This is a genomic window from Zeimonas arvi, from assembly GCF_008039575.1.
GTDB classification, from domain to species: domain Bacteria; phylum Pseudomonadota; class Gammaproteobacteria; order Burkholderiales; family Burkholderiaceae_E; genus Zeimonas; species Zeimonas arvi.
In genome coordinates this window covers 1-222,489 of sequence record NZ_VDUY01000003.1, presented here as the reverse complement: position 1 = coordinate 222,489, position 222,489 = coordinate 1, and the positions used below count along the sequence as shown (strand labels likewise).

Sequence of the window (222,489 nt, the reverse complement as noted above, 5' to 3'; positions counted from 1 at the left end):
AAGGGTATCCCGCGGCTGCGCAAGGCCATCTCGGACTGGTACAAGCGCCGCTATCAGGTCGACATCGATCCCGAGACCGAGGCGATCGTCACCATCGGCTCCAAGGAGGGCATCGCGCACCTGATGCTCGCCACCCTCGATCGTGGCGACACCGTGCTGGTGCCCAATCCCAGCTACCCGATCCACATCTACGGCGCGGTGATCGCCGGCGCCGAGACCATCCCGGTGCGCATGACGCCCGGTGTCGATTTCCTCGAAGAGCTCGAGCGCGCGGTCCGCGAGACCTCGCCCAAGCCGAAGATGATGATCATCGGCTTCCCGAGCAATCCCACCGCCAAGTGCGTCGACCTCTCCTTCTTCGAGCGGGTGGTCGAGCTCGCGAAGGAGCACGACATCATCGTCGTGCACGATCTCGCCTACGCCGACATCGTGTTCGACGACTACCGCGCGCCCTCCATCATGGAAGTTCCCGGCGCGCGCGAGGTGGCCGTCGAATTCTTCACGATGAGCAAGAGCTACAACATGGCCGGCTGGCGGATCGGCTTCATGGTCGGCAATGCCGAGCTGGTCGGCGCGCTCGCCCGCATGAAGAGCTACCACGACTACGGCACCTTCACGCCGATCCAGGTCGCGGCGATCGCGGCGCTCGACGGTCCGCAGGACTGCGTCGAGGAGGCCCGCCAGAAGTACCAGCTGCGCCGCAACGTGCTGGCCAAGGGCCTGCAGGAGGCAGGCTGGGCGGTCGAGGTGCCGCGCGCCTCGATGTACATCTGGGCGCAGATCCCCGGACCCTATCGCGCGCTGGGCTCGCTCGAGTTCGCCAAGAAGCTGCTGATCGAGGCCAAGGTGGCGGTCTCGCCGGGCATCGGCTTCGGCGAGTTCGGCGACGACCATGTGCGGTTTGCGTTGATCGAGAACGAACACCGGATCCGGCAGGCCGTTCGCGGAATCAAGGAGATGTTCCGCAAGGACGGGCTGATCAAGGTCGCGGCCTGACCGGTCGCATTTTCTGGTGCTGCGGCGACGGGGCCGGTCCGGGACCTCGTCGAGTCGCTCCCCGATACTCGCTTGGTCGACGAGGTCCCGGACCGGCCCCGTCGAGACGCCTCAGCGGCATGTGACCGGCCCCGCCCTCGATCGGCCGGCATCCTCTCTCCTCGGGCTTTCTCCGCGAGCTGAAACACAAACATGGCTAACGAAAAATTCGGTCCGGTCCGCGTGGGCCTGCTTGGCATCGGCACGGTGGGGGGCGGCACCTTCGAGGTGCTTCGGCGCAACCAGGACGAGATCCGGCGTCGGGCGGGGCGCAGCATCCTGATCACCAAGGTCGCGGACCTGAACGTCGCGCGGGCGCAGGAGATCGTGGGGCCTGGCGTGCAGGTGGTGGCCGACGCGCGCGAGGTGGTGAACGATCCGGACATCGATGTCGTGATCGAGCTGATCGGCGGCTACGGCATCGCGCGCGAGATGGTGCTGGCGGCGATCGAGAACGGCAAGCACGTGGTCACCGCCAACAAGGCGCTGCTGGCGGTGCATGGGAGCGAGATCTTCCTCGCCGCCTCGCGCAAGGGCGTGATGGTCGCCTTCGAGGCGGCGGTGGCCGGGGGCATCCCGATCATCAAGGCGCTGCGCGAGGGGCTCACCGCCAACCGGATCGAGTGGATCGCCGGGATCATCAACGGCACGACCAACTTCATCCTGTCCGAGATGCGCGACAAGGGCCTGCCCTTCGACCAGGTATTGAAGGAGGCGCAGCGGCTCGGCTATGCCGAGGCCGACCCGACCTTCGACATCGAAGGCATCGACGCCGCGCACAAGATCACCATCCTGTCGGCGATCGCCTTCGGGGTGCCGGTGCAGTTCGATCGCGCCCATGTCGAGGGCATCACCGCGCTGCAGGGCGAGGATATCCGCTATGCCGAGCAGCTCGGCTACCGGATCAAGCTGCTGGGCATCACGCGGCTGCGTGCCGACGCCGCCGGCAGGCCCTTCGGCATCGAGCTGCGCGTGCATCCGACGCTGATCCCCGCCAGGCGCCTGATCGCCAGCGTCGAGGGCGCGATGAACGCGGTATGGGTCAAGGGCGACGCGGTCGGCCACACGATGTACTACGGCAAGGGGGCCGGCGCCGAGCCGACCGCGAGCGCGGTGGTCGCCGACCTGGTCGACGTGTCGCGTATGCTGACCTCCGATCCGGAGAATCGCGTGCCGCACCTGGCCTTCCAGGCCGAAGCGATGTCCGACCTGCCGATCCTGCCGGTCGAGCGGATCGAGACCGCGTACTACCTGCGCCTGCGCGTTTCCGACGAGCCCGGCGTGCTGGCCGACATCACGCGCATCCTGGCCGACGAGCGCATCTCGATCGACGCGGTGCTGCAGCGCGAGCCGGCCGAGGGCGAGAACCAGACCGACATCATCCTGCTCACGCACCGCACGATCGAGCAGCAGGTGGATGCGGCGATCGCGCGGATCGAGGCGCTGCCCACCGTGCTCTCGAAGGCGATCCGCATCCGCCTGGAGGAACTGGTCTGATGCGCTACGTGTCCACGCGCGGCGGCATGCCGCCGGCGACCTTCTCCGAGATCCTGCTGGGCGGACTGGCGCCCGACGGCGGCCTGGTGCTGCCCCAGTCCTACCCGCGCATCGACGATGCCACGCTGACGCGCTGGCGCGCGCTGCCCTACGCGGAGCTGGCCTTCGAGGTCCTGCGGCGCTACGCCGACGACATCCCCGAGGCCGACCTGCGCGAGCTCTGCGCGCGCACCTACACCGCGCAAGTCTTCGGGGCCGACGACATCACGCCGCTGCGCCGGCTCGACACCGACCTTCACCTGCTGCGCCTGTCCAACGGTCCCACGCTCGCCTTCAAGGACGTGGCGATGCAGCTGCTCGGCAACCTGTTCGAGTACGTGCTGGCGCGCGACGGCCGCGAGCTGAACATCCTGGGCGCCACCTCGGGCGACACCGGCAGCGCGGCCGAGTACGCGATGCGCGGCAAGCGCGGCGTGCGCGTGTTCATGCTGTCTCCGCACGGCCGGATGAGCCCGTTCCAGACCGCGCAGATGTTCTCGCTTGCCGACCCGAACATCTTCAACATCGCGGTGCAGGGCGTGTTCGACGACTGCCAGGACATGGTCAAGGCGGTGTCCGGCGATCTCGCCTTCAAGGAGCGGTGGGCGATCGGAACGGTCAACTCGATCAACTGGGCCCGGGTGGTGGCGCAGGTCGTCTACTACTTCCGCGGCTACTTCGCAGCCACCGCGAGCAACGACCAGAAGGTCTCGTTCGCGGTGCCCTCGGGCAACTTCGGCAACGTGCTCGCCGGCCACATCGCGCGCATGATGGGCCTGCCGATCTCGCGGCTGGTTGTCGCCACCAACGAGAACGACGTGCTGGACGAGTTCTTCCGCACCGGCCGCTATCGCCCGCGCAGCTCCGCCGAGACCCGGCAGACCAGCAGCCCCTCGATGGACATTTCCAAGGCCTCGAACTTCGAGCGCTTCGTCCACGACCTGCTGGCGGGCGCCACCGGGCAGGTGGCCGGGCTGTGGAAAGACCTCGAGACGCGCGGCGAGTTCGACCTGTCCGGCACGCCCGAGTTCGCGGGCATCGCCGACTTCGGTTTCGTCTCGGGCCGCAGCCTTCACGCCGACCGCGTGGCCACGATCCGCGACACGATGCAGCGCTACGGCGTGGTCGTCGACACGCACACCGCCGACGGGCTGTTCGTGGCGCGCCAGTGGCGCGAACCGGGCGTGCCGATGCTGTGCCTGGAAACCGCGCAGCCGGCAAAGTTCGCCGACACGATCCGCGAGGCCCTCGGCGTGGAACCGCCGCGTCCTGCCGCCTACCAGGGCATCGAGGCGCACGCGCAGCGGTTCACGCTGATGCCGGCCGACGTCCGGCTGCTGAAACAGTACATCGCCGAGCGGGTCGTCGCTTCGCTGGCGGCCTGATCGGCGCCCGCGTGCGCCCGCGCGGCGAGAAGTTCCCGACATGCCTCACCGTCCGATGACGCCCGCCAACTGGGCGCTGCTGGTGGCCACCGCGGCGAGCTTCGCCAGCTCGGTGGTGCTGAACAAGATGCTGGTGGGCCACTTGCCGCCGCTCACGCTGGCGGCCGCGCGGGTGCTGCTCGCGCTGCCCTTCTGCCTGGCCGCGCTGTGGCTGAGCGGCTCGAAGCTGCCGCGCGATCGCGACGACCGGCTCACCGTCTTCAAGGTCTCGCTGGGTGTCATCGCGATCCCGTACTGCGCGCTGGCCATCGGCCAGCAGACGATCGAAGGCGGCCTGAGCGGAATCCTGTATTCCACGATGCCCTTGTTCACGCTTCTGGCGGCGCACCTGATGCTGCCCGACGAGAAGCTCGGCGCCCGCAAGCTGGCCGGCATCGGGCTGGGCATGGCCGGCGTGGTGGCGGTGATCGGCCCCTCGCTGTTGGGTGGGCTGGGCGGGCACCTGATTGCCGAACTGATCACGCTGCTCGGGCCGCTGGCCTATGCCATCGCCACCGTGCTGATGCGCCGCTCCCGACACCTGGATCCGGTCGCGCTGACCGCCGGGCTGTTTCTGTCGGCGGCGCTCGTGCTCACGCCGATCGCCTTGCTCGTCGATCGCCCGTGGACGCTGGCCTTCGACGCATCGATCCTGGGGGGACTGCTCGCGCTCGCCGTGATCGGCACGATCTTCCCCGCGGCGCTGAACTACCTGCTGCTGCAGCGGGTCGGGGCCACGCGCGCCTCGCTGGGCATGTTCCTGATGCCTTTCTTCGCCATCGCCTTCGGCGCGCTGTTCCTCGACGAGCGGCTCGGCGCAGGCGCCTTCCTGGGGCTGGCCCTGATCGTGGCGGGCAGCAGGCTGGTGACCCACGTGCCGCGGTCCCCCGGGGCGATGCGTGGGGGTACACTCGGGCCGACGAAAGGCTAGCCGAGAGGAGACGCATGCCGCCGACGAGGGTTTTCGGATTCGCAGGCTGGTCGGGGTCGGGCAAGACGACGCTGATCGAGCAGCTGATCCCGCGCTTCGTGCTCAGGGGCCTGAAGGTCTCGCTGATCAAGCACGCGCACCACTTGTTCGACATCGACCGGCCCGGCAAGGACTCCTGGCGGCATCGGGAGGCGGGCGCCTCCGAGGTGCTGATCACCTCCGACCAGCGCTGGGTGCTGATGCACGAGTTGCGCGACGAGGCCGAGCCTGACCTGAAACGCCAGCTCGAGCGCTTCTCGCCCTGCGACCTGATCCTGGTCGAGGGCTACAAGCATGCCGACATTCCCAAGCTCGAGGTGCACCGACCCTCGACCGGAAAGCCCCTGTTGCACCCGGACGACCCGAACATCGTGGCGATCGCCGCCGACGCGCCGCTGGCCAGCGGCGTGCCGCTGCTGGACCTGAACGACCCGGACGCCGTCGCCGCATTCATCATCGAGTACCTGGAATCGCGCCATGAAACCCGGACTGCTGCCGTTCGATGACGCGCTCGCCGCGCTGCTCGCGCAGGCGGAAACGATATCGGGCGTGGAGCGCATCGACACGCTGCACGCCGCCGGCCGAGTGCTGGCCGAGGACATCCGCAGCGCGCTCGACGTGCCGCCGATGGACAACACGCAGATGGACGGCTACGCGCTGCGCAGCGCCGACGTGGCCGGCGCCGGTCCGGAGCGGCCGGTGCGGCTGCGCGTCGCCCAGCGGATCCCGGCTGGCCACGTCGGCGAGCCGCTCGCAGCCGGCGCGGCCGCGCGGATCTTCACCGGCGCGATGATCCCCGAAGGGGCCGATGCGGTGGTCATGCAGGAGGACACCCGGGCCGAGGGCGACGAGGTGCTGGTCATGCACGCCGCGCAGCCCGGCGAATGGGTGCGACGCGCGGGCGAGGACATCCGCGCCGACAGCGTGATCCTGCCGGCGGGCACGCGACTCACCCCGCAGGCGGTCGGCCTGGCCGCTTCGGTGGGCCTGGCGCAGTTGCCGGTGCGCCGCCGGATCCGGGCGGCCTGCTTCTTCACCGGGGACGAGCTCGCGCGGCCCGGCGAGCCGCTCGCGCCCGGGGCGATCTACGACAGCAACCGCTACGTGCTGGTGTCGCTGCTGCGCGGCCTGGGCTGCGAGGTCAGCGACCTCGGCAACGTCCCCGATTCGCTCGACGCCACGCGCGAAGCGCTGCGCTCGGCGGCCGTCGACAACGACCTGATCGTGACCTCGGGCGGCATGTCGGTCGGCGAGGAAGACCATGTCCGCGCCGCGCTCCAGGCCGAAGGCGAGTTGACCATGTGGCAGATCGCGATCAAGCCGGGCAAGCCGCTCGCCCACGGGCGCGTGCGTCGGGGCGGCATGTCGGCGGCCGCGCTGGCGGCATCGGCGTTGAGCGGCATCCCGATGGCGGTGCCGGCGGCGCTGCCGGGCGAGGCGCAGTTCGTGGGGCTGCCCGGCAACCCGGTGTCGGCCTTCGTGACCTTCCTGCTGTTCGTGCGGCCGTTCCTGTTGCGGCTGTCGGGCGTGCAGGACGTCATGCCGCAGGCCATGCCGATGGCGGCGGATTTCGACTGGCCGAAGCCGGACCGGCGCCGAGAGTTCCTGCGCGCACGCATCGCGGACTCGGGGCGGCTGGAACTCTTCCGCAACCAGGGGTCGGCGGTGCTGACTTCCACGGTCTGGGCCGACGGACTCGTCGACAACCCGCCGGGCCATGCGATCCGGCGCGGCGACATGGTGCGTTTCCTGCCCTTCGCGGCGCTGCTGGGCTGACGGTGGGGCAGGGGAGGAAAGACGGAATGAAGATCAGGGTGCTTTACTTCGCCGGGCTGCGCGAGGCGCTCGGCAAGGCCGGCGAAACGGTCGAGCTGCCGACCGCGGTCGCCACCGCGGGCGAGCTGCGCGCCTGGCTGCGCGAGCGCGGCGGCGTCTGGGCCGAGCAACTGGCCGAGGGGAGGGCGGTGCGCACGTCGGTGGCGCAGGCGATGGCCGATCCGGCGACCCCGCTGTCGGAGGACGCGGAGGTGGCGTTCTTTCCGCCGGTGACGGGCGGTTGACTGCGGATCTCGATGCGCGTAGTTTATGCGCATGAAACATGAGGCTCGCGAGCGCAGCGTTCTCTACGACGTCGAGGCAGGCAAGCGCCCGGCCAATGTCACGGTGAATGCCGACCTGCTCCGGCGCGCCCGGGAACTCGACATCAATCTCTCCCAGACGCTCGAGGAGGCCCTCGTGCACGCGGTCGCGGAACGCGCGCGACAGCGATGGTTGAGCGAAAACCGCGACGCCATCGACGCCTACAACCGCCAGGTCGAAGAAAGCGGCTGTTTCGCCGATTCCCTTCGACGCTTCTAGCGCGAGTCGCGGCCATGGCGCAGTTCGATGTCCATCGCAACGCCGACCCAGGCTCCCGCAAGCGGTATCCGTTGCTGCTCGACGTCCAGGCCGACATCCTAGAGTCGCTGGGCACGCGCGTCGTCGTCCCGCTGGCCGAGGTCGGGGAGCGGTCGCCGACCATCTCGCGCTTGATGCCGGTCTTCGAGGTCGACGGGCGCAGGGTGGCGATGCACACCGCGGAACTGGCCGGCGTTGCGCGCAAGGCGCTCGGGCCGAGAGTGGAATCGCTTGCGCCGCGCCGGCACGAAATCGTGGCCGCGCTCGACGTCATCATCAGCGGAGCCTGAACCCATGTCCGTACGCGTGCAGCAACAGGATTTCGACGTCGGCGCGGAGATCTCCGCGCTGCGCGCCGGCAACCGCCGCGTGGGTGCGATCGCGAGCTTCGTGGGCACGGTGCGCGACCTCAACGAAGGCGAGGGCGTCGCAGCCATGACCCTCGAGCACTATCCGGGCATGACCGAGCGTGCGCTCGAGGACATCTGCGCGCAGGCGCGGCAGCGCTGGGACATCATCGACACCACGGTCGTTCACCGCGTCGGCGACCTCGCGCCCGGCGACCAGATCGTGCTGGTCGTCGTTACCTCGGCGCATCGCGGCGAGGCCTTCGCGGCCTGCGAGTTCATCATGGACTACCTGAAGACCCAGGCGCCGTTCTGGAAGAAGGAGCGCACGCCCGCCGGTGATCGCTGGGTCGAGGCCCGAGCCTCCGACGACCAGGCGGCTGCGCGCTGGTGAGCGCGCCCGCTTTCAATCTCGCGGGCTTCGCCGCGGTCGGTCTCGGCGCGGTGCTGGGCGCCTGGGGCCGTTGGGCGCTGGGAATCTGGCTGAGCAGCGGCGAGCGGCTGCTGCCCTGGGGCACGCTGGCCGCCAATCTCGCGGGCGGCCTGCTGATCGGCGCGGCGCTTGCATGGTTCGCCCGCCACCCCGATCTCGACCCCGCCTGGCGGTTGTTCGGCATCACTGGTTTCCTGGGGGCGTTGACCACCTTCTCGAGCTTCTCGGTGGAATCGCTGGGCCTGATCCAGCGCGGCGCCTTCGGCCTGGCCCTTGCGCACACCGCGCTGCACCTGCTGGGCTCCCTGGCTGCCGCCGCCATCGGCTACCGCCTCGCAAGCTGAGCCCGCCGAACCGCCAGATTCTCCCTCCCCCTTCTCCTCTCCCAGAAGATGTCCGACCCGCCCGCCTGGCTCTGGATCGCCTGCACCGTTGCCGCCGCGGCCGTCCAGACGCTGCGCAACGCGATGCAGCGCAGCCTCACCGAACGGGTCGGCACCGTGGGCGCGACCCACGTGCGCTTCCTGTTCGGCCTGCCCTTCGGCTTGCTGTTCCTGGCGGGCATGGCCTGGGTCAGCGATCTCTCGCGGCTGCAGCCGTCCTGGGTTTTCGTCGCCTGGGCCTCCATGGGCGGCGTGTTCCAGATCCTGGGCACCGGCCTGATGCTCGCGGCGATGCGCGAGCGCTCCTTCGTCGTGTCGATCGCCTACGTGAAGACCGAGCCGGTGCAGATCGCGTTGTTCGGGCTGGTGTTCCTCGGCGAACGCCTGGGCCTGCTCGCCAGCGCGGCGGTGATCGTCGCCACGGTGGGCGTGTTGTTGATGTCGATGCCGGCGGGGAGTGGGGCGCAACACAAGGCGCCGGCCGACGCCGGCACGGCCGGTCCGGATTCCGCGGCCGGTCGTGGCCTCGCGCTCGGACGCCTGCTGCCGCGCGCGGCCTTGCTCGGCATCGCGTCCGGCGCGATGTTCGCACTCTCGGCGGTGGGGTTCCGCGGCGCGATCCTGACGCTGGGCGACGCGCCGTTCTATGCGCGCGCCACCGCCACGCTGGCCACGTCGCTGCTGATGCAGACTGCGCTGCTCAGCACCTGGCTGGTGTGGCGCGACCGCCGCGTGCTCGCGGAGATCTTCCGGCTCTGGCGGCCGTCGCTGCTGGCCGGCGCCGCCGGCGCGCTGGCCTCGCAGATGTGGTTCCTGGCGTTCTCGTTGCAGAGCGCGGCGGCCGTGCGCACGCTCGGGCTGGTCGAGATCCTGTTCGCGCAGGCGGTGTCGCACCGGCTGTTCGCGCAAGGCACCACGCGGCGCGAGGCCATCGGCATGGCGATGATGATCGGCGGGCTGGTTGCGCTGTTGCTGGGCGCGAGCTGATCAAGGACGCCGGGGCAGGGACGCCGGGGTCAGGCTGGAGTAGGCGCCCCCAGCAGGGCCGCGTGCGCGACGCGCCAGCTGGCTTCGTCGGGCGCGCAGAGCAGACCGCCGTCGCGCCGGGTGGGCCGGTAGGGCGTGCCGTCGAAGTGCGCCGAATGGCCGCCCGCCTCGCGGTGGATCAGCCAGCCCGGTGCGTGGTCCCAGGGCATGAGCTTGTGGTAGAGCAGCACCTGGCAATGGCCGGCGGCGGCCATCCGGTACTCGTGCGCCGCGCAGCGCAGATTGGCCGGCGAACGCAGGCGCGAAAGGTTGCCGGCCACCCGGCTGCGCAGCGGCTCCGGCAGGTAGGTGATGCCGACGAAGCCGTCCATCTGGGCCGCGTCGTCGGCAGGCTCGGCCACGCGCAGCGGCTGCGCCTGTCCATCTTCGTCCTGCAGCCAGGCGCCGCCGTCGCGCAGCGCCATCGCCGTGTTGCGCCCCAGCGGATCGTGGATCACGCCAGCAACGATCTCGCCGCGGATCGTGGCCGCCGCCATCACGCCGAACAGCGGCATGCCGGCCGCGAAATTTCGCGTGCCGTCGATCGGGTCCACCACGAAGGCCAGCTCGGCGCTGTCCAGGGCATCGAGCAGCGCGGGGTCGGCGGCCGCGGCTTCTTCGCCGATGACCACCGCGCCCGGGAAGGCGCGCAGCAGCCCGGCGGAGATGACCCGCTCGGCGGCTTCGTCGGCGTCGGTGACCAGGTCGATCGCCGAGGTCTTCATGCGCACCGCGCCCGCGCGCAGCCGGTTGAAGCGGGGCAGGATCTCGGCCTTGGCGGCTTCCGAAAGGATCGTTGAAAGCCGCTGGATGTCGTTCCGGGAAAAACTCATGGTGGCTCCGGGAATGCGTGGGCCATGCGTTCGAGAATGACGCTTCCTCACGCCTGGCCGAGGAACCGTTCGATCAGCGCATGCGCCTCGCGCAACGAGGGCAAGATCGCGTGGGCGAGCGGCGCGTATTCGACTGCCGGCGGCCGCAGGTCGGGCACCACGATGCAGCGCAGCCCCGCCGCGTGGGCCGCCCGCAGGCCGATGTCGGAGTCCTCGAGCGCGATGCACTCGGCGGGGTCGGCGCCGAGCTGCGTCACCGCCTCGCGATAGACGAAGGGCGCGGGCTTGCCTTGGGGCACCTGGTCGCCGCAGACGATCACCGGGAAGCGCTCGCACAGGCCAGCCAGCGCCAACTTCTCCATGGCCATCAGGTGCCGGCTCGAGGTGGCCACCGCGACCGGCACCTCGCGCTCGGCCAGCCAGTCGAGCAGCTCGACCAGACCCGGCTTCAGGCGGATGCCCTCGGTGCGCAGACGGTCCAGGTAGACGTCCTTGGCGCGATCGGAGATTTCGCGCAGGGGGAACCCGGGCCCCGCGCGCTCGCGCAGCACCCGCTCAGAGGCCTGCTGGTCCAGCCCGACCATGGCCAGGCAGTCGTCGCGCGACAAGGCCCAGCCGGTCGCCCGGGCCGTGTCGAGCCAGCACTCGAGTGCGACGCGTTCGGTGTCGAGCATCAGGCCGTCCATGTCGAAGACGACGGCCCTGCAGCTGTTCATCGCTGCCCGAACGTCGTCTGCCCGAACAGCGCCTTGAAGTCGCGCGGCTGGCTGCGCCAGTACTGGCGCGGCGCGTCGACGGTGCCGTCGAGCTCGGCGGCAGCGTGCCATGGCCAGCGCGGGTTCCACAGCAGGCCCCGGGCCAGGGCGACCATGTCGGCCTTCCCGCCGGCCAGGATCTCTTCGGCCTGCCGGGGCTCGGTGATCAGGCCCACGGCCATGACCGGGATCCTGACTTCCTTGCGCACCGCCTCGGCGAAGGGCACCTGGTAGCCCGGGCCGAGGGTGATCTTCTGCAGCGGCGATACCCCGCCGCTGGACACGTCGATCCAGTCGGCGCCGATCTTCTCGCACTTCTGCGCGAACACGATGGCGTCGGGCGTGTCCCAGCGCTCGCCCGCGGGCAGGTCGTTGCGCCAGTCGGTGGCCGAGATCCGCATGCCCAGCGGCTTGTGCGCGGGCCACGCCGAGCGCATGGCCTCGAAGACTTCGAGCGGCCAGCGCATCCGGTTCTCGAGCGAGCCGCCGTACAGGTCGGTGCGCTTGTTGGCGATGGGCGACAGGAACTGGTGCAGCAGGTAGCCGTGTGCCCCGTGGACCTCGATGGCGTCGAAGCCGAGCCGGTCGGCGCGCAGCGTGGCCTGCACGAAGCGCTCCTTCAGCGCATCGAGCTCGGCCAGGCTCAGGGCGTGGGGCGGCGGCTCGTCGACGGTGATCGGCGCGGCGCTGGGGCCCACCGGGGTCCAGCCGCCGGCCGACGCGGGGATCAGCCTGCCGCCCTCCCAGGGCCGGCCACTGGAGGCCTTGCGGCCGGCATGACCGATCTGGATGGCCAGCGGCACGGGGCTCACGCTGCGCAGGGCGCGCACCAGGCCGGCCAGGGCCTGCTCGGTGGCGTCGTCGTACAGGCCCACGCAGCCCGGGGTAATGCGGCCCGCCGGCTCCACCGCGGTGGCCTCGACGATCAGCATGCCGGCGCCGCTCAGCGCCAGGGAGCCCAGGTGGGCATGGTGCCAGGGCTGGACGCGGCCCTCGACGGCCGAGTACTGGCACATGGGGGAAACGACGATGCGGTTGGGCAGGGTGAGCGAGCGCAGCTCGAGCGGGGTGAACAGGTGGGACATGGGTGCTTGCGGTGTGTTGGATATGCGGGGATTGTCGCCGATCAGGCGCCGAGCAGGCGCCGGGCGAGCAGTGAGCGCATGTCGCGGCGGCCGTCGGCGATCAGCAGGATCATCACTTTTCGATCGACGATTCGATAGACGATTCGGTAAGGGGTGGCGACGAGCTGCCGGTACTCGCGAATGCCGAGCTCGAGCAGCTCCCTGGGGTGCGAGCCCCGCTCCGGAAACTCGGCGAGGGTGTCGGTTGCTTCCTGAAGCCTTCGGAGCATCCGACTGGCGTTCGCCGGCGAGTCGAAGGACGAAATGTAGTCGTGAATCTCGACGAGGTCGCGCTCGGCCCCTCTGGCGAACCGGACTTCGAACGACATCTGTGGCCCGGGGCCGGCAGTCAGCGCGCTGCCGGGCCGGCGCGAATGCGCTCGTATACCTCGCTTGCCGGGGAGGTAGCCCCTTCGTCGAGCTCCTTGTTCGCCAACGCCAGGATCTTCAGCAACGCCAGCGTTTCCTGGGTTTCCTCGTACGAGACGATGTCCTGGATGACCGCCTTGGCCTCGCCGTTCTGCGTGATGATGAGCGGCTCGCGCGCCTCGAGCAGGTTGTCGAGCACCTCGGCGGCGTTGGCCTTCAGGTAGCTGATCGGCTTGATGCGGGTCGAGTAGCGCATGGGGTGCCCTGATTGTGAAGGACCAAATTTAGTCCTTTACCGGTCCGATCGCAAGAGGCCTTGAAACCGGAACCGCCGGCCCCCAGATCGAGATCAACCCGGCGACCGCCCGCGTCGCCCGGAATCCGACCATTCGATCGCTCATCAGGATCCTCCGCCCATGCGCCTCGACAAGCTCACCACCCAGTTCCAGCAAGCCCTGGGCGACGCCCAGAGCCTGGCGCTCGCCAACGACAACCAGTTCATCGAGCCGGTGCACCTGCTGGCCGCCATCGTGGGCCAGCCCGACGGATCGGGCAGGGCGCTGCTCGAGCGCGCCGGCGTGCGGGTCCCGCCGCTCAAGACCGCGGCCGAGGCCGCGATCAAGCGCCTGCCGCAGGTGTCGGGAACCGGCGGCGACATGCAGGTGGGCCGCGAGCTGGTCAACCTGCTGAACCTGTCCGAGAAGGAAGCCCTGAAGCGTGGCGACCAGTTCGTGGCCACCGAGATGTTCCTGCTGGCGCTCACCGACGACAAGGGCGAGGCCGGCCGCATCGCGAAGGAAGCGGGGCTGACCCGAAAGGCCATCGAGGCCGCGATCGAGGCCGTGCGTGGCGGCGCCAGCGTGGACAACCCCGAGTCCGAGGGCCAGCGCGAGGCGCTCAAGAAGTACACCATCGACCTGACCGAGCGCGCGCGCCAGGGCAAGCTCGACCCGGTGATCGGCCGCGACGAGGAAATCCGCCGCGCCATCCAGATCCTGCAGCGTCGCACCAAGAACAACCCGGTGCTGATCGGCGAGCCCGGCGTGGGCAAGACCGCCATCGTCGAGGGCCTGGCCCAGCGCATCGTGGACGGCGAGGTGCCCGAAACGCTCAAGGACAAGCGCGTGCTCTCGCTCGACATGGCCGCGCTGATCGCGGGCGCCAAGTACCGCGGCGAGTTCGAGGAGCGGCTGAAGGCGGTGCTCAAGGAGCTGGCCGCCGAGGAAGGCCGCACCATCGTCTTCATCGACGAGATCCACACGATGGTCGGCGCCGGCAAGGCCGAGGGCGCGATGGACGCCGGCAACATGCTCAAGCCGGCGCTCGCGCGCGGCGAGCTGCACTGCGTGGGCGCCACCACGCTCGACGAATACCGCAAGTACATCGAGAAGGACGCCGCGCTCGAGCGCCGCTTCCAGAAGGTGCTGGTGGGCGAGCCCAGCGTGGAGGACACCATCGCGATCCTGCGCGGTCTGCAGGAGCGCTACGAGGTGCACCACGGGGTGGAGATCACCGACCCGGCCATCGTGGCCGCGGCCGAGCTGTCGCACCGCTACATCACCGACCGCTTCCTGCCCGACAAGGCCATCGACCTGATCGACGAGGCGGCTTCGCGGATCAAGATGGAGATCGACTCCAAGCCCGAGTCCATGGACCGGCTCGACCGCCGCATCATCCAGCTCAAGATCGAGCGCGAGGCGGTCAAGAAGGAGACCGACGAGGCCTCGATGAAGCGCCTCGAACTGATCGAGGCCGAGATCGCGCGCCTGGAGAAGGAGTACGCGGACCTGGACGAGATCCTGCGCGCGGAGAAGGCCGCGGTGCAGGGCAGCGCCCAGATCAAGGCCGAGATCGACCAGCTGCGCGCGCAGATGGCCGATCTGCAGCGCAAGGGCCAGTTCGACAAGCTGGCCGAGATCCAGTACGGCCGGCTGCCCGAGCTCGAGGGCCGGCTGAAGGCGGCCAGCGAGGCCGAGGCCTCAGGCGCCGCGCAGGGCGCCGGCAGGCCCAGGCTGTTGCGCACCCAGGTGGGCGCCGAGGAGATCGCCGAGGTGGTCTCGCGCGCCACCGGCATTCCGGTGAGCAAGATGATGCAGGGCGAGCGCGAGAAGCTGCTGCAGATGGAAGACTTCCTGCATCGCCGCGTGGTGGGGCAGGACGAAGCGGTCCGGCTGGTCTCCGACGCGATCCGCCGCTCGCGCGCAGGGCTGTCGGATCCCCGCCGGCCCTATGGCTCCTTCCTGTTCCTGGGCCCCACCGGCGTGGGCAAGACCGAGCTGTGCAAGGCGCTGGCCGAGTTCCTGTTCGACAGCGAAGAGCACCTGATCCGCGTCGACATGAGCGAGTTCATGGAGAAGCATTCGGTGGCGCGGTTGATCGGCGCCCCCCCGGGCTACGTGGGCTACGAAGAGGGCGGCTACCTGACCGAGGCGGTGCGCCGCAAGCCCTACAGCGTGATCCTGATGGACGAGGTCGAGAAGGCCCACCCGGACGTGTTCGGCGTGCTGCTGCAGGTGCTCGACGACGGCCGGCTCACCGACGGCCAGGGCCGCACGGTGGACTTCCGCAACACGGTGGTGGTGATGACCTCCAACCTGGGCTCGCACGAGATCCAGCGGCTCTCGGCCGACGAGAAGCTCAACGACCCCGAGATCATCAAGGACGCGGTGATGGTCGAGGTGCGCCAGCACTTCCGGCCCGAGTTCATCAACCGGATCGACGAGATCGTGGTCTTCCACGCGCTGGGCGCCGCGCACATCGCGTCGATCGCGAAGATCCAGCTCAAGGGCCTGGAGCAGCGGCTGGCCGATCGCGAGATGGCGCTCGACGTGAGCGAGGCGGCGCTGGCCGAGATCGCCAAGGTGGGCTTCGATCCGCTGTACGGCGCGCGCCCGCTCAAGCGCGCGATCCAGCAGAAGATCGAGAACCCGATCGCCAGGCTGGTGCTCGAAGGCCGCTACGGGCCGAAGGACGTGATTCCGGTGGACTTCGTCGATGGGGCGTTCAGGTTCGAGCGGACGGTGCACTGACGAGGCGCGCGGACCGCCCGGGTGTACAGGCCCGGGCGATCCGTTGCTTTAATCGCCGGTCTGTTATCGCGCGTCGCTGGCATCGCCCGCGTGGGGCCAGACCGTCGGAAAGTCTCGCCGCTCGCAGGCATTGATAAGCGTCACGAGCACCTCGAGCCGGTCGCCCTCGGTAGTGCCGGGCTGGGCGGTCATCAGCGAATCGACTTCAGTCAGCGCGGCGCGGGAGGGGATGGCAAACCCGCGTGAATGAGCTATTGCGCCGCGAGATTCTCGGCGCGTCCGCGGGCGGCGGGAAGGCGTAGCTCGGAACTCAGGCCGCCACCACCTGCGCACGCACCTCGACCCCCAGTGCCCGTTTGACTGCGGCGAACACCGCCGAAATGTTGCTCATGGTGGGGTTGCCGGATGCCGAGAGCATCCGATGCAGGCTTTTGGCCGGCTTGTGTATCTCCTCGGCCAGTGCCTCGAATCCCACCGTTGCATTGACCAGGTCGCGCAGGACGAGCTTGGCCGAATCGGGCTCGCCATCGACGAACAGCGTGATGGCCTCGTCCAGAAGCGCTCGGGCAAAAGCGGGATCGTTCCGCACGCGTGCGGCAACGGTTTCCTTGAACTCACGTGTCAGTGCCATGTCAATCTCCCTTCCAGGCGCATGCCTTGCGGGGCTTGTAGTCATCCCAAAGCGCAACCGCGTGATCGATGTCGCGTTGCTGGTGTCTCTTGGTGCCGCCGCCGATCAAGAGGATGACCGTCAAGCCGTCTCGCGCAAGGTAGACGCGTAGCCCTGGGCCCCAGTCGATCTTGTATTCGCCAATGCCGCGGAACCACTCGACTCTCGAGAGGTTCCCCTGTTCCATTCGGCCCACCGCCACCCGCACCTTTGCAGCGGCAACGGCTTCCAGTGAGTCGAACCACTCTGCGAACGGGCTCGCGCCGTCTTCGCGCAGCAGTTCTTCGATCTTGTAGAGCATGCCTTTATGGATACGCAAATGTTACCATAAGATCGTCGCGCGAGGCGCGGACGGTCATGTAGGTGCATCTTCGCGAACCTAACAAGAGAAGGGCAATTCGACAGAAGTCTTAGGCCGCCGCAGGGCCTGCCTTGCTTCGGCAACCTGCGCTCCGGTCCTCGAGAACGACCGCTCACCGCTCGAGCAGCACCCCCGCCGGCACCTGGAGTGCTCCCGCGAGCTTGCGCAGGGTTGCCGTGGAGCCTGCGCGCTTCCCGCCCTCGATCTGGCTAAGGTACGCCTTGCTGATTCTCGCTCGCTGCGCGAGTCGATCCTGCGTCAGTCGGCGATGCTCCCGCGACGCGCGAACCGGATGCAGACCCTCCTCGAACTCGGCCTTCACGACCGCGAAGGGAATCCTGAATTCGTCGTGGGCGGACAGGGCCGCATCGAAGGTCGCCACGTCGTCGAGATCCTCGACCAGAACGCGAACGCGCTCCCAGATTTCGATGGGGACGACCGCGAAGGCGGGCTGGCCGTCCTTCTCGATGATCTGAATGCTGGTCATGGGGGAAACCTGCGCGTCGACCGCGACGACGCAGGTTGGCAATTTGCGAACTCCCAGGCAACGTCGCTTGCCGGCGTGGCTCCCCTACTGCGGAAACATCACCACCGGCCCCACCGGCGCCTGCCCCGGCGGAAGCGCCTGAGGCGCCGGCTCGCCCGCCGGCCCCATCGCCTTCACCCAGGCCCAGATCGCCGTCAGGTCCTGGTCGCTCATCGCGCGCACGTTGAACCAGGGCATCGGCGGGCGGGGCTGCATGGCGCGGGCGAAGCGCAGCCATTCGTCGCGGCTCATCTCGGCCAGGCGCAGCCGCAGATTGGTGGGGTAGGTGGTCCCCCAGGGGCCGCGCCAGCCCAGCCGATCGCCGGTGAGCCACGCCTTCTCGGGCACCTGGCCGCCCGCCTCGGCGTAACCAGGCGTATGGCAGTCGTTGCAGCCGGCGGTCTGCACCAGGTAGCGGCCGCGGGCGATCAGGGCCGGATCGTGCCGGGGCGCGGCCGCCTTGCCGCTCGGCGCGGTTTGCGCAACCTGGGCAGCCCGTGCAGCCGTGGCCGCCGGGGCGCCCGGAGCCGCCGCTGCCCGCTCGCCTGGCTGCGCCGCCCGCGCCTCGCCTGCGGTCAGCATCAGCGCCATCAGGAAGGTGGCCGCGGTGCCCACCGTCAGCACCGCGCTGGCCAGCGAGCCCAGCACCAGGGCCAGCAGCGCCCCGAGCGGAAGGGGGGCGCAGGCGGCGTCTCGCCTGCGGGAAGGGTCTCGGCCGCAAGAGGCGTCTCGCCCGAAGGAATCGTCTTTCATCGTCATGTCTCCCAGGAGGCATACGAGGTTGGAACGCTGCTCGCCTCCTCCGAAGCAGTGCTCCGAAGGGGCGGATTCTGGGCGCCGATGAGTGCAAAATAAACGCCTGGAATCCGAAGAGATTCTTCGGCGGGGGTTAACAATGGACCGGTTCCTGACCCTGACCGTATTCGCCAAGGTCGTCGAGCGCGGCAGCTTCGCCGGCGCGGCGGACGACCTGGACCTCTCGCCCGCGTCGGTCAGCGGGCACGTGAAGGCGCTCGAAGCGCGCCTGAAGACCCGGCTGCTCAACCGCACCACGCGCCGGGTGGCGCCCACCGACGAGGGCGCCGCCTACTACGCGCACTGCAAGCAGATCCTGCAGCACCTGGACGAGGCCGACGGCATGCTGGCCGCGCAGCGCGAGTCGCCCCGCGGCACGCTGCGCGTGCTGATGCCGCCGCTTCTGGGCACGCTGATCGTGATTCCGGCCATGCCGGCCTTCCTGCAGCGCTACCCGGACATGAGGGTGGAGATCACCCTGGCGGTGCACACCCCCGACCTGGTGGGCGAGGGGCTGGACCTGGCCATCTGCGTGACGCCGAAGCCCGATCCGGGCGTGGTGTTCCGCCCGCTCGGGCTGGCGGCCATCCGCACCCTGGCCTCCCCCGACTATCTGGCGCGCCGCGGCGTGCCGGCCACCCCGGACGACCTGGCCGGCCACGACCTGGTCGGCGTGCGTGTGAGCCCCGGCCACCTGTTCTCCACCTGGCGCTTCCAGCAAGACGGCAAGCCCATCACCCGCGACTTCGAATGCCGTCTGGTGGCCGACTCGGGCGACGCCCAGCGCGCCGCCGCCAAGGCCGGCGGCGGCATCTGCCAGGGCGCCCACTACGCGGTGCAGGACATGATCGAGAGCGGCGACCTGGTGCCGGTGCTCGACGACTGGAGCTGGACCGGCCCGCCCATCGGGGCGATGCACCTGCCCAACCGGTTTCTTTCGCCGAAGGTGCAGGTGTTCACGGATTGCGTGCGGGAGTTGCTGGAGGGGAGGGTGACGCCGTATCGGGTGGATTGGGATGGGGGATGAGCGGTCTGCGGACGGATGATCCGCGGCCGACTATCGGGTCATCTTTACTCGAATGGTCCAGCCCCAGAGCGGCGTTCGAGCTGTCGCCGTGACGCTCGGTCGCATACGTAACTTATCAGCCTACGCGACGTCCAAAGAGCAGTTGACATCACGAAGATACCGCCGATGCCATCGACGAAGTAATGCCAGCCGAGGAACATTGTCGCCAACCAGTTGAGAACAAACCACGGAAGCGTGAGCCAGAGTGTCCATTTCCACTCACGCGCCATGACGAGGACGGCGCACCAGGCAAGTCCGACGTGCAAACTTGGCAGCGCTTGTGTGCCAGGCAGCAAGCTGTTCTGAGACACGCGACCTGCCATGTAATCGCGAAGGAGTTCAACGAAGGCAGCGCTACCAGTACCCGCAAGGTCGAATAACTCCGGTCGGTGAAACACGGGTCCCGCGGTGGGGAAAGCTATGGCGATGTATCGAGTCAGGTGGAACGCAATGACCACTGCGCATAGCGCTTCCACCATTTGCCTTAGTCGCCCAGTCCGGGCCAGACCCCCGAGGCCCATGAATAGGACGAGCCAGAGAGCCTGATAGACGGCGTCCCAGAATCGAGGCGAGTTGAAAGAGGACGCGAGAAGTGCTGTGAATATGGGCTCTTCGAGGTTCCAGAGTAGGTGGTCGTGCCAGCGAGAGCTGGAGACTCGGTAGACCTCAGCGAGATTCGCCGTGGCGGCAATACCGTAACCGGCGATCAGCACGATAAGGATCGATTTGCCGCAGGGCTTGTCAAGTGAGCGCACGAGCGAGCGGATGTCAACGTGTCCGTCGTCTGCACGTACGAAGCGCGGTGCCAAGCGGATGGAGTCAGTCGCGAGCTGAAGAGAAAGGGCGATTCCGAAGAACATCAGAAGCCCCAGCTGCACGGCAATTACGGAAAGGCCGAAAGCAGGAAGGGCCAAGGGGCCGGCGGTTAGTCGTGCGGCGAGGCTGAGGAGCCCTGTCACCGCCAGCAACGAAACGAGCGGTGCCTGCATCATCGCGACGGAGCCCTGAAGGCGAAGAAGCGGCTGCCCGCGTAGAAAATTCTTTCGGCAAAGGTGCAGGTGTTCACGGATTGCGTGCGGGAATTGCTGGAGGGGGGTGACGCCGCATCGGGTGGATTGGAATAATCGCTGACTATCCCGCCACCGGTGACGCAGCTTGCCCGTCTACGCCTTCACGATCGCGCTCTCGGCCTTCCTGCTCTTCCTGGTGCAGCCGATCGTGGCACGGCAGATCCTGCCTTGGTTCGGCGGGTCGGCGGCGGTCTGGACGACCTGCATGTTGTTCTTCCAGTTGGCGCTTTGGGCTGGTTGTGCGTATTCTGATCTCGTCGTCAGTCAGTTCGATGCCGCCTGGCGCTGAGCCCGCCAACGCCGCGCAGATGTCCACCCGCTCCCTGGTCTCGCAGCTCGCTCGCTTTCTGGGCGTGGGCCTGACCGGCTTCGTGATCGACGTCGGCACGACCTTGCTGCTCGTAGAGCTCGGCAGCCCTCCCTGGCTGGCACGACTGGTGGCGATCGCCGTGGCCATGGTCGGCACCTGGCTGGCGAACGGGCGTTTCACCTTTCGCCGGGGCGGTTGGGCGCCAGCCGCAACATTCGTGCCTTACCTGCTCGTGGCTGCGGCCGCCGCAGCCGTGAATCTCGGAGTGTTTCTTGCCCTCTTCCAGCCGCTCGGGTCCATGTTGCTTGCCGTAGTCGTAGCCACGGCGATCTCGATGATCGTGAGTTTTGCGGGCTTCCGACTGTTGGTCTTCGGACGCTGAGGCTCTCGGCGTTTTCGAGCATCAAGGCTTGCGGGCAACCGCGAACACGTTTTTCCCTACGAAGCGCCGTGTTAGGCGATCGATCCTTCGGCTCAACGGAAACATCCAGCGGTCATAAGTGACAACGGATGACGCGTCGAGAACACCGCTCCCGCCAAGGAGTCGGTACGCGAGTGACGCAGGAAATCCCAGACTGTCAGCGTACTCGATGCGTTCGACCTGCAGCCCGACCTTCTCGAGCAGTCCGCGCAAGGAGCCCGACGTATAGCGTCGGTGGTGGCCAACCAAGCGGTCCATCGCACTGAAAAGCACTGGAAATGCCGGCACGTAGACGAGGAGCCGGGCGCCTGCCCTCAACTTGGGAATGAGCGCGGTCAGTGCGGCGACATCGTCATCGATGTGCTCGAGCACATTCAGGGAGTACAGGTAATCGACGCTGTCGTCAGCGAGTTCGGATGGAAACTGTACGGCCTCGAAATCTTGCTCGGTCAGGCGATTTTTCAGGTCTGCGTCTGCTTCGAGACAGGACACTCGATGCCCGCGGTCGCGCAACGCCTGTGCAAAAAGACCGAGACCCGCTCCGAAGTCGAGGATGCGATCGTCGGGCAGCGCGTGCCTCTCGATCAGCCCCACGAGAAACGCGTTGTAACGCGTGGCAAGGCGCATTGCTTCCAGGTTGTCCTTGCCCGAGTAGCTGAAGCGCGTCTCGGCCATCAGTCCGCTCGGCGAGTGCCCAGCGCAAGATAGGCAAGCCGCTTCTGCTCCAGCCGCCCTCGGGCCACGCTGTCCAGGATCAGGCCGCAGGTCACCGCGATACCCGAGAGCACCAGCAGCCCGGTCACGAGGATAGCCGTCGGGAACCGGGGCACCAGCCCGGTCTCGAGGAAGGTTTCCACCAGGGGCAGGCCCAGACCGACTGCCGCCCCCGCCAGCACGGTGGCCACGTAGCCGAAGAAGCGCGCGGGACGGATGTCCTTGTACAGCAGCAGCATCATCCGCGAGATGCGGAAAGCGTCCCGGAAGGTGTTGAGCTTGCTGGTCGAACCGGCCGGGCGAGCGCCGTACTCTGCCTCGATCTCGGCCACCGGCAGGCGGAGCTGGCTGGCGTGGACCGACATCTCGGTCTCGATCTCGAAGCCTCGCGACATCGCCGGGAACGATTTCACGAATCGCCGAGAGAATGCCCGGTAGCCGGAAAAGATGTCCCGGAACTCGGGGCCGAAAACTGCCTTGTACAGGCCGTTGAAGAGTCGGTTACCGAACGCGTGCCCGCGCCGGTGTGCGTCCAGGAACACGCTTCGCCTTGCGGCGACGACCATGTCGAGCTCGTCGCGCAGCAACAGGTCGATCATCCCCTGCGCCGCGCCCGGCGCGTAGGTGCCGTCGCCGTCGACCAGTAGGTAGACGTCAGCATCGACGTCGGCGAACATACGCCGCACTACGTTGCCCTTGCCCGCCCAGGGTTCCTTCCGGACCACGGCGCCCGCCGCGGCCGCCACGCGGGCGGTGTCGTCGGTGGAACGGTTGTCGTAAACGTACACCGTGGCCGAAGGCAGGGCGCGGCGGAAGTCCGCCACCACGGCCGCCACCGTGGGCGCCTCGTTGTGGCAGGGCACGAGCACCGCGACGCGCGGTGCGACCTCGCGGTCAATGGCGCGCACGGCGTCGAGCGGCAGGGGCATCGTGGTCATGGGCGGGTGCGTGTGAAATTCATTTTGCCCGATGCTGCCCGTCTGGGCAGAATCCGTCGCTGCCGGAATTCACGGAGATCCGCATGAGCCCGACACCGCTGGCGCGACTGCGCTCGCTTTTCGACATGTACTCGCCGAGCCCCGTTTCGCGGGTGGTGGTGCTCGTCACGATGGCGCTGGGCGTGGTGCTGCTCGCCGGGGCGGTGTCCACCGGGTCCGGAATCGGAGCGCTACCGTTCCTGCTGCTCGTGTGGGCCAATCACGAGCGCTTCCTGGCCACGCTGGATGGTCTCTTCGAGCGCCATGGCTGGTTCGTGCTCGCGGTGCCGCTGGGAGTGTTCGTGGCCAAGATGCTTATGGTTCCACCCACGGCGTCCGACGATCTCCTGCGCCACATTGCCTCGGCCTTCTGGCCCGGCGGGTATGCCGACATGTACGTCCACACAGCCCTGCCGCCGGTGGAACTGTACCCGGCCTTCGACTGGTTCGTCGGCGGTCTGGCGCGGTCCCTGGGGCCGGCGCCCACGATGTGGCTGATGCAGGCGCTCGCCTTCGGCGCCTTCGTCTGGGTGTTCGTGGCGGCGGCAAGGCGTCTGCTGGGCGGCCATCCGGCCGCCTCGGTGCTTACGCTCGTGGCGCTCGTGCTGGTGCTCGAGATCATGGCGGGACGGTTGATGCTCGCGCGCCCCGAAATCTTCATGACCACCTGGGCGCTGGCCGGGCTGCTGGTGAGCGGGCGGGTTGGTCTGGCCGCCTGGCTCGCAACCGGCCTCGCCTCGGGCAGCGCCTATTGGCTGGCGCCGCTCTATTTCCCAGCGGTCTTGCTGATCGCCGCCTCCTGGCGGGCCCGCCTGGGAGTTCTGGCCTTTCTGCTGGCTGGCTGGGCCACCCTATGGGGCTTGATGACCGGCGGGGCGATCGTCGACGCGGCCCTCTGGACCTTCGCCCAGGTCGCCAACCGCATTCCCGGCATGGCGGTGTCCGAGAACATGAGCATCGTCAACGTGCTGCTGGCGCCGCAGATGCTCGCGCTGGCGCTCGGTTCCGCATGGGCCGCAACTCGGGCGACCGCCGACAACCGCTTGCTCTGGCTCGCGCTGTACTTTCTGCTATCCAACCAGGCCCGCTATGGCGGCATTGTGGCGCCGCTGTTCGCGCTGCATCTGTTGTCGGCGCTGCGCACGGCGGCAGTTCCGCTGTCGGCGCCCTGGCGGTCGGTCGTCGTGGCCATGGCGACGGTCTCGCTGTCGCTGCTCTCCAATGGCATTCCTCGCTACCAGATGCTGCCCAGGTTCGATCTGCCCGAGGGAAGCGTCGTACTGACTGGCTTCTCCGAGGCGACCTACAGCACGCTCTTCGTCAACCCCGGCAAAGTGAAGGTGGCGCCGGCCTTCGAGATCGGCGCGGCTTCGGCCCGTGTGCAGGAGTTGGTGCAGGGGCTCAGTCAGGGCCGGTTGGACTGCGGTACGTTGAACGGTCTGGCTTTCACGCACCTGATCGAGAACACGCTCACGGGCGCAAGCCTGCCCTGCCTGACGCTGGACGCGACCCAGGCGGGCTGGCGCCTCTGGCGGGTGCACTGATGTTGTGATGCGGCAACGTTTCTAGGAAATGGTTGGCAGAGGTCGTGATCGAGACACTCTGGGTCGCCGTTCGTGATCTCCTTCACGCCATCCGGCCACTGTCAATTCCGGCGACGCCAAATACTGCAAAGACTCGCCCAAATTCCCCCCTTCGAGGGATTGCCGGCCGGTGCGGCGCTCGCTAATGTGTCGACACGTGCTCGGTAGGGGATCGCCCGACGGGGGAAAGGAAACTCCCGGGGCGGGCTCCACCGGCAGGGAGGGCTACCGTGGATGCGGGCGGCCTTGGTAGGGGTGCCGTAAGGCCGATTGCCGGTCTGGCGGCGGGGTGGCCGGTCTGACGACATTTTTTTGGAAATCGGAGAGATACCATGACTCAGTTCATCAAGAATTTCTGGCTGGAGGAAGAAGGCGTTACGGCGATCGAGTACGGCCTGATCGCAGCGCTGATTGCGGTGGTCATCATCACGGCGGTTACCGCTGTCGGCACGAACCTCAATGCTGTATTCAACAAGATCGCTACCGCACTCAACACCGCGCTGAACTGAAAGCTCGATGGGAAGGGTCGCCAGGTGGAGTGTTGGCATCGGGCGGCCCTCCTTATGCTTTGTTCGGCCGCCTGGGTATAGAGATGTGCAAAGTGAAGCCTGCGGTGTGCGAACTCGGTTCGCAGATGTTTCGCGGCTCGGCGTGGGGCGGTAGCTGCCATTCTCAGCGGGGTGTGACGTCGATCGAATACGCCCTGTTTGGGGCGCTAATTGCCGCGGTGATCGTGGGTACAGTCACGTCGCTGGGAATCTCGGTCAGCGATTTCTTCAACTTCGTCTCAGGCGAAGTCGCAAAAGCCGCAGCGGCAGCTGGAAACTAGTTAGCGCGCGAACGAGGACTGCCCCTTGGCCCTGCCCGATAACGATGTGCTCGCGGCCCTGTTCCCGGCGATCCTCCTTCTTTCGTTACTGCTGGTCGCCGTGTCTAGCGACCTTCGCTGCCGCCGAATTCCCAACAATCTGATCCTGGCCAGCTGGTGCGTCGCACTGGCATGGCACGTGCTTGCCGCGCCCGGAGCCTGGGCTTTCGACCCGGTGTCGCCGGGCAGTGTCGGCCTCCCGGGCGCGCTCCTCGCCGGCTCGGCCATGCTGGCAGCCTTCATACCCTTCTACCTGCTTCGCATCATGGGCGCCGGCGACGTGAAGCTCATGTCGGTCGTCGGCATGTTCTTCGGCGTCAGCGGCGATGCCTGGACGCAACTGATCGGCGTCTCCCTGTTCGTGCTCGCGGCCGGCGGCCTGCTCGCCGCGGCTCGGATGCTGGCCACCCGTTCCAGCGCGGCTGTGCTCGCCAATCTTCGGCTCATCTTCTCCGGCTACGCCGGCCGCGCGCTCGGCATGCCCGCTCCCTCCTTCGACCCCCGAACCGATTCGGCTGACCGCATGCCCTATGCCGTGGCCATCGCAACCGGAACTCTCCTCTACCTGGTGGCCAAATGGGCAGGATGGATCACGGTCTTGTAGACACTTCCACCGGCCACGCGCCGGTGCCGCCGCGCACGCTCGACGAGGCGCATCTTCCAGAACCGATGCTCATCGAGCTGCTTCTGCGCCATCTGGCGCGGGCAGGGGAGCTGAAGGCCGGCGAGCTGGCCTGGCGGCTGGGCGTGGCGCTCTCGGTCATCGAGCCGACGCTGAATTTCCTGAGGATCGAGAAGGTGGTCGAGGTGCCGCGCCGCGGCAGCTTCGATGCCGACGTGTCCTACGCGCTCACCGACCTGGGTCGGCAGCGCGCCGGCGAGGCCTTCGACAAGTGCCGCTACGTGGGCCCGGCGCCGGTGTCCCTGGCCGACTACCTGGCCCAGGTGGAGCGCCAGAGCGTGAAGGGCCTGCGGGTGGATCGCGAGCAGATCGGCGCCGCGCTGGGCGATGCGGTGGTGGCCGAGTCGCTGGTCTCGCGGCTGGGCGCGGCGCTGAACTCGGGCCGGTCCATCCTGATGTACGGCGCCAGCGGCACCGGCAAGACCTACCTGGCCGAGCGCATGGTGCGCACCGCCCGCGGCGCGGTGTTCGTGCCTCATGCGGTGCATGTGGACGGCGAGATCGTGCAGGTTTTCGACCCCATCGTTCATCACCTGTTGGAGGAGCCCGCCGCGGCAAGCAAGCTCGACCGCCTGTCCGTGGGCGATCGTCGCTGGGTGCGCACGCGGCGGCCGGTGGTGGTCACCGGGGGCGAGCTCACGGTTGACATGCTCGACCTGCAGTTCGAGTCGCATTCGCGCTTCTACATCGCCCCGCCCCAGATGAAGGCCAACAACGGGATGATGATCCTGGACGACCTGGGCAGGCAGCGCATTCCGGTGCGCGAGTTGCTCAACCGCTGGATCGTTCCGCTCGACCGCCACGTGGATTACATGGCGCTGCACACCGGCACCAAGTTCCAGGTGCCCTTCGACGTGACTGTTGTTTTCTCGTCGAATCTGTCGCCGTCCGACATCGGAGATCCTGCGTTCCTCCGCCGGCTCGGTTACAAGATCCACATCGGGGCGCTAGATGAGGTCGGATACCGGGAAGTCTTCCGGCAGGCGTGTGCCAGGGCGGATCTTCCCTACGACGAGTACGCGGCCGACTTCCTGATTCGTGTGCTTCATGCGGAAAACTCCCTACCTCTGTATGCAACCATTCCGTACGATGTCATCAGCAAGCTGCGCGACCGCGCGACCTTCCTGGGCGAGCAGCCCAGGCTCGATCCGGATTCGCTGCGGTGGGCTTGGGACCTGTACTTCGCGCCTGACGAAGATCTCGGCGGCGCCCGTTCTCTGGACGACTGAGGTGGACAAATGAGGGGCTCACGAGCGGTGATCATGCTGGTGCTGGCGTTGGTGGCCGGCCTTGCGGCAGTCGTCCTGGCGGCACGATGGCTCTCGCAGCAGACTGCCACCGGAACCGAGTCGGTGATCGTCGCGTCGCGCGAGGTCAACCTGGGCACGGCGCTGAACGCCACGATGCTCGAGGTGGTGCCCTGGCCGTCGGGCGCGGTACCCACCGGTGCCTTCCGCAACCTCGCGGAACTCGATGGCCGGGTGTTGCTCACCAGCGTGCAACGGGGTGAGCCCATCCTGGAAAGCCGGCTGGCGCCGATCGGGACCCGCGGCGGCCTGTCCGCAGTCATTCCCGAAGGCAAGCGCGCCATCACGGTGCGGGTGAACGAGGTCGTCGGCGTGGCCGGTTTCGCCTTGCCCGGCAACTACGTGGACGTGATGGTCAACACGCAGGACGAAAAGGACAAGCCAATCTCCAAGATCGTTCTGGAACGCATCCTGGTGCTGGCCGTGGCGCAGGAAGCCAGCCGCGACGACACCAAGCCGCGCGTGGTCAATGCGGTCACGCTCGAGGTTTCGCCCGAGCAGGCCGAGCGCCTCGACCTGGCGCGCAGCGTGGGCACCCTGTCCCTGGTGCTGCGAAACCAGATCGACAACAATTCGGCCGCCACCGACGGGATCACCAAGCGCGAGTTGCTGGGTCAGACGCCGCCCCCGGAGCCGCCGGTCGCTGCCGTGGCACCCGCGCCGGCGCCTGCGCCCAAGCCGCGGCCCCGCATCGTGCGGCAGCCGCCGAAGCAGCCCGAGACCGTAGAAGTGATCCGCGGCGTGCAGCGCTCGAGCGCGCAGTTCTAAGAAGAACGAGAAGGGAGTTCGACATGAATCGGCGTTCGAGGATCCTCACGCTCTCGCTGCTTGCGGCGCTTGCCTCGCCTGCGCTTGCGCAACAGAAAGCTGCGCCGGCCCCGGTTGCCAACGCGGCCGTGCCGTACGAAACGGCCGGTCCGGCCGAGATCGGCCCGGCCATGAACCTCACCATCGGGAAGTCCACGCTGGTGCGCCTGCCCGCGCCCATCTCGCGGATTTCGGTGGGCAACCCCACGGTGGCCGACGTCACCTTGATCAGCCCGCGCGAGCTGTACCTGCTCGGCAAGACCTACGGCTCGACCAACGTGATCATGTGGAGCCGCAACGGGCCCACCACGATCATCGACGTGTCGGTGGCCATCGATTCCGGGGCGCTCCAGGGCCGGTTGCACGAGCTGTTGCCCAACGAGAAAGGCATCGTGGTGCGGACCGCGGCGGATTCGGTCGTGCTGGCAGGCGAGGTGTCCAGCGCCGTGCAGGCCGAGTACGCCGTCTCGATCGCCGAGGCCTTCGCGCGCAGTTACGCGACGGGGCTGCAGGCGCCGATCACCGCCGGCAATCCGCAGGCACAGCCCGGGCAGGCGCTTGCGATCACCCCGTCCCGGCAACAGGGCATGGGCGGCGCCCAGCAGGGTCCGCGCATCGTCAACATGATGCGGATCGCCCAGCCCCAGCAGGTCATGCTCGAGGTCAAGGTGGCCGAGATCTCCAAGACGCTGCTCGACAAGCTCGGCGTGGGGATGGACGCCTCCCGCCTGGGCGGCGACTGGCGCTACAGCATCCTGAGCAATTTCCTCACCGATTCCGCCGGCGTGCTCGGCCTGACCACCGGCAGCGGCAACCGCTTCCAGCTCGACGCCGAGAAGCGTGACGGTCTGGTGCGGGTGCTGGCCGAGCCGAACATCGTGTCGATCAGCGGCCAGGAGGCCAGCTTCCTGGCGGGCGGCAAGATCTTCATCCCGGTCTCGCGCACCAATGTGGCCACCGGCATCCCCACGATCACGCTCGAGGAAAAGGAGTTCGGCGTGGGCCTGAAGTTCACGCCCACGGTTCTGGACGGCGGGCGCATCAACCTGCGGGTGGCGCCCGAGGTCTCCGAGCTTTCGCAGACCGGCTCGCCCTTCACCACGGTGGGGGGGCAGACCGCGATCCTGCCGAGCTTCACCACCCGCCGCGCCCAGACCACGGTGCAGCTGATGGACGGGCAGAGCTTCGCGATCGCGGGCCTGATCAAGAACAACGTGACCGAGTCGGTCAACCGCTTCCCCGGGTTGGGCGAGATACCGATCCTCGGCGCGCTGTTCCGCAGCAGCGAGTTCCAGACCGACCGATCGGAGCTGATGTTCGTGGTCACCGCACGCCTGGTGAAGCCCTTGCCGGCCGGCCAGCTCACGCTGCCCACCGACAACTTCGTGCCGCCCAGCCGCGCCGAGTTCTTCACCAACGGCCAGCTCGAGGGCAGCGGCCACCCCGACGTGCCGCCGACCGAGCGCCAGCAACAGCAAATGATGAACGAAGGGCCGACCACGCCAGCCGGCACCGGCGGCTTCCAGCTCAAGTGAAGGGAGTGCGAGCGATGAAACGGACGATTCCCGGAGTTGCCGTGCTCGCGGCCTTCGCGGCGCTGCTCGGCGGATGCGCGATTCCCGCCACGCCCAGCTACGACGCAAAGTTCGGCGAGGCGGTGCGCCAGGCCCAGGCGCTGCAGACCCTGAACCCCGACGCCGGCAAGAACAGCGACCCGGTGACCGGCATCGACGGCGAGTCGGGCAAGGCGGCGATCGATAGGTACCAGGAGAGCTTCCGCACGCCGCCGAGGAGCTTCGAGGTGTTCGACATCGGTGGTGGCCTGTCTGGGCAGTGAGTCTGGTCGCGGCTACGGGTGCTCACGCCGAGTCGCAGGAGTGGCAGCAATGAAGTGCGCAGTCGCCGCGAGGCGCTCACAGCGGGGATCGGTGGCGGTGATCACCGGCATCACGATCGCGGTGCTGATCGGCTTCCTCGGCATCTCGGTCGATCTCGGCCGGCTGTTTGTCGTGAAGGCGGAGCTGCAAACTGCGATGGATTCCTGCGCGTTAGCCGCAGCGTCGGGCCTGAGGCCGGGCATGAATGATGCCAATTCACTCGCTCGAGCCAGAGCCTTCGGCCGTGCGCCTGTTGATCCCGGAGCGACTTCGTCTTCTGGTACGGGGCGGGGTGAGAGCGTCAATCAGGTGAACTTTCAGGATGCGAACCTCGATCCGCAGAAGATCGAGTTCGCGTTCGGCAGCCGTCTCGATGACGTCAGGCCCTCCTGGACGGACGTCAACACGGCACGCTATGCACGATGCTCCTACCCGCTGGACGGCGTCGCTGTCTACTTCATGCGCGTATTGGGCGGGGCGACCGTCGCCAGCGTTGGTGCGACAGCTACGGCTACGTTGAAGGAGTCAATCGGGCCGTCCTGCATCTTCCCGGTCGCCATGTGCAATCTGGACGGAAACACTGACCCGGCACAGCGGTGGGGGCTTACGGCTGGTCAGTGGCAGCGAGCAGTCGAGAAGAGCAACGAATTTGGAAGTGGTCGATTTGGATGGCTCGATCTGAACGGTAATGCGAACGGCTCCGCCGAACTGAAGGAGTGGATTGGCGGCGAGGGGTATTGCGGGCCAGTGTCGGACGAGTTGAAGCCTGGCGCAAAACAAGGCGTTGAGGTTCAGTGGAACTCCCGCTTTGGTGTTTACAAGAAGGGGGCTGGCTTGCCTAGCGAGTCAGATTCTCCCCCCGACTTCACTGGCTATAGCTATCGGGACCTGACGAATGAAAACAAACCAGCCGATAACTGGGCTCCCGATGGCTGGGAGTCCGATCCCAAGCTGGTAATCAATGCGTTTCGCGGCACGGATCAGAACTCCAGAGGAGGGGCCACAGAGCCGAACTACGAAGGTACGTCGGCAAGTCGCGCCGCATTTCAGTACTCGCTGAATGGCTACGCAAAAACGGCCACCGATCACGCGAAGCACGGTAGAACCCGCAGGATTGTTCCAGTCCCGGTGTTCGATTGCACTTCGACGCCGGGTACCGCCAAGTCGATCAAGAACGCCTTCGCGTGCGTCCTCCTGGTGCACCCGATCTCGGTGCCTAAGGACGCTTCCATCGAGTTCCTTGGCCGTGCGGACGAAATTGAAGCATGCCGAAGCGCGGGCGCGGTGGGTGGGTCGACCGGCAGCGGCCCGTTGGTGCCGGTCCTGGTGCAGTAGTCATGGGTAGCGTGATTGTCAGGATGAACCGACGAGGTCGAGTAACTGGTGTCGCGGCTGTCGAGTTCGCGCTGGTTCTACCAATCCTCCTGATGATCGCCTTCGGGATCGCAGAGTTCGCGCGGGCCATGTACGAATACGATTCGCTCGTGAAGAATGTGCGCGCGGCGACCCGCTATCTGTCTACGGTCGACCCCTCACTGCAAGCGAACCGAGATCGAGCAATTTGTATCGTGAAAGCGGCTGATCCCTACGCTACTTGCTTTGTTCCGTCTCCCTCGACCAACCCTGCTCCGGCGCCTTGGCTACAGTCTCTGACTGCCGCCCAAGTCGATGTGTTATGGGAAGGGAACTCGCCCGGGTTGCAGAGTGTCCTTACGGGCCAAGGTTCGGTCGACATGGTCGCTGTCGTACTTCGGAACTACCAGTATCGGAGCTTCTTGTTGCCGTTTGTCCCCGCGGTCACGACCTTCGATCCGATTGCGGCGTCTATGGTGAGGCTCGGCGCATGAAGATCAAGCGACCGGGATCGGTTCCAGCCACGTTCAAAGGCGATGCATCTCGACAGACTGGCGCGACAGTGGTGGAGTTCGCCCTCGTCGCGATCATTTTTCTCTTCCTGTTGATCGCCATAACGGATCTGGGACGCTGGTTTTTCACGGCAAACGCAGCCTCCGAAGCTGCCCGACTCGGCGCCCGGCTCGCGGTAGTGTGCAGTCCTGCCTCCTGGTCGACCAGCTTGGTTGCGAAGATGCAGGCATTCGTTCCGACTCTGCAGCCGGCGAACGTGACATTCGAGTCCTTCCCGTCAAATAGTTGCGATCCCTACGGCAGTGATCCGGCGACGGTTTGCACGGGTGTCAGTGTGACCGTCAGCGGAGTCACTTTACAGCCGATCTCGCCATTTTTTCCCCAGGTATCCATCCCTCCGTTCAAGGTGACTCTGCCGCGGGAAAGCATGGCGACATCGCTGTCCGAGGTGTCCGGCGGACCGAGCGTGAATTCGGTCTGCAATTGACCCGTACAAGTAGAGCAAGATGACACTACGCGTTCTCCTCCTCGCCCCCACCACCGAAATGCTCTCGATGCTGTCGAGCGCATTGCCGCCGCGCGGTGAGGCCACGCAGATCGCTTCGCAGATCGGCGGCGCGGCCGAGCTCAGCGCCGCGATCCTGCGCGACGAGGTGGACGTGGCGGTGGCCGAGCTGCCCATGGTGGGCGATGCGGAGCTGTCGCTGATCGAGGCGACGCTGGCCTCCCACCCGCGCACCACGCTGATCCTGGTCTGCAACGACAATTCGTCGGAGTTCCTGCTGCGCGCGATGCGTGCGGGCATCCGCGAGATCGTGTTGCCGAACTCGCCGGCCGACTCGCTCGCCAAGGCCTTCGAGCGACAGCTCGATCGCCACGCGACGGCCGCCGGACCGGCGCGCAAGGCGCGCACCATCGCCTTCCTCTCGGCCAAGGGCGGCGGCGGCGCCACCTTCCTCGCCACCAACCTGGGCTTTGCGCTGGCCTCGCGCGAGCGCAAGGTGGCGTTGTTCGACCTGAACCTGCAGTTCGGCGATGCGTCGCTCTTCGTGTCCGACCAGCGGGCCACCCGCAGCATCGCCGACGTGGCGCGCGAGATCGGGCGCCTGGACCCGGCGTTCCTCGAAGCGAACATGATGCATCCGCAGACCGGCTACTGCGTGCTCGCGGCGCCCGAGACGCCCGAGCGGGCCATCGACGTGAAACCGGAAACGGTCGAGCGCATCTTCGGTCTGGCCCGCACGCGCTACGACTTCGTGCTGGTCGACGTGGGCCGGGTGCTCGACAAGGTCACCGTGCGCGCGCTCGACGAAGCCGACACGATCTACGTGGTGATCCAGTCCACGCTGCCTTACCTGCACAACGCCAAGCGCCTGATCGGCGTGCTGACGGGCCTCGGCTACGACCGCGACAAGATCAAGGTGCTGCTGAACCGCTACGTGAAGAGCGACGAGATCGGCGTGACCGAGATCGAGAAGACGCTGGGCGCAAAGGTCGAGATCCAGGTGCCCAACAGCTATGCGGCGGTGGCCTACTCGATCAATCACGGCCTGTCGCTGACGAAGCATGCGCCCCGGGACCCGGTGGCGCGCAGCCTGGCCGACATGGCCTCCACGCTGGCGCCCGATACGGGGCGCCGCGGCGGCTGGTTGCGCGGCATGTTCGGTTGATACAGGACCCACCAGGAGCATCCGAAGCATGTCCTCCCTGCGCGACAACCTCCAGGACGTTCAGGTCGCTGCCGGCGTGACGCGGCCGGCTGCGGCCGGCGACGCCGCGGGCGGCGCCTACCGCAAGATCGCCAGCGACCTGCACCGGCAGTTGCTGGACCGGATCGACCTCGACGTGATGGGCAAGCTGCCGCCCGATCGCCTGCGCGAGGAACTGCGGCTGCTGGTCGAGAAGTTGATCGGCGAGGCTGGCCTGGCGCTGAATGCCAACGAGCGCAAGCAGATCGTGGCCGATGTGCAGAACGAGGTCATGGGCCTGGGTCCGCTCGAGTCGCTGCTGGCCGACCCCACGATCTCCGACATCCTGGTCAACACCTACAAGACCGTTTACGTGGAGCGGCGCGGCCAGCTCGAGCGCACCGACGTGCGCTTTGCCGACGATGCGCACCTGCTGAAGATCATCGACAAGATCGTGTCGCGGGTGGGCCGGCGCATCGACGAATCCAGCCCCATGGTCGACGCGCGCCTGCCCGACGGCTCGCGGGTCAACGCGATCATTCCCCCGCTGGCTATCGACGGGCCGCTGCTGTCGATCCGGCGCTTCGCGGTGGTGCCGCTGAAGGTCGACGACCTGGTCAAGTTCAAGTCCATGACGCCGCAGCTCGCCGAGCTGCTGGGCGCCATGGTCAAGGCCAAGCTGAACGTGCTGATATCGGGTGGTACCGGTTCGGGCAAGACCACGCTGCTGAACATCCTGTCTTCGTACATTCCGGCCCGCGAGCGGATCGTGACCATCGAAGACGCGGCCGAGCTTCAATTGCAGCAGCCGCACGTGGTTCGTCTGGAGACCCGCCCGCCCAACATCGAGGGCAAGGGCGAGATCACCCAGCGTTCGCTGGTTCGCAACAGCCTGCGGATGCGCCCCGACCGAATCATCCTGGGCGAGGTGCGCGGCGGCGAGGCCTTCGACATGCTGCAGGCGATGAACACCGGCCACGAGGGCTCGATGGCCACGGTGCACGCGAACACGCCGCGCGATGCGCTCACGCGCCTGGAGAACATGCTGGGCATGGCGGGCATGACCATGCCGCCCAAGGCCATGCGCCAGCAGATCGCCTCGGCGATCAATGCGGTGGTGCAGGTGTCCCGACTGTCCGACGGCAAGCGCAAGATCGTGAGCCTGTCCGAGATCACCGGCATGGAAGGCGACATCATCACGATGCAGGAAATTTTCGTGTTCCATCAGACCGGCATCAACGCGGACGGTTCGGTGGCGGGGCACTTCAAGGCGACCGGCGTGCGGCCGAAGTTCCTGGACCGCATCAGGGCCTTCGGCATTGCCTTGCCGGACACGCTGTTCGACCCCAGCCGGACTTACGAATGAGCGGCGCGCGGGCAAGGAAGGGGGAGCGCTGATGGATCTCGGCCTGAGCATGTTCATCCTGGTCACCTTCGTGGCCGTGGTGCTGCTGATCGAGGGCGCCTACCTGCTCTGGAACGACACCAAGGGCCCGGAGGTCGAGCGCCTGGAGAAGCGGTTGCGCAGCCTGTCGGCCGGCCAGCACGGCACCGAGGTCGGCTCCTTGCTCAAGCAGCGCCACCTGAGCGACACGCCCTGGGTCGACCGGCTGCTGCTTGCGTTTCCGCGCGTGTCCTCGCTCGACAGGCTGTTGGTACAGGCCGGGTCGTCGATGACCGTGTCGCGCTTCATCCTGGTGACCCTGCTGGCGGGCGCGGCCACCTTCCTGGTGCTGCTGGTGCTCCGCGCGCCCTTCTTCTTCACGCTGATCATGGCGGTGTTCGCGATGCTGGTGCCGTTGCTGCTCGTGCTGCGGATGCGCTCCAAACGCCTGAACAAGTTTGACGAGCAGCTGCCCGAGGCGCTGGACTTGCTTTCGCGCGCGCTCAGGGCCGGTCACGCGTTTCCGTCGGGCATGCAGATGGTGGCCACCGAGGCCGCCGACCCGATCGCCAGCGAGTTCCAGATCACCTTCGAGGAGATCAACTACGGCGTGTCGGTGGGCGACGCCATGCTCAACCTGGCCACCCGCGTGCCCAGCATCGACCTGCGCTACTTCGTGATCTCGGTGCTGCTGCAACGCGAGACCGGCGGCAACCTGTCCGAGCTCCTCGACAATCTCTCCAACCTGATCCGCGAGCGCTTCAAGCTGCTGGGCAAGATCCGGGTGCTGTCGGCCGAGGGCAAGCTGTCGGCCTACATCCTGATCGGCCTGCCCTTCGTGACCGCGGGAATGATCTTCCTGGTGAACCCGCAGTTCATGAGCGTGCTGTGGACCGACCCGGCCGGCCTGTCGATGGTGTTCGCCGCCGTCGTGATGATGATCCTGGGCGCCTTCTGGATGTGGCGCATCGTGAAGATCCGGGTATGAGAGCGCGGCCATGAGCAATGAACAGATTCTCTACCTTGGCCTGATCTTCGTGGCGGTGGTCGCGGGGGTGATGGGCATCGGCATGGTGCTCACCCGCGGTTCCGACATGCGGCAGCGCCTGCGTGGGCTGGGCGGCGAGACGGTGCTCGAGCAACCGCCCGAGGCGAGCGCCTGGACCGAGAGGGTGGTGAAGGCCGCAGCGCCCGTGGCCAGGCTGGCGACGCCCACCAGCGAAGAAGACGTCTCGAACCTGCGCGCACGCTTCCTGCACGCGGGCATACGCTCGACTTCGGCTCCCGTGCTGTTCTTCGCGGCCAAGGCTCTGCTCGCCCTGCTGCTGCCCATGCTGCTGGTGTTCTTCAGCCGCAGCTTCGACTGGAAGCTGAGCACGCAGGTGTCCACCGCGCTGCTGCTGCTGTGCGCGGCCATCGGCTACTACCTGCCGAACGTGGTGCTGTCGCGGATGACCGCGGCGCGGCAGCTCAACCTGTTCGAGGCCTTTCCGGACGCGCTCGACCTGATCATCGTGTGCGTGGAGGCCGGCCTGGGGCTGGACATGGCGATCAACAAGACCGCCGAGGAAATGAAGCTGCGCAGCCCCGAGCTGGCCGAAGAGCTCGAGATGATGGCGCTCGAGCTGCGGGTGGGCTCCAGCCGCGAGCGCGCGCTGCGCAATCTGGCCCTGCGCACCGGACTGGACGAGATCTCCACGTTCGCGACCATGCTGATCCAGGCCGACCGCTTCGGCACCAGCCTGGCCGAGTCCCTGCGGGTGCACGCCGACATGTTGCGCACGCGGCGCCGGCTGCGCGCGGAAGAGGCGGCGGCCAAGATTCCGCTCAAGCTGCTGTTCCCGCTGATTTTCTTCATCTTTCCGTCGCTGCTGCTGGTGCTGCTGGGCCCGGCAATGATCCAGATCTACCGGATCATGCTGCCGACCATGGCCGGTACCGGTGGCTGAGCGCGAAGTTGCGAACCGAGATTCCAAAAGGGGGCTGATATGAACGCCAATCGTTATCCGCTTCTCCTCGGCGCCTGCGCCGTCGCGCTGATCACCGGCTGCGCCCAGACCGGGATGCAGGGCGACTCCAGTCAGGCCGCCGCGAGCAAGGCTGGCGCGCTGCGGGCCAAGGTCGAGCCGGTGTATCGCGTCCAGCAGCCCGTCGGCACCGCCGCCGGCCAGTACGCGGTGGGTCGGATCGACCTGGGCGAAGGCCGGCACGAAGCCGCGATCCGGCGCTTCAAGGCCGCCTTGCAGCTCGACCCCACCTTCGTCGAGGCGCACAACGGCCTGGGCGTGGCCTACGGCCAGATCGGTCGCTTCGCGGAAGCCGCCGAAGCGTTCCGCGCGGCGCTGGCGTCCGGGCCTGCGCAGGCGCATGTGATGAACAATCTGGGCTTTGCGCAGTTCAAGGCCGGGCAGCTGGACGAGGCCTGGATCTCGCTGCGCCGTGCCTACGACCTGGATCCGCAGAACGCGAAGACGCGTGAGAACCTGGTGATGCTTGCCGAAGCGCGGCAGTTGGCGGCCGCGCAGGCCGTGAAAGCGCCGGTTGCGGTCGCGCCGATGGCGGTCGCTGCCCCGACGGTGCCCGCTGCGCCAATTGCCGCGGCGCCGGCTACGGCCGTCGCACCGGTAGCAGCTGCTGCTCCGCTTGCCGCCGCCGCACCGGTCGAACAAACCCCGGCGCCGATCGTGGCCTCGCAGCCAGCGGAGATTCAGACTGCGCCCATCGTGGCGTCCAGGCCGGTTCAGGTCGAGCCTGCGCCGATCGTGGCTTCCGCGGCGGCGATGCCTTCCGCTTCGAGCGTCGCAGAGGTGCCGGCAGAGCCTCCCGCACTGGCCGCGGCCGTGCCGGTCGTCGCAGCGCCGGTGGCGGCAACGCCGGTGGCAGCAACGCAGGCAGTGGCGGAACCCCCAGTCGCCTCGCCGCGGCCAGCGGTCGCGTCCGTGGCGCCCACCGAGTCTGCCCCGCCCGCCGCGGCGCTGGTCGCCGTGGCCCAAGCCAAGGCGGCACGGGTGCTGGGCGAAGCCCCGAACCCGCGCGCCTACGAGATCGTGGTGTCCCGTTCCAGCGATACCGAGCTGGTCCAGCTCACGCCGGGGGTCTACGAGTTGCGCAGCAACGCGGTGGCGATCGCTGCGCCGGCCGTCGCCGAACCCTTGGCGCGTGCCGCGAGCCCGGAGCAGCGTCCGGCGAGCCGCGTCGCGGTCAGGACGCCGGCCACGCCGTCCGCGAATGCGGTCGCGACCGCGCCGCAGGTGGCGGTCGCCCCGGTGCGCACCTATCGCATCGAGGCCCGCGTGGCCACGGTGCCGGAGCAGCCCGCGGTTCGCCCGGTGGCCAAGGTCCCGGCCGCGCCCAAGGCGCTGGCGCCGCAGCCGCTGGCATCGCTGAAGACGGTGGCCGGCCTCGAGGTCAGCAACGGGGTGGGCCTGCGCAGTCTGGCCGGCCGCACCGCCCGCCAGCTCGAGCGTTTCGGCGCGTCGGTGGCGCGCGTGTCGGACTATCGCACCTACGGCAAGGGCCGCACCGAGATCCATTACCTGGCCGGACATGCGGCCGGCGCGAAGGCGCTTCAGCAGCGCCTGCCGGTCGAGGCAAGGCTGGTCGAGGTGTCGAAGATGCACCCCGGCGTGAACGTGCGCCTGGTGGTCGGTCGCGACATGGTGGCGGGTCCGGTGGCGTGGTGGAGCGAGGATCCTGCGGTGGCCGAATCGGCGACCATGGCGCGGGCCGAGCAACTGGCGCCGCCCGTGATCGGACTCGCGCCGGCCGTGTCGGGGGGCGTCGAGGCGTCGCTGGCCATCGCCGCGCCGCGCGGCGTGGAGTTGAAGCCGTTCGCCGCGAAGGTGGCTCGGGTCGATGTCGAGGATGGGTGGCGGTATCTGTAGCCGCCTCGGCTCTCAAGGTCTGACGGTGCTTAGCCGTAGCATCAGCGTCATCGGGTGTTGCGGGGATTCCTGAAACCCGTAGTGCTCGTAAAACCGCTTGGCACTTTCGTTAAGCGCGTGAACGAGCAACGCTCGCACGCCTGCGTTGTGCGATATGGCCACTGCCCGATTGACGGCGTCTTGAAGCATGGCACCCCCGAGTGCCATGCCTTGCGCACGCCGATCGACCGCGAGCCGCGCTAACACCATCACTGGAATGGGATCCGGCATGTTCCGCCGCACGCCGCTCGTTGCTGTCTGATGCGTTACGGCACCTGCCGCCATTGCGTAGTAGCCGCGAACGCGGTCGTCCGTATCCGTGACGACGAAGGTACGACTGGCCCCGCTCGACTGATTGGAGCGTGCGCGGCGCTTCAGCCACTCGTCCAGACTGGATTCTCCGCAAGCGAAGTCGTCCAGGAAATGCGCGTCGGCGAGCGGTTGGGGTGCGCTCAGCTGCGCTTTCATGCAGGCTTGGTGTCCCAAGGCGGCTTCACCGCCATGAGGCGCGCGAGCCCGGCATTCGGGCCGGGAGGCGCGTCGAGCATCGCGGTGAATCGCCTGAACTTCTCGGCATCCAGACCGAAAAACACCTGATCCAGCACTACTGCCTTGGCGCGCTCGCAAGCCGCTTCGAGCATGAAGTCGGAACGATTCTTGCCGAGCAAGCTGGCAGCGTGATCGATCAAGTCGCGCTGCTCGGGCAATGCTCGGAGGTTGATGGCGGCGTCACGCAAGGTTTTCCCCTTGATGTGTATTCATAAGATATACAAAGATAGTATGATGTATATCAATTGTCAATACGCTCCTCGGTCGTCTGCTGCGTCGAACATCGATCGATTGCTCGCTGGGTCGATGGCCGCGTGCATGCCACCCTTTTGTCTGGAAACGGGGATCTCCGGGAGTTCGACCTCGTTCTCGCCTTGCCGGAAGTCCTGCATCTGATCTGCGTAAGTGCGGGCCTCGGGCAGCAATTCAGGGTGGCTCGCGAGCAACGCGAAGAGCGTCGTGACCGCAGCCACGGGCGTTGCGGTGCCGGTCTCGTAGCGGGAAAACGCATTATGTCCGCCGCCCGCCAGCACGGCCGCTTCGATCTGGCTGAGTTGCAGTCTCTGTCGCGCTTCACGTAGCCGGGTGCCGATGGCCCGGGACCGTTCCCGGGCTGCCAGCACCAGGTCGTCGCCGGCGGCCACCCATCGTTTCATCGAGTCCGTCGATTCATCGAACTCGATTTCCGAGCAGGCGGGGTTCACGCAAAACCACCCGCTGATCCTGGGCACCGTGGTCTGCAGGCCGCGGCGTCTGACCACGACATCGCGGGTGTCGTAGGTGGGGTTCGGCGTTCTGCACTCGCGGCATGCGGCCGGTGCTGATTGGCGGATCTTCATCTCGTTGCTCGATTCTTCCCGGCGGTCGGGCGGGGGCTTGACCTTCATGATATTACCCCTAAAGGGTATTTGCATGGTGTTCTTGGCCGCGCCCCGAGTGCACGACCATGGCAGAATCCGCCCCTTCCCGAATCAGCCACTGAGCCGACCCAGATGGACGCCCGCAAGCTCGACCCCGCCACCGCCGCCCGCATCGTTGCCCGCATCGCCGAGGAGCTCTCGATCCGCCCGCAGCAGGTGACCGCGACGGTGGAGCTGATCGATGGCGGCGCCACCGTCCCCTTCATCGCGCGCTACCGGAAGGAGGTCACCGGCGGGCTGGACGACACGCAGCTGCGCACGCTCGACGAGCGCCTGGTCTACCTGCGCGAGCTCGAGGAGCGGCGCGCGGCGATCGTGGAGAGCATCGCCGGGCAGGGCAAGCTCACCGACGCGTTGGCCGCGCAGATCGCGGCGGCCGGCACCAAGCAGCGGCTGGAAGACCTGTACCTGCCCTACAAGCCCAGGCGGCGCACCAAGGGCCAGATCGCGAAGGAGGCAGGCCTGGAGCCGCTGGCCGATGCGCTGGTGGCCGACCCCACGCTGGACCCGCAGGCCGAGGCGCAGAAGTACCTGCGCGCGCCCGACGAGAACGGCGAGCACGGCGTGGCCGACCCGAAGGCCGCGCTGGACGGCGCGCGCGACATCCTGGCCGAGCGATTTGCCGAGCGGGCCGACGTGCTGGATGCGCTGCGCGAGCGCATGTGGACCGAGGGCTGGATCGCCGCGAAGGTCTACGAGGGGAAGGAAGCCGAGGGCGAGAAGTTCCGCGATTACTTCGACCACGCCGAGCCGATCGCGCAGGTGCCCTCGCACCGGGCGCTGGCGCTGTTCCGCGGCCGCCAGCAGGGCGTGCTGTCGTTGAAGCTGCAGCTCGAAGCCTCGCTCGAGGCGCAGCTGCCGCATCCGAACGTGGTCAAGCTTGCCGGTATCGTGAGGCTGGCCGAGTCGGTGCGCAATGCGGCGCGTGCGGCTGCCGCGGCGAAGGCCGGCGGCGCCGATGCGGCCAGCGCCGTGGCCCGTCCGGCCGACGCCTGGCTGGCCGAGGCATGCCGCTGGTGCTGGCGCGTGAAGCTGCTGCCGCACCTGGAGACCGAGCTCTTCGGCCGCCTGCGCGAGGCCGCCGAAGCCGAGGCGATCAAGGTCTTCGGCGCCAACCTGAAGGACCTGCTCCTTGCCGCGCCGGCCGGCCCGCGCGCCGTGATTGGCCTCGATCCGGGCATCCGCACCGGCGTGAAGGTGGCGGTGGTCGACGCGACCGGCAAGCTGGTCGACGCGGCCACCATCTATCCGCACGAGCCGCGCCGCGACTGGGACGGCTCGATCGCCGCGCTGGCGAATCTCGCGCAGAGGCACAAGGTCGAGCTGGTCGCGATCGGCAACGGCACCGCCTCGCGCGAAACCGACAAGCTGGCCGCCGACCTGATCAAGCGCCACCCCGAGCTGCGGCTGCGCAAGCTGGTGGTATCCGAGGCGGGCGCCTCGGTCTATTCGGCCAGCGAGCTGGCCGCGAAGGAGTTCCCCGATCTGGACGTGAGCCTGCGCGGCGCGGTGTCGATCGCCCGCCGCCTGCAGGATCCGCTGGCCGAGCTGGTCAAGATCGACCCCAAGTCGATCGGCGTGGGCCAGTACCAGCACGACGTGAACCAGCGCGCGCTGGCCCGCCAGCTCGACGCGGCGGTCGAGGACTGCGTGAACGCGGTGGGGGTGGACGTGAACACCGCGTCGGCGCCGCTGCTCGCGCGGGTGTCGGGCCTCACCGGCACGGTCGCGCAGCGCGTGGTGGACTTCCGCGATGCGAACGGCGCCTTCGCCAGCCGCGAGTCGCTGAAGCAGGTGCCGTACTTCGGCGACAAGGCCTTCGAGCAGGCGGCCGGCTTCCTGCGTATCCGCGACGGCGAGAACCCGCTCGACGCCTCCGCCGTGCACCCGGAGGCCTACCCGGTGGTACAGCGGATCCTGGAGAAGGTCGCGCGCAGCGCCAAGGAGCTGATCGGCAACCGCGAGGTGCTGCGCAAACTCGAGCCGAAGGCCTTCACCGACGATCGCTTCGGCGAGCCCACGGTGCGCGACATCCTGACCGAGCTCGAGAAGCCTGGCCGCGATCCGCGCGGCGAGTTCGTGACCGCGTCCTTCCAGGACGGCGTTGAGGACCTCAGGGACCTGCGCGAAGGCATGAAGCTGCAGGGCGTGGTCACCAACGTGGCCAACTTCGGCGCCTTCGTGGACATCGGCGTGCACCAGGACGGCCTGGTCCACATCTCCGAGCTGGCCGACCGCTTCGTGAAGGACCCGCGCGAAGTGGTCAAGGCCGGCCAGGTGGTGTCGGTGACCGTGCTCGAGGTCGACGTGACGCGCAAGCGGATCGCGCTGTCGATGAAGACCGGGGCGGGCGCGGGCCGCGGTGCGCGGGGCGCCGAGCAGGGCGCTCGCGGCGAGAGTCGCGGAAAGGCTTCCGGTCCGCGCAGCGGGGACTCCGGGCGGCGCTCCGGCGGGGGCGGGCAGTCGGGGAACGCCGGCGGGACCTTGCTGGGCGACGCGCTGGCCCGGGCGCTGAAGCGCTGATCGCCTTCGGGTCGAGAGACGTCAGGGGTACATCGGGCGGGATTCGCCGAGCGGTCTAGTCCATCGGCGCAATGGTGCTGCGCGCGGTCCGCGCGCTACGGTTGGCGTATCTCAACCGTACTCGGAGCGATCTTCGTTGCCGAACCGCCTCGACACATGAGCGTCGTCAAGGAGGACGAATGTCTATACAATAAATCCGTGCGTCGAGTGGGATCCCTGGAAGGCTGCGGCGAACCGGCGTGTCCACGGCGTGCGCTTTGCCGACGCGGCCACTGTGTTCGAAGACGAGTTCGCGCTGACATCGGGAGCCCGACGTCTATCGGATCATTTCCGCATGGAAGGCCAGCAGAAAACAGAGGGATCGATATGAAGAAGGTCGCCGCTGAACCCCGCCGCGAAATCGACTTCGGCCAGGCAACGCGCGGCCCGGTCATTCCCGCGCGTCCCGGCAAGGTCAAGCTCTCGATTCGTCTCGACACGGCCGTGGTGGACTGGTTCCGCGATCAGGCAGATCTGGCAGGCGGCGGCAATTACCAGACGCTCATCAACGATGCCCTCGTTGCCTGGATTCAGCAGCGATCGATGCTCGATGCAGTCAGGCAGGTAGTTCGAGAGGAGATTGTCGCGCCCGGTTCCCTGCGCGATCAGGACTCCCCCACCAGGCTCGCCAGCAGCAAGTCGTCCGGCGCCACCGACCCGATCGCCGGCCGGTAGCCCCCCGAGTCCGCTGGCCGCGTGTACATGCGCTGCGGCGCGGCCTTGGCGGGCAGCACCGCGCGGCTGCGGTCGTGGTACGGGTTGGCATCGAACATCCCGGCGAAGGCGGGATCGCCCAGGTAGTTCGGCAGCCGGGCCACCACGGCCTCGTCGCCGGCCAGCTGCAGCACCATCTCGTCGGGCGCCAGGTCGAGGACCGCGGCGCCGTCGGCAAATCCGGTCAGCGCCGACATGCCGTCGGCGGCCACCTGGTTCAGGGCTCCGAAGCACTGCAGCACGCGGCAGTTGTTGACCATGGTCTTCCAGTCGCGCGGGTAGAGCAGCTGGAGCTGACTGGCGTCCTGCCAGAAGCTCCAGGTCTGCAGGCCGTAGCCGCGCAGCAGGGTGACCGCCTGCCGCAACTGCGGCAGTTCGCCGAGCTGGGCGGCCTCGTCGAGCACGAACAGCGTGGACATGGGCGGCCGAGCGCGCCGGCGGGTGAAGCACGCGATCAGCGCGCCCAGCCACAGGCGCAGCAGACGGGCGTGCGACTCCAGCATGTGCGGCGGCAGCACCAGGTAGATCGACAGCGGGTCGCCGCGGGTGACCTCGTCCAGGTCGAACGAGGTCCGCGCCACGCTGGCCTGCACCAGGTCGCCGCGCAGGAAGTCGACCATCTCCTGCGCGAAGGAGATGATGCCGCCCAGCGTCTCCGCGGCGGCGATGTTCAGCATCCGCGCGATGCGGCGCACCTCCGGGTGGGCCGACTCGAGCATCCGCCCGGCCATGGCTGACGGATCTGCCGCGGCCGCGTTGATCATGTCGCGCGCCGCCATCAGGTTGCCCGCCCGGCTGTCGGCGTGCGCCTCGACCAGCACCTGCAGGATCGCGCCGATCGCCAGGTGCATGCCGCGGCTGGACCAGTAGCGGTTGCGCTCATCGCCGCCGGTGTCGTTGAGCGCCTGCGCGAGCACCGCCACCTCGTCCACCGCATTGGCCTGCGCGATGTCGATCGCGTCGAGCGGGTTCAGCGTGTCGGCCGGCTGGTCGGTGATCCCCATGGGGTCGATCACCACCACCCGCTGGCCCAACTCGCGCCGCCGGCGGGCGGTGATCGCCACGTTCTCGCCCTTGGGGTCGATGACGATCACCGGACCGGGGTAGCGCAGCAGGGCGGGCACGATGCAGCCGGTGCCCTTGCCGGCGCCGGTGGGCGCGATCGTCATCAGGTGGCCGTCGCCGCCCAGCAGGATCGGGTCGAGGTAGCCGGTGGCGGGCGAGCGGAACGGATGGCCGTAGGTGAAGCCGATCGGCCGGCGCGGATGGCGGCTCTCCAGCGACCAGCCCACCAGCAGACCGGGCTCGGGGACGCTGTCGGGCAGGCGCAGCTGCGATGCGGACACGAAGGGCATGACGCTCAGCCCTCGCTCTCGGGCAGGTCTTCCTCTTCGGACACGTCGCGCAGGTCGCGCAGCGGCGAGGCGTTGGTCCGCACCGGCAGCGCGTCGCTGGCCACCAGCGTGTCGTCTTCCATCGTGACGCCGCCTTCGCGAATCCTCAGCCGCGCCTCGAACAGCGAACCGCCGTAGGCGATGAGGCCGGTGGCGAGCAGGTCCTCGCCGTCGCGCGTCATCTCGATCGGCCGGACCTTGTCCGCCCACGGTACGTCCCGTTGCTGGTCCGCGCCCCGCAGCACCGGCGAGTCGGGCGACTCCACCGGCATGAACGGGCCCTCGTCGCCCCAGACACAGGCGCAGTAGAAGCGCAGGTAGTCGGGCCCCGAGCGTTCGGCATCGAGCGGGGCCAGCGGGCTGGGGACATAGCCCGAGTCGCCCGTTTCGCCCTCGAGGTACTCGGCCAGGTCCGCTGGCAGGCGACCGCCGTTCAGGTCGTTCAGCACCCGGCTCTCGCCGTCGATCACCCACATGAGGCCGGGGCCATAGAGGACGTCGAAGGTGCCGATCCGGCCCCGCGCGACCCGGGCTTCGCCCTCGATCAGCGCCCAGCCCGGATAGAAGGACAGCGGCATCGCGCGCAGCGCCTCGATCGGGTGGTGGGGCGAGAGGCGATCATGGCTGCGCGGCCGCGCGAGCAGCTTCCGCAGGCGCATCGTGAAGCCGGCGGCGTGGCCGGGCGTGAGCGCGCGCCAGGGGCCGGGCAACAGCGGGATCGAGGCGTCGGGCATCTGCGCGGGCTCCGTGGTACGGCGAACGACGGGGGGCGCAACAGGGCGAAGGGGATCCTTCGATTCTGGTGCCCGCGCGTCGCCCGCGCAAGCGCCCACTGCGCGCACAGGTTCAGCGCTTCGCCGCGTCGAGCAGCCTGACCATCGCCGCCAGCGCCCGGTTCACCGGCGTGGCCACGCCCAGCGCCTCGCCGCGTGCGGCCACGTAGCCGTTGAGCGAATCGATCTCGGTAGGCCGGCCCAGCGAGAGGTCCTGCTCGGTGGACGAGGTCGCCGGTGCCATCGCCTGACCCAGCTTCATCGCCGCCTTGTAGAGGCTGTCGGCGTCGGCGAGCGGCACGCCTTCGGCTTTCGCCACCGCCACGCACTCGTCCACCAGGTCGCGCGCGACCGCCCGGGTGTCGGCTCGCTCCACCAGCGGACCGTAGCGCGAGCGGCCGACTGCCGACATCGCGTTGAACACGCAGTTCATCACCAGCTTGGTCCAGAGCTCGCTGCGCACGTCGGCCACCAGCTTGCAGGGCACGCCCGCGCGCTCGAACAGTGCCGACACGGCCGAGGCGCGTGCGCTGGGCAGTTCGGCCGCGCCGTACTCGCCGACCACCAGGTCGCCGCGGCCGGCGTGCAGCAGATGGCCCGGACCGGGCATCGAGGCCGCCACGTAGACCACGGCGCCGATCGCGTCCACGCCCGCTTCGCGCATCCTGGGGACGTTGTCCACCCCGTTCTGCATGCTGACCACCGTGGCGCCGGGTTTGAGCAGCGGGACCAGCGAGCGCGCGCCTTCGGCGGTATCGCGGGTCTTCACGCAGAAGAGCACGAGGTCGGCCTCGCGCACCGGTTCGGGCGAGCTGTCGGCGGCGACCGCTACCCTGTGCTGCCGGCCGCCGCTCTCGAAGAGCAGGCCGTCGCGGCGGATCGCCTCCACGTGCGCCGGCCGCGCGATCAGCGTGACCGGCGCACCGCCCTCGGCCAGCCTGGCGCCGAAATAGCATCCGACCGCGCCGGCCCCGAACACGGCGACCTTCGGCCAGGACGGGGCAGCGCCCCGGTTGCGGGTGTCTTCGTTCATGTCGGTCTTCCTGGATCGTCGATAATCGATGCTAACAACGAACCGGGCCGCCGCTCGTCGCGAGCCCTCTGCAATGAAACACGAGGTGGAGACGCAATGAACGATCTTCTGATTCGCGGCGCCATGGTCTACGACGGCACCGGCGCGCCGGGGCGACTGGCCGACGTGTCGGTGAAGGATGGCCGTGTCGCGGCGATCGACGAGCCCGGCCAGGGCGGTGCCGCCCGCGATACGATCGACGCCGCCGGCCTGGCCCTGATGCCCGGCATCGTCGACAACCACACCCACTACGACGCGCAGGTCACCTGGGATCCCCTCTGCACGCCGTCGCCCGCCCTGGGCGTGACCACCGCGGTGATCGGCAACTGCGGCTTCACGATCGCGCCCTGCCGGCCCGGCGACCGCGAGCTGATCATGCGCAACCTGACCCAGGTCGAGGGCATGTCGCTCGACGTGCTGCGCCAGGGCATCGCCTGGCAGTTCGAGACGATTCCCGAGTACCTCGATTTTCTCGATCGGCGCGGCTCGCTGGTCAACCTGGCGGCCTTCGTGGGGCATTCCTCGCTGCGCACCTTCGTGATGGGCGAGGACGCGCCCAGGCGCGCCGCCACGCCCGACGAGATCGCCCGCATGCGCGAGCTGGTCATCGAGGGCATGAAGGCCGGCGCGATCGGCTTCGCCACGTCGACCTCGCCGGCCCACAACGGCGAGGGCGGCCTGCCGATGCCGTCGCGCCTGGCGACCGACGACGAACTGCACGCGCTGGTCACCAGCCTGAAGGAGGTCGGGCATGGCCTGTTCATGCTGACCAAGGGCGGCCACACGAAGATCGACTTCCTGGAGAAGCTGGCGGCCGACAGCGGCCGGCCGGTGGTGGTCGCCGCGCTGCTTCACAACAGCACGAACCCCACCGCGGTGTTCGCCGACCTGGACGCGATCGAGGCCGCCCGCCAGCGCGGCCGGCGCATGATCGGCGCCATCTCCCCCTGTCCGCTGACCAACGACTTCACGATGCACTCGCCCTATCCGGTCGAGGGGCTCGTCTCCTGGAAGCCGGCACTGTCGCTCGAGGGCGAGGCCTTCAAGGCCAAGCTCTCCGAGAAGGCCTTCCGCGACGCGGTGCGCGCCGAGATCGCCTCGCCGGCGGTGTTCCGCCTGTTCAATGGCGAGTGGCACAAGGTGCAGGTGGTCGAGGTCAAGCAGGAGCAGAACCGGCACTTCGAGCACCGCACGATCGCCGAGCTGGCGGCCGAGGCGGGGGCCGACCCGCTGGACTTCATGCTCGACCTGGCGCTTTCCGAGGACCTGGACACCGTGTTCTCGGCGGTGCTGCTCAATTCCGACGAAGAAGCGGTGGGCCGCATGCTGCGCCACCCGGCGAGCCTGGTGTCGCTGTCGGACGCCGGCGCGCACCTGACCTTCTTCAACGACGCCGGCTTCGGTCTCCACCTGCTGGGCCACTGGGTGCGCGAGCGCGGCGTGCTGTCCCTGCCCGAGGCGGTCCGCAAGCTCACATCCGAGCCCGCCGACCTGTACGGCATACAGGGGCGCGGCCGGATCGCGCCCGGCGCCTGGGCCGACCTGCTGCTGTTCGATCCGGCCACCGTGAATCGGGGCCCCAAGCAGCGGGTGTTCGACCTGCCGGGCGGCAGCGCGCGGCTGACCACGCCGGCCATCGGCGTGCATGGGGTGTGGGTCAACGGGGTCAGGGTGACCGGGGCCGAGGGACTGGAGCCGGCGGTGCTGGCTGCAGGCGAGGCCGCTCTCGAGCAGCCGGCAGGCTCCGGGCACGTACCGGAGCCCGGGAAGTTGCCGGGCCGCCTGCTCAGGGACTTCGCGGCCTGATCAGAGGTAGTCGTCTTCGCGCTGGTGGCGAACCGCCAGGATCGTGACGGTCTTGGCGTCTTCGATCTCGAAAAGCGCCACGTAGCCGCTTCGGCCGAACGAAACGACCAGCTCCCGGATACGCGGCCCGGCGCCGCTCGCGCGCCGGCAGGAGAGGGGGAAGCGCTCCAGCAGCCGGAACCCTTCTTCGAGCGCGTCAAGGGCTCGCTCTGCGGCAGGAAGGTCGCGCTCGATCAGGAACGCCTGCAGGCGAAGGAGATCCCGCTCTGCATGGGGCGTCAGCCGAACCCGATAAGTCATTCGCTGCGGTTGGCGCGAGATGCCCTTTGGTTCTTGCAGTCCCCGACCTGTTTTCGGAGCCGCCGCAGTACGGTGGATGCGGGAACATAGCGGTTCTGTGCCCGTGCTTCCTCGGCTGCGGCAAGTCCTCGTTCGACGAACTCTCGTTGCAGGCGTCGTAGCTCGATGGTTCGCTCGAGCGACTCGACGACCAGCGACGATAGGGTCTCCCCGTCACGCAGCGTCCGCTCGGCTTCCTCGCGCAGGCGCGGCGAAACGCGGATGGCAGGGAGGGTTGCGGACTTGGTCATCGTTGGCTCCGTGGAGCGGGAATTCGGCTGCGTATTGGGTGGGTGCAACGAGTGCAATGCAAATGCGATGCAAATATTCTAGGTGAATCGCCCAGGTTTGTCTCCTGGACGCATGGTCTACGACCAGCGACCGAGGGCGCTTTGCAGCGGCGCGCGGAAGAACGAGAAACGCCCCCCGGAATTTGCCGGGCTGCCGTTGCAGCAGCTTGCGGAGGGTCAGGTCAGCCGACGGACCCGGGAGCGTCGCCGGGCCGCTTCGTGCGGGCCCCGCGCAGGCCTTGCGGCAGCAGGCTCCCCAGCGCCTTCACGATCGGCCGAAGGTACAAGGCGCCCACCGACCGCAGCTCGCGGGTCTCGTCGCCCAGACCGAAATTCAGCGCGATCCGCTCGCGGGAAGTCACGAACAGCGTGCCGAACATCCGGTCCCAGATCGCCAGCGAACCGCCCAGGTTCTTGCCGTAGTGGCGTTCGTCGGTCGAGTGGTGAATCTGGTGCTGGGCCGGACTCAGCAACCAGCGCTCGACGCGCGGCCCGAAGGACAGCCACACCGGCGAGTGCCGAAGCCCCGAGGCGAGCATCGTGGTGACCAGCCAGAACACGTTCGCGCCGAGAACACCGGTGGGGCTGATCGACCCGCCGAATGCCCACAGGAACACACCGTTGACCATGGCCACCGCGCCGGCCATGACCAGCCTGAAGACCAGGATCGACAACGGGTGGTGCCGCTCGGCCGTCATGAAGTTCAGCACCTCGGCCGAATGATGCACCTTGTGCAGCTCCCACAACGCGGGCACCCGGTGCTCGAGCCAGTGGACCGCGTAACGGACGAAGTCGTCGACCAGGAAAAGGGTTGCTGCCAGCAGGACCGGGGCCCAGGCAGCCGGCGCTGCGCCGAAGCCTGGCAGCGCGTGGCGAAGGGAATCCGCCACCCAGGCCGCCATCCGCTCGCCTTCCGGCAGCAGCTGACCGAGCAGCATCCCGAACAGCGCGCCGTTCAGCAGGATCAGCCAGTAGTCGTTGATCGCGCTGCGGCCGAACCAGGTCTCGAAGGAGCCCAGGCGGAGGTGATCCGGCAACGCCGGGCCGGTGGCACGTTCCCGCCTGGCCACCCACACGGCCGCCAGCAGCGACACGGCCAGCACCGGCAGCCACGTCCGCGAGTAAGGCGACACCGCGAGCTTGGCGAGCTCGGTGAAGGCACCGATGACGGCGTCCTGCAGTGTGGTCTCGAGCCAGTCCAGCATGGTCGGGAAATGATGTCACGAACTCGGCCGGCTGCGAGGGATTTGTTCGCGATCCGGCCGAGCGATTCCGCCAACTGGCCGATACCGTTGGACGATTGACTCGAGGGAAGTCGGGCAGGACAATCTGGTCAAGCTTGGTCATGCTTCCTGCAGCGCTTGCAGGCGGCGTGTGCGCTGACGCAATCGGTACCCCTCTGCAATGAGCGACGATCGGGTCGTGCATCTTTACGAGGCGAAGACCCAGCTTTCCTCGCTTGTCGAGCGCACTGCGGTAGGAGAGGAAATCGTCATCGCCAAGGCCGGGCGCCCGGTCGCACGGCTCGTTGCCTATGAGCCCCGTCCGGCACTGCGGTTCGGCTCCCTCAAGGGAAAGATCGAGATCCTCGAGGATTTCGACCGGCTCGCGGCGGACGAGATCGACGAGATGTTCCACGGCTCTGCGCGCTAGGCACTCACGGCCGTGCGCTGCCTGCTCGACACCCATTTGCTCTTGCGGCTCCTCGCCGCGCCCGAGCGGGTGCCAGGAAGCGAGCGCGAGCGGCTGCAACGCGGGAGCGTCGTCTTCTACAGCGTCGCTTCGCTCCGGGAGATTGCCCTCGAGCGCAGTCTGGGCCGTCTGGCCTTCGACCCAGAGACCGTCGCCGGGCACGCCGAGCGCGGCGGGTTCCTGCGAGTCGGCATCGAGCCGCGGCATGTGGATCAGGTCGCCCGGCTTCCCTGGCAACATCGCGATCCTTTCGACCGATTGCTCGTCGCCCAGAGCATTGCCGAGCCGCTGACCCTGCTCACCGTCGACCGGCAACTCGGGGCATACGGCAGCACCGTTCGAGTGCTTGCCACCTGAACCCGGCCCCGCCGCCATTTGTGTTTTACTTCCGTTTTTCCCGGCGCCCGGCCGCGGCGCCGCCGTCCCCATTTCTGCCTGGATCACCGCGATGAAGTTCCGTTTCCCCGTTGTCATCATCGACGAAGACTGGCGCTCCGATTCCGCCAGCGGCCTGGGCATCCGGGCGCTGGCCAAGGCCATCGAGGAGCAGGGCTGGGAGGTGGTCGGCGGCTTCACCTACATCGACGTGTCGATGGTGGCCAACCAGGCGGCCCGGGCCTCGGCCTTCATCGTGTCGATCGATGACGAGGAGATCGGCGAGGACGGCGCCGAGAGCACTGCCATCCAGGAGCTGCGCAAGTTCATCGCCGAGACCCGGCGGCGCAATGCCGAGATCCCGATCTTCCTGTTCGGCGAGACGCGCACCTCGCAGCACGTGCCCAACGAGATCCTGCGCGAGCTGCACGGCTTCATCCACATGTTCGAGGACACGCCGGAGTTCGTGGCCCGCACGATCATCCGCGAGGCGAACAACTACCTGTCGTCGCTGGCGCCGCCTTTCTTCAAGGCGCTGGTCAACTACGCCCACGACGGCTCCTACTCCTGGCACTGTCCCGGCCACTCGGGCGGAGTCGCCTTCCTGAAGAGCCCGGTGGGGCAGATGTTCCACCAGTTCTTCGGCGAGAACATGCTGCGTGCCGACGTGTGCAACGCGGTGGACGAGCTGGGCCAGCTGCTCGATCACACCGGTCCGGTGGCGGCCTCGGAGCGCAATGCGGCGCGCATCTTCAACACCGACCATCTGTTCTTCGTCACCAACGGCACCTCGACCTCGAACAAGATCGTCTGGCACTCGGCGGTGGGCAACAACGACGTGGTGCTGGTGGACCGCAACTGCCACAAGTCGATCCTGCACGCGATCATGATGACCGGCACGGTGCCGATCTTCCTCTCGCCCACCCGCAACAATTACGGGATCATCGGGCCCATCCCCAAGGAAGAGTTCGAGCCGGCCAGCATCCAGCGGAAGATCGACGCCAACCCGCTGATCAAGGACAAGTCCGCGCGGCCGCGCATCATGACGATCACGCAGTCCACCTACGATGGCGTGATCTACAACGTGGAAACCATCAAGAAGACGCTGGGCGACTACATCGAGAACCTGCACTTCGACGAGGCCTGGCTGCCGCACGCCACCTTCCACCGCTTCTATCACGAGTACCACGCGATCGGCCCGAACCGGCCGCGCAGCAAGGAGGCGATGGTCTTCTCCACGCAGTCCACGCACAAGCTGCTCGCCGGCCTGTCGCAGGCCTCGCAGATCCTGGTGCAGGACTCCGAGGCGAACAAGCTCGACAGCTACCGGTTCAACGAGTCCTTCCTGATGCACACGTCCACCAGCCCGCAGTACGCGATCATCGCGTCCTGCGACGTGGCCGCGGCGATGATGGAGCCGCCCGGCGGGACCGCGCTGGTCGAGGAGTCGATCTTCGAGTCGCTCGAGTTTCGCCGGGCCATGCGCAAGGTCGACGCGGAGTACGGCAACGACTGGTGGTTCAAGGTCTGGGGCCCGAACGACCTGGTCGACACCGGCATCGGCCACCGCGAGGACTGGTTCCTGGGCTCCGAGGACCGCTGGCACGGTTTCGGCAAGCTGGCCGAGAACTTCACGATGCTCGACCCGATCAAGGCCACGATCGTGACCCCGGGCCTGGACATCGAGGGCAAGTTCGACGACTGGGGCATCCCGGCCTCGATCGTCACCAAGTACCTGGCCGAGCACGGCGTGGTGGTCGAGAAGACCGGCCTGTACTCCTTCTTCGTGATGTTCACCATCGGCATCACCAAGGGGCGCTGGAACACGCTGGTCACCGAGCTGCAGCAGTTCAAGACCGACTACGACAACAACCAGCCGCTATGGCGCGTGATGCCCGAGTTCGTCCAGGCGCATCCCTCGTACGAGCGGGTGGGGCTGCGCGACCTGGCCCAGCGCATCCACGAGCAGTACCGCGCGCACGACATCGCCCGGGTGACCACCGAGATGTACCTGTCGAACATGCAGCCGGCGATGAAGCCGTCCGAGGCCTACGAGTGCCTGGCGCACCGCAACGTGGACCGCGTGCCCATCGACGAGCTCGAGGGCCGCATCACCACGATGCTGGTCACCCCGTATCCTCCGGGCATCCCGCTGCTGATCCCGGGCGAGCGTTTCAACAAATCGATCGTCGAGTACCTGAAGTTCGCGCGCACCTTCAACGCGAAGTTCCCCGGCTTCTACACCGACGTGCACGGCCTGGTGATCGAGAAGGGCGGCGACGGCGTCGATCGGTACTACGTGGACTGCGTGAAGGCCTGAACACCATGAGCGACACCCTGCACCCCCAGTCCTCCGAACTGCTGGCCCGGCTGCCGGCCCCGCCCAAGGCCTTCACGCCCGAGGGCGCGCGTGCCGGCCATGCCGCGCTGACCGAGTGGGTCTGCGGCCCGAAGCCCGAGGTGGCCCAGGTGGCCGACCTGTCGGTGCCGGCGGGCCGCTATGCGGGCCTTCGCTCGCCGCAGGGCCAGTCCTTCGAGGCGGCGGACTGTCCCGGGATTCCGATCCGGCGCTTCGTGCCCCGGCCAGGCGCCGATCGCGCCATCGTCTACCTGCATGGCGGCGGTTGGGTGCAGGGCACGCTGGACACCTACGACACGCTGTGCCGCGAACTTGCGCTGGCCTGCGATGCGCAGGTGTTCTCGGTCGGCTATCGCCTGTCGCCGGAGACCCGTTTCCCGGGGGCCGTCGTCGACTCGGTGCGCGCGCTGCGCCACGTGCGTGACGAGGCCGCCGCTTTCGGTCTCGACCCGGCGAAGATCGTCGTGTCGGGAGACAGCGCGGGTGGCCACCTGGCGGTCACCGCCACGCGCTGGCTCAAGGCAGCCGGGCAGCCGCTGCCCGCCGGAATGGCCCTGGTCTACCCGGTGGCGGATCGCCGGCTGGACAGCGGGTCGGTGGAGGCCTTCGGTGAAGGTTTCTACCTGTCGCGCGTGCAGATGGCCTGGTTCTGGGAACAGTTCCTCGGCGATGCGCCGATCGCGCCCACGCACCCCGATCTCTCGCCGGCGCTGGCCGACGACCTGGCCGGGCTGCCGCCGTCGCTGGTGATCACTGCCGGCTGCGACATCCTGCGCGACGAAGGCGAGGCACTGGCCAGGCGGCTGACGGAGCAGGGCGCCCCCGCCGAAGTCCTGCGCATGCCCGGGATGCTGCACGGATTCATCCGCTTCGGCGCCATCGTCGACGACGCCCCGCGGGCAATCGCCGCCATTGCCGATGCCACCCGTCGCTGGTTCGCCTGAAGCCGGGCTTTCCCCGTCTCCCCTGTCTTCCCTCAGACGTCCACCGACTTCATCCCGGCATCCGGCGCCCGCCTGACCAGCCGGGTGCCAGCGACCACGTCGTAGAGCGCGCGCCGATCGCGGTCGAACAGGGTCCACGCGAAGGGCAGCAGCGCCAGCAGGTAGAGCCAGGCCGACAGGTAGTAGCCGGCGGCCAGGGCCGCAAGCCACATTGCAGTCGCGGCCGAGAAGCGGCCGAGCGCCCGGGCGTAGCTCAGCGGGCGATCCTGGCCGTCGAGCACCAGCAGCGACAGGGTCTTCATCGGCAGCGAGCGCCTGCCGAGGGCCCAGAATCCGGTGAAGTAGGCCGCCAGCACGATCAGCGTGAACACCTGGAAGGCGGTTCGCAGCGGACCCGGATGCCCCTTGAACTGGGTCAGCGCGGAAAAGGCATAGTCGGCGAACCAGAGCACCCCGAACAGGATGATCGATTCGTAGGCGATGCCCATCAGTCGGCGCCAGGGATCGGCCGCCGGCATCAGTTGGTGGCCCTTGCTCTCGGCTGTTGCAGCGGCGCCAGGGGCTGGGCGGCTTCCTTGGCCAGGCCGGTTCGAGCGCCGGCGTGCCGCGCGGCGGTATTGCTGGTCCAGCCGCTGGCGCGCAGCACCTGCTGCTGCTCGGGGGTCATTTCGCTGTAGCGCTCCCACTGGGCCTTGCGCTCGTCTGGCGGCAACTGCTTGGCCAGGCGGTAGTTGCGCAAGGCGATCCGCTGCTGCTCGGGAGTGAGGGCGGCCCACTCGGCGATTCGCGTGCGGGCGCGCGCCTGATTCTCGGCATCCATGCGCGGGAGCCGGTCGGCCAGCGCCAGCCAGCGGCGCTTCTCCGCCGTGGGCCAGGAGTTCCACTGGCCCTCGAAAGGCAGCAGGACGCTTTGCTGCGAGCGGCTCAAGGCGCTCCACAGCGGCTGGGCTAGCGGCAGCAGGGAAGGACGCAAGGGCGGCGCCTGGAACGCCTGCGGGGGCTCGGCGGACGCGCGCGGAACCGAAGCCTGGGCCGGCTCCGCCGGCATGGGCGCTTCGGCGGCCTGACTCCCTTCCGGAACCTGGCCCGGCTCGACGGCCTGGGTGGGCTCGACGGCCTGGGTGGGCTCGGCGGCCTGGGTGGGCTCGGCGGCCTGGGTGGGCTCGGCGGCCTGGGCGGGTTCGGCGGCCTGGGTGGGCTCGGCGGCCTGGGTGGGTTCGGCGGGCTGGGCGGGCGCCTCGGCCTGGCTCGGCGCGACGCTCTCGGTCGGCTCGTTCGCCGGAACGGATTCGGCGGCCTGCGCGGCTTGGGCCGGCTCCGCCGTGGGCGCAGGCTCGGCCACGGCAGTCGAAGCGGAGGTGGAGGGCTCCGAGGGCTGGGGCATTCCGCCGACGAGGCCGGTGTCACCGGGCTCGCTCGTTGCGGGCGGCTGCGCGATGTCGGCGGCGGGCGAAGCGGAATCGGGCGAAGCGGAATCGGGCGACGCGGCGGAAGGCGCGGACGCCTCGCTGGCCGGCGCGACCATCGGCACCGCGGGTGCCTCGTCAGACGCTTGTGCGAAGGGGGCGGCCGGAACCAGGGCCGCCGCCACCGCCAGACCGGCGGCAGCGGAAATGCGTCGCAACCCGGTCATTCGTCGGCCAGTTTGGAATTCTTCAGGTACACGCCGAAGCCGCGGTCCGCATAGGCCGCGATGGGGACGTCGTCCGACAGCACGGCGGCCTCCAGTTCGGCGACCTCGTCGGCATCGCGCTGGGCGTCGAGCTCGGTGAACGCGATGAGCCCGGCCACCAATGCCGCCACGGGCAGCACGATGGCGGCGAGTCGCCAGGCCATGCAGGGCGCGCGATCGCAGGCATCGGCGTCGCGCTTGGACATCGCCCAGCCGCCCAGCACCGCACCGCCGGGCAAGGGCCCGCCCGCACCGGCGGTCGCCAGGCCGACGAACGGTCGACTGGCCGGACTGCCGGCGGGCGCCTGGACAGCCGCACGCTCGGGCGCGCGGGCCAGGGCCGCCTTGCGAGCCTGTTCGAGGCGATGGGACACGCGCAGCGGCAACCGCTCCGCGGATTCGTCCAGCGCCTGCTTGATCGATGATGTGAAGCGTGTTTCGTTCATGGGGTGATGCCTCGGGACTTCAGCGCGGTGGCAAGCGCATGGTTGGCCCGGGAGCAGTGGGTTTTCACGCTGCCCTCGGAACAGCCCATGATCGCCGCGGTTTCGGCAACGTCCATGTCTTCCCAGTAACGCAGCAGGAAGGCCTCCCGTTGACGCGTCGGCAGTTTCCGGATTTCCTCGTCGATGATCGCCAGGATCTGGTCGCGCTCGACCTGCACCGCGCCGCTGCGCCCCAGGCTGGTCGTGGGGTCGGCTTCCAGCGACTCGAGGATGTCGCGTTCGTCGTCCTCGTCGCCGTCGGCGGACAGCGACGACAGCAGCGTGGTCCACAGGTTGCGGACCTTCTGTCGGCGGAAGTGATCGGTGACCGCGTTCTGGAGGATGCGCTGGAACAGCAGCGGCAGTTCGGCCGGCGGACGGTCGCCGTACTTCTCGACCAGTCGCAGCATCGCATCCTGGACGAGGTCCAGCGCCGTGTTCTCGTCCCTCACCGCGAACATCGCCTGCCGGAAGGCGCGGCGTTCGGCCGATTCGAGAAAGTCGGACAATTCCTGGCGGTTGGCCATCGGACGGGCAGGCGGGCGCGGCTGGAAACGCTCTTGGGGCGGAGGCTCGTGGGCGGGTATTCCGGGAAACCTGCGCGATCCTAGCAGACCGGGCCCTCGCCTTGACCGGGCGTGTTGCGGTGCGATATCCTGACCGGCTACCCCGAACCGCCTCCTCGACCGCTGGTGGCTTTGGCCGTCATCGATCAGGGGGCGTTGTCTTTGCAGCCGCGGCGCACCAGCCAAACCTTGCACAAGACGCGCTTGCCCCGAGCGCCTTCACGAGAGGCGTGCAAGGGCATCCGATCAATCTCGCAGGCCCCGTTCGAGGTCTGCGTCGTGGCCTCTGGCTCCGATCCCGGTCGGCGCCGCGCGCCATGGCGCCGACGGGCGGGCTTCCCTGGGTCTTGAAAGGACTTCAAATGGAACTCACTGGCGCGGAAATCGTGGTCCGCTGTCTGCAGGAAGAGGGGGTCGAGCATCTGTTCGGCTATCCCGGCGGCGCGGTCCTCTACATCTACGACGAAATCTACAAGCAGGACAAGGTCCAGCACATCCTTGTCCGGCACGAGCAGGCCGCCGTGCACGCGGCCGATGCCTATTCCCGGTCGACCGAGAAGGTCGGTGTCTGCCTGGTCACCAGCGGCCCCGGGGTCACCAACGCGGTCACCGGCATCGCCACGGCCTACATGGACTCGATCCCGATGGTGATCCTGTCCGGCCAGGTGCCCACGCACGCCATCGGCGAAGACGCCTTCCAGGAGTGCGACACGGTCGGCATCACGCGGCCGTGCGTCAAGCACAACTTCCTGGTCAAGGACGTCAAGGACCTGGCCAGCACGATCAGGAAGGCCTTCCACATCGCCGCCAGCGGCCGGCCCGGCCCGGTGCTGGTCGACATCCCGAAGGACGTCACCCGCAACAAGTGCCGCTTCGACTATCCGAAGTCGGTCACGATGCGCTCCTACAACCCGGTCACCCGCGGTCACCAGGGCCAGCTCAAGAAGGCGCTCGGCCTGTTGCTCGGCGCCGAGCGGCCGATGGTCTACACCGGCGGCGGCGTGATCCTGGCCAACGCGGCGCCCGAGCTGAACAAGCTGGTCGACCTGCTCGGCTATCCGGTCACCAACACGCTCATGGGCCTGGGCGGCTATCGGGCCAGCGACGCGAAGTTCGTGGGCATGCCGGGCATGCACGGCACCTACGAAGCCAACATGGCGATGCAGCACTGCGACGTGCTCATCGCCATCGGCGCGCGCTTCGACGACCGGGTCATCGGCAATCCCAAGCACTTCGCCCAGAACCCGCGCAAGATCGTCCATATCGACATCGATCCGTCGTCGATCTCCAAGCGGGTCAAGGTCGACGTGCCCATCGTGGGCGACGTCCGGGAGACCCTGGTCGAGCTGACCGGCATGCTCGAGGACAGCTTCGCGGCCGGCAAGAAGCCCAACGCCACGGCGCTGTCCGACTGGTGGGCGCAGATCGAGGAGTGGCGCAAGCGCGACTGCCTGAAGTACAAGGGCAGCAACGAGGTGATCAAGCCGCAGTTCGTGATCGAGAAGCTCTGGGAAGTCACGAAGGGCGATGCCTTCGTCACCTCCGACGTCGGCCAGCACCAGATGTTCGCGGCCCAGTTCTACCGCTTCGACAAGCCGCGCCGCTGGATCAACTCCGGCGGCCTGGGCACGATGGGCGTGGGCCTGCCCTATGCGATGGGCGTGAAGATGGCGCATCCCGATGCCCAGGTGGCCTGCGTCACCGGCGAGGGCTCCATCCAGATGTGCATCCAGGAGCTCTCCACCTGCAAGCAGTACGACCTGCCGGTGAAGATCGTCAACCTGAACAACCGCTACCTGGGCATGGTCCGGCAGTGGCAGCAGATCGAGTACGGCAGCCGCTACTCGCAGTCGTACATGGACGCGCTGCCCGATTTCGTGGCCCTGGCCGAGGCCTACGGCCACGTGGGCATGCGCATCGACAAGCCGGCCGACGTCGAGCCTGCCCTGCGCGATGCCTTCGGCAAGTACAAGGACCGGCTGGTGTTCCTGGACATCATCACCGACCAGACCGAGAACGTCTGGCCGATGGTCCAGGGCGGCAAGGGCCTGACCGAGATGCTCCTCGGTTCCGAAGATCTCTGAGGAGGCGACATGAGACACATCGTTTCGATCCTGCTCGAGAACGAGGCCGGGGCGCTGTCGCGGGTGGTGGGGTTGTTCTCCGCGCGCGGCTACAACATCGAGTCGCTCACCGTGGCGCCCACCGAGGACAAGTCGTTGTCGCGGATGACCATCGTGACCACCGGTTCCGACGAGGTGATCGAGCAGATCACCAAGCAGCTGAACCGGCTGATCGACGTGGTCAAGGTCGTCGACCTGACCGAGAGCCCGTACAACGAGCGCGAGCTGATGCTGATCAAGGTCCGCGCCACCGGCAAGGAGCGCGACGAGATGAAGCGCATGGCGGACATCTTCCGTGGCCGCATCATCGATGTCACCGACAAGACCTACACGATCGAGCTCACCGGCGATGGCGCCAAGCTCGACGCGTTCATCGATGCGCTCGACCGCGCCGCGATCCTCGAGACGGTGCGAACCGGCAGCTCGGGAATCGCCCGCGGCGAGCGGGTGCTGAAAGTCTGAAACCAGTTTGAACAGGAGAGGCAGGAATGAAGGTTTTCTACGACAAGGACTGCGACATCAAGCTCATCAAGGGCAAGAAGGTCGCCATCATCGGTTACGGCTCGCAGGGCCACGCGCATGCGCTGAACCTGAGCGATTCGGGCGGCAAGGTCGTCGTGGGCGTGCGCAAGGGCGGCCCGTCGTGGGACAAGGTCAAGAAGGCCAAGCTCGAGGCCGCCGAGATCAAGGACGCGGTCAAGGGCGCCGACTTCGTCATGATGCTGATGCCCGACGAGCACATCGGCGCGGTCTACAAGAGCGAGATCGAGCCCAACATCAAGAAGGGCGCCACGCTCGCCTTCGCGCACGGCTTCAACGTGCACTATGGCCAGGTCGTCCCGCGTGAGGACCTCGACGTGGTCATGGTCGCGCCCAAGGCGCCGGGCCATACGGTGCGCTCAACCTACGCGGCCGGCGGCGGCGTGCCGATGCTGATCGCCATCCACCAGGACAAGTCGGGCAACGCCCGCAACCTGGCGCTGTCCTACGCTGCGGCGATCGGCGGCGGGCGCGCCGGCATCATCGAGACCAACTTCCGCGAAGAGACCGAGACCGACCTGTTCGGCGAGCAGGTCGTGCTGTGCGGCGGCACCGTCGAGCTGATCAAGGCCGGCTTCGAGACCCTGGTCGAGGCGGGCTACGCCCCCGAGATGGCCTACTTCGAGTGCCTGCACGAGCTGAAGCTGATCGTGGACCTGATCTACGAGGGCGGCATCGCGAACATGAACTACTCGATCTCGAACAACGCCGAGTTCGGCGAGTACGTGACCGGCCCGCGGATCGTCAACGACGAGTCGAAGCAGGTCATGCGCGACGTGCTGCGCGACATCCAGACCGGCGAGTACGCCAAGGCCTTCATCCTCGAGAACCGCGCCGGCGCCCCCACGCTGCTGTCGCGCCGCCGGATCATGGGCGAGCACCAGATCGAGGTGGTCGGCGAGAAGCTGCGCGCCATGATGCCCTGGATCAAGGCCAACAAGCTGGTCGACAAGTCGAAGAACTGACCGACCCTCCCGGCCAGCCGGGGCAGGGCATCCGCCCGCCCCCGGCCGGCCGGACAAGGTCGCGCCGGCCGCCCGCCAGGGCGCCGGCACAGCGGGGGAGGGCGCGCAAGCCCCTTCCCCGTTTTTTTCCCTTCTCCCTTCTCCCTTCCCCCTTCTCTATACTTGGAGCCATCGCTCCAAGGCATCGCCCATGTCCCGTTACCCCCATCCGATCATCGCCCGCGAGGGCTGGCCCTTTCTCGGCATCGCCGTCGTCGTGTCGCTGGTCGTCACGATCTGGGGCGGCTGGCTCTGGGCGCTGCCCTTCTGGCTGGTCGCGCTCTTCGTGCTCCAGTTCTTCCGCGATCCGCCGCGGGAGATCCCGCAGGGCGAGCGCCTGGTGCTCGCGCCGGCCGACGGCCGGGTGATCGCCATCGAGACGGTCCGGGACCCCTATGCCGACCGGCAGGCGCTGAAGATCTCGGTCTTCATGAACGTGTTCAACGTGCATTCAAACCGCGCTCCGGTCGACGGGCGCATCGAGAAGGTCCAGTATTTTCCGGGCAAGTTCCTGAACGCCGACCTGGACAAGGCTTCCGAGGCCAACGAGCGCAACGCGCTGCAGATCCGCACCGCCGACGGCGCGCGGGTGGGCTGCGTGCAGGTAGCCGGCCTGGTCGCACGGCGCATCCTCTGCTACGTGGCTGCCGGCGACACGCTCGCCCGCGGCCAGCGCTTCGGCTTCATACGTTTCGGCTCGCGGGTCGACCTGTACCTGCCGACCGATGCGCGGCCGCGCGTCGGCGTCGGGGAGAAGGTCTACGCGTCTCGCGACGTGCTGGCCGAGCTCGCGCCGGCGCCGCAGGAGACAGGGCGGCAGGAAAGAGGGCAGGCATGAACCAGGATCCCCGCGATCGCTTCGACGACGACGAACCCTATCGCCCCGGCCCCGACGACGACACCGGCGGCGAGCCCGTTGGCGAATCGCCCGCGGCGCCGGCGGGTCTCGCCCCGCAGCGCTCGCGCCGGATCTACATCCTGCCCAACGCCTTCACCACCGCGAACCTGTTCTGCGGTTTCTACGCCATCGTGCAGGCGATGAACGGGCGCTTCGAGATCGCGGCGATCGCGCTGTTCGTGGCCATGCTGCTCGACAGCCTCGACGGCCGCGTGGCGCGTCTCACCAATACCCAGAGCGCCTTCGGCGAGCAGTACGACAGCCTGTCGGACATGCTGTCCTTCGGCGCGGCGCCCGCGCTGATCGTCTACGAATGGGCGCTGCAGCCGCTGGGCAAGTGGGGCTGGCTGGCCGCCTTCGTCTACGTGGCCGGCGCGGCGCTCAGGCTGGCCCGCTTCAACACCAACATCGGCGTGGTCGACAAGCGCTTCTTCCAGGGGCTGCCGAGCCCGGCCGCGGCGGCGCTGATCGCCGGCCTGGTATGGATCGCCACCGACCTGCGCCAGACCCGCTGGATCGAGGCCACCGGGCACGACCTGGCCTGGCCCGCCTTCGTGCTGACGGTCTACGCCGGCCTCTCGATGATCTCCAACGCGCCGTTCTACAGCTTCAAGGACATCAACCTGAAGCGCAGCGTGCCTTTCGTGTTCGTCATCGGGATCGTGCTGCTCTTCGTGCTCGTCTCGTCCGATCCCCCGATCGTGCTGTTCTCGCTGTTCCTGGCCTACGGGCTGTCCGGCTACGTGCTCTGGTTCTGGCGCTGGCGCACGGGCCGGGAGTCGCCCTGGAAGCGGGAACCCGAGGCCTGATGTAAAATCGCGGGTTTTTCACCCGACGGTCTCGATCCGATGAAGTCCCGCAAGCCGCTCGTCGCCGGCAACTGGAAGATGAACGGCGACATCGTCACGAACGAGCACCTGTTCACCGCGCTGCGTTCGGCGCTCGAGCGTGCGTCGATCTCGCAGGTCGAGGTCGTGATCTGCCCGCCGTTTCCCTACCTGGGCCAGGCCGGCGCCTGGCTCGGCGACACCGGCATCGCCTGGGGCGCCCAGAACGTGGCGGCTGCGCCAAACGGCGCGCTGACCGGCGAGGTGTCGGTGTCCATGCTGCTCGACCTCGGCTGCAAGTGGGCGATCGTCGGTCACTCGGAACGGCGCACGCTGCTGGGCGAGTCCAGCGAGCTGATCGGCCGCAAGGCCGAGTTGTGCGCGGCGGCCGGGCTGGGCGTGATCGCCTGTGTCGGCGAAACCCTGGCCGAGCGCGAGGCCAGCCACACCGACGCGGTGCTCGCTCGGCAGGTCGACGCGCTGGTGCCGGCCCTGCGCGCTGCCGACCCGGCCCGCGCGGTCGTGGCCTACGAGCCGGTCTGGGCGATCGGCACCGGGCGCACTGCCTCGCCGGAGATGGCGCAGGAGGCGCACGCCTTCATCCGCGCGCGGATGGCCGACGGCGGTGTCGCCGGCGCCGACGCGATCCGCATCGTTTACGGCGGCAGCGTCAAGCCCGCCAATGCGGTCACCCTGTTCTCGATGCCCGACGTCGACGGCGGGCTGATCGGCGGCGCCTCGCTGGTGGCCGACGAGTTCCTGAACATCTGCCGCGCCGCCGCGGTGGCCTGAATACCCGACTGAATCCGTCGAGCAGGACCCACCTGCCGGCGGAACCGAAATACCGACTGGAGTTGCCTGGATGAGCTGGTTGAACAACATGCTGATGATCGTGCAGGTGCTGAGCGCCCTGGGGGTCATCGTCCTGGTGCTGATGCAGCACGGGAAGGGCGCCGACATGGGCGCAGCCTTCGGTTCGGGCTCGTCGGGCAGCCTGTTCGGCGCCTCCGGATCCGCGAATTTCCTGAGCCGCACCACCGGCGCGCTCGCCACCGTCTTCTTCGTGTGCACGCTCGCGCTGGCCTTGCTGGCCAACCAGCGGCCCGAGGCCCCGACGAGCGTCATGCAGGGCGCATCGCAGCCCGCCGCGCCCGCGCAGCCGGCCGACGTGCCGCCGGCAGGAGGGGCTGCGGGTTCCACAAGCGGTGGTTCCGCGCAGCCCGCGCCGGCCGGCGACGTGCCGAAGTGATCGGAAAGTAGTAGAATCTTTGGCTGCGCTTAACGCCTCGCCGGACGACCTCGATCCGGCGGCGGGCAGGGTCTCCGGGCAAGCTTCCGGTGGTCCTTGCCAGATCGATGCGGGCGGCGCGGCGTGGGGCCTCGAGCGTTCTTGATGCCCGGTTCTTGCGCGGAGTCATCCGCATAACGACCCGGGGCCGAAGTCCCCGGTGTTTTTGCAGTGCCGACGTGGTGAAATTGGTAGACACGCTATCTTGAGGGGGTAGTGGCGAAAGCCGTGCGAGTTCGAGTCTCGCCGTCGGCACCACCGAACAAGAATTCGTAGGAGGTCGAGCGGAAGGAGTCCGCCGGGGTGCAAGCCCGAGCGGACTTTTTTCTGGCGCGGGCCGAGCCGCCGAAACGGGTTCGTATCGCACTCGACCGGGTCGAACAGAGCGGAACAGTGCGAACGAACCAAACGGGAAGCGCGGCGTGAACCTCGAAAATTACCTCCCCGTCCTGCTGTTCATCGTCGTCGGTGCGGCCGTCGGCGTCGGCCCGCTGCTCATCGGCAAGATCCTCGGCCCCAGTCGGCCCGATCCCGAGAAACTCTCCCCCTACGAGTGCGGCTTCGAGGCCTTCGAAGACGCGCGGATGAAGTTCGACGTCCGGTACTACCTGGTCGCGATCCTCTTCATCCTGTTCGACCTCGAGATCGCCTTCCTTTTCCCCTGGGCCGTGTCGCTCGACGCGATCGGCTTCTTCGGGTTCGTCTCGATGATGGTCTTCCTCGCGATCCTGGTCGTCGGGTTCGTCTACGAATGGTCCAGGGGTGCGCTCGACTGGGAGTGATTTCCCGGTCGGCCATGCATCCGCACGGAGCGGCACGATGAGTATCGAAGGTGTTCTGAGCCAGGGTTTCGTCACCACCCAGCTCGACAAGCTTGTCAACTGGACGCGCACCGGCTCGCTGTGGCCGATGACTTTCGGCCTGGCCTGCTGCGCGGTCGAGATGATGCACGCCGGCGCGTCGCGCTACGACCTCGACCGTTTCGGCGTCATCTTCCGGCCCAGCCCCCGCCAGTCCGACGTCATGATCGTGGCGGGCACGCTGTGCAACAAGATGGCGCCGGCCCTGCGCAAGGTCTACGACCAGATGCCCGAGCCGCGCTGGGTCATTTCCATGGGCTCCTGCGCCAATGGCGGCGGCTACTACCACTACTCGTATTCGGTGGTCCGCGGCTGCGATCGCATCGTGCCGGTCGACGTCTACGTGCCGGGCTGCCCGCCCACCGCCGAAGCCCTGATGTACGGAATCCTGCAGTTGCAGGCCAAGATCCGTCGCGAATACACGATCGCGCGCCAGTCATGAACCAACTCGAACTGCTCGAGACCAACCTGCGCGCGGCGCTCGGCGAGGCGCTGGTCTCGCTCGACGCCCGCTACGGCGAGATCACCGTGGCGGTCCGCGCGGCCGATCACCTCGAGGCCGCCCGCCGCCTGCGCGACGACCCCTCGCTGCGTTTCGACACGCTGATCGACCTCTGCGGCGTGGACTGGCTGAACTGGGGCGACGGCGCCTGGGACGGCGCGCGCTTCTCCGTGGCCATGCAGCTGCTGTCGGTCGAGAAGAACTGGCGGGTGCGGGTGCAGACCTTCTGCCAGGAAGACGATTTCCCGATCGTGGCCTCGGTCGTGGACATCTGGCCCGCGGCGAGCTGGTACGAGCGCGAGGCCTTCGACCTGTTCGGCATCGTCTTCGAGGGCCATCCGGACCTGCGCCGCATCCTCACCGACTACGGCTTCGTGGGCCATCCGTTCCGCAAGGACTTCCCGGTCTCGGGCTACGTGGAGATGCGCTACGACCCCGAGCAGAAGCGCGTCGTCTACCAGCCCGTCACGATCGAGCCGCGCGAGATCACGCCGCGCGTGATCCGCGAGGAAGGCTACGGGGCAGGGCGCTGACATGGCAGAGATCAAGAACTACACGCTGAACTTCGGACCCCAGCACCCGGCCGCGCACGGCGTGCTGCGCCTGGTGCTCGAGCTCGACGGCGAGGTCGTGCAGCGCGCCGACCCGCACATCGGACTGTTGCATCGGGCCACCGAGAAGCTCGCCGAGCAGAAGACCTTCATCCAGAGCGTGCCGTACATGGACCGTCTCGACTACGTGTCGATGATGTGCAACGAGCATGCCTACGTGATGGCCATCGAGAAGCTGATCGGTGTCGAGGTCCCGATCCGCGCGCAGTACATCCGGGTGATGTTCGACGAGATCACCCGCATCCTGAACCACCTGCTGTGGATCGGGGCGCACGGCCTGGACGTCGGCGCGATGGCGGTCTTCCTCTACGCCTTCCGCGAGCGCGAAGACCTGATGGACTGCTACGAGGCGGTGTCCGGCGCGCGCATGCACGCGGCCTACTACCGGCCCGGCGGCGTCTATCGCGACCTGCCCGACACCATGCCGCAGTACCGGGCCACCAAGGTGCGCAACGAGGCGGCCATCCGCGAGATGAACCGCGACCGGCAGGGGTCGCTCCTCGACTTCATCGAGGCCTTCACCGAGCGCTTCCCCGGCTACGTCGACGAGTACGAGACCCTGCTCACCGACAACCGGATCTGGAAGCAGCGGCTGGTGGGCATCGGCGTGGTCGACCCGGATCGCGCCAAGGCGCTGGGCTTCACCGGCCCCATGCTGCGCGGCTCGGGCGTGGCCTGGGACCTGCGCAAGATGCAGCCCTACGAGGTCTACGACCGGCTCGACTTCGACATCCCGGTGGGCACCAACGGCGACTGCTACGACCGCTACCTGGTTCGCGTGGCCGAGATGCGCGAGAGCAACCGCATCATCCGCCAGTGCGTGGAATGGCTGCGGGCCAACCCGGGCCCGGTCATGACCGACAGCCACAAGGTCGCGCCGCCGAGCCGGGTCGACATGAAGTCGAACATGGAAGAGCTGATCCACCACTTCAAGCTCTTCACCGAAGGCTTCCACGTGCCCGAGGGCCAGGTCTACTCGGCGGTCGAGCATCCGAAGGGCGAGTTCGGCATCTACCTGGTGTCCGACGGCGCCAACAAGCCCTACCGGCTGAAGATCCGCGCGCCCGGCTTCGCCCACCTGCAGGGCCTGGACGAAATGGCGCGCGGCCACATGCTGGCCGACGTGGTCACGATCATCGGCACGCAGGACATCGTGTTCGGCGAGATCGACCGCTGAACCGGCGGGCCATCCTGCCGGCAACGAGAGCAACCGAACGCAACGCAAGCGAAGCACGCAACGGAAACCAGCGATGAGCGCAGTACCCAACCCGAAGCGCCTGCTCAGCGATGCCGCCTACGCGCGGATCGACCGCGAGCTGGCCAAGTACCCGGCCGACCAGCGTCAGTCCGCGGTCATGGCCGCGCTGGCCATCGCGCAGCGCGAGCAGGGCTGGGTGTCGCCCGAGGTCGTCCGCGACCTTGCCGCCTACATCGGCATGCCGCCCATCGCGGTGCACGAGGTGGCGACCTTCTACAACATGTACGACACCAGGCCGGTCGGCAAGCACAAGCTGTCGGTCTGCACCAACCTGCCCTGCGCGCTGCGCGACGGCGTCAAGGCGGGCGAGTACCTGAAGGAAAAGCTGGGCATCGACTACAACGAGACCACGCCCGACGGGCTCTTCACGCTGAAGGAGAGCGAGTGCCTGGGCGCGTGCGCCGATGCGCCGGTCATGCTGGTGAACAACCACCGGATGTGCAGCTTCATGAGCAACGAGCAGCTCGATGCGTTGATCGCCGAGCTGAAGGCGCAGGGGTAAGCCGATGGGAGCCAAGGACCTGCTGATCGACGCGAAGACCCAGGAAACCTGTTTCCATGGCCGCCACATCAGCCCCCAGATCTACGCCGGCCTCACCCACGCCGACGGCTGGCGCCTGAAGGACTACGAGGCGCGCGACGGCTACAAGGCCCTGCGGAAGATCCTCACCGAGGGCATCACCCCCGAGCAGGTGATCGCCGAGGTCAAGGCCTCGGGGCTGCGCGGCCGCGGCGGCGCGGGCTTCCCGACCGGGCTCAAGTGGAGCTTCATGCCCCGCCAGTTCCCGGGCCAGAAGTACCTGGTCTGCAACTCCGACGAGGGCGAGCCGGGTACCTTCAAGGACCGCGACATCCTTCGCTACAACCCGCACATCGTCATCGAGGGCATGGCGATCGCGGCCTACGCGATGGGCATCACCGTGGGCTACAACTACATCCACGGCGAAATCTTCGAGGCCTACGAGCGCTTCGAGGAAGCCCTCGAAGAGGCGCGCGCGGCGGGCTACCTGGGCGACAACATCCTGGGCTCCGGGTTCTCCTTCCAGCTGCACGCGCACCACGGCTACGGCGCCTACATCTGCGGCGAGGAAACCGCGCTGCTCGAGTCGCTCGAGGGCAAGAAGGGCCAGCCGCGCTTCAAGCCGCCTTTCCCCGCCAGCTTCGGCCTGTACGGCAAGCCGACCACGATCAACAACACGGAAACCTTCGCCGCGGTGCCGTGGATCATCCGCAACGGCGGCCAGCCTTACCTCGAGGTGGGCAAGCCGAACAACGGCGGCACCAAGATCTTCTCGATCTCCGGCGACGTCGAGCGTCCGGGCAACTACGAGATCCCGCTGGGCACGCCCTTCGCCAAGCTGCTCGAGCTGGCCGGCGGCATGCGGCACGGCCGCAAGCTCAAGATGGTGATCCCGGGCGGCTCGTCGGCGCCGGTGATCCCGGGCGAGGTCATGATGGCCACCGACATGGACTACGACTCGATCGCCAAGGCCGGGTCGATGCTCGGCTCGGGCGCGGTCATCGTGATGGACGAGACCCGCTGCGCGGTCAAGTCGCTGCTGCGGCTGTCCTACTTCTATTTCGAGGAGTCCTGCGGCCAGTGCACGCCCTGCCGCGAGGGCACCGGCTGGATGTGGCGGATCGTGAACCGCATCGAGCACGGCGAAGGCACCCTGAAGGACCTCGACGAGCTCAACCGGATCGCCGACAACATCCAGGGGCGCACGATCTGCGCGCTGGGCGATGCCGCGGCCATGCCGGTGCGGGCCTTCGTCAAGCACTACCGCGACGAGTTCGCGTACCACGTCGAACACAAGACCTGCATGGTCCCGGCCTACGTCTGAGCCGCCCACGCAAGCGAAACGCAACGAACCAACGGATACGAGATGGTCAAGCTGGAGATCGACGGCCGGGAAGTCGAGGTGCCCGAGGGCAGCATGGTGATGCATGCGGCGAGCGCGCTCGACATCTTCGTGCCGCATTTCTGCTACCACAAGAAGCTCTCGATCGCGGCCAACTGCCGGATGTGCCTGGTCGAGGTCGAGAAGGCGCCCAAGCCGATGCCGGCCTGCGCCACGCCGGCCACGAACGGGATGAGGGTCTTCACCAACTCCCCGAAGGCGGTCGCCGCCCAGAAGGGCGTGATGGAGTTCCTGCTGATCAATCACCCGCTGGACTGCCCCATCTGCGACCAGGGCGGCGAATGCCAGCTGCAGGACCTCGCCGTGGGCTACGGCGGGTCCGCCTCGAGCTATCTCGAGGAGAAGCGGGTCGTCTTCCACAAGCCGATGGGCCCGCTGATCTCCGCCGAGGAGATGACCCGCTGCATCCACTGCACCCGCTGCGTGCGCTTCGGCCAGGAAGTCGCCGGGATCATGGAGCTCGGCATGGCCAACCGCGGCGAGCATTCCGAGATCATGAGCTTTCTCGGCGAGTCCGTGGACTCCGAGCTGTCGGGCAACATGATCGACCTGTGCCCGGTCGGCGCGCTCACCAGCAAGCCCTTCCGCTACAGCGCCCGCACCTGGGAGCTGTCGCGCCGCAAGTCGATCGCGCCGCACGATTCGCTCGGCTCGAACATCGTGGTGCAGGTCAAGGGCAACCAGGTCAAGCGCGTCGTGCCGCTCGAGAACGAGGCGGTCAACGAGTGCTGGATCTCCGACCGTGACCGTTTCGCCTATGAAGGCCTGAACAGCCCGGACCGGCTGACCGTACCCATGCTCAAGCAGGACGGCCAGTGGCGCGAGGTCGACTGGCCGGCGGCGCTCGAGTACGCCGCGCACGCGCTGCGCACGGTGCGCGAGCAGAAGGGTGCGGCCGCGATCGGCGCGCTCGCCTCCGGGCAGTCCACCGTCGAGGAACTGCACCTGCTGGGCAAGGTGGTGCGCGGGCTGGGCAGCGGCAATGTGGACTTCCGGCTGCGTCAGGTCGATTTCTCGCTCGACGCCGCACGGGCCGGCGTGCCCTGGCTGGGCATGCCGGTGGCCGAGATCAACGGGCTCGACCGCTTGCTGCTGGTCGGCTCCTTCCTGCGCAAGGACCACCCGCTGCTGGCCGCCCGCGTGCGCGCCGCGGCCAAGGCCGGCTGCAAGGTCTCGATCGTGCACGCGGCCGACGACGACCTGCTGATGCCGGTCGCCGCCAGGGCCCTGGCCGCGCCCTCGCAGTGGGCGAGGGTGCTGGCCGGCATCCTGGCGGCGCTGCCGGCTGCGGCCACCCAGGCCGGCGGCGCCCTCGCGCTGCCCGAGGCCATCGCGGCCGAGCTTGCCGGCGTGCAACCCACCGAGGCCGAGCGCGCCATTGCCGCCTCGCTGGTCGGCGGCGAGCGCAAGGCGCTGCTGCTCGGCAATGCCGTCGCACAGCATCCGGCGCAGGCGCAGCTGGCGCGCCTGGCGCAGGCCATCGCCGACGCCACCGGCGCCCGCCTGGGCTGGCTCGGCGAGGCAGCCAACTCGGTCGGCGGCTGGCTGGCCGGCGCGGTGCCCACCGACGGCGGGCTCGACGCCCGCGCGATGGTCGAGCAGCCGCGCGCGCTCTACCTGCTGATGAACGTGGAGCCCGACTTCGACCACGCGCTGCCCGGCGCCGCGCGCGCCGCATTGTCGGCGGCCGAATCGGTGATCGCGCTCTCCGCGTTCAAGTCCGACGAGCTGCTCGAGCTGGCCGACTGCCTGCTGCCGATCGCGCCCTTCACCGAGACCGCCGGCACCTTCGTGAGCGCCGAGGGCCGGGTGCAGTCCTTCAACGGCGTGGTGCGGCCGGCCGGCGAGACCCGTCCGGGCTGGAAGGTGCTGCGCGTGCTGGGCAACCTGCTCGACCTGCCGGGCTTCGACCAGGATTCCGCCGAAGCGGTGCGCGCCCAGGCCCTGCCGGCCGACGTGGCCGCGCGGCTGGACAACCGGGTGTCGGGCGCCATCGGCGTGCTGCCTGCAGCAGCCGCGGCCGACGCGCTCGAGCGCCTGCCCGAGGTGTTGATCTACTCGGTCGATCCGATCGTGCGCCGCGCGCCCAGCCTGCAGCAGACCGCGGATGCCCGCGCGCCCAAGGCGCGGGTCAGTCCGGCCACGCTCGCGCGGCTCGCCGGCCTGGCCGACGGCGCCACGGTGCGGGTGACCATGGCGGCCGGCGGCGATGCCCTGGTGCAGCTGGCTGCCGACCCGAACCTGGCCGACGGCGTGCTGCGGCTCGCGGCGGGCCACGAGTCCACCGCACGGCTGGCGGCCATGGCCGGCGCGGCCCGGATCGAGCGGGCCTGATCGGCCGCCCGAACGCGCGAAACCTCACGACCACACGCAGACGAAGAACGGAAACATGGAGAATCTGCTGAACGGCGTCACCACCTGGGGCGAGGGCACGCTCGGCGCCGCCTGGCCGGTCGTCTGGAACCTGGTCAAGATCGTCGTGATCGTGCTGCCGCTGCTGGGCTGCGTCGCGTATCTCACGCTGTGGGAGCGCAAGATGATCGGCTTCATGCACCTGCGCATCGGGCCCAATCGGGTGGGGCCGAAGGGCCTGCTGCAGCCGATCGCCGATGCATTCAAGATGATGTTCAAGGAGGTGATCGTCCCGGCGCAGGCGAACAAGGGCCTGTACATCCTCGGGCCGATCATGACCATCATGCCGGCCATGGCCGCCTGGGCGGTGATGCCCTTCGGGCCCGACCTAGTGCTGGCCAACGTGAACGCCGGGCTGCTGCTGCTGCTGGCCATCACCTCGGTCGAGGTCTACGGCGTGATCATCGCGGGCTGGGCCTCGAACTCCAAGTACGCCTTCCTGGGCGCGATGCGCGCGGCCGCGCAGATGGTCTCCTACGAACTCGCCATTGGCTTCTGCCTGGTGGTGGTGCTGATGGTGTCGGGCAGCCTCAACATCAGCGAGATCGTGTATGCCCAGGGCCGCGGCACCTTCGCCGAGATGGGCCTCAACTTCCTGTCCTGGAACTGGCTGCCGCTGCTGCCCATCTTCGTCGTCTACCAGATCTCCTCGGTGGCCGAGACCAACCGCCATCCGTTCGACGTGGTCGAAGGCGAGTCCGAGATCGTGGCCGGTCACATGGTCGAGTACTCGGGCATGGGCTTTGCGATCTTCTTCCTGGCCGAATACGCCAACATGATCCTGCTGTCGGCGCTGGCGTCGATCATGTTTCTCGGGGGCTGGTATCCGCCGATCGACTCGGCGGTCTTCAACTGGATTCCGGGCTGGATCTGGCTCGGCATCAAGACCTTCTTCATGGTCTCGCTCTTCATCTGGTTCCGGGCGTCGTTCCCGCGCTATCGCTACGACCAGATCATGCGCCTGGGCTGGAAGATCTTCATTCCGGTGACGCTGGTCTGGCTGGTGGTGGTCGCCATCTGGATCCAGACGCCGTGGAACATCTGGAACTGACCGGTAACGGGTGAATCGAATGACAGCGGTCAAGGACTTCTTCACGAGCTTCATGCTCACCGAGCTGCTCAAGGGCCTGCGGCTCACCGGGCGGTATTTCTTCGCGCGCAAGATCACGGTGCTCTACCCGGAAGAGAAGACGCCGATGTCGCCGCGCTTCCGGGGCCTGCACGCGCTGCGCCGCTACCCGAACGGCGAGGAACGCTGCATCGCCTGCAAGCTGTGCGAGGCCGTCTGCCCGGCCCTGGCGATCACCATCGAGTCGGACAAGCGCGCCGACGGCACCCGCCGCACCACGCGCTACGACATCGACCTGACCAAGTGCATCTTCTGCGGCTTCTGCGAGGAGAGCTGCCCGGTGGACTCCATCGTGGAGACCCACATCCACGAGTACCACGGCGAGAAGCGGGGCGACCTGTACTTCACGAAGGAAATGCTGCTCGCGATCGGCGATCGCTACGAGAAGGAAATCGCCGCCAACCGGGAGGCAGACGCCCGCTATCGCTGATGCGAAGTGCGAGTCCGAGCGACATCCATGCAAGCCACGACCGTCCTTTTCTACCTCTTCGCCGCCGTCACCGTGTTCGCGGCCCTGCGCGTGATCTCCTCGCGCAACCCGGTGCACTCGGCGCTCTTCCTCGTCCTCACCTTCTGCTCGGCCGCCGGCATCTGGATGCTGCTGAAGGCCGAGTTCCTCGCGATCACGCTGGTGCTGGTCTACGTGGGCGCGGTCATGGTGCTGTTCCTGTTCGTGGTCATGATGCTCGACATCAACCTCGACAGCGTGCGGCGCGGCTTCTGGAAGAACCTGCCGGTCGCGCTCTTCGTGGGCGTGGTGGTGGTGCTCGAGCTGGCGGCGGTGCTGATTCATTCCTTCGGCGGGGTGAAGGCGACCGACGCGCCCAGGCTGCCGGCCGACTACAGCAACACCAAGGCGCTGGGCAGCCTGCTGTACACCGAGTACGTCTGGGCCTTCGAGATCGCCGCGGTGATCCTGCTGGTGGCCATCGTGTCGGCCATCGCGCTCACGCTGCGCCGCCGCAAGGACGTCCGCTACAACGATCCGTCCGCCGCCGTGCGCACCCGCAGCCAGGACCGCCTGCGCATGATCAAGATGCCGGCCCAGCCCCGCCAAGGGAGCCAGGAATGACCCTCACGCTCGCCCACTACCTGATCCTCGGCGCGATCCTGTTCGCGATCAGCGTGATCGGCATCTTCATGAACCGGCGCAACGTGATCATCGTGCTGATGTCCATCGAGCTGATGCTGCTCGCGGTGAACCTGAACTTCATCGCCTTTTCGCACTTCCTCGGCGATGCGGCCGGCCAGATCTTCGTGTTCTTCATCCTCACGGTCGCGGCCGCCGAGTCGGCGATCGGCCTCGCGATCCTGGTCCTGCTGTTCCGCAATTTCGATACGGTCGATGCCGAGGCGCTCGACAGCCTGAAGGGCTGACGACATGAAAACCGCATACCTTCTCGCAGCCTTCGCGCCCCTGGTCGGCGCCATCGTGGCCGGCCTGTTCGGCCGCCAGGTCGGGCGCGCCGGCGCGCACACGGTGACCATCGCCGGCGTGGCGGTGTCCTTCGCGGCATCGCTCTGGACGCTGATGGACGTGCTCCAGGGCAACACCTTCAACGGCACGCTGTACCAGTGGGCGTCGGTGGGCGGGGTGAACCTCGAGGTCGGTTTCCTGGTCGACACGCTGACCGCCACGATGATGTGCGTGGTCACCTCGGTGTCGCTGATGGTGCACGTCTACACCATCGGCTACATGGCCGACGACCCGGGCTACCAGCGCTTCTTCTCGTACATCTCGCTGTTCACCTTCTCGATGATGATGCTGGTGATGGCGAACAACTTCCTGCAGCTGTTCTTCGGCTGGGAAGCGGTGGGCCTGGTCTCCTACCTGCTCATCGGGTTCTGGTACACGCGGCCCACGGCCATCTACGCCAACATGAAGGCCTTCCTGGTCAACCGGGTGGGCGACTTCGGCTTCATCCTGGGCATCGGCCTGGTGCTGGCGCACTTCGGCTCGCTGGACTATGCCCAGACCTTCGCTGCCGCGCCCGGCCTGGCCGACCGCACCATCGAGCTGATCCCGGGCACGTCCTGGTCGCTGCTCACGGTGGCCTGCATCTGCCTGTTCATCGGCGCGATGGGCAAGTCGGCGCAGTTCCCGCTGCACGTGTGGCTGCCCGACTCCATGGAAGGCCCCACGCCGATCTCGGCGCTGATCCACGCGGCCACCATGGTCACCGCGGGCATCTTCATGGTGGCGCGGATGTCGCCGCTCTTCGAGTTGTCGGACACCGCGCTGGGCTTCGTGATCACCATCGGCGCGATCACCGCGCTGTTCATGGGCTTCCTGGGCATCATCCAGAACGACATCAAGCGGGTGGTCGCCTACTCCACGCTGTCGCAGCTGGGCTACATGACGGTGGCGCTGGGCGCCTCGGCCTACAGCGTGGCGATCTTCCACCTGATGACGCACGCCTTCTTCAAGGCGCTGCTGTTCCTGGCCGCGGGCTCGGTGATCATCGGCATGCACCACGACCAGGACATCCGCAACATGGGCGGCCTGCGCAAGTACATGCCGATCACGTGGATCACCTCGCTGATCGGCTCGCTGGCGCTGATCGGCACGCCCTTCTTCTCGGGCTTCTATTCCAAGGACCTGATCATCGAGGCGGCGAAGTTCGCGAACGTGCCGGGCGCGGGCTTCGCCTACTTCGCGGTGCTGGCCGGCGTGTTCGTGACCGCCTTCTACTCGTTCCGGATGTACTTCCTGGTCTTCCACGGCAAGGAGCGCTGGAACGAGCCGAGTCATGGCCATGGCCATGACCACGGTCACGATGCCCACGGCGCGGCCGCGCACGACGACGAGCATGGTCACGACGCGCACCATCACGGCCTGGCGCCCGGCGACAAGCCGCACGAGTCGCCGTGGGTGGTCACGCTGCCGCTGATCGCGCTGGCGGTGCCCTCGGCCATCATCGGCCTGCTCACCGTGGGGCCGATGCTCTTCGGCGGCTACTTCGACAAGGTCATCGCGGTCGATGCCGCGAAGCACCCGGCCATGGCCACCATCGCCGGGCACTTCCACGGCTGGTTCGCGCTGGGCACCCACGCGGTGGTCACGCCGGCCTTCTGGCTGGCGGTGGCCGGCGTGGTCGCCGCCTGGTATTGCTACATGGTGAACCCGCGCCTGCCGGAGGCGATCAAGGCCTCGGCCGGCGGGCTCTACCGGCTGCTCGACAACAAGTACTACATGGACCGGATCAACGAGGTCGTGTTCGCCGGCGGCGCGCGGCTGCTGGGCCGCGGTCTCTGGAAGGGCGGCGACCAGGCGCTGATCGACGGGCTGGCGATCAACGGCAGCGCGAAGCTGGTGGGCTGGTTCTCCGGCGTGCTGCGGCTCGCCCAGAACGGCCGGCTCAACAGCTATGCGATCACCATGATCGCCGGCGTGGCGCTGCTGCTCCTGTTCGTCGTGCTGCCGCTGCTGCGCGGCTGACCCCGACACAACGAAGAACGAACGCGATGAGTTCCTTTCCGATCCTGAGCGCCGCAATCTGGATTCCGATCCTGTTCGGCGTGGCCCTGCTGGCCGTGGGCAACGACCGCAACGCGCAGGCGGTGCGCGTGGTCGCGCTGGTGGGCGCGCTGCTGGGCCTGCTGGCCACGCTGCCGCTGTTCACCGAGTTCGACCGTGCGTCGTCGGCGGCGCAGTTCGTCGAGCTCACGCCCTGGATCGAGGCCTTCGCGGTCAACTACCACCTCGGGGTGGACGGCCTGTCGGTCTGGTTCGTGATCCTGACCGCCTTCATCACCGTCATCGTGGTGATCGCGGGCTGGGAGGTCATCACCGAGCGGGTGGCCCAGTACATGGCCGCCTTCCTGATCCTGTCGGGCCTGATGATCGGCGTGTTCAGCGCGCTCGACGGGCTGCTCTTCTACGTGTTCTTCGAGGCCACGCTGATCCCGATGTACATCATCATCGGCGTCTGGGGCGGCCCCAACCGCGTCTACGCGGCCTTCAAGTTCTTCCTGTACACGCTGCTGGGCTCGCTGCTCACGCTGGTCGCCATCATCTGGCTGTTCCTCGAGTCGGGCTCCTTCGCGATCCTGGACTGGCACGCGCTGCCGCTGCCGCTCGAGGCGCAGGTGCCGATCTTCCTGGCCTTCCTGATCGCCTTCGCGGTGAAGGTGCCGATGTGGCCGGTGCACACCTGGCTGCCCGACGCCCACGTCGAGGCGCCCACCGGCGGCTCGGTGGTGCTGGCGGCCATCATGCTGAAGCTCGGGGCCTACGGCTTCCTGCGGTTCTCGCTGCCCATCGCGCCCGACGCGAGCCACGAGCTCGCCACGCTGATGATCGCGCTGTCGCTCATCGCGGTGGTCTACATCGGCCTGGTGGCCCTGGTGCAGGCCGACATGAAGAAGCTGGTCGCGTATTCGTCGATCGCGCACATGGGCTTCGTCACGCTCGGCTTCTTCATCTTCAACCACATCGGCATGCAGGGCGCGATCGTGCAGATGATCTCGCACGGCTTCGTGTCGGGCGCCATGTTCCTGTGCATCGGCGTGATGTACGACCGGATGCACTCTCGCCAGATCGCCGACTACGGCGGCGTGGTCAACACCATGCCGAAGTTCGCCGCGCTGTTCATGTTGTTCTCGATGGCCAACGCCGGCCTTCCGGCCACCTCGGGCTTCATCGGCGAGTTCATGGTGATCCTGGGCGCCGTCCAGTTCAATTTCTGGATCGGCCTGATCGCGGCAACCGCGCTGATCTGGGGCGCGGCCTACTCGCTGTGGATGTACAAGCGGGTGATCTTCGGCGACATCGCCAACGACGAAGTCCGCAAGCTGCAGGACCTGAACCGGCGCGAGTTCTGGATGCTCGTCGCGATGGCGCTGCTGGTGCTGGGCATGGGCGTGTACCCGAAGCCGGTCACCGACATGACCGAAGCCTCGATCGGCGCGCTGCTCGAGCACGTGTCGGTCTCCAAGATCAAGTGAGCGGCGCGATCGAAACGCCTCGCGGAACAACGAGATGAACGCTGAATCCCTGAATATCCTCGCCGCGCTCCCCGAGATCGTGCTGCTCGTGGCGACCTGCTGCGTGCTGCTGATCGAGGCCATGGTCAAGTCGCCGGGCCGGCCGTCTTCGCTCACGCTGGCGCTGGTGGCCATGGCCTTCCCGGCGGCGGTGCTGATCGGGCAGTCGGGCGCCGCCGGCACGCAGTACGCGTTCTCGGGCATGTACGTGGCCGATCCGCTGGCCAACCTGCTCAAGCTGTGCGCGATCGTGGCGGTGGCCGCCGCGCTGATCTACGGCGGGCGCTACACCGCCGAGCGCGACATGCCGCGCAGCGAGTTCCACACGCTGGCGCTGCTCTCGCTGCTGGGCCAGATGGTGATGATCTCGGCCGGCAACCTGCTGGTGATCTACCTGGGCCTGGAGCTGATGTCGCTGTCGCTCTACGCGCTGGCCGCGCTGCGCCGCGACGACAACCCGTCCACCGAAGCGGCGATGAAGTACTTCGTGCTGGGCGCGCTGGCCTCCGGCTTCCTGCTCTACGGGATGTCGATGATCTACGGCGGCGCGGGCAGCCTGGATCTGGCCGAGATCTCGCTGCGCTTCGACATGGGGCTGGCCAACCCGATGGTCTTCTCCTTCGGCGTGGTCTTCCTGGTGGCGGGGCTGGCCTTCAAGCTGGGCGCGGTCCCCTTCCACATGTGGCTGCCCGACGTCTACCAGGGCACGCCCACTTCGGCCACGCTGCTGATCGCCGGCGCGCCCAAGCTGGCCGCCTTCGCGATCGCTTTCCGGCTGCTGGTCGAAGGCCTGCCCGGCGTGGCCAACGACTGGCAGGCGATGATCCTGGTGCTGGCGGTGGCCTCGCTCGCGGTGGGCAACATCGTGGCGATCGCCCAGACCAACCTCAAGCGCATGCTGGCCTGGTCCACGATCGCGCAGGTGGGTTTCGTGCTGCTCGGCTTCCTGTCGGGCATCGTGGACGGCGACGGTGGCGCGGTGCCCACCGCCTGGGGGGCGTCGCTCTTCTACGTGATCACCTACGTGCTGACCACCCTGGGCACCTTCGGCCTGGTGCAGCTGCTGTCGCGCCGCGGCTTCGAGTGCGACCGCATTTCGGACCTCAAGGGCCTCAACGCGCGCAGCCCCTGGATGGCGCTGGTCATGCTGATCCTGATGTTCTCGCTGGCCGGCATCCCGCCGCTGGTGGGCTTCTACGCCAAGCTCGCGGTGCTCACCGCGGCGGTCGAGGCGGGGCTGGTCTGGCTGGCCGTGGTCGCGGTGCTGTTCTCGCTGGTCGGTGCCTTCTATTACCTGCGGGTCGTCAAGGTCATGTACTTCGACGCGCCGACCGACACCGCGCCGATCGAGGCCGGCAATGGCGCGCGCGCCACGCTGGCGGTCAATGGCGCGGCGGTGCTGCTGCTGGGCATCGTGCCGGGTCCGCTGATGGCGCTGTGCCTGGAGGCGATCCGCGCGGCGGTCGTCGGTTGATCCGGTGAGCGACGGCAAGCCGTCCGGCGACCCGACCCGGACGCCTCGCGACCTCACTGAAAGCGAGCTCGCCTCCGAGCTCGCCTGGCAGGGCGGCTTCCTGAAGATTCGCCGCGATCGCGTCAGCCTGCCCGACGGGCGCGAGAGCTTCCGCGAGTACGTCGTGCACCCCGGCGCGGCGGTCATGATCCCGCTGCTCGACGACGGTCGCATCCTGGTCGAGCGGCAGTACCGCTACCCGCTGCGCCGGCACTTCGTGGAGATGCCGGCCGGCAAGCTCGATCCCGGCGAGGCGCCGCTGGTCACCGCCAGGCGCGAGCTGCTCGAGGAAACCGGCTACGAGGCGGCCGAATGGGCGCTGCTCACCGTGCTGCACCCGGCGATCGGCTTCGCCACCGAGGAGATGCACGTCTACCTGTGCCGGGGCCTCGCGCACACCGGCCAGCAGCTCGACGACGACGAGCACCTCGACGTCGAGGCGGTCACGCTCGACTGGCTGATCGGCGAGTTGCGCGCCGGGCGGCTCACCGACGTGAAGACGCAGATCGCGGTCTTCTGGCTCGACAAGCTCTTCTCGGGGGCCTGGCCCTGGCCGGCGTTCGAGCGGGGCTGATAGGATCTTCCTTCGTCGTGCGGATGACGAGGAGACCATCATGAGCACTCAGACCGTCGACCCGGCGAGCTTTCGCAGCTTCGCCGATTTCTACCCCTTCTACCTGCAGGAGCACAGCAACGCCACCTGCCGGCGGCTGCATTTCCTGGGGTCGACCCTTGGCCTCGTATGCCTGGTGATGCTGTTCGCCACCGGGCGCCCGCAGTACCTGCTCTACGGCCTGCTGGCGGGCTACGGCTTCGCCTGGATCGGGCACTTCGCGTTCGAGAAGAACCGGCCGGCGAGCTTCAAGCGGCCGCTCTACAGCTTCATGGGCGACTGGCGGATGTACTTCGACATGTGGACCGGGCGGGTGCCGTTCTAGGAACGCCTGTCGCAGGGACGATCGTCGTGTGAACAGGCCCTAGAGCAGCCAGGGCACGAACCGGCGGGTCCGGGCCGCGTAGCCGGCGTACTCCGGATGCGCCCGGATCATCCGGCGCTCTTCCACCAGCGCCTTGACGGCCAGCACCGCGGCCAGCGCGATCCACAGCCCCCAGCCCACCGGCCCTTGCGAGGCGACTGCAAGGCCGGCGCCCGCCAGCAGCAGTGCGGTGTACATCGGGTGCCGGATCCAGCGATAGGGCCCGCTGCTCACCAGGCGGCCGCCCGCCTTGGGCGTGGGACGGATGTTGAAGTTGCCGGGGCGGTTGCAGCTCACCGCCCAAAGGCCGACGATCATGCCCGCGACCATGAGGACGACCGGCACGGGTGACAGCGGCTCGCCCTGCGCGGCCACCGCGAGCAGGGCGGCCAGCAGGCCGAACTGCAGCGTGACCAGCAGGCCGCCCGGGTCGGGTCTGTCGGGCATTGCGTGTCGCGTCGGCAAGGCAGGCTGGGGAAGCGTGGCGGAGACGGTGAGATTCGAACTCACGGAGGGGTTGCCCCCTCGGCAGTTTTCAAGACTGCTGCCTTAAACCGCTCGGCCACGTCTCCGGATCGGAATCTGAAAGTATAGACGCTCGTTGCCGGCTGGACGCTCGTGGCCGGTGGCCCCCTGTCAGGGAACCTGGCCTTGTCGGCAGCGACTTTCATGCCCCGATCGCCGTTCGTCCGGCATGCCCGACCGCTCGTTCCGCCACAAATGTTTCAAGTTATTTTGTCCCGTGATTCTCCGTGTTGGCATGCCTAGAATCCCTCGCGTTCGTCCAACTCCTGGAGACTCCGGATGAAGTACCTGCGAATCCTGTTCATGACCTTCCTGGCCTCCGTGCTGGCGGCCTGCGGCGGGGGCGGCGATTCCACCACCGCGACCAGCGCCAAGGGGACGATCAGCGTGCAGCTGACCGACGCGCCGGCCACACCGGAGTATCGCGAGGTCTGGGTCACCGTCGAGAAGGTGCGCGTGCATATGAGCGACGCCGCCGGGGAGGGTGACTCGGGATGGGAGGAGATCGTCGTGGATCCTCCGAGGAAGATCGACCTCCTCACGCTGCGCAACGGCATCCTGGCAGACCTTGGCCAGGTCGAGGTGCCGGTCGGCCAGTATCACCAGTTCCGCCTGGTGCTCGGCTCGGGCCCGAACGACAACGAGCTCGTGCTGGCGGACGGTACGGTTGAGGCGCTCAAGACGCCCAGCGGACAGACCAGCGGCCTGAAGCTCAACGCCAAGCCCTTCACCGTGGAAGAAGGCCAGCTCCTCGAACTGGTAATCGACTTCGATGCGGCGCGATCGATCGTGAAGTCCGGAAACAGCGGGAAGTACAACCTCAAGCCCGTGGTTCGCGTGATTCCGGTGCTCGATGCCGGTGCAGTGGCCGGCTCCTTCGTCGACCCGGCCGCCGCGGCCGACGCCAGCGTGTCGCTGCAGGTCTACGACGCGGCGACGGGCAACGTCACCGTGCTGCGCTCGACCACGCCGGCCAATGGCGTCTGGAAGCTCGCGCCGGTCGAGGAAGGGAGCGCTTATAACCTGGTGGTCGCCAAGCCGGGCTATCGCACCGTCGTGATCACCAACGTGCCGGTCGTTGCCGGCGAGATCGCGCAGATCGATCCGATCGAGCTCGTTGCGGTGGCGGGCGACGGGTCGACCCGTCGCGTGGCCGCCGGCGCGGTCAGCCCTGCCGAGGCTGCGCTGGTTCGCGCGCTGCAGAAGGTCAGGGGCGATGTGGCCGCAATGGCCGACGGCGACGTGGTTGTCGAAGTGGCCTTCGCGAACGCCCTTGCCGATACCGGCGACTTCGCCTTCGACCTGAACGTCGAACCGGCGCTGGTCGGCGATCCGGGCACCGTGCTGGCCGACGGCGACAACGCCGGCATGTTCACCTTCGTTGCCAGCGGCGATGCGGGCACGGGCGAGGTGCCGAACGTGGACCTGAACCCGGGCGACGTGCTCGACCTGTCGATCGTGTTGGCCCCCTGAGTGGCGGAATGCCCGCCGGCGCGTTCCCCGCCGGCGTGGCTTAACATCTCCCCTGAGACGAGTCCGGGACCGGCCGCGCGCCGGTCCCTTCATTTTCAGGGGAGCGATTCGATGAAAGCCGTGCTGTGCAAGGAATGGGGCCTGCCCGAGACGCTGGTCGTCGAGGACGTGCCGTCGCCGGTGGCCGGGCCGGGCGAGGTGCTGGTCGAGGTGCATGCGGCCGGCGTGAACTTTCCCGACACGCTGATCATCCAGAAAAAGTACCAGTACCAGCCCGATCTCCCGTTCTCGCCGGGCGGCGAGGTGGCCGGCGTGGTCAAGGCGGTGGGCGAGGGCGTGACCGCCTGGAAGCCGGGCGACCGCGTGCTGGCCAGCAGCACCTGGGGCGGCTACGCGCAGGAGATCGTCGTCAAGGCCGAGCGCGCGATGCCGATTCCCGAGGGCATGGACTTCGTGACCGCCTCGGCCTACGTGCTGGCCTACGGCACCAGCCTGCACGCGCTGAAGGACCGCGCGAGGCTCGTCGCGGGCGAAACGCTGCTGGTGCTGGGCGCGGCCGGCGGCGTGGGCATCTCGGCGATCGAGATCGCCAAGGCCATGGGCGCGCGGGTGATCGCCTGCGCGTCGAGCGAGGACAAGCTCGCGCTGTGCCGCGAGCGCGGCGCCGACGAGACCATCAACTACGCGACCGAGGACCTGCGCGAGCGCATCAAGGCGCTGACCGGCGGCAAGGGCCCCGACGTGATCTACGACCCGGTGGGCGGCCCCTACACCGAGCCGGCCTTCCGGTCGATCGCCTGGGAAGGGCGGCACCTGGTCGTCGGCTTCGCGGCCGGCGAGATCCCCAAGCTGCCGCTGAACCTCACGCTGCTCAAGAGCGCCTCGGTGGTCGGCGTGTTCTGGGGCGCCTTCCTGCAGCGCGACCCCGCCGTCACCCGCCAGCACCTGCGCGACCTGTTCGAGCTCTACACCTCGGGCAAGGTCAAGCCGCCGATCACCAAGACCTACAAGCTGGAAGAAGCCGCCCAGGCTTTGCGCGACGTGATGGAGCGCCGGGTGAAGGGCAAGGTGGCGATCCTTCCGCGCGGCTGAGGCGCGGGGCGCCGCGGTCGCGCCCCCGGCCCGTCAGTCGCCGAAGTAGCGCAGCGGCTTCAGGTCCGGGAACTCCGGGGCGCGTCGCTCGCTGCGCGCCTGGATCGCCTCGACCACCGCGCCGGTGTCCCACATGCCGGCCTGCAGCCAGCCCATCTGGCGCAGGCCGTCGGCCACCGGGTGGTCGCGCGCGTAGTCGATCGCCTGCTTGGTGGCCCACACGGCGACCGGCGGACGCGCGGCGATCTCCATCGCGGTCTGCATCGCGGCTTCGAGCATCGCTTCCTGCGTGTCGAAGACCTCGTTGACCAGCCCGACCGCGAGCGCGCGATAGGCCGGCATGCGCCGGCCGGTGTAGGCGTACTCGCGCACCACCCCTTCGGGAATCAGCTTGGGCAGCCGCTGCAGCGTGCCCAGGTCGGCCGCCATGCCGATGTTGATCTCCTGGATGCAGAAGAAGGCGTCGGCGGTGCAGTAGCGGATGTCGCAGGCGGCCACCATGTCGACGCCGCCGCCCACGCAGCCGCCCTGGATCGCGGCGATGACCGGCATGCGCAACTGCGCCAGCCGGTCGAAGGCGCGCTGCATGTCGGTCAGCACCTCGGCGATGTTGGCGCGCGACTGCGCGCTGGAGTCGTCCAGCGCGATCGACGAGTCGAAGCTGTCGAGTGCCATGCCGGCGGTGAAGTGCTTGCCGGTGGAGTCGATCACCAGCGCGCGCGCCGGCGCGTCGCGCTGAAGCTTGTCGAGCGCGCCCTCGAGGTCGCGCCAGAAGACCGGGCTCATCGTGTTCATCTGCTCGGGGCGGCTGAGCGTGAGCCGCGCCACGCGGTCTTCGATCGAGAGTTCCATCGTGCGTTGGGTCATTGCGCTGCGCTCCATGCGGGTTCGGTGCCTCGACCCGGCGATCTTAGCCGGTGAGCGATACTTGCGGCTCCCGGCTCGTGGCCGGCGAATGGGCGAACGGGCGGGCGGGTAAGGCCCCGCCGCGGCGACCGACCCGCTTGATTGATCGAAAGACTTCCGCCCTTGAACGACCTCCTTCTCTCCCTGCGATTCACCTGGCGCGACGGCCGCGCCGGCGAGCTGCGCCTGCTGATCGCCGCGCTGGTGGTGGCGGTGGGCGCCATCGCCAGCGTGGGCCTGTTCGTGGACCGGATGCGCGAGGCGCTGGTGCTGCAGGCGCGCCAGCTGCTGGGCGCCGACCTGGTCGTGGCCTCGGACCGCGAGCTGCCGGCCGAGTGGCTGGCGCGGGCCCGTCAGGATGGCCTGCGCACCGCGGCCACCGTTGTCTTCCCCAGCATGGTCATGGCCGGCGCGCTGCCGCAGCTTGCGTCGGTCAAGGCGGTGTCGGCCGAGTATCCCTTGCGCGGCGCGGTGCGGGTGGCCGATGCGCCGGGCGCCGCCGACCGCCAGGCCGAGGCAGCGCCCGCCCGCGGCGAGGTCTGGCTCGATCCGCAGCTGGTCGACGCGCTGCGCCTCGCGGTCGGCGACACGGTCCACCTGGGCGAGTCCTCGTTTCGCCTGTCGCGCGTGATCACGCTCGAGCCCGATCGCGGCGCGGGCTTCGTCAACTTCGCCCCGCGCGCGATGATCGCGCTCGACGACCTGCCCGCCACGAAGCTGGTGCAGCCCGCCAGCCGGGTGAACTGGCGGCTGCTGCTGGCCGGCGAGCCGCCTGCGGTGGCTGCCTTCGAGCAGTGGGTCGGCGAGCGGCTGGCGCGCGGCCAGAAGATCGAGTCGCTCGACAACGGCCGTCCCGAGCTGGGCGCCACGCTCGAGCGCGCCGAGCAGTTCCTGTCGCTGGTGGCGCTGCTCTCGGCGCTGATCGCCGCGGTGGCGATCGCGCTGGCCGCGCGTCGTTTTGCCGAGCGCCACCTCGACGGCGCGGCGGTCATCCGCAGCATCGGCGTCACCCATGCGCGGCTCACGCGCCTGCTGATGCTCGAGCTGGCCTGGATCGCGCTAGCCGGCGCCTTGCTGGGCCTGCTGGTGGGCTGGGCGGTGCACTTCGGCCTGGTCTGGGCGATCCAGCCGCTGATCGGCATCGCGCTGCCCCTGCCGGGCGTGGCGCCGGTGCTGCAGGCGGGCGCGGCGGCGATCGTGCTGCTGCTGGGTTTCGGCGCCTTCCCCTTCGTGCGCCTGGCCGGCGTGCCGCCGCTGCGCGTGCTCAGGCGCGAGGTGGGCGCCGCACCGGCCTCGGCCTGGGGGACGGTGGCGGTGGCGGTGCTCGCATTCGCGCTGCTGCTCTTCTGGTTCGCCGGCGACCGGCGGCTCGCGGCGATTTCGGTGGGCGGCTTCGCGGCCGGCGCCCTGGTCTTCGTGGGCGTGTCCCTTGCCGCAGTGCGCTTGCTGGATCCGCTGCGCCACGCCGGCTTCGTGGCCGGCAATCCCTCGCTGCGGCTGGCCTTCGCCTCGTGGTCGCGGCGCCGGGCGATGACCGTGGCCCAGACCTCGGCGCTCGCGGTGGGGCTGATGGCGCTGCTGCTGCTCGCCGTGACCCGCAACGACCTGATCGACGGCTGGCGCGCGGCCAGCCCGCCCGATGCGCCGAACCGCTTCGTGATCAACATCCAGCCCGACCAGCGCGAGGCGGTGCTCGCCGAGTTCGAGCGCGCGGGAATCGAGCCGGACCTGTACCCGATGATCCGGGGCCGGCTGGTCACGGTGAACGACCGCGCGGTCAAGCCCGAGGACTACGAGGGCGACCGGGCGCAGCGGCTGGTGGACCGCGAGTTCAACCTCTCGTATGCGGCCGAGCGGCCTGGCCACAACACGCTGGTGGAGGGCCGCTGGTTTTCCGGCCAGCCCGAGGTCTCGGTCGAGCAGGGGATCATGAGCACGCTCGGGCTCGCCATGGGCGACGAGCTGGGCTTCGACATTGCCGGCGAAACGGTCAGGGCGCGCGTGACCAGCGTGCGCCGAGTGGCCTGGGACTCGATGAAGGTCAACTTCTTCATGATCCTGTCGCCGCAGGCGCTGGCAGACCAGCCGCAGACGCTGATCACCGCCTATCACCAGCCGCCGGGCGCCGGCGAGCAGGCGGTGGATCGTCAGCTCGTGGCGCGCTTCCCGAATCTCACCGTGTTCGACACTGGCAACATCGTGCGCCAGGTGCAGGCCATGATCGACCAGGTGGTGCAGGCGGTGCAGGTGCTGTTCGTGCTCACGCTGGCCGCCGGCGTGGTGGTGCTGTGGGGCGCGCTGGCCAGTTCGCGCGACGAGCGGGTGCGCGAGGCGGCGCTGATGCGCGCGCTGGGCGCCTCGCGCAGGCAGCTTGCCGGGGCGCAGCTGATCGAGCTGGCAATGGGCGGCGCGCTGGCCGGGCTGCTGGCCGCGGCGGGCTCGATCGCGATCGGCTGGGTGCTGGCCGACCGGGTGTTCCGCTTCGTCTACGAGCCGCAGTGGCTGGTGCTGCCGGGGGGCGCCGCCGCCGGCATGCTGCTGGCCCTGGTGGCGGGCTGGCTGAGCCTGCGGCCGGTACTGTCGGCGCCGCCGCTGGCCACGCTTCGGGAGGCCTGAGCGCGATGAGCGACAGCGTGTTCGAAACGCTGGGCGGCGAGGCCGGCGTGCGCGCCCTGGTCGACCGCTTCTACGACCAGATGGCGCTCGACGAGCGGTTCGCGGGCATCCGCGCCCTGCATCCGGCGAACCTCGACGGCTCGCGCGACAAGCTCTACTGGTTCCTGTGCGGCTGGCTGGGCGGGCCGCAGCACTACCAGGAGCGCTTCGGTCACCCGCGGCTGCGCGCGCGCCACCTGCCTTTTCCGATCGGGGTGTCCGAACGCGATCAATGGATGCTGTGCATGGCCGATGCGATGCGCGACCGGGGCATCGAGGGTCCCCTTTTCGAGCGCCTGCTCGAGGCCTTCCAAGGCACGGCCGACTGGATGCGCAACCGGCCGGGCTGAGCTCAGTCCGCGAGGAACATGTGCGGCATGGTGTCGGACGGCAGCTTGCAGACCCGCCCGTTGGCGTCGAAGCTGCCCCCGCGCTGGCGGCAGTCGACCCAGGGTTCGCGCGGGCCGGCCAGGGCCTGGGCGCGCGGCGGGGCGAGCAGCGCATGCGAGGTCGGGCCGGGCCGGGCGCCCTTGGCCGCTACGATGCCCTGGGCCGGCGCGGGCCGCGCCCAGGCGCTGCCGCGCGAACCCGCGGGGCAGGGCGAGTCCGAGAACTGCACCTTGCCGGCCGCCGTCACGCAGCGGTAGACCGTGGCCGGAGCGGCCGAAGCCTGGCCGGACGCCGCCGACACGGCCTGCGTGCGCAGGGCGGGCGTCTGGGTCGCGGCCGCGACGCCGCTCCACAGGGCCAGGCCGCAGGCCAGCGCGGCCACGGCCGTCGACCCAAGGGGAGAAAATTCAGGCATCTTTCGCATCGCGCTTCTCCATGATCCGGGCAGGAGTTTCCGGAAGGCGGTCAGGAAATCGACCGGCTGTCGGCTGCTGGGTGCCGTCGGAGAATCCATGATCGCGCCGGAGGGCCCTGCAGGGCAAGGGCCGGTCCGGCGCGATCGATTCGCGGCTCGGCGCGCGCGTGACGGAATTCACGCGCGCGGCGAGCCGGACGGTACGGCGCGTTCGATGGCGTGGAAATGAGCTACATACTCGTGGTGGAGGACAATCCGGATCACAGGGACCTGATCCGGCTGGTGCTGGGGCGGTCCTATCGGGGCGTGCCGGTGAGGATGGCCGCGTCGGGCGAAGACGCGCTGAAGCTGATGGAGAGCGAAGGTTTGCCGAGGATCGCGCTGGTCGACGTCGACATGCCCGGCCTGAGCGGGCAGGCCACCGTGCGCCGGATCCGCGAAGGCAGGGCCGGCCGGCTGCTGCCCGTGGTCATGCTGTCCACCTCCGACGAGTCCGAAGACGTTCGCGCCTGCCTCGAGGCGGGCGCCAATTCCTATGTCCGCAAGCCGCTCGCGCTGTCGGACTGGGGCCGCACGATGAGCGCCATCGCGGACTACTGGCTGCTCCAGCATGCCGGCGCCGGCGGGACGGTCGATGACGCCTGAAAGGCCGCTGCGCCTGCTGTGCGTCGAGGACAGCGACGACGACGTCGAGCTGATCCGCCTCGCGCTGACCCGCCACGGCATGAGCTTCAGCCTCGAGGCCGTCTGCGAGGAGGGCCCGTTTCGCGAAGCGCTCGCTCGCGAGCCCGACCTGGTGCTCTGCGACTACTCGCTGCCGGCTTTCTCGCCGCTGCGCGCGCTGGCGGTGATCGAGGCGGTGCGCCCCGGCCTGCCGCTGATCGTGGTCACCCGCGCAATCGGCGAGGAGGCCGCAGTGGCGGTCCTGCGCGCCGGCGCGCGCGACTATCATCTGAAGGAGCGGCTGAACCTGCTCGGGCCGGCGATCGAGCGGGTGATGCGCGAGCGTCGGCTCGAGGACGAGCGGCGCCGCGCGCAGCTGGCCGTGGCCGATGCCTACCGCCGGCTGTCGCGGGTGTCCGCCCGCATCGTCGACGCGCAGGAGCGCGAGCGCGCATTGATCGCCCGCGAACTGCACGACGAGCTCGGCCAGACCATGACCGGCATCGTGCTGCACCTGCATGCGGTGCGCCGCGCGCACCTGCCCGAGGGCCCTGAGGCGTCGGTGGACACCGCGCTCGCGCTGGCGCAGGATGCGGTCGAGCAAGTGCGGCGAATGTCGTTCATGCTCCGGCCGCCGCAACTGGACCTGCTCGGCCTGTCGGCCGCCGTGCGCAGCACGGTGGAGCGACAATTGGGGGCCGCCGGGATCGGCGGCGGCGTGGAGGTCTTCGGCGAAGAGCCGAAGGACGCCGCGCCGTGCTGGATCTCGGCCTTCCGCATCGTCCAGGAGGCGGTCACCAACGCGTTGCGGCATGCGCGCGCGGACCGGATCCGGGTGCGGCTGCGATTCGGCCAGGGCGGCAGGCTGGTGGTCACCGTGGCCGACGACGGCGAGGGCTTCGATGTGCGCGGCATGCTGGCGGGCGGCGTGCGCGACGAGAACTTCGGGCTCGCCGGCATGGCCGAGCGGGCCGAGATGGCGGGAGGCCACCTGCGGATCCGGGCGAAGAGGGCGCTCGGATCCGTGATCCGCGCGGTGTTCGAGCCCTCGCGTGTCTGATTGAACCTGTGAGAGGTCGATGAAAGTAGAAAACCAGTCAGTCCGCGTGGTGCTCGCGGACGATCACTACGTCGTGCGCTCGGGCGTCAGGGCGCTGCTCGCTTCGATGGCGGGCCTCGAGATCGTGGGCGAGGCGTCGAACGGACGCGAGCTGATCGACATCGTCGAGCGCACCGATCCTGGCCTGGTGATCACCGACCTGTCGATGCCCGAGATGGACGGGATGCGGGCGATCGCCGAGCTGCGCGCGCGTCATCCCAAGCTGAAGATCCTCGCCATCTCCATGTACGACACCCCCGACTTCGTGCAGGGGGCGCTGCGCAACGGCGCCAACGGCTACGTGATGAAGGACGCCACGCCCACCGAACTGGGCTTCGCGGTCGAGAGCGTGCTGGCGGGCGAGAGCTACCTGAGCCCGAAGGTCTCGGGGCAGCTGGTCGAATCGCTGCGCGGCGACCGCGGCGCCGACATCCCGCTCACCGATCGGCAGCGCGAGGTGCTGGTGATGATCGCTCGCGGCTATTCCACCAAGGAGATCGCCTTCGAGCTCGGCCTGAGCCCCAAGACGGTCGAGGTGCACCGGGCCCGCCTGATGGAGCGGCTGGGGATCTCCGATGTGGCCGGCCTCACGCTCTACGCGGTGCGCAAGCGGCTGGTCGACCCCGAAAATCCGCAGTGAAAAACGAATATCGCATCGTGAAATTATGATGACGCAACGCGCCATGCATATTTTTCATCGTGGTAAAGAATGTTGCGCAATACGGAATGGGCTATATAAGACGTTGATAAACAATAAGATATAGTGTTTTGTCCGCCGTGACTTTTTCATGTTGCGGCGCACATCCGGTCGGTAATCTCTTGTCCATCGCGCCGCCGAATCTTCGACGGTTCGGCGCGGAAGGTTTCCCAACTTCACTGACAGGAGAGAACGACCATGTCGTCCCGCGAACTCGAAGCCCAGAAGCTTCAGAAGGAATGGTCCGAGAGCCCGCGCTGGCGCGGGATCAAGCGCGGCTACACCGCCGATGACGTGATCCGCCTGCGCGGCTCGCTGCAGGTCGAGCACACGCTCGCCCGCCGCGGCTCCGAGAAGCTCTGGAAGCTGCTCAACGACGAGCCCTTCGTCAACACGCTGGGCGCGCTGACCGGCAACCAGGCCATGCAGCAGGTCAAGGCCGGCCTCAAGGGCATCTACCTGTCCGGCTGGCAGGTGGCGGGCGACGCCAACCTGGCCGGCGAGATGTACCCCGACCAGTCGCTGTATCCGGCCAACTCGGTGCCGCAGGTCGTCAAGCGCATCAACAACACGCTGACCCGCGCCGACCAGATCCAGTGGATGGAAGGCAAGAACCCGGGCGATGCCGGCTACATCGACTACTTCGCGCCGATCGTGGCCGATGCGGAAGCCGGCTTCGGTGGCGTGCTGAACGCCTTCGAGCTGATGAAGGCGATGATCGAGGCCGGCGCCGCCGGTGTGCACTTCGAAGACCAGCTGGCCTCGGCCAAGAAGTGCGGCCACATGGGCGGCAAGGTCCTGGTGCCCACCCGCGAGGCGGTCGCCAAGCTGGTGTCGGCGCGTCTGGCCGCCGACGTGATGGGCGTGCCCACCATCCTGCTGGCCCGCACCGACGCCGAGGCCGCCGACCTGGTCACCTCGGACGTGGACGAGAACGACCGTCCGTACCTGACCGGCGAGCGCACGGTGGAAGGCTTCTTCCGCTCGAAGAACGGCTTCGAGCAGGCGGTCTCGCGCGGGCTGGCCTACGCGCCCTACGCCGACCTGATCTGGTGCGAGACCGGCACGCCCGACCTGGAGTTCGCGCGCAAGTTCGCCGAGGCGATCCACAAGCAGTTCCCCGGCAAGATGCTGGCCTACAACTGCTCGCCCTCGTTCAACTGGAAGAAGAACATCGACGAGGCGACGATCGCCAAGTTCCAGCGCGAGCTGGGCGCGATGGGCTACAAGTTCCAGTTCATCACGCTGGCCGGCTTCCACGCGCTGAACTACTCGATGTTCAACCTGGCCTACGGCTACGCGCGCAACCAGATGAGCGCCTTCGTGGAGCTTCAGGAAGCCGAGTTCGCCGCCGCCGACAAGGGCTTCACCGCGGTCAAGCACCAGCGCGAGGTCGGCACCGGCTACTTCGACGCGGTGACCACCACCGTGGAACGCGAGGCCTCGACCGCGGCGCTGAAGGGCTCGACCGAGGACGAGCAGTTCTTCGACGAGAAGGCGGCAGCCAAGAAGGCCGCCTGATCGGGACGATTTGCGGGTGAGCCGCGGCGTTCGCGCCGCGGTGCGTTTCCAAGAGTGCTTCTCCTGGGAACGATGTTTGGGGCCGGCGCTTGCCGGCCCCTTTTTTCTTGACCGCGCCCGATTTCCCCGGATGCGCCCGATGGAAGATCGGCCGGGCGGAGGTTTCGATTCGTGACCGAATTCACGTCGGGAGGATTTACACGACTTCAGGTGCCACTTGATTGGCAAGGCATAATAATTTTGATAATCAATGGGTTGGTATTTCTGGCCCGAAGCTTGCTGAGTTCGTTCGACGCAAAACTTTGAACGAAGGAGCAATGTCGATGAGGAAAATCCTGATTGCGCTGTCGATCGCCGCAGCGGCCACCACCTCGGCTTCGGCCGCCACGATCTGGACCTCTGCCGGGCCGGGCAGCGATGTCGCGGGGGCTTGCACCGTCGATTTCGATGGCGCCACCTGCGCGGCTGTCAGCTACGGCACCGCCGCGGGCAGCATCACCACCGGTTCGGTCGGTGGCGTGACCGCCCAGCCGCCCGGTTCCACCGGCAACTACCTGACCGTGGGGCCCACGATCGGCACACCGGTCGACATCACGATCGACGCCGGCGCCGACTACAACTACTTCGGCCTGCTGGCCGGCTCGCTGGACGCGTACAACACGATCGCCTTCACGCTGACCGACAGCAGCGTCCTGTCCTACACCGGCAGCCAGCTTGCCGCCGCGGCCAACCAGTCGGCCACCGGCAACCAGCAGCAGGGCATCTACTGGAACATCTTCCTGGGCGCCGACGTGTTCTTCAACCAGATCCGCCTGACCAGCACGCAGAACGCCTTCGAATCGGACAACCACGCCTTCGCCAAGGTGCCGGTGCCGGCCACGCTCGGCCTGCTCGGCCTCGGTCTGCTCGGCCTGGGCGCCATCGGCCGCCGCCGGGCCTGAAGCTCGAGGCGAAGAACGGCAAGAAAGAACAAGCAGCAAGAAGCAACAACAAGAACGTCGGGCGGCGCGACCGCCCGGCTTCGGTGAGCGCCTTCGGGCGCTCTCTTTTTTACGCCAGCCTTGGATTCGTGCGCCAGCGCCAGTGCGTGGGCCGCAATCAGGTGTCGAGGTTGCCGATGGGGCTGCCGCGCCGCTCCAGTTCGGCGCGTAGCGTGCCGTAAGCGTCGGCGGCGTCGCTGTTCCAGTCGAGCGAAGGGACCCTGAGCAGGGAGTCGTCAACCAGCCGGGCCAGGCGTAGCGCCCCGGCTTCCGGCTCAGGCCGAACTTCAGCTCTCCGCGCGTGATGACCGAGATGTAGAGCGAGTTCGCGGGAGCGGATAGGAGGCGAGCGTCGGCACCTGGAAGGGTCCCACGGAGGATGTCGCTGACGATGTCGGTGTCGAGCAGACGAAGGGCGCGACGCGACATCAGAAGTCCCGCAAGGCGAAGAAGTCTGCCCGATCGAGCCCGGCTGGTCGCCCCGAGAGGATCACCTCGCCGGTGCGCGGGTCCCTGCGCACCGAGACCTCGGTTCCCTCGAAGCGGAACTCCGCGGGCAGGGCGTCAATAGACCGAGTGTCCTATTCCCCTCCGGCCTAGTCGCTCCGTGCAATGGCGCGCAAGCCGCGCCGAATCCAGCATGGCTCCTGTCGTCGCGCCACCCGGCGCGGCACGCACCGGCACAGGAGCCCGCCATGCAACTCTCCCGCAATCTCTCCCTCTCGCGCGGCCGGCGCCGCCAGCGCGGCCAGGGCATGACCGAGTACATCGTGGTCGTCGCGCTGATCGCAGTCGCCGCCATCGGCATCTACACCTTGTTCGGCCAGACCTTGCGCAACCAGACCGCCGGCCTCGCGCTCGAAATGTCCGGGCAGGACGCCACCGCCGCCATCGGCAACGCGCAGACCAACGCCAACGCCGCCTCGACCAACGCCAACCAGCGCAAGGGGCTCGACAACTACAACCTCGGCAACCGCTGAGCGGCATCCGGAGCATTCGTCATGCACGCCCGGGCTCTTCGCCGCGATGCGCTCTGCAGCCGTGCCCGGGCGCGGCGTGCTCCGCTGGGGCGCGTCCCGGTCCGAGCCGCCCAGCTCGGCCAGGCGCTCGCGCTGGGGCTGGTCCTGCTGATGGCGGGGGCGCTCGGGCTCTTCTTCCTGTTCTCCACCGGCCAGACGCTGGACACCCGGCAGCGGCTCGACAACGCGGCCGACGCCGCTGCCTGGAGCGCCGCGCTCTGGCGGGCGCGGGTGCTGAACTTCCACGCCTACTCCAACCGCGCCATCATCGCCCAGGAGGTCGCGGTCGCGCAGGCAGTCACCCTGACCTCCTGGGCCAAGTACTTCGAGCGCTTCACCGCCAACGCGAGCGTGCTCGCCGCGGTCTATCCGCCGGTGGCCACGGTGATCTCGGCCGCCGCGTCGATCGCGGCGCAGGCCCGCCAGATGACCGAGCGCGCGGCGGCCGACGAGATCGGCTGGCGCGCGGATCCGGTGCTCGGCTACAAGCAGTTGCTGTTGCGCAGCCAGGCGCTGCTCCACCGGTCGGCCGACACCTTCGGCATGGGCGCGGTCGCCAACGAAGTGGCCCGGGCCAACGATCCGCGCTTCTTCGCCTTCGCCATGAGCGACGCAGGCGGCTACGAGCGCTTCACTCGTCGGTGGGCCGGCGACCCCGAGCGTGAGCGCCTGCAGAAGCTGGTGCTCGGTGCGCTGGACAACTTCACCGCCGGCCCGCGCTCGCTCGACCTGCGCCTGCTGCTGCTGCCCTCGAGCTGCGTGGGCACCACGCTGGACTTCGACAAGTGGTTCCAGTGGTATCGCAAGCGCGGCGGCACGGTCATGACCAGCCTCGATCGCTGGGAGTCCGCCGACACCGGCTCCATCCACGACTGGCGGCGACGCCGCTTCTTCTTCGGCGGCTGCCGCGACCGGGAGAACCTGCCGCTCGGCTGGGGCGCGGCCGAGGCCACGAACGGCACACCGGCGGGCTGGCTGCTCGCCATGCCCGGCGGCACGCAGGACAACGGCGGCGCCACGGTGCTGGCTGCCTTCGACATCGCCGGCGCGGGGTATTGGGGTTTCCAGCACTACGACGGCATTGCCCGGGTGCGCGACCTCGACTACGCCGCGCTCGACAACCCGCGCTTTCCGGTCACCCGCGTGGCGGTGCTGGCGCGCATCGAAGGCAACACGGTGCGCACCGCCAACACGCTCAACGTGGGCACCGGTCGCCTGCGGCTGTTCGAGCGCTTTGCCGGCGGACGCATGTGGTCGCTCGCCTCGGCGGAGGCGTATTTCCGGCGCCCGCCCGGCGCGCCGGCGCGGATCGAGTACGCGAGCCTGTACAGCCCCTACTGGCAGGCACGCCTGGTGCAACCCACGAGCGCGGAGCGCGCAGCGGCGGCGGCCTATGTCCGGTAGATCCTTGTTCGCCAGGCGCACGCGCGGCCAGGCGCTCGTCGAGACCCTGGTGGTGGCGATCGCGCTGGTGCCGCTGGCGGTGCTGGTCGTGTTGCTGGGCAAGTACCAGTCCATCCGCTCGGCCACCGTGGCGGCCTCGCGATCGCTTGCCTTCGACTGCGCGGCTCGGCCTGCCGATTGCGCCGACCCGGCCCGGGTCGACTGGCTCGTGCAGGGGCTGCGCCAGCGGCACTTCGACCGTCAGGCGCTCTGGCGCGACCGTGCCGGACGGCCCCTGCTCGAGCGCCTGTCCGACGTCGGTGCCGCGGTGGCGCCGCAGCGCTTCGATGCCGGCCTCGGCACCGCGCTGGGCCGAGCAGCCAGCGTCGACCTCACCGGCATCGGTGGCGCGGGCGGCCTCTACAACGGCTCGGGCTTCACCTTCGGCAACGGCGCGCCCGGCGCGAGCGCGGCCAGGCTGCTCGACACGCTGGCCGGGCCCGCCCGCTTCGGCCTGGCCATCGAGGGCGGGCTGTCCGAGGCGCGGGTGCAGTTGGCGGTGGCGCCCTCGCATGCGGCCAACGTGGGCTTCGCGCGGCTCGATCCGCTCGCGCTCACGATGCGATCCCGCACCGTGGTGCTCACCGACGCCTGGAACGCCTCGGGTCCCGACAATGGCGCAGCCAGCGTGCTCGCCCGGAGCGGCGCCGGCTCGCGGCTCGATTCGGTGCGCGAGACCCGGCTTGCGGTCGGCTACCAGCTCACCCGCTGGTCGATCGGCCTGATGGGCGCGATCGGACTCGAGCCGTACGCAGGCGATTTCCGTCCGCAGCAGGGGAATCCGGACGCGGTCCCCGCGGACAGGCTGGGTCAGCCATGAACCGCGCCACCACTGCATTGATCGCGCTGCTCGGCGGCTTCGTGGCGCTGGTCGGCGTCGCGCCGCGCAGCGAAGCGGCAGAGCCCGCCTCGGGCCAGGGCCTGCCCCTGCAGTTCCTGTCCGCGCCGATCCCGCTGACCATCGCCGGGCACCCGGCGGTGCTTCGCGTGGTGCGCGCGCAGGCCGCGCCGGACGCGGCCATCGACGCAGTGGCCGCGGCCTGGCAGGGCGCCAGCACGCTGCTGCGCCGAGACGACGCGGGCCCGTGGCGAAACCTTTCCCGCGTGGACCGCAATGGCATCCAGGCGCTTCAGCTTCGCAGCGCGGCGGGCGGCGGCAGCGAAGGCTACCTGGTCGGGTGGCAGTTGTCCGCGCAGCCCCGCCCCGACTCGCTTGCGCACCGTCTGCTGCCGTCCACTGCCACCACGCTGTCCGACGTGGCCAGCGGCGGCGATGCACCTGGCCGCACCCTGGTCGCCTGGGCGCCGATCGACATCGCCGAAGCGGATCGCACGGTGCTCGCCAAGGCCGCGACCTTCGGCCTGAGGCAACGCACCGAGGGTCGACATCCGGATCCCGAGCCGTCGCGCGAGCGCAGCCGGCACTTCTCGGCCGGCAAGGCGGAGCTCGCGCTCACGCTGCATCGCGAAGGGCGCGGCACCGCGCTCGTCATTCACCTGATGGAGGCAAGCCGATGAAAACCAAGGCAGGAAGCGTGAAGCCCGGACCCGGGGCGGAAAGGCGCAAGGCAGGGCGCACACACGGCGGGGGCCGGCTCGCGGGCCAGTCCCTCGCCGAGTATCTGGTCGTGCTGTCGCTGGTGTCGATGGCGCTGGCGGCGGGCCCCAACAGCCCGTTGGAGCAAGTGTTCGACGCGCTCGGCGATCGGTATCAGCGCTTCACCGCCGAAGTCTCGAAACCCTGACCCGAACATCCGCTGAACCGAGAGACCGGAGACCCTGTCATGAGCCTCGACAACCCGGGCGCAACAACGCCCTCCCCAATCACGATGAGGCCCCCGCAGCAGTCGCGCCTCGAGCGGCTCGCCGGCCTGCCCCTGCGTCTGGCGCGCAACCGCACGCTGGTTCTGCTGCTCGTGGCCGGCGCCTTCGGCGCGTTGGCAGTGGGCGGCGCGCGCGGATACATCGCCGAGCGCATCGCCACCGAGCGCGAGCGCCTGAACCCGCCGCGCGCCATGGTGCAGGTGGTCGTCGCCAAGACCGACCTGCAGCCGGGCAGCACCGTGGGGCCGGACACGATGGCGGTGCGCAGCATGCCGGCCGAGTTCGCGCCCGGCGGATCGGTGCGCCCGGACGCCTTCGGACAGGTCGAAGGCATGCGCCTGTCGCAGCCCATGCGCAGCGGCGAGCCGCTGCTGCCCACGGTGGTCGAGCAGCCCTACGAGGGCAACTTCTCGAACCGTATCCGGCACGGCATCCGGGCCATGACCATCCAGGTCGACGAGGTGAACTCGGTCTCCGGAATGCTGCAGCCCGGCGACCGGATCGACCTGCTCTTCACCGTTCGTCCGCCCGTGTTGCCCGGCATGGCGCCCGCCGAAGAGGTCACCGCGCCGCTGATGCAGGACCTCGCAGTGCTCGCAACCGGCAGCCAGATCGCGCCCAGCGGCGACCCGACAGGCAGCGGCCGGCAGTTCACCTCGATCACGGTCGAGGTCGCGCCCGAGCAGGCCCAGCGCCTGATCGTGGCCCAGCGAAGCGGGCGGCTCACCGCCACCCTGCGCAACCCGGAGGACCGCGCGCCGGTGGCCGCGGCGGCGCTCGACGTGTCCACCTTGCTCGGAGTCCGCCGCGAGCCGCCTGCCGCGGTTCGCAAGGCGTCCGGGCCGGAGCTGATCGTCGGCGGCAATGGCGGTCCGCTGCGACGTGTGGAGAACGGTGGCGAGGTCGCGGGTGCCATCGGCCGCGGAACGGGAGACTCGATCGCCGATGCGGCCGTTCGGGTCGCTGCCGGAGACGCGCGATGAGAGCCCTCCTGAACGACGCGCGCCTGCGCACGCTCTGCGCGGCGCTGCTGGCACTGGCCCTGCTGCTCGGCGCGGGGGCGGCCGCAGCCGAGTCCGCCGATCGCGAGCAGCTCGAGCTCTACGTGGGCGAGGTCCGGGTGCTGCAGGTCGGCGAGCTGCGCCGCATCGCGATCGGCAACGGCAAGGTGCTGCAAGCCAGTGCGCTCGATCGCGGCCAGCTGCTGCTGATCCCGGAGGCGCCGGGCCAGAGCGTGCTCTACCTGTGGACCCGAGACGGCGCCGAACGGCACCTCTCGATCAGCGTGGTGCCGGCCGACGCCAGCCGCATGCTGTCCGAGGTCCGCGCCATGCTCGGCGACACCCCGGGCGTCACGCCGCGCATCGTCGGCGACAAGGTCGTGATCGAGGGCTCGGGCGTCAGCGAGGAGCAGGCGGTCCGCATCGCCGAGGTCGCCGGCCGTTATCCGCAGATCGTCAACCTGGTGAGCCGCATGGGCCGCGAGCGGATGATCGAGATGGACGTCCGCATGGTCGAGATCCGGCGCGACGCGATGAAGAACCTGGGCGTCAAGTGGAGCGGCACCGCCCAGGGGCCGAGCTTCGGCCTGATCGGCGACCTGCAGCGCAGCGCGGCTTTCGGCGCAGGCGGCGCTGCGGCCCAGGCCGGGCTCGAGGTGCGCTCGCGCATCGCGCCCTTCGCCACCACCCTGGGCATCGCCACCTCGATCGGCTCCATGATCAACCTGATGGTCCAGAACGGCGATGCGGTCGTGCTGGCCGAGCCGCGGCTTGCCTGCCGCAGTGGCGGGTCGGCGCGCTTCGTGGCCGGCGGCGAGCTGCCGATCCCGCAGACCAGCGGGCTGGGCGCCACTTCGGTTTCATTCCGCGAGTACGGCGTCAAGTTCGACGTGAGCCCGGTGGCCAGCGAGTCGGGCGTCATCGCCGCCAAGATCGCCACCGAGATCTCGGCGATCGACTTCGAAGTCCTGGTGCAGGAGGTGCCCGGCCTGCTCAAGCGTCGGGCCGAAACCGAGGTCAACCTGCGCGAGAACGAGACCCTGGTCATCGCGGGCCTGATGACCGAGGAGACCTCGCGCTCGATCGACCGGGTACCCGGCCTCGGCGAGCTGCCCATCCTTGGACCGCTCTTTCGCTCGCGCAACTTCCGTGACCGGCGCAGCGACCTGGTGGTCTTCATCACGCCGCGCTTCGTGGGCGCGGACTCGCCCTCGAACATCGCGGCGATCGAACAGAGCGCCGAGCGCCTCGAGCGTGCCCGCGAAGCCGTCCGGATGGCCGACTGATGCTCACGCTGATCATCGAATCCGACGGCCAGCCCACGCGCAGCCAGCGCATCGAGCGCTTCCCCTGCCGCATCGGGCGCTCGCGCGACGCCGACGTGGTGCTGCCGGGCTGGCGCGTGGCGCGCCTGCATGCCGAGCTGCAGCGCATCGATCGCGGTTTCCGGCTGGTGGACACCGGCACGCTGGCCGGCACCTGGGTCAATGGCGAGCGCATTGCCGAGTTCGGTCCACTGGACGAGCGCGACGAGATCCTGATCGCCGGCCATCGGCTGATCGTGCATCCGGCGCGCGAGGCGAGGGTTGCGCCGGTCTTGCCCGAGAAGCCGGGCCCCGAACCCGCCTTGCAGCCCGCCACGGCGCCCGGCTCGCAAACCGACCCTGGGCAGGCAAGCGCAGCGGGATGGCCGGACGCACTGCCGGCGTCGGGTACGACGGCTGCCGGCGGACCCCGGGTATCGCCCGCCGAGGGTCTCGAATGGCGCCGCATCCTGCATCGCCGCCTGCTGCACGCGATCGACCTGCACCGCAAGGACATCCGCCAGCTCAGCCCGGCGCAGCTGCGCAGCGAGGCGCGTGCCCTGTTGCTGGATCTCGTGGCGAGCGAAGCCGCGCTGCCGGCAGGCATCGATCGCGAGCGGCTGATCGGCCAGGTGCTGGACGAAGCCATCGGCCTGGGGCCGCTCGAGGCGCTGCTGGCCGACGACACGATCGGCGAGATCATGGTCAACGGCGCGCGCGAGATCTTCGTCGAGCGCAACGGCCTGATCGAGCCTTGCGCCGCGGCGTTCACCGACGACGACGCGGTGCGCGCGGCCATCGAGCGCATCGTGGCGCCGGTGGGGCGTCGCATCGACGAGAGCTCGCCGATGGTGGACGCGCGCCTGGCCGACGGCTCGCGGGTGAACGCGATCATTCCGCCGCTGTCGCTGCGCGGGCCCACGATAACGATACGACGTTTCAACCGAACGCTCTTCGCGCCGGCCGACCTGGTGGCCATCGGTTCGCTGTCGCGCCCCATGCTCGACTTCCTGGCGCTGTGCGTGGCGCAGCGCCGCAACATCGTCGTGTCGGGAGGCACCGGCTCCGGCAAGACGACGCTGCTCAACCTCTTGTCGAACCTGATTCCGCGCGGCGAACGGATCATCACCATCGAAGACGCGGCCGAGCTGCGGCTCGCGCATCCGCATCTCGTCTCCCTCGAAGCGCGGCCGGCCAACCTGGAGGGCCGCGGCGAGGTCACGATCCGCGACCTGGTGCGCAATGCGCTGCGTATGCGGCCCGATCGGATCGTGGTCGGCGAGTGCCGCGGCGGCGAGGCGCTCGACATGCTGCAGGCGATGAACACCGGCCACGACGGCTCGCTCACCACGGTGCACGCCAACAGCGCGCGCGACGTGCTCTCGCGCCTCGAGACCATGGTGCTGATGGCCGGCGTCGACATGCCGGTCACGGCGATCCGCGAGCAGGTGGCCTCGGCGATCGACATCGTGGTCCACCAGGCGCGCTTGCCCGATGGCAGCCGGCGCATCGTGGAGATCGCCGAGCTCACCGGCATGGAGGGCGGGCGCGTGCTCACCCAGCCGCTCTTTCGCTTCCACCGAGGCGGCCCCTCGGACCCCGGCGGTGGCCGCTTCGCCGGCTGCGGCAACGTGCCGCAGTTCCTCGAGGCGCTTAGCGAGCAGCGCGTGGGCTGCGACCTGTCGCATTTCGAGGAGCGTCGCCATGCCTGAGCACGTTCTCGTTGCCGCCTTCGTGTCGGCGGCGGCCGGCTTCGCCGCGCTGTCGGCCTTCGCGCTGCAGATGGCCCGGCGCCATCGCGAGCGCTTCGAACGTACCGTGGACCGCTCGCTGCGCGGCGCCTTCCTGTTCGTCGATCCGGGCTCGATTCACCGGATGTCGATGCTGCTCTCGATCGTCATCACGCTGGTGGCCTGGGTGCTGAGCGCCAATCCGATCGTCGCGATCGTCGCGGCGCTGGCGGCGGGGGCCTTGCCCGGTCTTGCCGTGGCCCGCATCCGGCGCCAACACGTCGAAGCCTTCCGGCAGCAGATTCCCGATCTGCTGATGCTGATCGCGGGCGCGCTGCGCGCCGGCAACGGACTGGCGCAGGCGCTCGCCGGCGCCGCGGCCGAGATCGCGCCGCCGGCCCGGCAGGAGCTGGCGCTCATGCTGCGCGAGCAGCGGCTCGGCGCCTCGCTTGCCGAGAGCCTCGCAGGGCTGCAGCGCCGCCTTCGCGTCGAGGAGACCGCGCTCTTCGCCTCGGCGCTGCGCATCGGCACCGAGTCCGGCGGCAACGTGGCCGATGCGCTGGAATCGCTCGCCGACGCCACCCGGCGCAAGCTGGCCATCGAGGGCAAGATCCGCGCGCTCACCGCGCAGGGCCGCCTGCAGGCCTGGGTCATGGCCATGCTGCCCGCGGGCATCGCCGCGTTGCTGGGCGCCTTCGACCCCGAGGCCATGCGGCCGCTGCTCGCCGACTGGCGCGGCTGGGTCGTCTGCATGGTCGTTGCCCTGATGCAGGTCGCGGGCTTCCTCACCATCCGGCGCCTCGTGGCGATCGAGATATGAGCGCCGCCATGCTGTCCGGGTTCGACGCCCGGCTCTGGCTCACGCTGGCCGCCGCGTTCATCGCCGCTGCTGCCGCGGTGGCAGCGCTCGCGCGCAGCGCGCCCGCGGGCGTCGACGAGCGTCGCCGGTCGCGCGATCCCTTGCCGCCGCTCTGGCGGATGGCCATGCCGCTCGTCCGGCTGCTGGAGGGCACGGCCGCCGCCACGATGAGTCCCCAGCGACGACTGGCGCTGGAAGCACGCCTGCAACAGGCCGGCCTTGCGCGGATGCTCACGCCCGCGCGTCATCGCGCCGCCTGCTGGGTGGGCGGCCTGGCGGGCGGTGCGTTGGCGCTGGCCGCCGGCAGGCTGGTCCCGGCGCTGGGCGAGATCGGCTTCGCCGCTCCGCTGGCCGGCGCGGTCGTCGGCCTGCTGCTGCCGGCCGCCCGCCTGCGCGATCGCGCGGCCTCGCGGCAGCGCGCCTTGCTGCGCGAGCTTCCCTTCTATCTGGACCTGGTCACGCTGTCGGTCGAGGCCGGCCTGAATCTCGGCGCGGCACTTGCGCAGGCGGTGGATCGCGGTCCGCCCGGCCCGATGCGCGACGAGCTCGCCCTGCTGCTGAGGGACCTGCGAGCCGGTCGCCCGCGCGACGAAGCCCTGCGGGCGATGGCCGCGCGCACCCGATTGCCGGCGGTTTCCAATCTGGTCGCCGCGCTGGCCACCGCGCAGAAGCAGGGCGCGAGCCTGGGCCCGATCCTGCGCGCCCAGGCCGAGCAGCGGCGCACCGAGCGCTTCCTGCGCGCGGAGAAGCTCGCGATGGAGGCGCCGGTGAAGATGCTCGTGCCGCTGGTCCTGTTCATCTTTCCCGGCACCTTCGCGGTGCTGCTCTTCCCGGTCGTCAGCCGGCTGCTGGCCGAGGGCGTGCTGTGAGCGGCGTCGGACCTCCCTCAGCGAGCGCACTCGTGGACGAAAAGTCCCGAAGCGACGAAGAGTCCCGACACGACGAAGGGTCCCGACACGACGAAGGGTCCCGACACGACGAAGGGTTCCGACATGAACAACGATGCCCCGAGATGGCAAAGGAGATCCGGACATGAGTCTGCGAGTTTCGCGGTGGACGCTCGTGCGCGCCGACGGCAGCACCGGCACGCTCTGGCTTTCGAGGGCCACCGGCTTCGTCGATCGGCTTCGTGGCCTGATCGCACGGCCATTGCCTGAACCGGGGCAGGGCCTGTGGCTGGAGCCCTGCAATGCGGTGCACAGCCTGGCGATGCGCGCGCCGATCGACCTCGTCTTCATCGATCGGGCGCGCCGCGTGCTGGCCGTCGAGGTGGGGCTCGCGCCCTGGCGAGCGGCGGCGTGTCGTCGCGCCTTTTCCACCATCGAGTTGCGCGCCGGCGAGGCCTGCCGGCTGCGAATCGAACCAGGCGCCGTGTTGCTCGAGGCCGGCGCACCCCTGCCTGTCGACGACCCGTTCCGGGTCGGCCCTCACCTCTGCCAGAAGGAGCCCGCCATGGCACAGCAAGTCGAGACCACCAAGATCCATCGTCCGCGCGCAGCACGAACCCGGGCTGCCGCCGCCGCGGCCGCCGTGACGATCGTGTCGGGTTGCGCCACGCCGGAGATCGGCATCAACGCATCGGCGTCGGGTCCCGCGAGCACACCATCGGTTCCGGCAGCGGGGGAGCGCGCGTCGCCCGATGCCATCGAGCGCGCGGTGACGGCCGCGGTCGTGAAGCCCGACGCCGAGACGCACGCGGTTCCCGTGGACCTTCCACCAGCGCCGCTGACCGCCGCGCCGGGCCCCGGTCCCGGCCCCGGCCCCGTCACCGGCCCCGCGCCAGACTCCGGCCCCGCCCATCGTGCGCCCGACGGCCGGCTCGCCGAAGCCGAGACCCTGTACCGCGCCAGCCGATTCGACGAAGCCCTGCCTGCCTTCCGCGCCATCGTCGACGCAGACCCGGCCCATGCGCACGCCTGGCTGCGCATCGGCAACATCCTTCACCGCAAGCGCGAGTGGTTCGATGCGCTGAGCGCCTACCGCAAGGCGGCGCGGCCGCAGGCCGACCCCGCAATCCGCGAGAAGGCGGTCTACAACGTGGCGCTGCTCAACCTGGAACTGGCCCGGCAGGCGATGAAGCGGCTCGAGCGCATCCGCAGCGAGCAGGGCGGCGTCAACGGACGGCTCCCGGCGCCGAGGGGTGCGGGCGTCAGCGACGGTGCGGTGCAGCACCTGTCCGACCAGGTGGCGGTGTCGTACCGCGCGCTGTCGGCCAGGCGCGCCGCCCGAGCGTCCGCCACGGCGCCCGTGCAGGCACCCGTGCAGGCGCCCGCACCCGAGCCTGGTCCGCGAAGCCCGGCCATGCCTTCGGCGGCCCTGCCCGTCGACAAACCGGTGCAGGTCGAGATCCGGCAGGGTGGGGGCGGGCGGTGAACGCCCGCCGGGCCCAGCGCGGCGCCAGCGCGATCGAGTTCGCGATCGCTGCGCCCATCGTGCTCATGCTCGGCCTGGGCGCGCTGCAATGGGCGCTGGTCTTCCACGCCCGGCAGGCGATCGAGCATGCGGCCGTCGAGGCCGCGCGCTCGGGCAGCATGGGCCACGCCTTGCCCGACGCGATCGAGACCGGCCTGGCCCGCGGGCTGCTGCCCTACTGGAGCACGCTGCCCGAGATCCGCGCGCTGTCGGATCGGCAACTCGCCACCGCGGCGGCGCGCGTGCGGCTGCAGCAGGCCAGGGCGGCCGGGTGGGTCGTGATCCGGCGCGTCGCGCCCACCCGCGAGAGCTTTGCCGACTGGGCCGAGCCGGCGCTGGACGACTGGGGGCGCCCGGTCAGGGGCCTGCTCGAGATCCCGAACGACAACCTGCACTATGCCGAGCAACGGGTGCCGGCCGGCGGGGCCTCAGGCGCCCACCTCGGCCTGCCGGTGGGCCGGCAGTCCGGGCAAACGCTGCTCGACGCCAACCTGCTGAAGATCGAGATCGTCTACGGCGTGCCGATGACCGTTCCCTTGATCGGGCGCATCGCCGCGCTGGCCGGTCGAGCGCTCGGCGGCTGCCTGGCCCCCGAGCGCGGCGGCTGCGCGATCTTCCAGGCGCCCGACCCGAGCGGCCGCGCGGTACCCCGATGGCCTGTGTCCACCTCCGCCACGATCCGCATGCAGAGCCCCGCGCGCCAGACCGCCGGCACGCCCACGCGCGCCTCGCTCGCGACAGGCGGCATTGCCGCCAACACCCCGCCGACAGCGCCGGCCTCGGCGCCCGGAGCAGCCCCGGTCAACCCGGGCACCAGCAGCGATCCCTCGGCGTTCCGGCCCCCGCCAGGTCCCCCGGGCGCCAGCTACGGAGGCGTCGGGGCCTATTCCGACGGCAGCCTCGTGCGTGCTGCGGACGGCTGGTTGTCACTGGGCGGGGACAGGGTGTTCAGCGTGCCGGGGGCGTGCGTGGCGAACTGACATGCGCTTGAGCCGGTGGTCGCGCTCGCCAATGATCAGGGATTATCGGATCGGATGGTTCGCATCAGTCAACGCTCGATAGAGCAACGATCGGAAGACCTGAGAAATGCCTGGCACCGCCATTTCGGACAGCGTTGAGCTCTCGAGCGTCTCACCGGACGGGCTCCGACTGTGGCTCGGGGACGAGGAGCTATACCTGCCCTTTGCCGGTTTCCCGTGGATTCGGGACGCCACCATCCGGGCACTCGCGAACATCGAGCGCCCCGCGCCCAGCCACCTCTATTGGCCGGACATCGACGTTGATCTGTCGGTCGAGTCGATTCGCCACCCCGAGCGCTTTCCGCTCGAGGCGAAGATCGCGCGCTGATCGTTCAGATCAATGCTTCGAGGCCCTTCCGGTCCAACAGGTCCAGCAGTTTCAGCGATGTGCCGCCGGGGCGCTTCTGGCCGATCTCCCATTGCCTGACCGTCGAGAGGCTCGTGTTCAAGATGGCGGCGAAGACAGCCTGGCTGAGCTGGTACCTGAGGCGCAGATTGCGGATTCGCTCTGCCGGGTACTCGCCGATTGGTACCAGGCAAAGCGCGTCGTAGAGCTGCATCCTGCGCTTGTCGATGAAACCGGCTTCGTGGAGATCGAGCGCAGTTTCGTGAATCGCGTCGAGCGCGCGCGTCCTGACCGCGTTTCTTTCTTTATCGATCTGGCTGTTCACTGAAAATCTCCACGAGAGCGCCGCGAGTTCGAAGTTCGTCCATCTGTCGGTCATCGAGACGCGTCAAGTCGTTCGCCAAGGTGCGAAATGCATCGAGTTCGGCAGCGTCGATATTGTCGCGCTCGTTTTTTTGGAATCCGAACAAGTAGATCCAACGATCACCCTGTCTCGTGGCGACCAGCGCCCGCACACCCCCTCTTTTGCCACGGCCCGGCAATCCAATGCGCTTCTTGACGAGCCCGCCCCCGAGATCCGCGTCGATGAGGCCGCGTGTCATCTCGAGCATGGCCTTCCGGAGAATGGCATCGGTGATCTCGGTAGACCGCATCCAGCGAGCGAAGTGGCGCGTCTTGAAAAGCTGAACTTTCAAAATAAGTGTATCACTAGGTGTATTAAAGTGGTGTCGAAAAAAGGCATTCCGATGCATTCAATCGTCGTTCCACTGTGCCCTGTGGCAGCGAGGTTTCCCATCGGCTTTTTGGGTCGACCGTTCGTCCGACCTTGTCGCGGAGCCGTCGCGCCCGTGACCGATCCCACGCGCCTTCCATCCCGTTCCCCGCTACCATTCCTCCTCCGCTCGCCGCGCGAGCGCACCACCGCCACGCACCGATGCAGCTGAAGAAGGCCGTCTTTCCCGTCGCCGGCATGGGCACCCGCTTTTTGCCGGCCACCAAGTCGATCCCGAAGGAGATGCTGCCGATCGTCGACCGGCCGATCATCCAGTACGCGGTGGACGAAGCCATCGAGGCCGGCTGCGACACGCTGATCTTCGTGACCGGGCGCTCCAAGCGCGCGGTGGAGGACTACTTCGATCGCAATCCCGAGCTCGAGGCCGAGCTCGAGGCCAAGGGCAAGACCGAGGCGCTGGACCTGGTGCGCAACATCATTCCGCCGCACGTGAAGGTGCTGTTCGTGCGCCAGCACGCGCCGCTGGGCCTGGGGCACGCGGTGCTGTGCGCCGCGCCGATGATCGGGCCCGACGAGCACTTCGCGGTGCTGCTGCCCGACGACCTGATCGACGGCCACCCCGAAGGTGTCCTCAAGCAGATGCTGCCCTTCGCCGAGTCAACCGGCGGCAGCGTGGTGGCGGTGGAGCAGGTGCCGCGCACCGACGTGAGCAAGTACGGCATCGTGGCGCCGGTCGACGAGCAGGGCCCGCGCATGCGCGTGAGCGCCATCGTGGAAAAGCCGGCCATCGAAGACGCGCCGTCCACCTACGCGGTGGTGGGCCGGTACATCCTGCACCCCAGCGTGATGAAGACCCTGGTGGACCTGCCGCCCGGCGCCGGCGGCGAGATCCAGCTCACCGACGCGCTGGCCCGCCAGATCGAGAGCCCGGGGGTGCACGGCTACCGCTTCGGCGGCAAGCGTTTCGATTGCGGCAGCAAGCAGGGCTTCCTGACGGCGAACATCTACTTCGGGTTGCGCTGAAGCTTGCGTGGGCGCTACGACCAGGAGCGGGTCAGCATTTCGTCGAGAGCGTCGGCGATGTCGCTTCCCCGGTCGTCAAGGGACGTGACCCGTTCGCCAAGCTCGTCGACGGCCACGGATACGATCTCGAGCGGATGCAGCACGACCTCGATCTCCTCCACCACGAAGATCGGGTTCATTCGCGAGCCCTGTGCGAGGGCCGTGTCACGGATCTCGCTGGAGCGCACCATGGTGACGACTACACGTCGGCGGTATCGGTTGAAAAGCGAGGACTGCACGACGACCACGAACGGAATCGTGTTCTTGTGGCGGCCCGTGTTTCGGTAAACGTCGAATTGCGACATCTCAGAGCGTTGAATGCTCAGAGCGTCGAATGCTCGTCGGCAAACGAACCGTTCCGCTCGTTGAACGCGTTCCACATCGATGCGAGTCGGTCTGCCTCTTGAATCCGGGTACGTAATGCCTCGTTCCGCTCGCTTACGTACCGGCGCAACAAGTCCTCCACTACGGCGGAAAGATTGTCGGTAAACGCCCTGGCCTGATCGACGAGATCTTCGTTCAAGCTCAGGTTCACCGGCCGTTTGCGCGCAGTGTCGGATCGGGCTTCACGGATGACATTCATGGTGATCTGGCTCCTATGCGCATATTATGCGCATAATCGTGGACGATACGTGCCATCGGGCAAAGCAGTCAACCTTTGCCCAGCGAACCCAGATACCGCTGAGCCGCCTTGCCCAGCCGCGCGTCGAAGGTCGCCAGGGGCGTCTTCAGAAAGCCGGCCAGCCAGAGATAGGCGGCGTCGTAAGCGCTGATCGCGTACCGGCGTGCGATGGCGAGGGTCTCGGCAAGATCGATCGCGTGGACGTCGATCGCCAGGCCGGCGTAGTGCCCCAGCGCCGCTTCGACCTGGCGCTCGAAGCCAACCTTCGCCTTTCTGGTCGCGACGTTGACGATCTCGTAGTCGATCAAGGTCGGTGCGTGGAGATCGCGATGGGCAATCATCGTTCGCGCCTCGTCGGCGCGCGGCTCCGCGAACAGCAAGGCTGCGATCACGCTGCAGTCCACCGTCAGTGGCGGGCTCACCCGGAATCGGGGCGGAGGCTCGGCGATGATCAGCTGTCTTCGGTGTGCCGGGCGCGGGTTCAACGGCTATCCCTCGCCTCTCGGATGATGTCAACCGAATCCGGCAGGCCAGTGGGCGGCGTGGGAAACACCTCGCGGATCTTCGCAAGCACTTCGTCGACGGTCATGGTGCCCCGGCGAAAGGACTGGCGCCCGCTCATCACGGGAGCGGGGCCTGCACCGGCAATCGGGCCGGCTTTCCCGGCGCCGCCCAGCGCCGTCTCTTCGCTCGCCTGCGCCGCCGCCTGCGAAACGATGGCCATCAGCTCCCCCTGCAGGGACCGGTGATTGCGCGCCGCGCGTTCGCGCAGGCGCTCGGCGATCTCGTCGGGAACGCCCTTGATGGAGAGGTTGACGGCCATTGCTTCCTCCTGGCATCGAACGAAGCCATTCTGGAGCCAAAAGAGATCTCCGGCAAGCTCGGGCGACCCACGAGTTCGGTCGGTCGATGAAGTCCATCGATCCACGAGCCAAAGCGCAGATCCGCGCACTCCCGCACCTCCATTGCCCACACGGTCTGGTCCGCGCGCCCCGCCACCCGCTACCATCCCCGCGGTGAACCAAGCCGCTGCCATCGCCCAGACCGACAAGGCCCAGGCCCGCCTGATCGTCTACTCGAGCCTGTTCCCCAGCCCGGCCGCGCCGCAGGCCGGCGTGTTCATCCGCGAGCGCATGTTCCGGGTCGGCCAGCGCATTCCCATCGTGGTGGTCGCCCCGCAGGCCTGGTCGCCGTTCGACTGGCTGATCCGGCTCTTCCGCCCGGCCTTCCGGCCGATGGCGCCAGCGCGCGAAACCATGGACGGCATCGAGGTGCACAGGCCGCGATGGCTGTCGCTTCCCGGCGTGGCCAAGCGCTTCGACGGCTGGCTCATGTGGCGCGGCACCGAGCGCTGCGTGCGGCGCATCCAGGATCGCTTCCAGGCCACCGCCATCGACGCGCACTTCCTGTACCCGGACGGCTGGGCCGCCACCCGCATCGCCCGGCGGCTGAAGTTGCCCTGCGCCATCACGATCCGCGGCAGCAAGGACGAATGGCTGATCGGCACCGACCGCGAGCCGATGCTGGTCGACGCGATGCGCTCGGCAAGCAAGCTGATCGCGGTGTCCGAGGCGCTCAAGAACAACGTGGCGGGCAAGCTCGGCATCGCGCCCGAAAAGGTCTCGGTGATCGGCAACGGGGTGGACCTGGCGAAGTTCGCGCCGGTGGACAAGGCCGAGGCGCGGCGCAGGCTCGGCATTCCCGCCGACGCCACCGTGCTGATCGGCGTAGGCAACCTGGTGCCGCTCAAGGGCTTCCAGCGGGTGATCCCGCTGCTGCCGGCGCTGCGCGAGCGCCATCCGAGGCTGCTCTACCTGATCGTGGGCGGCGGCGCCTCGCAGGGCGACATGCGCCCCGAGCTCGAGGCGCTGGCCCGCGAGCACGGCGTGCACGACATCGTGCGCTTCTGCGGGCGCCAGCCGCACGAGGAGCTCGAGTGGTACTACGGCGCGTCCGACCTGTTCGCGCAGGCCACCGAGTTCGAGGGCTGGTCCAACGTGTTCCTCGAGGCCATGGCCTGCGGCCTGCCTGTGGTCACCACGCGCGTGGGCGGCAACCCCGAGGTGGTGGCCGACCCCGCGGTGGGCGAGCTGGTCGACTGGTGGGACCCCTGCGCCTTCCGGGATGCGATCGACCGCGGGCTCGCGCGGCAGTGGGATCGCGAGGCGATCGTGGCCTACGCGCGGGCCAACACCTGGGACAGGCGGGTGGCGCGGCTGGTGGAGGAGTTCGAAGGGCTCGGGTGATCCGCTGCCGATCTACCCGACGGGCGTAATCAGCCTGACCGTCGGAAAGTACGTGGCATAGCGACGGGCATCCCGGGTCAGCACCGGCCACCCCGACACTGCCGCGTGCGCGCCGACGAAGAAATCTCCGAGTACGTTCCCCTTGGCGCCGCCTTGCCGACGGTAGCGCGCGAAGGCCTTGCCGGCGAGGAAGAGCGCCGAGCGGGGGAGTTCGAAGAGCGCGAGGCCGAGATCTTCGACGGCCTGATCCAGGGCCTCCGCCGACGAGAATGTGAGCGAGATCTCGGCGTAGATGATCGGATTGATCGCCAATCGATGAATCCTGGACTGCGTGCGCAACTGGGAGATCGACCACTCGAGCGAGTTCGGGTCGTCCTCCAGTACATCGATCAGCACATTGCTGTCGACCAGCAGCATCAGTCCTCGCCCCGAAGCAGCGCCATCAGTTCATCGGTGCGCCACTTGATATCGGCCCTTCCGCGGGCCCTGTCGAATCTGTCGGACGCTCGTGGGCTGCCCGCGGCCACCTTGCGGATCACGACATCGCCTTCGTCGTTGACCGCGAAGTCCACCGAGCTGCCTGGCGACAGGCCGAGCGAATCCCTGATGTGCTTCGGGATGGTGACCTGCCCCTTGATCGTGATCGTTGTCGGCATTTGACGGCCCTTGGGTATTACTATGCGATTCATTGTAATACCCCAGGTGATCAGAGCCGACAGGGCGTACTCGGGCAACTCGTGAGCATAGGTGTGGCAGCGCAAGTCAAGCGGCCAAAAAAGGATTCAACACCCTGACCCCCGTCGCCTCGAAGTGACCGACTTTCCGGGTCACGACCATCAGATCGTTCACCAGCGCGATCGCGGCGATCTGCTTGTCGAGTTCGTGCTCGGGGTGCGGCACCCGGAGCTTGCCCCAGACCTGCGCGGCCTCCGATTCGAAGGGCAGGATGCAGTACTCGTACTCCGACACGACCGTGCGCAGCCAGCGTTCCAGCCGCTCGGCCTGCTCGAGGTCGCCGCGATGGCGGATCGACTCGACGCCGCGTCTCAGCTCACCGAGCGTGATCGCCGACAGGTAGACCGGCTCGCCGCGCGTGGCGACCCCCTCGAAGAAGCGCGCCACGCCTGGATCGGCGCGCCGCTGCTTGCGGGCCTCGCTGACCACGTTGGTGTCAATCAAATACACGGGGCGCGACTCGCGAATCCTGCACGCGCTCGAAATCGGCGTCCTGGCCGACGTCGGGCATCGCCGCCAGCACTTCGGCGAAGCTGCGCTTGCGCGGGCCCAGCAGGGCGGCCGCCAGGATTGCCCGATGCTCGGCCTCCGCGCTGCGGCCGTGTCGACCGGCGCGCTCCTTCAGGGCCTTGACGATCGCCTCGTCGACGCCGCGGACCAACAGATCGGGCATGGTCTTCTCCAAGAGGGGCGAATGATATCAATGATATCTCCGATCGATGCTCCTTGCGATGAGTCCTGATTCTGCGTCGAGCTCGTGCAGTCGGTCCATCCAACCTCCGATCTACGACCACCGACCGATTTCGCTCGCTCCTCGGCTGGCGCATAGTCCCTGCACCTCGAGCGTTCCCCGATTTCTCGCGGTCTCGCACAGTGATGTCGCCATTTTGGCGCCAGTGTTAACCTAGGAGTCCCGACGGCATGCAGGAGCAGGCAATGGCAACTGGAAGCGCCAGACAGGCCCGCATCGGCGCGCGCGTTCCCGCTGAGGTCTACGAGACCCTGTGCCGCGCGGCCGAGCTCTCGGGCGCCACCGTGAACCAGTTCCTGGTCCAGTCCGCGCTCGAGAAGGCGCAGGCGGTCATCGAGCGCGAAGAGGTCATTCGCCTGTCGCCCCGCGACTGGAGCTGGCTTCTCGAACTGATGGAGAACCCGCCCGAGCCGAACGCCAGGCTGAAGGCGGCCGCGCGACGCTACAAGAAGGCCATGCAGGACGATGCTGGTACTTCCTTTGACTGGACGCCATGATCGGAGTCGCTTCGACTGCGGCCGCCAGGAGCTGAATGCCTGGCTTCGGCAGGTGGCGTCGCAGCATCAGGTCAAGGGGCTGTCGAAGAGCTTTGTCGCGGTTCTGCCGGATGATCCGTCGCGCATCTGCGGCTTCTATGCGCTCACGCTCGCCGAACTGGAGAACCGACACCTTCCGGAGAGCTGGCGCAAGCGTCTGCCGCGCCGGATTCCGGGCGTCCGGCTTGGCCGGCTTGCGGTGGACCGCGAGTTCCAGGGCAGGCGCCTCGGGGAACTGCTGCTTCTGAACGCGCTCGACCGGTCCCGACGGATCCATCGAGAGGCCGGCGGCGCGGCGCTGTTCGTAGACGCTCTCGACGAGGGCGCGGCCGACTGGTATCGCCGGTTCGGGTTCGCGGCCGCTCCGGAGAATCCGCTGCTGCTTTTCCTCCCGGTTGCCACCATCGGGGAGTTGCTTTCGTGACCTGTAATCGCGAAGGGCATTCGCGCTGTCTTCGTCAGATCCCCAGACAGCTCGCGCTGGGACTCCATGCTCGTGTTCAAGGCGGCAATGCTTGTTTGGCTCGGGGACTGTTGCAGCGAAGACAATTTGAGATACAATGTATCGCAAATTGTCTCCTGGAGTCACGTCATGCCCGCCACCACCATGGTCCATGTTCGAATCGACGAGCGCATCAAGGCCGAGGCGACCGAAACCCTTGGGGCAATGGGTCTCACGGTGTCCGATGCCGTGCGCGTATTCCTGACGCGTGTGGTGGTCGAGCAGGGCCTGCCCTTCGAGCTCAAGATGCCGAACGCCGAAACGCGTGCCGCCATGCGGGAGGCGCGGGCACTTGGCAAGGCCCGGGTCTCTTCGGTAGAGGCGCTGATCGGTGACATCGAAAAAGGCAGCAAGCGATAAGCGCACGACGCTTCCACGCAAGGCCGACCTCTCCAGGGCGTTCGTGAGGGACTGGCATCGACTGTCGCGTTCCGGGCGCTACGACATGAATCGGCTGAAGGAGGCGATGATGCTTCTCGTATCGGCCGACAATGCTCTGGGGCCGGAGTGGCGCGACCACGCCCTGAGTGGAGATTGGGCTGACCACCGGGCATGCCATGTGGGCGGGGATTTCCTGCCCATCTACCGGATTTCCAGCCGCGGTTCGGATGAAGAGGTCGTGTTCGTGCGTGCCGGTACTCACGCCGAACTGTTCGAGTAACCGCCGCCCGTCGCCTCGAGCCCGGCGCCGGGTGCCACGCCGAAAACGATGCGGGGCGATGACGTTCGACCATCGAACATCCGTGAAAACCTGGACATCCCCCCGCCCCCCGACCCGCTACCATCGGGGCTCCGTCTCTCCGGCCCGCGCCGATGACCTCCCGTCTGCTGCTGCTCGTCCACCGCATCCCGTTCCCGCCGAACAAGGGTGACAAGATCCGCTCGTACCACCTGCTGCGCCACCTGGCGGCGCGGCACGAGGTGTACCTGGGCGCGTTCGTGGACGACCCGCAGGACTGGCAGTACGAGGCCGAGCTGGCCAGGCTGTGCAAGCAGGTCGAGCTGGTCGGCCTGGACCCGGGCAAGCGCAAGCTGGCCAGCCTGTCGGGCCTGCTCACCGGCGACGCGCTGTCGGTGCCGTACTACTGCAATGCCGAGTTGCAGCGCTGGGTGGACGACACGATCGCGTCCCAGGGCATCGCCAGGGCGGTGGTCTTCTCGTCCACGATGGCGCAGTTCGTCTCGGGTCCCGGCCACGCTGGCCTGCGCCGCATCGCGGACCTGTGCGACGTGGACTCGGACAAGTGGCGCCAGTACGCCCAGGGCAAGCGCCCGCCGATGAGCTGGGTCTACGCCCGCGAGGCGCGCACGCTGCTGGCCTACGAGCGCAAGGTGGCGCGCGAGTTCGACGCCACGCTCTTCGTGACCCAGGCCGAGGCCGACCTCTTCAAGCGCCTCGCGCCCGAGTCCGCCGCCAAGGTGGGCCACTTCGACAACGGCGTGGACACCCGGTACTTCGATCCGGACCAGTCCTTCGAGTCGCCGTATGGAATCGAGCAAAGTGAAGCAGGCGAGGGCGAGGCGGGCGACCGGCAAGGCCCGGTCGCCGTCTTCACCGGCGCCATGGACTACTGGGCCAACGTCGACGCGGTGAAGTGGTTCGCCGACGAGGTCTGGCCCAAGGTGCGAACTGCCGTCCCGTCGGCGCGCTTCTTCATCGTGGGCAGCAAGCCCGGCCCCGAGGTCAAGGCGCTGGAGACGGTCCCGGGCATCCACGTCACCGGCCGCGTGCCCGACGTGCGCCCGTACCTGGCCCATGCCGACCTGGCGGTGGCGCCGCTGCGCATCGCGCGCGGCACGCAGAACAAGGTGCTCGAGGCGCTGGCCATGGCCCGCCCGGTGGTCTGCACGCCCGCCGCGGCCGCGGGCCTGAGCGTGCCGGCGAGCGAAGCGTTCCGCATCGAGGAAGACCCGGCGGCCTACGCCCAGGCCGTGCTCGCTCTGTTCGGCCACGGCCCGCATCGCGAAGGCCGCGAGCAGGTGATACGCGGTTACAGTTGGGACGCGAACCTGGCCGCGGTGGATGCGCTGCTGGCCACCGCTTGAGCCGCACGAGCCATCGCCGATGAAGATCCTCCACGTCTTCGACCACTCGATCCCGCTGCACAGCGGCTACACCTTCCGTTCGCGCGCGATCGTCAACACCCAGCGCGAGCTGGGCTGGCAGACCGCGCACGTCACCTCGGCCAAGCACGCGGCCGGCGCGGTGCCCGGCGCCGCCGCCAAGGGCGACGCGGCCGGCGCGAACGCGGGTTCGGCCGCCCCACTGCAAGAATTCGTCGACGGCCTCGTCTTCCACCGCACCCACCCCGGCGCCCTCGCGCAAGTCCCGGTCCTGAACCAGTGGGACGTCGTCCGCACGCTGGCCCCGCGCATCGCGCAGGTGGCTCGCGCCGAGCGCCCGGACATCCTCCATGCGCACTCGCCCTGCCTGAACGGCCTGGCCGCGCTGAAGGCCGGCCGCGCGCTGGGCATTCCGGTGGTCTACGAGGTGCGCGCCTTCTGGGAAGACGCCGCGGTGGACCACGGCACGGCCACCGAGAACGGGCTGCGCTACAAGCTCACCCGCGCGCTGGAAACCCACGTGCTGAAGCGCGCCGACCAGGTCACCTGCATCTGCGAGGGCCTGCGCCAGGACATCGTGGCGCGTGGCGTGCCGGCCGACAGGGTCACGGTGATCCCCAACGCGGTGGACATCGCGCAGTTCCCGATGCTCGGCGCGCGCGATGCCGCGCTCGAGGAAAAGCTCGGCCTGCGGGGCAAGCAGGTCCTCGGCTTCATCGGGTCCTTCTACGCCTACGAGGGGCTGGACCTGCTGCTGGCCGCGCTGCCGGCCATCCTGCAGGAACGCCCCGACACCCGCCTGCTGCTGGTGGGCGGCGGCCCGCAGGAGCAGGCCCTGAAGGCACAGGCCGCCACCCTGCGCATCGAAGACAGGATCGTCTTCACCGGCCGCGTGCCGCACGCGCAGGTGCCGGCGTATTCGTCGCTGGTCGACGCCTTCGTGTTCCCGCGCAAGTCGATGCGGCTCACCGAGCTGGTCACGCCGCTCAAGCCGCTCGAGGCCATGGCGCAGGGCAGGGTGGTGCTGGCCTCCGACGTGGGCGGCCACAAGGAGCTGATCGAGCACGGCCGCACCGGCTACCTGTTCCGCCACGACGACGTTGGCGATCTCGCCCGCTGCGCCGCGCAGGCGCTGGCCGATCCGGCCGCGCTGGCGCAGGTCATCGCCAACGGCCGCGCTTTCGTCGAGAACGAGCGCAACTGGCGCGCGTCGGTGCGCCGCTACGAGAAGGTCTACGCGCAGGCGCTCGTCGCGCGCGGCCCGGGGCCTGCGCCGGCCGAGCGTCCGCTGGCTTAGACTCGCCCCCATGCGAGTCGAGCGATCAGGGGGACTGGACAGGGTGCGCCGCGCGGCGGCCTGCGCGCTCGCCCTGGTGTTGATCGCCGGCTGCGCCCTCGACGGCGCAGCGCCGCCCGGGACCCCTGCGCCACAGGCGGGCGTGCCGCCGGCCAAGGCCCCCGCGAAATCGCCCGCCAAGCCGGGCACGCGCCCACCCGCAGCTCCCGGAACGCCACCCGCCGTCATGCCCGCGCCAGGCGCGGCCGCTGCCGCCGACCGGGCGGAAGTCCGCCAGGCCGCCGTCGTCCGTGTCGGCCCCACCGGCGACATCCGCACCATCGCCGAGGCCGCCCGCCTGGCCAGGGACGGCGACACCGTCGAGGTCCAGGCCGGCGAGTACCGCGGCGACGTCGCCGTCTGGCTGCAGAAGAAGCTCACCATCCGCTCGGTGGGTGGCCCCGCGGTGCTGGTCGCCGACGGCCATGCGGCCGAGGGCAAGGGCATCTGGGTGATCCGCAACGGCGAGTTCGAGATCGAGGGCTTCGATTTCGTGGGCGCGCGGGTGCCCAGCCGCAACGGCGCCGGCATCCGCTTCGAGCGCGGCAAGCTCACCGTGCGCGACTCGCGCTTCATCGACAACCAGATGGGCCTGCTCACCGGCAACGACGCCGCGAGCGAGCTCACGGTGGAGCGCTGCGAGTTCCGCGGCCCGACCGACGGTGATCACTGGTACCACAACCTGTACGCCGGCACGATCGCGCGGCTCACCGTGATCGGCAGCTGGTCGCACAAGGCGCGGCGCGGCCACCTGCTCAAGTCGCGCGCCCGCGAGAGCCACATCCTGTACAACCGCCTGACCGACGAAGGCGGCACGGCCAGCTACGAGCTGGAGTTCGCCAACGGCGGCATCGCGCGAGTCATCGGCAACGTGATCGAGCAGTCGCCGCGCACCGACAATCGCACCCTCGTGTCCTTCGGCGCCGAGGGCTACCGCTGGCCGGCCAATCGCCTGGCACTCTCGCACAACACCGTGGTGAACCGCGCGCTGAATGGCACCCTCGTGCGCGTGTCGCCGGGGCAGGTGGCGGTGCAGCTCTACAACAACCTGTGGGTGGGCCCGGGCGATGCGGTCCTGCCGTCGGGCATCGCCGAGTCGGGCAACCAGCGGGTAGACCTGTCGGCCTTTCGCGATCCGCGCCGGCACGACTATCGCGCGCTGCCGCACGGGCCTATCGTGCCGGTTCGCGCGCGCGCGCCGGACGTATTGACGCCCGAGCTGGAGTACCTGCACGAGCGCAGGCTGGCGCAGCTGGGCGCGGTGCCACTTCTGCCAGGAGCGCTACAGCGATGAGACGAGCCGTGGATAGCCCCCGAAGCCTGGCGACCGTGGCCGGACGGAAGTGGCTGGGCCTGCTGCCTGTGCTGCCTGCACTGGCCCTGCTGGCCGGCTGCGGCTCGCAGCCGATCGGCTCCAGCCGCATGTCGCCCGACGACCCGATCGCAGGCTCGGTCCGCCCGGCGGGCCAGGCCGGGCGGCCGACCACGAAAGAGCTGGATCCGCTGGAGCGCGTGGCCGCAGCCGAGCGCGCTGCCGCCGAAGGCGCCGCGGCCCAACGCGCCGCGGCGGAAGAGGCTGCAAGACAGGCGGCCGAGCTTGCCGAAGCGGAGCGGGCCCGCGCGGCAGCAACCACGCGCTCCGTGCCCGAGTCCGCAACGAACGGACGCGCCGACTCGAACCGGCGCGCCCCGGCAGCGCCCTCACCCCTCGCCATCGCCCGGCCCGAGGCGGGCCGAGCCGCCGCCCCCGGAGTCGCCCCCCAGCGCATGCCCGTCACCATCCGTGTCGGCCCCGCCGGGCAGGTCCGCAGCATCGCCGAAGCCGCCCGCCTGGCGAAAGACGGCGACACCGTCGAAGTCCAGGCCGGCGAGTACCGCGGCGACGTGGCCGTCTGGACTCAGAAGAAGCTCACGATCAAGGCCGTGGGCGGGCGCGCTGTGCTGATCGCCGACGGCCGTTCCGCCGAAGGCAAGGGCATCTGGGTCGTGCGGGGCGGTCAGTTGATCGTGGAGGGTTTCGATTTCGTGGGCGCGAGAGTGCCGGACAATAATGGTGCGGGCATTCGCCTCGATCGCGGTAGTCTCGAGGTGAGGGACTCCAGGTTCATCGAAAACGAGAACGGGATCCTCACCGGAAACGACAAGGTGAGCACCCTGATACTCGACCGCTGCGAGTTCACGCGTAACGGCCACCCGAGCGGCCAGAGTCATGGTTTGTACGTTGGAATGATCGAGCGTCTGGAGATCCGCGGCAGCTACCTGTCGCAAGCGCGAGGCGGTCATCTTCTGAAGAGCCGTGCGCGGATCAACGAAATTTTCTACAACCGGCTCACCGACGAGGAGGGCGGGCAGGCGAGCTACGAGTTGGAGTTCCCAAGCGGCGGCGAGGCGCGGGTAGTCGGCAATCTGATCGAGCAGGCACCGACGACGCAGAATTCGACGATCGTTTCGTATGGTGCAGAGGGGTACAAATGGGAGACGAATCGCCTCACGTTGGTGCACAACACGATCATCAATCGTCGTCAGGAAGGCGGCAACTTTCTCAGGGTGTTCCGTGCGGGCGCGGCAGTTTTCTCGGCAAATAATCTTTTCGTCGGGCGCGGCGGGATCGCGATTCTTGGTGACATTAGAGAGGGCGGCAATGCAGCGCCCCCGATCCGCGATTTCATGGCTCCGGGAAGCTACGATTTCAGGCCCCGTAAAGACGCGGCCTTCATCGGAGGCGCGGTTCGAACGGATGTTCCCGAGGGCTGGCCCCCAGTCAAGTTCGATCGAATGTATCGGCATCCACGGGAGTCGGTGGCCGTGCCATCGAGCAAGGTAATGACGCCCGGCGCATTTCAACCCTAGACCGCTGGAACACGTGACTCAACCGAGCCGTAGTCTGGAAGCCCGCTTCGAGAACTTCGACGGGCACCGCAGCGTGGTTGTGCGCTGGCGCCCCGCACAGCCGACGCGTGCACGGGCGGTGTTTTTCCCGGCCTTCGGCGACGAAATGAACCAGACCCGCCGTATGGTGAAGCTCGCTGCAGAGGCGCTGGCCGCGCGCGGCATCGAGAGCGTAGTGTTCGACCCGCACGGCATCGGCGACAGCAGCGCCGGCTTCGAGGAAGCCACCGTGCAGCGCTGGCTTGCCGACTGCAAGGCCATCGTCGGGCGCGAGCATGCCAGGTCGTCGGCGCCGTTGCTGCTGATCGGCTGCCGCCTGGGTGTGGCGCTTGCGGTAGAAACCACCCGCACGCTGCCTGAACCCGCCGCCGCGCTGGTTGGCTGGGCCCCGGTCCTGCAGGGCAAGCAGCAACTCAGCGCCATGCTGCGCGCCGAAAGGATCGCGCGGATGCAGAAAGCAGGCGATACGTATGCCACCGACCCTAGGGCCCTTTGGGCCGCTGGCCAGCCCGCCTGGCTGGGCGGCTACCCAATCTCCCCAGCGCTGGCCGAGGAACTGGAGGCGCTGGACGCCGCCGCCCCGCCCAATGTCGCGCGTGCCACCCTTATCGACGTGCGCGTGCCGGTGGGCAGCGAGCCGGTATCGCCCGCCGAGCCGCTGATGAAGCGCGGGGAAAGCTGGACGGCCCAGAACGTGCCCACGCGCGTTCAGGCTGTTCCCGGCGCCGGCTTCTGGAACGTAGCCGACCTAGTCGACGTGCCCGCGCTCGCCGAGGCCACCTTGGCCGCCGTGGAGCTTGCGCTGGAGCCCGCCCGATGAACGCCGCAGCCGAGACCGGCATTCTGCCCACGCTGCCGCCCGCAAGCGCGATCGATGAGTCGGTCGTCGCCATCGACCCGCCCGGCGCCGAGCTGATAGCGGTGCTAGCCCGCCCCGCCGACTCCGCGCAGACCAAGTCGGTGGGCGTGGTTATCGTGGTCGGCGGCCCGCAGACCCGAGTGGGCTCGCACCGCCAGTTCGTCATCATGGCTCGCGCTCTGGCTGCCGCCGGCCACCCCTGCCTGCGCTTCGACTACACCGGCATGGGCGACAGCCCGGGACCCAAGCCCGATTTCGAGAAGGCGGGGCCGGACATCGGCAGGGCCTGCGATGCAATGCTGGCCGAGGTGACGGCATGCAGGCGCATCGCGTTGTGGGGGCTGTGCGACGGTGCAACGGCGGCCATCTTCCACGCGCAGGCGAATCCGCGAATCGCCGCAGTGATCGCCGCCAACCCTTGGGCGCGCAGTGAGGCCACGCGGGCGCAAGCGGTCGTGACCGAGCACTACGGGTCGCGGCTCAGGTCGCCGGAGTTCTGGAAGAAACTGGTCACGGGCAAGGTGGACTTGATCGCCGCGGGCCGCGAGGCCGTTTCCAACCTGCTCAAGGCTGGCCGGGCCATGGTCGGGTCGGTCGATGCCTCAGTGGACGAGAGTTTGCCCGCAAGACTTGGGCGCGCGCTCGCCGTGCCGAACACCACGGTGAGGCTGCAACTCAGCGGCAAGGATTTGACCGCCGTGGAGTTTCAGCTTGCACTCAACAAAGTGGCCCCTGGCGCGCTAGATCAGATGGAAACCTTGCGAATCGATACGGCTGACCATACCTTTTCGGATCCCGCAGCTTGGCGCAAGGTCATCGACGACACGATCGGCGCCGTCAATGCCCTTTGATCACTCGCGGGCAGCCAGATGCCCACGAGTGAGCGGCACACGCCTTGGCCTTAAAGGGGAAAGAAGACCGGGATCAGTACCGCAGCTCCCGTCAGATAGAGCGCGGACACAGGTACTCCGGCGCGAAGATAGTCACGGAGTGTGTAGCCGCCCGGGCTCATCACCATCAGGTTCGTCTGATAGCCGTAGGGGGTAATGAAGCTCGCGCTTGCACCGAACAAGACGGCCATGGCAAAGGGCAGATGGCTAGTACCGAGCTGCTGCGCCGTGCCTATAGCGATAGGGAACGCGAGCGCTGCGGCGGCATTGTTGGTCATCAACTCTGTCAGCAAGGCGGTGAGCAACAACACGCCGATCAGGGCGCCGAGCGGACCAAACGGCTCGCAGACGGCGAGCACTGCGCGCGCCAGCAACTGCGCGGAGCCGGTCTCGAACATCGCTTTCGAGACGATCAGTGCCGACGGAATGATGAAGAGGAGGCTGAACGGCGCATTGCGGCGCAACTCCCCGAGAGTCAACAAGCGGGTAAGGAGGAACGCCGCGAGCAGGACCAGCAGGCCTTTCACGAAGTCGAACCATCCCGCTGCCGCGCCTGCGACGACGGCCACGAAAGCGGCCACAACGGCTGCGCTTTTTCGCCAGTCGGAAAACTTGGCGATCGACGGACGCGAGATGATGATGAAATTACGTGTCAGATTGTTTCGCTTCTCGAAATCCGGTCCGGTTGCGAGCACCAGCGTGTCGCCCGCGCGCAGTCGCAAGGTTCCGATCGCACCCGCAAGCTGGCTGGGTCCGCGACGAACAGCGATCACGGCCGCGTCGAATCGGGACCGGAATTCGGCCTCCTTGACCGTGCGGTGAACCAGCATCGAGTCGGCTGTCACGAGGACCTCCACCAGGTTGTCGACCGGAAGGCCGGCCTTGTGGCCGTGCGTCAGGAGGCCATCGAAGGGCGCGAGCACGTCGATTCTTCTAACGTCCCCACTGAAGACGAGCAGGTCACCGGCCACGAGAACTTCGCTCGGCTCGACTGGCGCGATCAACTCTCCGCGTCGCACGATCTCGGCAAGGAACAAGTGATTGAGATTCCTGAGGCCGTTCTCCCATACCGTACGACCGATCAGCCGGGACGCCGGCTGTACTTCCGCCTCGAGGAAATAGTCCGACAACATGCTCGACTTGTTATCGTGTCGTGGCAGCAGGCGCGGGCCAGTGATTACCAGCAGCAGGGTGACGGTCGCAAGCAGCACAAAACCGAGCGGCATCTGTTGGAAGAGGGATAGCCCCGGAAGACCGCTGGAGGTCAGGAAGCCGTCGATCAGAAGATTGGTCGACGTTCCGATCAGGGTGAGTACTCCGCCAACGGTGGCAGCGTAACTCATGGGTATGAGCAGCCGGGATGCAGGGTGGCGCGAACTGGATCGAAGCGGGCCGATCAAGGTCGCAACGACCGCGGTGTTATTCACGAAACCCGAGGTGACCGCGGTCGCGGTGATGATCTTGAAGAGCACCCATCGGTAAGGGCCGGCAAGAAGGCGGTCAGCGACAAGCTCCAGCAGTCTCGATTTGTCCAGGGCTATCGACAGCAGTAGCAGCAACACTACGGTTACGAGTGCCGTGTTGGTGAACTGCGCAAGCGCCGACTCGAGCGATATCAGGCCAACCACATAGTAGGCGAACGCGATGCCGCTGAATGCCACCGCCGGCGCAATCCGCCCTCGGACGAGCACAACGATGAGTGCCACCAAAGAAATGAGGACGAGCGCCTGCTCCCAGGTCATGCGATGAACGGCGACGACTCGGTAGCGCCCCTCGCAATGAAGTCAGGGTTCTCGAACCCGGGCTTCCCGTAACGCAGCGGCGAGCCATCCAGCCGGCTGACGCTGCCACCTGCAGCGGCAAGTACGGCCTGCCCTGCGGCCGTGTCCCATTCCATCGTTCGCCCGAACCGCGGGTACAAGTCCGCTTCGCCACGGGCTATCAGGCAAAACTTGAGCGAAGACCCGACGCCGCGGAACCCCGCCACGTTCAGGCGGTTCAGATGCCGGCGCATCGCCGACTCGTCTGCATGTGAACGGCTTCCGACAACGGTGAGGCCTGCAGCCGGCGGACGCCGGGTGCATATCGTGCGTTGACTTCCGCCTTCATCAACTCGGCTACCGCATCCGGCCGCCCCGGAGAAAAGCGTTCCTGTCGCTGGCGCAAGAACGACGCCGAGCAGCGGCACTCCCTCGTGAACCAAGGCGATATTGACCGTGAACTCACCGTTCCGCGCGGCGAACTCGCGTGTGCCGTCGAGCGGGTCGATGAGCCAGAACCAGGGGCCTGGCGTTTCAGGTATGGAGCCGTTCGATGCAGCCTCTTCAGCAATCAGGGGCACTTCAGGAGTGAGTTTGCGCAGGCCGCGCAGGATCACCGCCTCAGCGCGTTCGTCGGCGTCGGTCACGGGCGAGGCATCATGCTTGCCTCGGACCGCGAAGTCGCCCGCATAGATCTCCATGATCAGGTCGCCCGCAGCACGCGCCAGGCACGCGGTTTCTTCGAGCAGAGCCGGAAGATCGGAAAGAGTTGGCATCCGCGATGAAAATGTTGGTCGACGAACCGGCTTGCGCTCACCGTTGCAAATATCATAAGGGGCGGAAACGCCATGTTCGAGCGGAATGTCGGGTTTTCGTGACCGAATCTACGCAGCCACAAAGCTGCGTCGCTCGTTAGGTGCGCCTGCATTCTGGGATCATCCCCGCAGAGAGTGACTCTCGATGAACCTGACTCATCTTCAGCAACTGGAAGCGGAAAGCATCCACATCATGCGCGAGGTCGTTGCCGAGTGCGACAACCCGGTCATGCTCTATTCGATCGGCAAGGACAGTGCGGTCATGCTGCACCTTGCTCGCAAGGCATTTTTTCCTTCGCCTCCGCCTTTCCCGTTACTGCACGTAGATACCACGTGGAAGTTTCGCGACATGTACGCCCTTCGCGATCGGATGGCCAAGGAGAGCGGGATGGATCTGATCGTGCACGTGAATCAAGAGGGCCTTGCGATGGGCGTCAACCCGTTCACCCATGGATCGCAGGTCCACACCGATGTGATGAAGACCCAGGCTCTTAAGCAGGCACTCGACAAGTATGGCTTCGATGCTGCCTTCGGGGGGGCGCGCCGCGACGAAGAGAAGTCGCGTGCAAAGGAGAGGATCTTTTCCTTCCGCAGTGCCCAACATCGTTGGGATCCGAAGGGCCAGCGTCCCGAACTCTGGAAGATCTACAACACGCGCAAACACAAGGGCGAGTCATTGCGCGTCTTTCCGCTGTCGAACTGGACCGAACTAGATATCTGGCAGTACATCTATCTGCAGGAAATTCCGGTCGTCCCTTTGTATTTCGCCAAGGAGCGACCGGTGGTCGAGCGCGATGGTGCGTTGATCATGGTCGACGACGAACGCATGCCGCTACGTCCGAACGAGAGGCCGACGCTTCGGTATGTGCGGTTTCGTACTCTCGGCTGCTATCCGCTCACGGGCGCAGTGGAGTCGCGCGCCGACACCCTGCCGGCGGTTATTCAGGAGATGCTTCTGACGCGTACTTCCGAACGGCAGGGCCGAGTCATAGACCACGATGCGGCGGCGTCGATGGAGAAGAAGAAGCAGGAAGGTTACTTCTAGCAGAAGCCAACGATCAGTTCGAGTGCACCCATGGCCCACGTTTCCGATCTCATCGAGTCCGATATTGAGCAATACCTGCGCCAGCATGAGCATAAGAGCCTCCTGCGCTTCATCACATGCGGCAGCGTCGATGATGGTAAGAGCACCCTCATTGGTCGCCTGCTATACGAATCGAAGATGATCTTCGAAGATCAGCTGGCGGCGGTCGAGGCCGACTCCCGGAAATGGGGGACGCAGGGGGGCGAAATCGATTTTGCCCTGTTGGTCGACGGCCTTGCCGCTGAGCGCGAACAGGGCATCACGATCGATGTTGCCTACCGATTTTTCTCGACGGATCGGCGCAAGTTCATCGTGGCGGACACCCCGGGTCATGAGCAGTACACGCGGAACATGGTCACGGGGGCATCTTCGGCCGATGTGGCGGTGATTCTGGTCGACGGGCGAAAAGGGGTGCTCACGCAGACCCGGCGTCACAGCTATATAGCGTCAGTGCTGGGAATTCGGCACGTGGTCCTTGCGGTCAACAAGATGGATCTGGTCGAGTACTCGGAGAAGAGGTTCCGGACCATTGTCGACGACTACACCAATTTCTCGGCCAAACTTGCGTTCGAGTCAGTCACGCCAATCCCGGTATCGGCCCTGAAGGGCGACAACATCATCGAGCCGAGCACGGCGATGCCGTGGTATCGCAGTGGCACATTACTGGCCTATCTGGAGACGGTCGAGACGAACGACAGCGAGCTCGGCAGTGAGCCCTTTTGCCTCCCAGTGCAGTGGGTGAATCGCCCCAATCTCGATTTCCGAGGCTTCGCTGGATCAGTAGCGAGCGGGTCGGTCGCGCCAGGCGACCGCATTCGTGTCTTGCCCTCGGGTAGGGAAACGCAGGTTGAGCGAATCGTGACGATGGGCGGCGATCTCGATCGGGCGATCAGAGGGCAGTCCATCACCTTGACGCTGGCGGACGAGGTCGACGTCTCGCGCGGTGACGTGATCGTGGCGGCGCAGGCGTCGCTTGAAGTTGCCGATCAGTTCGAGGCCACGGTCGTATGGATGCACGACGAGCCTATGCTGCCAGGGCGGCGCTACCTGGTGAAAATTGGCTCACGCATGGTGCCGGCGTCATTCACCGAGATCAAGTATCAGGTGAATGTCAACACGATGGAGCGTCTTGCGGCCAAGAAGCTCGATCTCAACGCAATCTCTGTCTGCAATCTCGGGCTCGAGCAGGCGATCGCATTCAAGCCCTACGCGGAGAGCCGCGATCTTGGCAGTTTCATCGTCATCGATCGAATGACGAATGCAACCGTTGGTGCCGGCATGCTGCACTTCGCCTTGCGGCGTGCACACAACATTCACATTCAGCATGTTGACGTCGACAAGGCGGCTCGCGCGGCCGCCAAGAACCAGAAGGCTTGCGTGCTCTGGTTCACCGGATTGTCGGGCGCTGGCAAGTCGACCATTTCCAATCTGGTCGAGAAGAAGCTGCATGCGATGGGCAAGCACACCTACCTTCTCGATGGCGACAACGTTCGGCACGGCCTCAACAAGGATCTTGGCTTCACGGACGTTGACCGCGTCGAGAACATTCGTCGAGTGGCCGAGGTCGCCCGATTGATGGTCGATGCCGGACTCATCGTCCTGACTGCGTTCATTTCGCCGTTCCGAGCTGAACGGCGCATGGCGCGCTCACTGCTGAACGAGGGCGAGTTTATCGAGATCCATGTCGACACGCCGCTTGCGGTCGCCGAATCCCGCGATCCAAAGGGCCTCTACCGAAAGGCTCGTCGCGGAGAACTCGTAAACTTTACCGGTATCGACTCACCTTACGAGGCGCCGGAGTCGCCAGAGTTGCGGCTAGATGGGACCGAGGAGTCGGTTGAGGTTCTCGCCGACAGAGTTGTCGAACTGCTGCGAGAGCGAGGGGCCTTGTCAGGGTAACGGTCCTGCGATGCAACGCTCAGGCCGCCGCCGGGGGATAGTAGCGTTGGGCCAGTTCGCTGCGGCTGACGATTCCATTCACCTCGGCAATCTGCATGGCACTGAGTTTCTTCCGCCATTTGTTGGCCGACTCCAGTGGGTTCTTCACGACCGAGTAATAGGACTCGTTGCTCCCGCTGGTGCTGGCTTCGATGAATGCCTCGGTCTGTTCGCCGAGAGCGAGCCCTGCGAACGTGAACATTCTCGCGCTCTGCTGGAGCGGTTCTTCGCAGATGTCTTCGTACCTGACGACCATCGCGTTGGTGTCGTTCTGTATGTCGTTCAGCGCAGATTCGTTGATCAGAACCCAGCGCAAGGCAATCCGCTCGACGGCGGTCATCTTCCGAACGTCGTCGATTCTGAAGCAACTCAGTGGGCTGGCAGCGAGCAGCATCTCGAAAAGCGAAAGATCCTTGGCCACCGAATCCGGGGCGTCGAAGGCCCCCTGCCTTTCGCCGTCCAGAACCGATGAAACGTGGCCGCAGGGGTGTCGTAGGAGTGCGATTGCCTTGCTGTCCGGGATGATCTGGTTCAGGCACCCTATGCGCCCAAGAGACTCGATGGACTTCCAGACCACGATGGGATTCGCGGCTCCCGAGTAGGTGACCAATGGCCGAAGGAGCGCGTGTCCGGTGAACTTCTCGACTGCCTTGGCGAGCAAGCTGCTGTTGACATAGAGAAGGTACTCGAGCTTGTTCAGGTAGCTCTTGCGGAAGAACGGCATCGAGGCAGACACCTTTTCGTGCCGCATTGCAGGAATTCGTCGGGCAAATTCGAGGACGTACTCCTGGAACTGGTCTGCACGATCCCTGGATACGATCAGCGGCATCGAGTCGAGAGGCGACACACTGTCGGGTTCGTGCCGATAGAGCACATCGGGGTGGCTGTCGAAGATCTTGCCGATCCAGGTTGTCCCGGATCTGGGCATACCGAATAGAAGCAGCATCGCCATGATTCAGCTAGTTCTCCACTGCATTGTTGCCTGGCCGGTTCGAGCGTGAACTGAGGAGATCCTCGACGTCAACGATGAGTGTCGCCCTTCGATTCGGCGCTGCGTACGAAGCGCGAGGTCGGAACGAGGAGAGCATCAACTGATGACCGAACACGGTGAGGAACGCGGCCCACCCGATCCGCTTCGCTCCCAACCTGGCGTGGGCCTGCTCCGATGCCCGATTGTCCAGGCGTATCCAACTTACGGTGGCCTCGATGTTCATCTCGCGCAGCGTGCACGAGCCGGCATCCCATAATCTGCCGAAGAGCCTGCCAAGGCGGTAGCGCGGCTGAATGAAGAAGTCGTAGTCCCATGCAACGCGGGATTCGGGTTCGGCACGCATCTCGCACCTAACAATGCGCTCTCGTAGCGTGCCACGCTGCAGCCACATGAAACCGAGAAGCTCGTCGTTTTTTGTGGCGGCGATGCAGAGACTACCGTCACGGAAGCGGTCGCGGATTGCGTCCGGCGGGCGGCCGAAGGCGCTAGCGTCGAAGGCATCTTCTGATATGGGCCCGACTCGCATGTTGTTGCCTTCCTTGGTGGGAACAAGGTGTTCCTCGGGGAGCGGCTGCAGATAAAGGCGAATGACAACGAAGCGCACCCGACCTCTGCTTAGCCTGGAAAGCGCGCGATCGCTGATGTAGGCGAGCCAACCCGGCAAGCCCATCTGGCGGATGTCGGAACGAAGAGTCAATTCTGTCGCGGCTCGATTTGCAGCGGGGCGGGGCCGCCGTCTATTTGCGCGCCTCTTGCCACTTGTTTGCGCGCTTCAGACGCTCCCGGAGTCCGGGAAAGGTGATGCCGGCGTCATAGGCCTTGTGTGCGTAGGCCAGCGCGCGGTCGTATTCGTTGAGATCCAAGTAAGCCAATCCGAGGTTATAGATGACTTGCGGATCGGTCGGGGATGTCGATTCTGCGGCTTCGAGTTGGCGCCGCGCTTCACCTGGGCGTTTGTTTCGGGTCAGGTAGTAGGCATACAGGACCCTCACCTGGGGGTCGTCCGGTTGAAAACGGATGGCGCGATCGAAGTAGCATTCCACAGGGTAGTTGGCGCCGCGAACTTGAGAAGTGCGCTCGCGCTCTCCAAGGCGCACCATTGCAAGCAGCGCTCGCGGGTGGTTAGGGAAAGCTCTAAGCGTGTAGTCGAGATCGCCACCGACCGATCCAGTCTCGCCGGCGCGCAAGGATTCCACTTTCGGCGTGAAGTGGTGGCGTTCAACGAGCCGTTTCCGTTGCAGCGGTGAAGTCCGATAGTCGAAAGGGCCGAAGGCGTTCTCTATGGAACCGCAGAGACCGGTGGGACTGGCGGGGAGATTGCCGCGTGTCTGAGCGGTTGCCTGCGCCGGGGCAAGCGTCGCAAACGCGCAGAGGATGACCGAGGCTGCGGCTTGGCGCACTTTCGCTTCAAGCCTGCCCGCACTGGGCCTCGAGGAACTCGGCGAGGGTGGCGAACGTCGAGAATACATCTGCACTGACCTCGTCATCGGGAATCGCGATTCCATGCTCATCCTCGATGGCAGCAAGGATGCCAACCACGGCCATCGAATCCAGCTCCGCGATACTGCCCAGGAGAGGGGTGTCGTCGCTGAAACTGTTCGGGGGGTATGCAGCCCCGAGTTGTGCGCTGAGGATTTGCCGAAGTGTGTCGCGGGAGATCATCGGAAGAGTTTGAAGATGGATGGCTCGTCGTGCCGGGAGATCGTCATTGGGTTAGCCATATACCTAGCAGATTCTAGCGCCGTACACACGGGCGAAGCGTGAGAAACCTGACGTTCGACCACTCGGGAACCCGATAAACTGCCTCTCTCGCATAAGGATGCTCCCGATGTCCCTGCTTGCCGATCTCGTGTTCAGAACCGCCAGCGCCCGTCCCGATGGCCAGGCGCTGCGGTTTGCCAGCGATCATTTGTCGTACGCTCAGCTTGCCGACGCGGTCGACCGGTTCGCGGCTGCGGGGATTGCAAGTGGCCTGCAACGGGCCTCGCGAGTTGCGATTTGGCTGGACAAGCGCTTCGAGACTGTGGCTTCCGTCTTCGGCACGGCGCGGGCGGGCTGCGTGTTCGTGCCGATCAATCCCCTGCTCAAGGCCGAGCAGGCCTCCTACATCGCGCGCGACTGCAATGTGGAGCTGCTTGTAACGAACAAGCAGCGTTTTGCCACGTTGGTGTCAATTCTGGCGGAATGCCCAGATCTTCGGCAGGTTGTGCTGGTCGGCGGCGATCCGGACGAAGAGCTCGTTTCTGTGGCGACGAAGGCCGGGGTCCGGATCCATGGCTGGGAGTATTGGATGGAAGCCGGCGGTCACGCGGGGCAGGGTCCGAAAGCCCCGCGCCTGATCGACATCGACATGGCCGCCATCCTCTACACCTCCGGTAGCACCGGCCGGCCCAAGGGGGTGGTGCTGTCCCACCGCAACATCGTGGAAGGCGCCCGCAGCGTTTCCACCTACCTGCAAAACACTGCAGAGGACCGCATCCTGGCGGTGCTGCCGCTGTCCTTCGACTACGGCTTGTCGCAGCTCACCACCAGCTTCCTGGTGGGCGCCACTGCGGTGCTGCACAACTACCTGCTGCCGCAGGACGTGATCCGCGCGCTCGTCCGGGAGAAGATCACCGGCCTGGCGGCGGTGCCGCCGCTGTGGATCCAGCTGGCCGCGCTGGACTGGCCCGAGAGCATCGACGAACACCTGCGCTACTTCACCAACTCAGGCGGCGCCATGCCCACCGCCACGCTGGCCGAGCTGCGCAAGCGGGCGCCCAGCGCCAAACCCTTCCTGATGTACGGCCTGACCGAGGCCTTCCGCTCCACCTACCTGCCGCCCGAGGAGGTCGACCGCCGGCCCACCTCCATGGGCAAGGCCATCCCGAATGCCGAGATCCTGGTGGTGCGAGAGGACGGCTCCGAGTGCGCCCCCGGCGAGCCGGGCGAGCTGGTCCACCGCGGTGCCCTGGTCTCCATGGGCTACTGGAACGACCCCGAGAAGACGGCCGAGCGCTTCAAGCCGCTGCCCGGCCAGCCGAAAGAGCTGCCGATCACCGAGATGGCCGTGTGGTCCGGCGACACCGTCAAGCGCGACGAGGAAGGGTTCCTGTACTTCGTGAGCCGGCGCGACGAGATGATCAAGACCTCCGGCTACCGGGTGAGCCCCACCGAGATCGAGGAGGTTGTCTACAAGTCCGGCCTGGTGGCCGAGGTGGCCGCCTTCGGCGTGGACCACCCCACGCTGGGCCAGGCCATCGTGCTGGTGGCCCAGCCGGCCGAGGGCAAGGCCGCGGAAACCCAGGCGCTGTTGGACGCCTGCAAGGCGCACCTGCCGGCCTTCATGATCCCGCAGCACGTGGAGTGGTTCGACACCTCCCTGCCGCGCAATGCCAACGGCAAGATCGACCGCAAGACACTGTCGACCGAGCGCGCCGGCCTGTTCACCGCGCAGGCGAAGGAGGGCGCCCGATGACGGAGGTCCGCTTCGCCCAGCACGCGCCCACGGATTCTTTCCGGGTCGTGGCGGGCGAGATCGCCCCCGGCGGCATCCCCATCACCCGGCTGGCCGAGCGGGTGGGTCGCACGCCCTTCTACGTTTACGACCGCGCCGCGCTCACCGCCCGGGCGCAGGCGCTGCGCGCAGCGCTGCCCGCTGCCCTGCACCTGCACTACGCGATCAAGGCCAACCCGATGCCGGCGGTCGTCCAACATCTGGCGGGCCTCACCGACGGGCTCGACGTGGCCTCGGCCCAGGAAATGATGGTGGCGCTGGACACCGGCATGGCGCCCGAGCACATCAGCTTCGCCGGCCCCGGCAAGACCGCCGCCGAGATCCGCCGGGCGGTGGCCGCCGGCATCACGATGACAGCCGAGTCCGAGGCCCAGCTCGATCTGGCGCTCGCGGCCGGCAGTGCCATGGGCATCGAGCCCCGCATCGCGCTACGCGTGAACCCCGCCTTCGAGCTGAAGGCCGCCGGCATGAAAATGGGCGGAGGGCCCAAGCCCTTCGGCATCGACGAGGCCAAGCTGCCCGCGCTGCTCGACCGGATGAAGGCCGAGGGCATCGCGCTGACCGGCCTGCACATCTTCAGCGGCTCGCAGAACCTGAAGCCCGAGGCCATCGTCGACGCGCAGCAGAAGAGCTACGAACTGGCCCGCGGCCTGCTCGCGCAATGGGGCAGGCCGGTCCGATGGCTGAACCTGGGCGGCGGCTTCGGTGTGCCCTACTTCCCCGGCGAGCAACCGCTGGACGTCGGCCCGATTGCCGGGAACCTGCACGACCTGTGCGAGCGCGCGGAAGCCGACATCGGCGCGCCGCTGGTCATCGAACTTGGCCGCTACCTGGTGGCCCACGCCGGTCTGTACGTGTGCCGGGTGTTGGAGCGCAAGGAGTCCTGCGGGCAGGTATTCCTGGTCACCGACGGCGGCCTGCATCATCACCTGGCGGCGTCGGGCAACTTTGGCCAGGTGCTGCGCAAGAACTTCCCGGTTGCGGTAGCCAACCGGATCGGCGAGCCTGCCAACGAAGTCCAGTCGGTGGTGGGGCCGCTCTGCACGCCGCTGGACATCCTGGCCGACAAGATGCAGCTTGCCCATGCCGAGCCGGGCGACCTGATCGCGGTGTTCCAGTCGGGGGCCTACGGGCTCACGGCCAGCCCGGCGGCGTTCCTGAGCCATCCGGCTGCAGCAGAGGTTCTGGTTTGACCGAGACGAGCGTGTCGAGTTCCCGTTTGCCGATTCCCTTCCGGGGTCGGATCGATCTGGCCCGCGGCTGTCTGTCGCAGGCTGCGGAGGGCGGGCCTGGCCTGCAGGTGGCGCGCCAGGGCGATGCCGGCGCGATGGTGTTCGGCCGACTGCGCTTTGCCGATCAGCTCCCCGGCAAGCAGCCGGCCGATGCCGCAGCCGAGCTGCTCGCGCGCTGGCGCGCGCAGGGCGATGCGGTGCTGGATGCACTGGCCGGCGAATGGCTGGTGGCCCTTTGGGACGGGCAAGGCGGTGCGCAGGGTAGCGGCCAGGGCCGCGCGCTGATTGCGGTGGACCGCTTCTCCACCTTCCCGCTGTTCTGGGCCGCTCAAGGCGACGCGCTGGGCTTCGCCGCCCGGCCCGCCGACGCAGCCCAGGCCGCAGGCCTGTCCCTTCAGGCCGACTGGCAGTCGGTGTTCGCCTACACCTACTTCCACATGATCCCCGCGCCGATGAGCATCTACGCCGGCGTGCGGCGGCTGGACCTGGGCGAGGCGTTGCGAATCCAGGGCCGCAAGGTCGAGTCCTTCCGCTACTGGAACCCGGTGTTCGACGAGCACCGCCCCTTCGACTTCGCCGCCGAGCGCGAGGCCTTCCTGGCCGCGCTGCGCGACGGCGTCACCGAGTGCACCGCGGGCCTCCGGCACGACCAGATCGGCTGCTTTCTCTCCGGCGGCACCGACAGCTCCACGATCGCGGGCCTGGTCACCCGGCACTACCAGGCGCCGGCCAAGACCTTCTCTATCGGCTTCGACGTGGGCGGCTACGACGAGTCGATGTACTCGCGGCTGGCCGCGAAGCACTTCGGCACCGACCACACCGAGTACTACCTGACGGCCGACGACGTGCTGGCCGGCGTGGAGCAGATCGCCACCCAGTACGAGCAGCCCTTCGGCAACTCGTCGGCCGTGCCCACCTACTTTTGCGCCGGCATCGCCCGCGACAAGGGCGTGACCCGCATGCTGGGCGGCGACGGCGGCGACGAGCTTTACGGCGGCAACGAGCGCTACGCCAAGCAGGCGGTGTTCGCGCTGTACCAGCGGGTACCTGCGCCGCTGCGGGAGTCGGTGCTCGAGCCGCTGCTGTTCGGGCCGATGAAGAACGTGGAAATGAAGCTGTTGGCCAAGGCCCGAAGCTACATCGAGCAGGCCAGCGAGCCACTGCCCGACCGGCTGCAGAGCCGCTACAACCTGCTCAATTTCCTGGGCGCCGGTCGCATCTTCACCGATGCGATGCTCGAGCGTGTGACCGCGGGCCAGCCGCTGGCCCTGGAGCGCGAAGTCTGGGCGCACGGCCGCGCCGCCGCCGAGCCGATGTCCCAACTGAACCACCTGCTCGCCTGGGACTTCAAGTTCACCCTGGCCGACAGCGACCTGCCCAAGGTGACCCGTATGTGCCACGCCGCCGGCGTGGAGGTGGCCTTCCCGATGCTGACCCGCGCGCTGGTGGAGCATTCGCTCAAGCTCGATCCTCGGCAAAAGCTCAAGGGCAGGCGCCTGCGCCACTTCTTCAAGGAGTCGCTACGCGGCTTCCTGCCCGACGAGATCATCGAGAAGAAGAAGCAGGGCTTCGGCGTGCCCTTCGGCGATTGGCTGCTCACCCACGACAAGCTGCGCGCGAAGGCCGATGACGCGCTGCGCTCGCTTGCCGATCGCGGCGTGATCCGGCCCGAGTTTCTGAACGAGTTGCTGGCGCAGCTGGAGTCCGGCCATGCCGGCTACTACGGCACCATGGTCTGGCTCTTGACCGTGCTCGAGCTTTGGATGAGGGCGTCGCCGTTGGCCGACGCCAGGGTGGGGAAGTGATCCTGCGCTGGTTGACTGCCTTGGCGTCGCCGGCCGGTGCACGTGCCAAGTTGGCTACCTTCATCTTCCATAGGGTGCCTGCGGCGCCGGATCCGATGTTTCCGAGCGAACCCGATGCGCGTCGCTTCGATGAGATGGTCCGTTGGATCAGGTCCCAATTCCGGGTGCTCGAGCCGGTCCAGGCCTGCGAACGGCTGATGGCGGGAACACTGCCATCCCGTGCGGCGATCATCACCTTCGACGACGGCTACCGGGACAATCTGGAAGTTGCCACACCGATTCTCGAACGGCATGGGGTTCGGGCCGCGTTTTTCATCGCTACCGGATACATGGAAGGGGGGGCGATGTTCAACGACCGGGTCTTCGAGGCGCTGCGGACGACCGAACGTCGCGAGCTCGACCTCGCGGGGTTGCTCACAGCGGAGGACAAGATCGCCGAACGTCCGGACGAAGAGGGTGCCGTCGTCGTTCGCTTGGGCGAGTTCTCCCAGAGAAGGAGCTTGGCTGAGAGACTCGTGCTGGCCATCAAGCACAGGCCGCCCGAAGAGCGGCTCGACGCAGTCCGGGCCTTGGAGGAGCAGTGCGGTGTCCAGGGTTCGTTCGATCCGATGATGAGCCCCGAAGAGGTGTCCGCGCTGGCAAAGCAGGGTATGGCCATCGGCGGCCACACCCGAACGCATCCGATTCTCGAGTCAGTGCCCGATCCGGTCGCACGTGATGAGATCGAAGGGGGGCGGGCCGATCTGCGGGCGCTGCTCCGCGGCGAGGTCGACCTCTTTGCCTATCCGAACGGGCGGTTCGGCCGTGATTTCAGCGATCGCCATCGTGAGATGGTCGAGGATGCCGGTTACCGCTTTGCGTTCACCACGGACCCGGGCGCAGCGACCGCGCGCTCGGATCCCCGGATGCTGCCCCGGTTCACCCCCTGGGACAGGTCGCATATTCGATTCGGCGTCCGGGCGTTGCGCAATCTGTCGGGTGATTGACTCCGCGGCCGCCTTTCGGCGGGCGGAATCGTCCACCCGAAAGCTGACATTTTTTCCAGCCAGATTCTGTCCGAACCGGTTGTTAGACTCCGCCGCACTCAGGTGTTTTCGGGTGCAGCAAGTGCATTTCTCACAGAAGCGGCGTTTTCGCGGGGCGGCTCTTTCGGCCGTCCTGCTGTTCTCGGGCGTGCTCCAGGGTTGCACATCGAGCGGCGGGGGTTCTGATTCCCCGGAATCTAGGACGGCGGGCACTGTTGTCGACGTGAGCAACAAGCTCTATGTAAGTAGTGCGAGCGGAGTGGCGCTGAGCGCCCAGCCGTTGCAGTTCGGTCGGCCGTTCCGGGTAGGTGAGATCGGCCAGTGCCCGCAGTTGCTGGTCGACGGCCAGTCGGTGGCGAGCCAGTCGGACGTCAAGACGCGGCATGCGGACGGGAGCGTGCGCTTTGCGGTGGTGTCGGCGGTGCTGCCGGCGGTGCCGGCCTCAGGCGGGGTGACGCTGAGCTTTGCCGATGGACCGTGCAACAACGACGGCGCGCTGAGCGCGCAGCAGATGCTGGGCGCGGAGTACGACTTCGACGCGGTGGTGTCGCTCAATGACGGGGCGGCGGGAACGGCGTCGGCGCGGGCGCTGATTGCGGCGGGCAAGTACAGGCTGTGGACGAGCGGCCCGGTGGTGACGACGGCGATCGTGGCCGACCACGAGGGCAAGTCGGCGGACATCGGGGTGGACGGCTACAAGTCGGTGCGCCCGTCGTTCGAGGTGCAGTTCTGGCCGGCGCTCAAGCTCACGCGCACGCGGGTGGTGATGGAGACCACTGACACCGAGAAGGTGCAGAACCAGCGCTACGGGGTGACGATCACGGCCGGGGCATCGAGCCCGCAGCCGGTCTACAGCCGGGCGGACGTGGAGCACCTCTACATGTCGCGCTGGACGAGGACGTTCTGGCGCGGGGGCGAGCCGGCGGCGCTGAACATCGACTACAACGTGGCCTATCTGGCGGCCACGCAGGCGATCCCGAATTACGACGCGTCGATCCGGCTGTCGAGCACGAGCAAGAGCTCGATCGTGTCGGCGTGGCAGGCGGCGCCCAAGGACATCTTCGAGCAGGGGATGTGGAATCCGTCGATGCCGACGACGGGGGGGCGGCCGGACCTGGGGCCGTATCCGAAGTGGATGGTGGCCTGGCTGTACGACGGCAGCGCCGAGCTCAAAGAGGTGGCGCTGGGGCAGGCGGATCTGGCCGGGGCCTGGCCGATGCACCTGCGCGAGGGGTCGGCCGGCAAATACGTGGATCGGGACAAGACCGAACCGGCCCTGGGCCAGCCGGTGTCGGGCTATGCGCGGCCCACGCTGGCGATGCTGGATCTGGGCTACGCCTACTCCGATGCGGCCGACAAGGTGAAGGTCGTCGGCACGACGAACCGGGGGGCGTGGGTGCCGGACAACGCGCATCAGCCGCAGCCGTTCTTCATTCCGTACCTGCTGACCGGCGAGCACTTCTACAAGGAGCAGTTGCAGTTCTGGTCGGGTTTCAGCCTGCTGGATGATTCCCGGGGGCTGTATGGCCTGTACTGCTACTCGAAGAACGCTTCGAAGTCGCACCTGGGGATAGGCGGGCAGATCCGAGGCATTGCCTGGGGCATGCGGATGCTGGGCGAGGCGGCGTGGGCGGTGCCGCAGCAAGAGGCTGGCTACCGAAATTACCTGCACGCTGCGTACGAAGACGTGATCACGCGCTTCGAGGGCACGCGTGGGGTCGTGCGGGGCGGCAACACCAGCCGTGCGGACTGGCAGTGGGCGAATACGGCCGGGGATTGTCACGGCGGGCGTCTGCGAGATGCCAACCCGTTGCGGTACTGGTGGGAGGGGCTCGACGGTTACGGCTCGAACGAGTCGGTCAAGCGTTATGACGCGCCCTGGCAGCACTCATTCCTGATGTATGCGCTGAGCCGTGGCGCGGAACTGGGTTTGCCGGCGGGGGCGCTGAAGGACTGGTTTGCGCCGTTCTTCGTGCGACAGGTGCTCGATGCGGGGGCAGTGCCCTACCACCTGGGCGACTACACCTTGCCGTTCGTGGATGCGCAGACCGGCGCGTTGTACCAGCGGTGGTCGGACGTGGCGGCCGAGTATGCGGATTACACCGGGGCGAGCAAGTGGCCGCCGGCGGCATCGCCGAACTCGAACAGCACGAGTTCCCTGGACCAGGGTTACGGTACGGCGGCGCTGGTTGCGCTGGCCGGCACCGCCGGGGCGCCGGGCAGCGCGGAGGCGTGGTCGCGGTTCGGGGCTGGCCACTACGCCGCCTGGGGCTGGGAGCGGGATCCGAAGTGGGCAATCCTGCCGCGCGGGATCGCGAATGTCGCCACCAAGCAGGGCGAGACCACGATCAGCACGAGCAGCGGCAGCACGACGGCAAGCGCGGGCACGAGCACCGGTACCAGCTCGAGTTCGGGAACCGGCACATCCACCTCGAGCACGACGAGCACGAGCCCCTCGGCGAGCACCGAGGGTACGACGAGCACGGTGACGGTCACCCCGCTGCCGGCCGGCTCGCTGCCGAGTTGGGTGGCGGCCAAGCCGCTCTTCCAATGGTTCCAGATTCCCGGCACGAAGCTGTCGGCCAGCACGGCCTGGCAGGGGTACACGCCGTCCCGGGGCGGTCAGAAGGGCATCCTGGCTTACTCCGGGGGGACCCTGAAGGCCTCGGGCAGCGAGCTGTTCATTGCCGGGGGCGGGCACGCGGACTACGCGGGCAACGAAGTATTCTCGATCGCGCTGCGCAGCGAAACGCCGATCTGGGTGCGGCGAAACAACCCGAGCGCGGCACCGGTGCTGCCGGAGACCGGGACGTCTCATTACCCCGATGGTCGACCCTCGTCGCGGCATACTTACTGGACGCTGCAGTTCAACGACAGCCGCAACCTGTTGATGTTCGTCGGGGCGCCCGCGCTATGGTCCAAGGTTGCCAACGGCACGAGCGAGTTCGATGCCTTCGACCCGGCGAAGAACGATTACCTGCCGGCGGGTACGTTTCCGTCCCAGGGGGGCATAGGTGGGGTAGCACAGGGAATCGCCAAGGACGCTGCCGATAACATCTACGTGCATTCGACCGGCGGCACGATGTACCGCTGGGACAACGCGACCAATACCTGGACGACGTTGGGCAATCGCGGGACCTATTACTACGAGACGCCTTACGCGATCGACACGCGGCGCAACCGGATGATCCGGATGCCCAACGGCACGCTTGCCGGGGCGGTGTTCGACCTGAACAACAACGCGGCGGCCTCGACGCTCACCCTGACGGGCAGCGCCGCGGCAGCAGCCAACGGGCGCGGCTCGCTGGTCTACGACCCGGTGTCCGACGCGTTCTGGTACTGGAAGCGGGGCGACTCCACGCTGTACCGCATCGACGCCGCCACCTTCAACACCACGGCGCAGTCCGTGACCGGAACCGTTCCGCCCAACACCGTGCTCAACGGCTTCTACTACACCTACGGCCGATTCGCCTACGTGCCAGAACTCCGAGGGATCCTATACATGCGCGACGCAGACTCGGACATCTTCTTCGTCAGAACCGGAGCCTGAAGGGACCCCTCGGTTGACAGAACCGATCGCTCAATTCACGCCTGTTTGGGTTGGCTCGCAACGTCGAAGTACCGCAGCCCCCTTCTCCAGATGAAGAAACTCCTGGCGAAATTCCGGGAATTCAGTCTTCCAGCGCTCGAGAATCCTTTGTTCTCCTTCTCGGCTTGCATCGTCCAGAATTATCGTGCTCGATGCGGCAAGCCGCTCATGTAAACGCGGTAGTGCGGGGTAGCGCGCAAGTGGTCCCAAGCCGCCAGGGGGACCATCGATCACTAGGAGATCGACGTTGTCGAGGGTGGCAGGCAGGTTCGAAAGCGAATACCACGGGGTCTCCCCCTCCCGGGTGACCAGTGGCGCATCGATCACGGTCGCCCACTCCTGCAAGCGATGCTCCTTGAGCAATGCTCGAGTCTTGTCGGCATACTGGGGGTCATGCTCCAGACTGTATACATGACCGCGGCCTCTCAACTGCAGGCATCTGGCTGCTATGACGGTGGAGGATCCCGAACTGCACTCGAGGACCGTTCGCACCTCACGGTCGAGGATTTCATTTGCAAGCAGCAGTAGAAAGTCGGGAGAAGCGGCCCAGCCCCGCATGGGAGGGAGTGCTTTCGGAAGCTGCAGGCGACAGCCAAGCGAGAGCAAAGCATGAATCTGGTCGAAGAGCGCTTCTGCCTCTCGCCGTGTCGCCCTGCCATTCTCGGAGATCTCGTAGGTCGCCAAGTGCGTACGTCTGATCTTGTGGAAGCAAGCGGCCAGGACGAGAAGGGTCACGACCAGCAGTGCGGCATTGATCGCCAGCAGACCATTCAGACTCATGGGAACAGACTCCGCAATAGTGGTATGCGAGACATGAGACCTCGAAACATTGGATCCACCGCAAGCGGATGGCGAACCATCCGGAGGGCGACTATCCAGACCGCGATAGTGAGGAGGCCGGCAATCATGACTTTCTGGATCGTGATCGCTCCTGATTGTGTGGTCGGAGACTCGAGTGCAACGAGCAGAGCGGGAAGCAGGCACGCCAATGTCACTGCTGCACTTGAAAGCAGGCCTCGAGAGAGTGTCCGCCAGTCAGTGGCCAGAACTTTTCCTTTGGCCAGATAGAATGCTGGCGTAAAGGCCGCAAATACGATTGCGAAGGAAACTGCAAAGGCTTCCAGCGAGCGGAAATATACGACTACGCCAATCAGCATGGCAGCGCGCAATGGCTGCAGGATCAACTCGGTTCTCGTGGCGATATCGATCCGTCCCACTGCAATTATCAAAGGAAGAACGAGGTTCCAGGTGGCAGCGAATGCCCCGGCGACGCAGAACCATCGTACCAAGGGTGCCGCCTCGTCCCACTGCGGGCCGAACAGGAGCCGCAAGATCTCCAGGGGGAAGATGGCAACGAAGCCGTAGAACGGCCAGCCGATGACGGTGACGACGGACACCGCGTAAGCGAATCCGGACTCCAGTGAACGACCTTCCCGGTGCCCTTGCGCAAAGGCGGGAAACAATACGTTCCGGACCGCAGCCATCAGGTCACGGTGATACAGGTTCATCAACCCCTGCGCGCGACTGATCATCGCAACCGAGCCGAATCCCAGAATCTTGCCGACCGCCAGATCATTGATGTCCATTGCGATCGATGTGACGACATTGGCGGCGGTACTCTGTCCCCCGAAGTTCAGGACTGTTCGCCATTCGCTCAAACTCGGCATCAGCGGGCGGCGGCGGCCCCGAGCGATCCATGCGGCGATGCCGGTCACCAAATTCTTCGACACTGCCCCAACTGCGAGTGCGTCGGGACCGAAGCCGGCATAAGCCAGCGCGATGATGACGATGAAGCCCGCAATGCCGGCAGAGAAGTTCACTGCCATCAACTTCCCGAAGGCCATTTCCCTGCGGAGGAGCGACAGGGAGATCGAACAGAACGGAAGCACCAGAAAATTGAGCGAGGTGATCTGGAGCGTCCGGATCATCGCTTCGTTGCCGTAATAGCGAGCCACCCCCGGCGCTGCAATCAGGATTGCCAGGAACAGCGTGCCCCCCAGCAGTAGTGACATCCCGAATGCGGTTCGGACATGAGCTTCGGTCAGGCCGTGTTCCTGGATCAGGTAGCTGCCGAGTCCGAAATCCCGGATGACCTGGGCAACGCCAATGACCGCGAGCGTCACCGAGAACAGACCGATCTGCTCGGGCGACAGCAGACGTGCGATCAGGATGTTGCTGACGAAACTGAGCGCAATCAGGACATAGCGCTCCGCGAACGACAGGGCAAGAGAAGTTCGAACGCTTGCCATTCAGTGTGTGGCGTCCGCGGCGGTCACAGGAGCAGTCGCTTGGTCTAGCAGCGCCGCCAAATCCCGCGCAAGGTTGCGACGCGAGAACCTGGCGACCTCATTGTCAGGCACGACGTAAGCAGTTCGAGCGCCGAGATCGGAAACGAATGTTCCGAGGACATTCTCGATCGCATTTTGGTCTTCTAGCGCCGCCAGATACGGGGATTTGAGCGACGCGAGCAATTGACCGGTGTCGCCCGCTGGGTCCGTCATTCCGAGGATCGGCCGGCCTGCACGCAGATACTCGTAGAGCTTTGCCGGAATCTGGCCGTTGCAGTTCGCCGCCTGGAGGATGAGAAGTCCATCTGCGGCGCGCATCTCCGCCAGTGCCTCCCGGTAGGGAATCGCGGGGGCGAGATCGATCATGTCCGGGATGCCGTACTTTGCGGCGAGCGAACGGATCAGGTCGTCGTGGGATGACGCGCGAAACCGAAGCCTGAGACGCTTGGCATCCAGGGCACCCCTCCCGCGCAGTGCAGCCAGTGCGGCAAACAACAGCGTCGGATCCCGTTCACTGGGGTAGACGACGCCGCTGTGCAGCAAGACGAGGGGGCGGAAGCCGGTCTGGCGGACGCTACTGGAAATCCTGGAATCCCGCTCTCGATCGGGCTCCGCGTGTCCGGCAACGAAGCTCCCCTCGTCGTATCCGTTCGGAAGGATCACGAACCGGGCCGGGGGCGCGATGTCCACATAGCGATCGGCGTAGAGTGCTCGGGCGCCAGGGGATGTGAACGTCAGGAACCTGGCGCGTTCGGCGGCGCGCCGTTCGATCTTCGAGAAGCTTCTCCAGAGGCGCGGATCTTCCGGGTACCCCTCCTGAGCCATCGGATCCCGAAAGTCGGCGATCCACGGCTTCCCTCGCAGGCGGTGAACCCTTGCCCCGATCGCATGAGCGGAGGCTAGCGGGTAGGTGCTCCATACAGCGTCGACCCGCATCCTGTCGATCAAGCGAACGGCCGCCCATGTGGCGAAGGGGATCCAGGTGGACCAGCGATCAGGGATTGCCGCGGCTCGAAAATAGCGGCCGCCGACCGACAGATGCCGGGCGGCGTCGAGGGCGAAGGCGCGCGTGACTTCAACGCCGGCGGGGATCTCCGACAGAGTCGATCTGTCGGCCTGGGGGTAGGCCCGCTCGTCTGCTGTCAGCACGTGCGGCGTCCAGCCGAACTCCGGGAGATGCTGGGCGAAACGCAGCATGCGTTGCACGCCGCTGGTGCCGACCAGGGGCGGGAAGTGAAAACCGACCATCAGTACACGCTTCATTGGGAGAGGAGTATCGCATCGGGGCAGGCGCGATGTCTGTGCGATCTTGCCGCCCCTGTGGAGCGCGGACGACAGGCCGTTCATCGGCACCCAGATGCCGCGCGGTCTGACGAGCAAGGCAAGCACGCGGACTTGGTGAGAACTTCGTCACGCAGGGGTTCGATCCCGGATCCCCGTGTCGAAGTTTCAAGAGCCAAAATGCGGTCACCGCTCCTGCCCTGTATGTTCTCGATACGGACGGCTGTTCTATTGGCAGCCGTGCTCTTTTCGTCCGGTTGCACGTCCGGCGGCGAGCCCGGTGAGGTTCTGTCGATAGAGGAGGCGGTGCCGGCACGTGCTGCAAGTGCGACAGCCCCTGGAAAAAATCGGGGGGGCGGTAGTGGTGGCTCGATAGAGGTGTCTGACGCATCGCCGGAGACGGTGCTGTCCACGGGCGGCGGCGCAGTTTCTAGCGGGAGCGCGACTGTCGTTGACGTAAGCAACAAGCTCTATGTAAGTAGTGCGAGCGGAGTGGCGCTGAGCGCCCAGCCGTTGCAGTTCGGTCGGCCGTTCCGGGTAGGTGAGATCGGCCAGTGCCCGCAGTTGCTGGTCGACGGCCAGTCGGTGGCGAGCCAGTCGGACGTCAAGACGCGGCATGCGGACGGGAGCGTGCGCTTTGCGGTGGTGTCGGCGGTGCTGCCGGCGGTGCCGGCCTCAGGCGGGGTGACGCTGAGCTTTGCCGATGGACCGTGCAACAACGACGGCGCGCTGAGCGCGCAGCAGATGCTGGGCGCGGAGTACGACTTCGACGCGGTGGTGTCGCTCAATGACGGGGCGGCGGGAACGGCGTCGGCGCGGGCGCTGATTGCGGCGGGCAAGTACAGGCTGTGGACGAGCGGCCCGGTGGTGACGACGGCGATCGTGGCCGACCACGAGGGCAAGTCGGCGGACATCGGGGTGGACGGCTACAAGTCGGTGCGCCCGTCGTTCGAGGTGCAGTTCTGGCCGGCGCTCAAGCTCACGCGCACGCGGGTGGTGATGGAGACCACTGACACCGAGAAGGTGCAGAACCAGCGCTACGGGGTGACGATCACGGCCGGGGCATCGAGCCCGCAGCCGGTCTACAGCCGGGCGGACGTGGAGCACCTCTACATGTCGCGCTGGACGAGGACGTTCTGGCGCGGGGGCGAGCCGGCGGCGCTGAACATCGACTACAACGTGGCCTATCTGGCGGCCACGCAGGCGATCCCGAATTACGACGCGTCGATCCGGCTGTCGAGCACGAGCAAGAGCTCGATCGTGTCGGCGTGGCAGGCGGCGCCCAAGGACATCTTCGAGCAGGGGATGTGGAATCCGTCGATGCCGACGACGGGGGGGCGGCCGGACCTGGGGCCGTATCCGAAGTGGATGGTGGCCTGGCTGTACGACGGCAGCGCCGAGCTCAAAGAGGTGGCGCTGGGGCAGGCGGATCTGGCCGGGGCCTGGCCGATGCACCTGCGCGAGGGGTCGGCCGGCAAATACGTGGATCGGGACAAGACCGAACCGGCCCTGGGCCAGCCGGTGTCGGGCTATGCGCGGCCCACGCTGGCGATGCTGGATCTGGGCTACGCCTACTCCGATGCGGCCGACAAGGTGAAGGTCGTCGGCACGACGAACCGGGGGGCGTGGGTGCCGGACAACGCGCATCAGCCGCAGCCGTTCTTCATTCCGTACCTGCTGACCGGCGAGCACTTCTACAAGGAGCAGTTGCAGTTCTGGTCGGGTTTCAGCCTGCTGGATGATTCCCGGGGGCTGTATGGCCTGTACTGCTACTCGAAGAACGCTTCGAAGTCGCACCTGGGGATAGGCGGGCAGATCCGAGGCATTGCCTGGGGCATGCGGATGCTGGGCGAGGCGGCGTGGGCGGTGCCGCAGCAAGAGGCTGGCTACCGAAATTACCTGCACGCTGCGTACGAAGACGTGATCACGCGCTTCGAGGGCACGCGTGGGGTCGTGCGGGGCGGCAACACCAGCCGTGCGGACTGGCAGTGGGCGAATACGGCCGGGGATTGTCACGGCGGGCGTCTGCGAGATGCCAACCCGTTGCGGTACTGGTGGGAGGGGCTCGACGGTTACGGCTCGAACGAGTCGGTCAAGCGTTATGACGCGCCCTGGCAGCACTCATTCCTGATGTATGCGCTGAGCCGTGGCGCGGAACTGGGTTTGCCGGCGGGGGCGCTGAAGGACTGGTTTGCGCCGTTCTTCGTGCGACAGGTGCTCGATGCGGGGGCAGTGCCCTACCACCTGGGCGACTACACCTTGCCGTTCGTGGATGCGCAGACCGGCGCGTTGTACCAGCGGTGGTCGGACGTGGCGGCCGAGTATGCGGATTACACCGGGGCGAGCAAGTGGCCGCCGGCGGCATCGCCGAACTCGAACAGCACGAGTTCCCTGGACCAGGGTTACGGTACGGCGGCGCTGGTTGCGCTGGCCGGCACCGCCGGGGCGCCGGGCAGCGCGGAGGCGTGGTCGCGGTTCGGGGCTGGCCACTACGCCGCCTGGGGCTGGGAGCGGGATCCGAAGTGGGCAATCCTGCCGCGCGGGATCGCGAATGTCGCCACCAAGCAGGGCGAGACCACGATCAGCACGAGCAGCGGCAGCACGACGGCAAGCGCGGGCACGAGCACCGGTACCAGCTCGAGTTCGGGAACCGGCACATCCACCTCGAGCACGACGAGCACGAGCCCCTCGGCGAGCACCGAGGGTACGACGAGCACGGTGACGGTCACCCCGCTGCCGGCCGGCTCGCTGCCGAGTTGGGTGGCGGCCAAGCCGCTCTTCCAATGGTTCCAGATTCCCGGCACGAAGCTGTCGGCCAGCACGGCCTGGCAGGGGTACACGCCGTCCCGGGGCGGTCAGAAGGGCATCCTGGCTTACTCCGGGGGGACCCTGAAGGCCTCGGGCAGCGAGCTGTTCATTGCCGGGGGCGGGCACGCGGACTACGCGGGCAACGAAGTATTCTCGATCGCGCTGCGCAGCGAAACGCCGATCTGGGTGCGGCGAAACAACCCGAGCGCGGCACCGGTGCTGCCGGAGACCGGGACGTCTCATTACCCCGATGGTCGACCCTCGTCGCGGCATACTTACTGGACGCTGCAGTTCAACGACAGCCGCAACCTGTTGATGTTCGTCGGGGCGCCCGCGCTATGGTCCAAGGTTGCCAACGGCACGAGCGAGTTCGATGCCTTCGACCCGGCGAAGAACGATTACCTGCCGGCGGGTACGTTTCCGTCCCAGGGGGGCATAGGTGGGGTAGCACAGGGAATCGCCAAGGACGCTGCCGATAACATCTACGTGCATTCGACCGGCGGCACGATGTACCGCTGGGACAACGCGACCAATACCTGGACGACGTTGGGCAATCGCGGGACCTATTACTACGAGACGCCTTACGCGATCGACACGCGGCGCAACCGGATGATCCGGATGCCCAACGGCACGCTTGCCGGGGCGGTGTTCGACCTGAACAACAACGCGGCGGCCTCGACGCTCACCCTGACGGGCAGCGCCGCGGCAGCAGCCAACGGGCGCGGCTCGCTGGTCTACGACCCGGTGTCCGACGCGTTCTGGTACTGGAAGCGGGGCGACTCCACGCTGTACCGCATCGACGCCGCCACCTTCAACACCACGGCGCAGTCCGTGACCGGAACCGTTCCGCCCAACACCGTGCTCAACGGCTTCTACTACACCTACGGCCGATTCGCCTACGTGCCAGAACTCCGAGGGATCCTATACATGCGCGACGCAGACTCGGACATCTTCTTCGTCAGAACCGCATCGTAGATCCGCCGCAATCTCCAACATCGTGCCACTGCAAGAAACCCATGCTTCACCACTAGCCCCTACGAGAGTTCAGTCAACGAGCAGACACGACTTGACATCCTGCGTACTGATGGGGCTGCGCGAAGCGATGAGGGAGCCGTAAATCTTGATGAGCGCTTCTGCCACCCCACGCCAGGTGTAGCGACGTGCCAACTCCAGACATGCGTCTACGTCCGTTGCGGCACGCATCGACATGACGGCCCTCCGAATAGCTCCGCGGTCGCTGGGTTCCACGAAGTCGAGCGCGCGAGGGACGGTGCCCAGATCCATCCCATGATGTTTCGTCATGATGGACGGTGTACCGGCAGCAAGAGACTCTAGAACCGATAGTGGCATGACCTCTGATTGCGAGGGCAAGCAGAAGACGGAAGCCAAAGCGTAGGCCGACGGCAAGGCCGGGTCCGAGTAGTCAAGCGGGCCCAAATATCGCACATGAGGGTGCTTGGTTACTTGGGCCAGGTAGTCACGATGAGTGTCGAGGCAGGGACCAATTATGACCAACTCCATCCCTGTACCCGAGAGCGCCTCCGCGAGCGCGAGTTGGTTTTTGTGGGGGCTTACAGTCGCCACGTTGAGGACGTAGCCGGGCGAGATATCGTAGCGCCGGCAAAACAACTCACGATCTGGCCTGAAGAACCGATCCGGAATTCCGTTCGGCACGACGGTTACCGACGCTGGAGGAACGCGGAACCCCTCGACGATCGCGCGCTTTTCCGCACTACCCAAAGCTACAAGGTGATCCGCCAACCTCAGGCAGGTCTCGATCTCGCGATACTCTGTGTGAACGAGCCATCCAGTCAGGCTGCCGACGACCGACTCCAGAAATCTAGCTTTCCGGCCAAGTGGGCGAGTCCAATATGGTCGGATGAGCGGTGAGACCAGAACCGGGATGCCGAAAGCTGCCGCGTACTCGACGACCCGGTAGTTGCCGTTGATCGCAGAGAATACGTGCACCAACTCATACTCAGTCAGATGTTCGCGCGCCGGATCGATGAGTCGGACGTCCGCCCCGAGCGATACAAGCGCATTTGCAGTCTCCCTAATTTGTACTTGAAGGCCGCCGATGTTCTGGAAGAGCATCGGGTAAGATAAAAATGCCACTTTCATTTCGCGATCCTGTGACGCGTCAGTGTTTATTATAATTGCCGCTCATAGTTTGTGCGCGTTCCTCTATTGGCTGACGCTGCCACAGGTGTCCATCGACCGATGCAGGGCGGCGGTTGATTATAAGAATTGCCTTTGCCGTATTTATTTGGCGGCTCGGTGGCGGGCCGGAGTCGGCGGTTGAGCCATTATTTATCTCTAGGGTCTGTTGTCAATGAACGCAGGAGTGCGTTGGTTTGTCGTGCGGCGCGATCCCAATTGTAGAATGAAACGACTGCGTTTCGGCCGTTTTGACCAAGCTCGTGACACCATTGTCGATTCGATTCGAGGATCGAAATGGCACGGGCTAGATCCTCAGGGGTGCCAGTAGTCGGGATGCCTGCCGTCCAGCGATGAATTATGTCTCGGCGTTGCCCTTCTGGTTGGGTAATTACGGCAAGCCCGCTTGCCATATAATCGAATATTTTCAACGGTGAACCTTCTACTTGCCCACGAAGGTCGGCGCGAAATATGTGAATGCCCGCATCCAGCTTGCCAAGCTCGCTGCCGAGTTGGGCATAGGGCACCACGCCGCGTGCGATGACGTTTGACGGGAGCCCTTTCGGGAGGTGCGTCGGGTCGCCAAAGATGTGAATGACAACCGGGCTCATCTTCTGAGCGAGAATGCGAGCACACTGAAGCATCGAGTCAATATCGTGCCAGCCCGCGGCGGTGGTTCCTACCCATGCGACGGATAGTGGGCCGCGGCCGTTTGCCATCCGTGATTCCGAAGGCCGGAAGAGGAGCGGATCGCTACCATTTGGCACTACATGCACGTTCTTAAGACCCAAAGTGCTTGCGGCGTAGTCGGCGATCTCTTGACTTACGGCGATGGCGGCGTCAGCAAAAGGTGCAAGTTTTCGGAGGCGTAAATTGACATTCCTGACCGTCGACGCGGTGCGGCCGGAGTATAATAATTCTATAGATGTTCCGTTCAGTTCCCATACAACGGGAATTTTCCGGATGGAGAGTAGTTTTATAGGTGAGAAGCGCTCCGGTCCGCCAGCCCATTCGACGCGCAGATAGATACATCCGAGGTCACGAAGGAAGCTGAAAATCTGGCGGCCTCGGTAGTGACGGACCAAAGGGTCGAAGTCTTCGCCGACATAGAAGCTGCAAAGATCGTTGCCCAGTTCGTGCAAGCGGCGAGAAAGCTGAAATCCGTGAACCGATCCGCCAGAGGTGGCACGGGAGACGGATTGACCATATAAAAAACCGATTTTCATAGGGGGTGCTGCGTGTGTTCCTAGGAATGCTTGCCCGTCGCGCCTTGAGTTGTGAAACTAAATTGCCCGAGGTATGCCGCCTCGTTCTATGAACGCCTTATCCTGGAGCTTCGTGTTGGTCGGGTCGCGCGCGAGCGCGATGGGTGGCTGGCGATGCTTGACTGTGAGAATCTCTCGATCACTGCGCGGCCTCTCTATTTTCAGAGTGGGTGTACTAAGTATGGAATGACTCGGCAATCGACAGATTCTTGCCAAGGGCGGTGTTAAGCCCGCAGGGCTAATGGAAATGTCGCGTGCTGAGAAATGTGTTACCTGGATCCGTTAAGAAAGCAGCGTTCAGGTTTCCAAATTTGTGCGTTTCCCGACCCGTTGTTCAGTGCTATGTCATCTAGCGAGTTGGGAAGGCCGTCTCGCATGTGGCAACAAAAGGGGTGGGCATGCGCGAATGGAAACTGTCAAGAGACCCTTTAAACGGGGTGTCGCGATTACTGGGCAACGGCAAGCTTAAATTTGGTGAGTGTTGATGCGTCTGCTACAAGGCGTGCGGCGGCAAAGGCGGAGACAGCAAGGTAATAAATAAAGTCCCAGTTTCCAATGTTCACAAAAGCACCGCCCACGGCGTACCCAATAAGACTGACCTGTATCATGCGGGCCAACAATGCTTTAGATCGCCCCTCATTATTCTGTTCAGCTCGCCTTATTGCCCGCCGGCAGTTGAGCCATACGACAGCCCAGATCCATATGAACATCACCAAGCCCGGCCATCCGTGCTCCCCGAGCGCCTGAAAATAGATGCTGTGCGACGCATGTACAGCCTCAGGGCGCGGCGCGTAGCGGGCGAAATTCCTGGGCGTGTACCATTGGAAGCCGGCTCCGGTTATCCGGTCGTTGGCCACGTTGAAGCCAGCGGTCCATGAGTTGATACGCCCCAGCGCCGAGGCGTCTTCCTCGTAGGTCTTGATGGTCTGCATCCGGTCCCAATAGTCCTGGGGCATGAAAGACGCGAGGCCGATCGCGGTCAGCACGGTCACGATGCCCACCGCGAACTTGTGTTGGCTCTTCATCAGCAGGAAGAAGGACATGGCCGCGATGCCCAGGAAGGCGCTGCGCGAGTGCGAGCCGAAGACCGACACGGCGCTCATCAGCGCCGAGAATGCGATTAGCCAGCGCAGCCAGCGCTTCTTCGCGTCGGTGTAGAGCCAGTACATCATCGGCAGCGTCATCACCAGGCCGACGGCCAAGTGGTTGTTGTCCTGGATCGCACTATCGAGTGGCCCCCAGACCAGGAACTGGCCGCCGGACATCAGCGTGAAAACCCCGCCCTTTAGCCCGTAGAAACCCACGCTGCAGCTGCAGACCCAGACGAGCAGCCTGACCTTGTTCCAGTCGGTGAGCAGCGCCAGCGTGACCAGGCACATGGTGTGCACCTTGGCGACTTCGATCCAGCGCGCCCTGGCTTCCCCTGGCTCGAGCGCGAAGATCGAGGTCACCGCCATCCAGGCCAGGTAGAGCAGCACCGGAGAGTAGCGCTTGATGCTGTCGGCGATCTGCCGCTCCTGCGTGGCCAGCAGTCCCAGGATTGTCACGCCGGCATAGGCCATCGCCCAAGGCATTGAATAAGCGAAGCCCCAGGTCATCCGGTGCGGGTTCGCCAGGCTGATCAGCGCGAAGATCAACGCCCCGATGTAGGGGCGCTTGAAGCTGATCGGCAGCAGGCCGACCAGGATCAGTGTGAGCAGGATGTCACGCATGCAGCGCGGTCTCAGCTGGTTCGGGGCGGCTCCCTGACCCAGGCGCGGCCCTGCCGTCCTGTCCCGCCACGAACCTCTCGAACATCAGCAGCGTCCAGATCATCGCGCTCCGGTCCCGCTGCCCCCCCAGGTGCTCGTCCGCGATCCGCGCCAGCATCCCCGCATCGAACACCCCGGTCCCTGCCAGCGTGTCGCCCTTCAGCACCCGCTGCACCTCGCCGCGCAGCGGCCCGCGGAACCAGTCCGCCAGCGGCACCGCGAAGCCCATCTTGGGACGGTAGAGCACGTCGTTCGGCAGCAGCGGCTCCAGGGCCTTCTTGAGCACCAGCTTGCCTTCGCCGCCGGCGAGTTTCAGGCTCGAGGGCAGGCGCGCGGCCCACTCCACCAGCGGGTGGTCCATCAGCGGCTCGCGCACTTCCAGCGAGTGCGCCATGCTGGCCCGGTCCACCTTGGTGTTGATGTCGCCGGGCAGGTAGGTGTTGTAGTCCAGGTACTGGATCAGCGACAGCGCGTCGTCGGTGGGGGCGCGCCGGGCGTGCTCGTGGAACACCTCGCGGGCGCGGTAGCCGCCCAGGCGCTTGCGGAACTCGGGCGAGAACAGCAGGGCCCGGTCGTCGTCGCGCAGGATGGACACCGAGTGGCAGTAGGCGTCCACCGCGTCGCGGGCCAGGGCCTGGAAGGTGGCCCGGGCGCGGAACATGCGCGGCATCTGGTCCAGCTTCGGGTAGATCCTTCCCAGCGTGCCGAACAATGCGTGGCGCAGGCCGGCGGGCAGGCGGTCGCGCAGGGCCTGCTCGCGCACGTGGAACTTGTAGCGGCGGTAGCCGCCGAAGGTCTCGTCGCCGCCGTCGCCGGAGAGCGCCACGGTCACCCGCTTGCGGGCCAGCTCGCAAACCCGGTAGGTGGGAATGGCCGAGCTGTCGGCATAGGGCTCGTCGTACAGGCTCGCCAGCCGGTCGATCAGGCCGAAGTCGTCGGCCTTCACGGTTTCGGTGTAGTGGTCGGTGCGGTAGCGATCGGCCACCATCCTGGCGAACTCGGATTCGTTGTACGAGACCACGTCGAAGCCGATCGAGCAGGTCTTCACCGGGCTGTCCGACAGCCCGGCCATGGCGGCGACCACCGCGCTGGAGTCCACGCCGCCGGACAGGAAGGCGCCCAGCGGCACTTCGGAGATCATCCGCAGCTTCACCGACTCGGTGAGCTTCTCGCGAAGCTGCTCGCAGGCCTCGGCGAGCGACAGCTTGCCGTCGGGCTCGAAGGACACGTCCCAGTAGCGGGCGATGCGCGGGGCCGGCTCGCCGACCTTCCACAGCAGCGTGTGGGCCGGCGCCAGCTTGTGCGCCTGCTTGTAGATGGTGCGCGGGTCGGGGATGTAGCCGAAGGCGAAGTAGTCCTCGATAGCCCGGTCGTCCATCTCGCGCGGGAAGTCCGGGTGGACGGTGATCGTCTTCAGCTCGGAGCCGAACAGCACCGCGCCGTTGGGCAGCTGGGCCCAGTGCAGCGGCTTGACCCCCAGCCGGTCGCGCGCCATGAAGAGCGTTTGCCGGTTGCGGTCCCACAGCGCGAACGCGAACATGCCGCGAAAGCGCTGCACGCAGTTCGCGCCCCACTGCTCCCAGCCGTGGACGATCACCTCGGTGTCGCTCTTGGTGCGGAAAACGTGGCCGGCGGCCTCGAGCTCCTGCGCGAGTTCCTGGAAGTTGTAGATCTCGCCGTTGAATACCACCACCACGCTGCCGTCTTCGTTGAAGAGCGGCTGCTGGCCGGTGGCCACGTCGATGATCGACAGGCGGCGGTGGCCCAGGCCCAGGTGCGGCTCGATGTGCACCGAGCCCTCGTCGGGGCCGCGGTGGAACTGGATGTCGTTCATCCGGCGCAGCAGCGCCTCGCTGGGGCGATCGGGGCTGCGGGGATGAAAGATGCCGGTGATGCCGCACATGGCTGGGGTCGGGTCCTTTGCTTGCTGGGGCTGGGGCGCAGGGCCGGGCCGGATCAGCCGGCGGCCAGCGCGGCCGACAAGCGCACGCCGCAGCGCGCAAGCACGCCTGCATAGAGATCGTCGTAGGCCGCCACCATCCTGTCGAGGGAAAACTGCTCGACGGCGCGCTGGCGCGCGTGCCCGCCGTGCTCGCGGCGCAGCGCGGGGTCGGCCGCGTAGCGGCGCAGCGCGGCGGCAAGGGCCGCGGCGTCGTTGCTGGGCACCAGCAGGCCGGTGCGCTCGTGCTCGACGAGCTCGTGATTGCCGCCCACCCGGGTGGCCACCGAGGGAATGCCGCTGGCCATGGCCTCGAGCAGGGTGTTGCTGATGCCCTCGGCCAGCGAGGGCAGGGCGTGGGCGTCGAAGGCGCGCAGCAGCTCTGGCACGTCGGTGCGGTCGCCGGCCAGCCACACGCGCTCGGCCAGTCTGTGGTCGGCCAGCCAGGTGCGGATCTCGGGCAGCAAGGGGCCACTGCCCACCAGCGCCAGGCGCACCGGCGCGGTCACCGAGCGGTCGAAGGCCAGCAGCTCGAAGGCCTGCAGCAGCAGTAGCGGATGCTTGACGTCGGCCAGGCGGCCCACATAGCCGATCACCGGGGCCTCGGCGGGCCAGCCGGGGGGGGCGCCCAGCGCGGCGAGCGGGTGGCGGGCGTTGGCGCCGGCCGTGCGAGCGGCGTTCGCGGCGGCGGCTTCAGGCGCGTTGAGCGGCCGGAAGCGCTGGGTGTCCACGCCGTTCGTGATCGACGTGATCCGCTCGGGCGCCACGCCCACGCGCTCGCGCAGGTAGTCGCGGGTGGCCTCGGACAGCGCCACCTGCTGGTGCACGAAGCCGCGGATCAGCCGGCGGGTGCGCAGCAGGCCCGAGTGCCCCTTGCCCAGGTCGTGCACCTCCCAGCCGTGCTCGCCGTGCACGCGGGCCGGCACGCCGGCGGCCCAGGCGGCCAACTGCGCTTCCAGCGTGCCGATGTTTCGGGTGTGGACCAGGTCGGGCTTGAGCTCGCGCAGCAGGCGCCAGATCCTGGGCAGGTCGCGCGCCAGCGGGCCGGGCTTGCGCTCGAGCGCAACGATCTTGACGTCCGGATTGGCGATGCGCTTGGCGATGGGCCCCACGCCGGTGAGCGACACGATCGTGTGCCGGTAGCGCTGGGGCGAGAGCGTGTTCACCAGGTTGACCAGGCCGTTCTCCATGCCGCCGGTGTCCAGGCGGTGGATGATGTGGACCAGGTGGGCGGGCGTGGGGGGCATCGAAAGGAAATCTGGTGGGGCGGGGCGGCTCAGCGCGCCGCGGTTTCGCCGCGGCTCAGCCGCGCGGCGGCGGGGGCCAGCTTGTCGCCCACGGCCTGCAGCGCCTGGCGCGCCCGGGTCACGTCTTCGGCGCCCGTGCCGTCGATCGGGGTGGCCAGCACCGCGGCCAGCGAGTGGTCGCCCTGGCCGGTGAGCAGCGACAGCGCGGTCAGGCCCTTGGCCTCGTAGGCGCTGGCGGTAGCGCGGCCGGCGATCTGGTACCAGTGCCAGACCAGCAGCTCGCGGCCCGGATGGCCGATGCGCAACTCCTCGACCTTGCCCCAGCCGGCGTCGCGGGTCGTGTGGCCACGTACCGGCCACCGCGGGTCGCCCAGCCGCTGCACCATGTGCTTCGTATGGATCATCTCCCTGCCTTCGTGCTGGCGTGCGTAGTAGTAGACGTGCGCCTCGACCGGATGTTCGCCGGCGCGGGCCAGAGCGTGAACGCTTTCGATGGCTTCGGCGTAGACGGGGACCCATCCGAAGAGGCTCGCTTCGGGGGTTCCGGGAGCGGCCGCAGCGCTCGAGGGCGATCCCGTCCTCGCGCTGGTGGCATTCGACTCGGCGCCGATGGCCTGGCGGATGGTGTCGCCGACGGCCACCGGCTCGGTGGCGTCGAGCAGTGCGCCGGCCAGCGGGCGGGCGGCCAGCGCCAGGACCAGGGCGGCCACGGCGGCGGTCACGATGCGGCCGAGTTTCGGGTGGTGCTGTGGATCCTGGGCCGCGCTGCCGGCCGCGCGCTCTGCAGCGACCGCCGGCGCCGGCTCGCGCCAGCGCGAGCCAAACCAGAAGAGCAGCGCCATCACGATGCCGAAGAACACCCAGCCGTAGATCAGGTGGTCGGCGCCCGCCGCCAGCTTGTTGTTCGTCAGGTGGCCCAGCATGACGATCATGTAGGCGCGGACCCAGTTCGCCACGATGGGCACCACGATGGACAGCGCGATGAAGGCCAGTCGGTACTTCAGAGTGCGGAATTGCAGCCAGGCGAACAGCACGCCCAGCGCCAGCGAGGCGATCAGGTAGCGCAAGCCGCTGCAGGCCTCCACCACCGACCAGCGGCCGGTGGGCACCATGAAGTGCAGGCCCTCGCGGTACACCGGGACGCCGCTCCACTGCAGGGCCAGCACGGTGGCGTCGGCCGTGTAGTCCATCAGGATGGGCGTGAGAAAGTCGCCCACCGGCACCGCGAAGAACAGGAAGGCCAGCGGGAAGGCCAGCGCCGCCACGATGGGCAGGCCGGTGAGCGCGGCCATGGCGGCCGGAATCACCGCCACCGCGCCGAACTGCTCCACCGAGGCCACCCCGGCCACCCGGCCCACCACCCACAGCGTGGCGAAGGCGGCCACCAGAAGCAGACCCGGCATGAAGCTGCGGACCGGCAACTGCGACCAGTCGCCGCGGTTGCGCCAGACCATCCAGGCCGCGAAGGGCAGGGCGATGAAACCGTGCGTGTAGGTCTCGGAGGCCATCCAGACCCGCACCATGCCCATCCACGCGTCGGGGAAGGCCAGCCAGGACAGCGCGATCGAGAAGGCGAAGGCGGCCAGCACCGTGGTGACCGCGGCGCGGCCGGCGGCGGGCATCGCGGCCGGCACCGCTTCGGGCAGGCGCTCCATCTTCATCCCAGCCCCCGCACCAGGTGGGGTCCCACTGCGTTCACGAACCAGCGCGGCATGCGCCGCCAGGTCTCGATCATCAGCCGGTACTTCGGGTTCAGCGGATTGTTCTGCGGCACGCCCTGGCCGCGCACCAGCTTGTATTCGTAGACCAGCGGCGTGGGCTCGAAGCCCCAATTCTTCTTGAAGTCGTAGGGGCCGGTGCCGAGCTTGCTGCGGCCGTAGTTGAACACCGTGCAGCCGCGCTCCACCGCGTGGCGCATCAGCGACCAGTACTTGAAGTCGTTGGCGGCCAGGTCGCGCGCGCTGGCGTAGTCGCCGGCGTGCATCGGCAGTGCCTCGCCGCGGTAGTACAGGCTCAGCACGCCGGACAGCGGATTGCCTTGCGGGTCGCGCACGATCAGCAGGTCGGCCTGCTCGCCGAAGGCCTCGAGCAGCAGCGCGAAGTAGCGGCGCGCGTGCGCCGGCGTGCCGTGGCGGTGCACGTTGTCGGCAAACAGGTCGAAGAAGGTGTCCAGGTCGCCGGCGTCCGCGGTGAGGCCGTTCTTGATGCCCTTGCGCACCATGGCGCGCTGCTTGCGCGGGATGGCGTTCAGGTTGGCGTCGTGGTCGGGCGAGATGGCCTTGCGGAAGACCACGTAGAGGTCGTTGCTGGGCCAGCCGCGCGCGGTCTCGTCCGGGGCCGGCAGGCGGCGGTATTCGAGATGGTCCACGCGGAGCTTCTCGGCCAGCGCCACTGCGGCCTGGTCGAGCGCCTGCGCGGCCTGCGAGTCGTCGGCCAGCGGGCCGGCGTAGGGGCAGAAGGGCAGGCTGGACAACGAGTGGCCGAACAGCAGGGTCTTGACCTGGGCGAGCGGCAGCACGCCCACCACGCGTTCGCCGCGCCGCGCCACCAGGTAGTGCGGAACATGCGCGAAGGCCTCGGCCAGCACCCGGCGCCAGGGCCAGCAGTGGTAGACGGTGCCCTCGGGGTGGGCGTCCACATAGGCGGTCCAGGCGCGGGCGTCGGCGTCGCTTGCCGTGGTGACGGTGACCGACACGCGATCGGCCGCCGCCGCGGCGCCCATGCCGCTCGCCCGGTCTTCGGTCAGCCTGTCCTGCACCCTTGCCTTCATCGTCAGACCTCGATGTGCTCGGCGAACACCCGGTCCACGCGCTGCCAGCGGAAGTCGTTCAGCAGGCGGGCTAGCCGCTGCTCGGTGCGGTGCAGGTTCAGGTAGTGGCGGAACTTCGACTTGGCCCCGGCGTGCGCTACCCGCGGCTGCTCCGGGTCCACCTCCCAGGGGTGGAAGTAGAAGATCGCCGGCTGGCCGTCCAGACGGTTGATGCGCCGCAGGCTCCAGCGCGACACCGAATAGGGCAGCAGCCGGAAGTAGCCGCCGCCCGAGGCCGGCAGGTTGCGCCCGAGCATGCGCAGCGAGCTGGGCGGGATCTCCACGATGCCGGCCTGCGTGCGCCAGGCAAAGCGCGGCGCCTCGGGCATGCCGTAGTGATCGTGCGCGATCGGGTACACGCTCGAGCTGTAGCGGTGGCCGGTCTCGGCCAGCACGTCGTGGGCCCAGAGATTGTCGCGGCCGATGGAAAAGCTGGGCGCGCGGTAGCCGTGCACCGCCACGCCGCCGATGTCTTCCAGCGCCACGCGGGCGCGCATCAGGTCTTCGCGAAAGCCTTCGGGCGTGAGATCGCTGACCCGCTGGTGGCCGTAGCCGTGGCTGGCGAGCTCGTGGCCGCCCGCCACGATCGCGCGGATGATGGCCGGGTAGCGCTCGGCGATCCAGCCCAGCGTGAAGAAGGTGGCCTTGGCGTCGTAGCGATCCAGCAGCGCCAGGATGCGCTCGAGGTTGCGCTCCACCCGGCACTCGAGGGAATCCCACTGCGAGCGGTCGATGTGGCGATCGAAGGCGGCGACCTGGAACCAGTCTTCCACGTCGATCGACATCGCGTTGGCGATCGGCGCGGCCGTGCGGGCCTGCGCGCCGTGCCCGGGGCGCTGCGGATCGATTCGGGCGATCATTGCCGTTCGCGCTCGGCGCTGCGCGGCGCGCCTTCGGCCGGGCCGCCCGAACCGGGAGAGGGCACCGACACCGTGGTCGACGCGCCCTGGTTTCGGAAGCGCCGCAGCACCCGCTTGAGCGCGTTGTAGATCAGCGCGGTCGACGACTCCAGCACCGCCACGCGGTCCTCGAGGCGGGCCAGCCGATCGTCGTCGCTGCCGCGCGGGCGCGCGCCGTTGCCGGCCAGGGCGCCGCCGGCCGCGGCCCCGCCGGCAATGTGCATGCCGTTGCCGGCCGCGCGGCGGCCGGCCTGGCTGTTCAGGTCGATGACCTCGGCGCGCGGGCCGAGCTCCACCGCGAGCTCGTCGGCGATCTCGGTCACGTCCTTCGCGGCGATCGTGTGCTTCTCCGCCAGGAAGGCGCTGAGCAGCATCCGGTCGGCCAGCGTGTTGATGCGGCGGGGAATGCCGCCGGTGACCTCGTGCACCTTGGCGAACACGTCGGCCTCGAAGGCCGGGTCGTTCTTCCAGCCCACGCGGGTCAGGCGGTGCTCGATGTACTGGCGGGTCTCGGCGGTGTCCAGCGGACCCAGGTGGTAGGCCGCGATGATCCGCTGCTTGAGCTGGCTCATCTCGGGGCGCTGCATCAGGTCGCGCAGCTCGGGCTGGCCGATCAAAAAGCTCTGCAGCAGCGACTTGGTGTCGAGCTGGAAATTCGACAGCATGCGCAGCTCTTCGATCGCGCTGGCGCTCAGGTTCTGCGCTTCGTCCACGATCAGCAGCGCGCGCCGGCCCTCCGAGTGCAGGTGCTTCAGGAAGGCCTCGATGCGCAGCAGCAGCGTGGCCTTGTCCTCGGTGTCCACGTTCAGGCCCAGGCCGCCGGCCACGATGCGCACCAGGTCCGAGGCCTCGAGCTGGGTGGTGACCACCTGCACCGGCAGCACCTTGTCCACCGGCAGGCGGCGCAGCAGTTGCCGGACCAGCGTGGTCTTGCCCGCGCCGACCTCGCCGGTGACCACGATGAAGCCCTCCGCCTGGTGCAGGCCGTACTCCAGGTAGGCCATGGCGCGGCGATGGCCGCGGCTGCCGAAGAAGAATTCCGGGTCGGGGCTGAGCTGGAAGGGCTTGGCCGACAGGCCGTAGAAGGATTCGTACATTTACTTGAACTTCATGTCGATGCCGCCGTAGACAGCGTTTTCGTCATAGCGGGTGCCGGCGCCCGAGGCGCTCTGCTGGGCATGACGGATGCCTGCGAATGCGGTGGTCTTCGAGTCCAGCACAGTGCTTACCCCGGCCCGCAACGTGGTGAGCGTGGTCTCGGTGCCGAGGGTGGGTATCTCCACGATCCGGCGGTCGATCGAGGCCTCGAGCGAGGACCGGCCGTCGAGCTTCTGCTGCCCGGTGAGCGCCAGGCCGCGCTCGCGGATCTCCTGCAGGAAGCTGGTAGCGGCGGTGGTGGTGCCGCGGATGCCGCCCAGGCTCGTGCTGGGCAGGTTCAGCGTGAAGCCGTTCTCGCGCTTGGACCACCAGGCCGACAGCGTGAGCGAGCGGCTGGCGCCGCGCAGGCCCCAGAAGGCGGTGAGCCGGCTCTGCAGCTGCGCCGAATCCGTGATCAGCGCGCTGGTGATCGGCAGCCCGGCGGGCAGCACAAGGCCGCTGGCCAGCAGGCTGCCCAGCACGCTGTTCGGCACGCCCAGCGGGTTCGCGGTGAGCGCCAGCGGGTCGATGGCCAGCAGTGCCGAGTCGGCGTTGGTGATGACGCCCCGGCTGAACTGGATGCCGGTGGTGCTGCGGACGGTGTTCCAGGCCACGCGGGCGGAGCCGCTGGTGCCGTAGTAGCGATCGGCCACCTCGGCCGAGACGCTCAACCGCGAGTTCGGGTTCCAGTCGAAGCCGAGCAGCGGGCCATAGCCGAAGTCGTCGCCTTCCGCGTTGCGCACGCCGTCTATCTGGTCGTAGACCACGCCGGCGCGAAGCATCAGCGTGTGGCTGAAACGGTAGCTCAGGTTCGCGCCGGAGCTGCGGCGGTCGCGCTCGAAGCCGCTGTCGTAGAACTGGCGCTGGAAGTTGCCGAAGGCCTGCCAGTTCCAGTCGCGGCCCACGTCGATGCCGGCGATCGATCCGGACACCGATTGCGTGGAGGAGGCCAGCGTGAGCCCCGTGCTGCCACCCCTGTGGTTGTAGCTGTAGCGCAGGTTGTAGCTGGCCCACCGGCCAAGGGTGTCGCGGTACCAGGGCGACACGGTGAAGCTGCGCAATCGCCCGATGTTCCCGCCGAAGGTGGCGGTCTGGTCGGTGCTGATGGGGCCGTTGATCGACGTGAGCACTGTGCCCATGTAGCCGGAGGCGTCGAGCCACAAATTGTCGCTCACCAGCGCGAAGCTGCCGTTGGCCACCAGGTTGTGGCGGAACAGGTTGAAGTCCGCGTCGCCCACCCGAAAGAAATTGCGCAGCTGGTAGCTCACGTTGTACGTGGCGCCCGGGCGCTGAGAGCTGGCGATCAGGTATGGCGAGACCTCGAAGAACAGGTCGGCATCTTCCTGGCCGGGCGGCGCACGTCGAACGTTGTCGCTCAGGGTGGCCGTGGCGCGCACGCCGGGAAGAAGCACCGGCGGGTCGATGCGGCGCTCGCCGCCGAGCAGGGGAAGCGACAGACCCTCGTCGCGGGTGCCCGGCGACAGGCCGGTGCCGGCGGGCAGGCTGCCGTCGGCAGGCAGCGTGCTGCCGGTCGGGGCCGATGAATCGGTGGTGACCTGGGCCGCGGCCGGCAACGGCGCGCTCAGCGCGAATGCGAGCGAGGCCGCCAGCGGCGTGAGCGACAGGATTCGCGGCGAGAGCGCTAGGGTCAGCGGCGCGAGTGCCACGGTCAGCGCCTTGCGCGCCACCGTCTGCTCAGACTGCCCCCTGGCCGTACCCGTATCCCTGGTAATAGCCTTGCGATTCAATCTCTTGCGCCTTGTTCAGGACGAGCCCGATCACTTCACAGGACTCGATGGTGGACAATGCTTCGGCCACCGCCTCGCGCGAAGTCTTGCCCGCCTCGACCACCATCACGATCTGACCCATGAACGAGGCGACGACTCGCGCTTCGGTGGTGACCAGCAGCGGCGGGGTGTCGAAGATCAGGATGGAGTCAGGATAACGCGTCGTGAGCGCGTCCAGCAGTTTGGTCATGGCCCCGCTGGCCAGCAGCTCGGTGGCGTGCTCGTGTCGGTGGCCGGCGCGCACCACCGACAGGCTGTCCACGTTGGTGGGCAGCACGATCTCGGCCACGTCGGGCGGGGCCTCTGCGGCCAGCCAGTCGAGCAAACCGGTGCCCGGGTCGATGCCCAGAATGCGGGGCAGCGAAGGGCGGGCCACGTCGGCGTCGATCAGGATCACCTTGTGGTCGCGCTCGGCCGCGATGCTCATGGCCAGGTTGACCGCGCAGAAGCTCTTGCCCTCGCCGGGGAAGGCGCTGGTGACCATGACCCGCTTGCCGTTGTGCAGCGGGGGCCGCCCCTGGCGTCCGAAGGCGTTGTTGACCAGCGGCCGCTTGATGACCCGGAACTGCGCGAAGGTGGGCGTCTGGTCGCCGGAGGGCGTGACGAAGCCGGCGGCGCGCAGGCTTTCCAGGTGGATGCGCACCGGTTCCGGCAGCTGGGCCGGCGGAGACGGGGCCCTCGCCACCGCCGGGCTGGTCGGTGCCGCCGGGGCCGCAGCGGATCCGGGGCGCGCTGGTTCGGCGATCGCGGCGGCAGCCGTGCCCGCGATCCGGTCGGCGAAGGCCTCGATGGTGCTGGGCCGCTCGGTGGTTTCGGTGCCGTTCGTCGGCCGGCCGGCCGCGGCGCCCGGATCGGCCGGGTCGTCCTTCGACAGTCGTGCGACAGCGCGTTCGATGAGACTCATGTTTTCGACCTTCAGCTGGCGAACGTCTTCATGGCGTACCAGGCGATCGCCAGGCCGAACAGGCCCACGTATGCCAGGGTGCCGACGGAGAAGGCCGCCAGGGAAAGGCGGGCGCGGGCGCGCTCGGCGGCGTTGGCCACGTAGGACACCCCGCCCAGCAGCGGCAGGCCGGTGGCCTGGGTGAGCGAGCGCACGTCGCGGAAGGTGGGCCGGAGCTGGTCGCGGGCAAAGGCGGCGGCGATGCCGGCGCCCAGCGAGGCGAGCAGCACGCCGGCCAGCAGCAGCGGGCGGTTCGGCGCTACCGGCTGCGGCTTGGCCCGCGGCGGGTCGATCACCCGGAACTCGCCCACGCCGGCGGTGGCCTCGATGTTGCTCGACATCTGGGCCGACTCGCGCCGGGCCAGCAGCTTGTCGTAGTTGTCCTTGTTGACCTCGTAGTCGCGGTTGAGCTGAACGTACTCGGTCTCGATCTTGGGCACCAGCTCGGCCAGCTTGCGGGCCTCGGCCAGGCGGTTCTGGTAGTCCGCCACCTTGGCGCGCTGGGCGGCAACGCGGGCCTCGGCGTCGGCCAGCGCGATGCGCAGCTCGCGGAACACTGGGTTGGTCGTGGTGCCGCCGCTGCCGGCGGCCTTGGCGGCCGCCTGGGCCTTCTTGACCGCAGCGTCGCGCTGCTTTTCCAGCTGCTCGAGCACGCGCTTGGTGCCGATCACGTCGGGGTGCGCGTCGGTGAAGCGCAGCTTGAGCTCGTCCAGGCGCTGCTGCTGGGCCTCGATGCGGGCGTCGAACTCGGTGGTGACCGGGCCGGCCGCCTGCTCGATCGGGATCTCGGGCGGGCCCGCCACCAGCGGCGCCTCGCCGGTGACCTGGCGGCGCATCTCGTCGCGCGAGTTCTCGAGCTGGCGCAGCTCGAGCATGGTCTCGCGCAGCTGGCCTTCCATCTCCATGACCTGTTGCAGGTAGTTCCGCTCCAGGCCCGGCATGAGCCGCATGTTGCGGATCTTGAATTCCTTCAGGCGGGCCTCGGCGTCGACGAGGCGCTGCTCGTAGACCTTGATCTGTTCGTCGATGAACTTCTGGGCCTGTGCGGTGTCGCGACGCGAGGAGCCCAGGCTGGACTCCACGAAGATGTTGAGCAGGTTCTGGACCACGTCCTGCGCCTTGCGCGGCTCGGTGCTCTGGTAGCTGATCGAGTAGAGGTTGTCGCCGCCGGCGGCGCGGCCGAAGCGGATCTCGCGCATCAGCTGGTCGACGATCGCGTCGCGCTCGGCCTGGGTGCTGGCCTTCAGGTCGAGGTCGGTCTGCCGCATCACCTTCTCCAGGTTGGGGCGGCTGACCACGGTGCGCGCCATCATGCCCACCATCTGTTCCACGTTGGGCTGCACCGCCAGGCCCGAGAGCAGCGGCTTGAGGATGGACTGGGTGTCCACGTAGACGCGGGCCGATGCCTCGTACTTGTTGGGCATCTGCATCACGTAGGCGCCGCCGGCCACGCCGACCAGGATGGCCACGACCAGCGCCGTCCAGCGGAAGGCCCAGATGCCGCGGACGATCGCCTTGACCTGTTGCAGGAGTTCCAGCATGGGCGGCTCAGAACCAGCTTTCGGGGATGATGATCACGTCGCCGGGCAGCATTTCCACGTTCGCGGAAACGTCGCCGCCCTTGAGCAGGTCGCGCAGGCGCACGCCGTACTGCTTGTTGCCTTCGGCGGCGCGCACCAGCACCGCGCGGTTGCCGGCCGCGAATTCGGTGATGCCGCCCACCGCGATCATCACGTCCAGCAGTGTCAACTTCTGGCGGTAGGGCAGGGCCTGCGGCTTGGCGGCCTGGCCCACCACCCGGATCTGCTCGCTGGTGGGACCCGAGAAGCCCTGCACGATCACCGTCACCACCGGGTCCTGGATGTACTTCTTGAGCTTGGTCTCGATCTCGCGGGCGAGGTCGGTGGGGTTCTTGCCGATGGCGACCATGTCCTCGATCAGCGGCGAGGTGAACTTGCCGTCGGGCCGCACCGGCACGGTGGCGCTCAGCTCCGGGTTGCGCCAGACCACGATGTTCAGCGAATCGCCCGGGCCGATCACGTACTTGTAGTCCGGCACCGCGGCGCTGGTGGGCGCGGGCGGCAGGCTGTTGCCGAAGCTCGCGCAGCCGCTCACGCCGATGGCGACCAGCGCAAGGCCCGCGGCCCTGAAGAGTCTGCTGCTGAGCCCGGACACCAGGCGGTTGGCGGAAAACAGGCGAGTCATCGTTCGCTCCCGGAAATGCTCTCGACGATCGGGGGTAAACCCGAAATGATCTGAGGGACAACCCTTAGCTTACAGAGTTGCGGCGGTGGTTGGAAAATCGGCCGTCGCGCGGCCGGCCAAGGAGCCTCAACGGTTGGACTGTGCCAACGGCGCGTCGATACTGCCGAGGAAATATCTCACTGGCGTGGCGATTCGCGGGCTGGCGGCGGATGCCGCGGCGACCGGCGATGCGGTCGGAGCCGCGGTGGCCACGACCGGCGAGGCCTCGGCCACCCTGGGGTCGAAGGGGTGGCGGTCGTGAGGATACAGGGCGCGGATGCGGGCCACGTAGGCCATGGTCTCGGCGTAGGGCGGCACCCCGCGGAAGCGGTCCACCGCGCCTTCGCCGGCGTTGTAGGCGGCCAGCGCCAGGACCACGTCGCCGCGGAAGTAGGACAGCAGCCAGCGCAGGTAGCGCACGCCGCCGCGCACGTTCTGCACCGGATCGAGGATGTCGGCCACCGCGAAGCGCTCGGCGGTTTCCGGAATGAGCTGCATCAGGCCCTGGGCGTTCCTGGGCGAGCGGGCGTTGGGGTCGAAGTTGGATTCGGCGCGCATTATCGCGAACACCAGCCGCGGGTCCACCCTGTATTCGCGGGCCTGGGCCACCACCGCCTGGACCAGCTTGCGGCGCGCCGGCGTGTCGGGGGCGGCCACGAAGGTGGCGGGATCGTCGACCTGCGGCGTGGGGCCGGTGTCGCGCACTTTCTTCACCACCAGGCAGTCGGGCAGGCTGGCGGCGGCGCCCGGCTCGGCGCGGACCATGCCGGCAAGCCGTTCGGCGACCTCGCTGCCGTATTCGGCGGCGCGGGAGAAAAGGGAGTGGGCGATGGCGTCGTTGCGCGCCACGCCGCGGCCGTTGGCGTACATCCAGCCCAGCCGGTGCAGGGCGTCGGCGTTGTTCAGGCGGGCGGCCTGGCAGTAGAGCTCGTGGGCGCGCGCGTAGTCGCGCGGGGTGCCTTCGGCGTTCTCGTGGCGCAGGGCCTCGTCGATCAGGGCGCGGGCCGTGGCGGCGCGCTCGGCGACCCTGGCGGCATCTTGCCCGCCGGTGGGGCCGGGCGACGCGCGCAGGCCCGCCGGCGCGGCTGCGGCGAGCAGCGCCGAGGCCAGCAGCAGGCTGCCGGCGGCCCTGGAAGGCCTCCCGACGAATGACCTGACGGCCGTCGGTCGGGTTGCGGTTTTCGTCACGGTGAAGCCCATGGCGCCATTGTAAGATCGGCCCGGTCGAAAACCTGCCAATTTTTCCCCGGAAACCCCGCGATGACAACCGTTGCAGTGATCGGACTCGGATATGTCGGTTTACCCCTTGCCGTGGAGTTCGGCAAGGTGTTCGACACGATCGGCTTCGATCTGTCGAGCGCGAAGATCGCCAACTTCCTGAAGCACGAGGATCCCACCGGCGAGGTGAGCCGCGAGCAGTTCGAGGCCGCGACGAAGCTGCAGGTGACCGACGAGCCGAAGCGGATCGGCGAGGCCGATTTCCTGATCGTGGCGGTGCCCACGCCGGTGGACGACGCGCACCAGCCGGACTTCTCGCCGCTGGTGGGCGCGAGCACCACCTGCGGGCGCCACATGAAGCGCGGCGCCACCGTGGTCTACGAGTCCACCGTGTACCCCGGCGCCACCGAGGAGGTCTGCATTCCGGTGCTCGAGCGCGAGTCGGGCATGAAGTGGAAGACCGACTTCCACGTGGGCTATTCGCCCGAGCGGATCAACCCCGGCGACAAGGAGCACACGCTCACCCGCATCGTGAAGGTGGTGTCGGGCGACGACGCCGACACGCTGGAATCGGTGGCGAAGCTCTACGAGGCGGTGGTCACCGCCGGCGTGCACCGGGCCAGCAGCATCAAGGTGGCCGAGGCCGCCAAGGTGATCGAGAACACGCAGCGCGACCTGAACATCGCGCTGGTCAACGAGTTGGCGCTGATCTTCGATCGCGTGGGCATCGACACGCTCGAGGTGCTGAAGGCGGCCGGCACCAAGTGGAACTTCCTGCCCTTCCGGCCGGGTCTGGTGGGCGGGCACTGCATCGGCGTGGACCCCTACTACCTGACGCACAAGGCCGAGATGGTGGGCTATCACCCGCAGGTGATCCTGGCCGGCCGGCGCATCAACGACGGCATGGGCGCCTTCGTGGCGCAGCGCACGGTCAAGGAGATGATCGCGGCCGGTTTTCACGTGAAAGGCGAGCCGGTGATCGTGTTCGGGCTCACCTTCAAGGAAGACGTGCCCGACCTGCGCAACTCCAAGGTGATCGACGTGATCCGCGAGCTGCAGAGTTACGGCGCGGAGGTCATCGTGCACGACCCGGTGGCCGACCCCGAGGAGGCGATGCACGAGTACGGGCTGAAGCTCACCGCCTGGGAAGACCTGCCGAAGGCGGGCGCGGCGGTGGCGGCGGTGGGCCACGCGAAGCTGCGCGAGCGCGGGCTGAAGGCCATGGCCGGCAAGCTCGCGCCGGGCGCGGTGCTGGCCGACGTGAAGTCGGCCTTCGATCCGGCCGAGGTGGCGGCAGCGGGGCTGCGGCTCTGGCGGCTGTGAGCGACCCGAACCTGGCGCTGCTCGAAGGGCGGCCGGCGCAGCGCTGGCTGGTGACCGGCGCGGCCGGCTTCATCGGCTCGAACCTGGTGGAGACGCTGCTGCGCGGCGGCCAGTACGTGACCGGGCTGGACAACTTCGCCACCGGGCACCGGCGCAACCTGGACGAGCTGCGCGGGCTGGTTGGCGAGGAAGCCTGGTCGCGCTTCCGGTTCATCGACGGGGACATCCGCGACGCGGCGGTGTGCCGCGAGGCGATGGGGATCGGCGCCGCAGGCGCGGGCGGCGCGGCGCAGGCCGGCCACGCCGGCAGTGGCCCGGTCGACCACGTGCTGCACCAGGCGGCCCTGGGTTCGGTGCCGCGCTCGATCGCGCAGCCCATGCCTTCGTTCGCGGCCAACGTCGAGGGCTTCCTGCAGGTTCTCGAGGCGGCGCGGGCGGCCGGCGTGCGGCGTTTCGTCTACGCATCGTCGAGCTCGGTGTACGGCGATCATCCCGAGCTTCCCAAGGTCGAGGACCGGGTCGGCAAGGTGCTGTCGCCGTATGCCGCCACCAAGGCCGCCGACGAGCTGTTCGCCGAGACCTGGGCGCGGGTGTACCGGATCGAATGCGTGGGGCTGCGCTACTTCAACGTGTTCGGTCCGCGCCAGGACCCCGCCGGCGCCTACGCCGCGGTGGTGCCGCGCTGGATCGCCTCGCTGCTCGCGGGCGAGCCGGTGTGGATCAACGGCGACGGCGAGACCAGCCGAGACTTCTGCTACGTGGCCAACGCGGTGCAGGCCAACCTGCGCGCGGCGCTGGCGCCCGAGCTGCCCGCGGCGCACCAGGTCTTCAACGTGGCGGTGGGCGAGCGCACGACGCTGGTCGAGCTGTTCGGCCTGATCCGTTCGCTGCTCGCCGAGCGCGAGCCGGCGCTGGCCGGCGTGGAGCCGAAATTCCGCGAGTTCCGCGAAGGCGACGTGCGCCATTCGCTGGCCGACGTGAGCCGGGCGCGCGAGCTGCTCGGCTATGCGCCCACGCACCGGGTGGGCGAGGGGCTGGCCGAGGCGATCGACTGGTACGTGGATCAGGCCGGGAAGTAGTCGGCCCTGAGAGGCGGCACTGAGCGTCGCCCTCTCCTGAATGGGTGTAAATGGGTGTAGCATTGGTTCCATGCTGCGTGTCGACACCCTTCGGATCACCCCGCAGATCCTGAGCCTGATCGCGAGAATCGACGAGTTCAAGGGCGCATGGCGGGCGCTGGGGGCCCTCGCACCCGACCGCCTCTCTGCATTGCGGCGGGTTGCGACCATCGAGAGCATCGGCTCGTCGACCCGCATCGAGGGCAGCAGGCTCAGCGATCGCGAGGTAGAGCGCCTGCTCTCCAACCTGGCCATCCGGTCTTTCGAGACGCGAGACGAGCAGGAGGTTGCCGGCTACGCCGAGCTGATGGATCGGGTCTTCGGCTCGTGGCAGGACATTCCGTTCAGCGAGAACCACATCAAGCAACTGCACCAGATCCTTCTGCGCCACAGCGAGAAGGATTCACGCCATCGCGGGCAGTACAAGACGCACTCGAACAGCGTTGCCGCATTCGACGAAAGCGGAGTCCAGATCGGCGTCGTCTTCGAAACGGCCACGCCCTTCGACACGCCCCGCTTGATGTCCGAATTGGTGGCCTGGGTGAACGACGAGCGCGAGAAGGGGCAATTGCACCCCTTGTTGATCATCGCGATCTTCGTCGTGGTCTTTCTCGAGATCCACCCGTTCCAGGATGGAAACGGCCGATTGAGCCGGGTGCTCACGACCTTGCTGCTGATCCAGGCCGGTTATGCCTACGTGCCGTACAGCTCGCTGGAGAGCGTGATCGAGCTGAACAAGGAAGCCTACTACCTGGCGCTGCGCCGGACGCAGGGAAGCATTCGCACCAATGCGCCCGACTGGCAACCGTGGCTCGTGTTCTTCCTGCAGTCCCTGGCCGAGCAGGTTCGCCGACTGGAGAAGAAGATCGAGCGCGAGAGGATCGTCCTGGCTGCCTTGCCCGATCTCTCACTGCAGATCGTCGAGTTCGCCCGCGAGCACGGGCGCATCACCATGGGCGACGCCATGAAGCTGACCGGCGCGAGCCGGAATACGCTGAAGGTGCATCTGCGGAACCTGGTCGAGCGCGGTCACTTGAGTCTGCACGGCAGCGGCCGCGGGGTTTGGTACGAGATCAGGTGACGCGCCCGCGCGTCACAGCTTCGCCTCCAGCGCCTTCGCCTGCTCGGCCACCGGCCCTTCGCTCACCGCCTTCAGCACCGTCTGCACCTCGACCTTGGCCGAGGCCTTGTCGCCGGCCTTGGCCAGCGCCTCGGCGTAGTGCAGGCGGATCTGCGGGGCGGTGGGGGCGGCGGCGACCGCGTCGCGCATGACCTGCACCGCCTTCGGGTCGCCCTTGGCCGACAGGATGACGCCGTAGGTGTCGAGCACCGCGGCGCTCTTGGGCGCGGCCTCGTAGGCGCGGCGGGCGAGCTCTTCGGCGCGCGGGTCCTTCAGCTCGTGCAGCGCCCAGGCGGCGTTGTTCAGCGCCAGCGCGTTGCGCGGCTCCTTGGCGATCACGACCGCGTAGTGGTCGTAGGCCGGCTTCCAGCGCTTGAGCGTGACCTCGGTCTCGCCGGCAAGCAGCCGCAGCGGCAGGTTGTCGGGCTCGGCACGCACCCAGTCGCGCAGGACGGTGTCGGCCTCGTTGCCGCGCTTGGCCGCGTGCAGCGCGCGGATCAGCTTGGTGCCCACCGGCAGCGCCTTCTGCTGCGCGAAGGCCTTTCGGTAGGACTCGATGGCCGGGCCCCAGTTGCGATCGGCCGCGGCCAGGTCGCCTTCGAGCAGCAGGCCGGCGACCTGCTGGCGCTCGTTCTTCTTGAGTTCCGCGGCGATCTTGCGGGCCTCGTCTTTCCGGCCCATGTCGAAGAGCAGGGCGGCTGCCGCGAGCTTGGGCTCGAGCGCGTCGGGCGCGGCCTGCTCGGCCTTGCGGAAGCTGGCCAGCGCGGCGTCGTTGTTCTTGTCGGCGCGCTGCGCCTCGCCGATGCGCAGGTGCGCGGCCCAGGCATTGGGCTGGGCGCGCAGCAGGCGCTCCCAGGTGGCGATCGCCTGCGCGCGCTGGCCGCTTCGCATCAACGCGGTGGCCAGCGTGTCGAGCAGCTGCGGGTTCTCGGGATCGGCGTTGACCGCCTGCTGCAGCATGGGCACCGCTTCGTTCGGCGTGTTGGTGTCCAGCATGTATCGCGCGGTGGCGATCACCGGCAGCGCGACGCCGGGATTGGCGTCGCGGCCTTTCTGCAGCAGCGCGAGCACCTCGGCGCGCGGCGCGCCGCGGCGCACCGCGAGCTGGGCCAGCGCGATGTGCGCCTGGGCGTTCTTCGGGTCGGCCGCCAGCAGCGCCTCGTAGCGCTTGCGTGCGTCGTCGAGCTTGCCGTCGCGCAGGTCCAGGTTGGCCAGGTTGGCGGTGGCGGGGAAGTACTTCGGGTCGCGCTTGAGCGCTTCGTCGAAGGCCTTGCGCGCCCCGGCCGTGTCGCCCTTGGCGGCGAGCACGCCGCCGCGCATGCCGGCAGGCACCGGGCTCTTGGGCGCCTTCTTCTCCATGCCGGCCACGGCCTTCAGGGCCTGATCGAACTTGCGCTCGCGCAGGTGCGCCATGACCAGCGCGATGTCGGCCTGCAGGCTCGAGGAATCCAGCTCGACCGCGGCCTCGAGCTCGTCGATGCCGCGCTCGCGGTTGCCCGAGGCCATGTGCGCCATGGCCAGGCCGGTGAGCTTGCGCGCGTCCTTCGGGTCGAGCTTGCGGGCTTCCTCGAAGTATTTCGCCGCGGCCGCCGGGTCGTTGGTCTTGAGCGCGGCCTCGCCGGCGATCGACATCAGCATCGGGTCCTTGGCGCCGCGATCGAGCGGGCGACGGGCGACCTCCAGCGCGCGATCGGGCGCGTTCATCCGCAGGTAGGTGGCGGCCAGCAGCCGATGGCCCTGGGTGGTCTGGGGCGCGCGCTCGACCAGCATCCGGGCATGGCGCTCGGCCTGCTCGAGCTCGCCCAGCTGCAGGTGAAGGCCGGCGGCCAGCGCCACCGCGGGCAGGTACTCGGGCGCCAGGCGCAGCGCCTCGGTGACCGCGTCGCGTGCCGCGGTGGGCTGCCCCGAGCGCAGCTCGATCATCGCCTTCAGGTAGTGGGTGACCGGGCCGTTGGGCGCGGCCTTGGCCAGGCCTTCGTGGTGCTTGCGGGCGCCCTCGAGGTCGTTGGCGTCGAGGGCGAGCGACACCAGCTTGGCGTGCACCGCGGGGTCGCGCGGCGTGCGCTCGGCCAGCCCGCGCAGGGTCTCGCGCGCAGGCTCGACGCGGCCGTCGGCGATGTCGAGGTCGGCGCGCAGCGACAGCGCCTCGACCGAGTCGGGCTGCTTCTGCAGCAGGGCGTCGATGCGGGCGCGCGCCGCGGGGCGGTCGGTGGCGGCCACCAGCCGGGCCATGCCGACCTGGGCGGTGAGGTTTTCGGGTTGCGCGGCGAGCGCCTCTTCGAATGTGCGGCGTGCCTCGTCGGGCTTGTTCAGTCGCATCAGGGCCTGCCCGGCAAGGGCCAGCGCTTCGGCACGGGCGGCGGGATCCTCGATCTTCAGGTCGTGCGACAGGTCGAGAACCTTCTGCGACTGGTTGGTCGCCAGCAGCACGTCCATCAACGGCGGCAACACCCGCTTGCGGTCGAATCCCAGGTCGAGCGCGCGCCGGTATTCCTTCTCGGCCGAGGGCAGGTCGCCGCTGCGGCGGTAGATCTCGGCCAGCAGGTAGCGCGCCTCGGCGTTGTCGGTCTCCTGCAGCAGGTTCTTCAGGTGGATCTCGGCGGTGCGCGGCTCGTTGGCCGACAGCGACTGCCGGGCCTTGTCGAGCAGGGCTTCGGGCGAGTCCTTGCCGGCGCAGGCGGTGATCGAGGTGAGCGCCGCGGCGGTGGCCAGCGTGACCACGAGGATGCGGGCAGGGCGAGTCCGGGTGCCGGGTGTCTTGTTTGCGCGTGTCATCGATCGTCTCCTGGATTCGGCGGCGCTGCGTGGTTCAGCGCAGGCCGAAGCGGTTCAGCATGTCGTAGAGGGTGGGGCGGCTCACGCCCAGCAGTTCGGCGGCGCGCGCCACGTTGCCTTCGACGCGCGACATCACCTTGATGACCGCCTGTTTCTCGCATTCGTCGCGCACCACGCGCAGGTTCAGCGCGGCGGTGTCGTCGTCCACCGCCTGAAGGCCGAGGTCCTCGGCGCCGATGGTGCTGCCGTCGGCCATGATCACCGCGCGCTTGATGCAGTTCTCGAGCTCGCGCACGTTGCCGGGCCAGGGGTGATGCTCGATGGCGGCCAGCGCGTCGTCGCGCAGCGTGAGCTTGCCGCGGCCGTTCTGCTGCGCGAAGCGCTGCACGAAGGCGTGGGCCAGCAGCGTGGCGTCGCCGGTGCGCTCGCGCAGCGGGGGGATGGCCACGATCATTTCGGCCAGCCGGTAGAACAGGTCCTCGCGGAAGGCGCCTTCGGCGATGCGCTCGCGCAGGTTGCGGTGGGTGGCGCAGATCACGCGCACGTCGACCGGGATCTCGCTGCGTCCGCCGATGCGCTCGATGACCCGCTCTTGCAGGAAGCGCAGCAGCTTGGCCTGCAGTGACTGCGGCAGGTCGCCGATCTCGTCGAGGAAGAGCGTGCCGCCGTCGGCCACCTCGATCTTGCCCGGGGTCTGCTTGACCGCGCCGGTGAAGGCGCCTTTCTCGTGGCCGAAGAGCTCGGACTCGAGCAGGGTCTCGGGGATGGCCGCACAGTTGATCGCCACGAAGCGCTTGTCCTTGCGCGGCGAGAGCTGGTGCAGCGCCCGGGCGAACAACTCCTTGCCGGTGCCGGACTCGCCGTTCAGCAGCACGGTGGCGGTGGTCGGCGCGAGCTTCTCGATCTGCCGGCACAGCTTCTGCATGCCGGGGTCGCGGGTGAGCAGGCCGTCGAGCGGGGTGTCGCCGGCCTGCCGCTGCTGCAGCAGCCGGTTCTCGCGCTCCAGGTCGGCGAGCCGGAAGGCGCGGTCGATGACCAGGCCCAGGATGTCGGCCTCGAAGGGCTTGGCGAAGAAGTCGTAGGCGCCGCTGCCCACCGCCTTGAGCGCGTTGCCGCGATCGTTCTGGCCGGTGAGCACGATCACCTTGGTGTCGGGCGCCAGCGCCACGATCTGCTCGAGCGTGGCGAAGCCCTCGCTGGTGCCGTCGGGGTCGGGCGGCAGGCCCAGGTCGAGCGTGACCACCACCGGCTCGTGTCGGCGCAGCAGCGCGAGCGCGCTCTCGCGGTCCTGCGCGAAGATCACGTTGTAGCGGTCGAAGGACCAGCGCATCTGCTTCTGCAGACCGATGTCGTCCTCGACCATCATCAGGGTCGGCCGTTCTTCAGCCATGGACTCGTTCAGCCATCGGGACTGCCTGCCTCTTCCTTCCGGGTTTCCAGGGGTCGCTCCGCGCCGGTCCTGGCCAGCGGCAGGCGGACACGGAAGATGGTACCAACGCCTTCGGTGCTCTCGACCTCGAGCGCGCCGCCCAGCTCGCGCAGGTATTCGCGGCTCTCGAAGGCGCCGATGCCCATGCCGTGCGCCTTGGTCGAGGTGAAGGGCTGGAACAGCTTTTCACGAAGGAAAGCCCCGCTCATGCCTCGGCCGTTGTCGCGGACTTCGATCACGGCGCGGCCGTCCTGCTCGCGAAGGGCCAGCTCGACGCGACCGTTCGAGGGGTCGCAGGCCTCGGCCGCGTTCTGGATCAGGTGACCGATCACCCGCTCGAGGCGGTCGCGATGCGCCATCACCAAGAGGTCGTCGCGAGCGGTCATTCCTTGCGCCGGGCCATCGGGGTCGCCGGCCTGGCCGTGCAATCCGGCAGCAGGTTGCCAGCGCACGATGCGCGGCTCGGGCCGCAGGGCCCGGCGGGCGGCGACCGCGGCCTGAAGGACCTCGGACAGGTTCACTTGCGCGGGTTTCTCCACCGGCTTGGCCCCGACCCGCAGTTGCAGCAGCAGGCCCTGCATCCGCTCCATCACGTTCTCGACGGTGGCCAGCATGTCGGCCTGGAATTCCGGGTTGTCGCGGTGGCGCTGCGCGTTCTTCGTCATGAGTCCGAGCTGCGCGACCAGGTTCTTCAGGTCGTGCACCACGAAGGCCGACATCCGGTTGAAGGACTCGAACTGCTGGGCGCGGATCAGCTTCTCGAGCGTGCGCTGCAGGCCCAGGTGGCTGGCGATCTGCCGGGCGGCGGCCTTGAGCAGGTCGCGGGTCTCCCAGTCGAAGGGCTGCGGGGCCAGCGGCTTGTCGAGCAGCACGAAGCCGAGCAGCTCGCGCTCGAGGGTGAGCGGCACGACGAGCCAGCCCTCGGCGTGGCCGGCGATGGCGGGCGGCAGGGGCAGGCCGGCTTCGGGCCTCGGGTTGCCCGGATCGCCGGCGGCGCCACGCCAGTCGCCGGTCGCGTTCACCGCGGTATGCAGGTCCACGATCCAGTCGCGCTCGCGCATCAGCTGCACCAGGGGCGCGTCGGACGGAATCGCGGCGCGGTCGCCCTGCCAGCGGATGCCGCCCTCGAAGCGGAAGGCGCCGTCGGACTCCAGCCACAGCGCGCCCGAGGCGCTGTCCACCGGCTGGCCCAGGCCGTTGATCGCGCGGGCGGCCAGCTCGCCGGACCCGTCGCTGGCCAGCAGGCCGGTGAGGCGCATCCACTCCTCGCGGTAGTCGAAGCGGTAGGTGAAGAAGTGCTTGGCCAGGAAGACGCGAAGCCGCGCGCGGATCCGGCCGGACATCAGGAAGACCGCCAGGCCCAGCAACGCTGCGAACACCAGCAGCGCTGCCGCGATCTCCCCCCACTCGCCGCCGAACCAGCGCAGCCAGTAGCCGCCGCCGGCGATCAGCACCAGGTAGCCGCCGGCGATCGACAGCGCGGCCGTGTGGAAGACCGCCTGGCGCGACACGCCGATGTCGAGCTTCCACTGCGGGTTGCGGGCGGCGGCGATGGCCAGCAGCGGCACCAGCAGCACGTTGGCGTAGCCGCGGGCCACCCACCAGGCGCCGTTGACGCGGCCGAACAGCAGGGCCTCGCTGTACATCAGCAGGTCGAAGGCGAACAGCGCGAGCAGCGCGAGGCCCAGGAACTTGATCGCCCAGCGCCGGCCGGGCGAGGCGTTGCGGTAGACCTGCTCGAGGCAGACCAGGCCGAAGATCGCGGCCAGCGTGCGCGCGGCGAACAGGGTGCCGGCGTCGCTGCCGATCAGTTCGGCGCCGGCCGAGGCGCTGGCCAGCACCAGGGCCACCACCATGGCGCGCCGCCCGGCGCGATCGACCTGCTCGGCCTGCTGTGCGCCGATGACCGGCGCGGGGCCGGCATCGGTGCCCAGGCGGATCAGGAACAGGATCCAGAGGAGATTGCGCAGCGCCTCGGTGACCGGTGCGAGCGGCGCCGCGACGGGGCTGCCGGTGAGCAGGCCGGCCATCGCCGCGCCCCAGGCCACCTGGCCCAGGACCGCGACCAGCAGCAGGCGGCCGACCGCATCGCCGCGCCGGCGAACCGCCAGCAGCACGGCCAGCGCCAGGAAGGCGAGCGCTGCCGCGGCGTGACCGATGAAGCCGAGCAGCGCGGGGTTCATCAGCGGTTCAGCGAGCGCCCTTGCCGAGGAGGACCACCTGCACCGTGTCGACCAGGATCAGCAGGTCCAGGAACAGGGAGTGGTTCTTCACGTAGTACAGGTCGTACTGCAGCTTGCCCAGCGCGTCTTCCACCGAGGCGCCGTAGGGGTAGCGCACCTGCGACCAGCCGGTGATGCCGGGCTTCACGCTGTGGCGGATGTCGTAGTACGGGATGTCCTCGAGCAGCTGGCTCACGAAGAAGGGCCGCTCGGGGCGCGGGCCCACGAAGCTCATGTCGCCGCGCAGCACGTTGTAGAGCTGGGGAAGCTCGTCGATGCGGCTGCGGCGCAGGAAGCGGCCCACCGCGGTGACCCGCGCGTCGTTCGCGCCGGCCCAGCGGGGCTTGCCGTCCTTCTCGGCGTCCTGCGTCATCGAGCGCAGCTTGTAGATCGTGAAGGGCTTGCCGCCCTGGCCCACCCGCTCCTGCCGGTAGAAGATCGGCCGGCCGGTCTCGATCAGGATGGCGAGCATGGCCAGCACGAGGACCGGCAGCGTGACCACCAGCAGAACGAGGCTCACCGCCACGTCGAACACCCGCTTGACCACGTCCCGGGTCACGCCCTGGTCGAAGCCCGAGCCGAAGATCAGCCAGCTCGCACGCAGGTTGTCGACCTTGAGCAGGCCCTTCTCGCGCTCGTAGAACGAGACCAGGTCCATGACCTTGACGCCGCGCAGCTTGCATTCGAGCAGCTCGCGCAGGGGCATCACGCCGCCGCGGCGCTCGCGCAGCGCGACCACGATCTCGGACACCCGCAGGTCGGACACGGTGCGCATCAGCTGCAGGCGGGCGGCGGTCCGCTCGGGCTCGCTGGTGTCGCGGTCGCCGGCCAACGGGTAAAGGCCGGCGTACTCGATGACCTTGCCGCGGGTGCCCTCGTTCAGGAAGCGGATCACGTCCTCGGCCTCGTGGCCGTTGCCCACGATCAGCACGCGCCGCTTGGGCAGGCCGACGTCGGTGACCCGGAAGAAGATGAGCCGGATCAGCACCACGCCGGCCACCGCGAAGACCGAGGTCAGCGCGAACACGCCGCGGCCCACGTAGATCGCCGGGAACAGGTAGAAGAGCACGCTCATGACGGCCAGGGCGAGGCCGTAGGCCACCACCAGGCGCTGCAGCATCACCCGGAAAGGCTCGTTCTGCGACTCGTAGAGCCCCAGGCCGGTCATCATCAACAGCATGACGCCGGTGAACACGCCGGCCTCGACGAGGGGCAGCGGCAGGGCCTGGTCGAGCAGCCGGATCTCGAAGCCGAGCACCATGGCCTGGAACAGCACCATCGCCTCGATCAGCGAGAGCAGCAGGATCCGGAGCGGGAGGTAGTGATTGAAGAGGCGAATCATGATGTCTGGCCCGGCGGCGAGGTCGGATATCAGGGAAACTCCTAATACCCTACGCCAGGGGACGCGTCGTGGTTATGACAAACCGCACGCGTGGCGGCTGGCGTCGATGACCGGCAGGGGACTTACCCGGGTTGGTAAGGATATTCGACAATGATGCAGGCTGCATCTCCCCCGATACGGGGGATGGACAGGGGGCGCGGAAGGCGGTTTGCCCGGGACGCCCAGCGGCGGCCGGCCGAGCCGCCGCCCTGGCGCCCGCCCGGCAGCGGCGGATCAGCGGACCGCGGAGCGTGGATCCTGACCAAAATAGTCGGTCAACAGGCGGTACAGGTCCGGAAACACCTCGGCCAGCGGTTCCGGATCCACGAAGAAGGCCTCGGCGGCCACCGCGAAGAACTCGCCGACGTCGGTGGCGGCATAGGGATCGAGCGGCAGGCTGGCGTACCAGGCCTCGCCCTGGGGCGACTCGGGGTCGACGTGGCGGGGGATCGACTCTTCCAGCCGGTCGAGCATGCCGCAGAAGCTCTCCCAGGCGCCCTCGATCTCGCGGGTCCAGGCGGCGCGCCGGCGGGCGGGCAAGGGCGGCACGCCGTCGGGCTCGCCGTCGAGCATGTCCAGTTTGTGGGCGAATTCGTGGATCACCACGTTCCAGCCGCGCGAGGCGGGGTCGGCGTCTGCGTTCGGGTCGGCGTCCGGCCAGGACAGCACCACCGGGCCGCGCTCCATCGCCTCGCCGGCCAGCTCGTCGGTGGACTCGTGGACCACGCCGGCCTCGTCGACCTGGCTGCGCGACACCAGGAAGCGGTCGGGATAGACGACGATCTCGACGAAGTCGTCGTAGGCGGCCAGACCCAGTTTCAGGATCGGCAGGCAGGCCTGGGCGGCGATCGCGACCCGCACCCGGTCGTCGACCTCGAAGCCGGCCGCGCCGGTGATCGTCTTGGCGGCCAGGAAGCCGGCCGACAGCTCGCGCAGGCGGGCCAGGCCGGCTGCGTCGAGGTGGCCGAGCCAGGGCATGGCAGCCAGCGTCTCGCGCCAGAGGGCATGGTCGAGATCGGCGGCCGCCGGCGCGGGCCGGCCGAACAGGCGTTTGAGCAGCGAAACCAAGGTCGAAACCTATAATCGGCCGGAATCTCCACCGACCACGATGAGCGAGCCGAAGCCTATCACCGACGCCGCGCGGATCGACCACGGAAATGGGGACAGCGCGCGGGTGCGCCGCGCACTGTCCCTCGCCGCGGACGCGGTCTGCGACACCGCCGCGCCCAACGGCGAGGGCTACCTGGCGCACGCCCGCGGCACGATCGCGATCCTGCACGCGATCGGCGCCGACGAGGCCACCCAGATCGCCGCGGCGCTGGTCGAGCCGGCCTCGCTGCTGCCGCGCGAGGCGGTGGATCGCGAGTTCGGCCCCGAGGTGGGCCGGCTGGTCGACGCGATGCGCCAGGTGCGGCGGCTGCGCGCGCTGCGCCGCCCCGAAGGCGCGGACGCCGGCGCCCAGACCGAGACGTTGCGCCGGATGCTGCTGGCGATGGCCACCGACATCCGGGTGGTGCTGCTGCGGCTGGCCTCGCGCTTGCAGACGCTGCGCTACCACGCGGCCGAGAAGCGCGCACCCGACGAGTCGGTGAGCCGCGAGACGCTCGAGGTGCTGGCGCCGCTGGCCAACCGGATCGGGCTGTGGCAGCTCAAGTGGGAGCTCGAGGACCTGTCCTTCCGCTTCCTGCAGCCCGAGGCCTACAAGTCGCTGGCGCGCGCGCTCGAGGAAAGGCGGGTCGAGCGCGAGGCCTACATCGCCGCCACCGCGCAGCGCCTGCGCCAGGCGCTGGCGGCGGCCGGCCTGAACGCCGAGGTCAGCGGGCGGCCCAAGCACATCTACAGCATCTGGAACAAGATGCGCAGCAAGCAGCGCGAACTGGAAGGCATCTCCGACCTGCGCGGGCTGCGGGTGATCGTGGGCGAGGTGGCCCAGTGCTACGCCGCGCTCGACGTGGTGCACGCCATGTGGCAGTCGATCCCCGAGGAGTACGACGACTACATCGCCCGGCCCAAGCCGAACGGCTACCAGTCCCTTCATACGGTGGTCACCGCCGAGGACGGCCGGCCGCTCGAGGTGCAGATCCGTACCGAGGCGATGCACCGCTTCGCCGAGTACGGCGTGGCCTCGCACTGGCGCTACAAGGAGCGGGCCAGCGGCGCGGCCGGCAGCGGCGCGCGCAGCGACCAGGCCTTCGAGGACCGCATCGCCTGGATGCGCCAGCTCCTGGCCTGGCAGCGCGAGGTGGGCGAGGCGCTGGGCGGCGCGGCGGTGCCGCGCGGAACGGCCGCGCCGGGCAAGGCTTCGACGGGCAAGGCTTCGACGGGCGCCGCGGACCAGGACGCGCGCGACATCGCGGACGAAGCGCGCATCTACGTGCTCACGCCGCAGGCGCGGGTGATCGAGCTGCCGGCCGGCGCCACGCCGGTGGACTTCGCCTACCAGGTGCACACCAGCCTTGGCCACCGCTGCCGAGGCGCGAAGGTCGACGGCCACATGGTGCCGCTGAACACCGCGCTGCAGAACGGCCAGACGGTCGAGATCGTGGCGGCCAAGGACACCGGTCACGAAGGTCCCTCGCTCGACTGGCTGAACCCGCAGCTGGGCTACGTTCGAAGCCAGCGTACCCGCGCCAAGCTCAGGCAGTGGTTCAACGCCCGCGAGCTCGAGCGCGACACCGCGGCCGGCCGCGAGAAGGTCGAGAAGGTCCTGCAGCGCGAGGGCCGCACCGCGCTGGCCTTCGACGAGCTGGCCCGGCGGCTGGGCCAGCCCGACGCCGGCGCGATGTTCGTGGCGGTGGCGCGCGAGGAGATCGGGCCGCGCCAGCTCGAGGAAGCGGCGCGCCATGACCCGGCACAGGATCCTGCGCGAGCCGGCCTCGACGAACCCGATCTGGCCTCGGTGATCGCCGCCCGCCGGCAGAAGGCCGGGGCCGGCGGCGACGGCGTGCTGGTGGTGGGCATCGACTCGCTGCTCACGCAGCTCGCCCGCTGCTGCCGGCCGGTGCCGCCCGATCCGATCGTGGGCTTCGTGACCCACGGCCGCGGCGTGTCGGTGCACCGGGACAACTGCAGCACCTTCGCGCGGCTGGCAGCGCGCTCGCCCGAGCGGGTCATCGAGACCGAGTGGGGAAAGCCGCGCCCGGCCGCCGACGCCCGCGCGCGGCGCTATCCGGTGGACATCGAAGTGAAGGCGGCCGACCGCACCGGCCTGCTGCGCGACATCGTGGAAACCGTGGCGCGCGACCGGGTCAACGTGATCGGCATGCAGACGGCCACCCGGCGGCAGGAGGCGCGGATGCGGTTCACGGTCGAGGTGACGGATGCGGGGCAGCTGCAGGCGACGCTCGCGGCGGTGCGGGCGGTGCCGGGGGTCACTTCGGTGCGGCGGGCCTGACGCCTCTCGTTTGCCTGCGCCCGGCCGGCGGGGGTGGAGGCGCTTCCCGGGCGCCGGTGCTGCGGCCCCGCTGCGCGGGGCTTCCCTCGCCTTCCTCGTCCGCGGCGGCTCGGGCGCAACTCGCGATTCCTCTGGAATCGCTCGGACAGCGCCCTCGCTGATCGCCGCTCCCTTCGGAAGCGCTCGGCTTGCACAGGCGCCCGGGAAGCGCCTCCACCCCCGCCGGCCTGGAGACGGTGGCGTGCGGAGCGTCTGGCCTGCCGGCCTGCGTGAAGAGCTTGGGAGCGGCCGCGTGGCCTGCGCGGCGTGTTCAGCCCGCCCTCTTTCTGCTAAACGTACAGACCGATGAATCGATAGAGAGGATCAGACATGCCTCGATCCAGGCTTGCTGGACATGCTCCGGGAGATGGTGACGCACAGGGCTTCCCTGGCGACGTGCAGTACGTCAGTGAGACCGCACTCGCGGGGCCATGGTCGGACGCGGAGGTCCGTGAATTCGAGGCCGCGACCGAGCCCTTCCGAGAAGTCGATCCGAACCTTTGGCCGAGAGCGCCGAAGCCGACGAAGCGGGGATGAGCTCGCGACGCGTGCCACGACATCCAGGCGGTGCGGGCCGGGCTCGGATTCCGGGCGCCTTCGCAAGCCGAGCGCTTCGGAAGGGAGCGGCGATCAGCGAGGGCGCTGTCCGAGCGGCCCTGAAGGGCCGCGAGTTGCGCCCGAGCCGCCGCGGACGACGAAGGCGAGGGAACCCCGCGAAGCGAGACGCAGCCTCGGCGTCCGGAATCCGAGCCCGGCCTGCGCCGCCGGGCGAACCGGCACAAGCCGCGAGCTCAGCCCCGCTTCGCCGACTTCGGCCGGAAGGCCTTGCACAGGGACTCGTTCGTCTCCACGTACGGCGCCCCGATCAGGTCCAGGCAATACGGCACCGCCGCGAAGATCCCGTGCACCCTCTGCTTGCCGTCGGCATCCTTCAGCCCCTCGAGCGTTTCGCGGATCGACTTCGGCTGGCCCGGCAGGTTGATGATCAGCGCCTTGCCGCGGATCACCGCCACCTGTCGCGACAGGATCGCGGTGGGCACGAAGTTCAGGCTGATCTGGCGCATCTGTTCGCCGAAGCCGGGCATCTCGCGGTCGGCCACGGCCAGGGTGGCATCGGGGGTCACGTCGCGGGGGGCGGGGCCGGTGCCGCCGGTGGTGAGCACCAGGCTGCAGCCCTCGTGGTCGACCAGCTCGATCAGCGTGTGCTCGATCATCGGGCGCTCGTCGGGGATCAGCCGGACCACGGGCTCCCAGGGCGTCGCGAGCGCCTCGCCCAGCCACGCCTGCAGGCCGGGGACGCCCTGGTCCTGGTAGACGCCTTGCGAGGCGCGGTCGCTGACCGACACCAGGCCGATGCGGATCGTGTTCTCGCTCATTGCGGCTTGCTCCTTTCGGCGGCGCCCTCCAGCGCGGCGCGCAGCTTGCGGAAGAGGTCTCGGTAGGCGCGGCCCGGGCCCTCGCCGGCCAGCTCGGCGCGGGCGCGCAGCACCAGCGGCTCGACCGTCTCGCGGGTGTCGGGGAATTCGGCGCACCAGTTGGCCAGCACGCGGTCGTCGGCCAGGATGCGTTCGCGCCAGCGCTCGGCGGCGTGCAGGACGGCGACGTCGGCGCGGTGGTCGCGGCCTTCGTCGTTCAGCGCGGCGCGGATCGCGTCGCCGTCGGCGTCGCGCATCAGCTTGCCGATCAGCTGGACCTGCCGCCGCCGGCCCTCGTGGCTGCGGATCTCGCGGGCCATGCGCACCGCCTCGATCAGCGCTTCGCCGATGGGCAGGCGCACCAGCACGTCGTCGCGCAGGGTGGTGAGTTGCGCGCCGAGCGCCTGCAACGCGTGCGCGTCGCGCTTGCGCTGCGACTTGCTGGGACGCTCGTCGGGGGGCGGGTCGCGAGGCGGTTGCTCGCGTGTGTGTCGTCGGGATGCGCTCATGGCCGCTGCTATGATAACCGGCTCACCTGGCGACATCGGCGCCTGCCCCGGCCTCGCGCCGGCGGAGCGGGCGCCGTGGCCGATTCACGAGGAAATCCCCCGCGATGTTCGAATACGATCAGTCCCGCCTGAACGAACTGGCTGCCCTGGCGCTCGAGCGCGCCCACAGCGGCGGCGCGTCGGCGGCCGCGGTCGATGTCTCGGAGAGCAGCGGCCTGTCGGTCAACGTGCGGCGCGGCCGCGTGGAGACCATCGAGCAGACGCGTGACAAGGGCCTGGGCGTGTCGGTGTACTTCGGCACGCGGCGCGGCCACGCCAGCACCAGCGACTTCTCCGCCGGGTCGATCGCCGAGACGGTGGCGGCGGCCTGTGACATTGCCCGCTACACCGCCGAGGATCCCTTCGCCGGCCTGCCCGAACCCGAGCTGCTCGCGCGCGACTGGAAGGATCCGGGCGTGTTCCACGCCTGGAACCTGTCGGTCGACGAGGCGGTCGAGATGGCCCAGGCCGCCGAGGCGGCCGCCTTCGCCACCAGCCCGATGATCCGCAATTCCGAGGGCGCGTCGGTGAGCGTGAGCCACGGTCATTTCGTGGCGGCCAACTCGCTGGGATTCTCGGGCGGCTTTCGCTACAGCCGGCATTCGATCGGCGCGGCGCCGATCGCGCAGCGCGGCCGCGACATGCAGCGCGACGACTGGTACGCCTCGCACTGCAACCCGAAGAAGCTTGCCGATCCGCAGGCGCTGGGGCGCTACGCGGCCGAGCGCGCGCTGTCGCGACTGGGCGCGCGGCGCCTGTCCACGCGGCGGGTGCCGGTGCTGTTCGAGGCGCCGCTGGCCTGCGGGCTGCTGGGCCATTTCGTGCAGGCCACCAGCGGCAGCGCGCTGTATCGCAAGACCACCTTCCTGGTGGATTCGCTGGGCCACTCGGTCTTCCCCGAGCACATCGACATCGTGGAAGACCCCACGCTGCGCGGCGAATCGGGCAGCTCGCCCTTCGACAACGAGGGCGTGGCCACGAAGAAGCGCCTGGTGGTCGAGGCCGGCGTGCTGCAGGGCTATTTCCTGTCGACCTACTCGGCGCGCAAGCTGGGCATGCGGACCACCGGCAACGCCGGCGGCTCGCACAACCTGCGTTTCGCGAGCCGGCACACGAAACGCCGCGACGACCTCGAGGCCATGCTCGCCAGGCTGGGCACCGGTCTTTTCGTCACCGACCTGATGGGCCAGGGCGTGAACTACGTGACCGGCGACTACTCGCGCGGGGCGGCCGGCTTCTGGGTCGAGAACGGGAAGATCGCCTACCCGGTCGAGGAGATCACGATCGCGGGCAACCTGCGGCAGATGTTCCAGGACGTCCGCGCGGTGGGCGCCGACGAGATCGTGCGCGGCACCAAGCGCACCGGGTCGGTGCTGATCGGCGAGATGGCGGTGGCAGGGAGTTGAGGGGGCGCGTTCAGTGCACCCAGCCGGCCAGCGATTCGGCGATGTCCTGCGGCCGGGGCGAGGCCGCTGGCATCCGGCGAACGACCGGCCCCAGCGCCAGCACCAGGTCCTCGATCACCGCGATCGCCTCGGCCGGCGGCGGGACCGCATCGTTGCCGAACGAGGCCTCGAGCACCTCTCCGGCGTGGCTGACCATCATCAGGTAGCGGCGGAGCATGCGGCGGTCGTTCATGGCGCGAGGGGTGTCTCGTCTGTCGTGACGGGGGTGTCCGAAGGCATGCTGAAGCGAGCGGACGCACGCAGCGAGGAAATGCGTCACGGTCGTCAATCGATGAACGAGTCATGAGCAAGGCATTCACGAAGGAAGAACCGGACGTCGACGACGAGCTCGACACCGAAGAGACCGCGCCGCTGCCGCCCGGCGGGCGCAACTACATGACGCCGGCCGGTCACGCCCGGATGAAGGCCGAGCTGCTGCACTTGCTCGACGTGGAGCGGCCCGAGGTGGTGCGGGTGGTGTCGTGGGCGGCGTCGAACGGCGACCGCTCCGAGAACGGTGACTACCTGTACGGCAAGAAGCGGCTGCGCGAGATCGACCGCCGGATCCGCTTCCTGACCAAGCGGCTGGACAAGGCCGAGGTGGTGGACCCGGCGCGGCAGCAGAACCTGGAGCAGGTCTTCTTCGGCGCCACGGTGACCTACCTGCGCCGGCGCGCCGGCGCGCGGCCGGGCCCGGACGATAGCGAGGAAACGATCACGATCGTGGGCATCGACGAGGTCGACCCGCCGCGCCGCCGCGTGAGCTGGATCTCGCCGATCGCGCGCGCGCTGGCCAAGGCGCGCGAAGGGGACGTGGTCACGCTGCGCACGCCGGCCGGCGTGGACGAGCTCGAGGTGATCGAGATCGTGTACGCGACCGTTGACTGAGCGTCACAACGCCGCCGCGAACGCCCCCGCGACCAGCGCCGCCGCGAGCCAGCTCGCCGGGTCCTTCGCGGCCCAGGCGACCGGGTCTTCGTCGACCTCGCCGCGGTTGGCGCGGAACCAGGCGCGCAGCACCCAGTAGAGCACCACCGGGCATGCGATCCAGATGCGCTCGGGGTTGGCGTACATGTCGCGCGTCTGGTCGCTCTGGATGTACAGCGCCAGAACCATCACCGCCGACAGTCCCGCGCCGAGGCCGCCGGCTACGATCACCGGCAGGTCGTCGGTGTCGTAGTTGCGGGAAATGCGGCCGCCGCCGACCAGCGCGTGACGGCGCAGTTCGGCGTGGCGCTTGATCAGCGCCAGGCTCAGGAACAGGAACATCGAGAAGGCGAGCAGCCAGAACGAGGCCTCGACTCCGACCGCCGCGGCGCCAGCCAGCAGGCGAACCGTGTAGAGGCCGGCCAGGCACATCACGTCGACGATGGGCTTGCGCTTGAACCAGGCCGAATAGGCGGTGGTGGTGGCGACATAGGCGAGCAGCCACAGCCGGAAGTCCGGCGGCAGCATCGCGGCGCAGCCCAGCGCCAGGAGGGCGAGCAGCGCCGCGCCGGCCAGGGCGTTCGGCACCGGCAGCATGGCGCTGGCCAGCGGGCGATGGCGCTTGACCGGATGGCCGCGATCGTCGGCCAGATCCGCCAGGTCGTTCAGCACGTAGATCGTGGAGGCAGTGAAGCCGAAGGCGAGGAAGGCGATCAGCGCGTCGAGCACCGCCCCGGCGTCGTTCCACAGGTGGGCGGTGAGCAGCGGGATCAGCACCAGGCCGTTCTTCAGCCACTGGTGCAGGCGAAAGGCCCGGCGCCAGGCATCGAACCCGCCGCGCGGCGCGGGCAGCCGGTGCGCCACGGTGGTCAGCGCGCCGGCCTGCTCGGCGAGCCGGTCGTCGTTGCCGACCACGATCGCGGCGTGCGCGTCGCGCCAGACCGCGAGGTCGGCACGGCTGTCGCCCGCGTAGTCGAAGCCGCGTGCGCCGAATCGTTCGACCAGCGCTTCGCGCTTGCGCTCGCCCTTCAGGTTGTCGTCGGTATCGGTGCCGAGCGCGCCCGCGAACAGGCCCAGGTGCGCGGCGATCGCTTCCACGTAGCTGCGATGGCTGGCGCTGACCAGCCAGAGCTCGCGACCCTTCGCGTGCTCGGCGCGCAGCCAGTCGAGCACCGCCTCGTTGTAGGGCAGGGTGGCCGGATCGATCGGGCAGCGCGCGGCGATCTCGTGCTTGACGCGGGCGCGGCCGGCCGCGAGCCAGCCGATCACGCGCGGCAGCGCCAGCGGGTTGCGGACCAGGTAGCCGGGCAGCAGTTCCGCGAGCAGATCCGTGCGCAGCAGCGTGTTGTCGAGGTCGACGACGAGCGGTTTCATGGACCGGGAGGATAGCGCCGCGGCGCGGCCGCGTCAGGTCGATCGGCGCATCGATGCGCCGGCTAGCCGGAGCGCCGCGGCTGCGCGCGGCGCTCAGTGCCGGGTGATCTTGGCGACCTCGGGCAGGCGGCGAAGGTTGCGGATCACCTGCGCCAGGTGCACGCGGTCGCGCACCATCATCGCGAAGCGCAGCACCGCGCTCTCGGTGGCGTCGTCGTCCATGGACACGTGCACGATGTTGGCCTCGCTCGCGGCGATCTCGGCGGCCACCTTGCCGAGCACGCCGCGGTCGGCGCGCACCGCGACCTCGATTTCGGTGCGGAACTGGCCGGCCAGCTCCTCGGACCAGTCGACGTCGACCCAGCGCTCGGCATCCTTGATGCGCTGGCGCTGCGCCACCCGGCAGTCGGCCCGGTGCACGACCAGGCCGTGGCCGCCGCGCAGGTGTCCCACGATGTCGTCGCCCGGCAGCGGGTGGCAGCAGGGCGAGTAGGTGACCGCAGCGCCTTCGGCGCCGCTGATCATCATCGGCGCGGGCCGCGGGAGGATCAGCGCGGCGGCCGCGCTCTTGCTGCCGAACTGCAGCGCGATCGTGCGGGCCACCACCGGCGCGAGCCGCTTGCCCAGGCCGATGTCGGCGTGCATCTCCTCGACGCTCTTCGCGCCGGCGTCGCGCGCGCCGCGCTCGAGCGCCTGGACATCGAGCGAGGCCGGGTCGATGCGCAGGGCGGACAGCGCCTGCGCAAGCAGTCGGCGGCCCAGCTCGACCGACTCGCGGTACTTGAGCGTCTTCAGGCAGTGGCGGATGCCCGCGCGCGCCTTGCCGGTGCGCACGAAGGACAGCCAGTTGGGGTTGGCCTTGGCGTTCGGGTCGGTGATCACCTCGACCACGTCGCCGTTGTGCAGTTCGGTGCGCAGCGGCACCGGTTGCTGGTTCACGCGCGCGGCCACCGCCTGATCGCCGATGTCGGTGTGCACGCTGTAGGCGAAGTCGATGATCGTGGCGCCGCGCGGCATGGCGCGGATCTGGCCGCGCGGCGTGAACACGTAGACCGCGTCGGGGAACAGGTCGACCTTCACGTGCTCGATGAACTCGAGCGAGTCGCCGGTCTGGCTCTGGATGTCGAGCAGCGACTGCAGCCACTCGTGGGTGCGCTTCTGCAGGTCGGAGAAGCTCTCCTTCTCGGCCTTGTAGAGCCAGTGCGCCGCCACGCCGGCCTGCGCCACGCGCTGCATCTCCCGGGTGCGGATCTGGAACTCCACCGGCGTGCCGAAGGGGCCCACCAGCGTGGTGTGCAGCGACTGGTAGCCGTTGATCTTGGGGATCGCGATGTAGTCCTTGAAGCGCCCCGGCACCGGCTTGTACAGCGCGTGCAGCGCGCCCAGCGTCAGGTAGCACTGCGCGGGCGTCTCGACGATGACGCGAAAGCCATAGACGTCGAGCACCTCGGAGAAGGACAGCTGCTTGTCGCGCATCTTGCGGTAGATGGCGTAGAGCGTCTTTTCGCGGCCGAAGACCTCGGCGCTGACGCCCGCTTCGGGCAGCGCCTTCTGCACCGCCTCGAGGATCCTGGACAGCACCTCGCGGCGGTTGCCGCGCGCCGCCTGCACCGCCTTCTGCAGCGTGCGATGGCGGAAGGGGTGCAGGTACTTGAAGGACAGGTCGACCAGCTCGCGGAACAGCTCGTGCAGGCCGAGCCGGTTGGCGATGGGCGCGTAGATCTCGAAGGTCTCGCGGGCGATCCGCCTCTGCTTGTCGGGCGGGACCGCGCCCAGCGTCTGCATGTTGTGCAGCCGGTCGGCGAGCTTGATCAGGATGACGCGCACGTCGCGCGCCATGGCCAGCAGCATCTTGCGAAAGCTCTCGGCCTGCTGCTGCTCCTTCGAAGCGAACTCGACGCGCTCGAGCTTGGACAGGCCGTCGACGATCTCGGCCACCTGGGTGCCGAAGCGCTCGGCCAGCACCTGCTTGGAGATCGTGGTGTCCTCGATCACGTCGTGCAGCAGCGCGGCCATCAGCGAGTCGGCGTCGAGCTTCCAGCCGGCCAGGATCTCGGCGACCGCGATGGGGTGCGAGATGTAGGGTTCGCCGCTGGTGCGGAACTGGCCCAGGTGGGCCTCGTCGCTGAGGCGGTAGGCCTCGCGGATGCGGCGGATGTCGTCTTCGGTGAGGTAGGCCGCGGCCTTGCGGGTCAGGCTGGCGAGCGACACCACCTGCCGTTCGTCGGGCGCGGCCACGAAGCCGTTGCCGGCGGCGTTGGCGACCGCGGCGTCATGCGTGGGGTTCAGGGCCATGACCGCGCTCTCCCGTGCGGTGATGGCCGTGGGTTGCCGGGGCGGAGCCGGTCGTCGATGTCGGGAGCCGTGCGCGCGCGATCCGATCAGGTCGGCACGCGTCGCAGCATCTCGGCGCCGACCGCGCCGGCGGCGATCTCGCGCAGCGCGGTCACCGTGGGCTTGTCCTTTTCCTTGCTGTCGATCTTGGGCGTGTGGCCCTGGGCCAGCATGCGCGCGCGGTAGGTGGCGGCCAGCGTGAGCTCGAAGCGGTTCGGGATTCTCTTCAGGCAATCTTCGACGGTGATGCGGGCCATGGTCTTCTACCTGTAGGTCGGATTCGGAGGACGCGGTTCGCGCGTGCTTGCCCGCTGCGCGGGCGCCGTTCGGGCTCAGCCGCGGATGCCCAGTGCATCGAAGGTCTCGGCATGCCGGGCCTTCTGCTGGGCGAACCGCAACCGCGCCGCTTCGACGATCGTGAGCAGCTCGCCGAGTGCGCGCGTAAAGTCTTGATTGATAATAACATATTGGAAGCGGTGCGCCTGCTTCAGTTCGGCCTCGGCGGCGCTCACCCGCTGGGCGATCACCTCGACGCTGTCCTGGCCGCGCCCGACCAGCCGCTCGTGCAGCGCCTGGATGGATGGCGGCGCGACGAAGATGCCCACCGCATCCGGATACAGCCGCTGCACCTGCACCGCGCCCTGCCAGTCGATCTCCAGCACGATGTCCACCCCTGCGGCCATCCGCTCCTCGATCCAGCGCCGCGAGGTGGCGTACAGGTTGCCGTGGACCTCGGCCCATTCGAGGAACTCGCCGTCCTCGCGGCGCTGCTCGAAGCCGGCACGGTCCACGAAGAAGTAGTCGCGGCCCTCGATCTCGCCGGGGCGCGGCGCACGGGTGGTGAAGGAGACCGACAGCTGCATGCGCGGCTCGCGGTCGAGCAGTGCGCGCACCAGCGAAGTCTTGCCGGCGCCGGAGGGCGCGGCGACCACGAACAGGCTGCCGGCGCGCACGGGATGCGGCTTGCCGGACTGCGATGTCCTGGGGGAGGGCGGGTTCATTCGATGTTCTGCGTCTGCTCGCGGATCTGCTCGACCAGGAGCTTCAGGTCGATGGACGCGTTGGTCATCTCCAGCGCCGCGGCCTTCGAGCCGATGGTGTTGGCCTCGCGGTTGAACTCCTGCAGCAGGAAGTCCATCCGCTTGCCCACCGGCCCGGGGCCGGCGAGGATGCGGCGCAGCTCGGCGACGTGCGCGCGCAGCCGGCCGATCTCTTCGTCGACGTCGATGCGCATGCCGTGCAGCGTGACTTCCTGGCGCACCCGGGCCATGGTCTCGTCGTGCGGAATCGCGGTGGGCGAGGCCTGGTCGCTGCCGGCGGTGAGCCGTTCGAGCGCGCCGCGCAGGCGCTCGACCAGCCGGTCTTCGTGAGCGGCCAGCAGCTCGGGGGCGCGGGCGGCGACCTGCAGTGCGATCTCGTCGATGCGCGCGGCGCGTTCCAGGATCAGCTCGGCCAGGCGCCGGCCCTCGCGGGCGCGGGTGGCCACGAAGTCGGCCAGCGCCTCGTTCGCGGCTTCCAGGATGGCCGGCACCAGCGATTCGGCGCTGGCCTGCTCGGCGATCACGCCGGGCCAGCGCAGGACCTCGCCCACGGAGAGCGGCGCGGCGTCCGGCAGCGCGGCGCGCACCGTGGCGTCGAGCGCGGCCAGCCGTTCCAGGGCGGCCCGGTCGACGGCGGCCGGCGCGTCGGCGCCGGTGGCGGCGCGCAGGGCGACCCGGCACTCGAGCTTGCCGCGTTGGACCGCGCCGCCGATCAGCTCGCGCAGCGGCGGTTCGGCGATGCGCAACTCGTCGGGCATGCGCAGCGACAGGTCGAGAAAGCGCGAGTTGACGCTGCGCAATTCCACGGCCAGCTGGCCGGCCGGGGTGTCGCGGGTGGCCAGCGCGTAGCCGGTCATGCTCTGCAAGGGTCGCCGTTCGGCGGTTGGCTTGGTCAAGTTCGGATCGGGGATTCGGTGAGACCGTAGAATCGATCCCATGGGCAACCAGAACAACGCTCCGCTTCCCGACGGGATCGAAGTCGGCGGGTACCGTATTGTAAGGAAGATCGCCAGCGGCGGCTTCTCGATCGTGTACCTGGCCGAGGACGGCACCGGCGAGAAGTTCGCGATCAAGGAGTACCTGCCCAGCACGCTGGTGAAGCGGGCTGCGGGCCAGCTTGCGCCGTCGATTCCCGAGCAGAACCTGAACACCTTCCGCAACGGCCTGCGCTGCTTCTTCGAGGAGGGCCGGGCGCTGGCGCGGATCTTCCACCCGAACGTGGTGCGGGTGGTCAACTTCTTCCGGGCCTTCGACACCGTCTACATGGTGATGGCCTGGGAGCGGGGCCGCAGCCTGCAGGAAGTGGTGCTGCGCAACCGGCGCCGGCACGGCCGCGAGGTGATGGCCGAGCGCCATATCGTGCGGGTGTTCAACCTGGCGATGAACGGGCTGCGCGAGGTGCACGCCAACCGGCTGCTGCACCTGGACCTGAAGCCGGCCAACATCTACCTGCGTTTCGACGGCACGCCGCTGCTGCTGGACTTCGGCGCGGCGCGCCGGGCGCTCGACGCCGAGCCGCAGCGGCTGTTCCCGATGTACACGCCGGGCTTCGCCGCGCCCGAGCTCTACCGGCGCACCCAGCAGCTCGGCCCCTGGACCGACGTCTACGGGCTGGGCGCCAGCATGCTGGGCTGCATGCTGGGCCAGCCGCCCCAGCAGGCCGACCAGCGCGAGCTCGACGACCGCCTGCCGGCCACGCTGGACTCGCTGGCCGAGGTCTATTCGCGTCCGCTGCTCGACCTGGTCGGCTGGTGCCTCAAGCTCAACCCGCTCGAGCGGCCGCAGAGCGTGTTCGCGCTGCAGCGCGCGCTGCGCGGCATCGCGGCGGCGGCAGGCGAGCCGAACCCGCTGCGTCCGACCACGATCGGCCGCTGGCTCGACTCGCGCGCCGACGAGGCGCAGGTCGGCTGAGCCGCGGGCGCGCGCCGGAACCTCCCATGCGATTCTCGATCTACCAGGACAGCCTGATCGGCGAGCGTCAGCTCAACCAGGACCGGATGGGCTATTGCTTCACCCGCGAAAGCCTGCTGATGCTGGTGGCCGACGGGATGGGCGGTCACCTGCATGGCGAGATCGCCGCCCAGATGGCCCTGCAGGCCGCCGCGGCCATGTTCCAGGCACAGGCCCGGCCGCGGCTGGCCGACCCGGCGGTCTTCCTCGACGTGGCGCTGCGGCGCGGCCATCGCGAGATCCTGAACTTCCAGCGCGCCAACCGGCTGCCCGACGCCCCGCGCACCACGATCGTGGCCTGCGTGGTGCAGCAGGGCCAGGCCTGGTGGGCGCACGCCGGCGACTCGCGCTTCTACTGGCTGCGCGAGGGCGCGGTGCTCGCCCGAACGCGCGATCACTCCAAGGTGCAGAACCTGGTCGACCTGGGCCTGCTCGAGCCGGAAGAGGCCGATGGGCATCCGGAACGCAACAAGGTGCTGAACTGCCTGGGCTCGCCCTTCGAACCCACGATCGAGATGGGCGGTCCGCAGGCGCTGGTGCCCGGCGACACGCTGCTCCTGTGCAGCGACGGCGTCTGGGGGCCGCTGACCGACGCCGGGCTGGTGGCCACGCTGGGCGCCGACACCGCTCTGGTCGGCGTGCCGATGCTGGTGCGGCGCGCGGTCGAGGCGGGCGGCGCGCTGGCCGACAACGCCACCGCGCTGGCCATGACCTGGGAAGGCGAGGAGGACACCGGCCGCGGCCTGTCCTCGGCGCTGGTGCCCGACGGCGCGATCACGACCACGATTTCGGTGGGGCCGCCGGAGGGCGCCGCCGCACCCGACGCGATCAGCGAGGACGAGATCGAGCGGACGATCCGCGAGATCCGCGACGCGATCGCACGAACCGGAGGAAACCGATGACGATCCGCCCGAGCGGCCGCGCCAGCGATGTGCTGCGCGAAGTCCGCTTCACCCGGGGCTACACCCGTTACGCCGAGGGCTCGGTGCTGGTCGAGTTCGGCCACACGAAGGTGCTCTGCACCGCAAGCGTCGAGGAGAAGGTGCCGGGCTTCCTGCGCGGCGCCGGCCGCGGCTGGGTCACCGCCGAGTACGGGATGCTGCCGCGCGCCACGCACACGCGCGGCGACCGCGAGGCGGCGCGCGGCAAGCAGAGCGGCCGCACGCAGGAGATCCAGCGGCTGATCGGACGCAGCCTGCGCGCGGTCTTCGACATGGCGAAGCTCGGCGAGCGCACGATCACGCTCGATTGCGACGTGCTGCAGGCCGACGGCGGCACCCGCTGCGCGTCGATCACCGGCGCCTGGCTGGCCGCGTACGACGCGGTGGCCTCGCTGGTGAAGGCCGGCGTGCTGGCGGGCTCGCCGATCCGCGAGCACGTGGCCGCGGTGTCGGTGGGCATCTACCAGGGTGTGCCGGTGCTGGACCTGGACTACGACGAGGACTCGAACTGCGAGACCGACCTCAACGTGGTGATGACCGGGGCGGGCGGCTTCGTGGAGATCCAGGGCACCGCCGAGGGCGAGCCCTTCAGCCGCGCGCAGCTCGACCGGTTGGTCGGGCTGGCGAGCGAGGGGATCGAACGGCTGGTGGCCGCGCAGAAGGCGGCGCTGGCGTCGTGAGCGAGCACGTTCGGCGCGCCGCGAGCGGCGGAGCGCTGCCCGCCGAGGACATCCGGGCGCTGCCCGCGCTGCGGCAGGTCGTGCTGGCCTCGGGCAACGCCGGCAAGCTGCGCGAGTTCGCGGCGTTGCTGGCGCCCCTGGGCCTCGAGCTCTTGCCGCAGACCGCCCTGGGCGTGCCGGCGGCCGAGGAGCCCTTCGGCACCTTTCTCGAGAACGCGCTGGCCAAGGCCCGGCACGCGAGCCGCGCCACCGGCTTGCCGGCGCTGGCCGACGACTCGGGCATCTGCGTGGAGGCGCTGGGCGGTCGGCCCGGTGTGTGGTCGGCGCGGTGGTCGGCGATGCGGCGCGAGGAAGCGGCAGCCGGGCGGCGGGCGGTCGCTGCCCCGGGCGGCGCGGGACCGGCCGACACCGACGCCGCCAACAACGCGCAGCTGGTCGCCGACCTGCAGGGGCAGGCCGACCGGCGCGCCCACTACTACTGCGTGCTGGTGCTGGTGCGCTCGCCCGACGATCCGCAGCCCATCGTGGCCGACGGCAGCTGGTACGGCGAGGTGCTCGACGCGCCGCGGGGCGCCGGCGGCTTCGGCTACGACCCGCATTTCCTGATTCCCTCGGTCGGTCTCACCGCGGCCGAGCTGGATGCCGAGGCCAAGAACCGGTCGAGCCATCGCGGCCGTGCGATGCGCGCGCTGGTCGAGCGCCTGCGCGAGGGCGGGCTCACGCAGGCCGGCGCGGCATGATCGCTGCCATGGCCACCGTCTTGATCGCCGCCCGGATCGAGGCCTTGCGGTGATCCCGATCCGGCCCGCGGGGTCCGGTGGCGTGCTTGCCGCGCCCGGCGCAGGCCTTGCCGGCGCCGCCCCCGGCGTGTCCGAGCCGCCGCCGCTGGCGCTCTACGTGCACCTGCCGTGGTGCATCCGCAAGTGCCCGTATTGCGACTTCAATTCGCACGAGTTTCGCGACGGCGACTCGCCGCCGGAAGACCGCTACGTGGACGCGCTGATCGCCGACCTGGAGTCGGCGCTGCCCTCGGTGTGGGGGCGCAGCGTACAGACGGTGTTCATCGGCGGCGGCACGCCCAGCCTGTTCTCGCCCGAGGCGATCGAGCGGCTGCTCGCCGCGGTGCGGGCGCGCCTGCGGCTCGCGCCGGGCGCCGAGGTCACGATGGAGGCCAATCCGGGCACCTTCGAGGCGGCGCGCTTTCGCGGCTACGCGCAGGCCGGCGTGACCCGCCTGTCGATCGGCGTGCAGAGCTTCTCGAACGACGCGCTGGCGGCGCTCGGCCGCATCCACGATGCAGGGCAGGCGCGGCGCGCGATCGAGACCGCGATCGACGCCTTCGAGACCTTCAACATCGACCTCATGTACGCGCTGCCCGGCCAGTCGCTCGACGCGCTGCGCGCCGACCTGCGCGAGGCGCTGGCCTTCGCGCCGCCTCACCTGTCCGTCTATCACCTGACGCTCGAGCCGAACACGCTGTTCGCCAGGCGCCCGCCGCCGTTGCCCGACGACGACCTGGCCGCCGACATGCAGGCGCTGGTCGAGGACGAGACCGGCGCGGCCGGCCTGCGTCACTACGAGGTCTCGGCCTATGCGCGCGAGGGCCATCGCTGCCGGCACAACCTGAACTACTGGCAGTTCGGCGACTACCTGGGCATCGGCGCGGGCGCGCACGGCAAGCTGTCCTTCCACGACCGGATCGTGCGCGAGGCGCGGCTGCGGCACCCGCGCGCCTACATGTCGGGCGCGCTCGACTCCGGCGCGATCGAGGTGTCGCGCACGCTCGCGGCCGCCGAGCTGCCCTTCGAGTTCATGCTGAACGCGCTGCGCCTGCTCGACGGGGTGCCCGCCGCCCTGTTCGTCGAGCGCACCGGGCTGTCGCTGGCGGCGATCTCGCGCGAACTGCAGCGGGCGGCCGATCGCGGCCTGCTCGATCCGGACCCGACCGTGATCCGCGCGACGCCGTTGGGCATGCGTTTCCTCAATGACCTGATCGAGGGATTTCTGCGAGACTGAGCGGATCGAATTCGGACGAGGGCGTGTCGACGCGCCCCGATGGAGGAGCGCTTAATGCATTCGGTCAAGAGCACGATGATGCCGGTTCCGCTGTCGCTGAACCGGCTGCTGGAGCACGCCGGCCGGCTGTTTCCCGAGCAGGAGATCGTGTCGCGGTTGCCCGACAAGTCGCTGCGCCGCCATCGCTACGCGGACTTCCACCGCCGGGCGCGGCAACTGGCCGCGGCGCTGAAGAAGCTGGGGCTGCGCAAGGGCGACCGGGTCGCCACCTTGTGCTGGAACCATCACGCGCACCTGGAAGCCTATTTCGGCATCCCGGCGGCTGGCGGCGTGATGCACACGCTCAACCTGAGGCTCGCGCCCGACGAGCTCGGCTGGATCGCGCACCACGCGCACGACCGCTTCCTGATCGTCGACGACGTGCTGCTGCCGCTCTACCAGCGGTTCGCGCCGCATCACCGCTTCGAGCGGGTGATCGTGTTCCCGTTCTCGGGCGCGCCGGTGACCGAGCGCGACGGCGACCCGCACGAGGGCGAGCCGGCCATCGACGACTACGAGCGGCTGCTCGCCCGCGCGCCGGCCGACTTCCACTACGCCGATCACCACGAGGACGATCCGGTGGCCATGTGCTACACCTCGGGCACCACCGGCAAGCCCAAGGGCGTGGTCTACTCGCATCGCTCCACCGTCCTGCACTCGCTGTCCTGCGCGCTGCCCGACGCGGTGAACATCGCGGCCAACGACACGGTGCTGCCGGTCACGCCGATGTTCCACGCCAACTCCTGGGGCATTCCCTACGCGGCGGTGATGGTCGGCGCAAGGCTGGTGTTCCCGGGGCCCCACCTGCACCCGGAGGACCTGCTCGACCTGATCCAGGCCGAGCCGCCCACGCTGTCGCTCGGCGTGCCCACGATCTGGCTGGGCCTGATCCAGGCCCACGAGGCGAACCCCGGCCGCTGGAAGCTGCCGACCGCGATGCGCAGCATGGTGGGCGGGGCGGCGGTGCCCGAGGCCCTGATACGGCAGTTCGCGAAGCACGGGGTGCGCGTCACCCAGGGCTGGGGCATGACCGAGACCTCGCCGGTCGGCTCGCTGTTCCTGGAGAAGCCCGAATTGAGGGGCAAGCTGAGCGACGACGAATGGTTCGCCCGCAAGGCCATGGCCGGGGTGCCGCTGGCACTGGTCGAGGCGCGCATCGTGGGCGAGCAGGGCGTGTGCGACTGGAACGGCAGCGACGTGGGCGAGCTGCAGGTGCGCGGCCCCTACATCACCGGCGCCTACCACGACGTGCCGCAGGACCCGGACAAGTTCACCGCCGACGGCTGGCTGCGCACGGGCGACGTCGCCTCGATCGACGCGCACGGCTACATCCGGATCGCCGACCGCACGAAGGACCTGGTCAAGTCGGGCGGCGAATGGATCAGTTCGGTGGACCTGGAGAACGCGATCATGGCGCACCCCGGGGTGGCCGAGGCCGCGGTGATCGCGATCGCGCATCGCAGGTGGGGCGAGCGGCCGCTGGCCTGCGTGGTGCGCAAGCCCGGCGCCACGGTCACGGTCGAATCGCTGCGCGAGCTGCTGGCCGGACGCTTCGCGAGCTGGCAGCTGCCGGACGCCTTCGAGTTCGTGGACGAGATCCCGCGCACGTCCACCGGCAAGTTCTGGAAGCTGAAGCTGCGCGAGCGCTTCGCCGAGTGGCGCTGGCCCGAGGGCGCCTGAACCTGGCCGAAACGACGCTGGAACTTGCCCGGGGGATGTCGAGCGGATGTGCACAGAAATGGTGCGTTAAAGCGCCCGCAAAGGGTGCGCGGCCGGCCCTTGCACCGGCAGGGTGCGCCAGAATCGTCCGCGATCCGGCGCCGCGGCTGCGGGGAGGTTCATGGCTGCGGGGCGCCGAAGCGTCCATAATGGCGCAATCGGGGCGCGTCGCCGCGCTTCCGCATCGTCAAGGTGCTGGCATGGAAACTGCTAGCTCTGAAATCGTCCCCGTCGGCACAGGCCGCCGGACCTGAACCCCAGCGGCTCGCCATCGACTCGACGGCAGGCCGCCACCATCAAACCGAAGCCAGGAGATTCCCAGCATGGCCGCAGCGCCCAAAGACGTGTTGAAGATGATCGCCGACAACGAAGTCAAGTTCGTCGACTACCGCTTCACCGACACCCGCGGCAAGGAACAGCACGTGTCCGTGCCGGCGCACGCTGTCGACGAGGACAAGTTCGTCTCCGGCCATGCCTTCGACGGCTCGTCGATCGCCGGCTGGAAGGGGATCGAGGCGTCCGACATGCTGCTGATGCCGGATCCGGCCACCGCGAACATCGATCCGTTCCGCGAGGAGCCCACGCTGATCCTGACCTGCGACGTGATCGAGCCGTCCGACGGCAAGGGCTACAACCGCGATCCGCGCTCGATCGCCAAGCGCGCCGAGGCCTACCTGAAGGCCAGCGGCATCGGCGACACCGCCTACTTCGGCCCGGAACCCGAGTTCTTCATCTTCGACTCGGTGACCTGGAACGTCGACATGTCGGGCTGCTTCGTGAAGGTGAATTCCGAGGAAGCCTCCTGGTCGACCGGCAAGGAATTCGAGGGCGGCAACCTCGCGCACCGACCGGCGGTCAAGGGCGGCTACTTCCCGGTGCCGCCGGTGGATTCCTTCCAGGACATGCGCTCGGAGATGTGCCTGATCCTCGAGCAGATGGGCGTGCCGGTCGAGGTGCATCATCACGAAGTGGCGGGCGCCGGCCAGAACGAGATCGGCACCCGGTTCTCCACGCTGGTGCAGCGCGCCGACTGGACGCAACTGCTCAAGTACATCGTGTTCAACGTGGCGCACAGCTACGGCAAGACCGCGACCTTCATGCCCAAGCCGATCGTCGGCGACAACGGCTCGGGCATGCACGTGCACCAGTCGATCTGGAAGGACGGCCAGAACCTGTTCGCCGGCGACAAGTACGCCGGCCTGTCGGAGTTCGCGCTGTTCTACATCGGCGGCATCATCAAGCACGCCCGCGCGCTGAACGCGATCACCAACCCGGGCACGAACTCGTACAAGCGCCTGGTGCCCGGCTTCGAAGCCCCGGTCAAGCTCGCCTACTCGGCGCGCAACCGCTCGGCCTCGATCCGGATCCCGTACGTCAGCAACCCGAAGGGCCGCCGGATCGAGGTCCGCTTCCCGGATCCCACCGCCAACCCCTACCTGGCCTTTTCGGCGCTGATGATGGCCGGTCTGGACGGCGTGCAGAACAAGATCCACCCGGGCGAGGCGGCGGACAAGAACCTGTACGACCTGCCGCCGGAAGAAGACGCGAAGATCCCGACCGTGTGCTCGTCGCTCGACCAGGCGCTCGAGTACCTGGACAAGGACCGCGAGTTCCTGACCCGCGGCGGCGTGTTCTCCAACGAGATGATCGACGCCTACATCGAGCTCAAGATGGAGGAGGTCACCCGCTTCCGGATGACCACCCACCCGGTCGAGTTCGACATGTACTACAGCCTGTAAGGCATGACGGGGGCAGCGGGGCGATCGCGCTCCGCGCGCCGGCGGGGCGAGTCGTCGCTCCGTTCGTCGACGGGGCGGGCAACCGCCCCGTTCGCGTTTGCTACACTCGATTCGCCCCCAGACCGACAGGCCGCCGGGCTCCCGCCCGGCCCGACACGATGAAGCACGCCCAGCCGTTCTCCCCGCCCCTCATCGCCGCCGCGGTCGGCCTTGCTGCCGCGCTGGCCTCGCCGCCCGCGCTGGCGCAGGTCTACCGCTGCGAGTCCGACACCGGCGTGCCCGTCTACCAGGGCACGCCCTCGGGGAAGAACTGCCGCGCGCTCGACATGGCCCCGCTCACCACGATCCCGTCGCCCAAGCTGCCGGCCGGCGCGGGCAAGCCCTCGGCGCCGCCCGCCGGGCAGGCGGGCACGGCCCGTCCGGCCGCGTCGGCCGGCATGCCGGCCGACTTCCCGCGCGTCGACGCGAGCACCCAGCGCTCGCGCGACGGCGAGCGCCGCAGCATCCTGGAAGCCGAGCTGGCGAAGGAAGAGAACCGGCTCGAGTCGCTGCGCCGCGAGTACAACGATGGCCAGCCCGACCGGCTGGGCAGCGAGCGCAACTACCAGAAGTACCTCGATCGCGTGGAGCGCCTGAAGGAGGACATCGCGCGCTCCGAGGCGAACATCGGCGCGCTGCAGCGCGAGCTGGCGGCGATCAGGGAGTGACGCGGGCGGCGCCAGACCCGGAACCCGCCCGGCGCGCGCGCGCGGATTCGCCGCTCGCCGGACTGGATCTTCTCGCCACCGCGGTCGTCGTCCTCGATCGCGAAGGCTGCGCCACCTACCTGAACCCTTCGGCCGAGCAGCTCTTCGAGGTCTCGCGCCGGATCGTCGTGGGCCAGCCCTTCGCCAGGCTGTTCCTGGACGGTGCACCGATCGAGGGCCTGATGGCCGGCGCGCTGTCGGGCGAGTTCGAGGAGAAGCGCACCGATCTGGAGCTCGAGCGGCCGGGCCGGGAGCCGATGCTGCTGCTGGTCACCGCAACGGTGCTCGACGCCGGGCCGGGCATGCTGCTGATCGAGTTCCGCGAGCACGACAAGCGCTGGCGGGTGGATCGCGAGGAGCGCCTGCTCGACTCCGCGCAGGCCAATCGGGAACTGGTGCGCAACCTGGCCCACGAGATCAAGAACCCGCTGGGCGGCATCCGCGGCGCGGCCCAGCTTCTCGAGAGCGAGCTCGGCTCGCCGGGCTTGCGCGAGTACACGCAGGTGATCATCAAGGAGGCCGACCGGCTGCAGCTGCTGGTCGACCGCCTGCTGGCCCCCCACAGGCACCCCCACATCGTGGGCGACGTGAACATCCACGAGGTCTGCGAGCGGATCCGCTCGCTGGTGCTGGCCGAGTTCCCGCACGGGCTCGCGGTGCGGCGCGACTACGACACCAGCCTTCCCGAATTCCGCGGCGACCGCGAGCAGCTGATCCAGGTGGTGCTCAACCTGGTCCGCAACGCCGCGCAGTCGATGAACGGGCGCGGCGAGATCATCCTGCGCACCCGGATCGCCCGCCAGGTCACGATCGCCAAGCATCGGTGGAAACTGGCATTGGACTTGCATGTGATCGACAACGGCCCGGGCGTGCCGGAGGAGATCAGGGACAGGATCTTCTTTCCGCTCGTCTCGGGCCGTGAAGGCGGCAGCGGCCTGGGCCTCACCATCGCGCAGACTTTCGTGCAGCAGCACGGCGGCCTGATCGAATGCGACAGCCGGCCAGGACGCACCGACTTCCGGATACTCCTGCCACTGCCTTGAGCCGGAACGGAATGAACGAGATCTGGATTGTCGACGACGACCAGTCGATCAGGTGGGTCCTCGAGAAGGCGCTGACGCGCGACGGATTCGCGGTGCGCGCCTTCGGAAGCGCGCGCGAATGCCTGGCGGCGCTCGAGGACGACAGCCCGCGTGTGCTGGTGTCCGACATCCGGATGCCGGGCGCCAGCGGCCTGGAACTGCTGCAGCAGTTCAAGACCAAGCGACCCGCCACGCCGGTCATCATCATGACCGCCTACTCCGACCTGGACAGCGCGGTCTCGGCCTTCCAGAGCGGGGCCTTCGACTACCTGCCCAAGCCCTTCGACCTGCCCAGCGCGGTGGAGCTGATCCGCCGCGCCTGGGAGGAAAGCGAGCGCGAAGCCGCGGTCGAGGAGATCGTCGACCAGGGCCTGGACATGCTCGGCCAGGCGCCGGCCATGCAGGAGGTGTTCCGCGCGATCGGCCGGCTGTCGCAGTCGAACGTGACCGTGCTGATCACCGGCGAGTCGGGCACCGGCAAGGAGCTGGTCGCCCGCGCGCTGCACAAGCACAGCCCGCGCGCGCAGAACGCCTTCGTGGCGCTGAACACCGCTGCGATCCCGCGCGACCTGCTCGAGTCCGAGCTCTTCGGCCACGAGCGCGGCGCCTTCACCGGCGCGCAGCAGACCCGGCGCGGCCGCTTCGAGCAGGCCGAGGGCGGCACGCTGTTCCTGGACGAGATCGGCGACATGCCGGCCGAGCTGCAGACGCGCCTGCTGCGCGTGCTGTCCGACGGACAGTACTACCGGGTGGGCGGCCACCAGCCGCAGAAGGCCAATGTGCGGGTCATCGCCGCCACTCACCAGAACCTCGAGGACCGGGTGCGCCAGGGCCTGTTCCGCGAGGACCTGTTCCACCGGCTCAACGTGATCCGGCTTCGCCTGCCGCCGCTGCGCGAGCGCAGCGCCGACGTGCCGCTGCTGGCCCGCCACTTCCTGCAGGCCAGCGCGCGCGAGCTGGGCGGCGAGCCCAAGCGACTGACCGAGGCGGCGATGCGGGCGATGTCGGCCTTCGCCTGGCCCGGCAACGTGCGCCAGCTGGAGAACACCTGCCGCTGGCTGACCGTGATGGCGCCGGCGCAGATCGTCGACGTGAAGGACCTGCCGCCCGAGGTGCGCGAGGGCGGCCCGGCGGGCGAGGCAGCGAACGCCGTCCGGCCGCCGGTCTCGCTGCGGCCCGAGGCGACTGCCGATGCCGGCAATCAGCCGGCGGGCGGGCTGCCGAACGGCGCCGCACGTGCCGAGGTCGCACCCTCCTCGGGCGCTGCCGGCTTGCTCCAGCCCGGCGACTGGTCGTCGCTGCTCGAACTCGAGGTCGCGCGCAGGCTGGCGGCGCAAGCGCCGGAGCAGCGCGCCGAAGGCGGCAGCGAGCTGATGGATCAGCTGACCCGCGAGTTCGAGTCGACGGTCATCGGGACGACGCTGAAGCACACCCGCGGCCGCCGGATCGACGCCGCGGTGCGCCTGGGCATCGGCCGCAACACGATCACCCGCAAGATCCAGGATCTGCACCTGGAAGACGGCGAGGACTGAGAACGTGTGAATAAATCTACTGCGCGGTCCGATCTCGCACCGCCGATGCTCGCCGTACTCCTCCGTACGGCTGCGCTGCTCGGCGCGACCTCGGACCGCTCGCTACGATTTCTTCACACGTTCTGAGCGCCGGGAAGGAGCCTTTTCGCTCAGCCGTCCAGCGTCGCCACCACCGGCGCATGGTCCGAAGGCTGCTCGAGCTTGCGCGGCTCGCGGTCGATCGCGCAGGCGCGCACCCTGGGTGCGAGCGGCGCGTCCACCAGGATGTGGTCGATGCGCAGTCCCGCATTGCGGCGAAAGCCCAGCATCCGGTAGTCCCACCAGCTGAACTGTCTGGGCGGCTGCTCGAACAGCCGGAACGTGTCGACCAGGCCGAGCCCGGCCAGCTGGAAGAAGCGCGCGCGTTCCTCGTCGGAGCAGTGGATCTGGCCCGCCCACTTCTCGGGGTCGTGGACGTCGCGGTCTTCCGGAGCGATGTTGAAGTCGCCGAGCAGCGCGAGCAGGGGCGTTGCAGTGCCGGCGGATTCGCCACCCGCCGACGGGGCCGTACCGCGAATGCCCGGCTTCAGCCACTCGATCAGCGCGTCGATCCAGCGCAGCTTGTACTCGAACTTCTCCGAGCCCACCGCCTGGCCGTTCGGAAAGTAGGCGCAGACCACGCGCAGCCCGCCGACCGTGGCCGAGATCAGGCGCTGCTGCGGATCCTCGAAGAGCGGGTTGCCCACGACCACGTCGGCCGGCGGACCGACCGTGTCGCGGCGCGCGAGGATGGCCACGCCGTTGTAGGTGGGCTGGCCCGCGAACGCGGCCTCGTAGCCGGCCTCGGCGATCGCGTCCCTGGGGAACTGTTCGTCGCGCAGCTTGGTCTCCTGCAGGCACAACACGTCGACCGGATTGGCGGCGAGCCAGTCGACCACCTGCGGCAGGCGGACCTTCAGGGAGTTGACGTTCCAGGTGGCGAGTTTCATGGCAGGCAGCGTCCCTCGTAGACGACGATGTCCGGCAAGGCGGCGGCGGTCGCTCCCAGGGGTTTGCGCGCGTCGATCGCGTAGCCGTTCGGGCAGTGCCGGTGCCGCTGCAGGGTTTCCTCGAGCGCGCGCAGCCTGAGGCGCTCGGCCTGCGGTCCGTGCAGGTCGCAGGGCCCCTTGCAGTCGTGCCGGTACCAGAAGCCGCGCTCGGACTTCTCGAACGGCGCCCTGAGCTTGAAGGAATTCCCCGCGCAGCCCGCCAGCGCCAGCAGGCAGACGACGAGCGTGCCGTAACGAGAAAGTCCTTTCATCGGTGCGATGATAGACGACGGGCCGCCGGCGCCTGCGCCGCGCCGCCCGTTTTGACCCTCGCAGCTTCTGTCCGATGATCGGGGGTCCGGTCTTCGATCCTGCGAACACATGACTCCGGCACCTTCCGACACCCCGTCGCCCGCCCAGCACCTCGACCAGCAAGCGCATGCGGCGATCGCCCGCGCCACCGGCGCGCTCTCGCCCACCTCGGCGCTGCTGGCCTACCTGGACTGGGCGATGCACCTGGCGGCCTCGCCGGGCAAGCGCAGCGAGCTCGCCACGCTCGCGATGGACAACGCGATGCACCTCGCGCGCTACGCGAGCCAGGCGGCGCTGCGCCCGCCGGGGCAGGCGCCGCACTGCATCGAGCCGCGCGAGAGCGACCGCCGCTTCGCCGACGAGGCCTGGCAGCAGTGGCCCTTCTGCCTGATGCAGCAGTCCTTCCTGATGGCCGAGCGCTGGTGGGACCAGGCCACCCGCGGCGTGCGCGGCGTGGATCGCCATCACGAGAACATGGTGGCCTTCGCGGCCCGCCAGTGGCTGGACATGATCTCGCCGGGCAACTGGCTGCCGACCAATCCGGTCGTGCTCCAGCGCACGGTGGAGCAGGGCGGCATGAACCTGGTGCGCGGGCTCGCGAACCGGCTCGAGGACCTGCAGCGACGCACGGCCGGCGAACCGCCTGCCGGCGTCGAGCGGTTCGTGGTGGGGCGCGATCTGGCGGTGACCCCCGGCAAGGTGGTGCTGCGCAACCGGCTGATGGAGCTGATCCAGTACTCGCCCACCACCGACGAGGTTCGCCCCGAGCCGGTCCTGATCGCGCCGGCCTGGATAATGAAGTACTACATCCTGGACCTCTCGCCGCACAACTCGCTGATCCGCTGGCTGGTCGGCCAGGGCCACACGGTGTTCTGCATCTCGTGGAAGAACCCCGACAAGGACGATCGCGACCTGGGCATGGACGACTACCTGGACCAGGGCGTGTTCGCCGCGCTGGGTGCGATCGGCGCGATCGTGCCCGGCCGGAAGGTGCACGCCACCGGCTACTGCCTGGGCGGCACGCTGCTGTCGATCGCAGCCGCGGCCATGGCGCGCGACGGCCACGAGCGGCTGGCCTCGATGACGCTGTTTGCCGCGCAGACCGATTTCACCGAGCCCGGCGAGCTTTCACTGTTCATCGACGCGAGCCAGGTGTCGCTGCTCGAGGCGCAGATGCATGAGACCGGCTACCTCACCGGCGAGCAGATGGCCGGCGCCTTCCAGATGCTGCGCTCCTACGACCTGCTGTGGTCTCGGCTGGTCAACGAGTACCTGATGGGCGAGCGCTCGCCGGTCAGCGACCTGATGGCCTGGAACGCCGACACCACGCGCATGCCGGCGAAGATGCACTCGCAGTACCTGCGACGGCTCTTCCTGCACGACGACCTGAGCGAGGGCCGCTACCCGGTGGGCGGCCGCCCGGTGGCGCTGGGCGACATCGACCTGCCGGTGTTCTGCGTGGGCACCGAGACCGACCACGTGGCGCCGTGGCGCTCGGTGCACAAGCTGCACTACTTGAGCCCGGCCGAGATCACCTTCGTGCTGACCAGCGGCGGGCACAACGCCGGCATCGTGAGCGAGCCGGGCCATCCGCGCCGGCACTACCGGGTGCTCACGCGGGAGGCCGGCGGCCCCTACCTGTCGCCGGACGAGTGGGTGACGCAGGCCCCGCGCAAGGAGGGCTCCTGGTGGCCGGAGTGGGGCGCCTGGCTGGCAGCGCGCTCGGGCGAGCCGGTCGCGCCACCGCGGATGGGCGCGGCGCGCAAGGGCTATCCGGTGCTCGGCGATGCGCCGGGCGAGTACGTGCTGCAGAAATGAGCGAAATGCTGCTGGTCCTGAACTGCGGCTCGTCGAGCATCAAGTTCGCGCTGTTCGACCTCGGCCGCGAGCCGCTGTCGCGCCGGCCCGAGTGGGGCGGCAAGATCGGCGGCATCGGCCAACCGAACGCGGCTATCGACGAGAACGGCGGCGCGCCGCAGCCGGTGGCGCTCGACGCGGCGAGGCCCTCGGCAGCGCCCGGCGCTGCCGGCCCCTATCACGCCGCGCTGGACCTGATCCTCGAGCGCACCCGCGAGCGGCTGGCCGGGCGGCCGCTGGCCGGCGTGGTGCACCGGGTGGTGCACGGCGGGCACAAGTACTTCGAGCCGGTGCGGCTCGATGCCACGGTGCTGGCCGACCTGCGGAGCTACATCCCGCTCGCGCCGCTGCACCAGCCCTTCGCGCTGGAAGCGATCGATTCGCTGCTGGCCTCGAGCCCAGCGCTCACCCAGATCGCCTGCTTCGACACCGCCTTCCATCACACGCTGCCGGTGGTCGAGCAGATGCTGGCGCTGCCCTGGAGCGCCTGGGAGCGGGGCCTGCGCCGCTATGGCTTCCACGGCCTGTCCTACGACTACCTGTCGGTGGCGCTGCCCGAGCGGCACGGCGACCGGGCCCGCGGGCGGACCATCGTGGCCCACCTGGGCAGCGGCGCCAGCCTGTGCGCGATGCGCGAGCTGAAGAGCGTGGCCACCACGATGGGCTTCTCCGCGCTCGACGGCCTGATGATGGGCACGCGCTGCGGCGCGCTCGACCCGGGCGCGGTGATCTACCTGATGGAGATCGAGAAGCTCACGCTCGAGCAGGTGGGTCACCTGCTGTACCACGAGTCGGGGCTGCTGGGCGTGTCGGGCGTGTCGCCCGATCCGCGGGTGCTGCTGCAGCAGGAGTCGCGCACCGACGAGACCGGCGAACGGGTGCGCGCGGCGCTCGCGCTCTACGTGCGACGGATCGTGCGCGAGGTGGGCTCGCTCGCCTCGGCGCTCGGCGGGCTCGACATGCTGGTGTTCACCGCCGGCGTGGGCGAGCACAACGTGGCGATCCGCGAGCGGGTGTGCCGGGATCTGGCCTGGCTGGGCGTGGAACTGGATCCGCAGGCCAATGCGGAGAATGCGCCGGTGCTGTCGACGCCGGGCAGCCGGGTGCTGGTGGGCTGCGAACCCACGAACGAGGAGTGGCTGGCGGCCCTGCGCGCCGATCCGCTGCTCAGGGGCAGCTGAGCGGCCGCGGCCCGGCCGGGCTTCTAGAAACGGATCGAGGCTTCCGCGCTGCCAGCCGCCGATGCGTCGGCGCGGGGGCGGGGAAGCTCGCGCCTGGTGGGGACCGCGGCCTGCGTGGCGACCGCGTCGGCATCGGCAGCATTGGTGCCGTTCGCATTCCCCGGAGCCTCCAGCGACACCGCTGCCGGCTCGGGCACGGTCAGCGGCTCGGGCTTTGCGAAGCGCCAGTTGCGCGGCAGCTTCGATTCCTTCGGGTAGCCGGCCGCGTCGAGCGAGCGGTCCCAGCCCGAGGGCTCGAAGCCGGTCAGCCGCTCGCTCCCGATCCGTACAGCCGGAAAGGACAGGGTCGAGAAGCCCAGGGCCCGGAAGGCATCGGCATCGCGCGCGGTGCGGACCTCGCGTGCCTCGTGCGGGATGCCGCGCCGCGAGAGATGCTCGCGCGCCTGCTCGCAGGGTGGGCAGTCGGCGGTCAGGTAGAGGACGACCGGATGGCGCTGGGCCGCGGTGCGCAGCTCGTAGGGCAGGGTGGCGGCGTTGCCCGCAGGCGATGCGGCCGCGGCGACCGGCTTGCCCAGCGGGCGCGCGCCCGGCGGCGGTCGGTCGCCGTAGGTGACGCTGCCGTCGGCGGCGACCCACTTGAACTGGGCGAAGGCCGGCGACGACAGCGCGACGGCCGCCAGCGCGATCGCGGGAAGCAGGGCGCCGCGAAGCCCGCCGAGCGGTGCGGCAAGGAAGGCGCGCGCCGCGCGCCGGCCGGTACAGGGTTCAGGCATGGGATGGCTCCGGGTCGGATGCCTCGACCATCCCATTGTGGCGCAGCAGCGCGTCGAGTTGCGGGTCGCGCCCCCTGAACGCGCGGAACGAGTCGATGGCCGGTCGGCTGCCGCCCACCGACAGGATCTCGGCAAGGAAGCGGCGCCCGGTTTCCGCCACGGCCGCGACCGGTTCCGGCGCCGCCAGGGCCTCCTCGAAGGCCGCGTAGGCGTCGGCCGACAGCACCTCGGCCCACTTGTAGCTGTAGTAGCCGGCCGAGTAGCCGCCCGCGAAGATGTGCGAGAAGCTGTTCTGGAAGCGGTTCCAGGCCGGCGGGATCACCACCGCGACCTCGCGGCGGACCTCGTCGAGCAGGGCCTGAACGTCCAGTCCCGGCGCGTGCTCGGCGTGCAGCCGCATGTCGAAGAGCGAGAACTCGATCTGGCGCAGCGTCTGCATGCCGCTCTGGAAGTTCTTCGCGGCCAGCATCCGGTCGAAGAGCTCGCGCGGCAGCGGCTCGCCGGTGTCCACGTGCGCGCTCATCGCGCGCACGTTGTCCCACTCCCAGCAGAAGTTCTCCATGAACTGGCTGGGAAGCTCCACCGCGTCCCATTCCACGCCGGAGATGCCGGACACGCCGGCGTCCTCGATCCGGGTCAGCAGGTGATGCAGGCCGTGGCCGAACTCGTGGAACAGCGTGGTGACGTCGTCGTGGCTGAGCAGGGCGGGCCGCTTGCCGACCGGCGGCTGGAAATTGCAGACGAGGTAGGCGGCCGGCGTCTGAAGCGCGCCGGCATGCCGGCGGCGGCCGCGGGCATCGTCCATCCAGGCGCCCGGGCGCTTGGAGGCGCGCGCGTAGAGGTCCAGCCAGAACTGGCCAAGCAGCTCGCCGTCGCGCTCGATGCGGAAGAAGCGCACGTCCGGGTGCCAGGCCTCGGCCTGGTCGGGGCGAATGGACACCGAGAACATCCGGCCGATCAGGCCGAACAGGCCGTCGAGCACGCGCGGCAGCTGGAAGTACTGCTTGACCTGCTGGTCCGAGAACGAATAGCGGGCTTCCTTGAGCTTCTCGCTGGCCCAGGCCAGGTCCCAGGGCTGCAGCGCGTTCATGGCCAGCTCGGCGGCCGCGAACTCGCGCAGCTCGCGCAGGTCGCGCTCGGCGAAGGGGCGGGCGCGCGCCGCCAGGTCGCGCAGGAATCCGATCACCTGCTCGGGCGAATCGGCCATCTTCGGCACCAGCGACACTTCGGCATAGTTGCGATACCCGAGCAGGCCGGCCTCCTCCTGGCGCAGCGCGAGCAGCTCGTCGATGACCGGCGCGTTGTCGAGCGCGTTGCGCTTGCCCTCGTCCTCGGGCGCGACCGCGCCGGCCGAGGCGCGGGTGGAATAGGCGCGGTACATCTGCTCGCGCAGGCCGCGATCGTTCGCGTACTGCATGACCGGCAGGTAGGACGGGAACTGCAGCGTGAACTTCCAGCCTTCGCGGCCATCGGCCTGCGCGGCCTCGCGGGCGGCCTCGATCGCGTCGGCATGCAGACCGTCGAGGCGGGTCTCGTCTTCCACGAGCAGCGCGAAGGCATTGGTCGCGTCGAGCACGTTCTCGGAGAAGCGCTGCGACAGCGCCGCGTGCCGGTCCTGGATCTCGGCGAAGCGCTCGCGCGCCGGCGACTTCAGTTCGGCTCCGCCCAGCCGGAAGTCGCGCAGCGCGTTCTCGACCGTGCGGCGGCGCGGCGCGGAGAGTGCGGCAAAGGCCGGCTGCGCCGCGAAGGCCTTGTAGCGCGCGAACAGCCCCTCGTGCTGCGACAGCTCGGTGAAGAACTGCGTGACGCGAGGCAGGTTCGCGTTGAAGGCCTCGCGCAGCTCGGGCGAATCGGCCACCGAGTTCAGGTGCCCCACGATGCCCCAGGCCCGCCCGAGCCGCTCGGTGGCGTCGTCCAGCGGCTCGACGAAATCGTCCCAGGTGAGCGGCACCGAGTCCTCGGTGACCTGCTCCAGCGCCTTGCGCGCCTCGTCGATCAGCACGTCCAGCGCCGGGCTCACGTGCTTCGGTTCGAAGCCCGAGAAGCGCGGCAGGCCCGAGAAGTCGAGCAGGGGGTTGTCGGCGGCGTCGAGCTGGGGGGTGGCGGGCATGGCGGTGGTGTCGGTCATGTCTTGATCGGTCGTGACTCGGTCGCGCGCGCGAGCTTATGCCAGCGCACGAGCTGGTTGTTGAGGCTGATGACGAACAGAAAGCTTACGTTGGGGCGGCGCGGGCGGGTCGCAAGCCCCTTCGGCCAAGCGGCGGCCTGCGGGCGGGGTGCGTCGCCGGCACCGCGCTGTCCAGGCGCGTGGGCAGAGGCCGGCTTTGCGCGCGCGTCGGCGCTGGCGAGAGAGCGCCGCCGAGACCGGATGCGCGAAGCGCAAGTCGGCCCATGTTCGAGCGACCGCAGGGAGCGAGTTCGGGCCGACGGTCCGGGCTCGGCGAAGCGCGACCGAGCGTTTCCGTAGGACAGCGCCATCGTGCGCGCAAAGCCGGCCTCTGCCCTCGCGCCTGCACCCATGCCCCGATGCGGCGCACCCCGCCCGCAGGCCGACGGTCAACCCGCGAAGCGTCGCGCCGCCTCGACGGTATTCACGAGCAGCATCGCGATCGTCATCGGCCCCACGCCGCCCGGGACCGGCGTGATCGCGCCGGCCACCTCGACCGCGCTCGCGAAGTCCACGTCGCCGCAAAGCTTGCCGGCATCCGGCCCTTCCTCGATCCGGTTGATGCCCACGTCGACCACGATCGCGCCGGGCTTGATCATGTCGCCGGTGATCATCTTCGGCCTGCCCACCGCGGCCACCAGGATGTCGGCGCGTCGCGTGTGGAAAGCCAGGTCGCGGGTGCGGCTGTGGCAGATGGTCACGGTGGCGCCTCCCTGCATCAGCATCAGCGCCTGCGGCTTGCCCACGATGTTGCTGCGGCCCACGATCACGGCCTCGGCCCCGTCGAGCCGCGCGCCGGCGTGCTCGAGCAGCTTCATCACGCCGTATGGCGTGCAGGGACGGAAGAGCGGCGTGCCGGTGAGCAGGCCGCCGGCGTTCTGAAGGTGGAAGCCGTCGACGTCCTTGGCCGGAGCGATCGTCTCGATGACCAGGCGCTCGTCGATGTGCGGCGGCAGCGGGAGCTGGACCAGGATGCCGTGCACCGCCGGGTCGGCATTCAGCTCGCGGATGCGCGCGAGCAGGTCGGCCTCGGTCGTGTCGGCGGGCATGTGGTCGAAGACCGAATGGATGTCGGCCTCGGTGCAGGCGCGGATCTTGTTGCGCACGTACACGGCCGAGGCGGCCGAGTCGCCGACCAGGATCACCGCGAGCCCCGGCCGCGTGCCGCGCGCGGTGAGCGCGGCGGCGCGCTCGGCGACCTCGGCGCGGATCGTTCGGGACAGGGCGATGCCATCGAGGATTCGGGCGGTCATTCGGGTGTACTCCGGGGATCGTCGGTTGCGGTTGCCGGCTCGGTGACGGCCGTGGCCACGCGGCTGTCGGCCCGGCCGTTTCGGAGGCCCGGCCGTTTCGGATTCCCGATCGATGCTAGCACGGCTCCCACGGGGCCAACTTGCACCGCGTCATGGGGCCTGCTATAGTTTCGGTCTTGCCGGGGGGGTATAGCTCAGCTGGGAGAGCGCTTGCATGGCATGCAAGAGGTCAGCGGTTCGATCCCGCTTACCTCCACCACCGGAAGAGTGAAAGTCCCGTTCGTCTAGAGGCCTAGGACACGACCCTTTCACGGTTGTAACAGGGGTTCGAATCCCCTACGGGACGCCAAGATTCGAGCAACGCCCCGATTCGGAAACGAGTCGGGGCGTTTTGCTTTGGATACGCCATCCATGGCTTGGGACGCGCCCATCCGCGCTCCGCCGTGAGCGCATAATTCGCGCATGCTGAAAGTTCCCGACACCTTCGAATACGCGCTCGACTTCGAGCTCGACGACGACGCGATCGCCCACGTCTTCGTGCGCGACGCGCTCGTTCAGTTCGGCGACACGCCGGGCGCCTTGCCCTGGCGCTTCTATCGGCAGGCCGGCCTGGTCGCAGGCCGGGTGCACGGCATCGGCCAGCTCGACGGCCGCCGGCACCTGGCGGTGGCGCTGCCCGACGAGTTCGGCGCGGAAACCCTTCCCGAGGGGCTGCGCGCGGCGGGCCTGCGCAGCTGGTTCGGGGTGCTCGACGACGTCTCGCTGGCCATCGCGATGCGCGGCGTGCAGCTCGTGGAGTGGGATCGCACGCATCGTTTCTGCGGCGCCTGCGGCACCCCGACCGAGCGCGTGGGCCACGAGCGGGCCCGCCGTTGCCCGTCCTGCGGACTGAGCGCGTATCCGCGGATCTCGCCGGCGATGATGGCGCTGGTCACGCGCGGCAAGGAGCTGCTGCTCGGGCGCGGCCTCAATTTCCCGCCGGGGCGCTACAGTGCGCTGGCCGGCTTCCTCGAGGCGGGCGAGTCCGTCGAGGAGGCGCTGGTGCGCGAGGTGCGCGAGGAGGCCGGCGTGGAGGTGAAGAACCTGCGCTACTTCGCGAGTCAGAGCTGGCCCTTCCCGAACTCTCTGATGATCGCTTTCACCGCGGAGTGGGCGGGCGGCGACATCCGCATCGACGCGAACGAGCTGGCCGATGCGCAGTGGTTCCCGATCGACGCGCTGCCGCAGCTGCCGCCGCGGCTGAGCATCGCTCGGGCGCTGATCGACGCGACGGTGGCGGAGCTGTCGGCGCGTCCCTGACCGATGCCGCCGGCCGCCACGCGGCCGGGGCGGATGCGGCGTCGCTCAAGGCGCGGGCGTGCCGCGCAGCTTCGCCACGAGGCTCACGATCGCCACGGTGATGCCGCCGGCCACGATGCCGGTGACCGCGTCGACCAGCGTGGGCGCGATCGCGCCCAGCGTGCCGCCGAGCCGCTCGGAGATGTCCACGGCCCAGTGATGCAGGGGCGCGATGCCGTGCGTGAGGATGCCGCCGCCGACCAGGAACATGGCGGCGGTGCCGGCCACGGACAGGCCCTTCATCAGCCAGGGCGCCGCGGACAGGATGCCCATTCCGAGCTTGCGCCGGAAACGCGCCCACGCGCCTTCGCCGGGGCGCCGGCTCAGGTGCAGACCGGCGTCGTCGAGCTTCACGATGCCGGCCACCACGCCGTAGACCCCCAGCGTCATGATCAGCGCGATGCCGGTCAGCACCGCCACGCGCATGCCGAAGCCGGCGTCGGCGACCGTGCCCAGCGTGATGGCGATGATCTCGGCCGACAGGATGAAATCGGTGCGCACCGCGCCCGAGATCTTCTCCTTCTCGAACGCGACCAGGTCGATCGACGGGTCGGCGAGCGCCTTCACGCGCTCGCCGCGCGCCTCGGCTTCCTTGTCGCGATGCGCGAGCTTGTGCCAGACCTTCTCGAATCCCTCGTAGGCCAGGAACAGGCCGCCGGCCATCAGCAGCGGCGTGACCGCCCAGGGCGCGAACGCGCTGATCGCCAGCGCCGCGGGCACCAGGATCAGCTTGTTGCGCAGCGACCCCTTGAACACGGCCCAGACCACCGGGAGCTCCCGGTCGGCCTTCACGCCGGTGACCTGCTGGGCGTTGAGCGCCAGGTCGTCGCCCAGCACGCCCGCGGTCTTCTTCGTGGCGACCTTGGTCAGTGCCGCCACGTCGTCCATGGCGCCGGCCGCCTGCTTGGCGGAGATCTTGGTGAGGATCGCGACGTCGTCGAGCAGCGTCGCGATGTCGTCGATCAGCGCAAGCAGGCTGCTGGCCATTTCAGCGGATCGCCACTGGGTTGATCATCGACTGGACCGCGCCCTTGTACTTGTTTTGGCCCAGCACGAACATGAACTCGTAAGCCTTGTCCTGCGCGAGCGGCGCGGTATTCATGTTCTCGAGGATGTAGGTGCCGTTCTTCGCCAGCAGGATCTGGTGCACCTCGAAGACGCCCACGCCTTTCTCGAAGGGCAGCACCTCGAGGCCCCAGGTGTCGGCGCCCACCGCCACCACGCCCTTTCCGACCAGGTACAGGGCGCCTTCCTTGCCCAGGCCCGGCTCCACGCTGCCGTAGCGTTTCGGGTCCTTGTCGATCAGGCTCAGCCAGCCGGTGTGGAAGAGCACGACGTCGCCCTCGCGGATCTCCACGCCCTGTTTCCTGGCGGCGCCCTCGATCTCCGCCTTGTTGAAGGCGGTGCCTTCCTTGACCACGTCCACGCCCAGGTAGCCGGCCATGTCGAGCAGCACGCCGCGGGTGACCATCGGCGGGACCTTCTCGATGCCGTACTTCTTCAGGCCGGTGGAGTCGACGAAGTCCTTTGCGTGCACGCCGTTGTAGTAGACGTTGTCGATGCCGATGTGGCCCAGGCCGTCGAGCTGGCTGCCGATGCCGACCCAGCAGTTCAGGATGTCGTCGTTGTAGCTGGTCTTGGTCTCGCCCAGCGTGGCGCCGGCGTGCTGGCCGGGCTGCACGATGTAGAGCTTGCAGCCGCGCGGCGGGAAGGCCGGCGTGTCGGGCGTGACCTCGATGCCCAGCGAGTAGACCTTGCCGGTCTTCACCAGCTTGGCCGCGGCCGCCGCGCGCTCGGGCGTCAGGTAGTTGGCGGCGCCGATCTCGTCCTTGGCGCCCCATTTCGATGGATGCCAGTTCGCCTGTTGCGCAAAGGCGAGCGACGCGGCCAGGCCCAGGCTCGCGCCCAGGGTCGTGAGGGCGGCGAGGCGCCGATTCGATCGCATCATGGTGTCTCCTCGTTGGTTCGGTCGAAGCCGGCCCCGGCTGCGCGGGACTCCGTGCGCGAAGGCGAGGCGGCCGCGTCGATCATCGGGGCGGCTCGAGCGGCCGTCAATCTCCGCGAACCGGCGGCGTTGCCGGACGATGCCGGAATCGCTGCCACTGCATGACCAGCACGCCGGCCAGCACCAGCGCGCCGCCCAGCACCTGGCCGCCGGTGGGCACGAAGCCGAACATCATCGAGATGAGCACGCCGAAGACTGGCACCGCGTTCTGCCACAGCACGCCGGCGGCCAGCCCCACCCGCGACACGCCCACGTTCCAGAGCAGCCCGCCGAGCGCGGTCGAGAAGGTGCCGGTGAGGCCCAGCCACAGCAGGGCCTCGGCGTCGGGCGACAGGTTGGCCGGCGGCGCGACGCCTGCGGCGCGGATCAGCGCCCAGCAGGGCAGCAGCCAGAAGGCCGCCCCGAGCGTCGCCGCCCAGGTGCGGCGCAGCTGCGGCACCGATGCGTCGAACCAGCGCTGCGCGTAGAGCGAATACGCGGTCCAGCAGGCGAAGGCGAGCACGATCAGCGGTTCGCCGCCCTGCAGGCGCATGCCGCTGCCGTCGGTGCGGCTCCAGACGGCGATCGCGCCGCCCACCAGGGTGAGCACCACCGCGGGCACGAAGCCGCGCTCCAGCGGCGAGCCGGTGAGCAGGCGCATGGTCACCGCGCCATAGACCGGGGCCCCGGCCATGATCGTGGCCGCGGTGATCGTGTTCGTGTAGCGCAGGCCCAGGTTGTAGAAGACGAAGAAGCCGGCCATCGCGGCCGACATCGCGGCCAGTCGCGCCACGCCGATCGGCAGCGCCAGCCGGCGCCAGCCCAGCATCAGGCTCACCGCCCCCGCCAGCACCAGCGAGGCGAGCGCTGCCCGGATCAGGCTCAGGAAGAAGGGATCGAAGCTGCGAAACAGGATCGCGGTGAGCGGGATGTTGGCGCCCCAGAACACGCTGGTGGCGAGGTAGGCCAGCGTGCCGGAGGCGAGCGCGCCCACGGCCGGCGAGGGCGCGCTCGTTGCAGTGGCCGGCGGGGACGGTGTGCGCATGGGGGAGGGTTCGTCGGTGTGCGGTCGCTCGGCGTGCAGCCGCTCGATCAGTCCGCGAAGCGGACGTCGACGCTGCCCAGCGCGCCGAAGTCGGCGAACACGTGGTCGCCGGGCTGGATCTCCAGCGGCGGCAGGCAGGTGCCGGTGGTGACCACCTGGCCCGCCTCGAGCGCGATGCCTTGCGCCGAAAGCTCGTCGACCAGCCAGGTGAGCGCCAGGCGCGGGTCGCCGAGCACGTTGCTGCCGATGCCGTCGCGCGTGTAGCGCTCGCCGACCCGGGCCCGGACGGACCAGGCGGCGAGGTCGGTGTCGCGCCAGCTCTCGGGCGCGGGGCGGCCGGCCACGAAGCGCCATGCGCAGGCGTTGTCGGCGATCAGCTGCGGCGCCCCGGCCCGCTCGAATGCCGAGAAGCGCGAGTCCGGGACCTCGATCGAGGGCAGCAGGGCTTCGACCGCGTCGAGCACTTCGCCGCTGCGCCAGGGGGCGTCGCGCGGCGCCAGGGTGCGGCCCATCCGGAAGGCGAATTCGACCTCGGCCACCCGCATCCGGTTGCCGGCCAGCGCGATCCGGTCGCCGGGCGCGTGGACGCGGTCGGCGAAGATCCGACCGCCCAGCGGGCCATCGACGCCGATGTGCTTCTGGCCGGCCTCGCTGGTCGCTGCGATCTTCCAGCCCCAGCAGCGCGAGCCCGATTGCGCGAGCAGCGCCGACTGGACCAGGTAGCCGTCGGCGCGACTGGCCGGGCGGCAAGCTTCCGGCAGGGCATCGAGCGTGGCGGCCTCCTGCCAGGCCCTCCAGAGCAGGCCGGCTGCCCGCCGCGCGGTGTCTTCGGTGATCATGTCCTTCCTCCTTGCGCGCGGGCCGGGCTCGCGGGGGCCGTGGCGGACCCGCCCGGCAGCAGGATCAGCGCGGCGGCGCCGAGCACCGCCGCGAAGCCGGCCAGGTCGATCGCGCCGGGCCGGTCGCCGACCAGCATCATCGCACCGAGCACGCCCACCACCGGAATCATCAGCGTGGTCAGCGCCGAGGTGGACGCACTGGTGCGCTCGAGCATCCTGAACCAGAGCAGGTAGGCCAGCGCGGTGGCGAGCAGCACGTGAAAGGCGAGGGCTCCTGCGACCTGCGCATCGAAGCGCGCAAGGCGCGGGGTCTCGCCGCTGGCGACCAGGCCCAGCCCGGCGCAGGCGGCGCCCACGGCAAGCTGCCATCCGGTGGCCACGATCCGGTCGCCGGCAATGGGGCGCCACTTCAGGTACACGGTACCGGCGGCCCAGCCGAGCGCGGCCAGCAGCGGGAAGACCAGGCCTTTCTTCGATCCGCCGTCGGCGAGCACCGGCCAGGCGAGCAGCGCGATGCCCAGCGCGCCGACGGCCAGCGCCAACGCCCTGCGCCGGTCGAGCCGCTCGCCGAGCAGCAGCCAGGCGAACAGCGCAGTCCAGACCGGCATCGTGAAGGTGAGCACCGCGGCGCGCGAGGTGCTGGTGTTCAGCTGCGCGAAAGCGGTGGCCACGTTGAACACCGCGATGTTGAGCACGCCGGCGATCGCGACCCGCGGCGCCATGCCGGGGGCGAGCGCGAGCGACCGGCCCAGCGCCTTCGCGATGGCGAGCAGCAGCAGCGCGCCGCAGGCCAGCCCCGCGCCGCGCAGCGTCCAGGGGGGCAGAGCGGTCAGCGCGATCCGCACGGCCGGCCAGTTCAGACCCCAGAGCAGCGCCAGCACGATGGGAACGATCCTCATCGGATCATTTTAGGGCCTGTTCGTGGGGGGGCAGGAAGGATTGCCCCGGCAAGCGATGCCGACTTGCACGACGCGAGTCAAGGCGAGGCGGCTCCGTCTCCGGCCAGGCCGTCCAGGATCGGGCAGTCGGGGCGGTGGTCGCCGTGGCAGGCGTGCGCGAGCGAGGCGAGGGTGGCGCGCATGCGGCGCAGTTCGGCGATGCGCTCGTCCAGCTCGACGATGTGCGACTCCGCCAGCGCCTTGACCTCCGCGCTGGGCCTCGACTGATCGCGCCACAGATCCAGCAGCGTGCGGATCTGGTCCATGCCGAAGCCGAGTTGCCGGGCCTGGCGGACGAAGCGCAAGGTGTGCAGGTCGGTGTTGGAGAACTGGCGGTAGCCCGAGAAACTGCGTTGGGCCGCGGGCAGCAGCCCGATCTCCTCGTAGTGCCGGATCATCTTGGCGCTCACGCCGGTGGCGTGAGCGGCCTGGCCGATGTTCAGCGGTCCGGAGGGCGCCTGCGGCCGCGGGGCACCGTTTGCGGCCCCGCCCGGCGCCGCCGGTTCAGGCCGCGATCTCGTAGCCGGCTTCACGGATCGCCCCGGCCAGTTCGCTGCGCGGCCGCTCGCTCGTCACCTCGACCGTGCCGGTCGTGAGGTCGACCCTGACCGTGGCCGCCGAGTCGATCTCCTGGATCGCGCCGGTGACCGCGTGCACGCAGTGCCCGCAGCTCATGCCTTCGACCTGGAATACCTGGTTCATGCCCATCTCCCTGTGTGCGACCGCGATTGCGATTGCAGTGCCGTCGCCCTTGCGCGACCCTTGCCTTGACGGAAGCCAGTTTCAAGCTTCCCATTATGGGAAGGTCAAGCGCTGGCGTCGAGCCTGTTCCGCAACCCCATCCGGCTGGCGGCGATCACTGCCTGGGTGCGGTTGCGGACGCCCAGCGCGCGAAGCACGGCGCTGACGTGCACCTTGACCGTTCCCTCGGCCAGGTCGAGCTGCCGGCAAATCAGCTTGTTGGGCAGGCCGCGCAGGATCAGGCGCAGGACATCGCACTGCCGATCGGTGAGGCCGAGCTTGCGCGGGTCGAGCGTTGCGCCTGCGCTTGCTGCAACCGGAGGCGGCGCCGGCGCGCGGGAGGGCGCGAAGCCGCTTGCGGACGGGGGTTCGCCGGCCGAGACGCCCGGACGCGAGGGCGCCTCGCGCAGGAAATCCCGGCCGAGCGCCTCGCGCGGCAGGTAGACGTGGCCGGAAGCCACCAGTCGCAGGGCGTCGGAGATGACGTCGGACTGGCTGGTCTTCGGGATGTAGCCTGCGGCGCCGAGGTCCAGGCAGCGCAGGATGGTCTCCCGGTCGGTGCGGCCCGAGAGCACGATGGTGGGCAGGGTGGGACGTAGCTCCCTGAACGCGGCCAGGCCTTCGAAGCCTTCGCAATCCGGCAGGCTCAGGTCGAGCAGGGCGAAATCCCATTCGGCGCCGGACTCCAGCAGGCGGCGCGCGCTCGCGAACGAGTCGGCCATGTCGATGCGGCCGCCCGGCCCGAGCGACGCCAGCGTCATCCTGACCGCGTCGCGGATCAGGGGGTGATCGTCGATGATCAATGCCGAGACGCTCATCGCGTTCCTCTCCGGTTCGGTGCTGGTCGTTCCCCTTCCTTGCATCGGGCGCCACGCGGGGCGTGGACGCGATGCCGGCCGGCAATGCCTGTCCTGCCGATGGGGAATTGTTCCCGCGAGCGGGGGCAGGGTGTCAAGCATCCGCCGGGCCTAGGCAGGGCGCCTAGGCCATTCGGCCTAGGCCGGTCGGTCGGATCGCGCGTGCCTGCCGATTTCGGGGAACCGGCCCTCGGGTCTCGCGAGCGCCGGCCGGGCATCGGCTCGTGGCCGGGCGCGACGGTAAAATGCCGCGATGAATCAGGATCTTGCTTCGCACCGCTTTTGCGTCGCGCCGATGATCGACTGGACCGACCGGCACTGCCGGCGCTTCCATCGGGTGCTGTCGCGCCGGGCGCGGCTCTACACCGAGATGATCACCACCGGCGCGCTGATCCACGGCCCGCGCGAACGGCTGCTGGCCTTCGATCCGGCCGAGCATCCGGTGGCGATCCAGCTCGGCGGCTCGGAACCCGCCGACCTCGCGCGCAGCGCAAAATGGGCCGAGCGCGCCGGCTACGACGAGGTCAACCTGAACTGCGGTTGCCCCAGCGAGCGGGTGCAGCGGGGTTCCTTCGGCGCCTGCCTGATGGCCGAGCCGGCGCTGGTGGCCGACTGCGTGAAGGCGATGCGCGACGCGGTGTCGGTGCCGGTCACGGTCAAGCACCGGATCGGGCTCGACCGGATCGAGGACTACGGCTTCGTGCGCGATTTCGTCGGCACGCTGGCCGAGGCGGGCTGCGAGCTGTTCATCGTGCATGCCCGCAATGCCTGGCTGAAGGGGCTCAGCCCCAGGGAGAACCGCGAGGTGCCGCCGCTGCGCTACGAGATCGTCGAGCGGCTGGTGCGCGACTTTCCCGATCGCCGTTTCGTGCTCAATGGCGGCCTGCGCAGCCACGACACGGCGCTCGCCCGGCTGCGTGCCGGCCCCGGACACGGGCCGCGGCTGGCCGGCGTGATGTTCGGCCGCGAGGCCTACGAGAATCCCTGGTCGCTGGCCGCAGTGGACATGCTGTACTTCGACGAGCAGGGGCCCGTCGAGCATCGCGAGGCGGCGGTCGAGGCGATGCGCGCTTACCTGCTGAGCGAGGCCGCCGCCGGCACCCCGCCGCGCGCCATCGCGCGGCACATGCTGGGCCTGTTCAACGGGCTGCCCGGCGCGCGGCGCTGGCGCCGCGCGCTCAGCGATTCGGCCACGCTGGCCCGCGAGGGCGTGCGGATCCTGGATGCCGGCCTGGAGGCCTTCAGAACCTTGCCGGCTGTCGCCGAGACCTGACGTAGGCGAGGATCGCCGCGAAGGCGGTCGCGGCCAGCAGGGTTTGCGCCACCGCCAGCGGTACGCTGGGCCCGGTATCCGAGGTGGCGCGCACCACGCCTTCGGTGAAGTAGAGCAGGATGGCCATCGACCACCACTGGTAGGCGCGCACGCGGCCACGGGCGATCGCCGGCAGCGCCAGGACCAGCGGCAGCACTTTCAGAGAAAGCAGCCAGGCGCCGGGGCGCAGCGGCGCCAGCCAGGTTTCCCAGGCCACGCCCAGCGCGATCAGCGCCACGAAGCAGGCCAGCACGAAGTGACGCAGAAACCCGGGGCGCAGGAATTCGGAAGACATCGTTCAGAATTATAAGGATGAAGACAGCGCCCCGATCGTCGATCCCGGCCGCGGTCGCGCCGGAGGTCCCGTTCGGCAAGGCCCTGGTCAACCTGCTGCGGGCCATGCGCGAGCAGGCCCGCGTGCTGCACCTGTCTCAGGTCGCCGGCAGCCTCGCCTTCCTGTCGATGATCGCGATCGTGCCGATGTTCTCGCTCGGCTTCGCGGTGCTGACCGCGCTGCCGGTATTCGGCAAGATGCGCGAGGCGCTGAACCGCTTCCTCGATGGCAACTTGTTCCCGACAGCCTTCAGCGAGACCTTGCTGAGCCATCTGGCGCAGTTCGCGGCCAAGGCCGGCGAGCTGTCGGCGATCGGCGCGATCGCGTTCTTCGTGACCGCCTTCACCGCGCTGCTCACGGTCGAGGCCACGATGAACCAGATCTGGGGCGCGGACCGGCACCGGCCCCTCACGCTCAGACTCACACTCTACTGGGCGGTGCTCACGCTCGGGCCGCTGCTGTTGGCGACCAGCCTGAGCTTCAACGGCCTGGTCGTCGCCAGCTGGCTGCGCAGCGGCGAGATGCAGCAGCTGCGCGGGCTCTGGTTCGCGCTGGTGCCCTGGCTGACCAGCTTCGTGGGGCTGAGCCTGCTCTACCGGCTGGTACCCGCGACCGTCGTGCGCTGGCGCGATGCGTTCATCGGAGCCCTGTTCGCCTCGCTGCTGATCGAAGTGCTGCGCCGAGGCCTCGGGCTGTACGTGGCGCAGTTTCCTTCGTACACGATCGTCTACGGCGCCTTTGCCGCACTCCCGCTGTTCCTGCTCTGGCTGTTCCTGGGCTGGACCGCGCTGCTGGCTGGCGCGCTGCTCGCGGCCAACCTGCGCTGGTGGCGGCAACCCGACGACACGCAGGTGCGTCGCACGCTGGCCGACCGCTTCGACGAGGCGCGTGGCGTGCTCGAGGCCATGGCGCGCGAGCTCGGCGACAACGCCGACGCCATGTTGCCGGTTCGGCGACTGGCCGGGCTGTTCGACGGCGATCCGCGCCGCGCGGCGGAGGCCGCCGGGCTGCTGGTGTCACTCGGCTACGTGACCCGCTTCGTGAGGCTCATCGACGTGGCGCCGATCGAGGAAAAGCCGGGGATGCGCAAGCTGGGGGGGCTGCGTCGGCTGCTTCGGCGCTCGCCGCTGCCGGTCGTCGACGACGAGGACGATCCGATCTGGGCCGAGCGCTGGGGGTGGGCGGCGCGGCCGTCGGCGTCGTCCCTGCGCCCGCTGTTCGACGCGATCTGGTGCCCCGCGAGCGGCGACTCGCGGCAGGCCTTTCCGTCGGCCTTACTGGATGCGCCGCTGTGGGCGCCGTCGGCTGCTCCGGCGGGCCGGCCCCAATCGGCCTGATGGCGGCGGCGCCGCGGGTCAGCCCGCCGGCGCGAACTCGCGCAACGCGCTCAGCACGGCCAGCGGCTTCTCGGTCATCAGCGAGTGGCCGGAGTCGGGGATCTCGACCACCCGCGGCGCAGGCAGGCCGCGTCCGGCCAGCGCCGCCGCGCAACGGTCGATCAGCGGGCGCGAGGCGCGCGGCGGCGTCATCAGGTCGCGCTTGCCGAGCACGAAGAGCACCGGGCAGGCCAGCGCGTCGGCCCGCTCGAAGCCGGCCTGGTAGGCGTTGCAGGCGGTGAAGTCGTTCAGCAGCACGCCGGGTTTCTGGCGTTCCATCAGCCGGCGGTTCTGGTGCCAGATCGAGAAGCCGGGGCCCGGGCAGCTGGGCGGGTCGTACAGCGAGCCGTGCGACCAGCGGTTGATCATGTCGAAGGCGCGCGGCTCGTCGGTCCGGGCCGCGTCGAGCAGCGCATCGGAGACCGGCATCGGGAACACGCTGCCGACCAGCCCGATCCGGTCGACCTTCTCCGGCGCGCGCCCGGCGGCGTCGAGCGCAATCAGCGAGCCCATGCTGTGGCCCACCAGCGTGGCCCTGGCCGCGCCGGCGACCGCGAGCGCGGCGAGCACCCAGTCGGCCATCGCTTCGACGGTGGCGAGCGGCTCACCCTCGCTGCGCCCGTGGCCGGGCAGGTCGAAGGCGAGCACCGAGAAGCCGTGGTGGGCCAGGTAGCGCGTCTGCAGGATCCAGACGCTGTGGTCGTGCTGCGCGCCGTGCACGAAGGCGATCACCGGGCGGGCGGGATCGAATGGGCGCCCGCCGGTGTAGGCGTAGGCGCGTTGTCCGTTGACCTGCAGCCACATGGGATCAGCCCTTTTGCGCCACGCGGAACGCGGCCTTCAGATCGGAGATCAGGTCGTCGGCGTCCTCGAGGCCGACCGACAGTCGCAGCGTGCCTTCGCCGATGCCGGCTGCCCTCAGCGCCGCCGAGTCCATGCGGAAGTGCGTGGTCGACGCCGGGTGGATGACCAGCGAGCGCGCGTCGCCGACGTTGGCCAGGTGCGAGAACACGCGCAGCGACTCCACGAAGCGCCGGCCCGCGGCGCGATCGCCCTTCAGGTCGAAGCTGAAGACCGCGCCGCAGCCGCGCGGCAGCAGCTTCTTCGCCAGCGCGTGGTCGGGGTGCGACTCGAGCGCCGGATAGGACACGCGCTCGACCATCGGGTGCTCGGCCAGGAAGCGCGCCACCTTCTCGGCATTGGCCACGTGCCGGTCCATCCGCAGCGACAGGGTCTCCAGGCCCTGCAGGATCTGGAAGGCGTTCATCGGGCTCAGGCAGGCGCCGAAGTCGCGCAGGCCCTCGCGGCGCGCGCGCAGCAGGAAGGGCGCCACAGTGGACTCTTCGGAGAAGACCATGCCGTGGAAGCCCTCGTAGGGCTCGGTGAGCTCGGGGAACTTGCCCGCGGCGTCCCAGTCGAAGCGGCCCGAGTCGACCAGCACGCCGCCGACCACCGTGCCGTGGCCGCACAGGAACTTGGTGGCCGAGTGGTAGACGATATCTGCGCCGAGCTCGAAGGGGCGGATCAGCCAGGGTGTGGTGAAGGTGGAGTCGACCAGCAGCGGCACCCGGTGCGCATGGGCGATCTCGGCCACGGTCGGGATGTCGAGCACGTCGAGGCCCGGGTTGCCCAGCGTTTCGCCGAACAGCATGCGCGTGTTCGGCCGCAGCGCGGCGCGCCAGGCATCGGGATCGCGCGGGTCGACGAAGGTGGTCTCGATGCCGAAGCGGCGCAGCGTGTAGTGCAGCAGGTTGTGCGAGCCGCCGTACAGCGCGCGCGAGGCCACGATGTGCGAACCGGCGCCGGCCAGCGTGGCCACCGCCAGGTGCAGCGCCGCCTGGCCGCTGGCCGTGGCGATCGCGCCCACGCCGGCCTCGAGCGCGGCGATCCGCTCCTCGAAGACCGACACGGTCGGGTTGCTGATCCGCGAGTAGACGTGACCGGCCTGTTCCATGTTGAACAGCGCCGCCGCCTGGTCGGAGTCGCGGAAGACGAAGGCGGTCGACAGATGGATCGGCGTTGCGCGGGCCCCGGTGGCGGGGTCGGGCACGGCGCCGGCATGCAGTGACAGGGTGTCGAAGCCCTGGGGGTCGCTCTGGTTCATCGAAAAATGCTAGCACGTGAGGGACCTCCCGCAGGACGAGGGGGGCGGCCCTTACACCGGGCGGTTGGCCAGCGCGATGGCCGATCCGGACGCCTGCCGGCCGTCGGCCCGCAGCGCGCGGACGGCGGTCGGTGGCGCGGCCAGGCATCGCGCGGCATCCGGCACGGGAGACAATCGGTCCAACTCCCGCTCGATGGCCTCCGGGTCGACGGAACCTTCATGCAAGCGCAACGCCCCGTCTATCGAATTGCCGCCGCCGGCCTGGATCCGCGTGACGTACGGCTGATCGAGATCGTCTTCAAGCACAGCCAGTACAACCGGTTCGAGTTCGTCTTCGACGACGGATCGAACCCGCACACGGTGGACGTGCTGCTGGCCAATACCGCGGCGCCCGAGGGCCTCCAGGCGGTCAGCGCGGTGCGCAAGCTGCCGCGCCACGTCCCGGTGGTGGCAGCGGTGCCGCGCGGCGTGCCGAGCCCGGCGCGCCACGCGATCTCGATCGACAGGCTCACGCTGCAACTGCTGCCCATCCTGAACCGGGTGGTCGAAGCCGAACTGCTGTCGCAGGACACGCAGCCGATGACGGTGCCGCTGCCCCGCGACGACGCGCAGTTCCCGGCGGCCTGGCCGCAGCCGGGGGCGGCCGCCGTCGCGGGACAGGCCGAGCCGGCCGCACCCGCGGCCCCGTCCCGGCTGCCGGCCACCAACGCCGCGCCCGC

The 222,489-nt window shown here is 68.5% G+C and carries 217 protein-coding genes and 4 tRNA genes (1 of these 221 only partly in view); 130 read left to right on the top strand and 91 right to left on the bottom strand.

Going from position 1 to position 222,489, the window contains the following annotated elements; genetic code table 11:
• From alaC to FHP08_RS08400, 12 genes are all read left to right on the top strand, one after another.
• A protein-coding gene (gene alaC, locus FHP08_RS08455; protein WP_225879080.1) for an alanine transaminase crosses the window boundary here: on the top strand, window positions 1–996 show its 3' portion. 210 nt of this gene lie to the left of the window's left edge; 996 of the gene's 1,206 nt are visible here — the last part of the coding sequence; its start codon lies beyond the left edge, outside the window; its stop codon occupies window positions 994–996.
• 192 nt (window positions 997–1,188) lie between these two features.
• A complete protein-coding gene (locus FHP08_RS08450) occupies window positions 1,189–2,532 on the top strand; it encodes a homoserine dehydrogenase (protein ID WP_147704009.1) in 1,344 nt (447 codons plus the stop codon).
• Window positions 2,532–3,956, top strand: a complete 1,425-nt coding sequence (thrC, locus tag FHP08_RS08445) for a threonine synthase (protein WP_147704008.1) — start codon at window positions 2,532–2,534, stop codon at window positions 3,954–3,956. The genes FHP08_RS08450 and thrC overlap by 1 nt, the downstream gene beginning before the upstream one ends.
• Window positions 3,957–3,996: 40 nt before the next feature.
• A complete protein-coding gene (locus tag FHP08_RS08440) occupies window positions 3,997–4,926 on the top strand; it encodes a DMT family transporter (RefSeq protein ID WP_147704007.1) in 930 nt (309 codons plus the stop codon).
• Between the two features lie 14 nt (window positions 4,927–4,940).
• Window positions 4,941–5,471 (top strand): molybdopterin-guanine dinucleotide biosynthesis protein B, encoded by a 531-nt coding sequence (gene mobB, locus FHP08_RS08435; RefSeq protein ID WP_147704006.1) that lies wholly within the window; start codon window positions 4,941–4,943, stop codon window positions 5,469–5,471.
• Window positions 5,443–6,741 carry a molybdopterin molybdotransferase MoeA gene (locus FHP08_RS08430; RefSeq protein WP_147704005.1) on the top strand — a complete coding sequence of 433 codons (1,299 nt, stop codon included), beginning with the start codon at window positions 5,443–5,445 and terminating at the stop codon, window positions 6,739–6,741. The genes mobB and FHP08_RS08430 overlap by 29 nt, the downstream gene beginning before the upstream one ends.
• 26 nt (window positions 6,742–6,767) lie before the next feature.
• A complete protein-coding gene (gene moaD / locus FHP08_RS08425; RefSeq protein ID WP_147704004.1) occupies window positions 6,768–7,025 on the top strand; it encodes a molybdopterin converting factor subunit 1 in 258 nt (85 codons plus the stop codon).
• A 31-nt stretch (window positions 7,026–7,056) separates the two neighbouring features.
• On the top strand, window positions 7,057–7,323 hold the full coding sequence (locus FHP08_RS08420; RefSeq protein WP_222707849.1) for a type II toxin-antitoxin system CcdA family antitoxin: 267 nt from the start codon (window positions 7,057–7,059) through the stop codon (window positions 7,321–7,323).
• A gap of 14 nt (window positions 7,324–7,337) precedes the next feature.
• Window positions 7,338–7,652 (top strand): CcdB family protein, encoded by a 315-nt coding sequence (locus FHP08_RS08415; RefSeq protein WP_147704002.1) that lies wholly within the window; start codon window positions 7,338–7,340, stop codon window positions 7,650–7,652.
• Between the two features lie 4 nt (window positions 7,653–7,656).
• Window positions 7,657–8,103 carry a molybdopterin synthase catalytic subunit MoaE gene (gene moaE, locus FHP08_RS08410; protein WP_147704001.1) on the top strand — a complete coding sequence of 149 codons (447 nt, stop codon included), beginning with the start codon at window positions 7,657–7,659 and terminating at the stop codon, window positions 8,101–8,103.
• Entirely contained in the window at window positions 8,100–8,486 is a 387-nt protein-coding gene (crcB, locus tag FHP08_RS08405) for a fluoride efflux transporter CrcB (protein ID WP_147704000.1), read from the top strand. The genes moaE and crcB overlap by 4 nt, the downstream gene beginning before the upstream one ends.
• A gap of 48 nt (window positions 8,487–8,534) precedes the next feature.
• Window positions 8,535–9,512, top strand: a complete 978-nt coding sequence (locus FHP08_RS08400) for an EamA family transporter (RefSeq protein ID WP_147703999.1) — start codon at window positions 8,535–8,537, stop codon at window positions 9,510–9,512.
• A gap of 29 nt (window positions 9,513–9,541) precedes the next feature.
• Here FHP08_RS08400 and FHP08_RS08395 read toward each other — a convergent pair whose 3' ends face one another.
• The 5 genes from FHP08_RS08395 to FHP08_RS08375 are packed head-to-tail and all read right to left on the bottom strand — an operon-like array spanning window position 9,542 to window position 12,888.
• The gene (locus tag FHP08_RS08395) at window positions 9,542–10,384 is read right to left on the bottom strand and encodes an inositol monophosphatase family protein (RefSeq protein ID WP_147703998.1); all 843 of its coding nucleotides are present in this window, start codon (window positions 10,382–10,384) and stop codon (window positions 9,542–9,544) included.
• Between the two features lie 47 nt (window positions 10,385–10,431).
• A complete protein-coding gene (locus FHP08_RS08390) occupies window positions 10,432–11,100 on the bottom strand; it encodes an HAD family hydrolase (RefSeq protein ID WP_187272226.1) in 669 nt (222 codons plus the stop codon).
• On the bottom strand, window positions 11,097–12,224 hold the full coding sequence (locus FHP08_RS08385) for an NADH:flavin oxidoreductase/NADH oxidase (protein ID WP_147703996.1): 1,128 nt from the start codon (window positions 12,222–12,224) through the stop codon (window positions 11,097–11,099). Before FHP08_RS08385 ends, FHP08_RS08390 begins: the two co-directional genes overlap by 4 nt.
• 41 nt (window positions 12,225–12,265) lie before the next feature.
• On the bottom strand, window positions 12,266–12,592 hold the full coding sequence (locus FHP08_RS08380) for a type II toxin-antitoxin system RelE/ParE family toxin (RefSeq protein WP_147703995.1): 327 nt from the start codon (window positions 12,590–12,592) through the stop codon (window positions 12,266–12,268).
• Window positions 12,593–12,612: 20 nt separating this feature from the next.
• Window positions 12,613–12,888: a type II toxin-antitoxin system Phd/YefM family antitoxin gene (locus FHP08_RS08375; protein ID WP_147703994.1), complete on the bottom strand. Its 276-nt coding sequence runs from the start codon at window positions 12,886–12,888 to the stop codon at window positions 12,613–12,615.
• A gap of 160 nt (window positions 12,889–13,048) precedes the next feature.
• Between FHP08_RS08375 and clpB the strand changes: the two genes are divergently transcribed.
• A complete protein-coding gene (clpB, locus tag FHP08_RS08370) occupies window positions 13,049–15,661 on the top strand; it encodes an ATP-dependent chaperone ClpB (RefSeq protein ID WP_147703993.1) in 2,613 nt (870 codons plus the stop codon).
• A 310-nt stretch (window positions 15,662–15,971) separates the two neighbouring features.
• Here the strand turns inward: clpB and FHP08_RS08365 are convergent, their stop codons facing one another.
• From FHP08_RS08365 to FHP08_RS08350, 4 genes are all read right to left on the bottom strand, one after another.
• Entirely contained in the window at window positions 15,972–16,292 is a 321-nt protein-coding gene (locus FHP08_RS08365; RefSeq protein WP_147703992.1) for a helix-turn-helix domain-containing transcriptional regulator, read from the bottom strand.
• Window position 16,293: 1 nt separating this feature from the next.
• Entirely contained in the window at window positions 16,294–16,632 is a 339-nt protein-coding gene (locus FHP08_RS08360; RefSeq protein ID WP_147703991.1) for a type II toxin-antitoxin system RelE/ParE family toxin, read from the bottom strand.
• 172 nt (window positions 16,633–16,804) lie between these two features.
• Window positions 16,805–17,179 carry a helix-turn-helix domain-containing protein gene (locus tag FHP08_RS08355; protein WP_147703990.1) on the bottom strand — a complete coding sequence of 125 codons (375 nt, stop codon included), beginning with the start codon at window positions 17,177–17,179 and terminating at the stop codon, window positions 16,805–16,807.
• A gap of 84 nt (window positions 17,180–17,263) precedes the next feature.
• Complete coding sequence (locus tag FHP08_RS08350) at window positions 17,264–17,971, bottom strand: c-type cytochrome (RefSeq protein ID WP_225879079.1); 708 nt, start codon at window positions 17,969–17,971, stop codon at window positions 17,264–17,266.
• 142 nt (window positions 17,972–18,113) lie between these two features.
• On the opposite strand from FHP08_RS08350, the gene FHP08_RS08345 reads away from it, so the two are divergent.
• Window positions 18,114–19,040, top strand: coding sequence for a LysR family transcriptional regulator (locus tag FHP08_RS08345; RefSeq protein ID WP_147703989.1), 927 nt, complete (start codon window positions 18,114–18,116; stop codon window positions 19,038–19,040).
• Window positions 19,041–19,084: 44 nt separating this feature from the next.
• Here FHP08_RS08345 and FHP08_RS08340 read toward each other — a convergent pair whose 3' ends face one another.
• Window positions 19,085–20,071, bottom strand: coding sequence for a phosphatase PAP2 family protein (locus FHP08_RS08340; protein WP_147703988.1), 987 nt, complete (start codon window positions 20,069–20,071; stop codon window positions 19,085–19,087).
• Window positions 20,072–20,234: 163 nt separating this feature from the next.
• Between FHP08_RS08340 and FHP08_RS08335 the strand changes: the two genes are divergently transcribed.
• Together FHP08_RS08335 and FHP08_RS08330 are read left to right on the top strand one after the other, a co-directional pair.
• Window positions 20,235–20,438: a hypothetical protein gene (locus tag FHP08_RS08335; protein WP_147703987.1), complete on the top strand. Its 204-nt coding sequence runs from the start codon at window positions 20,235–20,237 to the stop codon at window positions 20,436–20,438.
• A gap of 19 nt (window positions 20,439–20,457) precedes the next feature.
• A complete protein-coding gene (locus FHP08_RS08330; protein ID WP_187272225.1) occupies window positions 20,458–20,841 on the top strand; it encodes a GtrA family protein in 384 nt (127 codons plus the stop codon).
• A 21-nt stretch (window positions 20,842–20,862) separates the two neighbouring features.
• Here the strand turns inward: FHP08_RS08330 and FHP08_RS08325 are convergent, their stop codons facing one another.
• Window positions 20,863–21,555: a class I SAM-dependent methyltransferase gene (locus tag FHP08_RS08325; protein WP_147703985.1), complete on the bottom strand. Its 693-nt coding sequence runs from the start codon at window positions 21,553–21,555 to the stop codon at window positions 20,863–20,865.
• On the bottom strand, window positions 21,555–22,523 hold the full coding sequence (locus tag FHP08_RS08320) for a glycosyltransferase (RefSeq protein WP_147703984.1): 969 nt from the start codon (window positions 22,521–22,523) through the stop codon (window positions 21,555–21,557). The genes FHP08_RS08325 and FHP08_RS08320 overlap by 1 nt, the downstream gene beginning before the upstream one ends.
• A gap of 92 nt (window positions 22,524–22,615) precedes the next feature.
• Here FHP08_RS08320 and FHP08_RS08315 point away from each other — a divergent pair, with 92 nt between their 5' ends.
• The 16 genes from FHP08_RS08315 (at window position 22,616) to FHP08_RS08240 (ending at window position 38,517) form a co-directional block, all read left to right on the top strand.
• Window positions 22,616–24,115, top strand: a complete 1,500-nt coding sequence (locus FHP08_RS08315) for a hypothetical protein (protein ID WP_147703983.1) — start codon at window positions 22,616–22,618, stop codon at window positions 24,113–24,115.
• Window positions 24,116–24,486: 371 nt separating this feature from the next.
• On the top strand, window positions 24,487–24,663 hold the full coding sequence (locus FHP08_RS08310; protein ID WP_147703982.1) for a Flp family type IVb pilin: 177 nt from the start codon (window positions 24,487–24,489) through the stop codon (window positions 24,661–24,663).
• A gap of 83 nt (window positions 24,664–24,746) precedes the next feature.
• A complete protein-coding gene (locus FHP08_RS08305) occupies window positions 24,747–24,983 on the top strand; it encodes a Flp family type IVb pilin (protein ID WP_222707848.1) in 237 nt (78 codons plus the stop codon).
• Between the two features lie 25 nt (window positions 24,984–25,008).
• Window positions 25,009–25,626: an A24 family peptidase gene (locus tag FHP08_RS08300; RefSeq protein WP_147703981.1), complete on the top strand. Its 618-nt coding sequence runs from the start codon at window positions 25,009–25,011 to the stop codon at window positions 25,624–25,626.
• Entirely contained in the window at window positions 25,608–26,933 is a 1,326-nt protein-coding gene (locus FHP08_RS08295) for an ATP-binding protein (RefSeq protein ID WP_225879078.1), read from the top strand. Before FHP08_RS08300 ends, FHP08_RS08295 begins: the two co-directional genes overlap by 19 nt.
• Before the next feature lie 9 nt (window positions 26,934–26,942).
• Window positions 26,943–27,779 carry a Flp pilus assembly protein CpaB gene (cpaB, locus tag FHP08_RS08290; protein WP_147703979.1) on the top strand — a complete coding sequence of 279 codons (837 nt, stop codon included), beginning with the start codon at window positions 26,943–26,945 and terminating at the stop codon, window positions 27,777–27,779.
• 23 nt (window positions 27,780–27,802) lie between these two features.
• A complete protein-coding gene (locus FHP08_RS08285) occupies window positions 27,803–29,353 on the top strand; it encodes a type II and III secretion system protein family protein (RefSeq protein WP_147703978.1) in 1,551 nt (516 codons plus the stop codon).
• A gap of 14 nt (window positions 29,354–29,367) precedes the next feature.
• Window positions 29,368–29,655 carry a hypothetical protein gene (locus FHP08_RS08280; protein ID WP_147703977.1) on the top strand — a complete coding sequence of 96 codons (288 nt, stop codon included), beginning with the start codon at window positions 29,368–29,370 and terminating at the stop codon, window positions 29,653–29,655.
• Between the two features lie 97 nt (window positions 29,656–29,752).
• A complete protein-coding gene (locus FHP08_RS08275; RefSeq protein WP_187272224.1) occupies window positions 29,753–31,030 on the top strand; it encodes a pilus assembly protein TadG-related protein in 1,278 nt (425 codons plus the stop codon).
• Entirely contained in the window at window positions 30,961–31,542 is a 582-nt protein-coding gene (locus tag FHP08_RS08270; RefSeq protein WP_323808894.1) for a TadE/TadG family type IV pilus assembly protein, read from the top strand. The genes FHP08_RS08275 and FHP08_RS08270 overlap by 70 nt, the downstream gene beginning before the upstream one ends.
• Complete coding sequence (locus tag FHP08_RS08265; protein WP_147703974.1) at window positions 31,539–32,048, top strand: TadE/TadG family type IV pilus assembly protein; 510 nt, start codon at window positions 31,539–31,541, stop codon at window positions 32,046–32,048. The genes FHP08_RS08270 and FHP08_RS08265 overlap by 4 nt, the downstream gene beginning before the upstream one ends.
• Before the next feature lie 19 nt (window positions 32,049–32,067).
• Window positions 32,068–33,231 (top strand): AAA family ATPase, encoded by a 1,164-nt coding sequence (locus FHP08_RS08260; RefSeq protein ID WP_187272223.1) that lies wholly within the window; start codon window positions 32,068–32,070, stop codon window positions 33,229–33,231.
• 28 nt (window positions 33,232–33,259) lie between these two features.
• Window positions 33,260–34,615, top strand: a complete 1,356-nt coding sequence (locus FHP08_RS08255) for a CpaF family protein (RefSeq protein ID WP_147703972.1) — start codon at window positions 33,260–33,262, stop codon at window positions 34,613–34,615.
• A gap of 31 nt (window positions 34,616–34,646) precedes the next feature.
• Window positions 34,647–35,621, top strand: coding sequence for a type II secretion system F family protein (locus FHP08_RS08250; RefSeq protein ID WP_147703971.1), 975 nt, complete (start codon window positions 34,647–34,649; stop codon window positions 35,619–35,621).
• Window positions 35,622–35,631: 10 nt separating this feature from the next.
• Window positions 35,632–36,582 (top strand): type II secretion system F family protein, encoded by a 951-nt coding sequence (locus tag FHP08_RS08245; protein ID WP_147703970.1) that lies wholly within the window; start codon window positions 35,632–35,634, stop codon window positions 36,580–36,582.
• A 39-nt stretch (window positions 36,583–36,621) separates the two neighbouring features.
• Window positions 36,622–38,517 carry a LytR C-terminal domain-containing protein gene (locus FHP08_RS08240; protein ID WP_147703969.1) on the top strand — a complete coding sequence of 632 codons (1,896 nt, stop codon included), beginning with the start codon at window positions 36,622–36,624 and terminating at the stop codon, window positions 38,515–38,517.
• Between the two features lie 12 nt (window positions 38,518–38,529).
• Here the strand turns inward: FHP08_RS08240 and FHP08_RS08235 are convergent, their stop codons facing one another.
• The 3 genes from FHP08_RS08235 to FHP08_RS08225 are packed head-to-tail and all read right to left on the bottom strand — an operon-like array spanning window position 38,530 to window position 39,992.
• Complete coding sequence (locus FHP08_RS08235) at window positions 38,530–39,024, bottom strand: GNAT family N-acetyltransferase (RefSeq protein ID WP_147703968.1); 495 nt, start codon at window positions 39,022–39,024, stop codon at window positions 38,530–38,532.
• Window positions 39,021–39,293: a type II toxin-antitoxin system TacA family antitoxin gene (locus FHP08_RS08230; RefSeq protein ID WP_147703967.1), complete on the bottom strand. Its 273-nt coding sequence runs from the start codon at window positions 39,291–39,293 to the stop codon at window positions 39,021–39,023. Before FHP08_RS08230 ends, FHP08_RS08235 begins: the two co-directional genes overlap by 4 nt.
• A gap of 60 nt (window positions 39,294–39,353) precedes the next feature.
• On the bottom strand, window positions 39,354–39,992 hold the full coding sequence (locus FHP08_RS08225) for a type II TA system antitoxin MqsA family protein (protein ID WP_187272222.1): 639 nt from the start codon (window positions 39,990–39,992) through the stop codon (window positions 39,354–39,356).
• Between the two features lie 105 nt (window positions 39,993–40,097).
• Here FHP08_RS08225 and FHP08_RS08220 point away from each other — a divergent pair, with 105 nt between their 5' ends.
• The 3 genes from FHP08_RS08220 to FHP08_RS08210 all read left to right on the top strand — a co-directional run bounded on the left by FHP08_RS08220 (window position 40,098) and on the right by FHP08_RS08210 (window position 43,262).
• On the top strand, window positions 40,098–42,548 hold the full coding sequence (locus FHP08_RS08220) for a Tex family protein (RefSeq protein ID WP_147703965.1): 2,451 nt from the start codon (window positions 40,098–40,100) through the stop codon (window positions 42,546–42,548).
• A gap of 190 nt (window positions 42,549–42,738) precedes the next feature.
• Entirely contained in the window at window positions 42,739–42,918 is a 180-nt protein-coding gene (locus FHP08_RS18775) for a BrnT family toxin (RefSeq protein WP_225879095.1), read from the top strand.
• Window positions 42,915–43,262: a BrnA antitoxin family protein gene (locus FHP08_RS08210; protein ID WP_147703964.1), complete on the top strand. Its 348-nt coding sequence runs from the start codon at window positions 42,915–42,917 to the stop codon at window positions 43,260–43,262. The genes FHP08_RS18775 and FHP08_RS08210 overlap by 4 nt, the downstream gene beginning before the upstream one ends.
• Here the strand turns inward: FHP08_RS08210 and FHP08_RS08205 are convergent.
• From FHP08_RS08205 to FHP08_RS08195, 3 genes are all read right to left on the bottom strand, one after another.
• Window positions 43,193–44,656: a type IV secretory system conjugative DNA transfer family protein gene (locus FHP08_RS08205; RefSeq protein WP_147703963.1), complete on the bottom strand. Its 1,464-nt coding sequence runs from the start codon at window positions 44,654–44,656 to the stop codon at window positions 43,193–43,195. The two genes, FHP08_RS08210 and FHP08_RS08205, sit on opposite strands and share 70 nt — an antisense overlap.
• A gap of 5 nt (window positions 44,657–44,661) precedes the next feature.
• Window positions 44,662–45,429: a hypothetical protein gene (locus tag FHP08_RS08200; RefSeq protein WP_147703962.1), complete on the bottom strand. Its 768-nt coding sequence runs from the start codon at window positions 45,427–45,429 to the stop codon at window positions 44,662–44,664.
• A 112-nt stretch (window positions 45,430–45,541) separates the two neighbouring features.
• Window positions 45,542–46,501, bottom strand: a complete 960-nt coding sequence (locus FHP08_RS08195) for a ketopantoate reductase family protein (RefSeq protein WP_147703961.1) — start codon at window positions 46,499–46,501, stop codon at window positions 45,542–45,544.
• 96 nt (window positions 46,502–46,597) lie between these two features.
• Between FHP08_RS08195 and FHP08_RS08190 the strand changes: the two genes are divergently transcribed.
• Window positions 46,598–48,346: an N-acyl-D-amino-acid deacylase family protein gene (locus FHP08_RS08190; RefSeq protein ID WP_147703960.1), complete on the top strand. Its 1,749-nt coding sequence runs from the start codon at window positions 46,598–46,600 to the stop codon at window positions 48,344–48,346.
• Here FHP08_RS08190 and FHP08_RS08185 read toward each other — a convergent pair whose 3' ends face one another.
• From FHP08_RS08185 to FHP08_RS08175, 3 genes are all read right to left on the bottom strand, one after another.
• Entirely contained in the window at window positions 48,347–48,646 is a 300-nt protein-coding gene (locus FHP08_RS08185; RefSeq protein ID WP_147703959.1) for a type II toxin-antitoxin system RelE/ParE family toxin, read from the bottom strand. It lies immediately after the preceding gene.
• Complete coding sequence (locus FHP08_RS08180) at window positions 48,643–48,936, bottom strand: YlcI/YnfO family protein (protein WP_147703958.1); 294 nt, start codon at window positions 48,934–48,936, stop codon at window positions 48,643–48,645. The genes FHP08_RS08185 and FHP08_RS08180 overlap by 4 nt, the downstream gene beginning before the upstream one ends.
• Before the next feature lie 221 nt (window positions 48,937–49,157).
• Window positions 49,158–50,180 carry a sterol desaturase family protein gene (locus tag FHP08_RS08175; protein WP_147703957.1) on the bottom strand — a complete coding sequence of 341 codons (1,023 nt, stop codon included), beginning with the start codon at window positions 50,178–50,180 and terminating at the stop codon, window positions 49,158–49,160.
• 199 nt (window positions 50,181–50,379) lie between these two features.
• On the opposite strand from FHP08_RS08175, the gene FHP08_RS08170 reads away from it, so the two are divergent.
• The 4 genes from FHP08_RS08170 (at window position 50,380) to FHP08_RS08155 (ending at window position 54,345) form a co-directional block, all read left to right on the top strand.
• Window positions 50,380–50,628, top strand: coding sequence for a type II toxin-antitoxin system Phd/YefM family antitoxin (locus tag FHP08_RS08170; RefSeq protein ID WP_147703956.1), 249 nt, complete (start codon window positions 50,380–50,382; stop codon window positions 50,626–50,628).
• A 12-nt stretch (window positions 50,629–50,640) separates the two neighbouring features.
• Window positions 50,641–51,024 (top strand): type II toxin-antitoxin system VapC family toxin, encoded by a 384-nt coding sequence (locus FHP08_RS08165; RefSeq protein ID WP_147703955.1) that lies wholly within the window; start codon window positions 50,641–50,643, stop codon window positions 51,022–51,024.
• Window positions 51,025–51,115: 91 nt separating this feature from the next.
• Window positions 51,116–53,362, top strand: a complete 2,247-nt coding sequence (locus tag FHP08_RS08160; RefSeq protein WP_147703954.1) for an arginine/lysine/ornithine decarboxylase — start codon at window positions 51,116–51,118, stop codon at window positions 53,360–53,362.
• Between the two features lie 5 nt (window positions 53,363–53,367).
• The gene (locus FHP08_RS08155; protein ID WP_147703953.1) at window positions 53,368–54,345 is read left to right on the top strand and encodes an alpha/beta hydrolase; all 978 of its coding nucleotides are present in this window, start codon (window positions 53,368–53,370) and stop codon (window positions 54,343–54,345) included.
• 32 nt (window positions 54,346–54,377) lie between these two features.
• Here the strand turns inward: FHP08_RS08155 and FHP08_RS08150 are convergent, their stop codons facing one another.
• From FHP08_RS08150 to FHP08_RS08135, 4 genes are read right to left on the bottom strand one after another with little or no spacing between them, the layout of a single operon-like run.
• Window positions 54,378–54,863: an RDD family protein gene (locus FHP08_RS08150; RefSeq protein ID WP_147703952.1), complete on the bottom strand. Its 486-nt coding sequence runs from the start codon at window positions 54,861–54,863 to the stop codon at window positions 54,378–54,380.
• Window positions 54,863–55,969, bottom strand: a complete 1,107-nt coding sequence (locus tag FHP08_RS08145; protein ID WP_147703951.1) for a DUF3106 domain-containing protein — start codon at window positions 55,967–55,969, stop codon at window positions 54,863–54,865. The genes FHP08_RS08150 and FHP08_RS08145 overlap by 1 nt, the downstream gene beginning before the upstream one ends.
• A gap of 5 nt (window positions 55,970–55,974) precedes the next feature.
• Window positions 55,975–56,463, bottom strand: a complete 489-nt coding sequence (locus FHP08_RS08140; protein WP_147703950.1) for a DUF3619 family protein — start codon at window positions 56,461–56,463, stop codon at window positions 55,975–55,977.
• Complete coding sequence (locus tag FHP08_RS08135) at window positions 56,460–57,029, bottom strand: RNA polymerase sigma factor (protein WP_147703949.1); 570 nt, start codon at window positions 57,027–57,029, stop codon at window positions 56,460–56,462. The genes FHP08_RS08140 and FHP08_RS08135 overlap by 4 nt, the downstream gene beginning before the upstream one ends.
• A 401-nt stretch (window positions 57,030–57,430) precedes the next feature.
• Here FHP08_RS08135 and FHP08_RS08130 point away from each other — a divergent pair, with 401 nt between their 5' ends.
• The 24 genes from FHP08_RS08130 to FHP08_RS08015 all read left to right on the top strand — a co-directional run bounded on the left by FHP08_RS08130 (window position 57,431) and on the right by FHP08_RS08015 (window position 79,879).
• Window positions 57,431–59,152 carry an acetolactate synthase 3 catalytic subunit gene (locus FHP08_RS08130; protein ID WP_147703948.1) on the top strand — a complete coding sequence of 574 codons (1,722 nt, stop codon included), beginning with the start codon at window positions 57,431–57,433 and terminating at the stop codon, window positions 59,150–59,152.
• Between the two features lie 9 nt (window positions 59,153–59,161).
• Complete coding sequence (gene ilvN, locus FHP08_RS08125; RefSeq protein ID WP_147703947.1) at window positions 59,162–59,653, top strand: acetolactate synthase small subunit; 492 nt, start codon at window positions 59,162–59,164, stop codon at window positions 59,651–59,653.
• Window positions 59,654–59,679: 26 nt separating this feature from the next.
• Entirely contained in the window at window positions 59,680–60,696 is a 1,017-nt protein-coding gene (ilvC, locus tag FHP08_RS08120; protein ID WP_147703946.1) for a ketol-acid reductoisomerase, read from the top strand.
• A 190-nt stretch (window positions 60,697–60,886) separates the two neighbouring features.
• On the top strand, window positions 60,887–61,573 hold the full coding sequence (locus tag FHP08_RS08115) for a phosphatidylserine decarboxylase (protein ID WP_147703945.1): 687 nt from the start codon (window positions 60,887–60,889) through the stop codon (window positions 61,571–61,573).
• Entirely contained in the window at window positions 61,570–62,442 is an 873-nt protein-coding gene (gene pssA / locus FHP08_RS08110; RefSeq protein ID WP_147703944.1) for a CDP-diacylglycerol--serine O-phosphatidyltransferase, read from the top strand. The genes FHP08_RS08115 and pssA overlap by 4 nt, the downstream gene beginning before the upstream one ends.
• Window positions 62,443–62,481: 39 nt before the next feature.
• Entirely contained in the window at window positions 62,482–63,252 is a 771-nt protein-coding gene (gene tpiA, locus FHP08_RS08105) for a triose-phosphate isomerase (protein ID WP_147703943.1), read from the top strand.
• 70 nt (window positions 63,253–63,322) lie between these two features.
• On the top strand, window positions 63,323–63,709 hold the full coding sequence (secG, locus tag FHP08_RS08100) for a preprotein translocase subunit SecG (protein WP_147703942.1): 387 nt from the start codon (window positions 63,323–63,325) through the stop codon (window positions 63,707–63,709).
• A 212-nt stretch (window positions 63,710–63,921) separates the two neighbouring features.
• A tRNA-Leu gene (locus FHP08_RS08095) sits at window positions 63,922–64,006 on the top strand.
• A 164-nt stretch (window positions 64,007–64,170) separates the two neighbouring features.
• Window positions 64,171–64,530: an NADH-quinone oxidoreductase subunit A gene (locus tag FHP08_RS08090; protein WP_147703941.1), complete on the top strand. Its 360-nt coding sequence runs from the start codon at window positions 64,171–64,173 to the stop codon at window positions 64,528–64,530.
• A gap of 37 nt (window positions 64,531–64,567) precedes the next feature.
• Window positions 64,568–65,050: a NuoB/complex I 20 kDa subunit family protein gene (locus FHP08_RS08085; protein ID WP_147703940.1), complete on the top strand. Its 483-nt coding sequence runs from the start codon at window positions 64,568–64,570 to the stop codon at window positions 65,048–65,050.
• Window positions 65,047–65,643, top strand: a complete 597-nt coding sequence (locus tag FHP08_RS08080) for an NADH-quinone oxidoreductase subunit C (RefSeq protein ID WP_147703939.1) — start codon at window positions 65,047–65,049, stop codon at window positions 65,641–65,643. The genes FHP08_RS08085 and FHP08_RS08080 overlap by 4 nt, the downstream gene beginning before the upstream one ends.
• Before the next feature lies 1 nt (window position 65,644).
• Window positions 65,645–66,898 (top strand): NADH-quinone oxidoreductase subunit D, encoded by a 1,254-nt coding sequence (locus FHP08_RS08075; protein WP_147703938.1) that lies wholly within the window; start codon window positions 65,645–65,647, stop codon window positions 66,896–66,898.
• Between the two features lie 73 nt (window positions 66,899–66,971).
• Window positions 66,972–67,481, top strand: a complete 510-nt coding sequence (gene nuoE, locus FHP08_RS08070) for an NADH-quinone oxidoreductase subunit NuoE (protein WP_187272220.1) — start codon at window positions 66,972–66,974, stop codon at window positions 67,479–67,481.
• A gap of 4 nt (window positions 67,482–67,485) precedes the next feature.
• A complete protein-coding gene (gene nuoF, locus FHP08_RS08065) occupies window positions 67,486–68,823 on the top strand; it encodes an NADH-quinone oxidoreductase subunit NuoF (protein ID WP_147703937.1) in 1,338 nt (445 codons plus the stop codon).
• A gap of 42 nt (window positions 68,824–68,865) precedes the next feature.
• The gene (gene nuoG, locus FHP08_RS08060; protein ID WP_147703936.1) at window positions 68,866–71,235 is read left to right on the top strand and encodes an NADH-quinone oxidoreductase subunit NuoG; all 2,370 of its coding nucleotides are present in this window, start codon (window positions 68,866–68,868) and stop codon (window positions 71,233–71,235) included.
• A 55-nt stretch (window positions 71,236–71,290) separates the two neighbouring features.
• A complete protein-coding gene (nuoH, locus tag FHP08_RS08055; protein WP_147703935.1) occupies window positions 71,291–72,364 on the top strand; it encodes an NADH-quinone oxidoreductase subunit NuoH in 1,074 nt (357 codons plus the stop codon).
• A gap of 19 nt (window positions 72,365–72,383) precedes the next feature.
• Window positions 72,384–72,872: an NADH-quinone oxidoreductase subunit NuoI gene (gene nuoI, locus FHP08_RS08050; protein WP_147703934.1), complete on the top strand. Its 489-nt coding sequence runs from the start codon at window positions 72,384–72,386 to the stop codon at window positions 72,870–72,872.
• Between the two features lie 27 nt (window positions 72,873–72,899).
• A complete protein-coding gene (locus tag FHP08_RS08045; protein ID WP_147703933.1) occupies window positions 72,900–73,514 on the top strand; it encodes an NADH-quinone oxidoreductase subunit J in 615 nt (204 codons plus the stop codon).
• A complete protein-coding gene (nuoK, locus tag FHP08_RS08040) occupies window positions 73,511–73,819 on the top strand; it encodes an NADH-quinone oxidoreductase subunit NuoK (RefSeq protein ID WP_147703932.1) in 309 nt (102 codons plus the stop codon). The genes FHP08_RS08045 and nuoK overlap by 4 nt, the downstream gene beginning before the upstream one ends.
• Before the next feature lie 4 nt (window positions 73,820–73,823).
• Window positions 73,824–75,881 (top strand): NADH-quinone oxidoreductase subunit L, encoded by a 2,058-nt coding sequence (gene nuoL, locus FHP08_RS08035; RefSeq protein WP_147703931.1) that lies wholly within the window; start codon window positions 73,824–73,826, stop codon window positions 75,879–75,881.
• Window positions 75,882–75,907: 26 nt separating this feature from the next.
• Window positions 75,908–77,389 (top strand): NADH-quinone oxidoreductase subunit M, encoded by a 1,482-nt coding sequence (locus tag FHP08_RS08030; protein WP_147703930.1) that lies wholly within the window; start codon window positions 75,908–75,910, stop codon window positions 77,387–77,389.
• Window positions 77,390–77,423: 34 nt separating this feature from the next.
• Window positions 77,424–78,902, top strand: coding sequence for an NADH-quinone oxidoreductase subunit NuoN (gene nuoN, locus FHP08_RS08025; protein WP_147703929.1), 1,479 nt, complete (start codon window positions 77,424–77,426; stop codon window positions 78,900–78,902).
• 4 nt (window positions 78,903–78,906) lie between these two features.
• The gene (locus FHP08_RS08020; RefSeq protein ID WP_147703928.1) at window positions 78,907–79,515 is read left to right on the top strand and encodes an NUDIX domain-containing protein; all 609 of its coding nucleotides are present in this window, start codon (window positions 78,907–78,909) and stop codon (window positions 79,513–79,515) included.
• Window positions 79,516–79,555: 40 nt separating this feature from the next.
• Entirely contained in the window at window positions 79,556–79,879 is a 324-nt protein-coding gene (locus FHP08_RS08015; protein WP_147703927.1) for an Mpo1-like protein, read from the top strand.
• Window positions 79,880–79,918: 39 nt separating this feature from the next.
• Here the strand turns inward: FHP08_RS08015 and FHP08_RS08010 are convergent, their stop codons facing one another.
• Window positions 79,919–80,365 carry a methyltransferase family protein gene (locus FHP08_RS08010; protein ID WP_147703926.1) on the bottom strand — a complete coding sequence of 149 codons (447 nt, stop codon included), beginning with the start codon at window positions 80,363–80,365 and terminating at the stop codon, window positions 79,919–79,921.
• Window positions 80,366–80,400: 35 nt separating this feature from the next.
• Window positions 80,401–80,490: transfer RNA gene (locus tag FHP08_RS08005), tRNA-Ser, on the bottom strand.
• A gap of 232 nt (window positions 80,491–80,722) precedes the next feature.
• On the opposite strand from FHP08_RS08005, the gene FHP08_RS08000 reads away from it, so the two are divergent.
• Entirely contained in the window at window positions 80,723–81,916 is a 1,194-nt protein-coding gene (locus tag FHP08_RS08000) for a DUF4382 domain-containing protein (protein ID WP_147703925.1), read from the top strand.
• A gap of 111 nt (window positions 81,917–82,027) precedes the next feature.
• Window positions 82,028–83,008: an NADPH:quinone oxidoreductase family protein gene (locus FHP08_RS07995; RefSeq protein WP_147703924.1), complete on the top strand. Its 981-nt coding sequence runs from the start codon at window positions 82,028–82,030 to the stop codon at window positions 83,006–83,008.
• A gap of 33 nt (window positions 83,009–83,041) precedes the next feature.
• Here FHP08_RS07995 and FHP08_RS07990 read toward each other — a convergent pair whose 3' ends face one another.
• The gene (locus FHP08_RS07990) at window positions 83,042–83,875 is read right to left on the bottom strand and encodes an enoyl-CoA hydratase-related protein (protein ID WP_147703923.1); all 834 of its coding nucleotides are present in this window, start codon (window positions 83,873–83,875) and stop codon (window positions 83,042–83,044) included.
• Between the two features lie 162 nt (window positions 83,876–84,037).
• Here FHP08_RS07990 and FHP08_RS07985 point away from each other — a divergent pair, with 162 nt between their 5' ends.
• A complete protein-coding gene (locus tag FHP08_RS07985) occupies window positions 84,038–86,530 on the top strand; it encodes an ABC transporter permease (RefSeq protein WP_147703922.1) in 2,493 nt (830 codons plus the stop codon).
• Between the two features lie 5 nt (window positions 86,531–86,535).
• Window positions 86,536–86,919: a group II truncated hemoglobin gene (locus FHP08_RS07980; RefSeq protein ID WP_147703921.1), complete on the top strand. Its 384-nt coding sequence runs from the start codon at window positions 86,536–86,538 to the stop codon at window positions 86,917–86,919.
• A 2-nt stretch (window positions 86,920–86,921) separates the two neighbouring features.
• Here the strand turns inward: FHP08_RS07980 and FHP08_RS07975 are convergent, their stop codons facing one another.
• Window positions 86,922–87,374, bottom strand: coding sequence for a DUF4124 domain-containing protein (locus FHP08_RS07975; RefSeq protein ID WP_187272219.1), 453 nt, complete (start codon window positions 87,372–87,374; stop codon window positions 86,922–86,924).
• Between the two features lie 225 nt (window positions 87,375–87,599).
• Here FHP08_RS07975 and FHP08_RS07970 point away from each other — a divergent pair, with 225 nt between their 5' ends.
• From FHP08_RS07970 to FHP08_RS07880, 18 genes are all read left to right on the top strand, one after another.
• Window positions 87,600–88,019, top strand: coding sequence for a response regulator (locus tag FHP08_RS07970; protein ID WP_147703919.1), 420 nt, complete (start codon window positions 87,600–87,602; stop codon window positions 88,017–88,019).
• Window positions 88,009–89,097: a hybrid sensor histidine kinase/response regulator gene (locus tag FHP08_RS07965; protein WP_187272218.1), complete on the top strand. Its 1,089-nt coding sequence runs from the start codon at window positions 88,009–88,011 to the stop codon at window positions 89,095–89,097. The genes FHP08_RS07970 and FHP08_RS07965 overlap by 11 nt, the downstream gene beginning before the upstream one ends.
• A gap of 19 nt (window positions 89,098–89,116) precedes the next feature.
• A complete protein-coding gene (locus tag FHP08_RS07960; protein WP_147703917.1) occupies window positions 89,117–89,776 on the top strand; it encodes a response regulator in 660 nt (219 codons plus the stop codon).
• Window positions 89,777–90,031: 255 nt separating this feature from the next.
• The gene (gene aceA, locus FHP08_RS07955) at window positions 90,032–91,354 is read left to right on the top strand and encodes an isocitrate lyase (protein ID WP_147703916.1); all 1,323 of its coding nucleotides are present in this window, start codon (window positions 90,032–90,034) and stop codon (window positions 91,352–91,354) included.
• Between the two features lie 323 nt (window positions 91,355–91,677).
• Window positions 91,678–92,295, top strand: a complete 618-nt coding sequence (locus tag FHP08_RS07950) for an Npun_F0296 family exosortase-dependent surface protein (RefSeq protein WP_187272217.1) — start codon at window positions 91,678–91,680, stop codon at window positions 92,293–92,295.
• Window positions 92,296–93,029: 734 nt separating this feature from the next.
• Window positions 93,030–93,314 (top strand): pilus assembly protein, encoded by a 285-nt coding sequence (locus FHP08_RS07940; RefSeq protein ID WP_147703914.1) that lies wholly within the window; start codon window positions 93,030–93,032, stop codon window positions 93,312–93,314.
• 21 nt (window positions 93,315–93,335) lie between these two features.
• On the top strand, window positions 93,336–94,757 hold the full coding sequence (locus FHP08_RS07935; RefSeq protein WP_147703913.1) for a pilus assembly protein TadG-related protein: 1,422 nt from the start codon (window positions 93,336–93,338) through the stop codon (window positions 94,755–94,757).
• Window positions 94,747–95,616, top strand: a complete 870-nt coding sequence (locus FHP08_RS07930; protein WP_147703912.1) for a hypothetical protein — start codon at window positions 94,747–94,749, stop codon at window positions 95,614–95,616. The genes FHP08_RS07935 and FHP08_RS07930 overlap by 11 nt, the downstream gene beginning before the upstream one ends.
• Entirely contained in the window at window positions 95,613–96,314 is a 702-nt protein-coding gene (locus FHP08_RS07925; protein ID WP_147703911.1) for a hypothetical protein, read from the top strand. Before FHP08_RS07930 ends, FHP08_RS07925 begins: the two co-directional genes overlap by 4 nt.
• Window positions 96,311–96,541, top strand: coding sequence for a hypothetical protein (locus tag FHP08_RS07920; protein ID WP_147703910.1), 231 nt, complete (start codon window positions 96,311–96,313; stop codon window positions 96,539–96,541). Before FHP08_RS07925 ends, FHP08_RS07920 begins: the two co-directional genes overlap by 4 nt.
• A gap of 39 nt (window positions 96,542–96,580) precedes the next feature.
• On the top strand, window positions 96,581–97,603 hold the full coding sequence (cpaB, locus tag FHP08_RS07915; RefSeq protein WP_147703909.1) for a Flp pilus assembly protein CpaB: 1,023 nt from the start codon (window positions 96,581–96,583) through the stop codon (window positions 97,601–97,603).
• Window positions 97,600–98,907: a type II and III secretion system protein family protein gene (locus FHP08_RS07910; protein WP_147703908.1), complete on the top strand. Its 1,308-nt coding sequence runs from the start codon at window positions 97,600–97,602 to the stop codon at window positions 98,905–98,907. The genes cpaB (FHP08_RS07915) and FHP08_RS07910 overlap by 4 nt, the downstream gene beginning before the upstream one ends.
• Window positions 98,907–100,637, top strand: coding sequence for an ATPase, T2SS/T4P/T4SS family (locus FHP08_RS07905; protein ID WP_147703907.1), 1,731 nt, complete (start codon window positions 98,907–98,909; stop codon window positions 100,635–100,637). The genes FHP08_RS07910 and FHP08_RS07905 overlap by 1 nt, the downstream gene beginning before the upstream one ends.
• Entirely contained in the window at window positions 100,630–101,475 is an 846-nt protein-coding gene (locus FHP08_RS07900; RefSeq protein WP_147703906.1) for a type II secretion system F family protein, read from the top strand. Before FHP08_RS07905 ends, FHP08_RS07900 begins: the two co-directional genes overlap by 8 nt.
• Window positions 101,472–102,383, top strand: a complete 912-nt coding sequence (locus FHP08_RS07895; protein WP_147703905.1) for a type II secretion system F family protein — start codon at window positions 101,472–101,474, stop codon at window positions 102,381–102,383. Before FHP08_RS07900 ends, FHP08_RS07895 begins: the two co-directional genes overlap by 4 nt.
• A 163-nt stretch (window positions 102,384–102,546) precedes the next feature.
• Window positions 102,547–103,887, top strand: a complete 1,341-nt coding sequence (locus FHP08_RS07890; RefSeq protein WP_147703904.1) for a DUF192 domain-containing protein — start codon at window positions 102,547–102,549, stop codon at window positions 103,885–103,887.
• Window positions 103,884–104,906 carry a TadE family protein gene (locus tag FHP08_RS07885; RefSeq protein ID WP_187272216.1) on the top strand — a complete coding sequence of 341 codons (1,023 nt, stop codon included), beginning with the start codon at window positions 103,884–103,886 and terminating at the stop codon, window positions 104,904–104,906. Before FHP08_RS07890 ends, FHP08_RS07885 begins: the two co-directional genes overlap by 4 nt.
• A 106-nt stretch (window positions 104,907–105,012) precedes the next feature.
• The gene (locus tag FHP08_RS07880) at window positions 105,013–105,273 is read left to right on the top strand and encodes a DUF2442 domain-containing protein (protein ID WP_147703903.1); all 261 of its coding nucleotides are present in this window, start codon (window positions 105,013–105,015) and stop codon (window positions 105,271–105,273) included.
• Window positions 105,274–105,277: 4 nt separating this feature from the next.
• On the opposite strand, the gene FHP08_RS07875 is transcribed toward FHP08_RS07880, so the two are convergent.
• Both FHP08_RS07875 and FHP08_RS07870 read right to left on the bottom strand, forming a co-directional pair.
• A complete protein-coding gene (locus tag FHP08_RS07875; RefSeq protein WP_225879077.1) occupies window positions 105,278–105,616 on the bottom strand; it encodes a helix-turn-helix domain-containing protein in 339 nt (112 codons plus the stop codon).
• Window positions 105,597–106,043: a type II toxin-antitoxin system RelE/ParE family toxin gene (locus tag FHP08_RS07870; protein ID WP_147703901.1), complete on the bottom strand. Its 447-nt coding sequence runs from the start codon at window positions 106,041–106,043 to the stop codon at window positions 105,597–105,599. Before FHP08_RS07870 ends, FHP08_RS07875 begins: the two co-directional genes overlap by 20 nt.
• 182 nt (window positions 106,044–106,225) lie before the next feature.
• Here FHP08_RS07870 and galU point away from each other — a divergent pair, with 182 nt between their 5' ends.
• The gene (gene galU / locus FHP08_RS07865) at window positions 106,226–107,047 is read left to right on the top strand and encodes a UTP--glucose-1-phosphate uridylyltransferase GalU (RefSeq protein WP_147703900.1); all 822 of its coding nucleotides are present in this window, start codon (window positions 106,226–106,228) and stop codon (window positions 107,045–107,047) included.
• A gap of 14 nt (window positions 107,048–107,061) precedes the next feature.
• Here galU and FHP08_RS07860 read toward each other — a convergent pair whose 3' ends face one another.
• The 4 genes from FHP08_RS07860 to FHP08_RS07845 form a co-directional block, all read right to left on the bottom strand.
• Window positions 107,062–107,391, bottom strand: a complete 330-nt coding sequence (locus FHP08_RS07860; RefSeq protein WP_147703899.1) for a CcdB family protein — start codon at window positions 107,389–107,391, stop codon at window positions 107,062–107,064.
• A 17-nt stretch (window positions 107,392–107,408) separates the two neighbouring features.
• Window positions 107,409–107,669 (bottom strand): type II toxin-antitoxin system CcdA family antitoxin, encoded by a 261-nt coding sequence (locus FHP08_RS07855; RefSeq protein WP_147703898.1) that lies wholly within the window; start codon window positions 107,667–107,669, stop codon window positions 107,409–107,411.
• 68 nt (window positions 107,670–107,737) lie between these two features.
• Complete coding sequence (locus FHP08_RS07850; protein ID WP_187272215.1) at window positions 107,738–108,100, bottom strand: type II toxin-antitoxin system VapC family toxin; 363 nt, start codon at window positions 108,098–108,100, stop codon at window positions 107,738–107,740.
• A gap of 89 nt (window positions 108,101–108,189) precedes the next feature.
• Window positions 108,190–108,531 carry a FitA-like ribbon-helix-helix domain-containing protein gene (locus FHP08_RS07845; RefSeq protein ID WP_147703896.1) on the bottom strand — a complete coding sequence of 114 codons (342 nt, stop codon included), beginning with the start codon at window positions 108,529–108,531 and terminating at the stop codon, window positions 108,190–108,192.
• 193 nt (window positions 108,532–108,724) lie between these two features.
• Between FHP08_RS07845 and FHP08_RS07840 the strand changes: the two genes are divergently transcribed.
• The gene (locus tag FHP08_RS07840) at window positions 108,725–109,954 is read left to right on the top strand and encodes a glycosyltransferase (protein ID WP_225879076.1); all 1,230 of its coding nucleotides are present in this window, start codon (window positions 108,725–108,727) and stop codon (window positions 109,952–109,954) included.
• A gap of 12 nt (window positions 109,955–109,966) precedes the next feature.
• Here the strand turns inward: FHP08_RS07840 and FHP08_RS07835 are convergent, their stop codons facing one another.
• The 4 genes from FHP08_RS07835 to FHP08_RS07820 form a co-directional block, all read right to left on the bottom strand.
• Window positions 109,967–110,371: a type II toxin-antitoxin system VapC family toxin gene (locus FHP08_RS07835; RefSeq protein ID WP_147703895.1), complete on the bottom strand. Its 405-nt coding sequence runs from the start codon at window positions 110,369–110,371 to the stop codon at window positions 109,967–109,969.
• A complete protein-coding gene (locus FHP08_RS07830) occupies window positions 110,371–110,610 on the bottom strand; it encodes an AbrB/MazE/SpoVT family DNA-binding domain-containing protein (RefSeq protein ID WP_147703894.1) in 240 nt (79 codons plus the stop codon). The genes FHP08_RS07835 and FHP08_RS07830 overlap by 1 nt, the downstream gene beginning before the upstream one ends.
• Before the next feature lie 106 nt (window positions 110,611–110,716).
• The gene (locus tag FHP08_RS07825; protein WP_147703893.1) at window positions 110,717–111,139 is read right to left on the bottom strand and encodes a type II toxin-antitoxin system VapC family toxin; all 423 of its coding nucleotides are present in this window, start codon (window positions 111,137–111,139) and stop codon (window positions 110,717–110,719) included.
• Window positions 111,126–111,362: a FitA-like ribbon-helix-helix domain-containing protein gene (locus FHP08_RS07820; RefSeq protein WP_147703892.1), complete on the bottom strand. Its 237-nt coding sequence runs from the start codon at window positions 111,360–111,362 to the stop codon at window positions 111,126–111,128. Before FHP08_RS07820 ends, FHP08_RS07825 begins: the two co-directional genes overlap by 14 nt.
• A 263-nt stretch (window positions 111,363–111,625) precedes the next feature.
• Between FHP08_RS07820 and FHP08_RS07815 the strand changes: the two genes are divergently transcribed.
• The 10 genes from FHP08_RS07815 (at window position 111,626) to FHP08_RS07770 (ending at window position 120,477) form a co-directional block, all read left to right on the top strand.
• Window positions 111,626–111,937, top strand: coding sequence for a type II toxin-antitoxin system TacA family antitoxin (locus FHP08_RS07815; RefSeq protein WP_147703891.1), 312 nt, complete (start codon window positions 111,626–111,628; stop codon window positions 111,935–111,937).
• Complete coding sequence (locus FHP08_RS07810; protein ID WP_147703890.1) at window positions 111,906–112,400, top strand: GNAT family N-acetyltransferase; 495 nt, start codon at window positions 111,906–111,908, stop codon at window positions 112,398–112,400. Before FHP08_RS07815 ends, FHP08_RS07810 begins: the two co-directional genes overlap by 32 nt.
• A gap of 168 nt (window positions 112,401–112,568) precedes the next feature.
• Window positions 112,569–112,838, top strand: a complete 270-nt coding sequence (locus FHP08_RS07805) for a type II toxin-antitoxin system RelB/DinJ family antitoxin (RefSeq protein ID WP_147703889.1) — start codon at window positions 112,569–112,571, stop codon at window positions 112,836–112,838.
• Entirely contained in the window at window positions 112,810–113,139 is a 330-nt protein-coding gene (locus FHP08_RS07800) for a type II toxin-antitoxin system YafQ family toxin (protein WP_147703888.1), read from the top strand. The genes FHP08_RS07805 and FHP08_RS07800 overlap by 29 nt, the downstream gene beginning before the upstream one ends.
• 152 nt (window positions 113,140–113,291) lie before the next feature.
• Window positions 113,292–114,524 (top strand): TIGR03087 family PEP-CTERM/XrtA system glycosyltransferase, encoded by a 1,233-nt coding sequence (locus FHP08_RS07795; RefSeq protein ID WP_147703887.1) that lies wholly within the window; start codon window positions 113,292–113,294, stop codon window positions 114,522–114,524.
• Window positions 114,525–114,543: 19 nt separating this feature from the next.
• Window positions 114,544–115,839 carry a TIGR04063 family PEP-CTERM/XrtA system glycosyltransferase gene (locus FHP08_RS07790; protein ID WP_147703886.1) on the top strand — a complete coding sequence of 432 codons (1,296 nt, stop codon included), beginning with the start codon at window positions 114,544–114,546 and terminating at the stop codon, window positions 115,837–115,839.
• Between the two features lie 226 nt (window positions 115,840–116,065).
• Window positions 116,066–117,172 (top strand): right-handed parallel beta-helix repeat-containing protein, encoded by a 1,107-nt coding sequence (locus FHP08_RS07785; RefSeq protein WP_147703885.1) that lies wholly within the window; start codon window positions 116,066–116,068, stop codon window positions 117,170–117,172.
• The gene (locus tag FHP08_RS07780) at window positions 117,169–118,728 is read left to right on the top strand and encodes a right-handed parallel beta-helix repeat-containing protein (protein WP_147703884.1); all 1,560 of its coding nucleotides are present in this window, start codon (window positions 117,169–117,171) and stop codon (window positions 118,726–118,728) included. The genes FHP08_RS07785 and FHP08_RS07780 overlap by 4 nt, the downstream gene beginning before the upstream one ends.
• A gap of 13 nt (window positions 118,729–118,741) precedes the next feature.
• Window positions 118,742–119,587 (top strand): serine aminopeptidase domain-containing protein, encoded by an 846-nt coding sequence (locus FHP08_RS07775; protein ID WP_147703883.1) that lies wholly within the window; start codon window positions 118,742–118,744, stop codon window positions 119,585–119,587.
• The gene (locus FHP08_RS07770) at window positions 119,584–120,477 is read left to right on the top strand and encodes a hydrolase 1, exosortase A system-associated (RefSeq protein WP_147703882.1); all 894 of its coding nucleotides are present in this window, start codon (window positions 119,584–119,586) and stop codon (window positions 120,475–120,477) included. The genes FHP08_RS07775 and FHP08_RS07770 overlap by 4 nt, the downstream gene beginning before the upstream one ends.
• 50 nt (window positions 120,478–120,527) lie before the next feature.
• On the opposite strand, the gene FHP08_RS07765 is transcribed toward FHP08_RS07770, so the two are convergent.
• Complete coding sequence (locus tag FHP08_RS07765) at window positions 120,528–122,258, bottom strand: SLC13 family permease (RefSeq protein WP_147703881.1); 1,731 nt, start codon at window positions 122,256–122,258, stop codon at window positions 120,528–120,530.
• Window positions 122,255–123,052: a 3'(2'),5'-bisphosphate nucleotidase CysQ gene (cysQ, locus tag FHP08_RS07760; protein ID WP_147703880.1), complete on the bottom strand. Its 798-nt coding sequence runs from the start codon at window positions 123,050–123,052 to the stop codon at window positions 122,255–122,257. Before cysQ ends, FHP08_RS07765 begins: the two co-directional genes overlap by 4 nt.
• A 184-nt stretch (window positions 123,053–123,236) precedes the next feature.
• Here cysQ and cysD point away from each other — a divergent pair, with 184 nt between their 5' ends.
• A complete protein-coding gene (cysD, locus tag FHP08_RS07755) occupies window positions 123,237–124,136 on the top strand; it encodes a sulfate adenylyltransferase subunit CysD (protein WP_147703879.1) in 900 nt (299 codons plus the stop codon).
• Window positions 124,137–124,166: 30 nt separating this feature from the next.
• Window positions 124,167–126,074, top strand: a complete 1,908-nt coding sequence (gene cysN, locus FHP08_RS07750; protein ID WP_147703878.1) for a sulfate adenylyltransferase subunit CysN — start codon at window positions 124,167–124,169, stop codon at window positions 126,072–126,074.
• A 19-nt stretch (window positions 126,075–126,093) separates the two neighbouring features.
• On the opposite strand, the gene FHP08_RS07745 is transcribed toward cysN, so the two are convergent.
• The 4 genes from FHP08_RS07745 to FHP08_RS07730 are packed head-to-tail and all read right to left on the bottom strand — an operon-like array spanning window position 126,094 to window position 128,766.
• The gene (locus FHP08_RS07745) at window positions 126,094–127,065 is read right to left on the bottom strand and encodes a sulfotransferase (RefSeq protein ID WP_147703877.1); all 972 of its coding nucleotides are present in this window, start codon (window positions 127,063–127,065) and stop codon (window positions 126,094–126,096) included.
• A gap of 7 nt (window positions 127,066–127,072) precedes the next feature.
• On the bottom strand, window positions 127,073–127,801 hold the full coding sequence (locus tag FHP08_RS07740) for a GNAT family N-acetyltransferase (RefSeq protein WP_147703876.1): 729 nt from the start codon (window positions 127,799–127,801) through the stop codon (window positions 127,073–127,075).
• 40 nt (window positions 127,802–127,841) lie between these two features.
• Window positions 127,842–128,504 carry a tetratricopeptide repeat protein gene (locus FHP08_RS07735; RefSeq protein ID WP_147703875.1) on the bottom strand — a complete coding sequence of 221 codons (663 nt, stop codon included), beginning with the start codon at window positions 128,502–128,504 and terminating at the stop codon, window positions 127,842–127,844.
• Window positions 128,505–128,511: 7 nt separating this feature from the next.
• Window positions 128,512–128,766: an acyl carrier protein gene (locus FHP08_RS07730; RefSeq protein ID WP_147703874.1), complete on the bottom strand. Its 255-nt coding sequence runs from the start codon at window positions 128,764–128,766 to the stop codon at window positions 128,512–128,514.
• A gap of 166 nt (window positions 128,767–128,932) precedes the next feature.
• Between FHP08_RS07730 and FHP08_RS07725 the strand changes: the two genes are divergently transcribed.
• From FHP08_RS07725 to FHP08_RS07705, 5 genes are all read left to right on the top strand, one after another.
• Window positions 128,933–130,561, top strand: a complete 1,629-nt coding sequence (locus tag FHP08_RS07725) for an acyl-CoA ligase (AMP-forming), exosortase A system-associated (RefSeq protein WP_222707847.1) — start codon at window positions 128,933–128,935, stop codon at window positions 130,559–130,561.
• Window positions 130,558–131,793: a pyridoxal-dependent decarboxylase, exosortase A system-associated gene (locus tag FHP08_RS07720; RefSeq protein ID WP_147703872.1), complete on the top strand. Its 1,236-nt coding sequence runs from the start codon at window positions 130,558–130,560 to the stop codon at window positions 131,791–131,793. The genes FHP08_RS07725 and FHP08_RS07720 overlap by 4 nt, the downstream gene beginning before the upstream one ends.
• An 11-nt stretch (window positions 131,794–131,804) precedes the next feature.
• A complete protein-coding gene (locus FHP08_RS07715; protein WP_147703871.1) occupies window positions 131,805–133,637 on the top strand; it encodes an asparagine synthetase B family protein in 1,833 nt (610 codons plus the stop codon).
• On the top strand, window positions 133,634–134,623 hold the full coding sequence (locus FHP08_RS07710) for a polysaccharide deacetylase family protein (RefSeq protein ID WP_225879075.1): 990 nt from the start codon (window positions 133,634–133,636) through the stop codon (window positions 134,621–134,623). The genes FHP08_RS07715 and FHP08_RS07710 overlap by 4 nt, the downstream gene beginning before the upstream one ends.
• Before the next feature lie 262 nt (window positions 134,624–134,885).
• Window positions 134,886–138,212, top strand: a complete 3,327-nt coding sequence (locus tag FHP08_RS07705) for a hypothetical protein (RefSeq protein ID WP_147703870.1) — start codon at window positions 134,886–134,888, stop codon at window positions 138,210–138,212.
• Window positions 138,213–138,242: 30 nt separating this feature from the next.
• On the opposite strand, the gene FHP08_RS07700 is transcribed toward FHP08_RS07705, so the two are convergent.
• From FHP08_RS07700 to FHP08_RS07690, 3 genes are read right to left on the bottom strand one after another with little or no spacing between them, the layout of a single operon-like run.
• A complete protein-coding gene (locus FHP08_RS07700) occupies window positions 138,243–139,031 on the bottom strand; it encodes a class I SAM-dependent methyltransferase (protein WP_147703869.1) in 789 nt (262 codons plus the stop codon).
• Window positions 139,028–140,500, bottom strand: coding sequence for a lipopolysaccharide biosynthesis protein (locus FHP08_RS07695; RefSeq protein ID WP_147703868.1), 1,473 nt, complete (start codon window positions 140,498–140,500; stop codon window positions 139,028–139,030). The genes FHP08_RS07700 and FHP08_RS07695 overlap by 4 nt, the downstream gene beginning before the upstream one ends.
• Window positions 140,501–141,802 carry a glycosyltransferase gene (locus FHP08_RS07690; protein ID WP_222707846.1) on the bottom strand — a complete coding sequence of 434 codons (1,302 nt, stop codon included), beginning with the start codon at window positions 141,800–141,802 and terminating at the stop codon, window positions 140,501–140,503.
• Window positions 141,803–142,312: 510 nt separating this feature from the next.
• Here FHP08_RS07690 and FHP08_RS07685 point away from each other — a divergent pair.
• Window positions 142,313–145,603: a hypothetical protein gene (locus FHP08_RS07685; protein WP_147703867.1), complete on the top strand. Its 3,291-nt coding sequence runs from the start codon at window positions 142,313–142,315 to the stop codon at window positions 145,601–145,603.
• Between the two features lie 69 nt (window positions 145,604–145,672).
• Here the strand turns inward: FHP08_RS07685 and FHP08_RS07680 are convergent, their stop codons facing one another.
• The 14 genes from FHP08_RS07680 to FHP08_RS07615 form a co-directional block, all read right to left on the bottom strand.
• A complete protein-coding gene (locus tag FHP08_RS07680; RefSeq protein ID WP_147703866.1) occupies window positions 145,673–146,749 on the bottom strand; it encodes a glycosyltransferase family 4 protein in 1,077 nt (358 codons plus the stop codon).
• A 185-nt stretch (window positions 146,750–146,934) separates the two neighbouring features.
• The gene (locus FHP08_RS07675; RefSeq protein WP_147703865.1) at window positions 146,935–148,011 is read right to left on the bottom strand and encodes a glycosyltransferase; all 1,077 of its coding nucleotides are present in this window, start codon (window positions 148,009–148,011) and stop codon (window positions 146,935–146,937) included.
• Window positions 148,012–148,496: 485 nt separating this feature from the next.
• The gene (locus tag FHP08_RS07670; protein WP_147703864.1) at window positions 148,497–149,762 is read right to left on the bottom strand and encodes a putative O-glycosylation ligase, exosortase A system-associated; all 1,266 of its coding nucleotides are present in this window, start codon (window positions 149,760–149,762) and stop codon (window positions 148,497–148,499) included.
• Entirely contained in the window at window positions 149,755–151,704 is a 1,950-nt protein-coding gene (locus FHP08_RS07665; protein WP_147703863.1) for an XrtA/PEP-CTERM system amidotransferase, read from the bottom strand. The genes FHP08_RS07670 and FHP08_RS07665 overlap by 8 nt, the downstream gene beginning before the upstream one ends.
• Window positions 151,705–151,757: 53 nt before the next feature.
• Window positions 151,758–152,987, bottom strand: a complete 1,230-nt coding sequence (locus FHP08_RS07660; protein ID WP_222707845.1) for a TIGR03088 family PEP-CTERM/XrtA system glycosyltransferase — start codon at window positions 152,985–152,987, stop codon at window positions 151,758–151,760.
• A gap of 29 nt (window positions 152,988–153,016) precedes the next feature.
• Window positions 153,017–154,648, bottom strand: coding sequence for an exosortase A (gene xrtA, locus FHP08_RS07655; RefSeq protein ID WP_147703862.1), 1,632 nt, complete (start codon window positions 154,646–154,648; stop codon window positions 153,017–153,019).
• Window positions 154,645–155,757, bottom strand: coding sequence for a FemAB family XrtA/PEP-CTERM system-associated protein (locus FHP08_RS07650; RefSeq protein WP_225879074.1), 1,113 nt, complete (start codon window positions 155,755–155,757; stop codon window positions 154,645–154,647). Before FHP08_RS07650 ends, xrtA begins: the two co-directional genes overlap by 4 nt.
• 2 nt (window positions 155,758–155,759) lie before the next feature.
• The gene (locus FHP08_RS07645; protein WP_147703861.1) at window positions 155,760–156,656 is read right to left on the bottom strand and encodes an XrtA system polysaccharide deacetylase; all 897 of its coding nucleotides are present in this window, start codon (window positions 156,654–156,656) and stop codon (window positions 155,760–155,762) included.
• Window positions 156,653–157,792 carry an XrtA/PEP-CTERM system-associated ATPase gene (locus tag FHP08_RS07640; RefSeq protein ID WP_147703860.1) on the bottom strand — a complete coding sequence of 380 codons (1,140 nt, stop codon included), beginning with the start codon at window positions 157,790–157,792 and terminating at the stop codon, window positions 156,653–156,655. The genes FHP08_RS07645 and FHP08_RS07640 overlap by 4 nt, the downstream gene beginning before the upstream one ends.
• Window positions 157,793–159,520 (bottom strand): TIGR03016 family PEP-CTERM system-associated outer membrane protein, encoded by a 1,728-nt coding sequence (locus FHP08_RS07635; RefSeq protein WP_147703859.1) that lies wholly within the window; start codon window positions 159,518–159,520, stop codon window positions 157,793–157,795.
• A 7-nt stretch (window positions 159,521–159,527) separates the two neighbouring features.
• Entirely contained in the window at window positions 159,528–160,523 is a 996-nt protein-coding gene (locus FHP08_RS07630) for an XrtA-associated tyrosine autokinase (protein WP_147703858.1), read from the bottom strand.
• An 11-nt stretch (window positions 160,524–160,534) separates the two neighbouring features.
• The gene (locus FHP08_RS07625) at window positions 160,535–162,103 is read right to left on the bottom strand and encodes an XrtA system polysaccharide chain length determinant (protein ID WP_147703857.1); all 1,569 of its coding nucleotides are present in this window, start codon (window positions 162,101–162,103) and stop codon (window positions 160,535–160,537) included.
• Window positions 162,104–162,110: 7 nt separating this feature from the next.
• Window positions 162,111–162,767, bottom strand: coding sequence for an XrtA/PEP-CTERM system exopolysaccharide export protein (locus FHP08_RS07620; RefSeq protein ID WP_147703856.1), 657 nt, complete (start codon window positions 162,765–162,767; stop codon window positions 162,111–162,113).
• A 126-nt stretch (window positions 162,768–162,893) separates the two neighbouring features.
• Window positions 162,894–163,994 carry a transglycosylase SLT domain-containing protein gene (locus FHP08_RS07615; protein ID WP_147703855.1) on the bottom strand — a complete coding sequence of 367 codons (1,101 nt, stop codon included), beginning with the start codon at window positions 163,992–163,994 and terminating at the stop codon, window positions 162,894–162,896.
• A gap of 72 nt (window positions 163,995–164,066) precedes the next feature.
• On the opposite strand from FHP08_RS07615, the gene FHP08_RS07610 reads away from it, so the two are divergent.
• From FHP08_RS07610 to FHP08_RS07600, 3 genes are read left to right on the top strand one after another with little or no spacing between them, the layout of a single operon-like run.
• A complete protein-coding gene (locus FHP08_RS07610; RefSeq protein WP_147703854.1) occupies window positions 164,067–165,347 on the top strand; it encodes a nucleotide sugar dehydrogenase in 1,281 nt (426 codons plus the stop codon).
• The gene (locus tag FHP08_RS07605; RefSeq protein ID WP_147703853.1) at window positions 165,344–166,426 is read left to right on the top strand and encodes an SDR family oxidoreductase; all 1,083 of its coding nucleotides are present in this window, start codon (window positions 165,344–165,346) and stop codon (window positions 166,424–166,426) included. The genes FHP08_RS07610 and FHP08_RS07605 overlap by 4 nt, the downstream gene beginning before the upstream one ends.
• A 40-nt stretch (window positions 166,427–166,466) precedes the next feature.
• Window positions 166,467–167,546 (top strand): Fic family protein, encoded by a 1,080-nt coding sequence (locus tag FHP08_RS07600; protein WP_225879073.1) that lies wholly within the window; start codon window positions 166,467–166,469, stop codon window positions 167,544–167,546.
• Window positions 167,547–167,558: 12 nt separating this feature from the next.
• Here FHP08_RS07600 and prsT read toward each other — a convergent pair whose 3' ends face one another.
• The 5 genes from prsT to FHP08_RS07575 all read right to left on the bottom strand — a co-directional run bounded on the left by prsT (window position 167,559) and on the right by FHP08_RS07575 (window position 176,451).
• Window positions 167,559–170,360, bottom strand: a complete 2,802-nt coding sequence (gene prsT, locus FHP08_RS07595) for an XrtA/PEP-CTERM system TPR-repeat protein PrsT (protein ID WP_147703852.1) — start codon at window positions 170,358–170,360, stop codon at window positions 167,559–167,561.
• A gap of 34 nt (window positions 170,361–170,394) precedes the next feature.
• Window positions 170,395–171,750, bottom strand: coding sequence for a PEP-CTERM-box response regulator transcription factor (gene prsR / locus FHP08_RS07590; RefSeq protein WP_187272214.1), 1,356 nt, complete (start codon window positions 171,748–171,750; stop codon window positions 170,395–170,397).
• Window positions 171,751–171,758: 8 nt separating this feature from the next.
• The gene (gene prsK / locus FHP08_RS07585) at window positions 171,759–173,972 is read right to left on the bottom strand and encodes an XrtA/PEP-CTERM system histidine kinase PrsK (protein WP_147703851.1); all 2,214 of its coding nucleotides are present in this window, start codon (window positions 173,970–173,972) and stop codon (window positions 171,759–171,761) included.
• Between the two features lie 7 nt (window positions 173,973–173,979).
• Window positions 173,980–175,353 carry a TIGR03013 family XrtA/PEP-CTERM system glycosyltransferase gene (locus FHP08_RS07580; RefSeq protein ID WP_147703850.1) on the bottom strand — a complete coding sequence of 458 codons (1,374 nt, stop codon included), beginning with the start codon at window positions 175,351–175,353 and terminating at the stop codon, window positions 173,980–173,982.
• Between the two features lie 273 nt (window positions 175,354–175,626).
• Complete coding sequence (locus tag FHP08_RS07575; RefSeq protein WP_407704011.1) at window positions 175,627–176,451, bottom strand: M90 family metallopeptidase; 825 nt, start codon at window positions 176,449–176,451, stop codon at window positions 175,627–175,629.
• A 49-nt stretch (window positions 176,452–176,500) separates the two neighbouring features.
• On the opposite strand from FHP08_RS07575, the gene FHP08_RS07570 reads away from it, so the two are divergent.
• A complete protein-coding gene (locus FHP08_RS07570) occupies window positions 176,501–178,786 on the top strand; it encodes a RelA/SpoT family protein (RefSeq protein WP_147703849.1) in 2,286 nt (761 codons plus the stop codon).
• A gap of 830 nt (window positions 178,787–179,616) precedes the next feature.
• Here the strand turns inward: FHP08_RS07570 and mog are convergent.
• Window positions 179,617–180,201, bottom strand: coding sequence for a molybdopterin adenylyltransferase (gene mog, locus FHP08_RS07565; protein ID WP_147703848.1), 585 nt, complete (start codon window positions 180,199–180,201; stop codon window positions 179,617–179,619).
• The gene (yjgA, locus tag FHP08_RS07560; RefSeq protein WP_187272213.1) at window positions 180,198–180,749 is read right to left on the bottom strand and encodes a ribosome biogenesis factor YjgA; all 552 of its coding nucleotides are present in this window, start codon (window positions 180,747–180,749) and stop codon (window positions 180,198–180,200) included. The genes mog and yjgA overlap by 4 nt, the downstream gene beginning before the upstream one ends.
• Window positions 180,750–180,853: 104 nt before the next feature.
• Between yjgA and pmbA the strand changes: the two genes are divergently transcribed.
• A complete protein-coding gene (pmbA, locus tag FHP08_RS07555; protein ID WP_147703846.1) occupies window positions 180,854–182,194 on the top strand; it encodes a metalloprotease PmbA in 1,341 nt (446 codons plus the stop codon).
• 10 nt (window positions 182,195–182,204) lie between these two features.
• Here the strand turns inward: pmbA and FHP08_RS07550 are convergent, their stop codons facing one another.
• A complete protein-coding gene (locus tag FHP08_RS07550) occupies window positions 182,205–182,426 on the bottom strand; it encodes a hypothetical protein (RefSeq protein WP_147703845.1) in 222 nt (73 codons plus the stop codon).
• Between the two features lie 110 nt (window positions 182,427–182,536).
• Here FHP08_RS07550 and greB point away from each other — a divergent pair, with 110 nt between their 5' ends.
• Complete coding sequence (gene greB / locus FHP08_RS07545) at window positions 182,537–183,121, top strand: transcription elongation factor GreB (protein WP_147703844.1); 585 nt, start codon at window positions 182,537–182,539, stop codon at window positions 183,119–183,121.
• Between the two features lie 3 nt (window positions 183,122–183,124).
• Here greB and FHP08_RS07540 read toward each other — a convergent pair whose 3' ends face one another.
• The 5 genes from FHP08_RS07540 to FHP08_RS07520 form a co-directional block, all read right to left on the bottom strand.
• On the bottom strand, window positions 183,125–184,534 hold the full coding sequence (locus FHP08_RS07540; RefSeq protein WP_147703843.1) for a UbiA family prenyltransferase: 1,410 nt from the start codon (window positions 184,532–184,534) through the stop codon (window positions 183,125–183,127).
• 93 nt (window positions 184,535–184,627) lie between these two features.
• Window positions 184,628–186,829, bottom strand: a complete 2,202-nt coding sequence (locus tag FHP08_RS07535) for a RelA/SpoT family protein (RefSeq protein ID WP_147703842.1) — start codon at window positions 186,827–186,829, stop codon at window positions 184,628–184,630.
• Between the two features lie 86 nt (window positions 186,830–186,915).
• Window positions 186,916–187,125: a DNA-directed RNA polymerase subunit omega gene (gene rpoZ, locus FHP08_RS07530; RefSeq protein ID WP_147703841.1), complete on the bottom strand. Its 210-nt coding sequence runs from the start codon at window positions 187,123–187,125 to the stop codon at window positions 186,916–186,918.
• Between the two features lie 75 nt (window positions 187,126–187,200).
• Window positions 187,201–187,869 (bottom strand): guanylate kinase, encoded by a 669-nt coding sequence (gmk, locus tag FHP08_RS07525; protein ID WP_147703840.1) that lies wholly within the window; start codon window positions 187,867–187,869, stop codon window positions 187,201–187,203.
• Window positions 187,866–188,804 (bottom strand): YicC/YloC family endoribonuclease, encoded by a 939-nt coding sequence (locus FHP08_RS07520; RefSeq protein WP_222707844.1) that lies wholly within the window; start codon window positions 188,802–188,804, stop codon window positions 187,866–187,868. The genes gmk and FHP08_RS07520 overlap by 4 nt, the downstream gene beginning before the upstream one ends.
• 40 nt (window positions 188,805–188,844) lie before the next feature.
• Between FHP08_RS07520 and FHP08_RS07515 the strand changes: the two genes are divergently transcribed.
• The 10 genes from FHP08_RS07515 (at window position 188,845) to ntrC (ending at window position 200,352) form a co-directional block, all read left to right on the top strand.
• Window positions 188,845–189,819, top strand: coding sequence for a serine/threonine protein kinase (locus FHP08_RS07515; protein WP_147703838.1), 975 nt, complete (start codon window positions 188,845–188,847; stop codon window positions 189,817–189,819).
• Window positions 189,820–189,845: 26 nt separating this feature from the next.
• Entirely contained in the window at window positions 189,846–190,760 is a 915-nt protein-coding gene (locus FHP08_RS07510; protein ID WP_147703837.1) for a PP2C family protein-serine/threonine phosphatase, read from the top strand.
• Entirely contained in the window at window positions 190,757–191,479 is a 723-nt protein-coding gene (gene rph / locus FHP08_RS07505) for a ribonuclease PH (protein WP_147703836.1), read from the top strand. The genes FHP08_RS07510 and rph overlap by 4 nt, the downstream gene beginning before the upstream one ends.
• Before the next feature lie 68 nt (window positions 191,480–191,547).
• The gene (rdgB, locus tag FHP08_RS07500) at window positions 191,548–192,219 is read left to right on the top strand and encodes an RdgB/HAM1 family non-canonical purine NTP pyrophosphatase (protein WP_147704341.1); all 672 of its coding nucleotides are present in this window, start codon (window positions 191,548–191,550) and stop codon (window positions 192,217–192,219) included.
• 49 nt (window positions 192,220–192,268) lie between these two features.
• Complete coding sequence (hemW, locus tag FHP08_RS07495) at window positions 192,269–193,495, top strand: radical SAM family heme chaperone HemW (protein WP_407703998.1); 1,227 nt, start codon at window positions 192,269–192,271, stop codon at window positions 193,493–193,495.
• A gap of 54 nt (window positions 193,496–193,549) precedes the next feature.
• On the top strand, window positions 193,550–195,214 hold the full coding sequence (locus FHP08_RS07490; RefSeq protein ID WP_225879071.1) for a long-chain fatty acid--CoA ligase: 1,665 nt from the start codon (window positions 193,550–193,552) through the stop codon (window positions 195,212–195,214).
• Window positions 195,215–195,576: 362 nt separating this feature from the next.
• Entirely contained in the window at window positions 195,577–196,992 is a 1,416-nt protein-coding gene (gene glnA / locus FHP08_RS07485) for a glutamate--ammonia ligase (RefSeq protein WP_147703834.1), read from the top strand.
• 158 nt (window positions 196,993–197,150) lie between these two features.
• Complete coding sequence (locus tag FHP08_RS07480; protein ID WP_147703833.1) at window positions 197,151–197,699, top strand: DUF4124 domain-containing protein; 549 nt, start codon at window positions 197,151–197,153, stop codon at window positions 197,697–197,699.
• A complete protein-coding gene (gene glnL / locus FHP08_RS07475; RefSeq protein ID WP_147703832.1) occupies window positions 197,696–198,781 on the top strand; it encodes a nitrogen regulation protein NR(II) in 1,086 nt (361 codons plus the stop codon). The genes FHP08_RS07480 and glnL overlap by 4 nt, the downstream gene beginning before the upstream one ends.
• 11 nt (window positions 198,782–198,792) lie before the next feature.
• Window positions 198,793–200,352: a nitrogen regulation protein NR(I) gene (gene ntrC / locus FHP08_RS07470; protein WP_147703831.1), complete on the top strand. Its 1,560-nt coding sequence runs from the start codon at window positions 198,793–198,795 to the stop codon at window positions 200,350–200,352.
• A 149-nt stretch (window positions 200,353–200,501) separates the two neighbouring features.
• Here ntrC and xth read toward each other — a convergent pair whose 3' ends face one another.
• Both xth and FHP08_RS07460 read right to left on the bottom strand, forming a co-directional pair.
• On the bottom strand, window positions 200,502–201,320 hold the full coding sequence (gene xth, locus FHP08_RS07465; protein WP_147703830.1) for an exodeoxyribonuclease III: 819 nt from the start codon (window positions 201,318–201,320) through the stop codon (window positions 200,502–200,504).
• Window positions 201,317–201,631 carry a hypothetical protein gene (locus tag FHP08_RS07460; RefSeq protein ID WP_147703829.1) on the bottom strand — a complete coding sequence of 105 codons (315 nt, stop codon included), beginning with the start codon at window positions 201,629–201,631 and terminating at the stop codon, window positions 201,317–201,319. The genes xth and FHP08_RS07460 overlap by 4 nt, the downstream gene beginning before the upstream one ends.
• A gap of 109 nt (window positions 201,632–201,740) precedes the next feature.
• Between FHP08_RS07460 and FHP08_RS07455 the strand changes: the two genes are divergently transcribed.
• Window positions 201,741–203,489: a PHA/PHB synthase family protein gene (locus tag FHP08_RS07455; RefSeq protein WP_147703828.1), complete on the top strand. Its 1,749-nt coding sequence runs from the start codon at window positions 201,741–201,743 to the stop codon at window positions 203,487–203,489.
• Entirely contained in the window at window positions 203,486–204,709 is a 1,224-nt protein-coding gene (locus FHP08_RS07450) for an acetate/propionate family kinase (RefSeq protein ID WP_147703827.1), read from the top strand. Before FHP08_RS07455 ends, FHP08_RS07450 begins: the two co-directional genes overlap by 4 nt.
• 23 nt (window positions 204,710–204,732) lie before the next feature.
• Here FHP08_RS07450 and FHP08_RS07445 read toward each other — a convergent pair whose 3' ends face one another.
• The 3 genes from FHP08_RS07445 to folD all read right to left on the bottom strand — a co-directional run bounded on the left by FHP08_RS07445 (window position 204,733) and on the right by folD (window position 208,902).
• Entirely contained in the window at window positions 204,733–205,482 is a 750-nt protein-coding gene (locus FHP08_RS07445; protein WP_187272212.1) for a glutaredoxin family protein, read from the bottom strand.
• The gene (locus tag FHP08_RS07440; protein ID WP_147703825.1) at window positions 205,475–207,610 is read right to left on the bottom strand and encodes a M3 family metallopeptidase; all 2,136 of its coding nucleotides are present in this window, start codon (window positions 207,608–207,610) and stop codon (window positions 205,475–205,477) included. Before FHP08_RS07440 ends, FHP08_RS07445 begins: the two co-directional genes overlap by 8 nt.
• Before the next feature lie 428 nt (window positions 207,611–208,038).
• On the bottom strand, window positions 208,039–208,902 hold the full coding sequence (folD, locus tag FHP08_RS07435; RefSeq protein WP_147703824.1) for a bifunctional methylenetetrahydrofolate dehydrogenase/methenyltetrahydrofolate cyclohydrolase FolD: 864 nt from the start codon (window positions 208,900–208,902) through the stop codon (window positions 208,039–208,041).
• A gap of 183 nt (window positions 208,903–209,085) precedes the next feature.
• Here folD and FHP08_RS07430 point away from each other — a divergent pair.
• From FHP08_RS07430 to nudC, 3 genes are all read left to right on the top strand, one after another.
• Window positions 209,086–209,161 (top strand) — tRNA-Ala (locus tag FHP08_RS07430).
• A gap of 14 nt (window positions 209,162–209,175) precedes the next feature.
• A tRNA-Glu gene (locus FHP08_RS07425) sits at window positions 209,176–209,251 on the top strand.
• 113 nt (window positions 209,252–209,364) lie between these two features.
• The gene (nudC, locus tag FHP08_RS07420) at window positions 209,365–210,201 is read left to right on the top strand and encodes an NAD(+) diphosphatase (protein ID WP_147703823.1); all 837 of its coding nucleotides are present in this window, start codon (window positions 209,365–209,367) and stop codon (window positions 210,199–210,201) included.
• Window positions 210,202–210,246: 45 nt separating this feature from the next.
• Here the strand turns inward: nudC and FHP08_RS07415 are convergent, their stop codons facing one another.
• The 8 genes from FHP08_RS07415 to FHP08_RS07380 form a co-directional block, all read right to left on the bottom strand.
• On the bottom strand, window positions 210,247–211,227 hold the full coding sequence (locus FHP08_RS07415) for a DUF808 domain-containing protein (RefSeq protein ID WP_147703822.1): 981 nt from the start codon (window positions 211,225–211,227) through the stop codon (window positions 210,247–210,249).
• Between the two features lies 1 nt (window position 211,228).
• Window positions 211,229–212,188, bottom strand: coding sequence for a cyclase family protein (locus FHP08_RS07410; RefSeq protein ID WP_147703821.1), 960 nt, complete (start codon window positions 212,186–212,188; stop codon window positions 211,229–211,231).
• Window positions 212,189–212,291: 103 nt separating this feature from the next.
• Window positions 212,292–213,269: a DMT family transporter gene (locus FHP08_RS07405; protein ID WP_147703820.1), complete on the bottom strand. Its 978-nt coding sequence runs from the start codon at window positions 213,267–213,269 to the stop codon at window positions 212,292–212,294.
• A 47-nt stretch (window positions 213,270–213,316) separates the two neighbouring features.
• The gene (locus FHP08_RS07400; RefSeq protein WP_147703819.1) at window positions 213,317–214,108 is read right to left on the bottom strand and encodes a 2-keto-4-pentenoate hydratase; all 792 of its coding nucleotides are present in this window, start codon (window positions 214,106–214,108) and stop codon (window positions 213,317–213,319) included.
• Window positions 214,105–215,007, bottom strand: coding sequence for a DMT family transporter (locus tag FHP08_RS07395; protein WP_147703818.1), 903 nt, complete (start codon window positions 215,005–215,007; stop codon window positions 214,105–214,107). Before FHP08_RS07395 ends, FHP08_RS07400 begins: the two co-directional genes overlap by 4 nt.
• A 77-nt stretch (window positions 215,008–215,084) precedes the next feature.
• Window positions 215,085–215,489, bottom strand: coding sequence for a Cu(I)-responsive transcriptional regulator (cueR, locus tag FHP08_RS07390; protein ID WP_147704339.1), 405 nt, complete (start codon window positions 215,487–215,489; stop codon window positions 215,085–215,087).
• A gap of 61 nt (window positions 215,490–215,550) precedes the next feature.
• The gene (locus tag FHP08_RS07385) at window positions 215,551–215,748 is read right to left on the bottom strand and encodes a heavy-metal-associated domain-containing protein (protein ID WP_147703817.1); all 198 of its coding nucleotides are present in this window, start codon (window positions 215,746–215,748) and stop codon (window positions 215,551–215,553) included.
• Between the two features lie 104 nt (window positions 215,749–215,852).
• Window positions 215,853–216,605: a response regulator gene (locus tag FHP08_RS07380; protein ID WP_147703816.1), complete on the bottom strand. Its 753-nt coding sequence runs from the start codon at window positions 216,603–216,605 to the stop codon at window positions 215,853–215,855.
• Between the two features lie 292 nt (window positions 216,606–216,897).
• Here FHP08_RS07380 and dusA point away from each other — a divergent pair, with 292 nt between their 5' ends.
• Entirely contained in the window at window positions 216,898–217,917 is a 1,020-nt protein-coding gene (gene dusA, locus FHP08_RS07375) for a tRNA dihydrouridine(20/20a) synthase DusA (protein ID WP_147703815.1), read from the top strand.
• Here the strand turns inward: dusA and FHP08_RS07370 are convergent.
• Window positions 217,886–218,251, bottom strand: coding sequence for a DUF2069 domain-containing protein (locus tag FHP08_RS07370; protein WP_147703814.1), 366 nt, complete (start codon window positions 218,249–218,251; stop codon window positions 217,886–217,888). The genes dusA and FHP08_RS07370 overlap by 32 nt on opposite strands.
• Before the next feature lie 17 nt (window positions 218,252–218,268).
• On the opposite strand from FHP08_RS07370, the gene FHP08_RS07365 reads away from it, so the two are divergent.
• Complete coding sequence (locus FHP08_RS07365) at window positions 218,269–219,627, top strand: YihY family inner membrane protein (protein ID WP_147703813.1); 1,359 nt, start codon at window positions 218,269–218,271, stop codon at window positions 219,625–219,627.
• 18 nt (window positions 219,628–219,645) lie between these two features.
• Here the strand turns inward: FHP08_RS07365 and FHP08_RS07360 are convergent, their stop codons facing one another.
• Window positions 219,646–220,470, bottom strand: coding sequence for an alpha/beta fold hydrolase (locus FHP08_RS07360; protein WP_147703812.1), 825 nt, complete (start codon window positions 220,468–220,470; stop codon window positions 219,646–219,648).
• Between the two features lie 4 nt (window positions 220,471–220,474).
• The gene (locus tag FHP08_RS07355; RefSeq protein WP_147703811.1) at window positions 220,475–221,770 is read right to left on the bottom strand and encodes an O-acetylhomoserine aminocarboxypropyltransferase; all 1,296 of its coding nucleotides are present in this window, start codon (window positions 221,768–221,770) and stop codon (window positions 220,475–220,477) included.
• 219 nt (window positions 221,771–221,989) lie between these two features.
• Between FHP08_RS07355 and FHP08_RS07350 the strand changes: the two genes are divergently transcribed.
• Window positions 221,990–222,489 (top strand): hypothetical protein (locus tag FHP08_RS07350; protein WP_222707840.1); only part of this gene is annotated, 500 nt, incomplete at its 3' end.

Excerpts from the sequence above, each read along its gene's own strand:
- FHP08_RS08450 (WP_147704009.1), top strand. The coding sequence starts at position 1,189 with ATGGCTAACGAAAAATTCGGTCCGGTCCGCGTGGGCCTGCTTGGCATC.
- thrC (WP_147704008.1), top strand. The coding sequence starts at position 2,532 with ATGCGCTACGTGTCCACGCGCGGCGGCATGCCGCCGGCGACCTTCTCC.
- FHP08_RS08440 (WP_147704007.1), top strand. The coding sequence starts at position 3,997 with ATGCCTCACCGTCCGATGACGCCCGCCAACTGGGCGCTGCTGGTGGCC.
- mobB (WP_147704006.1), top strand. The coding sequence starts at position 4,941 with ATGCCGCCGACGAGGGTTTTCGGATTCGCAGGCTGGTCGGGGTCGGGC.
- FHP08_RS08430 (WP_147704005.1), top strand. The coding sequence starts at position 5,443 with ATGAAACCCGGACTGCTGCCGTTCGATGACGCGCTCGCCGCGCTGCTC.
- moaD (WP_147704004.1), top strand. The coding sequence starts at position 6,768 with ATGAAGATCAGGGTGCTTTACTTCGCCGGGCTGCGCGAGGCGCTCGGC.
- FHP08_RS08420 (WP_222707849.1), top strand. The coding sequence starts at position 7,057 with ATGAAACATGAGGCTCGCGAGCGCAGCGTTCTCTACGACGTCGAGGCA.
- FHP08_RS08415 (WP_147704002.1), top strand. The coding sequence starts at position 7,338 with ATGGCGCAGTTCGATGTCCATCGCAACGCCGACCCAGGCTCCCGCAAG.
- moaE (WP_147704001.1), top strand. The coding sequence starts at position 7,657 with ATGTCCGTACGCGTGCAGCAACAGGATTTCGACGTCGGCGCGGAGATC.
- FHP08_RS08400 (WP_147703999.1), top strand. The coding sequence starts at position 8,535 with ATGTCCGACCCGCCCGCCTGGCTCTGGATCGCCTGCACCGTTGCCGCC.
- FHP08_RS08395 (WP_147703998.1), bottom strand. The coding sequence starts at position 10,384 with ATGAGTTTTTCCCGGAACGACATCCAGCGGCTTTCAACGATCCTTTCG.
- FHP08_RS08390 (WP_187272226.1), bottom strand. The coding sequence starts at position 11,100 with ATGAACAGCTGCAGGGCCGTCGTCTTCGACATGGACGGCCTGATGCTC.
- FHP08_RS08385 (WP_147703996.1), bottom strand. The coding sequence starts at position 12,224 with ATGTCCCACCTGTTCACCCCGCTCGAGCTGCGCTCGCTCACCCTGCCC.
- FHP08_RS08380 (WP_147703995.1), bottom strand. The coding sequence starts at position 12,592 with ATGTCGTTCGAAGTCCGGTTCGCCAGAGGGGCCGAGCGCGACCTCGTC.
- FHP08_RS08375 (WP_147703994.1), bottom strand. The coding sequence starts at position 12,888 with ATGCGCTACTCGACCCGCATCAAGCCGATCAGCTACCTGAAGGCCAAC.
- clpB (WP_147703993.1), top strand. The coding sequence starts at position 13,049 with ATGCGCCTCGACAAGCTCACCACCCAGTTCCAGCAAGCCCTGGGCGAC.
- FHP08_RS08365 (WP_147703992.1), bottom strand. The coding sequence starts at position 16,292 with ATGGCACTGACACGTGAGTTCAAGGAAACCGTTGCCGCACGCGTGCGG.
- FHP08_RS08360 (WP_147703991.1), bottom strand. The coding sequence starts at position 16,632 with ATGCTCTACAAGATCGAAGAACTGCTGCGCGAAGACGGCGCGAGCCCG.
- FHP08_RS08355 (WP_147703990.1), bottom strand. The coding sequence starts at position 17,179 with ATGACCAGCATTCAGATCATCGAGAAGGACGGCCAGCCCGCCTTCGCG.
- FHP08_RS08350 (WP_225879079.1), bottom strand. The coding sequence starts at position 17,971 with ATGAAAGACGATTCCTTCGGGCGAGACGCCTCTTGCGGCCGAGACCCT.
- FHP08_RS08345 (WP_147703989.1), top strand. The coding sequence starts at position 18,114 with ATGGACCGGTTCCTGACCCTGACCGTATTCGCCAAGGTCGTCGAGCGC.
- FHP08_RS08340 (WP_147703988.1), bottom strand. The coding sequence starts at position 20,071 with ATGATGCAGGCACCGCTCGTTTCGTTGCTGGCGGTGACAGGGCTCCTC.
- FHP08_RS08330 (WP_187272225.1), top strand. The coding sequence starts at position 20,458 with ATGTCCACCCGCTCCCTGGTCTCGCAGCTCGCTCGCTTTCTGGGCGTG.
- FHP08_RS08325 (WP_147703985.1), bottom strand. The coding sequence starts at position 21,555 with ATGGCCGAGACGCGCTTCAGCTACTCGGGCAAGGACAACCTGGAAGCA.
- FHP08_RS08320 (WP_147703984.1), bottom strand. The coding sequence starts at position 22,523 with ATGCCCCTGCCGCTCGACGCCGTGCGCGCCATTGACCGCGAGGTCGCA.
- FHP08_RS08315 (WP_147703983.1), top strand. The coding sequence starts at position 22,616 with ATGAGCCCGACACCGCTGGCGCGACTGCGCTCGCTTTTCGACATGTAC.
- FHP08_RS08310 (WP_147703982.1), top strand. The coding sequence starts at position 24,487 with ATGACTCAGTTCATCAAGAATTTCTGGCTGGAGGAAGAAGGCGTTACG.
- FHP08_RS08305 (WP_222707848.1), top strand. The coding sequence starts at position 24,747 with ATGTGCAAAGTGAAGCCTGCGGTGTGCGAACTCGGTTCGCAGATGTTT.
- FHP08_RS08295 (WP_225879078.1), top strand. The coding sequence starts at position 25,608 with ATGGATCACGGTCTTGTAGACACTTCCACCGGCCACGCGCCGGTGCCG.
- cpaB (WP_147703979.1), top strand. The coding sequence starts at position 26,943 with ATGAGGGGCTCACGAGCGGTGATCATGCTGGTGCTGGCGTTGGTGGCC.
- FHP08_RS08285 (WP_147703978.1), top strand. The coding sequence starts at position 27,803 with ATGAATCGGCGTTCGAGGATCCTCACGCTCTCGCTGCTTGCGGCGCTT.
- FHP08_RS08280 (WP_147703977.1), top strand. The coding sequence starts at position 29,368 with ATGAAACGGACGATTCCCGGAGTTGCCGTGCTCGCGGCCTTCGCGGCG.
- FHP08_RS08270 (WP_323808894.1), top strand. The coding sequence starts at position 30,961 with ATGCCGAAGCGCGGGCGCGGTGGGTGGGTCGACCGGCAGCGGCCCGTT.
- FHP08_RS08265 (WP_147703974.1), top strand. The coding sequence starts at position 31,539 with ATGAAGATCAAGCGACCGGGATCGGTTCCAGCCACGTTCAAAGGCGAT.
- FHP08_RS08260 (WP_187272223.1), top strand. The coding sequence starts at position 32,068 with ATGACACTACGCGTTCTCCTCCTCGCCCCCACCACCGAAATGCTCTCG.
- FHP08_RS08255 (WP_147703972.1), top strand. The coding sequence starts at position 33,260 with ATGTCCTCCCTGCGCGACAACCTCCAGGACGTTCAGGTCGCTGCCGGC.
- FHP08_RS08250 (WP_147703971.1), top strand. The coding sequence starts at position 34,647 with ATGGATCTCGGCCTGAGCATGTTCATCCTGGTCACCTTCGTGGCCGTG.
- FHP08_RS08245 (WP_147703970.1), top strand. The coding sequence starts at position 35,632 with ATGAGCAATGAACAGATTCTCTACCTTGGCCTGATCTTCGTGGCGGTG.
- FHP08_RS08240 (WP_147703969.1), top strand. The coding sequence starts at position 36,622 with ATGAACGCCAATCGTTATCCGCTTCTCCTCGGCGCCTGCGCCGTCGCG.
- FHP08_RS08235 (WP_147703968.1), bottom strand. The coding sequence starts at position 39,024 with ATGAAAGCGCAGCTGAGCGCACCCCAACCGCTCGCCGACGCGCATTTC.
- FHP08_RS08225 (WP_187272222.1), bottom strand. The coding sequence starts at position 39,992 with ATGAAGGTCAAGCCCCCGCCCGACCGCCGGGAAGAATCGAGCAACGAG.
- FHP08_RS08220 (WP_147703965.1), top strand. The coding sequence starts at position 40,098 with ATGGACGCCCGCAAGCTCGACCCCGCCACCGCCGCCCGCATCGTTGCC.
- FHP08_RS08210 (WP_147703964.1), top strand. The coding sequence starts at position 42,915 with ATGAAGAAGGTCGCCGCTGAACCCCGCCGCGAAATCGACTTCGGCCAG.
- FHP08_RS08205 (WP_147703963.1), bottom strand. The coding sequence starts at position 44,656 with ATGCCCTTCGTGTCCGCATCGCAGCTGCGCCTGCCCGACAGCGTCCCC.
- FHP08_RS08200 (WP_147703962.1), bottom strand. The coding sequence starts at position 45,429 with ATGCCCGACGCCTCGATCCCGCTGTTGCCCGGCCCCTGGCGCGCGCTC.
- FHP08_RS08195 (WP_147703961.1), bottom strand. The coding sequence starts at position 46,501 with ATGAACGAAGACACCCGCAACCGGGGCGCTGCCCCGTCCTGGCCGAAG.
- FHP08_RS08190 (WP_147703960.1), top strand. The coding sequence starts at position 46,598 with ATGAACGATCTTCTGATTCGCGGCGCCATGGTCTACGACGGCACCGGC.
- FHP08_RS08185 (WP_147703959.1), bottom strand. The coding sequence starts at position 48,646 with ATGACTTATCGGGTTCGGCTGACGCCCCATGCAGAGCGGGATCTCCTT.
- FHP08_RS08180 (WP_147703958.1), bottom strand. The coding sequence starts at position 48,936 with ATGACCAAGTCCGCAACCCTCCCTGCCATCCGCGTTTCGCCGCGCCTG.
- FHP08_RS08175 (WP_147703957.1), bottom strand. The coding sequence starts at position 50,180 with ATGCTGGACTGGCTCGAGACCACACTGCAGGACGCCGTCATCGGTGCC.
- FHP08_RS08170 (WP_147703956.1), top strand. The coding sequence starts at position 50,380 with ATGAGCGACGATCGGGTCGTGCATCTTTACGAGGCGAAGACCCAGCTT.
- FHP08_RS08160 (WP_147703954.1), top strand. The coding sequence starts at position 51,116 with ATGAAGTTCCGTTTCCCCGTTGTCATCATCGACGAAGACTGGCGCTCC.
- FHP08_RS08155 (WP_147703953.1), top strand. The coding sequence starts at position 53,368 with ATGAGCGACACCCTGCACCCCCAGTCCTCCGAACTGCTGGCCCGGCTG.
- FHP08_RS08150 (WP_147703952.1), bottom strand. The coding sequence starts at position 54,863 with ATGCCGGCGGCCGATCCCTGGCGCCGACTGATGGGCATCGCCTACGAA.
- FHP08_RS08140 (WP_147703950.1), bottom strand. The coding sequence starts at position 56,463 with ATGAACGAAACACGCTTCACATCATCGATCAAGCAGGCGCTGGACGAA.
- FHP08_RS08135 (WP_147703949.1), bottom strand. The coding sequence starts at position 57,029 with ATGGCCAACCGCCAGGAATTGTCCGACTTTCTCGAATCGGCCGAACGC.
- FHP08_RS08130 (WP_147703948.1), top strand. The coding sequence starts at position 57,431 with ATGGAACTCACTGGCGCGGAAATCGTGGTCCGCTGTCTGCAGGAAGAG.
- ilvN (WP_147703947.1), top strand. The coding sequence starts at position 59,162 with ATGAGACACATCGTTTCGATCCTGCTCGAGAACGAGGCCGGGGCGCTG.
- ilvC (WP_147703946.1), top strand. The coding sequence starts at position 59,680 with ATGAAGGTTTTCTACGACAAGGACTGCGACATCAAGCTCATCAAGGGC.
- FHP08_RS08115 (WP_147703945.1), top strand. The coding sequence starts at position 60,887 with ATGTCCCGTTACCCCCATCCGATCATCGCCCGCGAGGGCTGGCCCTTT.
- pssA (WP_147703944.1), top strand. The coding sequence starts at position 61,570 with ATGAACCAGGATCCCCGCGATCGCTTCGACGACGACGAACCCTATCGC.
- tpiA (WP_147703943.1), top strand. The coding sequence starts at position 62,482 with ATGAAGTCCCGCAAGCCGCTCGTCGCCGGCAACTGGAAGATGAACGGC.
- secG (WP_147703942.1), top strand. The coding sequence starts at position 63,323 with ATGAGCTGGTTGAACAACATGCTGATGATCGTGCAGGTGCTGAGCGCC.
- FHP08_RS08085 (WP_147703940.1), top strand. The coding sequence starts at position 64,568 with ATGAGTATCGAAGGTGTTCTGAGCCAGGGTTTCGTCACCACCCAGCTC.
- FHP08_RS08080 (WP_147703939.1), top strand. The coding sequence starts at position 65,047 with ATGAACCAACTCGAACTGCTCGAGACCAACCTGCGCGCGGCGCTCGGC.
- FHP08_RS08075 (WP_147703938.1), top strand. The coding sequence starts at position 65,645 with ATGGCAGAGATCAAGAACTACACGCTGAACTTCGGACCCCAGCACCCG.
- nuoE (WP_187272220.1), top strand. The coding sequence starts at position 66,972 with ATGAGCGCAGTACCCAACCCGAAGCGCCTGCTCAGCGATGCCGCCTAC.
- nuoF (WP_147703937.1), top strand. The coding sequence starts at position 67,486 with ATGGGAGCCAAGGACCTGCTGATCGACGCGAAGACCCAGGAAACCTGT.
- nuoG (WP_147703936.1), top strand. The coding sequence starts at position 68,866 with ATGGTCAAGCTGGAGATCGACGGCCGGGAAGTCGAGGTGCCCGAGGGC.
- nuoH (WP_147703935.1), top strand. The coding sequence starts at position 71,291 with ATGGAGAATCTGCTGAACGGCGTCACCACCTGGGGCGAGGGCACGCTC.
- nuoI (WP_147703934.1), top strand. The coding sequence starts at position 72,384 with ATGACAGCGGTCAAGGACTTCTTCACGAGCTTCATGCTCACCGAGCTG.
- FHP08_RS08045 (WP_147703933.1), top strand. The coding sequence starts at position 72,900 with ATGCAAGCCACGACCGTCCTTTTCTACCTCTTCGCCGCCGTCACCGTG.
- nuoK (WP_147703932.1), top strand. The coding sequence starts at position 73,511 with ATGACCCTCACGCTCGCCCACTACCTGATCCTCGGCGCGATCCTGTTC.
- nuoL (WP_147703931.1), top strand. The coding sequence starts at position 73,824 with ATGAAAACCGCATACCTTCTCGCAGCCTTCGCGCCCCTGGTCGGCGCC.
- FHP08_RS08030 (WP_147703930.1), top strand. The coding sequence starts at position 75,908 with ATGAGTTCCTTTCCGATCCTGAGCGCCGCAATCTGGATTCCGATCCTG.
- nuoN (WP_147703929.1), top strand. The coding sequence starts at position 77,424 with ATGAACGCTGAATCCCTGAATATCCTCGCCGCGCTCCCCGAGATCGTG.
- FHP08_RS08015 (WP_147703927.1), top strand. The coding sequence starts at position 79,556 with ATGAGCACTCAGACCGTCGACCCGGCGAGCTTTCGCAGCTTCGCCGAT.
- FHP08_RS08010 (WP_147703926.1), bottom strand. The coding sequence starts at position 80,365 with ATGCCCGACAGACCCGACCCGGGCGGCCTGCTGGTCACGCTGCAGTTC.
- FHP08_RS08000 (WP_147703925.1), top strand. The coding sequence starts at position 80,723 with ATGAAGTACCTGCGAATCCTGTTCATGACCTTCCTGGCCTCCGTGCTG.
- FHP08_RS07995 (WP_147703924.1), top strand. The coding sequence starts at position 82,028 with ATGAAAGCCGTGCTGTGCAAGGAATGGGGCCTGCCCGAGACGCTGGTC.
- FHP08_RS07990 (WP_147703923.1), bottom strand. The coding sequence starts at position 83,875 with ATGACCCAACGCACGATGGAACTCTCGATCGAAGACCGCGTGGCGCGG.
- FHP08_RS07980 (WP_147703921.1), top strand. The coding sequence starts at position 86,536 with ATGAGCGACAGCGTGTTCGAAACGCTGGGCGGCGAGGCCGGCGTGCGC.
- FHP08_RS07975 (WP_187272219.1), bottom strand. The coding sequence starts at position 87,374 with ATGCCTGAATTTTCTCCCCTTGGGTCGACGGCCGTGGCCGCGCTGGCC.
- FHP08_RS07970 (WP_147703919.1), top strand. The coding sequence starts at position 87,600 with ATGAGCTACATACTCGTGGTGGAGGACAATCCGGATCACAGGGACCTG.
- FHP08_RS07965 (WP_187272218.1), top strand. The coding sequence starts at position 88,009 with ATGACGCCTGAAAGGCCGCTGCGCCTGCTGTGCGTCGAGGACAGCGAC.
- FHP08_RS07960 (WP_147703917.1), top strand. The coding sequence starts at position 89,117 with ATGAAAGTAGAAAACCAGTCAGTCCGCGTGGTGCTCGCGGACGATCAC.
- aceA (WP_147703916.1), top strand. The coding sequence starts at position 90,032 with ATGTCGTCCCGCGAACTCGAAGCCCAGAAGCTTCAGAAGGAATGGTCC.
- FHP08_RS07950 (WP_187272217.1), top strand. The coding sequence starts at position 91,678 with ATGAGGAAAATCCTGATTGCGCTGTCGATCGCCGCAGCGGCCACCACC.
- FHP08_RS07940 (WP_147703914.1), top strand. The coding sequence starts at position 93,030 with ATGCAACTCTCCCGCAATCTCTCCCTCTCGCGCGGCCGGCGCCGCCAG.
- FHP08_RS07935 (WP_147703913.1), top strand. The coding sequence starts at position 93,336 with ATGCACGCCCGGGCTCTTCGCCGCGATGCGCTCTGCAGCCGTGCCCGG.
- FHP08_RS07930 (WP_147703912.1), top strand. The coding sequence starts at position 94,747 with ATGTCCGGTAGATCCTTGTTCGCCAGGCGCACGCGCGGCCAGGCGCTC.
- FHP08_RS07925 (WP_147703911.1), top strand. The coding sequence starts at position 95,613 with ATGAACCGCGCCACCACTGCATTGATCGCGCTGCTCGGCGGCTTCGTG.
- FHP08_RS07920 (WP_147703910.1), top strand. The coding sequence starts at position 96,311 with ATGAAAACCAAGGCAGGAAGCGTGAAGCCCGGACCCGGGGCGGAAAGG.
- cpaB (WP_147703909.1), top strand. The coding sequence starts at position 96,581 with ATGAGCCTCGACAACCCGGGCGCAACAACGCCCTCCCCAATCACGATG.
- FHP08_RS07910 (WP_147703908.1), top strand. The coding sequence starts at position 97,600 with ATGAGAGCCCTCCTGAACGACGCGCGCCTGCGCACGCTCTGCGCGGCG.
- FHP08_RS07905 (WP_147703907.1), top strand. The coding sequence starts at position 98,907 with ATGCTCACGCTGATCATCGAATCCGACGGCCAGCCCACGCGCAGCCAG.
- FHP08_RS07900 (WP_147703906.1), top strand. The coding sequence starts at position 100,630 with ATGCCTGAGCACGTTCTCGTTGCCGCCTTCGTGTCGGCGGCGGCCGGC.
- FHP08_RS07895 (WP_147703905.1), top strand. The coding sequence starts at position 101,472 with ATGAGCGCCGCCATGCTGTCCGGGTTCGACGCCCGGCTCTGGCTCACG.
- FHP08_RS07890 (WP_147703904.1), top strand. The coding sequence starts at position 102,547 with ATGAGTCTGCGAGTTTCGCGGTGGACGCTCGTGCGCGCCGACGGCAGC.
- FHP08_RS07880 (WP_147703903.1), top strand. The coding sequence starts at position 105,013 with ATGCCTGGCACCGCCATTTCGGACAGCGTTGAGCTCTCGAGCGTCTCA.
- FHP08_RS07870 (WP_147703901.1), bottom strand. The coding sequence starts at position 106,043 with ATGCATCGGAATGCCTTTTTTCGACACCACTTTAATACACCTAGTGAT.
- galU (WP_147703900.1), top strand. The coding sequence starts at position 106,226 with ATGCAGCTGAAGAAGGCCGTCTTTCCCGTCGCCGGCATGGGCACCCGC.
- FHP08_RS07860 (WP_147703899.1), bottom strand. The coding sequence starts at position 107,391 with ATGTCGCAATTCGACGTTTACCGAAACACGGGCCGCCACAAGAACACG.
- FHP08_RS07855 (WP_147703898.1), bottom strand. The coding sequence starts at position 107,669 with ATGAATGTCATCCGTGAAGCCCGATCCGACACTGCGCGCAAACGGCCG.
- FHP08_RS07845 (WP_147703896.1), bottom strand. The coding sequence starts at position 108,531 with ATGGCCGTCAACCTCTCCATCAAGGGCGTTCCCGACGAGATCGCCGAG.
- FHP08_RS07835 (WP_147703895.1), bottom strand. The coding sequence starts at position 110,371 with ATGCTGCTGGTCGACAGCAATGTGCTGATCGATGTACTGGAGGACGAC.
- FHP08_RS07830 (WP_147703894.1), bottom strand. The coding sequence starts at position 110,610 with ATGCCGACAACGATCACGATCAAGGGGCAGGTCACCATCCCGAAGCAC.
- FHP08_RS07820 (WP_147703892.1), bottom strand. The coding sequence starts at position 111,362 with ATGCCCGATCTGTTGGTCCGCGGCGTCGACGAGGCGATCGTCAAGGCC.
- FHP08_RS07815 (WP_147703891.1), top strand. The coding sequence starts at position 111,626 with ATGGCAACTGGAAGCGCCAGACAGGCCCGCATCGGCGCGCGCGTTCCC.
- FHP08_RS07810 (WP_147703890.1), top strand. The coding sequence starts at position 111,906 with ATGCTGGTACTTCCTTTGACTGGACGCCATGATCGGAGTCGCTTCGAC.
- FHP08_RS07805 (WP_147703889.1), top strand. The coding sequence starts at position 112,569 with ATGCCCGCCACCACCATGGTCCATGTTCGAATCGACGAGCGCATCAAG.
- FHP08_RS07795 (WP_147703887.1), top strand. The coding sequence starts at position 113,292 with ATGACCTCCCGTCTGCTGCTGCTCGTCCACCGCATCCCGTTCCCGCCG.
- FHP08_RS07790 (WP_147703886.1), top strand. The coding sequence starts at position 114,544 with ATGAAGATCCTCCACGTCTTCGACCACTCGATCCCGCTGCACAGCGGC.
- FHP08_RS07785 (WP_147703885.1), top strand. The coding sequence starts at position 116,066 with ATGCCCGCGCCAGGCGCGGCCGCTGCCGCCGACCGGGCGGAAGTCCGC.
- FHP08_RS07780 (WP_147703884.1), top strand. The coding sequence starts at position 117,169 with ATGAGACGAGCCGTGGATAGCCCCCGAAGCCTGGCGACCGTGGCCGGA.
- FHP08_RS07770 (WP_147703882.1), top strand. The coding sequence starts at position 119,584 with ATGAACGCCGCAGCCGAGACCGGCATTCTGCCCACGCTGCCGCCCGCA.
- FHP08_RS07765 (WP_147703881.1), bottom strand. The coding sequence starts at position 122,258 with ATGACCTGGGAGCAGGCGCTCGTCCTCATTTCTTTGGTGGCACTCATC.
- cysQ (WP_147703880.1), bottom strand. The coding sequence starts at position 123,052 with ATGCCAACTCTTTCCGATCTTCCGGCTCTGCTCGAAGAAACCGCGTGC.
- cysD (WP_147703879.1), top strand. The coding sequence starts at position 123,237 with ATGAACCTGACTCATCTTCAGCAACTGGAAGCGGAAAGCATCCACATC.
- cysN (WP_147703878.1), top strand. The coding sequence starts at position 124,167 with ATGGCCCACGTTTCCGATCTCATCGAGTCCGATATTGAGCAATACCTG.
- FHP08_RS07745 (WP_147703877.1), bottom strand. The coding sequence starts at position 127,065 with ATGGCGATGCTGCTTCTATTCGGTATGCCCAGATCCGGGACAACCTGG.
- FHP08_RS07730 (WP_147703874.1), bottom strand. The coding sequence starts at position 128,766 with ATGATCTCCCGCGACACACTTCGGCAAATCCTCAGCGCACAACTCGGG.
- FHP08_RS07725 (WP_222707847.1), top strand. The coding sequence starts at position 128,933 with ATGTCCCTGCTTGCCGATCTCGTGTTCAGAACCGCCAGCGCCCGTCCC.
- FHP08_RS07720 (WP_147703872.1), top strand. The coding sequence starts at position 130,558 with ATGACGGAGGTCCGCTTCGCCCAGCACGCGCCCACGGATTCTTTCCGG.
- FHP08_RS07700 (WP_147703869.1), bottom strand. The coding sequence starts at position 139,031 with ATGAGTCTGAATGGTCTGCTGGCGATCAATGCCGCACTGCTGGTCGTG.
- FHP08_RS07695 (WP_147703868.1), bottom strand. The coding sequence starts at position 140,500 with ATGGCAAGCGTTCGAACTTCTCTTGCCCTGTCGTTCGCGGAGCGCTAT.
- FHP08_RS07690 (WP_222707846.1), bottom strand. The coding sequence starts at position 141,802 with ATGAAGCGTGTACTGATGGTCGGTTTTCACTTCCCGCCCCTGGTCGGC.
- FHP08_RS07680 (WP_147703866.1), bottom strand. The coding sequence starts at position 146,749 with ATGAAAGTGGCATTTTTATCTTACCCGATGCTCTTCCAGAACATCGGC.
- FHP08_RS07675 (WP_147703865.1), bottom strand. The coding sequence starts at position 148,011 with ATGAAAATCGGTTTTTTATATGGTCAATCCGTCTCCCGTGCCACCTCT.
- FHP08_RS07670 (WP_147703864.1), bottom strand. The coding sequence starts at position 149,762 with ATGCGTGACATCCTGCTCACACTGATCCTGGTCGGCCTGCTGCCGATC.
- FHP08_RS07665 (WP_147703863.1), bottom strand. The coding sequence starts at position 151,704 with ATGTGCGGCATCACCGGCATCTTTCATCCCCGCAGCCCCGATCGCCCC.
- FHP08_RS07660 (WP_222707845.1), bottom strand. The coding sequence starts at position 152,987 with ATGCCCCCCACGCCCGCCCACCTGGTCCACATCATCCACCGCCTGGAC.
- xrtA (WP_147703862.1), bottom strand. The coding sequence starts at position 154,648 with ATGAAGATGGAGCGCCTGCCCGAAGCGGTGCCGGCCGCGATGCCCGCC.
- FHP08_RS07650 (WP_225879074.1), bottom strand. The coding sequence starts at position 155,757 with ATGAAGGCAAGGGTGCAGGACAGGCTGACCGAAGACCGGGCGAGCGGC.
- FHP08_RS07645 (WP_147703861.1), bottom strand. The coding sequence starts at position 156,656 with ATGATCGCCCGAATCGATCCGCAGCGCCCCGGGCACGGCGCGCAGGCC.
- FHP08_RS07640 (WP_147703860.1), bottom strand. The coding sequence starts at position 157,792 with ATGTACGAATCCTTCTACGGCCTGTCGGCCAAGCCCTTCCAGCTCAGC.
- FHP08_RS07630 (WP_147703858.1), bottom strand. The coding sequence starts at position 160,523 with ATGAGTCTCATCGAACGCGCTGTCGCACGACTGTCGAAGGACGACCCG.
- FHP08_RS07625 (WP_147703857.1), bottom strand. The coding sequence starts at position 162,103 with ATGCTGGAACTCCTGCAACAGGTCAAGGCGATCGTCCGCGGCATCTGG.
- FHP08_RS07620 (WP_147703856.1), bottom strand. The coding sequence starts at position 162,767 with ATGACTCGCCTGTTTTCCGCCAACCGCCTGGTGTCCGGGCTCAGCAGC.
- FHP08_RS07610 (WP_147703854.1), top strand. The coding sequence starts at position 164,067 with ATGACAACCGTTGCAGTGATCGGACTCGGATATGTCGGTTTACCCCTT.
- FHP08_RS07600 (WP_225879073.1), top strand. The coding sequence starts at position 166,467 with ATGGGTGTAAATGGGTGTAGCATTGGTTCCATGCTGCGTGTCGACACC.
- prsT (WP_147703852.1), bottom strand. The coding sequence starts at position 170,360 with ATGACACGCGCAAACAAGACACCCGGCACCCGGACTCGCCCTGCCCGC.
- prsR (WP_187272214.1), bottom strand. The coding sequence starts at position 171,750 with ATGGCTGAAGAACGGCCGACCCTGATGATGGTCGAGGACGACATCGGT.
- prsK (WP_147703851.1), bottom strand. The coding sequence starts at position 173,972 with ATGAACCCCGCGCTGCTCGGCTTCATCGGTCACGCCGCGGCAGCGCTC.
- FHP08_RS07580 (WP_147703850.1), bottom strand. The coding sequence starts at position 175,353 with ATGATTCGCCTCTTCAATCACTACCTCCCGCTCCGGATCCTGCTGCTC.
- FHP08_RS07570 (WP_147703849.1), top strand. The coding sequence starts at position 176,501 with ATGAGCGAGCCGAAGCCTATCACCGACGCCGCGCGGATCGACCACGGA.
- mog (WP_147703848.1), bottom strand. The coding sequence starts at position 180,201 with ATGAGCGAGAACACGATCCGCATCGGCCTGGTGTCGGTCAGCGACCGC.
- yjgA (WP_187272213.1), bottom strand. The coding sequence starts at position 180,749 with ATGAGCGCATCCCGACGACACACACGCGAGCAACCGCCTCGCGACCCG.
- pmbA (WP_147703846.1), top strand. The coding sequence starts at position 180,854 with ATGTTCGAATACGATCAGTCCCGCCTGAACGAACTGGCTGCCCTGGCG.
- FHP08_RS07550 (WP_147703845.1), bottom strand. The coding sequence starts at position 182,426 with ATGAACGACCGCCGCATGCTCCGCCGCTACCTGATGATGGTCAGCCAC.
- greB (WP_147703844.1), top strand. The coding sequence starts at position 182,537 with ATGAGCAAGGCATTCACGAAGGAAGAACCGGACGTCGACGACGAGCTC.
- FHP08_RS07540 (WP_147703843.1), bottom strand. The coding sequence starts at position 184,534 with ATGAAACCGCTCGTCGTCGACCTCGACAACACGCTGCTGCGCACGGAT.
- FHP08_RS07535 (WP_147703842.1), bottom strand. The coding sequence starts at position 186,829 with ATGGCCCTGAACCCCACGCATGACGCCGCGGTCGCCAACGCCGCCGGC.
- rpoZ (WP_147703841.1), bottom strand. The coding sequence starts at position 187,125 with ATGGCCCGCATCACCGTCGAAGATTGCCTGAAGAGAATCCCGAACCGC.
- gmk (WP_147703840.1), bottom strand. The coding sequence starts at position 187,869 with ATGAACCCGCCCTCCCCCAGGACATCGCAGTCCGGCAAGCCGCATCCC.
- FHP08_RS07515 (WP_147703838.1), top strand. The coding sequence starts at position 188,845 with ATGGGCAACCAGAACAACGCTCCGCTTCCCGACGGGATCGAAGTCGGC.
- FHP08_RS07510 (WP_147703837.1), top strand. The coding sequence starts at position 189,846 with ATGCGATTCTCGATCTACCAGGACAGCCTGATCGGCGAGCGTCAGCTC.
- rph (WP_147703836.1), top strand. The coding sequence starts at position 190,757 with ATGACGATCCGCCCGAGCGGCCGCGCCAGCGATGTGCTGCGCGAAGTC.
- FHP08_RS07490 (WP_225879071.1), top strand. The coding sequence starts at position 193,550 with ATGCATTCGGTCAAGAGCACGATGATGCCGGTTCCGCTGTCGCTGAAC.
- glnA (WP_147703834.1), top strand. The coding sequence starts at position 195,577 with ATGGCCGCAGCGCCCAAAGACGTGTTGAAGATGATCGCCGACAACGAA.
- FHP08_RS07480 (WP_147703833.1), top strand. The coding sequence starts at position 197,151 with ATGAAGCACGCCCAGCCGTTCTCCCCGCCCCTCATCGCCGCCGCGGTC.
- ntrC (WP_147703831.1), top strand. The coding sequence starts at position 198,793 with ATGAACGAGATCTGGATTGTCGACGACGACCAGTCGATCAGGTGGGTC.
- xth (WP_147703830.1), bottom strand. The coding sequence starts at position 201,320 with ATGAAACTCGCCACCTGGAACGTCAACTCCCTGAAGGTCCGCCTGCCG.
- FHP08_RS07460 (WP_147703829.1), bottom strand. The coding sequence starts at position 201,631 with ATGAAAGGACTTTCTCGTTACGGCACGCTCGTCGTCTGCCTGCTGGCG.
- FHP08_RS07455 (WP_147703828.1), top strand. The coding sequence starts at position 201,741 with ATGACTCCGGCACCTTCCGACACCCCGTCGCCCGCCCAGCACCTCGAC.
- FHP08_RS07450 (WP_147703827.1), top strand. The coding sequence starts at position 203,486 with ATGAGCGAAATGCTGCTGGTCCTGAACTGCGGCTCGTCGAGCATCAAG.
- FHP08_RS07445 (WP_187272212.1), bottom strand. The coding sequence starts at position 205,482 with ATGCCTGAACCCTGTACCGGCCGGCGCGCGGCGCGCGCCTTCCTTGCC.
- FHP08_RS07440 (WP_147703825.1), bottom strand. The coding sequence starts at position 207,610 with ATGACCGACACCACCGCCATGCCCGCCACCCCCCAGCTCGACGCCGCC.
- folD (WP_147703824.1), bottom strand. The coding sequence starts at position 208,902 with ATGACCGCCCGAATCCTCGATGGCATCGCCCTGTCCCGAACGATCCGC.
- nudC (WP_147703823.1), top strand. The coding sequence starts at position 209,365 with ATGCTGAAAGTTCCCGACACCTTCGAATACGCGCTCGACTTCGAGCTC.
- FHP08_RS07415 (WP_147703822.1), bottom strand. The coding sequence starts at position 211,227 with ATGGCCAGCAGCCTGCTTGCGCTGATCGACGACATCGCGACGCTGCTC.
- FHP08_RS07410 (WP_147703821.1), bottom strand. The coding sequence starts at position 212,188 with ATGATGCGATCGAATCGGCGCCTCGCCGCCCTCACGACCCTGGGCGCG.
- FHP08_RS07405 (WP_147703820.1), bottom strand. The coding sequence starts at position 213,269 with ATGCGCACACCGTCCCCGCCGGCCACTGCAACGAGCGCGCCCTCGCCG.
- FHP08_RS07400 (WP_147703819.1), bottom strand. The coding sequence starts at position 214,108 with ATGATCACCGAAGACACCGCGCGGCGGGCAGCCGGCCTGCTCTGGAGG.
- FHP08_RS07395 (WP_147703818.1), bottom strand. The coding sequence starts at position 215,007 with ATGAGGATCGTTCCCATCGTGCTGGCGCTGCTCTGGGGTCTGAACTGG.
- FHP08_RS07385 (WP_147703817.1), bottom strand. The coding sequence starts at position 215,748 with ATGAACCAGGTATTCCAGGTCGAAGGCATGAGCTGCGGGCACTGCGTG.
- FHP08_RS07380 (WP_147703816.1), bottom strand. The coding sequence starts at position 216,605 with ATGAGCGTCTCGGCATTGATCATCGACGATCACCCCCTGATCCGCGAC.
- dusA (WP_147703815.1), top strand. The coding sequence starts at position 216,898 with ATGAATCAGGATCTTGCTTCGCACCGCTTTTGCGTCGCGCCGATGATC.
- FHP08_RS07370 (WP_147703814.1), bottom strand. The coding sequence starts at position 218,251 with ATGTCTTCCGAATTCCTGCGCCCCGGGTTTCTGCGTCACTTCGTGCTG.
- FHP08_RS07365 (WP_147703813.1), top strand. The coding sequence starts at position 218,269 with ATGAAGACAGCGCCCCGATCGTCGATCCCGGCCGCGGTCGCGCCGGAG.
- FHP08_RS07360 (WP_147703812.1), bottom strand. The coding sequence starts at position 220,470 with ATGTGGCTGCAGGTCAACGGACAACGCGCCTACGCCTACACCGGCGGG.
- FHP08_RS07355 (WP_147703811.1), bottom strand. The coding sequence starts at position 221,770 with ATGAACCAGAGCGACCCCCAGGGCTTCGACACCCTGTCACTGCATGCC.